We start from the raw sequence: 226,733 nt of genomic DNA on the forward strand, positions 1-226,733 counted from the left end.
CTGCTCGCCGGAGCCGCCAAGCGGGCCCCGCTCGCCGGTGAGGTGCTGCCGCTGCTCGCCGACGCCGAGCGCGCCGCGGTGCGGGTGCTGCGCAGGCACCTCAACGATTTGGATCCGCCCGCGACCGTGGTCGACGAGCACGATGACACCGCGTCCCCCAACGGTGTGCTGCGCGCCCTGCTGGATCGCTCCATGTACACCAGCCCGGACAAGAGCCGCGACGCGCTGTACCTGGATCTGCTGGGCTCGCTGGTGCCCGACGAGGCGCGCATCCTGGCCGCCCTCTCGGACGGGTCGGGCTATCCGGTCATCCACGTCGCCGAGCCCGGCACCGGCGGCAATCCGGTGTTCACCCTGAAGAACGCCTCGACGGTGGGCCGATCGGCCGGGGTGTCCCTGCCCCGGTACACGCCGCTGTATCTGACCCGCATGCTGGGCCTTGGGCTGGTGCGGATGGGTCCGGAGGCGGCATCCATGCACGACGAGTACGAGATGTTGCTCACCGATTCCGCCGTGAACGTCGCCCTTGCCACCGCGCGCCGGGGTGTGCGCGCGGCACGGGTGATCCGCCGGACGGTGCGCATCAGCGATCTCGGCCAAGAGTTGTGGGAGGCAGCGAAATGACCGATCTGTTCGAGCACGCCTTCTCCTATCCACTGTGGGTGTACATCACGATCCCGTTCGGCGCGGCATTCGTCGGCTGGATCACCAAGATCCTGGCACTGAAGATGATGTTCCATCCGGTCGAGTTCAAGGGCATCAAGCCCTACCTCGGCTGGCAGGGCCAGATCCCCAAACGCGCCCCCAAAATGGCTGCGGTGGCCGTTGATTCACTGACCTCGGGGATCCTCAAGCCCGAAGAGCTGTTCGACAAGATCGACCCCGACGAACTGGTCGGCGAACTGGGCGAACCGTTGCGCGCGGCCGCCGAGGAACTCGTCGACACCATGATGATGGCGTTTCAGCCGCAGGTCTGGCGGGCCACGCCGGATCAGGTCAAGGACCTCATCGTCGCCAATGTCGAGGGGCGCATCCCGGCCGCGGCGCGCGGCATGTTCGAGGAGTTCCGCGGTCAGGTCGACCAGATCTTCGATATCAAGCACATGGTGGTCACCAACCTGGTCCGCGACAAGGCCACCCTCAACGCGGTGTTCCAGGACATCGGCAAGCCGGCTTTCGCGTTCCTGATCAAGTCCGGGCTGTACTTCGGATTCATCATCGGGCTGGTGCAGATGCTGGTGTTCGGCGCCACCGGATGGCATCTGGCGCTGCCGTTGTTCGGTTTGGTCACCGGTGGCCTGACCGACTGGGTCGCGCTGCAGATGATCTTCCGTCCGCTGGAACGCAAGAACGTCTTCCTCGGCATCACCTGGCACGGCGTGTTCCAGGCCCACCGCAAGGAGGTGATCCGCGGCTACGCCGCGCTGATGGCCCGCGAGATCTTCACGCCCAAGGCCATCATGGAGAGCCTGCTCACCGGGCCCATGTCGGACAAGTTCTTCGACATCATCCAGACCGAGATCGGCCGCACCATCGACGCTCAGATGGGCTTCGCGGGCCGGGTCATCAACGTGCTCGGCGGCCGGCAGTACCAGGAGATGAAGATCCAGATCGCCAACTCCATCATCGAGAAGCTGCCCGAAACCTCGTCCTATATCGAGGAATACGCGGCCAGCCGGCTCGATCTGGAGAACGTGATGATCGAGAAGATGGACGATCTGGACTCGCTGTCCTACGAGAACCTGCTACGGCCCGCCTTCAAGGACGACGAATGGATCATCGTGGTACTCGGCTCCGCGCTCGGCTTTCTGTGCGGTGAACTGCAATTGCAGCTCATCCTGCTGCTCGCGGGCTGACTCAGCCCGCTGCCGTCGGCGCGTCGCCGACCTTCACCAGCGCCACCTGCGGCCGGTCCGGGACCGCGTCGGCCAGGAACCACCGGAACGCCAGGTTGCCGCGCGGGTAGCCCAGTGTGGTCAGCGAATTCGGGTGCCCGGTCATCCCGCGGGACACCACCACGGTCACCGAGCCGTCACCGTTGGGGACCGCGGTGTGCCCGTTGACCGAACTGCGCGCGTCCCGTACCCCGGGCACCGCCATGAACTGGTTCCACACCACCAGATTCCAGAATCGGCAGCTCGGTGGCCGGTGGGTGATCACCAGCGCCTCGTCCTCGGCCAGGTCGAAGCTGCCGTAGGCGTAGCAGGCGTCGCGCGCCGACCATCCGAAGTTGGCGTCCGGCACCTGGTAGGGCGCGGCGAAATCGTTGGCCGCCATCGCCGTTTGGTGTCCGAGCTGGTGAGCGTCGGCGTTTCTCACCCCGACGGCCAGCGGCAGGATCGCGAACATGGTGCGCATCCAGGCCGCACTCGCGCGCAGCGCCGACGCCGTCTCCGCGTCGCCGTGCCGAAACGGTTCGGGCTGCTCGAGCGCTTCGATGCGCCAGGTGACGGCCCTACCGGTGTGCGGGTCGGCTTGGTAGTCGCGGGTCATCAGCACCGCGGCATCGGGCTGCGGGCCGAATTCGAAGGAGAAGTTCCCGTCGGCGTCGACGTCGAGGTCTTCGTCGCGGAACAGCGCGACGATGCGGTCCGACCACGCGCCGGGTGCCGGTTCGTTGTAGGCAGTGACCGAGAAGTACACGCTGTCACCGCGATTGCCGCTGATCCGATAGCGGCGTTGCGGATCGACCGGGCACATGAAGTAGATGGCGTCGGTATTGTCCCCACCCCAGCGGCGATCCGGACGCCACGGCGAGTTGACCTCCAGCCACTGCGGGCGACTCGGGTCGGCGAACAGGTAGACGTCCAGCGCGACACCCAGGGTGGTGGCCAACATGCGATACCCGTCGGCGATCTGACGGTCGTCGGTGACGGCCTTGTCCCCCTCCAGGAAGGAGCGATCGAGATCGCGCAGGGTGTCCAGGAGTTCCCGCCACGCGGCCGTCGAGTCATGGGTCATGTGCTGATTCCTCTCACGATGAGGGTGGCGGTGCGCTCGATCCAGGCATCGTCGGGAACGGCGCCGCGGGCGAGCAGTGCCACCAAAGTGATTCCGGCGATCGATTCGGCCAGATCCGGGGCGGTGATCTCGGCGCGGATCTCACCGCGGCGCACGGCGGCCTGCAGGTACTCACCCAGACCGCGCACGATGATGTCACCGAAGCGTTCCAGCAGGGCGTTGTGCAGCGCCGGGTCCGCGGCCATCTCACCGACCAGCCCGGGCAGTGCCGCCCGGGCGGCGGGGGTGGCAAACACGACCAGCGTGCGCCGCACCATCTCCCGGATGTCACCGGACAGCGTTCCGGTATTGGGCAATTCGGTGCCAGCGTGCAGCGGAAACACCGCTTCGTGCACCAGGGCGGCCTTGCTGGGCCAGCGTCGATAGATGGCGGGCTTGCTGGTACCGGCACGGGTGGCGATGGCACCGACGGTCAGCTCGGCGTAGGGCAGCTCGCCGATCAGTTCGACCGTGGCGCGCAGCACGGCGTCGTCGATCCGCGGGTTACGGGGTCGGCCAATCTCTGTCGTCATTACGAAACTCAGAGTAACATAAGTCGGTGTGACCGACACCACAGTGCAGCTGGACGATCTCGCCGAGCCGCGGTACAGCGCTGCGGCCCAACAGATCCGGGACATGATGACCGCCGTCGCAGCGGACTGCCCGTTGGACGTCGACGTGCTGCACGCCCGAGCTCGGGCCGAGACCGGCCTGCACGACTTCGGGTCCGATGACTACCGCGAACGGCTGGACCGCTACGTCGCCGAACTGCGCGAGATCGATATGCACGCCCCCGGCGTGGTGAACTTCCACGCGCAGCTGGTGCAGTGGCTCAAGAATCGGCTGCTGCTCACCGATCTGCTGGCGCGGCACCCCGAGATCCACGAGATCGAGGTGCTGCCACCGGTCGTCATCGCCGGACTGCCCCGCACCGGCACCACCCACCTGCACAACATGCTCGCGGCTCCCCCGACATTCCGCAGCCTGCCGTACTGGGAGGGCGTGGAACCGTTCCCACTCGCGGCCGAGGCCGGGCTGTCCCCCGACCCCCGGATGACGCGGATGGACATGGCGGTGCAGGTGATGGACACCCTGATGCCGCATTTCGCGTTGATGCACGAGATGACCACCGAGCATGTGCACGAGGAGATTCAGCTGCTGGCCAACGACTTCTCCACGATGTTGATGGAGACGCTCGCCGATGTGCCGCGGTGGAGTGAGTACTACTGGTCGCGGGATCAGACAAGCTCGTATGAATATCTGCGTACCCAGCTGCAGGCGCTGCAGTTCCTGCGGGGCGGGCGGCGTTGGGTGCTGAAATCGCCGCAGCACTTGGGCCAGCTCGGCGTGCTCGATGCCGTGTTCCCCGGTGTGGTCGTCGCGTTCACCCATCGCGACCCGGTGCCGGTGGCACTGTCGATGATCGCGATGATCACCTACAGCGAGCGGATGCACCGCGACCGGGTGGACGTCCCCAGGGTTGCGGCCGGATGGGTGAGCCGCCTGGAGCGGTTGCTCGGTGAGTGTGTGCGCCAACGCGACACGATCCCGCCCGGGCGGTCCGTGGATATCCGGTTCGACGAGTTCATGGCCGACGAACTCGGCACCGCGCAACGCCTGTTCGCGCTGGCGGGTGAGCCGTTCGACGAGCCGGTGCGCCGTGCCATCGGCGACTACCTCGACGGTCATCGCCGTGGCAGACTCGGCCGGGTCGCGACGTCGGCGGCCATGTTCGGACTGGACGAAGACGACCTGCGAGCACGATTCGCCGACTATTCGCAGCGGTTTCTGTCTTGAGAAGAGGACCAAAGTCCCCTCCGCCGGGGGCCTTGGACTCCGGCGCAGTGCGGAGCCGATTTCTTACCGTTTTGCCATGACCTACGTGATCGGCTCGGCATGCGTTGACGTGATGGATAAATCCTGTGTGGCGGAGTGCCCGGCGGACTGCATCTACGAGGGTGCCCGCTCGCTTTACATCAATCCCAACGAGTGCGTGGACTGCGGCGCCTGCAAGATCGCCTGCCGCCTCGACGCCATCGAGTACGAAACCGACCTGCCCGAGGAAGAGTTGGCGCATCTGGCCGACAATGCCGACTTCTTCCTGACCGTGCTGCCCGGACGGGATGCGCCGCTGGGCTCCCCGGGCGGTGCACATGGGCTGGGCCCGGTCGGCGTGGACACCCCGCTGGTGGCCGCGATGCCGATGCGCGAGACGCCCGCGCACTGACACCGGGCGCCATCACGGCGACAGGGTCGGGATCTCCCGGCATCGGCGCACCAGTGCGGCCAGCGCGTCGTCGTCCCCGTCGGGCACTGCGATGGTCAACCCGTCGCACAGTCCGGCGTACCACTGCCCCAGCAGGGCGGGGATCTCCTCGTACGTGCCACTGGGCACCAGCTTTTCGAGCGCACCGAGGTCAGTGACGCCGATCAGTTCCAGCTGCCGACGGTAAGCGGGTGTGCTGTACAGGAACGCCAATTCGCCTCGGCGGGCGTCTGTCAGCTCGCGTACTCTCGCGCGCGTCGCGGCCATCACCGGCTGCGGGTTGGCGATCACCCGTGGCGAGCCACCGGCCAACGCCGGCAGCGTATGACCGCGCAGGATCCTCGGGTGCGAGCTGGTGGGGTGACACACAAAACCGTCGGCCAGCTCACCGGCCATCGTGACCATCCGCACGTTGACGCCGCCGGTCCAGATGCTCGGCGCGGGATGTTCCAGCGGGCCGGGATTGAAGTAGGGCTGCAGGGTGTCGAAAGTGTAGTGCGTGCCAACGTAATCGAGGCGCTCACCGGTCTGGAAGGCATGGAAGATCGCCCGCAGTGCGCGGATGTAGTCCGCGAGCCGGGCCACCGGCTCGGACCAGGCGGTGGAGAACCGGCCGACGATATTGCCGCGGACCTGAGAGGCGATGCCCAGCTGGAATCTGCCGCCGGACAAGCGCGCCAGATCCCACGCGGCGTAGGCGGTGATCATCGGGCTGCGCGGGAACGCGATCACCATGCTGGTGCGCACGGTGATCGCGGTGGTGGCCTGCAGGGCCATTGCGGCCACCATGAACGGGTCATGGATCGTCTCCGAGACGTGGACGGTGTCGAAGCCGAGGCGTTCGGCACGAGCGGCCCAGACACCGATCTCTGCCGGCCCCAGGGCGGCTGGGGCGGTCGCGACCATTTCCACCCCTAAGTCATAGCAGGGGAGGATTCTGGACCGGGTGGAAAGGAGAACGAGATGATCGAGGTGCTGACGGATATGCCCGACGGGGTGACCGGCATCCGGGCGTCGGGACGCATCAGTGGGGAAGATTTCCGGGCGTTCGCGCCGACCATGGCGGCCCTCGGCGCCGCCGAGGAGATCCGGATCGTCGAGGTGATCGCGCCAGACTACGAGGGCTTCGGTCCGGGCGGTCTGGCCGAGGACCTCAAGATGGGATTCGGCACGCTGCTGCGCCACCATGCGGCGTTCAAGCGGATCGCGGTGGTCTCCGACAAGGACTGGGTGCGCCACACCATGCACGCGCTGGGCTGGATGGTGCCCGGCGAGGTCGCGGTGTTCGGCCTGGACGACTTGGACGAGGCCAAGCAGTGGGCCGCAGGGTAATCAGGCGTGTCTGCTTCGTCGGGCAATAGGTCTACGGCCACGGCACTGCTTGTGGCCGCGGCCATCTGCGCCGGCTGTGCCTCACCTGCGGGCAGCCCTGAACCGAAAGCCGCTGTCACGCTCTCCGAATGGGGACCCTGCGCCCCGACCGAACCGGCCGGCGTCGAATGCTCCACGCTCACAGTGCCGTTCGACTACGCACGACCCGACGAACGCACCTTCACCATCCCGCTGGTCCGGATTGCGGCTCGGGGCGAAAAGCCGCGACTGCTGTTGACCAACCCGGGCGGCCCCGGTATCAGCGGGGTCGGCGACCTGCGGTCCAACCGGGAGTACTTCGCGGGGTTCACCGATACCCACGCGGTGGTGTCCTTCGATCCGCGTGGTGTCGGCGGCTCCGAGCCGGCACTCAGCTGTCTCGATGACCAGCAGCGGCAGGCGATCTTCAACCAGCCCAGCGTGCCGACCACCGAGCCGCAGATGACCCGCGCGGCCGAATTGGCGGCCGGCATCGGCGATGCCTGTGAACGCCGGTTCGCCGATGCTCTTGCCCACGTCGGCACCGCGGATGTGGCGCGCGATATGGACGAGATCCGCAAAGTCCTGGGGTTCGAGCGGATCGACTACCTGGGCTACTCGTACGGAACGTTCCTCGGCGCGGTCTACGCCGACACGTTCCCCGGGCATTTCGACCGCGTGGTGCTCGACTCGGTGATGGATCCGAAGCTGGACTATGCCGGTGTCCGCCACGGTCAGGCCCGGGGCATGCAACACAGCGTCACCGCCTTCGCCGAGGACTGCCTGCGGCAACCGCAGTGCGCCCTGACCGGCAACCCCGATCAGGCGGTGCGCCAGATTTCGGCGATCATCGCCGACCTCGACCGCGAACCGTACGTCGGCTCCGATGGCCGGACCCTCTCGGGTGCCCGGATGCTGGCGCTGGTCGAATCGTCGCAGTACTTTCCGACGTCGGGTTGGCCGAGCCTGCGGGACACCCTCGACCATGCGGTCAGCGGTGATTGGCCCGCGGTGCTCGAGGCCGCCCACTCGCCGGACCTGATGGTCAACCCGGCCGACTCGCAATACCTGTCGGTGGTGTGCATCGACTTCCAGGACGATCGAGACCCTCAGTCGCCCAGGACGTTTGCTCCGGTGTGGGCGGCGGAGAGTCCGGTCAGCGGCGGCAACCGGGCGTGGTCGCTGCAACCCTGCGAAACCTGGCCCGCCGGACCGGTCCGAGAGCCGGGTCCGGTGCAGGTCGACGGTGCCGGGCAGGTGCTGATCCTGAGCACCACGGGCGATCCGGCCACCCCGTTGAGCTGGGCGCAGTCGTTGCATGACCAGATCGAGGGCTCGACCCTATTGGTCGTCCCTGCCGAAGGACATATCGCCAGTGCTCAGAGCGGCTGCGCAGAGGACGCGCTGACGGCGTTCCTCAGACGGGGTGAGCTGCCGCCCGGCCCGGTCTACACCTGCCCCGCCAACAGTTAGGGTCGTACCCCGCCTCAGCTCGTCGGCCGGTCCATCGTGAACACACTCTCGGGCCCGACCTCCACGTAGCTGGCAGGCCCACCGGCCCGCAGGATCGGCCGCGGCCCGGCGGTGTCGTATACGCCGTCGACCAACCATTGCTGGTCGATGTGCACGGCGATCACCTGACCGAACACCATCCAGGTCTCGACTGGCGCGGCGTCGACATCGGTGAGCTGGATGAGTTGGGTGAGCCGGCATTCGAAGTTCACCGGACTCTCCAGCACGCGAGGTGCCGCGACGGTGGCCGAGGCCACCGCCGTCAAACCGCTGCGATCGAACTCGTCGTCCCCGGACGGCAAGGGTGCGGAGGTCTCGTTCATGGCGGTGGCGAGTTCACGGGTCGCGAGGTTCCAGACGAATTCGCCGGTGGCCTCGATGTTGGCGACGCTGTCCTTCCATCCGACCGAGGCGAATCCTATGATCGGCGGGCGGTAATTGAAGCCGTTGAAGAAGCTGTACGGCGCGAGGTTGCGCACGCCGTCGGCGTCCTGGGTGGAGATCCAGCCGATCGGCCGGGGCCCGACGATCGCGTTGAACGGGTCATGCGGCAGCCCGGTGCCCTCGGCGGGTCGATAGAAATGCGCTCCGACGCCTGCCATGACCCTTCTTCCGATCTGCCCGACAAAGCAAAAGAACCGCCCGAGGGCGGCTCTTGCCTGTGGTCCCGACTGGGATCGAACCAGTGACCTTCCGCGTGTGAGGCGGACGCTCTCCCCCTGAGCTACGAGACCGGGGAACGAGGACGAAGACTAGCACGCGGCTACCGGGTAGCTGGAATTGGCTGGTCAGGGTGGCGCCAGTTTCACGCAATCCGGACTGTTGAAACACCCATGCGGGGGTAGACATAAGTCACAGGACCCGACAGTGAGGATTGAGATGGCACGACATCTTGCAGTTCATGTCGCATCGGCCGGTGCGGCGCTGGAGCTCGCCGAGGTGGACACCGCGCCGCCCGGTCGCGATCACGTGCGCATCGCGGTGCAGGCCTGCGGGGTGTGCGGCACCGACCACGCCTTCGTCAACGGCGCCTTCCCGGGGCTGACCTGGCCGCTGACACCGGGCCACGAGATCGCCGGCACCATCGCCGAGATCGGCGACGGTGTGCAGGAGTTCGCGGTGGGTGACCGGGTGGCGGTGGGCTGGTTCGGCGGCAACTGCGGGCACTGCACCCAATGCCGCAAGGGCGATTTCATCCACTGCGAGAACGGCCAGATCCCGAGCTGGCACTACCCCGGCGGTTATGCCGAGTCGGTGACGGCGCCGGCGAGCGCGCTGGCCCGGATTCCCGACGAGCTGTCCTTCGCCGAGGCCGCGCCGATGGCCTGCGCCGGGGTGACGGTGTTCCACGGGTTGCGCGAGACCAAGGCCAAGCCCGGTGACCGGGTGGCGGTGCTCGGCGTCGGCGGTCTCGGGCATCTGGGTGTGCAGTTCGCCCGGGCGATGGGCTTCGAGACCATCGCGATCGCCCGCGGCGCGGACAAGAAGCAGGACGCCCTCGATCTCGGCGCGCACCACTACGTCGACTCCAAGGCCGGTGATGTCAGCGAGGCGCTGCAGGCGCTCGGTGGGGTTCAGGTGGTGCTGGCCACGGCGGCCAACTCCCAGGCCATGGCCGACACCGTCGGCGGGTTGCTGCCGCGCGGGGAGCTGATCGTGGTGGGCGTGACGCCGGATCCGCTGCCGGTCAGCCCGTTGCAGCTGATCACGCCCGGGGTGAGCATCACCGGCCATCCGTCGGGGACCGCCCGCGATGTCGAGGACACCATGAAATTCGCGGTGCAGTCCGGGGTGCGGGCCCGTATCCAGGAGATGCCGCTGGCCCAGGCCGCGCAGGCGTACGCGGCGATGGACACCGGTAAGGCCCGCTACCGAATGGTGCTCACAGTCTGACCTGGCACATTAAGGTCGCATCATGATCGTTCGGATGTTCTCGGTCGTCGCCGCGGCGGGTGCCGCGGCGACGTGGTGTGCGGCGCCGGCCGGTGCGGAGGGGTTCGTCGATTTCACGTCGCCCAGCGGGAACGTGAGCTGCGTACTCGACGTGGATTACGTGCGCTGCGATATCGCCGAACGGGACTGGGCTCCCCCGCCCCGGCCCGTGGACTGTGAGTTCGACTATGGGCAGGGCGTCGCGCTGGTGCCCGGCGGGGCCGCGGAGTTCGTCTGCGCCGGCGACACCACCCTGGGCGGCTCCAACCCGCTGAGCTATGGGCAATCGATCACCCGCGGAGACCTCCGATGCGATAGCGCGCAGACCGGTATCACCTGTCTCGACCGCACCACAGGTCACGGGTTCGCGCTCTCACGCCAGGTTTACCAGCTGTTTTAGCTCCGATTGCCGGGGCGTTTCAAGTGATTTGTAGTTCCTCGCATCGTTGGACTAATGTTCTGATCCGCACCGGGTGACGATCTCACCCGAGGCACGCGGATGTAGCGCAGTTGGTAGCGCATCACCTTGCCAAGGTGAGGGTCGCGGGTTCGAATCCCGTCATCCGCTCGAAGGTGCAGTGGCATCAACCCCAATGGTGGAGTGGCCGAGTGGTGAGGCAACGGCCTGCAAAGCCGTGCACACGGGTTCGATTCCCGTCTCCACCTCCAAAGTTCGAACCCCGGCGCGATTAGCTCAGCGGGAGAGCGCTTCCCTGACACGGAAGAGGTCACTGGTTCAATCCCAGTATCGCGCACCAGTATTACCGCAGATCACAAGCAGTTTTCACCGCCAAGATCTGCTCGCGTGACCTGAATATGACCTGACCGATGGCATCGGACAAGGAGACCAGGTCATGAATGAGCACCCATCCCGCGCCAAGATTCTGCGCAACGACCTACCCGAGCCCGACGCGGTGCGCCTGCTGGTCGACGAGGGCCAGGTCGATGTCGCCGTTCTGGTGAGTGCCGGCCAGGTGCAGGGCACGTTGGACCGTGAGCTGCTGCAGTCGGCCGACGGCACCGTCACCACGACTTGGTCGACGCGGATCGACGGTGTCCGCGAAGGTAACGCTGGGCTCGCCGACGTCCAGACCGACGAGGCCGAGCTACTGCGCGACCTCGCCGCTGTCGCCGTGGCGCTGGCCGACGAGCTGGCCGGGTCGACCGGGGACGGCGGCGCTTGAATCCCTATGCCGACGACGGCCGGGAAACGCTGCGACTACGAGATGACCTGGTCTTCGGCACTCGCGCGATCGTCCACATTGATGACCTCGGCGCGATCCTGACGATCGCCGACACGCCCGAGAATGCGCTGTGTGTCCATCTGGACGTCAGCGACATCGAACAGTTGATCTTGGTACTGACCGAAGCCGCAGACCGCATCCGGTACAAGCTGTGCCCGTGGTGCGACTCGGTGGGCGTAGTGGAAGGTGCAAGCGGACCGGAATCGTGCACACACCCCGACAGCTAGCGGCGATGCCACACCTTATTTAGACCTGCTGGCTTCCGTTGGGCGAAAAGGGGTACAGCTTCCGGCTCGACGTCGAGTAGATGCGTGCATCTCTCTGGCGCGCAGGTAGGTTAATCCTCGGGCAATCCGCGATCTGGAAGCCCGGGTCCGGCTCGTAGCCCTCCGGGGCGTCCGTCCCACGGAGGTCGTAGTTAACTCCATCGATCGACCCGTCAGCTTTGAGCTTCGGCATCTCCATGGTGATGGTTCCGATAACGTTCGGCGATTCGGTCAGCACGCCGTAGATCGCCAGCTCTGCCGTCGATTTCTTCATCTGCCTAATCGAACCGCTCTTGCCGGTGTACTTCCGACGAGCGACATCCCACAGCGACTCGACAGCGCGCGCGACGAGAATCGCCAATGCGAGGTCCTGCTCCGTCTTGACTCCAGCCATACTCATAAACCACTCCGGGCCCCCCTTTGGGGCGCCTGGGTACCGCGCCTTGTGCATATACGCAAAGAGCGCGCCCTTGTGTATGACCGCCTTCTTGTCGCCCTGACTCATCCCGATCTCGGTGCTGGGATCGAGCGCAACGGTACTCAGGCCGTGCTTGATCGCGTTGTATAGGAACGCCTCTGACATGAACCGGTTGCCGCACTCAGTCAGTAGGAGGTCGTATCCATCAATTGCGTCGTCAAACTCTTCTTGCGACAACGCGATACACGCGTCTTCTGGGCTACTGCCGCCGAGGAATACTTGGGCGATCTGCGTGCGACCGAAGCCGTCGTTCAGCGACTGACCGACCTTGCCCTTGAACTCGGCGAAGTTGACGAGAGAAGCAACTTCGAGCCAAGGGCAGTCATTGTTCTCGACGTGGGCATAGAACAGCCGCAGCAGCATCTCGACGGCGTGGTGCAGGATGACCACCGTCTCCGTCTGGAGCAACAGCCGTCGTTTGGGTCTGCTGCACGATCAGGTGACAGTTTGACCTGCCCCACCGTTCGGGTTCTAGATTCGGTGACTAAGTGACGGCCTGTACGAAAGGCTGACCGGCAGGCATCGCCATTCGATGACAAGATCGCCGATACAGCGTCAAAGGAGGGTCTTCTATATGGGGTTACCTGGAGTACTCCGGAGCAACGAGGTTGCCGCCACGATGCTTGGTGTTCTACTCGGAGGCATACTGAGCTGGCTCGTTGCCTTGCAGGGGACTAACTCCCAGGCTGAGCAGAATCGAGACGCGATCGCCGCGCAGAAGGAACAGACCCGGCTCGCGATCGAAGCGCAAACTGCACAGGCCGATCGCGAGAACAGGGCTGCGGTGTACGGGGATTTTCTGACGGCAGCACAGAAATGGGCTGACAAGAGGGAGCAACAGATCTTTTGCAACTGCATTCCGCCACTTGAACTTTTCGACGTCTACTCCGACCTCCGCCTCAAAGACCTCAACGTCGGCATCTTCGGGACTGACGGAGCGCGGGCAGCGTCACAGGATGTGGTCAGGGCAATCCCTGATACCTGGCTCAACAATCCGAATGGAGGAAAGGTCGACAGCAGTAAAAAACTCGATCTCCATACCTACGCGCAGGCCGTCTCAGAATTCATCCATGTCATGTGTGCGGAACTTCCACCGGAGCCCAACCGGCGCTGCAGCAGCTAGCAGCCGAGGGCGTCAAGAACCCGGCGGCATATCCGCCCGGCGCAGCCGGCAATCCGACGTCGCAGACAGCACGCCCGCAGCCTTCGTGCCGAATTCGACTGTGACGCCGTCGTTGCCGCTGAAAACGACATGGTGGTCGCCAGGCCGGTCGACCGGCGTGGTGACGTTGGCGGCACCCAACTGAGCGGCACCGTGGCGCACCACATCGAGCGCCGACGGCCAGATCTCATCCGCGATGGGCGCGGAGAACACGACATAGGCGTAGGTGTGCACCCCGGCCGTGTCAACGTAGTCACCGCTACACCCGCCCCAGCTGTCTTCTTTCACGTGCCAGGTCAATTCCGGTGACATCGAGGCGATTTGGGCGGCCCACCCCTCAATGGCCGCCCGGTATTGCTGTCGCGCCTCTTCGAACGAGGGCCTGGTGCGCAGCTCCGCCTCCGCATCGCTGGCCGCCACTGCACCGTGATCGCCTCCGCCTGTCGTGGCGCACCCACTCAAGGCTGCGACCGACAACGCGACGGCGACAAGGCACCTCAGCCTATCCAGCACACAGCCCCGCCCGTCAACGGAACTGTGCCCGATAACGCTCGGCCGAATCATCCCGAACGGCTGTCGCGAAGTCCATCCGCTCATCCTTGAGGTAGCCCGCCACGCCGAGCGCCGTGGCCAGCGCGCCGGCCACCCAGGCCGGCCACGCGATGCTGGTTCCCGCATATCCAGCCACCCACGGCGACAGGAACATTGCGAATCCCACGGTGGACAGCGTCAGGAAATCGTGGGTCGGCTCCGACGCCAGCAGCGACCACACGGCCACGACGGCGATCATGGCCCCCAGCCCGATGGTGACGGCGGTGCCGGCCGGTGCCGAATGGACTGCGACGCCCGCCACGATGCTGGCGAAACCCACGACCAGCGCCGACCGCCCGATCCACAGACTCCAGCCGTTTCTCAGGTGCTGACTGTCACCCCACTCGCTCATCCCGTCCTGGGACTCGGCCTTGTCGCGTGTCCAGCCGACGCCGCCGAGGGTGAGGGCAAGACCCCCGGCCACCCAGCACGTCCAAGAGGCGCCCGGATCGTAGTTGTAACCGCTACTCATGAACGGGACGACGAACATGGCCAGTCCGACCACCACCAAGCCCCAATGATCGGGGGTCCGGTTACGGGCGAGCACCGACAGCGCGCCGAAGAAGGCGATGAATGCTGCGAACCCAAATGCGAGTCCGCGCCCGGCCAGCGTCGAGCTGACCACAAACGCCGACACTGCGGCGATCACACCGATGACAACTGCGCTCCAGCCGATCAACAATTTCGAGTTCATACCTAGCAATCAACGCCGATACCGCTAGGACATCTAGGGTCTTTGGGCCACACTTCGCCGCGCGTCCGGCACTACAGCGCCTCCGCCACCCGCCCCGCGGTCAATGGGGTGACCACCGTGTTGCCTTGGTCGCCGCACTCGTCGGTGTCGACCACCGTGGTGAGCTCCCCGGTGAACGTGCCGTCCGGGCGCGGAGTGAAGCCCAGCGTCACGGTCGTCCACGACTGGCCCGCGACCGATCCGTCGCCGTAGGTGCAGGTCGATGTCACCCGCGCCGGAGCGATGTCCTGCCAGCTGCCGTTGGTGAGCTGGAACTTGAGCATGCGGGCGCCGGGCAGCCGCGCCCTATCCTGGCCCAGCACCTCGCCGGTGGCGATGCATTCGGTGTCCGTGCAGGCCGAGGTCAGCGTCAGCCAATCCTCGGCCGGCCCGTCAGCGGCGCCCGCACCCCAGTTGGTGCTGCCCTCCACCTCGCGATAGGTGGCCTGGTCCCAGTGGTACTGCACGCGGTACACGCCGTTGAGCAGGTCAGGCCGGGCGGCGGGCTCGACGGTGGGCTCGTCACCGCCCAAGAACCACACCGCTACCCCAGCGGCGACGGCGATCGCCAGAACCGCGGCGCCCACCGCCATCGCGGTGATCCGGCCCGGGGTGAATCGCGGCTCCGGCTCCGGTTCGCGGTCCTCGTCGAAGGCCCATGCGTGCGCAGCCTGGGTGTCGGCGCTGGCGACCCCGGCCCGCTCGGTGGGCGCGCCGGCGTCGGCCAGGTAACCGGTCGGCTCCTCGCTCTCCGGCGACTGTGTCATAGCCCGGACACTAACCAATCACATCTTCTCCGTCAGCATCCATGCCGGAATCCAGTGCGTCACCGGCCTTTCCAACGCGCCGAAGGTGATCGGGTAGGTGACCAGACCCCACCACGCGCCCTGCTCACACAGACCCCAGCAGCTCAGCGTGCCCTCGACCACCTTGTGCATCTGCAGCCCGAACGGGTGATAGCGCCCCCACCGGCAGTGCGGCTGCCGGGGAAACAGGGCACCCAGATCGACCAGCACGGCGCGGGGCGGATCCACCCGGCGGAACACCGCCCGCACCGGCTGGCCACCGTGCCCGAGGCTCTGCAGCTCACCCACTAATCGATCATATGTTCGAACAGCTGCCGCGGATACACCGGGAAACGAACTACCGCCCGTGCGCGTCGAAGAACTGCGCCGACACCTCCGAGGCGTCGAACGCCCGGGTGGCCGGCCCCACCTGATTCGCCGGCAAGATCTCCGGGGCGCCCGGCCAGGTGTGCCCGCCGCCGTCGACGCGCAGGAACACCACCTCGGTGCCCGCCGCGCAGGCGTAGCTGACGCGTTCGGCGCTGGTCCCGTCCCCGGAACCGGGCACCGGCGCGATCACCGGGTCGGGCTCGCAGTCGTTGAGTTCGCGCCAGCGGTCCACCACGGCGTAGGCCGCCAAGATGGTGCTCGGCCCACCCCGACCCACCATCGGCCCACCGTGAAACGGCACGATCGGGTCGACGGTGCCCTGTGAGGTCAGCACCGACACCGGCCGCGCCGGGTTGCACGCGACCTGATCACCGAGGGTCGCCCCGATCGGGGCGATGGCGGCGAACATGTCCGCGCGCTCGCAGGCCAACCGGTTGGCCATGAACCCGCCCGCCGACAGCCCCGTCGCGAACACCCGACCCGGCGGGATCGCGTACTCGGCGGTCAACCGATCAACAAGGGCGGCAAGGAATCCCACGTCGTCGACACCGGTGCGGTCCGGTACCGACGCGCCGCGACCGTCGGCCCAGCTGAAGTCGATACCGTCCGGATACACCACGACGTAGCCGTGGGCGTCGGCCACCGCGTCGTAGTGGGTGAGCGCCGCGTGCTGCTGGCCGGTCTGCCCGGCGGCGTGCATGTTGACCACCAGACCCGTCGGAGGCCCCGGCGGCAGGTGCAGATAGTAGGTGCGCTGCAGGCCCCCGAAGTCGAGCTGGGCGGCGGGCGGCGCCGCCTGCGCCTGGGCCGCCGGCGCCAGCGCGCACAGCAGGACCGCCAGCAGCGTTGCGGTGAATCGCCCCCTCACCTCCGCGAGCTTAGAGGCGTCAGGTGTAGAGCGTCTCGAACTTCTCGATGGAACGTTCGATATCGCCCTTGACCGTGCGCGCGGCGACGGAACCGATCGGCCCGAACAGCGGCGGGCCACCCAGCTCGAGGGTGACCGCGAACCTGCTTCCCGACGACGTGGGCTTCACGCTCAGCTTCAGCCCGTACTTGGTGCCGCCGACGCCCTTGCCGACGACCTCCAGCAGACGCGGCGCATCCCACGTACGCACCGTCCAGGTGACCCGGTTACGCATGCCCTTGGCGCCGGCCACCCCGACCAGGGTGGTGCCCACCGCCAGTTCGTCGGGGAGGTCGCTGCGCCAGCCCTCGTGCATCACCAGCCAGTCCCCCAGCTCGTTCAGATTCGAGGCGTGATCCCACGCCGTCTGCGGGTCCAGCGACAGGTCACGAGATAGTTCGAGCTTTGCCATGCGCGAAATGCTAGACCGGGCCGGCGGCCGAGCGACGTCACAGCCCCAGCAGATAGGCGATACCCGCGATGGCCGGGACCGAGGCCAGCGTGGTGATCAGGGTGGCGTCGCGGGCCAGCTTCTCCCCGCGTTCGAACACCGCGGCGTAGGTGTTGAGGTTCTGCGCGGCGGGCAGGGCGGCCAGCACCGTGGCGACGGCCGTCTGCTCCGGGGTGAGTCCGAAGGCCCAGCGGGCCAGCACGTAGGCCAGCGCCGGCATCAGGAAGACCTTGAACACCACGGCCAGCCAGAGATCGACCCGGTTCTCCTTGCCCTTACCCCCGGTCTGGGTGACCAGCGCGATACCGAACGCCAGCAGCACGGTGGGGATGGCCAGGTCGGCCAGCAGGTCCAGCGGCTGGTGGATCGCCCGGGGCAGCGTCAGATCGGTGAGCGCCAGCACCGTCCCGATGGCACTGGCCACGATGATCGGGTTGGTCACCAGGCCCTTGATCTGGGCGGCCACCGACCCGCCGTCGCGGCCCGCGGAGTTGAGCACCGCGACACCGAGCGGCACCAGCACGACGGTCTGGAACACGATCAGCGCCGATGCCTCGGTGATGCTGCCCAGTACATAGGCACTCAGCGGGATGCCGAGGTTGCCGGCATTCACCCAGGACGCCGCCCATGCACCGATGGTGGCGTCGGCCCGGTCGCGGCGCCGCACCGTCACCGCGATGCCGAAGTAGACGATGAACACGATCAGCGTGGTGAGCGCCGAGACCAGCAGCGTCAGCGAAAAGACCTGGGACGGAGTCGAATCCGCCAGTGACAACAGCACCAGGGCGGGGACTCCGATGTGGAACGCGACCCGGTTGAGCACCATCCGCGCGTTGTCGCCCAGGACGTTGCTGCGCCCGACCAACGCACCGACGGCGATGATGACGGCGATGACGGCGAAGGCTTCCAACACCGCCAGCACCGCACACCCCTTCCGCTGGTCGTAGCCTACCGTGTGTCAGCGCGCGGCCAGCTCCCGCAACACCAGATCGGTTGCACCCCAGTCCATGCACTTGTCGGTGACCGACTGACCATAGGCCAGCGGACGCGCCTCCGGCGCCTGGGCACCGGCGACCAGGAAGCTCTCCAACATCACGCCGCTGACCGGAGCACCGTCGCGCACCAGTTGAGCCACCTCGGCGGCCACCCCGGCCTGCCGGATGTGGTCCTTACCGGAATTGGCGTGGCTGCAGTCGATCACGACACGACCTGGCAGTCCGGCGGCGGTCAGCTTGGCCGCCGTGTCGCGCACCGACTCGGCGTCGTAGTTGGGTCCGGCGGTGCCGCCGCGCAGGATGACATGGCAGTCCTCGTTGCCTTCGGTGTTCACCAGGGCGCCGCGGCCCATATCGTCCATACCGAAGAAGACGTGCTGGGCGGCAGCGGCTTTCACGCCGTCGACCGCGACCTGGATGTTGCCGTCGGTGCCGTTCTTGAATCCGACCGGCATCGACAGTCCCGACGCCAACTGGCGGTGCACCTGGGACTCGGTGGTGCGGGCGCCGATGGCGCCCCAGGCGACCGCGTCGGCGATGTACTGCGGGCTGGTGGGTTCGAGGAACTCACACCCCACCGGCAGACCGATATCGATGATGTCGAGCAGCAGTTGCCGCGCCGTGCGCAGGCCACGGGTCACATCGAAGGTGTTGTCCATGCCGGGGTCGTTGATCAGGCCCTTCCAGCCGATCGTGGTGCGCGGCTTCTCGAAGTAGACCCGCATCACGATCTTCAGCCGGTCACCGAGTTCGTCGGCGACCTTGACCAGCCGGCTGGCGTAGTCGAGGGCGGCCTCGGGGTCGTGCACCGAGCACGGACCCACCACCACGAGCAGCCGATCGTCCCGGCCGGCCAGGATGTCGGCGATCTCATCGCGATCACGTGCGACACGTTCGGCACGGCGGGCGCCCAACGGGAACTCGGAGAGCACATCGTGCGGGCTGGGGATCTCGCTGAAGCTGCGTATCCGCCGGTCCGAGGTCGCGGGTGCGGTGGCGGTCTGCGCCAGGTTCACGGTGGTGCCTTTCTGGTATGGGCACCGCAGTGACATCCCGGCGCCCTTGAATGACGAAAGGCAGCGCCCCTTATGGGGTCACTGCCTGGGCTCCGGGTGGATGCGTCGCTTAGTGCTGCGCTTTATCGGCTCCGCCCGGAGCCTCGATAAAGCGCCAATAGCCGGCGCACACGCGGATGTTCACGTCGGCCAGGCTACACCGCGGCCGGCGAAGGTCAAAAGTCAGGGCTTGAGACGCCAGGCGTAGCCCGCGATGCCGACCCCGATCAGCGCGATGATCGGGCCGAGCACCGACCACGTGGTGGTACCGCTCATCGGGCTGCCACCGACCACCCCGAACCCCTGGAATGCGAACAGCGTCCCGAACAGGGCGACGACGATTCCGATGATCAACACGGCGATACGCATACCGTCGACAGTAACCTCGGCGGCGATGGCCGAAACCCCTTTCCTTGACCGCACCCGCGACGGCTACGACCGCACCGCAGCGGGATACGTCGCCGCGTTCCAGCGGCACCTGGACGGTAAACCTGTCGACCTCGCCATGCTGAAGGCCTTCACCGATATGGTGCCGTCGAACCAGCGGGTCATCGACGTCGGCTGCGGCACCGGGGTGGCCACCGCCATCCTGCGCGACAACGGCGCGCAGGTATCCGGAATCGATCTGTCGCCCAACATGATTGCCCACGCCCGCCGACTCCATCCGGATATCGAGTTCACGGTGGGGTCGATGACCGATCTCGAGCTGCCCGATGCCTCCGTCGGCGGCGTGTGCGCGTGGTATTCGGTGATCCACATCCCGGACGAGCACCTGCCCACGGTGTTCGCCGAGTTCCATCGGGTGCTCACCCCCGGCGGGGTGGCCCTGCTCGCCTTCCAGGTCGGCGACCGTCCCCGCCACCTCACCGAGGCGTTCGGCGAACCCGTCGACCTGCTCTTTCACCGCCGCCACCCGGACACCGTCGCGCGGCTACTGGGCGAGGCCGGCCTGCCGGTACACGCCCGACTTGTCCGCGCACCCGAGGGCGACGGTGTTGAATCGACACCGCAGGGCTATCTGATCGCCCGCAAACCCGCATCCGCCGGCGAGGAGCACACACCATGACCGACCGCATCGAAGTGCAGCGCACCATCGCCGCGCCCGCCGCCGACATCTTCGCGGTGTTGACCGATCCGCAGGGACATGTCGCCATCGACGCCTCCGGGATGCTGCAGGATGCCACCGGCGACCCGGCCCGACGGGTCGGCGACCGGTTCGTGGTGCACATGGATCGCGAAGCGCTCAACGACTTTCCGATGGGACGCTACGACGTGACGGTCGACATCACCGAATACGTCCAGGACCGGCTGATCGCGTGGACCATCCTGGGCCAGATCAAACCGCAGATCGGGCATGTGTACGGCTACCGGCTGGAACCGACCGGCGACGGCACACTGGTCACCTCGTTCTACGACTGGTCGACCATCACCGACACCTGGCGCGAGGCCGGCATCTTCCCGGTAATCCCGGAGAGCGCGTTGCGCGCCACGCTGGGCATCCTGGACCGCACGGTCCGGCGCGGCTACCCGAAACCCTGACGTCAACTCACGGTTGACGGAACCGTGCGGTCAACCTACGGTTGACGCATGACCACATCCGTCAGCCTCGACGATCTGATCCGCGCCATCAAAGCCGTCCACAGCGACGCCCTGGAACAACTCACCGACGCCGTCCTGGCCGCCGAACATCTCGGCGAAGTGGCCGATCACCTGGTCGGCCACTTCGTCGACCAGGCCCGCCGCTCGGGCGCATCCTGGACCGAGATCGGGGCCAGCATGGGTGTCACCAAACAAGCCGCCCAGAAACGGTTCGTTCCCAAGGGCGACACCGTCGATCCCAACGAGGGATTCGCCCGCTTCACCCCGCGGGCCCGTACCGCCGTCGTCAGCGCCCAGCGCGCGGCACGCGACGCCGAGAACATCGAGATCGGGCCCGAACACCTGACCCTCGGCCTGATCGGCGACCCCGAATCCCTGGCGGTCGCCATCCTGGCGACCCAGGGCGTCGCGCCCGACCAGATCCGCGCCGCGATCACGCTGCCGCCCGCGACCGGCCAGACACTGGACCTCGTCCCGTTCAACGGCCCGGCGAAGAAGGTCCTCGAACTGACGTTCCGCGAGGCACTTCGCCTGGGCCACAACTATGTCGGCACCGAACACCTGCTGCTGGCACTGCTGGAGTCCGAGGACGGCGACGGGCCGCTGCACCGCCTGGGCGTCGAGAAGGACCGCACGACCGCCAAGCTCGTCGAACTGCTCGCCTCCCTCACGGGAATGAAAGCGGACCCGTCGCTGTAGAACAGCGCATGGAACTCAACGCGGCAGCGCGCGAACTCATCGGCGACGGGGTCGACACCACCCTGGTCACCATCAACGCCGACGGCAGCCCGCAGGCCTCGCTGGTCTGGGTCGCGTGGGAGTCCACCCCCGACGGTGACGAACTGGTCGCCGCGCACCTGTCGGACAAGTACCAGAAGGTGCGCAACATCCGGCGGGATCCACGGGTCACCGCGACCATCCTGGCGCCCCGCCAGCCCGGTCAACAGCGCCAATATCTGTCGGTGACCGGCACCGCGCGCATCGTCGAGGGGGGTGCGCCCGACCTGCTCAAGAAGCTGGCCACCGCACTGCTCGGGTCCGACGAGCACTTCCCGCCGGCCGACGCACCCGCCGGTTTCCTGACCCGCATCCGCGTCGAATCGGTCGGCGGCCAGGGCCCCTGGGTCGGCTAAACCGGCGAAGCACCGAGCGTCCGCCGGGCATGTGCCAAGATGCCAAGCATGCGATTGGCAAAGGTCCGCACCTGGTTCGCGGTACTCCTGACAAGCCTGACGGCCGCGGTGGCGGTCGGCATCGCGCCGCCGGCCGCGGCGGCTGTCACCCCGATCGGCAACCTGGGTGAGACGTTGCGCGTGCAGTTCGACGACTTCGTCGCCGACGTGACGGTGCACGATGTGCTGGCCGTGCCGGTGCCGCCCGGATGGGGCTGGAACGGCTCCCCGCGCTGGCGCGCGCAGGGCGGCCCGTGGCGCGCCGGTGTCACCGTGCACGTCATCTCCGCACCCAACCCCTACAAACTGTCCATCGCCACCACGTTCAACGGTGTCACGCCGTACGCCGACGCCTACGCCGCCAAGCACACCGACGCCCCGGACGCGTTGGAGGTGGCGCTGCTCAACGCGCCACCCGGCGCCACTGTCAACGGCGGGGTGTACTGGGACGTCTACCGCGCGTTGGTGACCAATGTGGTGATGATCAACCCGCAGACCGGAACCCACCTGGCGCAGTGGAACATCTGGCAGCCGGGCGCTCCGCTGCCCTGATCGACGTGCGCATCGAGGTACCCACCCCGGCCGACCTGACCGAACTCGCCACCGTCGCGGCCCGCACCTTCCCGTTGGCCTGCCCGCCCGGGGCCACCGAGGACAACGTCAACGCCTTCATCGCGGCGAACCTGTCCGAGACGGCGTTCGCCGGTTATCTCAGCGATCCAGACCGGTTGCTGTTGATCGCCCGCGATGACACCCGAATTCTGGGCTACGCCATGCTGATTCGCGGAGTTCCCGAGGACACCGACGTGGCGCAGGCGGTGCCGCTGCGACCGGCGGTCGAACTGTCCAAGATGTACACGCTGGCGGACGTGCACGGCGCGGGTGTCTCCGCCGCGCTGATGGCGGAATCCCTGCGGCGCAGTGCCGACGCCGCCTGTGTCTGGTTGGGCGTCAACCAGAAAAACGTACGGGCACAACGGTTCTACGCCAAAGCCGGTTTCCGGGTCAGCGGCACCAAGACCTTCCGCCTCGGCGACACCGTCGAGAACGATTACGTGATGGTGCGCACCAGCTGATCGATCAGCTCGACGACGATTGCGCCGCGGCCGTGAGAGCCAGCATGCGCGACGTCGCGCGCAGGTACTTCTTGCGGAACCCGCCGGCCACCATCTCGTCGCTGAAGATGGTGTCCAGCTTGGTGCCCGAGGCCAGGATCGGGATACCGGCGTCGTAGAGCCGGTCGGTCAGGGCCACCAGCCGCAGCGCCACACTCTGATCGTCGATCGGGTGCACCCCGGTGATGAACACCTCGGTCACATCGTCGATCAGCGCGTGATAGCGCGACGGGTGCATGGTGGCCAGATGCGCACACAGTGCATCGAAGTCATCAAGGGTGGCACCGGGTTTGATGGCCGCGGCGGTGCGCACCTGCTCGTCGGTGAGCGGTTCCGGGGCCGGGGGCAACCCACGGTGCCGATAGTCGGGGCCCTCGATGCGGATGGTGGTGAAGATCGCGGACAGCGCGTTGATCTCACGCAGGAAGTCCTGCGCGGCGAACCGGCCCTCGCCGAGCTGCTCGGGCAGGGTGTTCGAGGTCGCCGCGATCGATACGCCGCGCTCCACCAGCGCCGAGAGCAGCCGCGAGATCAGCGTGGTGTTACCGGGGTCGTCGAGCTCGAACTCGTCGATGCACACCACCGCGTAATCGGCGAGCAGGTCGATGCACTCGGTGAAGCCGAACACCCCGGCCAGCTGGGTCAGCTCACCGAACGTCGCGAACGCCGTCGGCGCCTCTCCCCCGGACAACGTGTAATACGTGGAGGCCAGCAGGTGGGTCTTGCCGACGCCGAACCCGCCGTCGAGGTAGATACCGACGCCGGGAAGCACCTCGCGCTTGCCGAACAGCTTCTTCTTACCGGCCCGGCGCGCGCTGGCCTGCTCGCAGAAGCTGCGGCAGTGCCCGACGGCGGCGGCCTGCGACGGCTCGGCCGGATCGGGGCGGTAGGTGTCGAAGCTGACATCGGCGAAGGTCGGCGGTGGAACCAGCTGTGCGACCAGCCGCTCCGGGGTGACGCTGGGTCTCCGATCGACCAGACCGGCGACATCGCCCGTGCTTTGCATGTCAGGCACCCTAGCGACGTGCTGCAATGTTGCCCATGTCGGATAGCGCCGCTGGGACGGATCTCACAGCTCTCGGACCGGTCTCCACGGTCGAGGAGAGCCGGTTGGAGCAGTACTACGCCTACCCGGAGAGCGTGAGCTCGTGCTGGGTGCGGGCCAACTTCATCAGCAGCCTCGACGGTGCCGCCACCGCCGAGGGACGCTCGGGTGCACTGGGCGGGGCCGGGGACCGGGCGGTGTTCCGGCTGATGCGCGAGCTGGCCGATGTGGTGGTGGTCGGCGCGGGCACCGTGCGCGTCGAGTCCTACTCCGGCGTCCAGCTCGGAGTCCCCGAACGGCAGCGCCGGTGCGCGCGCGGACAGCAGGAGGTGCCACCGATCGCCATCGTCACCCGCTCCGCCGACCTCGACCACGACCTGCCGGTGTTCACCCAGACCTCGGTGCCGCCGCTGGTACTGACCGCCCATGACACCGCCACCGACGCGCGCGCCCGGTTCGCCGGCCTGGCACAGGTGTACGACTGCTCGGGCGCCGACGCCGCCGACGTCGATCTCGGCGCGGTCCTGCGCACCCTGAGCACCCTGGGTCTGCCCCGGGTGCTCACCGAGGGCGGGCCCAGCCTGCTCGGCACGTTCATCGCCGACGGCCTGCTCGACGAGCTGTGCCTCACGATCGCACCGACGGTCGTCGGCGGCGGGTCGAAACGGATCGCCGACGCGCACCGGGAGCTGATCACCCGGCTGCGGCGCCGTCATGTGCTCGGCGATGACGAGGGCTATCTCTACACGCGCTACAGCCGCGACTGATCGGGAGCCGGCGATCGCTACTGTGGTCGGCATGCGTGTGGGGATTCTGCCGACGATCGCGCTGTCGTCGGTCGCGGTGCTGCTGACCTCGTGTGCCCCACTGCTGGCCGCCAACCCGCGCTACGCCACCGATGACGGTGCCGGCCCGCAGGGCGCGCCGACCACCACCGCGCAGGCCGACGGGCCGCCCGCCATCGAGGCGCCGAAGAACGATCTGTCCTGGTCCGACTGCACCTCCCGGGTGTTCAGCGACGCCGCGGTGCCCGCGCTGCCCGGCATCACGCTGGACTGCGCCAGCTATGACGCCGACCTCGACCCGATCAAGGGCGCCAACGGCTCGATCAACATCGGCGTGGTGCGGGCCACCTCCGTCGACACCCCCGCCGACGCCGGGCCGGTGGTGATGACCACCGGCACCGACCTGCCGTCGTCCTCGCAGCTGCCGGTGTGGCTGTCGCGCGCCGGCTCCGACATCCTCAAGACGAATCCGATCGTCGCCGTCGACCGGCGTGGCACCGGCATGTCGGAGGCCATCGACTGCCGCGACCTGTTCGATCGGCAGGAGATGATCGACCAGACCCAGTTCGAACCCGGTGACGACCCGGTGGCCAAGCTGAGCGCCATCGTGCAGGCCGCCACCACCACGTGCACCGACACCATCGCCCCCGGCGATTCGGCCTATGACAACGCCCACGCCGCCGAGGACATCGAGCGGCTGCGCAGCACCTGGGATGTCCCGGCGATCGCGCTGATGGGCATCGGCAACGGCGCGCAGGTCGCCTTGGCCTACACCGGCTCTCACCCGGACAAGGTGGCGCGGCTGGTGCTGGACTCCCCGCTGCCGCTGGCCGTCGGCGCCGAAGCCGCCACGGAACAGAAGGTGAAGGGGCAGCAGGCCGCCCTGGACGCGTTCGCCGCGCAGTGCGCCGCCACGAATTGCCCGCTCGGACCCGACCCCAAGGGTGCGGTCGACGCGCTGCTGACGGCCGCCCGTAACGGCGACGGGCCGGGCGGCGCCTCCGTGGCCGCGGTGGCGGACGCGATCAGCACCGCGCTGGCGTTCCCGCGCGGTGACCGGGTCAGCGCCACCAATGCCCTCGCCGCGGCCATCGCCTCCGCGCGCGCCGGCGACACCAACGCGATGGCCAACCTCATCACCCAGGCCGAGACCGTCCGGCAGACCGACGGTCAGTTCGTCAACAGTTGCAGCGACGCCCTCAACCGGCCGACCCCGGACCGGGTCCGCGAACTCGTCGTCGCATGGGACCGGCTGTACCCGCAGTTCGGCACCGTGGGCGCGCTGCGGATGGTCAACTGCCTGAGCTGGCCCAGCGGCACCGCGCCGCAGGACCCCAAGGACCTCAAGATCCCGGTGATGCTGCTCGGTGTCCAGAACGATCCGATCGTCGGCAACGAAGGGGTCGCCGCGGTGGCCGCGACCATCATCAACGCCGGCGCCAACAGCAAGCGGGTCATCTGGCAGGGCATCGGACACGGCGCCAGCATCTACACCGCGTGCGCGCTTCCCCCGGTGATCGGCTACCTGCAGAGCGGCAAGCTGCCCGAGACCGACACGTTCTGCCCTGCCTGAGTGGACCGACAGACGGCCCGGTGTAAATTGCGCAGGTGTCGTTCCAGCAGTCCGTCCTGAACGCGTTTCGCCCCCGCACCGCACCGCCGTCCACCGCAACGATCCTGCGGTCGATCCTGTGGCCCATCGCCATCCTGTCGGTGATCCACCGCAGTTATGTGCTCGGTACCAACGGTTACATCACCGACGATTTCGGCCCCGTCTACCGCGCCGTGGTCAATTTCAAAATGGGCTGGGACATCTACAACGAGAACTTCAACCACGTCGACCCGCACTACCTGTACCCACCCGGCGGCACTCTGCTGCTGGCGCCGTTCGGGTACCTACCGGTCGACGCGGCGCGCTACTGGTACATCACCTTCAACGTCATCGCCTTCCTCATCGCGGCATACCTGTTGCTGCGGATGTTCAACTACACGCTGAGCTCGGTCGCGGCACCGGCACTACTGCTCGCCATGTTCTGCACCGAATCCGTCACCAACACTTTGGTGTTCACCAACATCAACGGCTGCATGCTGCTGGGCGCGGTGCTGTTCTTCCGGTTCCTGCTCAAGGGCGGGGTACGCGCAGAACTGTTGGCCGGTGCCGCGATCGGGTTGACGCTGGTGGTCAAACCCTCGCTGGCACCGCTGCTGCTGCTGCCGGTGCTCAATCGCCAGTTCTACACGCTGATCACCGCTTTCGGGGTGCCGCTGGTGTTCAATGCCGCGGCCTGGCCGCTGGTGTCGGATCCGATGAACTTCGTGCACCGCACCGCCCCGTACATCCTGGAAACCCGCGACTACTTCAACTCCTCGATCCTGGGCAACGGCATCTACTACGGGCTGCCGATGTGGCTGATCCTGGCGCTGCGCATCCTGTTCCTGCTGCTGGCGGTCGGCAGCCTGTACCTGCTCTACAAGTACTACCGCGAACGCGATCAGCTGTTCTGGCTGCTGACCTCCTCAGGTGTGCTGCTCACCGCGTCGTTCCTGGTGCTCTCGCTGGGCCAGGGGTACTACTCGACGATGCTGTTCCCGTTCCTGATGACGGTGGTGCTGCGCAACTCGGTGCTGCACAACTGGCCGGCCTGGCTGGCGGTGTACGGGTTCATGACGATGGATCGCTGGCTGCTCGGGCACTGGCCGACCACGGGACGCTTCCTGGAATACATGAAGATCACCTACGGCTGGTCGCTGCTGTTGGTGGTGGTGTTCTGCGTGTTGTACTTCCGCTACCTGGACGCCAAGTCCGAAGGCAGGCTGGATTCGGGGATCGATCCACCGTGGATGACGGATGAGCATCGGCGCGCTAGCGTGAAATCATGACAACCCCCGGCCCCAAGCTTGAGCTGACCGACGACCAGTGGCGCGAGAAGCTCAACCCCGCCGAGTTCGCAGTGTTACGCCGCGCCGGCACCGAGCGGCCCTTCACCGGTGAATACACCGACACCAAGACCGCCGGGGTGTACCAGTGCCGGGCCTGCGGCGCCGAATTGTTCCGCAGCACCGAGAAGTTCGAATCCCATTGCGGCTGGCCGTCTTTCTTCGACCCAGCCGACTCCGACGCGGTGATCCTGAAACGGGACGATTCGCTGGGCATGACCCGCGTCGAGGTGATCTGCGCCACCTGCCACAGCCATCTCGGACACGTCTTCGAGGGTGAGGGCTATCCCACCCCGACCGACCAGCGCTACTGCATCAACTCGATATCGCTTCGTCTGGTGCCTGCCGACTCGAACGCAACAGACTGAGCATGGCCGCCGGCGTCAACGGCGCCGTGTACAGGTAACCTTGGGCCACCTGACAACCGTAATCGCGTAACAGCGCGGCTGTTTCGGGATCCTCCACCCCCTCGGCCACCGTGGTCAGCCCGAGTTCGTTGGCCAGGTCGATGACGGCACGCAGGATGGCCGCCGCGCGTTTGTCCACCAGCACGGTGGTGACGAAGGCACGATCCAGTTTGAGCTCGTCGACGTACAGTTCCCGCAGATACGACAGTGCCGAATAGCCGCTGCCGAAATCGTCGATCGCGACGCGCACCCCCGATTGCCGTAACCGCTTGATCACCTCACGCGCGCCTTCGGTGTTGCCCAGCAGCAGATCCTCGGTGATCTCGATGGTCAGCAACTCGTGCGGCAGACCCCGTCGCCGCAGCGCGCGGCCCACGGTTTCGGGCAGCGTGGAATCGCTCAACGAGGGCGCAAACACGTTGACCGCGACCGGAACCAGCAGACCCAGATCCCGCCATTGCGCGATCTGATCGAGCGCCTTGGCGAACACGAGCTCGGTGATCGGCCGCATCAACCCGTGATCGCGCACCAACTGCAGGAACTGGTCAGGGGCCAGCAATCCGCGGTCGGGATGCGGCCAGCGCACCAGTGCCTCCACCCCGACGATGGACCCGTCACCCAGTGCGAACTTGGGTTGGTAGGCCAGCGTGAGTTCCTGGTTGTCGATGGCGTGGCGCAGCTGTCCGAGCAACTTGTAGGCGACGGTGCTGTCGTACGCCAACGCCGTGCGGTCACGCTCCGGCGCGTCCGCCACGGACACATCGGCAGGGCTGAAGGTGTGCACGCCGGGGGTCCGCGAACGCTTCGCCGCATACATGGCCATATCCGCCTGTTTCAGCAGCAACTCCGGTGACACCTCCGCGTCGTCGGCAGACACCATCGCCAGCCCGGCGCTGGGCCGCAACAACAGATCATGGCCGTCGACGACAAAAGGTTCGTCGAACGCTCGCAGGACCTCGCGAGCCACCTCCCGCGAGGCGACGTCATCGCCTTCCATCAGCACGACGAACTCGTCGCCCCCGATGCGCGCGACCGTGTCGCTGGATCTGGCTCGGGCCAGGGTCCGCGCGGCCACCTGCACCAGCAGTTGATCACCGGCGGGGTGCCCCAGGCCGTCGTTGACAAGCTTGAAATCGTCGAGGTCCAGCGACAACACCGCCACCGACTGCCTGTTGTCGCGGCGGTGCAATGCCAACGCGTGCTCCAGCCGGTCCTGGAAGAGCGCTCGATTGGCCAGCCCGGTCAGCGGATCGCTCATCGCCTGCGCCGCCACCGCGGCCAGCAGCCTGCGATTCTCGGCCACCACGATGAACTGACGCAGCAACACCAGCATGATCAGCAGCACCGAGGCGATCAGCGCGGGCGGCATCCCGGGCGTCGTGCCGAACCGCGCCACCGCGGCACCGATGGCGATCACGATGGGCACATAGGGCAGCCACATGGCCACCTGTGAGAACGAGCGCTCGCCGGCAACCCGCTGCTGCGGTACGCCGGTACACAGCCCCGCGAGCGCGATCAGCAACAGCCCGAGCGCCCAGCCCACACTGCTGTACCCCGTCAACCTGAAATCGTTGTGCGAGTTCATGTAGACGAAGATGGAGTCGGCGATGGTCATCAGCGCCATACCGACGGTCAACAAGGTCAGCGGCGTTCGGTGCGGCGCGGGCGCCCGCCCGAGCAACAGCATCGCGACGGTCAATGCCAACAAGTCCGCGATCGGGTAGGCCAGGGCCACCCCCACCGCGAAGCGGCTCGCTCCGCCCGCTTCGAACAACCCACCCAGTATCGTCAGCCACCCGATCTGGAAGAACGCGGCCGTCACGATGAAACCGTCCAGAGTCAACCGCGTGTACGTGTAGCCCGAGGCGCCGACCGGCGCGATGAGAAGCCCGATGCAGATCGACAACGGCAACATCAGATACGCGATGTCGGCCGCCGACGGGAACGGTGAGACCTTCAAAAACCATTCGTAGTAGGCCCACAGCACCGAACCCACGGTCCACCCGGCCAGCCCGATCGCGATGAACGCCGCCGAGATGCGCTGCCTACCGCGGCAGCGAAACGCGGTATGCGCGGCACAACCGGTGGCGAACAGCGATAGGACCACGAACACGTTGTCCTCGAACGCGATTCGGAAGTCCTCCGAACCCCACCCGCCCAGCAGCCAGACGCAGAAAGCCAAGGTAGCAACCGTAGCCACTGCCCCGACACGGCCGACCATCGGCATTCCAGAACGCTAGCAAAATTCCGATATCCCAGGTCCGAACTGGGATGACAAATTTACGGAAGCTTCGCGAGCAGCTGCTCGACCGCGACTCGCGGCCCGGTGAAGAACGGGGTCTCCTCGCGGACGTGCCTGCGCGCCTCGGTGTAGCGCAGCTTCCACATCAGCTCGACGATGCGGCCCAGATCGGGGCCCTCGAAGGCCAGGATCCACTCGTAGTCGCCGAGCGCGAACGCCGGCACGGTGTTGGCGCGCACATCCGGGTACTCGCGGCCCGCCATACCGTGATCGACGAGCATCTTGCGCCGCTCGTCCTCGGGCAGCAGATACCAGTCCAGCGAGCGTACGAACGGGTAGACGCAGACGTAGTCGCCCGGGTCCTCGCCGGCGATGAAGGCCGGGACGTGGCTCTTGTTGAACTCGGCGGGACGGTGCAGCGCGACCACGCTCCACACCGGCTCACTGGCCAGACCCAGCGTCGTGCGGCGGAAGGCCGAGTAGGTGGCCTGCAGGTCTTCCACCCGCTCGGCGTGCGTCCAGATCATGTAGTCGGCGTCGGCACGGAACCCCGTGACGTCGTACAGGCCGCGGACCACGACGCCGTTGTCCTCCTGCTGTTTGAGGAACGTCGCGGTCTCGTCGATCACGGCAGACCGGTCCTCGTCGAGCGCCTCGGGTTGAACGGCGAAGACCGAGATCATCATGTACCGGGTCATCGAGTTGAGCGTGTCGTAATCGAGCTTGGCCATGGACCTATCGTGCCACGCCGGAGGTCACCAGTTTCGCGGCCGCCCTGGTCGCCGATCCCACACATGCGGGCACCCCGATGCCATCCAGATAACCGCCGGCGACCGCCAGCGTCGGCGGCAGTCCGGCACGCAACTCGGCCACCAGATCGACGTGCCCGGGGCCGTACTGGGGCATCGCGTCGATCCAGCGCTGCACCCGGTGGTCCACCGGGTCCGCGGCGACGGAGAACACGTTCTGCAGATCCTCCAGCGCCCAGTTCAGCAATTCGTCGTCGCCGACGCTGCCGGCCACGTTGTCCCCGAACCTGCCGTAGGACAGCCGCACCAGCTCCACGTTGCCGTGGCGGCCCCATTTGCGCGACGTCAGCGTGATGGCCTTGGTGTGCAACCGTTCTCCGGTGGCGACGAGTACTCCGGACTGATCGGGCAGCGGGGTGCCACCGGGCAACGCCAACGCCACCAGCGCGGTCGAGGCGACCCCGATGCGGCGGGCGGCGGCAGCGCTGGCCGCGGCGATGGGCTCGACCAGGCGGGCCAGCCGCGGCGCGGGCACCGCGAGCACCACGGCGTCGGCCGGCCAGTGCCCGCCCTCGTCGTCGACGAGCTCCCAGCCCTGCCCGCAGCGCTCGAGGCGGTCGATCCCGACCTGCGCCCAGCGCAGGTCGGCGCGCCGGGCGAGTTCCTCGACCAGCACCCGGTAGCCGCCGTCCAGCGCCCCGAACACCGGGCCGGGCCGGGGGGCGGGCAGCGCGTTGCGGACGGCCTCGGTCAGGTTGCGGGCGCCACGATCGAGGGCGGCGGCCAGTGCCGGCAGCGCCGAGCGCACCCCGATGGTCGCCGCCGAACCGGCGTACACGCCGGTGAGCAGCGGTTCCACCGAGCGGGTGACGACCTGCGCGCCGAACCGGTCACCGACCAGGTCGCCCACCGACGCATCGGCGGCCGGGCGCCAGGAGAACGAGCGGCGGGGTTCGTCGGCGATCTGGGCCACTGTGGCGGCGTCGACGAGTCCGGCCACCGATTCGGCCTGTGCCGGGATGCCCTGCAAGGTGCCGGCCGGCAGCGGATGCAGCGCGCCCTGGCTGTAGATCAGCGGCCGGGCGCCGACACTGGCCACCTGCCTGCCGGACAATCCGAGCTCGGCCAGCAGCGCGGTGACCTCGGGGCGGCGGGTGATGAACGCCTCGGCGCCGACATCCATCGCCATCCCGCCCACCTGTTCGGTGCGCAGCACGCCGCCGAGCCGGTCGGCCGGGTCGAACAACGTGATCGACGCGTCCGGCCCCGCCGCGACGCGCAGCCGATAGGCCGCGGTGAGGCCCGAGATGCCTCCGCCGACAACGCAGTACGTGGACTTCACAATGAATGCACCAGTTCGACGAGCTCGGTCACCACCGCCGGGTCGGTGCTCGGGAGTACACCGTGACCCAGGTTGAAGATGTGCCCGGACGCGCCCGCGGCGATGGCCGCGCGGCCGTCCTGCACGACTGCCCGCGCGGCGCGCTGTACCACCGGCCAGCCGGCCAGCAGGACCACCGGATCAAGGTTGCCCTGCAACGCCGTACCGGGCCGGACCCGCCCGGCCGCGGCTTCCAGCGAGGTCCGCCAGTCCACCCCCACCACAGTGGCCCCGGCCTCGCCCATCGCACCGAGCAGTTCGGCGGTGCCGACACCGAAGTGCGTCATCGGCACACCGCGCGCCGCCAGCGTCGCGAAGATCCGTGAGCTGTGCGGCAACACATGACTGCGGTAGTCGGCCAGCGACAGCGTCCCGGCCCACGAATCGAACAGTTGGATGGCGTCGACGCCGGCGTCGAGTTGGGCCGCCAGGAACTCGATCGTCAGATCGGTCAGCGAGGTCATCAGCGCATGCCAGGTGTCGGGCTCGGCGAACATCATCGCCTTGGTCTTCTCGTGGTTGCGGCTCGGACCGCCTTCCACCAGGTAGGACGCCAGCGTGAACGGTGCACCGGCGAACCCGATCAGCGGTACCTCACCCAGGGCCGCCACCAGCAGCGACACCGCGTCGCTCACCGGTGCGACCGCAGAGCGCTCCAGCGGTCTGAGGGTGTCGACATCGGCCCGGGACCGGATCGGGTGCTCGATGACGGGCCCGACGTCCGGCACGATGTCCAGCGCCACCCCGGCCGCCTTCAAGGGCACCACGATGTCGGAGAACAGGATGGCGGCGTCCACGCCGTGCCTGCGCACCGGTTGGAGGGTGATCTCGCAGACCAGTTCCGCGTCGAAGCAGGCATCGAGCATCTTGTGGTTGGCACGCAGGGCCCGGTACTCGGGCAGCGACCGCCCGGCCTGACGCATGAACCACACCGGGGTGCGGCTCGGGGTGCGGCCGGTGGCGGCGGCGAGAAAGGGCGACTCAGGCAGGTCACGACGGGTGTTCATCGAGCCCTATGGTGCCATGTGCGCCGAGATCGGCGCGCCTGCGCACGGGTGAGACGAGATGGGTCTAGCGTCGGGGTCTGTGACGTCCGCCGAACCGGCTCAATTCCGCACCGCGGTAGCGGCGATGAATGCCGCCACCGTTCGGCCGGAGATCGAGCTGGGACCGATCCGTCCGCCGCAGCGCCTGGCACCCTTCAGCTACGCGCTGGGGGCCGAGGTGCGCCACCCCGACGCCGCCGTGGTGCCGGAACGCTCCGAGGGCGACGCCTTCGGTCGGCTGATCCTGCTGCACGATCCCGAGGGCGCCGAGGCCTGGGACGGCACCATGCGCCTGGTCGCCTACATCCAGGCCGACCTGGACTCCACCGAGGCTGTCGACCCGCTGCTGCCGGAGGTCGCGTGGAGCTGGCTGGTGGATGCGCTCGCCGAGCACGGGGAAGCCGTCACCGCCCTGGGCGGCACGGTCACCGCGACCACCTCGGTGCGCTACGGCGACATATCCGGGCCGCCACGCGCCCATCAACTGGAACTCCGCGCCTCCTGGACGGCCACCAACCTCGAGTTGGGCCCGCACGTGCAGGCCTTCTGCGAGGTCCTCGAGCATGCGGCCGGCCTGCCGCCGGCCGGCGTGACCAGCTTGGGTTCCCGCACCCGCGCCTGATGACCGAGCCCGACGAAACATCCGGGGACATACCCGAACCGGAACCGACTCCGCTGCTGGCCCCTGCCGACGGCGTGCCGCCGGTCGCCAGCTATCCCAGTGAGATCGCGCGGGCCGCCGAGCAGTTGGCCGGCGGCACAGGAGCGTTCGCGGTCGACGCCGAGCGGGCCTCGGGATTCCGGTATTCGAACCGTGCCTACCTGTTGCAGATCCGCCGGGCGGGTGCGGGCACCGTGCTGATCGATCCGGTGAACCACGGTGGCGATCCGCTCCAGGTGATGGCGCCGCTGGCCGAGGTGCTCAGCACCGACGAGTGGGTGCTGCATGCCGCCGACCAGGACCTGCCGTGCCTGGCCGAGTTGGGCATGACCCCACCGAGCCTCTACGACACCGAACTGGGGGCCCGGCTGGCCGGCTTCGACCGGGTCAACCTCGCCGAGATGGTGCGCCGACTGCTGGGCCTTGGCCTGGTCAAGGGGCACGGCGCCGCCGACTGGTCCAAGCGCCCGTTGCCCGCAGACTGGCTCAACTACGCCGCACTCGACGTGGAGGTGCTGCTGGAGCTGCGGGCCGCGGTGGCCGCCGCGCTCGACGAACAAGGCAAATCCGATTGGGCCGCACAGGAATTCGAGTTCCTTCGCACAGTCGAACCGACGGTCACCCGACGCGACCGGTGGCGCCGCACCTCGGGCATCCACAAGGTGCGCGACCCCAGGGCGCTGGCCGCGGTGCGCGAGCTGTGGATCGCCCGTGACCAGATCGCGCAACGCCGCGATATCGCGCCTGGCCGGATCCTGCCCGATGCCGCAATCGTCAACGCCGCCACCGTCGATCCCGATACGGTCGAAAAGATCGTCGCGCTCCCCGTTTTCGGCGGCAGCCGGCAGCGTCGCAGCGCCCAGGTGTGGCTGGACGCCCTGGCCAGGGCCCGCCAGGATCCGAACCCGCCGACGGGTTCCGAACCACTCACCGGCCCACCGCCGCCGGCCCGCTGGGCACGGCGCAAGCCGGAGGCCGCCGAACGGCTGGAGGCTGCGCGAAGTGGTTTGTCCGAACTCTCGCAGAAGGTTTCGGTTCCCACCGAGAACCTCCTGACACCCGACACGGTGCGGCGACTGTGCTGGGACTGGCAGCCGGTCGAGAACATCGAGGCAGCCGTCGACGACTTCCTGGCCCACGCCAGGGCCCGGCCGTGGCAGCGAGAGCTGACGGTGCCGGTGCTGACCGAGGCGTTGACGCCATCGCCCCCCGCATCGTCGGATTGACGGGATCGCAGACATGGCCGAAAAGTCGGAGACGCACGACGAAAAGGACCGTCAGCGGTTCGCCGACCGCGTCCTGAGCATCGTCGAGGACGCGGTGTACTGGGCCATCGCGGTCATCCTGGTGGCCGCAGCGGTGGCCCTGCTGGTGGCCCAGGTGAAGACCATGTTCTCGTTGCTGGACACGCCCACCTCCAACGTCATGCTGGAAATCCTGGACGGCGTGCTGCTGATCTTCATCTTCGTCGAGCTGCTGTACGCCGTGCGGACCAGTCTGCGGTCCCATGAGATCGCCGTGGAACCGTTCTTGATCGTCGGAATCCTGGCCTGCATCAAGGAGATCGTGGTGCAGTCGGTGGAAGCGGCCAAGCTCGTGGGCCAGGGGCCGGAATTCGCCAGGACCATCGTCCATACCGGAGTGCTCGGCGCACTGGTGCTGGTACTGGCGGCGGCAGCGTGGATACTGAGGCAACGCGCCCTGGCAGCTCCCCCTGAGGAATAGGGCGCCGCCACCGCGGTCTCCTACTCGGACTTCCGCACCGACATGTCGGCGTCGGCGTCGAGTTCGGAGTTGTTCAGCGCGGCAACCCAGCCGGTGATCTGCCGGGCGATGTGCCGATCGGTCAGACCGATATCGGCCAGCACTTCACTCCGTGAGCCATGTGCCTGAAATTCCTGTGGCACACCGACATCGCGGCACGGTACGTCGATCTCGGCCGCCCGCAGCGCGGCGGACACCGAGGATCCGATACCGCCGTGCACACCGCTGTCCTCCACGGTGACGACCAGCTTGTGCGCCGACGCCAGTGCGTGCAGCGCCTCGGGCACCGGCAGCACCCACCGCGGGTCGACGACGGTGACGCCGATGCCCTGCTGCTGTAGCCGTTGCGCGGCCGCAAGCCCCATCTGGGCGAACGATCCGACCGCGATCAGCAGGACATCTTCGGAGGAGCCCGGACCCGGTTTGGCCAGGATGTCTACTGTGCCACGCCGCTCGAGCGCCGGGATGTCTTCGCCGACAGAGCCTCTCGGGAAGCGAATGGCCGTCGGACCGTCTTTGACGTCCACCGCCTCGCCGAGTTCCTCACGCAGGCGCGCGGAGTCACGGGGCGCCGCCACCCGCATGCCGGGCACGATGCCGAGGATCGACAGATCCCACATGCCGTGGTGGCTGGCGCCGTCGGGGCCTGTGACACCGGCACGGTCCAGCACGATGGTCACCGGAAGCTTGTGCAGCGCAACGTCCATCATCATCTGGTCGAACGCGCGGTTGAGGAAGGTCGAGTAGATGGCCACCACCGGGTGCATGCCACCCATGGCGAGACCGGCCGCCGAGGTCATCGCGTGTTGCTCGGCGATGCCGACGTCGAAGAGCCGGTCCGGGTAGAGCTGACCGAAGGCCGCCAGACCGGTCGGGCCGGCCATGGCCGCGGTGATCGCGACGATATCGCGGCGACGCTTGGCGATCTTGATGAGCTCATCGGAGAAGGTGCCCGTCCAACCGGGCGCGGAAACGGCCGTCGCCTGCCCGGTGAGCGGATCGATGATGCCGCAGGCGTGCATCTGTTCGGCCTCGTCGGCCTCGGCAGGCGCATAGCCCATGCCTTTGCGCGTGACGACGTGCACGATGACCGGTGCGTTGAAGCCGCGGGCATGTCGCAACGCGGCTTCCACGGCGTGCTCGTCGTGACCGTCGATCGGGCCCACGTACTTCAAGCCCAGGTCGGTGAACATGGCTTGCGGCTGCAGCGCGTCCTTGAGCCCCGCTTTGACGCTGTGCATGCACTGGTAGCAGACCTCGCCGATCAGCGGCACACCGCGCACCACGTCGCGGCCCCGTTCCAGGAACTTCTCGTAGCCGGGCTGCAGTTGCAGGGCGGCCAGGTGATCGGCGAGCCCGCCGATGGTGGGCGCGTAGCTCCGGCCGTTGTCGTTGACGACGATGACCACCGGCCGCCGGGCGGCGGCGATGTTGTTCAGCGCTTCCCAGCACATACCGCCGGTGAGCGCGCCGTCGCCGACGACGGCGACCACATGCCGATTGCGGTGCCCGGACAACTCGAAGGCCTTGGACAGCCCGTCGGCATAGGACAGTGCGGTACTGGCGTGGCTGGACTCCACCCAGTCATGCTCGCTCTCGGCGCGTGCCGGATAGCCCGACAGACCGTCCTTCATCCGCAGCTGGTCGAAATCGGCGGCACGCCCGGTCAGGATCTTGTGCACGTAGGACTGGTGCCCCGTGTCGAAGATGATCGGATCATGCGGCGAATCGAAGACCCGGTGCAGCGCCAATGTCAGTTCGACGACGCCGAGATTGGGGCCCAGATGTCCGCCGGTTGCAGCGACCTTGTGAATCAGGAATTCACGGATCTCACCGGCCAGCTCGTGCAGCTGAGACTGGGACAGGTGCTGCAGATCGGCGGGACCGCGGATCTGTTTAAGCATCCCGCCAGTTTAGCCACGTAACACCCTTCAGTCCTGTCGAGGCTGGTAGATGTCGGGCACTCCATCCCGATCATCGTCGGCGGTCTCGGCGACGTGGATCCGGCGATATGCGGCGTTTCGGGTGGTGAGCAGCACCGCCGCCAGGAGCGCGGCCAACAGCGATCCGGTCAGGACTCCGACTTTCACGAATTCGTCACGGGCGGGGTCCGGGTAGGCGAGATCGCCGATCAGCAGCGACACCGTGAAGCCGATGCCGGCGAGCATCGAGACCCCCAGCACGTCGATCCAGCGCAGCGAGGCGTCCAACTCGGCGCGCGTCACCTTCGACAACGTCCAGGTGGTCAGGAAGATGCCGATCGGTTTGCCCAGCACCAGGCCCGCAACGATGCCCAGGGTGATCGGCGACCCGAGCGCATGCGCCAGGCCGTCGAAGCCGCCGAGAGCCACCCCGGCCGCGAAGAAGGCGAATACCGGGATCGCGATGCCTGCCGAGATCGGCCGGGTCTTGTGCTCGAAGTACTCCGCCATGCCCGAACCCAGGTCGTCGCCGCTGCGGGTCACCGATCGGTGTACCGGCACCGCGAAACCGAGCAGCACGCCGGCGACGGTCGCGTGCACACCGGATTCGTGCATCAACACCCAGGTGGCGATCGACAGCGGGATCAGGATCCACCAGGCCTTGATCCCGCGCTGCACGCACAGCGCGAACAGGGCCAGCGGTACCGCCGCCAGCGCGAGCGCGGTGATATCGAGGGTCTCGGTGTAGAACACCGCGATCACGGTGATGGCCAGCAGGTCGTCGACGACGGCGAGGGTCAGCAGGAACATGCGCAGCGCGGAGGGCAGGTGCGTCGAGATGACCGCGAGCACGGCCACCGCGAAGGCGATGTCGGTGGCGGTGGGGATGGCCCAGCCATGGGCCGCACCCTCGCCCTCGCGAGCGGCGATCGCGACGAAGATCAGCGCGGGCACGACCATCCCGCCCACCGCCGCGGCGATGGGCAGCGCGGCCCGGCCGGGATCACGCAGATCACCGGCCACGAATTCGCGTTTGAGCTCAAGGCCGACCACGAAGAAGAAGATGGCGAGCAACCCGTCGGCCGCCCAGTGCCCGATGGACAGATTCAGGTGCAGGCCCAGCGGTTCGGCGCCGAGCGTCAGGTCACGTAGCCCGAAATATGCACCGGCCCAAGGGGAATTCGCCCACACGATGGCGCTCGCCGCGGCGATCAGCAGGATGATGCCACCGACGGTCTCCTTGCGGAGAACCTCCGAGACGCGGTTGGTTTCCGACCACGACCCGAGGGACAGCAGTCTGCGGCGGTTGCTCATGGGGCTCCTTGGTCAGCATTACGAGACGCCGACCAGACTTCCCGGCACACCGGGGACAACCCTATACGTCGTCGGGTTCGTTGTCCGGGCGAGTCCAGCCCAGGATCATCGCCGGTGAGCAGCCGCCGATGAGCAGCACCGTCAGTGTCAGCAGGCCACCGGCATACGCCATGTCGGTGTCGGTGCCACCGGTGATGACGGAACCGAAGATCAGATAGCAGACCGGGATCATCATCAAGTTCTGCGTGATGGTGAGCCCGATCGACCGGGCGCTGTTGCGTTGCGCGATCTCGAACTCGTCGAGCGCCTGTACGGGAGCATCACCGCGACGGCTGGACACGATCTGCAAGGCGATCCACACCGGAAGGAACACCAGGGTGGCCGGCAGCCACACCAGCGGCGCCCACGGGACCCCGAATGCGCAGAGCACACCGACACCGAACATGACGGCGAACGTGACCAGCAGCGCGACGACGAGGACGCGGCGGCGTCGCCGGGTGCGCCAGCCCGGTAGCGAATGCGCCCAGACCTGTTCTCTTTTCAGGAAACGCTGGGTGCGGAACTGCTGGTAACGCTCGATCAGGTCTGTGTCAGCCACGGGGGCCGTCTCCTTCGATTCGTCGGTACACATGGGCGGACAGCGGCGCGAATGCGGTTCGGGAGAACACCGCCTCCACCGGCAGGTCGAACACGTCGCAGATCCGGAACGCCAGGTCCAGGCTCGGGTAGTGATCGCCCCGTTCCAGCGCACCGATGGTCTGTGGGTTCACCTCGATGAGGGTCGCCAGATCCGCCCGGCTCATGCCACGCTCGGCGCGCAGGACGCGGATGCGATTGTGGATCGGGAGAGATTCCCCCCGTTTCACCGGACTCATGCAACGTAGTGTTATGAAAACACAATGAACTGTCAAGGTAAACCAACACGCGATGCGGTCAGGCCGCCCCGCGCGCTGCGATGCCCGATGTCGAGCGGGTCATCCACCGCGCGACCGGACCACCCATCGGGACGACGCCCGGGAGTCGCGCCTGCTCACGGTTCGCGCCGATGCTGCGAAGTGATGGACAGCACGACCTGTGATGCGGTAAAGTCGAACACATGTGCGACTCCTCATGTTTTCGTGGGTAGTTTTGGGCGTAATCCGCCGAGGCAGAGGTAGATCATTGCGGTCAGCGCTCGGGCGGAGTGGTGGCCGTAGCCGCGGGCGTTGATGAGGCGAATCTTGGCGTTGATGCCCTCAATGAGGGCGTTGGATATTCCGAGTTCGACGGCGGCGATGACGGCGTCGAAGTGTTCTTGGAGGCGTTTGCCGAGTTCGACGAATGAGGGGATGCGGCTGCGTTTGGCCGCAGTGATCCAGGCCTTGAGGAGTGCGCGAGCGGCGCCGGGTTCGTGATCGAGTCGGTAGAGGTCGCGTAGTTGTTCTTTGAGGGTCCATGCTCGTCCGACGCGTCGGCTGGCGCGCGCGATCTGGTTGACCAGTGCCCGTTTGGTGTCGTTGAGTTTGTTCTCACCGGTACGCAGGGCCCATCGGGTTTGACGCCATTGTGCTGAGGTCATGACGACTTTGTTCGGGCCGCTGGCGGCGTCGGCGAAGACGCGGTCCAGAGCTCGGTTGACCCACAGCATGATGTGGAACGGGTCAAAGCAGATGGTCGCCTTGGGCACGTGTTCTCGGGCGGCAGCTTGGTAGGCCTTGCTGACATCCATGCTGACCGCTTCGATGGTCTCCAACGCCGAATCTGGTTGGGATTCAAAGAATGCTGCGAATGAGTCTTCGCTGCGTCCGGTCTGGACATCGATGACGGTTCCGGTGTCATGATCGCCGATGATGGTCAGATAGTGGTGCGGGTGGCGGTAGCAGATCTCGTCGACACCGATGCGGTAGAGGGTGTCGAGTCGGCGTTGATCAAGCAGCTCATCGACTCCGCGGGTGATGATCGAGGTGACCGATTCCCAACTGCACCGCATCAGGGTCGAGACCGTCGTGCGGTCGGTGCGCTGAGCAAGCCACAACACCATGTCTTCGAAGTCTCGGCTGAACCTGGCTCCCGGTCGGGCCCAGGGCACGTCTTCGGTGATGACCCCGCAATCCGGGCAGTGCAACCGGCGGATGCGGTAAATCAGCCATAGTCGTTTCGTGCCCAGGTCGAGGTGGCGCCATCGCCGCCGGCGACGGTCATAGACGGCCCTCACGCGTTTGCTGCAGGGGCAGGTCAGCAGCCGCGTTTTGGGCCGTACGGTGACCTCTACAACGTGGTCCCCGATCGACACGTCGACCACCGATGCGCCGGGGATCTGAAGAAGACGGTTAAATGCAGTACTGACGCGCACGCGGATGGATCCTCTGGTTGAGGTTGGTGTGGTAACCCCGAAACCTAGAGGCACACCGCGTGCGCGTCCTTCATCTCTACGCTGACACGCCGAGAGCGCTTGTGCTGCAGTATGAACCGACCCTGAACAGCAGAAAAGCGCCCACTAGAACACTAGGAGCGCCACACATGTTCGAACAGTTCGGCATCGAGGACCTCCGCGACCGCGAGGCGGCGCTGCGAGATCGCATCGCCGAACTGGAACGGCAGAAATCGATCGCGGCGGCCGAACAGGCCCGCGCCGCGGCGCAATGGGACGCCGTCCGCCGCCAGATCGAAGCCAGCGCCGGGGTGCCGACCGCACGACGTGGGCGCGGGCTGGCCTCGGAGATCGCGCTCGCGCGCCGCGACTCCCCCATCAAGGGTGATCAGCACCTCGGATTCGCCAAGGCGCTGGTACACGAGATGCCTTACACGCTGGCCGCATTGGACGCGGGCGTGCTCTCGGAATGGCGGGCCACCCTGATCGTGCGAGAGTCGGCCTGCCTCACCGTCGAAGACCGCCGCCGTCTCGATCACGAGATGTGTGCCGACCCCGCAGCCCTGGATGGACTGGGCAACAAGCGCATCCGAGCCGAAGCCAAGAAGATCGCCTACCGGCTCGATCCACGCGCCGTCGTCGACAAGGCCGCCAAGGCACCCGAGGACCGCACCGTGTCCACCCGGCCGGCAGCCGACAACATGGTCTACCTGACCGCGCTGATGCCGCTGACCCAGGGCATCGCCTGCTACGCCAGCCTCAAACGTGAGGCCGATGTCAATCCCGACGGGCGCTCGCGCGGGCAGACGATGTCCGACACCGTCTACGAACGCCTGACCGGACGGTCGGCGGTCGCACCGGTGCCGATCACGGTCGACGTGGTGCTCTCCGATGAAGCGCTCATCGGCACCAGCGATGAGCCGGCCGAGGTACCCGAGCACGGGCCGATCCCGGCGGAGCTGGCACGCCGGCTGATCACCGAGGCCATCGACGAGCGGGGCTGGGTCGCACTGCGCCGCCTCTACGCCACACCGAGCACCGGCGCGCTGGTGGCCATGGATTCACGGGCCCGCACCTTCCCGGGCGGGCTTGCCCAGTTCATCCGGCGACGCGACCAAACCTGCCGAACACCCTTCTGCGACGCGCCCATCCGCCATATCGACCACGCCGAGCCGCACCGGCACGGCGGCCCCACCGACGCACTCAACGGGCGCGGCTGTTGCGAGCAGTGCAACTACACCAAGGAACAGCCGGGCTGGCGGGTGAGAACCTACTTCGACCCGGCCGGCCGCCATGTCGCCGAGCACATCACCCCCACCGGGGCGGTCTACCGGTCGACCGCCCCGCCGGTCGCCGGGGGCCTGCGCATCCTCACCCGCGACGTGCATCTGGTCACCGTGAACCGCGCGGCGTGATCAGCGACTCAGTACCGCCACGCACTCGACGTGGTGGGTCAGCGGGAACGAGTCGAAGACACGCAACTGCTCCACGGTGTAGCCGTGCCGCAGGTACTCCCCCACATCCCGGGCAAATGACGCTGCCTCACAACCGATGTGGATGATGCGCGAGGCCTCGGCGGCAGCCAGTTGTTCGATGATCTCGCGGCCGGCCCCGGCGCGCGGCGGATCCAGCACCACGACATCGGGCCGGGCCTGCTCCGCCGACAGAGCGCGCCGCACCGAATCCGTCACCACCGATACCTGCGGCAGATCGGCCAGCGCGGTGCGTGCCGAGCGCGCCGCCGCGCGGGAGGTGTCGACGGTGAGCACCCGCCCGGTCTGTCCCACGCCGTCGGCCAGCACGGCCGCGAAAACGCCTGCGCCACCGTAGAGATCCCACGCCGTCATGCCGGGCCGCAGCTCGGCGGCCTCGCGCACCCGCGCGCTGTAGACGCGCGGCGCATCCCGGTGCGCCTGCCAGAACGCCGTGACCGGAATCCGCCACTGCCGCCCACCGATCTCCTGGACGGCCTCGTAGTCGCCCTCCACGACCTGGGTGCTCGCCTTGCGCCCACCGCCGCGCGGACCGGCCTGCACCACGTGGCGGCGGCCCGCATCGTCGAGGGCGACATGCAGCTGCGCACCAGGGGGCCAGCCCGACCCGTCCAGACCGTCCAGCATCCCGTCGGGTAGCTGCGCGCAGTGCAGATCCTCGGCCAGCTCCGCGCTGTGGTACCGGTGAAAACCCGCGCGCCCGGCCTCGGAGACGTCCAGCCGCACTCTGGTGCGCCAGCCCGTGGCTCCGCCGTCGCCGACCTCCTCGGCAACCCCCGACCAGCCATGGCCGCCGAGTCGTTCCAGCTGGTTGGCCACCACATCGCCCTTGATGCGCCGCGCCGCGGCCGGTTGGACAAACGCCAGATCGCAGCAACCCGCACCGTCGCGCCCGGCGATCGTGCACAGCGGATCGATGCGGTCCGGTGACGGCTCGATCACCTCAACCACATCGGCATGCCAGTACGATCCGCGTTCGGACACCACCCGCACCCGAACCACCTCGTCGGGCAGCGCATAGCGCACGAATACGACCCGGCCGTCGTGGCGCGCCACGCAACTACCGCCATTGGCGGCCGGCCCGGTGGTGAGAATCAGGTCAGCCTCGGGTGCGGTCAATCAAGAAATCCTCTTCGTGCATCGCCGGGCGCGGACTGCGGCTGCAGTGTCTTGAGCCGCTCCGACGAGTTGAGCTGCCAGGGTACCGAAGTCACCATGACGTTCGGTTCGAAGAGCAGTCTGCCCTTCAACCGCAGCGCGCTCTGGTTGTGCAGCACCTGCTCCCACCAATGGCCGACCACATATTCGGGAATGAACACCGTCACCACCGTGCGTGGCGACTCCTTGGTGATCCGCTTCACGTAATCCAATACCGGACGGGTGATCTCGCGGTAGGGCGAGGCAATGACCTTCAGCGGTGTGCTGACGTCGCTCTCCTCCCAGGTATGCACGAGCTCGCGGGTCTCGGCGTCATCGACGCTGACCGTGATCGCCTCCAGCACGTCCGGACGGGTGGCCCGCGCGTAGGCCAACGCCCGCCGCGTCGGCAGATGCAGCTTGGACACCAGCACCACGGCATGGTTGCGGCTGGGCAGCACGATGTCCTCGAGTTCGGCTTCCTGCTCGTCGAGTTCGCGGGCCACCGTGTCGTAGTGCTTACGGATGAGCTTCATGATGACGAACAGGGTGCCCATCGCCAGGATCGCGATCCAGGCACCGGCCAGGAACTTGGTGACCACCACCACCAGGAGCACCGAGCCGGTACACGCGCAGCCGATGGCGTTGATCACCCGCGAGCGCATCATGGTGCGCCGCGCCGCGGGATCGGTCTCGATCTTGAGGAAGCGGGTCCAGTGCCGGACCATCCCGATCTGGCTGAGCGTGAAGGACACGAACACCCCCACGATGTAGAGCTGAATCAGGTGCGTGACCTCGGCCTGGAACGCGACGACGAACGCGATGGCCGCCAGCGCCAGGAACAGGATGCCGTTGGAGAATGCCAACCGGTCACCGCGGGTGTGCAGTTGACGCGGCAGAAACCGGTCCTGCGCCAGAATCGACCCCAGCACCGGGAAGCCGTTGAAGGCGGTATTGGCCGCGAGCACCAGGATCAGCGCCGTCACCCCGGCGATCGCGTACAGGCCGACCGGGAAATCGTGGAACACCGCGTCGGCCAACTGTGCGATGAGCGTCTTCTGGTGATAGTCCGCCGGCGCGCCCACCAGTTGTTCTTCCGGGCGCTCGGCCATCTTCACACCGGTCTCCCTGGCCAGCATGATGATGCCGAGGAACAGGGTGGTCGCCACCGCACCGAGCATCAGCAGCGTGGTGGCGGCATTGCGCGATTTGGGCTTGCGGAATGCGGGCACCCCGTTGCTGATCGCCTCCACACCGGTCAGCGCCGCACAGCCCGACGAGAAGGCCCGCGCCACCAGGAACACCATGGCGATCGCCACCATGTCCTCGCCCTCGTTCTCGGCGTGCATCTCGAACGCGGCGGACTCGGCCTGCAGCGGCACACCCAGCACGTGGATCTGGAACAGGCCCCAGCCCAGCATCGCGAAGATGCCGAACATGAACGCATACGTCGGGATGGCGAACGCGGTGCCCGACTCCCGGATTCCGCGCAGGTTCAGCGACGCCAGCACCAGGATCGCGACCACCGCGAAGATCACCTTGTGCTGGTTGATGAACGGCACCGCCGAACCGATATTGGCCATCGCCGAGGCCATCGACACCGCCACCGTCAGCACGTAATCGACCAGCAGCGCACTGGCCACCGTCAGCCCGGCCGTCCCGCCCAGATTGGTGGTCACCACCTCGTAGTCACCACCACCGGACGGGTAGGCGTGCACGTTCTGCCGGTAGCTGGCGATGACGATCATCATGACCGCGGCCACCGCCAGCCCGATCCACGGTGCGAACGAATAGGAGGCCAGGCCGGCCACCGACAGCACCAGGAAGATCTCCTCCGGCGCGTAGGCGACCGAGGACAGCGCGTCGGATGCGAACACCGGCAAGGCGATCCGCTTCGGTAGCAGCGTGTGCGACAGCTTGTCGCTGCGGAACGGCCTACCCAGGACCAACCGGCGGGTAGCCGTCGAGAGCTTGGACACGAGTGCCAAGAGTAAGCCCGAACCCGTTTGGCTGTAGCGTTCCGGGTGCGCCGGTTGCATGGCGTGTTCGATGATGCGGTATTCCTGGACAGCGGCCAGAGAGGACCGAGGGTGCGGGTAGTGGTGATGGGGTGCGGCCGGGTCGGCGCATCGCTGGCGGACGGCTTGGCCAGGATCGGCCATGAAGTGGCCGTCATCGACCGGGATGCGACGGCGTTCAACAGGCTGTCCCCCGAGTTCTCCGGTGAGCGGGTGCTCGGCATGGGCTTCGACCGGGATGTCCTGCTGCGTGCCGGGATTGAGGAAGCAGGCGCGTTCGCCGCGGTGTCCTCGGGTGATAACTCGAACATCATCTCCGCCCGGGTGGCGCGCGAGACCTTCGGCGTGGAGCGCGTGGTGGCACGTATCTACGACGCCAAACGCGCCGCCGTCTACGAACGCCTGGGCATCCCCACCGTGGCGACCGTTCCGTGGACCACCGACCGGCTGCTCAACGTGCTCACCCGGGATTCCGAGACCACCAAATGGCGTGATCCGTCCGGCAATGTCGGGGTCGCCGAGCTACCACTGCACGAGGACTGGGCGGGCCACCCGGTGACCGAACTGGAGGCCGCCACCGGCGGCCGGGCCGCATTCATACTGCGACTGGGCTCCGGGCTGCTCCCGGACGCCAAGACCGTCATCCAGGCCGGTGACCACGTGTTCCTCGCCGCCATCTCCGGGCATATCGCCGAGGCGCTGGCGATCTCGGCCCTGCCGCCCAATGAGGACAGCCAATGAAGGTCGCCATCGCCGGGGCCGGGGCCGTCGGCCGGTCCATCGCACGGGAGCTGGTGGCCAATCACGATGTCACCCTGCTCGAGCGTGATCCCGAACACATCGACGTCGACGCCATCCCGGCCGCGCACTGGCGCCTCGGCGATGCCTGCGAGCTCAGCCTGCTGGAGTCGGTCCGGTTGGAGGAATTCGACGTGGTCATCGCCGCGACCGGTGATGACAAGGCCAACGTGGTGCTCAGCCTGCTGGCCAAGACCGAATTCGCGGTGCCCCGGGTGGTGGCTCGGGTCAACGACCCCCGCAACGAGTGGCTGTTCGACGAGAACTGGGGCGTCGATGTGGCGGTGTCCACACCGCGGATGCTGGCCTCCCTGGTGGAAGAAGCCGTCGCCGTGGGCGACCTGGTGCGGCTGCTGAGCTTCCGCAAGGGCCACGCCAACCTGGTGGAGATCACGCTGCCCGATGACACCCCGTGGGGTGGTAAGGCCGTCAAACGGCTCAACCTGCCGCGTGACGCATCCCTGGTGACGATCCTGCGGGGTCCGCGGGTCATCGTGCCCGAAGGCGACGAACCGTTGGAAGGTGGCGACGAGCTGGTGTTCGTGGCGACCGCCGACGCCGAGGACGAGCTCCGCGAGTTGCTGCTGCGCCCTCAGGCGCGCTGATCGGACGTCTGCGCGTGCAGCGCGCGCTGCGCGACCCGGATGGCGAAATAGGTGATGACCGCCGCCACCCCGGTCAGCGGCCAGCCCATCGCGATGCGGGCGACCCCGAGCAGGCCGGTGTCATCGGCATCGTAGAGATGACGCTGCACCACAAAGCGCGACGCGAACACCGCCACCCAGGTGAGCGTCGCGATGTCGAAGGCCAGCACGGCGCGCGGCACCTTGCGCCAGTCGCGATCGTGGTTGTTGACCCAGCCCCAGATGTAGCCGACCACGGGACGCCGGATCAGCACCGAGAGCGTGAACACCGATGCCCACACCAGGGATGACCAGATGCCCAGCAGGAAATAGCCTTTGGATTCGCCGACCAGATAGGCGATCAGCGCGCTGATGCCGACGCCCATGAACCCGGACACGGCGGGCTGCAGGGAATCCTTGCGGATCAACCGCCACACCATGACCAGCGCCGCAACCCCGAGGGCGGCGTAGATCGCGGGCAGCAGGCCCACATTGGTGGACATCGGCACGAAAACCAGCACCGGCAGCGAGGAGTAGATCAGCCCGCTGATGCCGCCCATCTGCTCCAGCACGGCCTGGGCGCCCTTCTTGGGCGGGTCCTCGCCGGCGGCGTCTGCGGTGGATTGCTCGGAGTCCGACTCCGTCACTTCTGGATCTCGTAGAGCGGGTTGTACATGGCCTTGGTGCCGTTGTCGAGCTGTCCGAGACGACCGTGCACCCGCAGCGTCCGCCCGGATTCGATGCCCGGGATGCGCCGCTGGCCCAGCCACACCAGGGTGACCGCGTCGGTGCCGTCGAACAGTTCGGCCTTGACCCCACCGGCGCAGCCCTTGCCGTTGCATTCGACGCTGCGCAGCGTGCCGACCATCGTGACTTCCTGACCGCGCTGACAGTCGATTGCCTTTTGCGCGCCGGTCCCGGCGGCCTCGCCGCTGAGTTCCTCGACGTCGAGTTGCTCGGGGTCTTCCGTCAATCGGCGGGTGAGCCGACGCAGATACCCTTCGGCCGTAGCCATGACCTCTCCCTGCCGCGAATCCGTCGTGGATCCACTACCTGACCAACGCCACGGTAGACCTGTTGCTTCCGATTCGCCACGTCACGCGCGGACGGCGCGGCCGAACTGTCACCATCGTGTGATGGCGGTCAACTTGCGTGGTGTGACAACGGTTCTGCTGGCCGGAACCGGATCCGATGACGACTATGTCTATCGGGCGTTCTCCGGGCCGCTGCACGAGGTCGGTGCGATCGTCGTCACACCCGCGCCCGAACCGCGGCGACTGGTCGCCGGATACCTGGACGCCGTGGACGATGCCGCGCGCAGCGGCGCGCCCATCGCGGTCGGCGGGGTCTCCATCGGCGCCGCGGTGGCCACCGCCTGGGCACTGCGGCATCCGAGCGCCGCCGTGGCGGTGCTGGCCGCATTGCCGGCCTGGTCGGGCGCGCCCGCTAATGCGCCCGCCGCGCTGACGGCACGGCATTCGGCGCGCCAGCTGCGCGACGAGGGACTGGCCGCCACCATCGCCGCGATGCAGGCGGGCAGCCCGGGGTGGTTGGCCGCCGAGCTGACCCGGTCCTGGCTGGCCCAGTGGCCCGCGCTACCGGACGCCATGGACGAGGCCGCGGCGTATGTGGCGCCCACGGTCGACGAACTCGGCACGCTGACGGTGCCGCTCGCACTGGTGGCCGCGGTGGACGACCCCGTGCATCCGGCCGACGTCGCGGTGGAATGGGCGGCGGCGGCCCGGCACGCGGCGCTGCGGACGGTGACGCTGCAGGAGATGGGCGCGGACCCGTCGCGGTTGGGTGCGGCCTGCGTGGCCGCCCTGTCGGAGATCTAGATCAGCCGCCGGTGATCGTGCTGCGCATCTGCTGCATCGCCGACCCTTCGGCGCTGCGCCGCGCCGCCGGCTCCGGCGGCACCTCACCCTGGGTCTGGGGCTGGGCCTGGGCCTGTTCGGCGGCGATGCGTAGCTGGGCGGCCATCGCCTCGGGCAGCTGCACGGTCAGCGGCGTGCGCACCGGTAGCGGCGTGTCACCGCGACGAACCACGGTGTCCGCCAACGCTTCGCGGGCCTCTTCGGCCAGCGCATCGGCGTCCTCGGGCAGCCCGTTGACCACGCAGCGGATCATCCAGCGGTAGCCGTCGACTCCGATGAACCGCACCACGCCGGGCTGCTGGCCCTGCGGCGCCGAGGTGCCGATGCCGACCACCTCACGGCCCCAGCGACCGTCCTCGACCCGGACCTTCGCGCCGTCCTTGCGCAGCGAGTCGGCCAGCTCGGCGGCGACCTCGCGCCACAGCCCGGCCGACTTCGGAGCCGCGTAGGCCGCGATGGTGAACCGGCCGTGGGGGGTGACGACCCAGACCGAGCTGGGCACCCCCTGATCGGTCAGTTCCACCCGGACCTGCCCGGCCGCGGGCATCGGGACCAGAACGGACCCGAGGTCCAGCCGCGCATGCTTGGCCGACTCCGGATCGTCGAAGTCCTCGATGTCGAACGGTCCGTCGAAGTCTTCGGCTTCGTCAGTCACGCTTTCGCCCTCTTTCACAAACTCGAATGTCCGCCGGATGAACCGTGCCCGCCCGCGCCGCGGGACGTGTCGGCCAGTCCGGCCTCGTCGAACGATGCCACCTCGACGAGTTCGGGCAGCTCCACCCGCTGTACCAGCAGCTGGGCGATGCGATCTCCGCGCCGCACCGTGATCGGCTGCTGCGGGTCGAGGTTGATCAGTGTCACCTTGATCTCGCCACGGTAGCCCGCGTCGACGGTGCCGGGCGTGTTGACGATCGAAAGTCCCACGCGGGTGGCCAATCCCGACCGCGGATGGATGAGTCCGACCATGCCGTGCGGGATGGCGACCGCGATCCCGGTCGGCACCAACGCGCGGTGGCCGGGCGCCAGTTCGACGTCGACGGCGCTGAACAGGTCGACGCCGGCGTCACCGTCATGGGCCCGGCTGGGCATGGGGAGGTCGCGATCCAATCGCACGACCGCCAGAGAAGTGGGCACGACGGATGAGATTACTCTTGGGCACGTGTCCGACACGCGCGCCATCACCCAAACCGTGCGCTACCGCGAGCGCCTACGGGTGCCGTGGTGGTTCTGGTTGCCGGGATTGGGCCTCGCGGCGCTGATCGCCGCCGAAGTGAACATGGGCGTCGAGGGGCTGCCGGACTGGGTGCCCTATGCGGTGCTGTTGCCGGTCGCCGCGGCCACGCTGATGTGGGCCGGACGCATGGAGGTCCGGGTCGTCCAGAACGGGAACGGGCCGGACGGCGCCGTCGAATTGTGGGCCGGCCCGGCGCATCTGCCGGTGAGCGTCATCTCACGGTCCGCCGAAGTGCCCAGGTCCGCCAAGTCGGCGGCGCTGGGCCGTCAGCTCGACCCGGCCGCCTACGTCCTGCACAAGGCGTGGGTCGGCCCGATGGTGCTCGTCGTGCTCGACGACCCGGACGACCCCACCCCGTACTGGTTGGTCAGCTGCCGTCACCCCGACCGGGTGCTGGCCGCGCTGCGCAGCTGACCCGTCAGATCACGCCGCGCAGTCGGTGCAGATGTACATGCCGTTCTTCTCGCTGGCCAGTCGGCTGCGGTGATGCACCAAAAAGCAGCTCGAGCAGGTGAACTCATCGGCCTGCTTCGGGACCACACGAACCGACAGTTCCTCGCCGGACAGATCCGCGCCCGGCAACTCGAACGACTCCGCGGACTCTGATTCATCGACGTCCACAACGGCCGATTGGGCCTCGTTACGTCGCGCTTTGAGCTCTTCCAGCGAATCCTCGGACACATCGTCTGTCTCGGTTCGCCGTGGAGCGTCGTAGTCGGTAGCCATATTCATCCCCTCCGGTACCGTTTGCAGCACCCTTGCAGCAGTGCTTTGTACCAGCGTCGAACGCCTGCACCAAATGATTCGTGCCCGGAATGGACGCAGATTGACTGTGATTTATATCACAGTCAAAAACCCCTGGTAGAAACGCATGCCCCCGGATGGCCTTAAGGTGCAGGGGTGGTCGCATCCATCACCGAGGGCACGGCGTTCGACAAGCACGGTCGTCCGTTCCGCCGCCGCAACCATGTACCGGCGCTGTGTCTGTTCCTGGCGCTCGCCGTGGTGACCGGTGTGGTGTGGGTGGTCGCGCTCAACCAGACCACCGAGGTTCCCGAGGCCGTCGCCTGCAACGCGCCTCCGCCGCCCACCGGCGATGCCAGCCAACCCGTGCTCGGCCAGCAGGTGTCGCCCGGCGAGATGGCCGAAGTGATGCCCGCCCGGCTCGCCGACACGAAGGTGCAGGTGCTCAACGCCAGCGGCCGGGGCGGTCAGGCCGCCGAGGTGTCCGGCGCACTCCGTGATCTGGGCTTTGCCCAGCCCACGGCGGCCAACGACCCCATCTACGCCAACAGCCGGCTCGAATGCCAGGGCCAGATCCGGTTCGGGGAGCCGGGCCGGGCCGCCGCGGCCGCCGTCTGGCTGGTCGCACCGTGCACCGAACTGTTCCTGGACGGCCGCACCGACGACTCGGTGGACCTCGCGGTGGGCACCGAGTTCACCGAGTTCAGCCGCAGCGACGATATCGACGCCATGCTGGCGGGCCTGCGCCCGGACGCCACCCAGCCCGCCGATGCCGCGCTGCTGAGCAAGATCCACAGCACGACCTGCTGAGCTAACCGAACCGAGCCAGCGCCTCGTCGAGCGCCGCCGCCACTCCCGGCGCCGCCGCCACCAGCATGTCCGGCGCGTCGCTGGTCGAAGCCGGCAATCGCAGCACGGCACCCGCCTCGGCGGCGACCAGCGCACCGGCCGCCCAGTCCCACACGTGCACGTCATCCTCGAAATAGGCGTCCAACCGACCGGCCGCCACCATGCAGAGGTCCAGGGCACACGACCCGATCCGGCGGACATCGCGGACGTTGGGCAACAGCGCCGCCAGCACCGCAGCCTGCCGCCTGCGCTGCTCGGCGGCATAGGAGAAGCCGGTGCCCACCAGGGCCAGCGACAGGTCGCCGATGGTGTTGCACCGCAAGGTGGTCGATACGCCGTCGCGGGTCACGGTCGCACCGTGACCGGCCGCGGCCGAGAACAACTCGCCGGTCGGCACGTTGACCACCGCACCGGCCACCGACACACCGTCGATCTGCACGCCGACCGAGACCGCGTAGGCCTCGATCCCGTAGACGAAGTTCACCGTCCCGTCGATCGGGTCGATCACCCACACCGGTTCGCCGGTCGCGGCGACCGCCGAACCGCCTTCCTCCTCGCCGAGCACGCGATCGCCGGGCCGAAGGACGGCGAGCCGCTCCCGCAGCAGCCGCTCGGTCTCGGTGTCGACCACCGTCACCGGATCGGTCGGCGTGCTCTTGGTGTGCACCGAGCCGGACGGGGCCGCCCCCACCGCGCCGAACACCTCGGCCCGCCTGGTCCTCACGAATGCCGCGGCCTGAACGGCCAATTGCTCCGCGACCGCACGCAGCGTCCGGGGATCGTTGTCATCGGGCATGGCTACATCGCACCACAACCCTTTATTGTGGTGGCGAATTGCCTTCTCCGCCGCCTGCTTAGGAGCGTGCCAGTGACCGATTCGACCAACACCGGGTTCGGCGTCGACGTCGGCGGTAGCGGTATCAAGGGCGGCCTGGTCGACCTGGACACCGGTGCCCTGGTGGGCGAACGGTTCAAGTTGGCCACCCCGCAACCGTCCACCCCGAGTGCGGTGGCCACCGCGGTGGCCACAGTGGTCCGTGAGTTCGGCTGGACGGGCAAACTCGGCGTGACCTATCCGGGTGTGGTGACCAACGGCATCGTGCGGACCGCCGCCAATGTCGACAAGGGCTGGATCGGCACCAACGCGGCCGAGGTGATCGGCAAGGAACTCGGCGGGCAGCCGGTGACGGTGCTCAACGACGCCGACGCCGCCGGCCTGGCCGAGCAGCGCTACGGCGCCGGTAAGGACAACAGCGGGCTGATCGTGTTGCTGACATTCGGCACCGGTATCGGATCGGCCGTCATCTACAACGGTGTGCTGCTGCCCAACACCGAGTTCGGCCACCTGGAGGTGGGCGGCAAGGAGGCCGAGCACCGCGCCGCGTCATCGGTGAAGGAACGCAAGGAGTGGAACTACCAGCGCTGGACCGAGGAGGTCACCAAAGTGCTGGTGGCGATCGAGAACGCGATCTGGCCCGACCTGTTCATCGCCGGCGGCGGCATCAGCCGCAAGGCCGACCGCTGGATCCCGATGCTCAAGAATCGCACCCCGGTGGTGCCGGCGGCCCTGCTCAACAGCGCCGGGATCGTCGGTGCCGCGATGGCCGCCCACGATATCCACCTCACACCCGCCACGGCGTGAACACGACGCGCGCCGCAAGTCAAATTTGCCGCTCGGCGCGGTACACACCCACACTGTCGTTACAATGGTCGATGGCGGCCGCCTACCGAGATAGCGGCGGATATCCGAGCAGAGATCAAACGCCAATATTCGAGACAGCCGACGACTTTCGGTGACGCCTGCGCGCGTCATCGGATCCGCAAGACCGAGAGGGTGTACGTGGCAGCGACTAAGACCAGCCCGGCAACCGATGAGCTGGTAACGCCCACCGCAACCAAGACGCCCGCGAAGAAGGCGCCCGCCAAGGCTGCAGCAAAGGCTCCGGCCGCCAAGGCGCCGGCCAAGCGGGCGGCGAAGAAGGCGCCCGCCAAGAAGGCAGCGGGCACGCGCGCCAAGAAGGACGAGTCCGCCGAGGGTGTGACCGACGGCGAGGATCTCGACACCACCGACGATCTCGAAGTCGAACCCGATGACGTCCTCGACGTCGAGGACGTGGAGATCGACGACCTGGAGACCGAGGACGTCGAGGACACCGAGGAGGCCGAGGCCGACGGCGAGGACGCCGAAGTCGCCGGTGAAGCCAAGGCCAAACCCGCCAAGGGCGACGACGAGATCGCCGAACCGTCCGAGAAGGACAAGGCCTCCGGTGACTTCGTCTGGGACGAAGAGGAATCCGAGGCGCTGCGCCAAGCCCGCAAGGATGCCGAGCTCACCGCCTCCGCGGACTCGGTGCGTGCCTACCTGAAGCAGATCGGCAAGGTCGCGCTGCTCAACGCCGAAGAGGAAGTCGAGCTCGCCAAGCGCATCGAGGCCGGGTTGTACGCGACCCAGCTGATGACCGAGCTGACCGAGAAGGGCGAGAAGCTGCCCGCCGCCCAGCGCCGCGACATGCAGTGGATCTGCCGCGACGGCGACCGGGCCAAGAACCACCTGCTGGAAGCCAACCTCCGTCTGGTCGTGTCGCTGGCCAAGCGCTACACCGGCCGCGGCATGGCCTTCCTGGACCTCATCCAGGAAGGCAACCTCGGTCTGATCCGCGCGGTGGAGAAGTTCGACTACACCAAGGGCTACAAGTTCTCCACCTACGCCACCTGGTGGATCCGCCAGGCCATCACCCGCGCGATGGCCGACCAGGCCCGCACCATCCGTATTCCGGTCCACATGGTCGAGGTCATCAACAAACTCGGCCGCATCCAGCGCGAGCTGCTGCAGGATCTGGGCCGCGAGCCCACTCCCGAAGAGCTGGCCAAGGAAATGGACATCACGCCGGAGAAGGTGCTGGAGATCCAGCAGTACGCGCGTGAGCCCATCTCGCTGGACCAGACCATCGGCGACGAGGGCGACAGCCAGCTCGGCGATTTCATCGAGGACTCCGAAGCCGTGGTGGCCGTGGACGCGGTGTCCTTCACCCTGCTGCAGGATCAGCTGCAGTCGGTACTGGAGACGCTGTCCGAGCGCGAGGCCGGCGTGGTCCGGCTGCGCTTCGGTCTGACCGACGGGCAGCCCCGCACGCTCGACGAGATCGGACAGGTCTACGGCGTCACGCGTGAGCGCATCCGCCAGATCGAGTCCAAGACCATGAGCAAGTTGCGCCACCCCAGCCGCTCGCAGGTGCTGCGCGACTACCTGGATTAGCGCTTGACGCGGCGCTCGCGCGTTTTGTAGCTCATCGGCCACGACTCGCGGGATTCGTCGCCGGTCAGCGGCACACCGATGCTGCCCAGCTTGACGTCGTAGGCCTCCAGGTCCGGGCCGGCCTCGCGCTCGGCCCGTTCCCGGGCCAGGTAGTACAGCTGGTCGATCTCCAGTTCCTTGAACGCGACAAAGGTGGACTTGCGCACCGCGTGCGGGCTGGTGGCCTCGGCGACCATCCGTTCGGTCAGCACCCGGCCACCCAGCACCGCCGCACCCAGCAGCGCGAACGGCAGCACCCAATAGCAGATGAACGACAGCGGGGTCTTGGTGTCCAGGACCGTCGCGCTGCCCTGCACGATCGGCGGGATCGCCGAGGAGATCGTCATCGCGGCGAACGCCGCGACCCAGATCCAGGTGATCCGGGTGGTGATAGCACCGAACAGCTCGCTCTTGATCACCTCGGGTGACTGATCGACCTCGGCGAACTCGCGCACGAACGGCCTGCCGACCAGCACGCCGATCAGCGCCACCAGCAGGATGCCCAGGCTGCTCAGCGGCTGGATCCAACGCTCCATGAAGGCCTGGCTGGCGGTGAAGGTGAGCACGGTCAGCACTGCGAAGGTGGCCATGGCGCCGATCTCCAGGGTCCGCCCCGCGGCGCCGCGGGCCCGCCCGATCGCGTAGGAGGCCACCGCGACCGCCAGTGCCACCAGCACCGCCGCGGTGAACGGTACGTTGCCGACCAGAATCCAGTAGACGATCCACGGCGCGAAGCCGGACAGTATTGCCACGGTGAGTCAGTTTACAAAGCTAGCGCCATTTGTTAATCAGCGAATCACCACGGCACTGGGTTCCCTTGGTGAGCCCAGCATCTCACGATGCGACGGCGGCCGGCGTCCCCCCTCGTCGGTGATCCCGTACCGCAGCCCCAGTTCGGCGCCGATCAGGCTGTGCCCGCTCAGCGCGGTGAGCTCCGGGTCGGCGAACAACGCGTCGATCAGGTGCCCGGTGAACTCCGGGGTCTCGGCGTGCTCGGCCGTCGCCACCAGCGCATCGGGCTTCCCGGCGAATGCCGAGCGCAGCCGTTCGGTCAGCAGGATCCCCATCCAGATGGACACGCAGGTCACCGTGGTGCCACCGAAGTCCACGGCCATATCGGCCGCCATCTTGTCGATCCCGGCCTTCTGCGCGCCGTAGGCGGGACCGTGCATGTAGCACACCGAGCCCGGCGACGAGGTGAACACGATCAGGCCGCGGGGTCGAGCCGTCAGCAGCGGCGCCGCATGCCAGGACGCCACATAGGCCGACCGCAGGCCGACATCGAGCACGTCGCCCAGCCCGACCGGTTTCTCCCAGAACGGCCGTGCGCCGGTGAGCTCGTCATGGATGACGGCGGCATTGTTGACGAGCAGGTCCAGTCCGCCGTGCTCGTCGCGGACCCGGGCGAACAGCCTCGCCACGGCGTCGTCGTCGCCATGGTCCACGGGCACCGCGACACCGACCCCGCCCGCCGCGTTCACAAGATCGACGGTGTCGGCCTCGGCGATGGAGCGGCCGGTGACATAGACCAGCCAGCCGTGGGCCCCTAGTGCCGCCGCGATACCTCGGCCGGCGCCACGACTGGCGCCGGTCACCACCGCGACGCGCCGGGATGCACTCACTCCCCCAACCTAACCTCTGCGCGTCCGCGTCTACGATGGCGTCGTGGATTCCGAGGCGGCCGTGGGTTATTCGCCAGTCGCCGGCAGCGCGGCGAACGTGCCGTCCGCGGCGGGCAGATAACGCGTGACACTTGTCACAGCGGCAGCGGGTAGTGGCCCGTACAGATGCGGGAACAGCATCGACTCGGGATCGGTCGGCACGCCCGGCTCCCAGCGGACCGGATCGGTGAGCCTTGCCGGGTCGATGGTGAGCACCACAAGGTCGGTGCGCCCCGCGTACAGCCGGTTGGCCGGCAAATGAACCTGCTCAGGGGACGAAAGATGAACGAAACCGACGTCGGCCAGCGACGGCGGACGGTGCATACCGCTGGCCGACGCTCGTTGCCATTCGTGATCGGCGCACAGGTGCACAAGGACATCGGCCTGGGTACTCATCCCATCCACCCTGCTCTCTCGGTAACGCGGGCGCAGTGAGACACGACACACCGGTGAACCCCCGGGGAACAAGGCCAGAACCGAAAACGTCTGACACAGTAGACATACGCACCAAAGCTGAACGGAGGAAGAGCCGTGAACGCAACTCTGACCAGTCCGGAACTGACCCGGGCCGATCGCTGCGACCGCTGTGGTGCCGCCGCGCGTGTACGCGCGAAGCTGCCGTCCGGCGCCGAACTGCTGTTCTGCCAACACCACGCCAACGAGCACGAAGCCAAGCTGATCGAGCTGGCGGCCGTGATCGAGGTCAGCGCCGTCGACGCCTAGCCATCGGGCCACCGAGGTGGTCGTCGGGAATGCTGGACCGGTGATGACCGACCAGCCGCCGGCGAAGCCGTCACGTCATCACGTTTGGCCGATCACCAAGCGCACACTCAGCAAATCCTGGGATGACTCGATTTTCTCCGAGTCCGCGCAGGCCGCGTTCTGGTGTGCGCTCTCGCTTCCGCCCCTGCTGTTGGGGATGCTGGGCAGCCTGGCCTATTTGGCACCGCTGTTCGGACCGGACACGTTGCCGACCATCGAGAACCAGCTGATCGGCACCGCCGAGCGCTTCTTCTCCCAGAACGTGGTCAACGAGATCATCGCGCCGACGATCTACGACATCGTGCGGTCCGCTCGCGGTGAAGTGGTCTCCCTCGGATTCGTGATCTCGTTGTGGGCGGGGTCCTCGGCGGTCTCGGCCTTCGTGGATTCGGTGGTCGAGGCGCATGACCAGACACCGCTGCGACACCCGGTGCGGCAGCGGTTCTTCGCGCTCGGGTTGTACGTGGTGATGCTGGTGAGCGCGGTGCTGACGGCGCCGTTCATCGCGCTGGGCCCCCGCAAGATCGTCGAGTTCATCCCGGACAGCTGGTCGCACGTGCTGCAGTACGGGTACTACCCGGTGCTGGTGTTGGCGCTGATCCTGGTGGTGACCGTGCTCTACCGGGTATCGCTGCCCAGCCCGTTGCCGACCCACCGACTGGTGGTCGGCGCCGTCCTGGCGACCGCGGTGTTCCTGATCGCGACCTTCAGCCTGCGGTTCTACCTGACCTGGATCACCGCCACCGGCTACACCTATGGGGCGCTGGCGACCCCCATCGCCTTCCTGCTGTTCGCGTTCCTGGCCGGATTCGCCGTGATGATCGGGGCGGAACTCAACGCCGCGATCCAGGAGGAGTGGCCGGCACCGGACACCCACGCGCGGCGATTACGCGAGTGGATCCAGGACAAGACGGTCCAGGACAAGACCGGGGAGAACCCTACTTCTTGAGCTGTTCGTAGATCCGCTTGCAGTCGGCACACACCGGGGAACCGGGCTTGGCCGACTTGGTCACCGGGAACACCTCACCGCACAGCGCGACGACGTGCGTGCCCATCACGGCACTTTCGGCGATCTTTTCCTTCTTCACGTAATGGAAGACCTTGGGGGCGTCGTCATCGGTTCCGTCGTCGACGCGTTCGTCGGTATCTGGGCGCTCGATGGTCTGGGTCTGCATGGCACCCATTGTGCCCGAGACCGAACCCCACAGCGGTCCCGAGATGTGGAACAGTGGAGGGATGAAACACGGCCCCGAGCTGAGTTTCGACGACGAAGGTCGTCCGGTCCTCATCACCCGCGCCGCTCTCCCCCAGGACGAGCAGCACCGGGAGCGTGTCCGTAAGTACCTGACGATCATGGCGTTCCGCATCCCGGCACTCGTGCTGGCCGCCGCCGCCTACGGGATCTGGCAGAACGGGCTGATCTCACTGGCGATCATCGTGGTGTCGATCCCACTGCCCTGGATTGCCGTGCTGATCGCCAACGACCGACCGCCGCGCAGTGCCAGCGAGCCGCGCCGCTACCAGGACGCCGGCCCGAGGCGCACCCCGCTGTTCCCCACCGCCGAGCGCCCCGCGCTGCAGCCGCCGGTCCGCCCCACCCCGGGCACCGGCACCGGGCCCGGCGTTCCCCACTGAGCGACGTCTTCTCCACTTCTCAGGACATTCTCAGGTCGTAGGTTTAAAACCGCAGGTCAAGTGGTACGCCACCAAGACCGAGCGGGAACTCACGGGCACCCTCGGGCGTTGTACGTCGTGACAGTTCAACCGAGCAGGAGGCCGTAAATGGCGATCGCCACCGCAAGCCGCTTCGATTCCGATCTGGACGCCCAGAGCCCAGCTGCCGATCTTGTCCGGGTGTATCTCAACGGCATCGGGAAGACCGCGCTGCTGACCGCCGCCGACGAAGTCGAGCTCGCCAAACGGATCGAAGCCGGCCTGTACGCCCAGCACGTTCTGAACACCAAGAAACGTCTCGGTGACGCACGCAAGCGCGATCTGGCCGCCGTCGTACGCGACGGCGACGCCGCGCGCCGGCATCTGCTGGAGGCGAACCTGCGCCTGGTGGTCTCGCTGGCCAAGCGCTACACCGGCCGCGGTATGCCGCTGCTGGACCTCATCCAGGAAGGCAACCTCGGACTGATCCGCGCCATGGAGAAGTTCGACTACGCCAAGGGGTTCAAGTTCTCCACCTACGCCACCTGGTGGATCCGCCAGGCCATCACCCGGGGCATGGCCGACCAGAGCCGCACCATCCGGCTGCCCGTGCACCTCGTCGAACAGGTGAACAAGCTCGCCAGGATCAAGCGCGAGATGCACCAGAACCTCGGCCGCGAGGCCACCGACGAGGAACTGGCCGAAGAGTCGGGCATCCCGGCCGAGAAGATCGCCGACCTGTTGGAGCACAGCCGCGATCCGGTGAGCCTGGACATGCCGGTCGGTAGCGACGAGGAAGCCCCGCTGGGCGACTTCATCGAGGATTCCGAGGCGATGTCGGCCGAGAACGCGGTCATCTCCGAACTGCTGCACACCGACATCCGCTACGTGCTGGCCACGCTCGACGAGCGTGAACAGCAGGTCATCCGGCTGCGCTTCGGCCTCGATGACGGCCAGCCGCGCACCCTGGACCAGATCGGCAAGCTGTTCGGGCTGTCCCGCGAGCGGGTCCGCCAGATCGAGCGCGAGGTCATGTCCAAGCTGCGCAACGGAGACCGCGCCGAGCGGCTGCGTTCGTACGCCAGCTAGCCGCGTGCGGCTGGTCACACCAGCGCCAACGTGCACCACAGTGATGCCCGTCGCGATCCGCGGCGGGCATCACATCGTCACAGGGGCGCACCCGGGGATGTTGCACCCCTGTTCAAGGAGCCAAACCGCTAGACTCCGAAGGTAACGGCAGGGCCTGGAAGGTAGGGCATGAACGATCTCATCGACACCACCGAGATGTACCTGCGGACCATTTACGACCTCGAAGAAGAGGGAGTGGTGCCGCTGCGTGCACGGATCGCCGAACGGCTGGAGCAGAGCGGCCCGACGGTGAGCCAGACCGTATCGCGGATGGAACGCGACGGCCTGCTGCACGTGGCCGGCGATCGGCACCTCGAGCTCACCGAGAAGGGCCGCTACCTCGCGGTCTCGGTGATGCGCAAACACCGCCTGGCCGAACGGCTGCTGGTCGACGTGATCGGCCTGCCCTGGGAGGAAGTGCACGCCGAGGCCTGCCGCTGGGAGCACGTCATGAGTGAGGACGTGGAACGCCGGCTCGTGCAGGTCCTCGACAACCCGACCACCTCGCCGTTCGGCAACCCCATCCCCGGCCTGTCCGAACTCGGGTTCGGCGGCACCGGTAACGGCGAGGACGCCAACCTGGTCCGCCTCACCGAACTGCCCGCCGGATCCCCCGTCGCCGTCGTGGTCCGCCAGCTCACCGAACACGTGCAGGGCGATGTCGAGTTGATCAGCCGGCTCAAGGACGCCGGCGTGGTCCCCAATGCTCGAGTCACCGTGCAGGTCACCGATGACCCGGCCGAACAGGGCGGCGTGCTGATCCTGATCCCCGGCCATCAGGAAGTCGAACTCCCCCATCACATGGCCCATGCCGTGAAGGTCGAAAAAGTCTGAGGTAGGCGGCTTTTCAGCCGGCGCGCTGACCGAACGCCAGCCGCGGCGGCAGCCGCACCCCGAGTTTTGCCGCAGTTCGGTAGCCGGACAGCGCCATCTCACGGATCTGTTCCGGGCGCATACCCGATTGCAGCGCGCTGTCCAACATGACCGCCATCCGGTGCTCGGGGGCGATGCGCACCGCCTCCTCCAGCGCGATACCGGCCAGCGGGCCGTCCCCGCGTGCGTAGGCGGAGAAGGCCAGCAGAGCGAGCGCATCCGGGCGCCAGCGCGGCGGCAGTGTGCGCGCCATCAACGCCCACAGCGACTCGGCCGCGGCGGCACCGTCCCCGACCGCCAGCGCGTACAGGGTGTCGCGCACCCGCGGGTCGCCCAGCGCGCACACCACGCTGACCAGCTCGCCGTCGCCCGGTTCGGTGCCGTCGGCGAGGCGGGCGGCGGTGGACATCGCCGCGTGGACGGCCTCACGCGCGGTACGCGCGCTGCGCCTGACCTCGCCGCGGCTCGCGATGGCCGCGGCCAGGCGTGCGCCCCGGTCGGCGTCGGTGACCGCGATCACCTGCTGCAGATCGGCGCGGCGACGGTAGAGCCGCCGCCCGTCGAGCACCGCGGCCGCCGCCAGCGGCGAGGCCTCCGGATCGTCGACCTCGCCATGGGCACCGCAGCCGTCCGCGCAGTACCAGCGCCCGCCCGCGGCAATCCGGTCCACCACGAGCACGGCCAGCAGTTCGACCCCCTCGGCCGCCAGCGACCGGGTCAACGCATCGGCCAACGCCTCATGGTCGGTGCCGCATGCCTGGCAGTCGGCGCCGAACTCGTCGATGATCATCGCGATCGCGTCGTCCGGGGCCGCCGAACCCACCACCTCGGCGAGGTGGTCGGTGTTGGCCACCAGGTCCGGCGACAGGTCGACGCGGAGCACGGCGCCCAGCTCGGCGGCGTCAACGGTCACCAGCGCCAGCGAGTGTTCGGGGACGAAGCCCAGCACGGCGGGCACAGCGGCGATCAGCGAGGCGGGCCGACCGATGTCGAACCCTCGAGGTTGTGTTGTCATGCGTCTCACCGTGACCCGCGGGACCGACCGCCGGCCGCACCAACACCGCCCACGCGGGTCGACTGTGCACGAATCCGAGATTGTGGATAAGCCGGTCACCGTGCCGCGTCGGCGGCCGGCAGCAGTCTGTCCAACACATCGGCCAACGTGATGAGCCCGCGCACCCGGCTATCCTCGACGACCACCACCAGGTGGCTGCGGGTCTCCCGCATGGTGCGCAAGGCGGCGTACACCGGGGTCTCGGCCGCCAGTTTCAGCGCCGGCCGCATCAGATCGGCGGCAGTGACGGTGTCGGGCGCATGGACCGTGTCACGCACGTGCACCACACCGTCGTCCGCCACCAGCAGACGCAGGTGTCCGGTGGCCCGCGATGCGGCCTGGATGACCGCCGGTGTCGCGTCGGGGGCCACGCCGCTGGGCACGGCCCCGTCGCGGACCATGTCCCCGACGGTCAGGGCCTGCAGTTCCAGCGCGCTGACCAGATGACCGTGGTAGCGCTCATCCAGGGTGCCGACCGTCGCGGAATGCTCCACCAGGTGCCGCAGCGCATCCGGATCCTGGCCGGTGGCGACCTGATCGACCGGGTCGACGCCGACCTTGGACAGGCACCAGTTGGCCAGCCGGTTCAGTGCGCCGATCAGCGGGCGCGCCACCCACATGAAGGCCCGCATCGGGAGTGCCAGCAGGGTTGCCGACCGCTCGGGATGCGCGATTGCCCAGGACTTCGGCGCCATCTCCCCGACCACCAGGTGCAGGAAGGTGACGATGATCAGCGCGAGCACGAAACCGCCCACGTCGGCCAGCCAGGCCGGTGCACCCCAGCCCGCGATCGCGGGTGTGAGCCAGTGGTGCACCGCGGGTTTGGTGAGGGCACCCAGCGCCAGCGTGCACACCGTGATGCCGAGCTGGGAACCCGCCAGCAGCACCGAGAGCTCCGAGGCCGAACGCAGCGCAGCCCGCGCGGAACGGCTGTGCGGGGCGGCGTCTTCCAGACGGTGCCGCCGCGCGGCGATCAGCGCGAATTCCACCGCGACGAAGAAGGCACTCGCCGCGATCAGCGCCGCGGTGACGAGCGCGACCACCCATGGGCTGTTCATCGCAGCACCACCAGAACGCTTGCCGGAACGTGCTTGTCGACGCTGCGCACCGTCGCGTGCAGGTGCCGCGCGACGGGCGGATCCTCGGCGATCAGTTCGGCGGGGTCGATGCCGAGCTCGACGGTGACGCTGTCGCCGACGGTGGGCAGGCCGCCGAACTCGGCGATGACCAGACCCGCCAGCGTCTCGTAATCACCCTCGGGCAGATCGTGTCCGACGGCGCGGCTGACCTCGTCGAGCGCGACGTCGCCGCGAATCAGCCAGCCCTGCGGGGTCGCGACGATATCCTCGTCGGCGCCCGCACCGTCGTGCTCGTCGTCGATCTCCCCGACCAGTTCCTCGGCCAGATCCTCCATGGTGAGCACCCCGGCGAAACCGCCGTATTCGTCGATCACCAGGGCCATTTCGTCGCGCGCCGCGGTCAGCGTGCGCAGCGCCGCGGGCAGCGCCAACGTGGTCGGCAGAATCACCGCCGGCCGGCTCAGCGAGGCCGCGGTGGCATCCGGGTCGGCGGCACCGAGCAGGTCGTGCAGATGCACGACGCCGATCAGGTCGTCGGCGGATCCGCCCACCACCGGGTAGCGGGTGTGGCCGGTGGCCATCTTGTCCAGGACCGCGTGCACCGGCTCGTCGGCGCGCACCACGTCCACACGGGCCCGCGGGATCATCGCGTGTTCGGTACTGCGGGTGGGGAAATCGAGGATACGGTCCAGCAAGGTGGACAGGTACTCGGGGAGTTCACCGGCCTGCCGGGAGTCGGCCACGATGTGCTCCAGATCGCGCGGGGTGGCCGAATGCTCCACATCGTGCACCGGTTCGATGCGCAGCGCGCGCAGCAACAGATTCGATGAGGCGTCGAAGAGTCGGATGAGCCAACCGAATACCGCGAGATAGATGGTGGTGGACAAGGCCAGCTTGTCGGCGACGGCCTCGGGCCGGGCGATGGCGAGGTTCTTCGGGAACAGCTCGCCGAACACCATCTGCACCACCGTGGAGAAAAGCACCGCCAGCACGGTGCCGATGGCGACGCCCACCGCGATGGGCACCCCCACATCCCCGAGCAACTCGCCCAGGCCCGCGCCGATGAGCGGTTCGGCGACATAGCCGACCAGCAAGCCGGTGACGGTGATACCGAGCTGAGCGCCCGAGAGCATGAACGAGGTGCGCCGCGTCACCGCCAGCGCGCGGGCTGCGGCGGCGTCCCCGGCCTGCGCGCGCGCTTTGAGGCGGGATCGGTCCACGGCCATGAAGGCGAACTCCTGGGCCACGAAATAACCGGTCAGCGCGGTGATCGCCAACACGACCGCGATGCCGGCCAGGATTCCCAGGGCGGTCAGCATGCGGTGGCCGGGCGCGGTCTTCGGCGTTTGCGCTTGGCGCGTCTCACACAAGTACCTACGAACGACACCGCAGCGAAGTTCCCGAGCCGACTGTGCCGAATTTGTTCACACGCAATTAGCGGCACAGACATCCGGTTTGGCGGTTCCCGGCGTAGGAACGTCAGCCATGGGTTCCATGCAGGAGTACGACCTCGTCGTCATCGGTTCCGGTCCGGGCGGGCAGAAGGCCGCGATCGCCGCCGCCAAACTGGGCAAGACCGTGGCCGTGATCGAACGCGGTCTGATGCTCGGCGGTGTCTGCGTCAACACCGGCACCATCCCGAGCAAGACGCTGCGCGAGGCGGTGGTCTACCTCACCGGGATGAACCAGCGCGAGCTGTACGGCGCCAGCTACCGGGTCAAGGAGAAGATCACCCCCGCCGACCTGCTGGCCCGCACCCAGCATGTCATCGGCAAGGAGATCGACGTGGTGCGCTCGCAGCTGATGCGCAACCGCATCGAGCTCTACGTCGGGCACGCCCGCTTTCTCGATGCGCACACCGTGCACGTCGACGATCCCAACCGCGCCGAGCGGGTGACCGTCAGCGGCCGCAAGATCGTCATCGCCACCGGCACCAAACCGGCCCGCCCCGCCGGCGTGGAGTTCGACGAGCAGCGGGTGCTGGATTCCGACGGCATCCTCGACCTCAAGTCCATCCCGAGCTCGATGGTGGTGGTCGGCGCCGGCGTGATCGGTATCGAGTACGCCTCGATGTTCGCCGCGTTGGGCACCAAGGTCACCGTCGTCGAGAAGCGCCCCAACATGCTGGAGTTCTGCGATCCGGAGATCATCGAGGCGCTGAAGTTCCATCTGCGCGACCAGGCGGTGACCTTCCGTTTCGGCGAAGAGGTCACCGCCGTCGACGTCGGCACCGCCGGGACCGTCACCACGCTCGCCAGCGGCAAGCAGATCCCGGCGGAGACGGTGATGTACTCGGCCGGGCGGCAGGGGCAGACCGATCACCTGGACCTGCCCACCGCCGGGCTGGAGGCAGATGGCCGGGGCCGGATCTTCGTCGACGACAACTACCAGACCAAGGTCGACCACATCTACGCCGTCGGCGACGTGATCGGCTTTCCGGCGCTGGCCGCCACCTCGATGGAGCAGGGTCGCCTCGCCGCGTATCACGCATTCGGCGAGCCGACGCATTCGATCACCGAGATTCAGCCGATCGGCATCTATTCGATTCCCGAGGTGTCCTATGTCGGCGCCACCGAGGTCGATCTGACCAAGGATTCCGTGCCGTACGAGGTCGGGGTGTCGCGCTACCGCGAACTGGCCCGCGGGCAGATCGCCGGGGACTCCTACGGCATGCTCAAGCTGCTGGTGTCGACCGAGGACCTACGCCTGCTCGGCGTGCACATCTTCGGCACCAACGCCACCGAGATGGTGCACATCGGCCAGGCGGTGATGGGCTGCGGCGGGACCGTCGAGTACCTCGTCGACGCGGTGTTCAACTACCCGACGTTCTCCGAGGCCTACAAGGTCGCCGCACTCGACGTGATGAACAAACTGCGCGCGCTCAGCCAGTTCAAGAGCTGACGGGACTTCCCGCCACCTCCCCTGTGTTGCACCAATGTCCGGGGTCGCACACGAGCACCGCGACAAAGTGCGAGACACTAGTGAACAGGAGGTGAACCACATGGCCGATAACCAGGAGCAGCATTACCAGCCCGAGCAGAACGGTATGTACGAGCTGGAGTTTCCTGCCCCACAACTGTCCGCCACGGACGGTCGTGGGCCAGTGATGATCCACGCGCTGGAAGGATTTTCCGATGCCGGTCACGCCATCAAGCTGGCGTCCCAGCATCTGAAGGACACCCTCGACACCGAGCTGGTCGCGTCGTTCGCCATCGACGAACTGCTGGACTACCGGTCACGGCGGCCGATGATGACGTTCAAGACCGATCACTTCGCCAGCTACGACCAGCCCGAGCTGAACCTCTACGCGCTGCACGACAGCGTCGGCACCCCGTTCCTGTTGCTGGCCGGCATGGAGCCCGACCTGCGCTGGGAGCGTTTCGTCACCGCCGTGCGGCTGTTGGCCGAACGGCTGGGCGTGCGGCAGACCATCGGCCTGGGCACCATCCCGATGGCGGTCCCGCACACCCGGCCGGTCACGTTGACCGCGCACTCGGCAAATTCCGAGCTCATCGCCGACTACACCCCGTGGGTCGGCGAGGTTCAGGTACCGGCGAGTGTGTCCAGCCTGCTGGAATTCCGGATGAGCCAGCACGGGCACGACGCGGTCGGATTCACCGTGCACGTGCCGCACTACCTGGCCCAAACCGCCTACCCACCGGCCGCCGAGACCCTGCTCGCCGAGGCAGCCCGGGCGGGGGCGCTGCAGATCCCCCTGGCCGCGCTCGGGGAGGCCGCCGCCGAGGTGCACACCAAGATCAACGAGCAGGTCGAGGCCAGCGCCGAGGTGGCTCAAGTGGTGGCCCAGCTGGAGCGTCAGTACGATGCGTTCGTTGCCGCTCAGGAAAATCGCTCGTTGCTGGCACGTGACGAGGAACTGCCCAGCGGTGACGAACTGGGCGCCGAGTTCGAGAAATTCCTCGCCCAGCAGGCGGACGGCAAGTTCGGGGAGGGCTTCACCGACGGCGAGGAGTGACCGACATGACCGATCGCAAGCCGAACCTGCGCAGCGTGCCGGAGATCTCTCCGGCCCTGCAGTTCCGCACCATCCACGGCTATCGTCGAGCGTTCCGGGTCGCGGGTTCGGGTCCGGCGATCCTGTTGATCCACGGCATCGGCGACAACTCCACGACCTGGCACACCGTGCAGGCGATGCTGGCGCGGCGTTTCACGGTGATCGCGCCCGATCTGCTGGGCCACGGACAGTCGGACAAGCCGCGCGCCGATTACTCGGTGGCCGCCTACGCCAACGGCATGCGCGATCTGCTCAGCGTGCTGGACATCGACCGGGTGACCGTCGTCGGCCACTCCCTGGGCGGCGGCGTCGCCATGCAGTTCGCCTACCAATTTCCGCAGCTGGTCGACCGGCTGGTGCTGGTCGGCGCGGGCGGGGTCAGCAAGGACGTGAATGTGGCGCTGCGGGTCGCGGCACTGCCGGGGGCCACCGAAGCGCTGGCGCTGCTGCGGTTGCCGCTGGTGCTGCCCGCCCTGCAGGCGGCCGGACGCATCGGCGGGGCCCTGTTCGGGTCGACCGGACTGGGCCGCGATCTGCCCGACGCCCTGCGCGTGCTCGCCGATCTCCCCGAGCCGACGGCATCCTCGGCGTTCGCCAGGACGCTGCGCGCTGTCGTGGACTGGCGCGGCCAGGTGGTCACCATGCTGGATCGCTGTTATCTGACCGAATCCGTTCCCGTGCAACTGGTCTGGGGTACCCACGACTCGGTGATCCCGGTCAGCCACGCATGGCTCGCACATGCCGCGATGCCGGGCTCGACGCTGGAGATCTTCGAGGGATCCGGGCATTTCCCCTTTCACGACGACCCTGACCGTTTCGTCGACGTGGTGCAGCACTTCATCGACACCACGATTCCCGCGGAGTACGACCACGAACTGCTGCGCGGCCTGCTGCGCACCGGTATGAGCGAACGCGCGATCACCGGTTCGCTGAACACCAGGGTCGCCGTGCTCGACGCGATGGGCGCCGACGAGCGCAGCGCCACCTGACTACCATCGGGGTATGGCCGTCGATGTTGCAGTCCTGCGAGTGTTCACCGATGCACGGGGCGAGTTCGGCAATCCCCTCGGCGTGATCGATGCGGCGACCGTGGATCCGGCCGACCGCCAACGCGTGGCCACCGAATTGGGTTACAGCGAAACGGTGTTCGTCGATCTTCCGGAGCCGGGAGCGGCGAGCGCACACATGCGGATCTTCACTCCGGTCGCCGAACTACCGTTCGCCGGGCACCCGACGGTGGGCACCGCGTGGTGGCTCAAGCAGCGCGGCACACCGGTGCGGACGCTGCACGTCCCGGCGGGTCTGGTGCAGGTGGAGTATCTGCCGGAAGCCGACGGCGAGTGGACCGTGATCAGCGCCCGATCGGACTGGGCACCCGATATGGCCATCTACCACCTGGAGTCGGTCGAGCAGGTGCTGGCCGCCGACACCGCCGATTACACCGACGACGTCGAGCATTACCTCTGGGCGTGGACGGACGAGTGCCGGGGCGCTCTGCGGTCCCGGATGTTTGCGCCGCACCTCGGCATCGCCGAGGACGAGGCGACCGGCGCGGCGGCGGTACGGATGACCGACCACCTGAGCCGAGATCTGCTCATCACCCAAGGCAGAGGCTCCGAGATTCGTACGTGGTGGGACCCGGCGGGTTGGGTCAAGATCGCGGGCCGGGTGGTAGCCGACGCCGGCGTCCGACTGGATTGAATCAGCCGGAGGTGGAGACACGGTGGGCGCGCAGCGCCTCGATCTCCCGTTCGAAATCGTCGGCCGAGGTGAAGGACCGGTACACCGAGGCGAACCTCAGATAGGCGACCTCATCGAGATCGCGGAGCGGGCCGAGGATCGCGAGTCCCACGTCGTGGCTCGCAATCTCGGGCGAACCCGCGGCCCGCACGGCGTCCTCGACCTGTTGTGCCAACAGGTTGAGCGCATCATCGTCGACCTGTCGGCCCTGGCATGCCCGGCGCACACCCTTGATGACCTTCTCCCTGCTGAACGGTTCGGTCACCCCGCTGCGCTTGACGACCGCGAGCACCGCGGTCTCGACCGTGGTGAATCGACGGCCGCATTCCGGGCAGGACCGGCGACGCCTGATGGCCTGACCCTCATCGGTTTCCCGGGAGTCGACGACACGTGAGTCCGGGTGACGACAGAACGGACAGTGCATCACCGCTCCTTCGCCGCACCGCAGATCGACCAGTTCGAATGTCGTCGAGCCTACCTGGGTACCGCAGAGCACGCGTCAGCCGATCGGTGCGATGAGCGTCTGCCCGGCCTGCACCGTGCCTGTTTCGAGCTTGTTGAGCTCGCGGATGCGCTCGACGATCTGGCCCGCGGGCGCATCCGGGGCCACCCGGTGGGCGATGTGCTGCAGCGTCTCACCGTCCTGCACGTACACCACCGACAGGCGGGTGGGCAGCTGGACGGGCTCTTCGGTGGGACCGCCCAGCTGGGCGACGAGCCCGAGCCACAGGGTGATTGCGCCGGCCAGCAGGGCCAGCAGCACCGTGGCGGCCGGTGTGATCGGCCGGCGCCGGTGCGAGGCGCGGGACATCAGCACCCCGCTGCCGCGGTGGCCCAGGGGTGCACCACCGGGGCGGCGCGAGGATGGGACACGACGCCGGCGCACGACGACGTCGCGGGGCAGGGGCCACACCTCGGCGGCCATTGCGGGCCGCGGCGACCGAGCCGGGGCGTACGCACTGTGCCGAGTGTCCGGGCGAGCTTCGAGAATCGTCATCTGAGCGCCTCTCCGAGTAGGGGTCTTTCGCTTCTGTGTTCGAATGCTAGTCGATCATGTGTTCGATGAATAGAACATGTGATCGAACTGTTGCGAAACGATAGACCGGGGCACCGACAAGTGGACGCGTCCCGCGCGGCCACCCGCCGGGCCGAGGGCGAACACGACACGCCTCGAACACATGTTTGATTATCTGTGCGGTGGCGACTACATTCGGGCACATGAGCGACAGCACCGAAACCCCTGAGGCACGCTCCAGCCTGACCGAGCGTCAGCGCACCATCCTGGAGGTCATCCGCACCTCCGTGACCAGTCGCGGGTATCCGCCGAGCATCCGTGAGATCGGCGACGCCGTCGGCCTGACCTCCACCTCGTCGGTGGCGCACCAGCTACGCACCCTGGAACGCAAGGGTTACCTCCGCAGGGACCCGAACCGGCCCCGCGCCGTGGACGTGCGCGGTTCCGACGATGTGGTGACCCCCATCGTGACCACCGATGTGGCCGGGTCGGACGCGCTCCCCGAACCGACATTCGTGCCGGTGCTCGGCCGGATCGCCGCGGGTGGCCCCATCCTGGCCGAAGAGGCCGTCGAAGAGGTCTTCCCGCTCCCCCGCGAGCTGGTCGGCGAGGGTTCGCTGTTCCTGCTGAAGGTGGTCGGCGAATCCATGATCGACGCCGCGATCTGCGACGGCGACTGGGTGGTCATCCGCCAGCAGAACGTCGCCGAGAACGGCGATATCGTCGCGGCCATGATCGACGGCGAGGCGACCGTGAAGACCTTCAAGCGAACCCGCGGTCAGGTGTGGCTGATGCCGCACAACCCGGCGTTCGAACCGATCGACGGTAACGACGCGGTGGTGCTCGGCAAGGTCGTCACCGTGATCCGCAAGATCTGACGGACCCTCAGTCCGCCCGGACGAATCCGTTCGTCCGGGCGAATTCCTCACTGGCGAACCAGATCTCGGCCTCGGTGTCGCGGTAGCCCGGGCTCCCCGGAGCCCAGTACAAACCGGTCTTGGTGTCCGCCTTGATCGGGTAGCCCTCCGGCGCCCGGTAGCGGTCACCGGTGGCCAGCCGCATCGAGGTCCATCCGGCGTCCTCGGGCTCGTCGTCCTGTATCGCGGCGTGACGCCCACTCGGGAAATCCGGTTCGTACGCGGTCTGCGGCGGCGCGATCACCGCGGTGGGTGACTCGATCCGCGTCGGCGCGGTGTCCACGGCGTCCGGGTCGTCGTCGAAACTCAGCACCGCATCCTGCTCGGCGTCGAGCTCTTCGAGATCGTCGGCGTCGACATCGCGCTCCGCGGCGGGTTCGCCGTCGTGGTCGTCGGCGTCGTATCCGTCGCCGTCGTATCCGTCGCCGTCGTACTCGTCGCTGTCGTACTCGTCGGCGTAGTCGTCACCGCTGTAGTCGTCACCGTCCTCGGTGCCGGATTCGGCCGGCGGCGCCGACGCCCACGGGCTCTGCGGGGTGTAGGGAGCCGGTTCCGGGCGGCTGGGGTACCCGGATTCGTAGCGGTCCCCGTATCCGCCGCTGTAGCCGCGTTCGTAGGGATCCTCACCGTCGTGGTGACCGTCGTCGAAGTGGCCGTCACCGAAGTGGTCACCGTCGCGGGGACGGCGGTTACGCAGGACCGCGACGCCGATCAGCGCGAGCACACCGAGCAGCGGGATCAGGCCGAGCAGCCACCACCAGGAGAACCAGCTGGCGCCCTTGCCGGAATCGCCGTCGGCCTGCGGCCCGTCCGCCGGGGCCTGCGGCGCGTCCGCGCCCGGCACCTCGAGTCCGGCGAGCTGAGACTGCAGACCGGCGGGCTCGGTGCTGAACTTCTTGGCCGCCCGGTCCCACGAGATCGAACCACCGTTGAACTGCTGGCTGACGATATCGCCGTTCTCGGTCTGGTCGGCCTTCGGCGCCCCGAGCTCACCGGTGGCGCCACCCAGCTTCTGCCATGCGGCGTTCATCGCGCCACGCACGATGACGGCGCCGAAATCGGGTGTCCAGAAGATGACGGGCTGGTCCTCCGCGGCGAACTCGACCACCCGACTCTGCGGGGTCAGTCCGCCATCGGCCTCGCTGGTGGTGGGGAACCCCAGATCGCCGGTCGGCCCGCCGACACTCTCGTACTTGGCCAGCACCTGTCCGGTGACCACGTTGGCGCCGGTGTCGGGGCTGTAGAAGATCTTGCCGCCGGCGTAGTTCTGCCCCACGCCGTCGGCGCCGATCGCGTACTGCGCGCCCTCCTCGGCGCCCAGCGGCCCGAGTGCGCCGCCGGCGGCACGGCGGGCGGCGGCGATGGCAGAGGTGGCGTCCGAGGGGACCTCGATGGCCCCGAGCTGACCTGCCAGCTCAGGCGGCACCGTGGTGAAGGCCTTGGTCTTGCGGTTCCACGAGATCTCACCGCCGGTGAACTTCTGGGTGACGACATCGCCATTGGTGGTCTCATCCTCGCTGGGTACGCCGAGCGCTCCGGCCGAACCCCCGAGCGCATCCCAGGCCTGGTTGATGGCGCCGCGCACGACCCGCGCACCGGTGTCCGGCGTCCAGAAGATGACCGGCTTGTCCGGCGCGCTGAAGGTGGAGTTGCGACTGTTGGCCGCCCGGCCGGGGCCCTCGTCGATGGTCGGGAAGCCCAGGTCACTGTCGGCAGGACCGCCGAGCGACTCGTACTTCTCCAGGATCGCGCCGGAGACGATATGCGCGCCGGTATCGGGGGTGAAGAAGATCTTGCCCGAGGCAAAGTTCTGCCCGAAACCGTCACCGGCCGGGTAGACGCCACCGTCCTTGGGGCCCAGCGGACCGGTCTCACCGCCGCCGGTCTCCCAGGCCGCGGTGATCGCCGCGTCGGCATCACTTTCCGGCGTGGCGACGGCCGGCGGCGCCATCAACACCGACGCGAACAATCCGGCGCTCACGAGCCCTACCGCAAGCCGCCCGGCAATCCTGCTAAGCCGGGATCGCTGCCTGGTCATCGGTCCTCCCCGAAGTCGTGCAAAACCACACGAAAGTATCGCGTTCGTCAACTTTGCGTCAGCCGACCACGAAGTCGTGGGATATCGCCACCTGCGCGTTATGCGTGTCGGACCTTCACACCCCCAGGCCGCGGCCGATGATCTCCTTCATGATCTCGGTGGTTCCGCCGTAGATCGTCTGGATCCTGGAGTCCAGGAATGCCCGCGCGATCGGGTATTCACGCATGTAGCCGTAGCCGCCGTGCAACTGCAGGCAGCGGTCCACCAAACGCACCTGCGCCTCGGTGCTGTACCACTTGGCCATCGCCGCCTGATCGACGGTGAGCTTGCGGTCCAGGTGCAACCGGATGAACTCGTCGACCATGATGCGGATCGCGGTCGCCTCGGTGGCCAGTTCGGCCAGCACGAACCGGTTGTTCTGGAAGCTGCCGATCGGCTTGCCGAACGCCTTGCGCTCCTTGGTGTACTGCAGGGTCTGCTCGAGCGCGGACTCCATCGCCGCGGCGGCCATCACGGCGATGCTGATGCGTTCCTGGGGCAGGTTCTGCATCAGATAGAGGAAGCCCATGCCCTCCTGGCCGAGCAGGTTCTCCACCGGAACCTGCACATCGGTGAAGGACAGTTCGGCGGTGTCCTGGGCATCGAGGCCGATCTTGTCGAGGTGGCGTCCCCGCTCGAAGCCCGCCATCCCGCGCTCGACCACCAGCAGGGAGAAGCCCTGCGCGCCCTTCTCCGGGTCGGTGCAGGCCACCACGATCACCAGATCGGCGTGAATGCCGTTGGTGATGAACGTCTTGGACCCGTTGAGGATGTAGTGGTCGCCGTCGCGGACGGCGCGGGTCTTGATGCCCTGCAGATCGCTGCCGGTACCGGGTTCGGTCATTGCGATCGCCGTGATCACTTCGCCGCTGCAGAATCCGGGCAGCCAGCGCCGCTTCTGCTCCTCGGTGGCCAGTTCGATCAGGTACGGCGCGATGACATCGTTCTGCAGGGTGAAACCCAGTCCGCTGTGGTGGCCCGCGGCGGTCTCCTCGGTGATGACGACGTTGTAGCGGAAGTCCGGGTTGCCGCCGCCGCCGAACTCCTCCGGAACGGCCATGCCCAGAAAGCCCTGCTTACCGGCTTCACGCCAGACCTCGCGGTCGACGATCTTGGCCTTCTCCCACTCCTCCCGGAACGGTGCCGCATGGCGCTCCAGGAAGGCGCGGTAGGACTCGCGGAACAGATCGTGCTCGGGCTCGAACAGGGTGCGGTCGTATTTGACGACGCCCATCGTGTGACCTCCGGTACTGGTATCAGGGTGCGTGGCGCCCAACATATACCAACCAGATGGTTGGTAGAGCCGCCGGCCGGGGCTCTAGGATCGGTGCGTGTCGCGAGCCAGCCTGGCCCACTGGGGCGCTTTCACCGCCGAGGTCAGTGCCGGCGACCTCACGGCCGTGCGCCCGCACGCCGGTGACGACGACCCCTCGCCCCTGCTGGGCAACCTGCCCGGTTCCATCCGGCACCGCTCCCGGGTCGCGGGCCCGGCGATTCGGCGCGGTTGGCTGGACAACGGGCCGGGGCCAAGTGTTCGTCGCGGCGATGACGAGTTCGTGGCGGTGTCCTGGGACGAACTGTCCGATCTGCTCGCCGGCGAACTACGACGGATCATCGCCGAACACGGCAACGAGGCGATCTACGGCGGGTCGTACGGCTGGGCGAGCGCCGGCCGGTTCCATCACGCGCAGAGCCAGGTGCATCGCTTTCTCAAACTCATCGGCGGCTACACCTCCTCGCGGCACTCCTACAGCCTCGGCGCGACCGGGGTGATCATGCCGCGGGTGGTGGGCACTCATGACGATCTGTTCAAACGCTCCACGCAGTGGGAGGTGATCGTCGAACACACCGATCTGCTGGTGGCCTTCGGCGGTCTGGCGCTGAAGAACACCGGGATCAACCACGGTGGCACCACCGCACATCCGGCACGCGACGCGCTGCGCCGGTTCCGGGAGCGGGGCGGGCGCATCGTGTCGTTCTCCCCGCTGCGCGACGATGTCGACGGCGACCACGAATGGCACGCCCCACGACCCGGCACCGATGTGGCCGTCATGCTCGCGCTGGCCCATGTGCTGGCCACCGAGGACCTCGCCGATCGCGCGTTCCTGGACACCTACTGTGTCGGGTACGACCGTTTCGAGCGGTACCTGCTCGGCACCGACGACGGCGTGCCGAAGTCGCCGGCCTGGGCCGCGACGATCAGCGGGCTGGCGGGAGAGGACATCACCGCGCTGGCCCGCCGGATGGCCGCGGGCCGCACCCTGGTGACCATCAGCTGGTCGCTGCAACGCATCCGCCACGGCGAGCAGGCGCCGTGGATGGGCCTGACGCTGGCCGCCATGCTCGGCCAGATCGGCTTGCCCGGAGGCGGTTTCGGGCACGGCTACGGATCGATGAACGAACCGGGGCTGGCACCGCTGCGCTTCCCGTTGCCGGTGCTGCCGCAGGGCCACAATCCGGTCTCGACGTTCATTCCGGTGGCCGCCGTCAGCGATATGCTGCTGCACCCCGGCCGGGAGTACGACTACAACGGCCGGCGCCAGACGTTCCCGGATATCCGCCTGGTCTACTGGGCCGGGGGAAATCCGTTCCACCACCACCAGAACATCGGCCGGTTACGCCGCGCGCTGGCCCGGCCGGACACCGTCGTCGTGCACGACCCGTACTGGACGGCGATGGCCAAGCACGCCGATATCGTGGTTCCCTCCACCACCGCCTATGAACGCGACGACTACTCCGGCTCCCGCAATGACCCGATGCTGATGGCGATGCCGGCACTGGTCGAGCCCTACGCACAGGCGCGCGACGACTACACCACCTTCGCCGAACTCGCGCGGCGCTTCGGCGTCGCCGACGAGTTCACCGAGGGCCGCACCGCCCGGCAATGGCTGGCGCACCTGTATGCCACGTGGTCGGCCGGTGTGGACTTCGATGCGCCGTCCTTCGACCAATTCTGGGCCGACGGGCAGCTACGGCTGCCGACCGAGCCCGGGCTGACCCTGCTGGCCGATTTCCGCGCCGACCCGCACACCAACCGGCTGAACACTCCGAGCGGCCGCATCGAGATCTTCTCCGCCGAGATCGACAGCTTCGGGTACGACGATTGCCTGGGCCACCCGGCCTGGTTCGAGCCCACCGAGTGGCTGGGCGGTGAGCGCGCGCGGACCTACCCGCTGCACCTGATCGCCAACCAGCCCGCCAGCCGGCTGCACGGCCAGCTCGACGGTGGCGCCACCAGCCAGCAGTCGAAAGTACAAGGCCGCGAACCCATCCGGATCCATCCGGCGGACGCGGCCGACCGTGGCCTGGCCGACGGGGACGTGGCGCGGGTGTTCAACGACCGCGGCGCCTGCCTGGCCGGCGTGGTGATCGACGACCGGCTGCGCCCGCGGGTGGTGCAGTTGTCCACCGGCGCCTGGTTCGATCCGCTCGAGCCGGGCGACCCGGATTCGCTGTGCGTGCACGGCAACCCGAATGTGCTGACCGACGACATCGGCACCTCGGCGCTGGCCCGTGGCTGCACCGGCGCCCATGTGCTGGTGCAGCTGGAGAAGTTCACCCAACACCTGCCACCGGTGCGGGCGCATGAGCCGCCGGTGATCCGCTAACCCGGGGACAATCGCGGTGCGACGAGGTCGACGAAGGCGTCGACGACCCGGTACGCGTCGGCGATCGGTTTGCCGTGCAGAAGCGCGCCGGAGAGCATGGTGTTGACGATGCCCCACAGCATGATCGCGGTGTCCGCGGATTCCTGGTCGCCCAGTGAGGCGAAATCCGCGGACAGGGCCCGCAGGGCGATCGCGGCGAAGTCCTCCATCAGGGCGGCCGCATTGGCATCGGCGGTGTTCTGCAACAGCATGCAGACCTTGAAGAAGCCGGGACGACGCTCGAAGGTGGCGATGATGCCGCGGACCTTCTCCCGCACCCGCCGCTCCGCCGGGCCGGTGTCGGCGACTGCGGGCGCGAATACTGGCTGCGCCCAGTCCATCAGCACCGCGGCGTAGACATGCTCCTTGGAGCTGAAGTAGCGGTACAGCGTGCCCAACGCGACATCGGCCGCGTCGGCGACATCACGCATCTGGATGTGGTCGTAGTCCTGCGCCTTCAGCAGAGCCTGCGCGGCGGCCACGATCTGCGACCGGCGGGCCTGTTTGTAGCCGGGCATGTCGGTCATGGCGGCCTCAATTCCTCGGCAGCCCGAGGATCATCGTCGCGATGATGTTCAGCTGGATCTCGATGGTGCCGCCGCCGATGACCTCGGCGGGCATCATCAGGCTCTGCCCCACGGCCGGCTGCTCGCCGCCGCCGACCATGGCCGCGCGCCCGCTGAAGACCAGCGCGTCGGCGGTCACCCGGCGCACCAGCAGCGCGGTGCCGACCTTCCCGACGCTGCTCGCCGGGCCCGGGCCGTGCCCGGCGAGCCGGCCCAGGGTGTCGCGCACCGCCAGTGCGCCGATGGCATTGGTCGCCGCCCGGACCTCCCCCAGCGCCCGGCGCACCGTCACATCCGCCGCGCCGGCCCGGCGGGCCAGGGCGCGCAGCTCGCTTTCCTTGTCCAGCTTCACGTAGGCGCCGATCGCCACCCGTTCATTGGCCATCGTGGCCAGTGCGTGGGACCAGCCCGCGGTGGGTTCGCCCACCAGCATCTCGTCGGGAACGAAAACGTCGTCGAAGAAGACCTCGTTGAAGTGTTCGTCTCCGCTGGCGGTGCGCAGCGGTCGGACCCGGATTCCCGGGGTGCTCATGTCGACGAGGAAGTACCCGATACCCTTGTGTTTCTTGGCTTCCGGATCGGTACGCGCCAGCAGGGCACCCCAGTCGGCACGCTGCGCCGAGGATGTCCATACCTTCTGGCCCTGAATCACCCATCCGCCATCCACTTTGGTCGCCCTGGTCGACAGCGCGGCCAGATCCGATCCGGCACCGGGTTCGGAGAACAGCTGACACCAACCGATCTCGCCACGCATCGTGGGCACCGCGAACCGCTCGCGCTGGGCGTCGGAGCCCGCGGTGAGCACCGTGGGCAGGATCCACTGCGCAATGCCCAGCGACGGCCGCACCAGGTGGGGTCGCTTGTCGTATTCCTCGTCGATGATCAACTGCTGCGCCGGTGAGGCATCCAGACCCCACGGTGCGGGCAGATACGGCACGACCAGGCCGGCATCGGCCAGCGCGGTGCGCTGCGGGCCGGTCCAGTACTCCGCATATTCGGGGTTCTGCCGACCGGGCCTCTCGTTGCGCAACGCCGCCGCGGCGTCGAGTGCCGCCGCGACACCGGCGCGGAAATCCGGCTCGACCGCGGTGAGCTCGATGGTGAAGTCTCGCCCGGGTAGGTCCGGATCACCAAGGGCGCGTGCCCAATCCGTCACCGGTCCGATGGCGGCGGCCAGGCTGATGGCACGTTTCCAGTACAGGTGCAGGTCATGCTCCCAGGTATAGCCGATCGCGCCGAACATGGTGAGCGCATCGACCACCAGTTCGGGCAGCCCACCGATGGCGGTAACCGCGGCGCCGGCGGCCGCGATGTGGTGCTGGACGGCCGACTGGCCCGCGCCGCGTACCGCATCCCACGCCGAGGCCGCGGCGAGTTCGCTGTTGATGAACAGCATGGCCGCCTTGTGCTGCAGGGCCTGGAACGTGCCGATCGGGCGGCCGAACTGCTCGCGCACCTTCAGGTAGGCGACGACATTGTCCACGCACCAACGCGCGATGCCCGCGGCTTCGGCGGCGATGAGGCCGACCGCGATGCCCCGGGCGGTCCGCTCGTCGATACCGGGCAGCGGTTCGGCCGGCGCGCGGTCGCATTCCAGGGTGCCGACATCGCGGGTGAGGTCGGTCGGTGATTGCGCCTGCACCGTGACGCCCGGTGCGCTCGCGTCCAGGGCGAACCAGAGTGTCTCGCCGGCAGCGGTTTTGGCGCCGACCACCAGCTGCTGCGCGGAACTCAGGCCGAGTTGCGGGCCGGCAGAGCCGCTCAGTTCCCAGCCCTGGGCACCGGCGCCGGCCCGGATCTCCCCGTCCCCGGGTAGCAGCAACGCCGCCGTGCGGCCGTCGGCGATACCGGCCAGCAGGGCACGGGTGCCGGGCCGGTCGGTGTCCGCGGTGGCCACCACCGCACCGGCGATGACGGTGGGCAACAGCGGGCCCGGTAGCAGTCCGTAACCGGCCGCGTCGATGACGCAGGCGGCGTCGGCCAGCGTGCCGCCCTGCCCGCCGAACTCCTCGGGCAGGTGCACCGCATGCAGACCCTGGTTCACCAGGGCCGGCCAGAAGTCGGGCCGGTGCCCGGCCGCGATCGCGTCGAATTGTGATCTGGTCAGTTCCAGTCCCCCGTGCCGGCGGGCGAACCCGGCCATGGTGTCGGTGAGCTGGACCTGTTCATCGGTGAGTGCCACGACCACGAGAGCCTCCTAGTGCGCCGCGGTGTAGCGCAGCAGGGTGATGTCGGCGGCGGGGTGATCGACGAAGACCCGAGAGACCGCCATGCCGATGCGAAGGTGCGCGGGATCGACGCCGACGAGTTCGGTGGCCAGCCGCGGGCCTTCGTCCCATTGCACGACGGCGAGCAGATGCGGTACCGCGTCGGCGAATTGCGGCGCGACCGGTCGTTGCGCGACGGCGAAGCTGACGAGCGTGCCCATACCGGAGATCTGGCGCCACTGCAGATCATCGGCGAGGGTGCCGGGTGCGAGCACGCGCGGATAGAACACGTAGGCGTCCAGCGATGGCGAGAACTGGATCCAGATCTCGTGCCGGCGCAGGCCGTCCCAGAACGGGGCCGACGTCGGGGTGGGTAGCGGCAGTGGGCGCGCCAGTGCGTCATTCACGATCTAGTCCCCCTCCAGCACGAGTGCTTCTTGCTCGCTGAGCACGCCACCGTTGCCGGACACGAAAGCCCGGTGACAGTCGGCGATCTGGGTCGCCTCGGCGCGCCCCATGAGCTGGCGGGTCGCATCGCAGACATGGTGCATACCCCCGGCGTTACCGGGCTGGCCGTAGCCGAGCTGGCCGCCCGCGGTGTTCATCGGGAAATCGCCACGGAACGTCAGGTCGTGGTCGGTGACGAACTGCATGCCCTTGCCCTTTTCACAGAACCCGGCGTCCTCCAGGGTCAGCAGCGCGGTGATGGTGTAGCAGTCATAGATCGACACCATGTCCATATCGGCCGGCGTGGCACCGGCCATCCCGAACGCGGACTCGGCGACCGTCACCATCGGGGTCTGCAACGGATCCGCGGCGTACACCGGCGACTTGTAGGGCACCCGTTCGCCGAATCCCTTGATCCACACCGGCCGGTGGCGGCTCTTGCGGGCCAGCTCGGCGTTGGTGACCAGCACGGCCGACCCGCCCATACACGGCATCACGATCTCCAGCATGTGCAGCGGCGAGGCGATGATCGGGCTGTCCAACACGTCGGCGATGCTCAACGGCTTGTCCCTGAACACCGCGCCCGGGGTGTGGTTGGCATTGACCCGTTGGTCGACCACGATCTTGGCCATCGCCGACTCGTCGTAACCATAAGCGGCGGCGTACATCTGAGCGACCTGCGCGTAGGGCCCGTTCTGCCCGAGATAACCGTAGGGAATCTCGAACTCGGCCTGCGGTGAGCCGTAACGGTAGCTGGACGCGCCGTAATACAGGGCATCACCCGGATCGTAGGGACGCTCGGGCGACATCGGGGTGAGGTAGTTGGCCGGGATCGCGCACAGCACTGCCTGGCAGATCCCCAATTCGATGGCCGCCGCGGCGCGCCACACCATCGCCGCGCCGGACGCGCCGCCGAGATCGACGAGTTCTGCGTAATTGACCGCCAGCCCGAGATACTCGGCAACGGTGGACGAGACGAACAGCTGGGACTCCATCACCCCGCAGGTCACCAGCCCGTCCACCTGGTCGACCGTCAATCCGGCGTCGGCGACCGCCGCCGCGGCCAGCCGTGCCCACTGCTCGAGGATGAACTCGGGCGCGCCGGTCGGCTTGCGCGTGGCGGGCAGTTCGTGGAAGCCGACGATCGCGGCGTCGCCTCGCAGGCCCATGTGGTGCTCCCCTCGGATCGGTCACATGACAATATTAGAATGAGATTCTACTTTCAATTCGGGGTGGATTTTCGGTTCCGTCAACGCCCGGCCGCCCAGGGTGCGACGATCCGATTGGCTCTTACCCGGGGGTGACAGATGCGCAGTACACGACGGTTCATCACGACCGTGCTGACCTTGCTGGCAGCGGTTCTCATCACGGTCGCCTCGACGCTGACGATGGCCGTCGCGCTGGCGGCGACGGCGCTCATCGTGCCGGGCACCGGCACGCCGAACGCCAATATCGTCACCGGCTACCTGGAGAACGCCCGCGACTACTACATCGCACCGTTCAACCCCGCGTGCACCGCGGACAACGACTGCGCGCTGCAGGGCATCGACTACCCCGCGCAGTTCTGGCCGATCCCGCTGCCCGGGTGGGGCGGGCTCAAAGGCGCCAAATGGGATGTGTCCACCGGCGACGGCCTGGCCACCCTGAACGCGACCCTGGTGGACACCCTGGCGCAGGACCCGCCGAACACCCCGGTCGTCATGTTCGGCTACTCCCAGGGCGGCAACATCGTCAGCCGGGAGAAGCGCAACCTGGCCGGGCTGCCCAAGGACCAGACCTACCTGTCGTTCGTGATGATCGGCAACACCAACCGGCCCAACGGCGGTCTGTTCGAACGGCTCGCGTTCCTGGGACATGTGCCGATTCTCGACGCCACCTTCGGGCTGCCCGCTCCGACCGACACCTGCGACCACATCTGCGCCACCGATATCGCGTTCCGGTACGACGGTGTCGCGGACTTCCCGCTCTACCCGATCAACGCATTGGCCGTCCTCAATGCGATCGCCGGCTTCTGGTACATCCACGGCACCTATCTGGCACCGAATGAGAACAGTGACGTGGGCGAGCTGCCGGACGGGTACACGCCCGCCGAACTTGCCGAACAACTCGCCAACGAGGACAACTGGGACGAGCACGGCGACACCCGCTACATCACCATCCCGACCAAGACCCTGCCGATCGTGCGCCCGTTCCTGGAGTTCGCCGGATTCACCGGAACCGGTTTCCTGATCAAGCCGATCGTCACGCTGCTCACCCCGCTGCTCGAGGTTCTGATCGAGACCGGATACGACCGGTCGCTGAGTTACGGTGTGCCCGCACCCTTCCGGCTGATACCGCGCGTCAATCCGCTCGTGCTGGCTCGCGACGTGGTCGAGGCGATCGGCGAAGGCATCCATGACACGTTCGGCGGCGGTACGGCCGTTCAGCAGGCCCCCGAACCACAGCAGGCACCGGTGCAGGCGGCCACCGCGGTCGAGGTCGCCGACACCGTGGCACCCGCCGAGGACACCGAAGCGCCCTCCGAACCGGTCGACACCGCACTGACCGAGGACACCGAAGAGGACACCGCAGAGATCGACGAGCCCGCGGAACGGGCGCGGCTCACCGAGGCCCGCACCTCACCGAAGGCCGCCAGGTCGTCCACCCGGTCGGTGCGCCAGGCCGCATGACCCGCGCGAGCAGGCGCACCGGCCCTGGAATGACGGGGGATTCGGGAACGGTGCGCCTGCTCGCGTGACTACCAGTTGCTGAACTCGCGCAGGCTGGCGGCCAGCGGCACCGGGACCCGCGCGGTGATCTTGGTGCCCGTGTCGGTGTGTTCGGTGGTGTCGATCCGGCCCTCGGTGTGCACCCGGGCCACCAGGTCGCCACGGTCATACGGCACGGTCACGTCGACGAACGCGTCGGTGGGCTCGACCAGCTCCACCAGGCGGGCCCGCAGCCGATCCAGCCCCTCGCCGGTGTGCGCGGAGACGAACACCGCGTCCGGTAGCGCCCGGCGCAGCTGGGCCAGGGCGAGCTCGTCGGCGGCGTCGATCTTGTTGACCACCAACAGTTCCGGCGCGGGCGACCCGTCGTGATCGGCGTACACGTCGCGCACCACCTCGCGGACCGCGTTGATCTGCGCCAGCGGGGTGGCATCGGAGCCGTCGACGACGTGCACCAGCAGATCGGCGTCGACGACCTCCTCAAGGGTGGAACGGAACGCCTCGACCAACTGGGTGGGCAAGTGCCGCACGAAGCCCACGGTGTCGGTCAGCACGAACGGCCGGCCGTCGTCGAGCTCACCCCGGCGGGTGGTCGGCTCCAGCGTGGCGAACAGCGCGTTCTCCACCAGCACACCCGCACCGGTCAATGCGTTGAGCAGACTGGACTTTCCGGCGTTGGTATAACCGACGATCGCGACCGCGGGCAGGTCGGCGGCCCGGCGCTTACCGCGCTGGGTGTCGCGGATCTTCTTCATGTCCTTGATCTCGCGGCGCAGCTTGGTCATCCGCTCACGGATGCGACGGCGGTCGGTCTCGATCTTGGTCTCACCGGGACCGCGGGTTCCGACGCCGCCGCTGCTGCCGCCCGCGCCGCCACCCTGCCGGGACATGGATTCACCCCAACCGCGCAAGCGCGGCAGCATGTACTCCATCTGGGCCAGCGACACCTGCGCCTTGCCCTCGGCGGACGTCGCGTGCTGGGCGAAGATGTCCAGGATCAGCGCCGTCCGGTCGATGACCTTGACCTTGACCACCTTCTCCAGCGAGTTCAACTGGGCGGGGCTCAGCTCACCATCGCAGATCACGGTGTCCGCGCCGGTGGCGGTGACGATATCGCGCAACTCGATGGCCTTACCGGAGCCGATATAGGTCGAGGCGTCCGGTTTGTCGCGGCGCTGCACCAGGCCTTCGAGGACCTCGGAGCCCGCCGTCTCGGCCAGCGCGGCCAACTCGGCCATGCTCGCGTCCACATCGGCCGCGGTGCCCTCGGTCCACACCCCGACGAGCACGACCCGTTCCAGACGCAGCTGGCGGTATTCGACCTCGGAGATGTCGGTGAGTTCGGTCGAGAGCCCCGCGACACGACGCAGCGCCGCGCGATCCTCCAGCGCCAGTTCGCCGGTGCTCGGAACGGGGTTGCGCGTGAGTTCAGATTCAGTCATATGTTCTTTCGATGGTGGCACGCCTGCCTGCAATCACGCACCTGAATTACGCCACCACTGCTCGGCCAGCTCGCCATGCGCGACGAGCACCGACGGTCCCCGCAGGTAGCTGGTCGCCTCGGCGATGGTGACGGTGACCTCGCCGCCGGGGATACGGACCGCGAGGGTTCCGGTCTCCTCCCCCGCCCGGGCCAACGCGGCAACCGCTGCGGCGACGGTTCCCGTTCCGCAGGAACGGGTTTCGCCGACACCGCGCTCGTGCACGCGCATGTCGACCGCATCGTGCGAGCGCACCGCCACGATCTCGACGTTCACCCCGTCGGGGAACTGTTCGGTGTCGAAGGACACCGGCGCGCCGACATCGAGCGCGGCCAGCCCGGCCACGCTGAGGTCGCTCACACAGGCCAGGTGCGGATTACCGACATCGACGGCCAGCCCGGTGAAGGTCCGCCCGCCCACCACGGCCGACCCGGTGCCCAGCCGATTGGCCTTGCCCATGTCGACGGTGACCTCGGCCTCGGTGGGTTCCTCGGCGTCGAAGCCGTGCACCACGACCGGCCGCGCACCGGCCAGCGAGCCGACCACGAACTCGTCGCGGCTCTCCAGTCCGGAAGCCCGCAGGTAGTGCGCGAACACCCGCACCCCGTTGCCGCACATCTGCGCGATCGACCCGTCGGCGTTGCGGTAGTCCATGTACCAGTCCTGCGCCGCCACCCCCTCGGGCAGCCGCGCGAACACGCCGGCGGCCGCCGCCGCACCGGCCGTCGTCACCCGCAGCACTCCGTCGGCGCCCAGACCGCGGCGACGGTCACACAGCGCGGTCACCACGCCGGGGGTCAGTGCGAGCGCGGCGTCGAGGTCCGGCAGCACGACGAAGTCGTTCTGCGTGCCGTGACCTTTGGCGAATCTCACGTGTCCAGGATACGCAGGGCGGCATCGACCAGGTCCGGCGCCGAACCGTCGAGCCAGTTCACCCGGTGGTCACGGCGAAACCAGGAGCGTTGCCGGCGGACATAGCGGCGGGTGCCTACGAAGGTGGGCTCGCGGGCCGCGGATCCGTCGCCCCCGGCGTCCAGGTCGGCCAGCACCTGCGCGTAGCCCAGGGCTCGCGACGCGGTCACGCCGGTGCGCAGACCAGCTTCGATGAGACCGATCACCTCTTCGACCAGACCCTCGGCGAACATCGTGTCGGTGCGATGCTGCAGTCGCTCGTCCAGAATGGCTGTCTCCCAATCCAATCCGATGATGGTGGTACCCCAGCGCGGGGTGCCGATCCGGGGTGCCGACGCCGCGAACGGTCTGCCGGTCAGCTCGACGACCTCCAGCGCACGCACGATGCGCCGTCCGTCGGTGTCCAGGATGGCCGCCCCGGCCGCCGGATCGACGCGCGCCAGTTCGACGTGCAAGGCGGCGACCCCGACCTCAGCGAGGCGGGCCTCCCAGCGGGCCCGCACCGCCGGATCGGTCGCCGGGAACGACCACTGGTCCAGCAGCGACTGGATGTAGAGCATGGACCCGCCGACGACCACCGGCACCGCCCCGCGTGCCATGATCGCCTCGATATCGGCCGCTGCGCTCTCCTGATAGCGCGCCACCGACGCGTTCTGCGTGACGTCGAGGACGTCGAGTTGGTGGTGCACGATGCCACGGCGCTGCGCGGCAGGCAGTTTGGCGGTACCGATGTCCATACCGCGGTAGAACTGCATCGCGTCGGCGTTCACGATCTCCCCGCCGACCCGTTCGGCCAGCGACAGCGCGAGCGCGGATTTCCCGGTCCCGGTCGGGCCGATCACGGCGACGGGCCGGATGTGGGGGCGAGCGGAGCGACGGGGGTTCAGGGTGCCACTCACCGGAGCCAGGTGCCCGCGAAGTAGCCGACCCCGAACGGGGCCCCGCGGTACAACTCGGTGGCCCGGACCGGCCGCGCGCCGACGAGTCCGGCGAGCACCTGGTAGGCAGCCTGGCCCACGGCGCCCTCGGCGCACCGCGACAGCGCGTCGGCATCCCCGGCGGCCAGCGCGTCATCCAGGGCCGCCTGCACGGACACCGAATCCGGGTCGAAGCCGCCCGGAGCGGACTCGGTGAGCGTATTGGCGCCGTCGGCGATCACCAGCACCCCTACCGGGTCGGGTGTCTCGTCGAGCTCGGCCCGCAGCGCCGCACCCCGGTCGGCAGCGGCCGCACCGATATCGGCGTAGACCCGCACCTCGGCGACGGCGTCGGTGTTCACCCGGGCGCGCACCCAGCCGGCGATCAGCGCGGGCAGCGGCAGCGCGGTCACCGGGCCGTCGGCCTGCGCCGACAACCGCACCGGGATCTCGGCGCCGTACCCGGCGAAGGTGCCCGCCGCCGACGGCGGGATCACCGCATCGGTGGGCCCCACCCCGATGGTGATCCACCGCGGCGGCAGCACGGCGGCCGCGGTCAGCACCGCGGCCCGCAGATCGGCCACCTCATCGGCTGCCGCACCGGCCAGTTCGGGCACCACGATCGGCGCCGAGGGGATCAGAGCAATGGCCGCCAACACTCCTTCACGCTATCGCCTCCCCGGCGTCGGCCCGATCCGCCCAGCCCGCCTCACCGCGGGCCAGTGCCGCGGTCGCGACCATCATCACCGCCACCGCGCCGATCAGCGTGATCCAGCCGGCCTCACCGGGACGCAGGGTTTCCCCGAGCACGACGACACCCAGCACCGAGGCGACGACCGGTTCGGTCACCGTCATGGTCGGCAGCGAGGCCGTCATGGAACCGGCCCGGAAGGCGGCCTGCTGATATCCGGTCCCGGCGACCGCGACCACCGCCCACGCGTAGAGCTCCGGGGTCCGCAGCAACTCCCACACACCGTCGCCCAGACGGTCCACCACCCCCTTGGTGAGGATCGCGAACACGCCCCACAGGGCACCGGACACGCAGGCCAGCAGCATCGCGCTGATGGTGCGACCGGACCAGATCTGCGCGCCGACGATGCACAGCACCAGCAGCGGCCCGAGCACCGCGCCGACCGCCAGCCAGGTCGCGGGATCGGCCCGCGAGTGTCCCGCCGTCGGGTTGCCGACCGTGACGATCATCGCCACCGAGGCCGCCAGCAGCACCGCCCAGGTCCATTCGAATCGACTCACCCGATGGTGGTTGGCCCGGGCGTTGAGCGGCAGCGCGAACAGCAGTGAGGTGACCAGCAGGGCCTGCACCAGCAGCACCGAACCCAGGCCCAACGCCGCGGCCTGCAGCCCGAAACCCACCGCCGAGACGAGGCTGCCGACCCACCACATGCGGTCCTTGAGCAACTGCAGGAACAACTGCACGTGGCTGACCTGCTCATCGGTGACCTCGTGCGCCGAACGCTGATGGATGACATCGCCGATCGCGATGAACAACGCAGCACCGAGTGCCAGCAGTGCGGCGATATCCGCCTTGTCCAACGGGGGCCTCCCAACCGGTCAGGGCACTGAGGGTGCCGGTAAACACCCACCGATCGCAACCGCAGTTCGGGCCGACCTGCTTGAATAGCGACGGAAGCAATCGGGCGCCGCGTCGCGCGGCAGGTGCGTGGTGAGACCACGCGGAGTGCGAGGGAATGAATATGACGACCAACGACTCAGGTTCGGGCGAGACCACCGGGGAATCGGCACCTGCGGCTCCCAAGCCCACTCCCAAACCCGCACCCCGGCCGGGCCCCCGGCCGACACCACATCCCCGCCCGGCCGCCGCCGCGGTCACCCCACCGGTCGCGGTGCCACCGCCCGCGGCGGATCCGCACCGTTTCGGCCGCGTCGACGCCGACGGCACCGTCGTGCTGATCACCGCCGCCGGGGAACGCGTCATCGGCTCCTGGCAGGCCGGCGAACCCGACGCCGCGTTCGCACACTTCGGTCGCCGCTATGACGATCTGCACACCGAGGTCGTGTTGCTGGAGGCCCGGCTGGCCTCCGGTAGCGGCGACGCGCGCAAGATCAAATCCGCGGCCTCGGCGCTGCTGGAATCCTTGCCGACCGCCTCGGTCCTCGGTGATCTCGACGCCGTCGAACAGCGACTCAAGTCCATCCTCGAGCATGCCGACGGGGCCGCCGCCGAGGAACGCACGCGCCGCGACGCGCAGCGCGCCGCCCAGGCCGCCCGCAAGGAAGCGCTGGCCGCCGAGGCCGAGGAGATCGCCAACACCTCCGGGCAGTGGAAGGCCGCCGGTGATCGGCTGCGCGCGATCCTCGATGAGTGGCGCACCATCACCGGGCTGGACCGCAAGACCGATGACGCGCTGTGGAAGCGATATTCGGCGGCACGGGAGACCTTCAACCGGCGCCGCGGCTCCCATTTCGCCGAGCTGGACCGTGAACGTGTGGGCGCGCGCCAGGCCAAGGAAGCACTGTGCGAGAAGGCCGAGAAGCTCAGCGACTCGACGGACTGGGCCGGCACCGCGGCGACCTTCCGCGACCTGCTCGCCCAGTGGAAGGCGGCCGGCCGGGCCGCCAAGGACGTCGATGACGCGTTGTGGGCGCGCTTCAAGGCCGCCCAGGACACCTTCTTCGAGGCCCGAAACGCCATCAACGCCGAGCGTGACGCCGAGTTCGGCGCCAACGCCCTGGCCAAGGAGAAGCTGCTGGCCGAGGCCGAGCGCATCGACATCGCCGACCCCAAGGCCGCTCAGGCCGCGCTGCGGGCGATCGGCGACAAGTGGGACGCGATCGGCAAGGTGCCGCGGGAGAAGTCGGCCGACCTGGAGCGCCGACTGCGCGCCGTGGAGAAGAAGGTTCGCGAGGCCGGGACCGCCGATCACACCGACGCCGAGGCGCAGGCGCGCGCCGACCAGTTCCGCGAACGCGCCGAACAGTTCGAGCGCCAGGCGCAGAAGGCCGAGGCCGCCGGTAAGACCAGGGACGCCGAGGCGGCCCGGGCCAGCGCCGCGCAGTGGCGGGAATGGGCGGAGACCGCCGCCGAAGCGGTCACCAAGAAGCGTTAGGACTGGTCGGGCCCGCGTCAGGGCCGAGGTCCTCGAGCAGGGTCTTGTGCTGCCGCTGGGCGACAGCCCGGCGACGCTCTTCCTCGGCGGCCAGCTGCAGCGCGGTGCGTGACCACACCACCCGCGCCCAGTGGAAGGCCAGCAGCAGCACCGCCAGCCAGCCGATGATGAGCCCGATTCCGGGGCCCGGCAAGCCCTGGCCGGCGGTCTGGCGCGACCAGACCGCGAGCATGCCGACCGGGCAGGCCACCGCGGTGCCGGCCAGCGCGATCCAGGCCAGCGTCCAGCGCCGGGTCAGCAGCGCGAGGACCGAGAACCCGATACTGAAGACCAGCGACAGCCAGACGAACGCCCGCGAGGGCAGTGACAGCCCGTCCGCGGCCGCGGTGTCGTTGGCGATCAGCACGTCGATACCGCGCGAGGACCCGGTGTGCGGCAGCAGCAGCGACACCAGCACCGCGAACACCAGAATCGCCACCACCAGGGCACGCGCCCCGGGGTCGATCTCGGCGGCGACGCGCCGTTCGGCCGCCTCGATATCGCCCTTGAACGCGTCGAAGTCCATCGGATCCTGCCGGCTCACAACCCACATCCTTCGCTGACTGGTGCCACGGGCGGAGCCCCGATGGCGGGCATGCCCAGGCCCACGCCCGTCACCGGGCGTCGCCCCGCCGCATGCGCGTCGCCGGCGCGGGTTCGCCGATGCCCGGATACCGCCGCGTCGGCGACCAAAAAATGCGGGGCGGCGCGGGTCACGGTCGTGGTGACGATGTCGCCGGGACGGATCTCGGCGCCCCCGGAGGCGAAGTGCACCAACCGGCCATCGCGGGCGCGCCCGGACATCCGCGCCGTGGCGGCGTCCTTACGACCCTCCCCGGCGGCCACCAGGACTTCGACCTCGCGTCCGACCTGGGCCTGGTTCTCCTGCAGCGAAATCTGCTCTTGCAGCTCGATGAGTCGCTGATAGCGTTCGCCGACAACTTCTTTGGGCAATTGGTCGGCCAGCGCGGCGGCCGGGGTGCCGGGCCGTTTCGAGTACTGGAAGGTGAACGCGCTCGCGAAGCGGGCCTGGGCCACCACATCGAGGGTGGCCTGGAAATCCTCCTCGGTCTCCCCCGGGAAGCCGACGATGATGTCGGTGGTGATCGCGGCGTGCGGGATGGCGGCGCGGACCCGCTCGATGATGCCCAGGAAGCGCTCGGCGCGATACGACCGTCGCATCGCCTTGAGCACGCGGTCCGAACCCGACTGCAGCGGCATGTGCAGGGTCGGGCAGACGTTCGCCGTGGCGGCCATCGCCTCGATGACGTCGTCGGTGAACTCGGCGGGGTGCGGTGAGGTGAACCGGACGCGCTCCAGCCCGTCGATGTCGCCGCAGGCGCGCAGCAGCTCGGCGAAGGCGCCGCGGTTGCCGAACGATACCCCGTACGCGTTGACGTTCTGGCCCAGCAACGTGACTTCGAGCACGCCCTGGTCCACCAGCGTCGCCACCTCGGCCAGCACATCGCCGGGGCGGCGGTCCACCTCTTTGCCGCGCAGCGCGGGCACGATGCAGAACGTGCAGGTGTTGTTACAGCCGACGGATATGGAAACCCAAGCGGCATAGGCCGATTCACGAGCGGCAGGCAGCGCGGACGGGAACTCCTGCAGCGACTCGGCGATCTCGACCTGTGCGACCCGCTGGTGGCGGGCACGTTCCAGCAGTACCGGCAGCGAGCCGATGTTGTGGGTGCCGAAGACGACGTCGACCCAGGGCGCCTTCTTCAGCACCGCGTCGCGGTCCTTCTGGGCCAGGCACCCCCCGACGGCGATCTGCATGTTCGGGTCGGCGTTCTTGCGCGGCGCGAGATGGCTGAGGTTGCCGTACAGCTTGTTGTCGGCGTTCTCCCGGACGGCGCAGGTGTTGAACACCACGATATCGGCGTCGGCGTCCTCGGCGGCACGCCGGTAGCCGGCGGCCTCCAGCAGACCGGCGAGCCGCTCGGAGTCGTGCACGTTCATCTGGCAGCCATAGGTGCGCACCTGGTAGGTGCGTTGCTGCTGGCCAGGGGTCCCCCACTCGGCCCCCAACGCACCGTCGGCCACTGTCGAAGTCACGACGTTCATGTTACGGGGAGGTAGATACGCCCCATCTGGTGCGTTCCGTGGGTAGGGTCATTGCCCATGACCACCGCGGCCTCGGTCCCGATGATCTCGCTACAGGCTGTCAACAAGCACTTCGGTGATCTGCACGTGCTCCAGAACATCAACCTCGATGTTCCGCGCGGTCAGGTCGTGGTGGTGCTGGGCCCGTCGGGTTCGGGCAAATCAACGTTGTGCCGCACCATCAACCGCCTGGAGCCGATCGATTCCGGCACCATCTCGATCGACGGTGAGGTGCTGCCCGAGGAGGGCCGTAAACTCGCCCAGCTGCGCTCCGATGTCGGCATGGTGTTCCAGTCGTTCAACCTGTTCGCGCACAAGACAATTGTCGAGAACGTGATGCTCGCCCCGGTCAAGGTGCGCAAGCTGGCCAAGGACAAGGCCCGCGCCGAGGCCATGGCCTTGCTGGACCGGGTCGGTATCTCCAATCAGGCCGACAAGTACCCGGCTCAGCTCTCGGGCGGGCAGCAGCAGCGGGTCGCGATCGCCCGCTCGCTGGCGATGAGTCCCAAGGTGATGCTCTTCGACGAGCCGACCAGCGCCCTGGATCCGGAGATGATCAACGAGGTGCTGGCCGTGATGACCTCGCTGGCGTCCGAGGGCATGACCATGGTCGTGGTCACCCACGAGATGGGTTTCGCGCGCCGCGCCTCGCACCGGGTGGTGTTCATGTCCGACGGCGCGATCGTCGAGGACGCCGAACCCGAGGAGTTTTTCAGCAACCCGAAGTCCGATCGCGCCAAGGACTTTCTCGGCAAGATTCTCAATCACTGATCGTCCCCCACCGAAAGGACCATGACATGCCGTCTCTGCGCTTCCGGGTGGCCGCCGCCGCCGTTCTGGCCGCGGCGCTGCCGCTGACCCTCTCCGCCTGTGGCGGAGGCGGTGGCGACGAGTCCAAGGTCGTCATCGGCACCAAGTTCGACCAGCCCGGCCTCGGATTGAAGAACCCGGACGGCACCATGAGCGGTTTCGACGTCGACGTCGCCACCTATGTCGCCGAGCAGCTCGGTTACAAGCCCGAGGACATCGAATGGAAGGAGTCCCCGTCCGGACAGCGCGAGACACTGATCCAGAACGGACAGGTGGACTTCATCGTCGCGACCTACTCGATCACCGACGCCCGCAAGGAGAAGGTCGACTTTGCCGGCCCGTACCTGATCACCGGGCAGAGCCTGCTGGTGCGCGCCGACAACACCGATATCACCGGCGCCGAGTCGCTGGAGAACAACAAGAAGCTGTGCTCGGTGACCGGGTCCACGCCGGCCCAGCGCATCAAGGACAAGTACCCGGGTGTGCAGCTGCAGCAGTACGACACGTACTCGGCGTGCGTGGAGGCGCTCAAGACCGGCGCGATCGACGCGGTGACCACCGACGAGGTCATCCTGGCCGGCTACGCCGCCCAGTCCCCGGGGACCTTCAAGATCGTCGGCGAGCCGTTCTCCGAGGAGCGCTACGGCATCGGCCTGAAGAAGGACGACACCGAGCTGCGCACCAAGATCAATGACGCCATCACCAAGATGGAGACCGACGGCGCCTGGAAGGAAGCGTTCGACAAGAACCTCGGACCGGCCGGGATCACCGCACCCGAGCCGCCGACCGTCGACAAGTAGCCAGATTCGCACGTGGAGATCTTCACCGAGTACCAGGACCGGATCTACGCCGCGTTCTGGGTGACCATCCAGCTGACCGTGCTGGCCGGCGTCGGCGCGCTGGTGCTGGGGACCGTCCTGGCGGCGATGCGCCTCTCACCCATACCGGTGATGCGGGGGTTGGGCACCACGTATGTCAACGTGGTGCGCAACACCCCGCTGACCCTGATCCTGGTGTTCTGCTCGCTGGGGCTGGCCAACACGCTGCACATCACGCTCACCGACCCGGACTCACCGACGTCGATCGTGGACAGCAACTTTCGGCTCGCCGTGCTCGGATTGACGGTCTACACCGCCGCTTTCGTCTGCGAGGCCATCCGGTCCGGCATCAACACGGTGCCGCTGGGTCAGGCCGAGGCCGCCCGCTCGCTGGGCCTGACCTTCTCGCAGAATCTGCGGATCATCATGTTGCCACAGGCATTTCGCGCGGTGATCATCCCGCTGGGTTCGGTGCTGATCGCCCTGACCAAGAACACCACCATCGCCTCGGCGATCGGCGTCGCCGAAGCCGCCCTGTTGATGAAGGAGATGGTGGAGAACACCTCGGCACTGCTGCTCGTCGGCGGCATCTTCGCGATCGGTTTCGTCATCCTGACACTGCCGACCGGGTTGCTGTTCGGCTGGCTGGGCAAACGACTGGCGGTGTTGCGGTGATGAGCGCTCGCGCGAAGAACGGACAATCATGAGCGGGGCCACGGTTCTCTTCGATGCGCCCGGACCCCGTGCCCGGGTGCGGCACCGGATCCTGGCCGGCCTGACGGTTGTGGTCTTCGCGCTGGTCCTCGGCTGGGTGATCTGGAAGTTCGCGGCCGCCGACCAGTTCACGGCCGCGAAGTGGGAGCCGTTTCTCACCGCCAATCTGTGGACGACCTATGTGCTGCCCGGGATCGAGGGGACGCTCACCGCGGCGGCGGTCTCCATCGTGGCGGCATTGGTGCTGGGCTGCCTGCTCGGCGTGGGCCGGTTGTCCCCGATCCCGGCGGTGAGCTGGGCGTGCGCGACGTTCGTGGAGTTCTTCCGCGCCGTGCCGGTGCTGATCATGATGCTGTTCTCCTACGCGTTGTTCGCGCAGTACAACGTCTTCCCCTCCGAGTACCTGGCGCTGGCCGGTGTGATCACCGGACTGACGTTGTACAACTCGGCGGTCATCGCCGAGATCGTGCGCAGCGGCGTGCATTCCCTGCCACGCGGGCAGGCCGAGGCCGCGTCCGCGCTGGGCATGACGTGGAGTCAGACCATGGGCTCCATCCAGCTCCCGCAGGCGATCACCTCGATGTTGCCGGTGCTGGTATCGCAGATGGTGGTGGTGCTCAAGGACACCGCGATCGGCTACCAGATCACGTTTGTGGAGATGGTGCGCCAGGGTCAGAGCATCGGTTCCTCGTACGGGAACTACATCCCGGCGCTGATCGTCATCGCGGCGCTGATGATCGGGCTGAACTTCGCCCTGTCATCCTTGGCCACCCGGCTGGAGGCCCGGCTGCGCCGGTCCAAGAAGGGGCCCGCACCGCTGACAGCCCTGCCGGTCGTTCAGGACGGCCCGGGAGTGTGATTGCGGGCCAGCGCCAGACCGGCGCAAGCGATCACCGAGCAGCACACCATCACGATGACCAGCGGGCCCGCGGTGTGCTCACCGGCCACACTCACCAGCGGTGAGACGGCGGCGGCCAACAGGAACTGGGTGGCGCCCAGCACCGCCGAGGCACTGCCTGCCGCCCGCGGTGCTGCCGACAGTGCCAGCGCGGTGGCGGTGCCGAAGATCAGACCCATGCCGACGTCGGCGGCGAACAGCGGCAGCGCCAGCCAGCCCGCCGGGAGGTCGGTGTAGGCCAGCGCCAGCACCACGACGCTGGCAGCGGTGACGATGGCCAGTCCGGCGGCGGCCAGCACATGGGGTTCGGTGCGGGCCGACAGCCGGGCGCTCAGCGCACTCACCAGCAACAGGCCGAAGGCATTGACCCCGAACACCGCGCCGTATTGAGCCGCACTCAGGCCCATCATCGTCTGGTAGACGAACGGTGAGGCCGAGATGTATGCCATCAACACCGCGAAGGCGAAGCCGAAGGCGACGACGTTGCCGATATAGCGGCGCCCGAGCAATTGACGCAATGGCGAGCCGGCGGTGCCCTTTTCGGCCCGCAGCGCGGTGCGGCGCTCCTCGGTGTGTGTCTCGCGGATGACGATGAGCGCCGTGATGAGCATGAGCACGACCAGCGCCAGGATGACCGCCAGCGCGCCGCGCCAGCCCAACGGACCGACCAGGAAGCCGCCGGCCAGCGGAGCAACGATCGGGGCGACGCCGCCGACGATCATCATCAGGCTGAAGGCCCGGGCAGCGGCACGGCCGGTGGCCAGGTCGGAGATGATCGCGCGGCCGATCACCATGCCGGCCGCGCCGGTCAACCCCTGAGCCAGGCGGGCCGCGATGAGCACCTCGATGCTCGGCGCGAGGGTGGCCACCACGCTTGCGCCCACGCAGACGACGGCACCGATCAGCAATGGCCGCACGCGCCCGTAGCGGTCGGACAGCGGCCCGAAGATCAACTGCCCCAAGGCCAGACCGATCAGGAAGGTGGTCAGGGTCAGCTGCACGGTGGTCGGCGAGGTGTGCAGATCGTCGACCATCTCGGGGAAGGCGGGCAGGTAGAGGTCGGTGGCGAAGGGGGCCACCGCGGACAACAGTGCCAGGGTGACGAGCAGGCTGGCGGTGATGCGCGGGGCGCTCTCGGTGCGGGCCGGGGTGTCGACGGGGGTCGCCATGCGAGATTCTCCAAGTAGTTATCAAACGATAGTTATATATCTATAACTATCAGGTAAGCTCACCCCATGCAAGCGCGATCGCGTCACACCGAGCAGCTCGCCGATCTGGCCGATGTCGTCATGGCGTTGTCCCGCGCCATCAAGCTGCGCACCGCCGCGGACCCGTCGGTGCTCGACCTGTCGAGCACCGAGGTGACCGTGCTGCGCTACATCGACCACCACCCGGGCGTCAGCCCCAGCGCGGTCGCCGCCGACACCGGCCTGCAACGCAGCAATCTGAGCAGGGCGCTGCGCGACCTGGAGGCCAAACATCTGGTGCTCCGCTCCCCGGATCCCGCCGACCACCGCCAATCGCTGCTGCAATCGACCGCGCTGGCCGCCGAGAATCTGGCCCACATCAGAGCCATCTGGTCCGGGCTGCTGCGCGATGCACTCGAGGGCGCCGGCGATCACGACATCGCTTCGGCACTGGATCTTCTCGGCACGCTCGAGCGTGGCCTGCACTAACCGGGCCAGGCCCGCAGGGCGCGGTCGGCGATGGCGTGTAACTCTTCGCGGGTGGCGCCACTTCTGGCCTGCACGGCAATGCCCTGACAGACGGCGGTGATCCAGCGCGCCAGCGCCACCGGGTCCTGGCCGGGGATCTCCCCCGACACCTGCGCGGCGGTGAACCGCCGGGCCAGCGCCGCCACGCCGGCGTCGCGTACGTCGGCCAGGTCGGAGCTACCCTGCACCAGCAGACATCCCGTCGGGCGCCCCGGCGTCGAGGTGGCATCGGCGGCGCCGTGCACCATCGCGTGGGCGACCTCCCATGCGGTGGGCAGCCCCAGCGCGACGGTGGCGTACCCGCCGTGGCCGCCCACGTACTGCTCGACGGCCTGCCGGAACAGCTCTTCCTTGGAACCGAACGTGTCGTAGAGGCTGCGCCGGTTGATCCCGGCGGCCTCGGTGATGTCGGCGATGGAGACGCCGTCGTAGCCGTGCTCCCAGAACAGCCTCGTGGCGATGTCGAGAACCTGCTGCGGTTCGAAACTCCGAGGCCTGCCGATCGCCATCCTCGCTCCTGTGTGATGCGGACCACAGTCTGGAATGATCTTCCCGCCGTGGCACTTGACCTGTACACGGTATGTAACCGATCGGTTCGAAAGAACCATCCCAGCCTCCGGAGGACGTCGTGACCGATACCACCCACACCCTCGCACTTGCCGGCCGCCGGGCCCTGGTCACCGGGGCGTCCCGCGGTATCGGCGCGGAGATCGTGCGCCGATTGGCCGCCGACGGCGCCGCGGTGGCGTTCACCTACAACTCGTCTCCCGAGCCGGCCGAGGAACTGGCCGCCACACTCACCGCCGCCGGCGCCAAAGTGGTGGCCATCCAGGCCGACGCCGCCGATGCGCAGGCCGTCGCCGCTGCCGTCGACACCGCCGTGGCCGAACTCGGCGGGCTGGACATCCTGGTCAACAACGCCGGTGTCGCATCCGGCGCGCTCATCGAGGACTTCGACCTCGAAGAGTTCGACCGGATCGTGAACATCAACGTGCGCGGCGTGTTCGCCACCACCAAGGCCGCGGTTCCTCACCTGGGCGCGGGCGGCCGCATCATCAATATCGGCAGCGTGAACGCCGAACGCGTTCCCGTACCGGCCTTCTCGGTGTACGCGCTGTCCAAGGCCGCCGTCGCGGGCTTCACCAAGGGCCTGGCCCGCGAGCTCGGCCCACGGGGTATCACCGTCAACAATATCCAGCCCGGACCGATCGCCACCGACATGAACCCCGCCGAGGGACCGCTGGCCGACCAGATGACGCCACTGCTGGCCGTCGGCCACTACGGTCAGACCAGTGACGTGGCCGGCGCCGTGGCGTTCCTGGCCTCACCCGAATCCGGCTACATCACCGGTATCGCGCTGAACGTCGACGGCGGCTTCCTGATCTGATGGCGCGCGGGATGGCCTAGACGGTGCGCCGCTCTCGCTCCTGGGCGAGTTGGGTGCGTACCACGTCGAAGGCCATCCCCTGGCTGTAGCCGCGGCGGGCGAGCATGCCCACCAGCCGTCGGGTCACCTTCACCTCGTCGTCGAGTTTGTCCCGGCGCAGTTTGGCCGCCACCAACTCCTCGGCCTGCACACGCCACTCCCCGGCATCCACGCCATCGAGCGTCTCGGCGATGACGTCGGGATCGACCCCCTTGGTGCGCAGCTCGGTGGCCAACGCACGCTTCCCTTTTCCGGAGTTGGCCCGCCTGCTGCGCACCCATTCCTCGGCGAAGGCGACGTCGTCGAGCAGCCCGACCTCGACCAGCCGGTCGAGCACCCGGGCACTGACATCGTCGGGATAGCCGCGTTTGGTCAGCTGGGCTTCCAGCTCGGAGCGGGTGCGGGCCCGAACGGTGAGCAGGCGTAGACAGACGTCGCGCGCCTGCTCCTCCCGTTTGGGCTCAGCCGGCTTCTCAGAAGTCGACGGGGGCGGGCAGAACGTCATCGTCGGCCGTCAGCACGGCACCGATGCCGAGCTTTTCCTTGATCTTCTTCTCGACCTCGTTGCCCACATCGGGGTTCTCCAGCAGGAACTTGCGGGCGTTCTCCTTGCCCTGGCCGAGCTGCTCACCCTCGTAGGTGAACCACGAGCCGGACTTGCGGATGAAACCGTGCTCGACACCCATGTCGATGAGCGAGCCCTCCCGGCTGATGCCCTGGCCGTACAGGATGTCGAACTCGGCCTGCTTGAACGGCGGGGACACCTTGTTCTTGACGACCTTGACGCGGGTGCGGTTACCCACGGCATCGGTGCCGTCCTTGAGGGTCTCGATACGCCGGACGTCCAGACGCACGGAGGCGTAGAACTTCAACGCCTTACCGCCCGTGGTGGTCTCGGGCGACCCGAACATCACGCCGATCTTCTCGCGCAGCTGGTTGATGAAGATCGCGGTGGTGCCCGAGTTGTTCAGCGCGCCGGTCATCTTGCGCAGCGCCTGGCTCATCAAGCGGGCCTGCAGGCCGACGTGGCTGTCGCCCATTTCGCCCTCGATCTCGGCGCGCGGCACCAGGGCGGCCACCGAGTCGATGACGATGAGGTCGATGGCGCCCGAGCGCACCAGCATGTCGGCGATCTCCAGGGCCTGCTCACCGGTGTCGGGCTGGCTGACCAGCAGTGCGTCGGTGTCCACGCCGAGCTTCTTGGCATAGTCCGGGTCCAGGGCGTGCTCGGCGTCGATGAACGCCGCGATACCGCCGGCGGCCTGGGCATTGGCCACCGCGTGCAGGGCGACGGTGGTCTTACCCGAGGATTCCGGGCCGTAGATTTCCACGACGCGGCCGCGCGGCAACCCGCCGATACCGAGCGCGACATCGAGCGCGATCGATCCGGTCGGGATGACCGAGATGGGCTGGCGCACCTCATCACCGAGGCGCATCACCGAACCCTTGCCGTAGTTCTTCTCGATCTGGGCCATCGCCAGTTCGAGTGCCTTGTCGCGATCAGGAGCCTGTGGCGCCATGGGAGTACCTCTCCGGTAGTCGTGCGGTTGACCGGGGTTCCGGTCGGTTGGCTGTCAGGTTAGGACGAGCCACCGACAAGTGATTTCCGGTCGAACGATCACCAGATTAGCGAACAGGTGTTCGAAGGCAAGCGGACACGCCGCGCGCCGCAGGCCGGTATGGTTCGGCCCGTGGCTCAACGCACAGATCTCCGAGTGCCCCATGCAGGTGAGGACCTCGCGGTGTACCTGTACCGCCCCGATTCGCCGGACCGCGACACCGCGTGCATCGTCATGGCCCACGGTTTCTCCGGGACCCGCGACGACGGGCTGCCCGCCTACGCGGACGAATTCTGCGCCGCCGGCCACACCGTCGCCCTGTTCGACTACCGGGGGTTCGGCGCGTCCACCGGCGAACCGCGCCAGGTCATCGATATCGCCGCCCAACACGCCGATTACCGCGCCGTCGTGCAATGGGCCCGCACACTCGACGGTGTGGACCCCACCCGCATCGCGCTGTGGGGATCGTCGTTCAGCGGCGGGCATGTGCTCGCCGTCGCGGCCGAGGACCCGTCCATCGCGGCGGTCGTCTCCCAGGCGCCGTTCACCGATGCCCTGCCCACGCTGGCCGAGGTCCCGGTGCGCAACTCGGCCCGCCTCACCGTAGCGGCGCTGCGCGATCAGCTGCGAGCGTGGCGCGGACGGCCGCCGCTGCTGGTGCCCGCCGTCGGCCCACCCGGATCGCTGGCCGCGATGACCGCACCCGACGCCGAACCCGGGTTCAGGGCCATCGTGGGGCCCGAGTCGCGCTGGCGCAACGAGTTCGCCGCACGCCTGATGCTGAAGTTCCCGTTCTACCGACCGGGCCGTAAGACCGCACGACTGTCGATGCCGCTGCTGGTCTGCGTGTGCGACGAGGACACCACCGCTCCCCCCGGCTCGACGGTGGCCGCCGCCCAGCGGGCCCCGCTCGGCGAACTACGGCACTACCCGTACGGCCATTTCGCCATCTACCTCGACCCGCAGACCAGGGCCGATCAGCGCGAGTTCCTCGACCGCGCGCTCGCCCGCCCCTGACCGCTCACCACTGGTCGCGCGGGACGTCGAAGTCCGCGCACAGCGCCCGCCACACCGTCCGCGGTTCGATACCGGCCTCGATGGCCTGCGCGGCGGTGCGCCCGCCGAGCGCACTCAGCACGTGATCGACGAGCACCGAGCCCCCATAGGCGGCACCGAACAGCCCGGTGACCCGTTCGTTGAACTCGGTGATGCGCACGCCGACAACCTACCGAGTCGCCGCCAGCGCGTCATGGCACACCCGTACCGGATCGGCCACCCGATCCACGCCGGCGCCGGCCACCGCGGCGGCGTCGCGATAGCGCGGATCGGCCAGCACGCCGGCCACCGCGGCCGTCAGCGCCTCGGCTGTGAGCGGCCGGATCAGACGTCCACTCCCTTGCCGCACAACACGATTGGCGATTTCCCACTGATCGCCCCCGCCGGGCACCGTGACCAACGGCACACCGTGGCGCAGCGATTTCGCCACGATCCCGTGGCCGCCCCCGCACACCAGCACGTCGGCGCGGGCCAGCAGCTCGTCCTGACGCCCGAGCCCGACCACCACCCAGTCCGGCACCTGCACGTCGGCGCCGCCGAGCCGTGACACCGCCACCCGCAACCCGGCGGGCAGTCCGCGCCCGGGCGTCAGCGCGGTCAGCGCCACCTCCGCCAGGCCGGCGGCACCGGTGGTGGCCGTCGACGGCGCCACAACCACCAGCGGACCCGATCCGGGTGGCGGAGTCAGCACCGCGTCGGTGGGCTCGAAGTGCAACGGACCGACGACCACGGCCTCGGCCGGCCAATCCGGGCGGGGCACCTCCAGAGCGGGCAGTGTCGCGATCAGCCGCCGCAGCGGGCCCGGATCCGGCCCCGGCAATCCGATGGACAGGCGGGCCGCCGCCCGGTCGCGTTCCCCGACCCGGATGGAACGCGCGGTCAGCGCCCGCATCACCGCGTCACGGGCCCGGCCGCGCAGACCGACCCCCGGGGCCAGCCCGCTGCCCAACGGGGGCAGCCCCTTCGACGGCAGGTACAGCGGGTGCGGAGCGACCTCGACCCACGGCACGCCGAGCAGTTCGGCCGCCATCCCACCGCAGGCGGTGATCACGTCGGAACACACGAGATCGACGGCCAGCGCACGGATGACGGGCGCGTTCAGCACGGCCATCCGGGCGGCCCGCCGGTGGATCTTCGCACCGGCGTCGCCGTCGTCATCGCCGACGTCGAGGTCCAGACCCGCCAGCTCCACCGCCGCCACACCGGCCGCGCGCGCGGTATCGAGCCACTGCCTGCCGGTCAGCAGCGTCGCGGTGTCCCCCGCCGCCTGGAATTGCAGACACAGTGCGATCGCCGGGAACGCGTGCCCGGGGTCGGGTCCGGCGACCACGGCGATTCTCATGAGTTGACGACCCGCACGCGGCCCACCCTGCCACAGCCCGCAGGCTCTACCCTGTGGGGTATGACCGATCAGGTATCGCCCACCAGCACCGAGGCCGACAACATCGCGACGGTGGAGAAGTTCCTGTTCTCGCTGCGGGGTCCCGATTTGGACACCGCCGGCGAGCTGATCGACGAGAACATCGTCTATCAGAACGTCGGGTTCCCGACCATCCGTGGCAGGCAGCGCACCCTCAAGGTGTTCAAGGCGCTCGACCGGCCCAGTTTCGCCTTCGATGTGGCGATCCACCGCACCGCCGGCGACGGCGCCGTCGTGCTCAACGAGCGCACCGACGTGCTCGCGTTCGGTCCGGTCCGCCTGCAGTTCTGGGTATGCGGGGTCTTCGAGGTGCACGACGGCCGGATCACGCTGTGGCGGGACTACTTCGATCAGTTCGATTTCGCCAAGGCGATGATCCGGGGACTGGCCGGCGCGGTCATCCCGGCGCTGCGCCCGACGCTGTGAGCAGGACCAAACCCAGCTTCTTCCAGCTGGTCGGCTACTGCCTGGGCAAGCGGCTGCCCGATTCGATGCTGGACTGGGTCCGTAACGACCTGGCCGGGCCGGGCGCCACCCGGCGGCTCATGCTGCGGGTACTGATCCCGGCCGTGCTGGTGCTGGCACCGTTCTGGCTGATCCCGACGACGCTGTATGTGCACCTGAGCATGACGGTGCCGATCCTGATCCCGTTCGTCTACTTCTCGCACGCACTGAACAAGATATGGCGCCGGCACATGCTGCGGGTGCACGGGCTGAACCCGTCGCTGGTCGACGCGCTGGCCCGCGAGCGCGATGCCGCCAAGCATCAGTCCTACATCGATCGGTTCGGGCCCCGCCCCGACTCGGCGGAGCTGGGCACCCACGATATCTAGGCGCCGCGCAACGCTCCCAGCTCGCTGTAGGCGTGCGCCCAACCCTGCAGCCGATCCGTCGCGTGCACCAGCTCGTCGCGATAGCGACTTCCGACCGGCGGATTGCTCGTTCCCGCGTTCACCGAGGACACCAATTGCGCTGCAGCGGTGACCATTTCGTCGTACTGGCGGGCGCCCTGGTGTAGTTGCATGCTGAACGCCTGGATGGTCGGCGCAAGGTGCGCACGTGACTGCGGGGAGGCGGCGGCCGCCCGCTCCATCGCGACCACCTCGGTGGCGGTCGCGGCCATGGTGGCCGCTGTCTGGCCGGCCGTATCCGCGATCTCACGCAGGTCCTCGGCAGGCAGCAGCCTGCCCCGCTCCAGCACACCCAGTAAGGAGAACAGCCCCCGCTCCGAGGATGCCAGCGCGGCCATCGGCCGGCGCGCCGCCGAGCCCAGCGGCGGCATCGGGCGGGCGGTCGGCCCGGGCGGCAACGGCTCGGCGCGCAACCACCGATACCGCAGGAACAACAGCGTCGCCGGGAAGGCCGCGCCCGCGGCGATCACACCGGTGACGATCAGTGCCCAGACCGGCGTACTCCAGGACGCGAGCACCGCGGTGGCCAGGATCCAGAACAGGCTGCTGGCGCCGAAGAACAGCGCCAACCGCAACGCCCAGCGCCGCTTGCGCAGCAGCTTGGCCCGCGGGTCGGCCAGAGCGGCGAGTTTTTGGGCCAGCGCACCGGAGTACTGGGCGGCGGTGTCGATGCCGCTCTGGAGGCCGCGCGCGGCCAATGCGCGCCACCCGCGCTGCCGTCCGGTTCCCGAACCCGTCGCCATGATGACCCGGACCTATTGGGAGAGCGGGTTTTCGGGGGCGGTGGCGGGCGGATTCGCGGCCGGGGTGGCGGGCGTGGCCTGCGCACCGCCGGACGGCAGAGCCTCGCCGCGCATGGAGGCGCGGATCTGCTCCAGGCGCGAGTGCCCGGCCATCTGCACGCTGGCCTGCTGGACTTCCATCATCCGGCCCTGCACCGAGTTCTGCGCGAGCTCGGTGGCGCCCATCGCGTTGGCGTAGCGGCGCTCGATCTTCTCGCGCACCTCGTCGAGATTGGGCGTGGTACCGGGCGCGGAGATCTCGCTCATCGACCGCAGCGAGGCGCTGACCTGCTCCTGCATCTTGGCCTGCTCCAGCTGGCTGAGCAGCTTGGTGCGCTCGGCGATCTTCTGCTGCAACACCATGGCGTTCTGCTCGACGGCCTTCTTGGCCTGACCGGCAGCCTGCAGCGACTGGTCATGCAGCGACTTGAGGTCCTCGACGCTCTGTTCGGCGGTCACCAGCTGCGCGGCGAACGCCTCCGCGGCGTTGGTGTACTCGGTGGCCTTGGCGGCATCGCCGTTGGCGGTGGCCTGATCGGCGAGGGTCAGCGCCTGGCGGACGTTGGCCTGCAGCTTCTCGATATCGGCGAGCTGGCGGTTCAGCCGCATCTCCAGCTGGCGTTGGTTACCGATGACCTGGGCGGCCTGCTGGGTCAGCGCCTGGTGCTGACGCTGGGCATCCTCGATGGCCTGCTGGATCTGCACCTTCGGGTCGGCGTACTCGTCGACCTTCGAGTTGAACAGCGCCATCAGGTATTTCCATGCCTTGACGAACGGATTGGCCATGGGAACGTTTCCGCCTTCGTGTGTTCGGGTGTGCGCAACTGCCGATATGCATCGTGTTGGGTGCCAACCTATCGTTTCGGCACCCGGTCAGGCCACCGCCATGGACACAACCTGTGGGATCACGACCTTGGTGGTGGCATCGATGCCGGTGACCCCGCCCTCGTCGCGGGCCATCTGCTCCCCGGCGTTGAACAACACCCGCGACATCGGGATGTCGAGCGCGTCGCAGATGGCGTTGAGCAACTCGCTGGAGGCCTCTTTGCGGCCCCGTTCCACTTCGGAGAGATAGCCCAGGCTGACCCGCGCCGCGTCGGACACCTCACGCAGGGTGCGCCCCTGTGTGGTCCGGGCTTCCCGCAGCACGTCGCCGATCACCTCGCGCATCAGTGTCGTCATACAAGGGTCAACGCGACCGGGTAGCCGGTGGTTCCCGGGCGCCTCAGGTTGCCAACCGGGCGCGCGAATCGCGGAACGCAGAAATCACGTAGTCCACGCCGGTGAGCACCGTCAGCACCACGGCCAGCCACATGATCCAGGTCGCCACCGTGAGCCAGATACCGGGCCAGGAGTCCAGCGGAAGGATGAACAGCCCGATCGCCACGGCCTGGACCAGCGTTTTGAGCTTGCCGCCGCGGCTGGCCGGGATCACGCCGTGCCGCAGGACCGCCAGTCGTAGCACGGTGACGCCGATCTCGCGGACCATGATGACGATGGTGATCCACCACGGCAGGTCGCCGAGCATCGACAGCCCGATCAGCGCGGCGCCGACGAGCAACTTGTCCGCGATCGGATCGGCCAGCTTCCCGAACTCGGTGACCATGCCGTAGGCCCGGGCCAGCGCCCCGTCCAGGTGGTCGGTCATGACCGCCACCGCGAACACGACGAAAGCGACTGTTCGCCATGCCGTCTGATGCCCGTCCTCGACGAACAGGGCCACCAGGAACACCGGCACGAGCAGGAATCGGATGCCGGTCAGCAGATTGGCGACGTTGGCAACGGATGCGCGGGGCACAACTGGATCGGTATCTGATTGGCCCGGCACCGCAACAGAATATCGGTTGCCCAAACCGATACTCTCGCTGCTGTGAGCGAGGCGGTTGGCGACGTGATGATCCGTCGCGCCCGGACGTCCGACGTGCCGGCCATCAAGGCGCTCGTCGACATCTACGCGGGCAAGATCCTGCTGGAGAAGAACCTGGTCACGCTGTATGAGGCGGTGCAGGAATTCTGGGTCGCCGAGCTGGACGGCGAGATCGTCGGCTGCGGTGCGCTGCACGTGCTGTGGGCCGATCTCGGCGAGGTGCGCACGGTGGCGGTCCATCCGAAGGTCCGTGGCCGCGGGGTCGGTCACCGCGTGGTGGCCCAGCTGCTGCAGGTGGCGCGCAACCTGCACCTGCAACGCATCTTCGTGCTCACCTTCGAAACCGAGTTCTTCGGCGGGCACGGGTTCGTCGAGATCGACGGGACTCCGGTGAGCGCGGAGGTCTTCGCGGAGATGTGCCGCTCCTACGACACCGGTGTTGCCGAGTTCCTGGACTTGTCCTACGTCAAGCCCAATACCCTCGGCAACACCCGGATGATGCTCACCCTCTAGAAACCCTCGTCCTCATCCTCATCGGCGCCGTTGGCGTCCGAGCCGCCGCGGATGAGTGCCAGGGTGCCCGCCAGCTCATCGGGCTTCACCAGCACCTCACGGGCCTTGGAGCCCTCCGAGGGCCCGACGATCTGGCGGGTCTCCATCAGGTCCATCAGCCGGCCGGCCTTGGCGAAGCCGACCCGCAGCTTGCGCTGCAGCATCGAGGTGGACCCGAATTGGGACGACACCACCAACTCCACGGCCTGCAGGAAGACGTCCATGTCGTCGCCGATATCGGGATCGACATCGGTGCGCTCACCGGCCGGCTTGGCCTTGGTGACCCCCTCGATGAACTCGGGCTCGGCCTGGGCCTTGGTGGCCTCCACCACCGCTTGGATCTCCTCGTCGGTGATGAACGCGCCCTGCATGCGTTGCGGCTTGTTCGCCCCCATCGGCAGGAACAGGCCGTCGCCCATGCCGATGAGCTTCTCCGCGCCCGGCTGATCCAGGATGACGCGCGAGTCGGTCAGCGAGGAGGTCGCGAACGCCAGTCGCGAGGGCACGTTGGTCTTGATCAGACCGGTGACGACGTCCACCGAGGGCCGCTGGGTGGCCAGCACCAGGTGGATGCCGGCGGCACGGGCCTTCTGCGTGATGCGCACGATGGCTTCTTCGACGTCACGCGGCGCGGTCATCATCAGATCGGCGAGCTCGTCGACGATCGCCAGGATGTAGGGGTAGGGCTTGTAGACCCGCTCGGAGCCCAGCGGCGTGGTGATCTCTCCGGAACGCACCTTCTCGTTGAACACGTCGATATGGCGTACCCGCGAGGCCTGCATGTCCTGGTAGCGCTGCTCCATCTCCTCGACCAGCCAGGCCAGTGCTGCGGCGGCCTTCTTGGGCTGGGTGATGATCGGGGTGATGAGGTGCGGAATGCCCTCATACGGGGTGAGCTCCACCATCTTGGGGTCGATCAGGATCATCCTGACCTCTTCCGGGGTGGCCCGCGCCAACAGCGACACCAGCATTGAGTTGACGAAGCTGGACTTACCCGATCCGGTGGAACCGGCCACCAGCAGGTGCGGCATCTTGGCCAGGTTGGCCTTGACGTACTCACCCTCGATGTCCTTGCCCAGGCCGATCACCAACGGGTGGTGGTCGCCGCGTGTCGTCGGCGCGGTCAGCACATCGGCGAGGCGCACCATCTCGCGGTCGGTGTTGGGCACCTCGATGCCGACGGCCGACTTGCCGGGGATGGGCGCCAGCATGCGCACGCTCTCGGTGGCCACCGCGTAGGCGATGTTGCGGTGCAGCGCCGTGATTTTCTCGACCTTCACGCCGGGCCCCAGTTCGACCTCGTAGCGCGTCACGGTCGGACCGCGGGTGCACCCGGTGACCGCGGCATCGACCTTGAACTGCTCCAGCACCGAGGTGATGGCGGCTTCCATCTGGTCGTTGGCCGCGGTACGCAGCTTGGGTGGGTCGCCGGCGATGAGCAGGTCCAGCGACGGGAGCACATAGGGACCCTCGACGACCCGGTCCATCACCAGGGTGTCGTCGGTCTTCTTCGGCTTCTTCGGCTCCGCCTTGGGCTTACGGGCCTTGGCGGCAACGGGTTCGGGGATGGTCGGCGCGTCCGCCGGGTCGGGCAGCGGGTAGTTGTCCATCGGCGACCCGGCCGGCAGTTCGGGGGTCGGCCACTGCTGGGCGTCGGCCCCCCCGAATTCCTCGTCGCGGTCGTAGTACGCGTCGGAGAAGTCCTCGGTGACCGCGTCATCGTCGTATTCGGCGTGCTCGTCGGCGTACTCGTCATCGTCGTAGTCGTCATATCCGCGGGTGCTGAACATCGCGCGCAGCGTCTCGGGCAGTTCGCGGATGGTCGTCCCGGTCAGCAGCAGCACACCGAAGAGCACTCCGATGACGAGTAGCGGGGTGGCGATCCACACCGTCAGACCGTCCGAGAGCGGCCCGCCGAGCACAAAACCGACGAAGCCGGCGGCATCGCGGCGGGCGACCGGATCGGCCGGGGCGCCGGACCAGATGTGCCACAGCCCGAGCACCGGCAGGGCGATCATCGCCGATCCCAGGATCAACCGCGGCCGGGCGTCGAGATCGGGTTCGGTGCGCATCAACACCACGGCGATGACACCGAGGATGATCGGCACCAGCACGACGGCGCCGCCGATGACGGCACGCACCACGGTGTCGATCCATCCGCCGACCGGCCGGGCGGCGTCGAACCACGAACTGGCGGCGACCACGACGGCGATGCCCAGCAGCGCCAGCGCGATCCCGTCGCGCCGATGGCCGGGTTCCAGGTCGCGGGCGCGCCCCACCGATCGGGCGGTGGAACCGGCACCCTTGGCCACCATCAGCCAGCCGGCGCGGGTACCCCGGCCCATGGCGGCGCCCGCGGCGGCGAAGCGGGAGGGGTTACGACGTGGCGCCGGCTTGCGGCGCGGCGCCGCCGGGCGCGCCGGTTTCGATCCGGTCCGCGAGCTGGGATTGGCCTTTGACCTGCTCGAACGGGCTCCGGACCGGGCGGCGGTCTTGTTAGCCATGGGTGTCAGCCTAGTCGCTTGAGCCCCATTTTCACCATCTGCCACACCTGTCACAAACAGGTATCGAAATACCGAGCAGCGCGCCACCGCATAGAACAACTGATTCCGTCGCCGCTCAAATGCGTCTTCACCAGGGTAAACCCAAAAGTGGGCAGCGTCACGCGGCCAGGAAACGACGGATTCCGTTGCGGTCGCTACTCTCGAGGCGGTGAGCCTGCCGACATCGAGCCGCAATGTTAACCCGTTGTTACACAACATAATTCAGAACAACATCGTCCGCTATGACCTGCCCGCTTCGCTGGTCGTCTTCCTCGTCGCGCTGCCGTTGTCCATCGGCATCGCCGTCGCATCCGGGGCACCGGTGGTGGCCGGTCTCATCGCCGCCATCGTCGGCGGCATCGTGTGCGCCGTGGTCGGCGGTTCGCCGCTGCAGGTCAGCGGTCCGGCCGCCGGTTTGACCGTCGTCGTCGCCGAACTCGTCGCGCAGTTCGGGTGGAAGGCGACGTGCGCCATCACCGCCGCGGCGGGCGTTCTGCAGATTCTGCTGGGACTGAGCCGGGTCGCGCGGGCCGCGCTCGCCATCGCACCCATCGTCGTGCACGCGATGCTGGCCGGTATCGGCATCACCATCGCCCTGCAACAGGTGCACGTCCTACTCGGCGGCGGCCCGCGCAGCAACGCCTGGCAGAACCTGGCGTCGCTGCCCGCCCAACTGGCCGCCCCGCAGTGGGCCACGGTGCTCGTCGGAGGCCTCGTCATCGCGATCATGCTGAGCTGGCGGTTCGCTCCGCCCGCCATCCGCGCGGTACCCGGTCCGCTGGTCGCGATCACCATCGCGACCGCGGTGAGCTACCTGCCGGGCCTGGGCACCGAGCGCATCACGATCGACGAATCCGTCGTCGAGGCCATCGGGCTGCCCGAGATGCCGCAGGGCAGCTGGACGTCGATCGCCCTCGCCGTGCTCACCGTCGCCCTGATCGCCAGCGTGGAAAGCCTGCTCTCGGCAACCGCCGTGGACAAGATGCATACCGGCCCCCGTACCGACTTCAACCGCGAGCTCGTCGGGCAAGGTACCGCAAACGCGTCCTCGGGATTACTGGGTGGTCTGCCCGTCACCGGGGTCATCGTGCGCAGTACGGCCAATGTCGGCGCGGGTGCCAAGTCTCGTGCCTCGGCCGCGTTGCACGGGGTGTGGCTGCTGGTCTTTTCGGTGCTGCTGGTCGACATCGTCGAGATGATCCCGATGGCCGCACTGGCCGGACTGTTGATCGTGATCGGTGTCCAGCTGGTGAAGCTCGCCCATATCGATCTGGCGCGGCGCACCGGGGAGCTGGTCATCTACGGCGTCACGCTGGGCTGCGTCGTGTTTCTCAACCTCCTCGAGGGTGTGCTCATCGGACTCGTGCTGGCGATCGCCTTCGCGGCCTGGCGCATCGTGCGGGTGTCCATCCTCGCCGAGGACCTGACCAGCCGGCTCGGCACGGGCGGCCCGCCGCGCTGGCATGTGGCGATCACCGGATCGTGCAGCTTCCTGGCACTGCCACGGCTGAATGCGGCACTGTCGGATATCCCGCACGACGCCGAGGTGTTCATCGATCTGAACGTCGACTACCTCGATCACGCCGCCTTGGACGCGTTGCAGGAGTGGATCACCCAGCATCGCGACCGCGGTGCGGAGGTCACGGTCACCGAAACCGGAACCGCACGAATGGAGTTCGCCCATTCCCGACCACCGCGCCGAGACACCGAGGGCCGCCGGGTGATCGACGCACTGCGACTGATCTGGCCGGCCCAGCTGGCGAGCGGGGTCAACAGGTATAGCAACGGGCTGGCCCCGCTGGTGCGCGCCGGAATGACCACGGGCACCGCACACGACCCGCACACGATGCTGCTCACCTGCGCCGACGCCCGGATCCTGCCGAACCTGATCACCGACAGCGCGCCCGGGGAGCTGCTCAACGTGCGCAACGTCGGGAACCTGGTGGGCGCAGACTTGTCGGTCGAATCGGCGCTGAGCTACGCGCTGAACCGGCTCACCGTACGGAGCATCGGGATCTGCGGGCACTCGGGGTGCGATGCCATGCACGACCTGATGCACGACAGCGCCGACGGCTCGATGGGACGCTGGCTGGACCACGGGGCGGACTCACTGGCGGCGTTCCGGGCTTACCACCCGGTGGCCGCCGCCGCCGCGGACGCCGGGTTCACCGGTGCCGACCAGCTCAGCGTGGTCAACGTCGCCGTCCAGGTCGATGCCGTGCGACGACACCCGCAGGTCGCCGCACGGCTCGCCGACGGCTCGGTGAACATCGTCGGGCTGTTCCTGGATCTGGCCACGGCACGGCTGTATCTGGTGGATTCTGACTCGATCACCGAGACCGACCAGCACGGTGCCCCGGTGACGCTCACCACACCCAAGTAAGGTGACTCGGCGAATACTGCCGGAGCCGAGGAGCACCCATGCCTGTCGTCGTCGTCGCCACCATGACCGCTAAACCCGAATCCGTGGACATCGTCCGCGCGGCCTGCACGGAGGCCATCGCCGAGGTCCACGACGAGCCGGGTTGCGAGCTGTACTCGTTGCATGAGGCCAATGGCACCTTCGTGTTCGTGGAGCAGTGGGCCGACGCCGACGCACTCACAACACACAGCACCGCACCCGCCGTCGGCAAGCTGTTCGGCACCGTCGGCGAACACCTCGACGGTGCACCCGATATCAAGATGCTGACCCCGATCGTGGCCGGCGACCCCGCCAAGGGCCGGCTGCGCGGCTAGGCGTCGAGATGGGATCGCTCACCGGCAAGGTCGCGTTCATCACCGGGGCGGCGCGCGGGCAGGGGCGCGCGCATGCCGTGAAGCTGGCATCCGAGGGCGCCGACATCATCGCCGTCGATCTGTGCGACCAGATCGCCTCGGTGCCCTACCCGCTGGCGAGCCCCGATGACCTGGCCGCGACGGTCAAACTGGTCGAGGAGACGGGAGCACGCATCGTCGCCACCGAAGCCGATGTCCGTGATCGCGATGCGCTCAAAGGCGCGCTGCGGGCAGGCACCGAGGCACTCGGCGACCGGCTGGACATCGTGATCGCCAATGCCGGGATTGCACCGATGGCCGGTGAGGACGCCTGGCAGGACGTCATCGACGTGAACCTCACCGGGGTCTACAACACCGTGGATGTGGCGTACAAACCGATGGTCAAGTTCGGCAACGGTGGTTCCATCGTGCTGACCAGCTCGGTGGCCGGACTGGTCGGCCTGGGCTCCCCCATCGCGGGGTCGGTCGGCTACGCGGCCGCCAAACACGGCATCGTCGGCCTCATGCGCGTCTACGCAAATGTGTTGGCGCAATTCAACATCCGGGTGAACTCGATCCACCCGGCCGGGGTGGACACCCCGATGATCGACAACGATTTCACCCGCAGCTGGCTGGAAGGGATGGCCCAGCAATCCCACCGCGGGCCGGACATGTCCAATGCCCTGCCGGTACAGACACTGACCGTCGACGATATCGCCAATGCGGTGCTGTTTCTGGTCTCCGATGCCGGACGGTACGTCACCGGGGTCACGCTGCCGCTGGACGCCGGATACGTGAACAAACGCTAGTGGCCTCGAACCCGGCCGCACAGACGGCGTTCGGGCCGATGGTGCTCGCCGCCGTCGAGCACCACGAACCGCCCGGGCGGCGCTTGGTCGACGACGATCTGGCCGAGTCGTTCTTGCCGAGCGGTCCGCGCGCCTTGGCGCGGCTGACCCGGTGGGCACCGCTGCGCGCGGCCGTGATCGCCGCATCCGAGCGCGCCGGGCCCGGCCTGTGGGCCAGCATCGCCTGCCGCAAGCGGTTCATCGACGAGCGGATCTCCGATCCGGCCAGCGAGATCGACGCGGTGGTGATCCTCGGCTCAGGACTGGACACCCGGCCCTACCGGATCGCCAGGCACAGCGATCTGCCCGTGTTCGAGCTCGACCAGCCGGTGAACATCGAACGCAAGGCCGCCGCGGTGGCACGTGCGCTGGGCGCCATCCCCGCCTCGGTGCATCTCGCGAGCATCGATTTCGAGCGCGACGATGTGATGTCGGTGTTGGACGCCAACGGGTTTCGCGATACCGGACGGACGCTGTTCATCTGGGAGGGCGTCACCCAGTACCTCACCCCGGGCGCCGTACACGCGATGTTCGAGCAGCTGCGCGCCGTCACGCCGGGTAGCCGGCTCATCTTCACCTACGTGCGACAGGACTTCATCGACGGCACCGATCTGCAGGGCGCCGAGGCCGTGTACCGAAGGTTCCGTCGGCGCAGTCAGATCTGGAAGTCCGGCATGGAACCCGAACGCGTCGAGGAGATCCTGCGTGGGTACGGCTGGACCGTGGTCGAACAGGCCGGACCGAGCTACTACCGCGATCTCTACATCCGGCCGACCGGCCGCACGATCGCCGCCTCGCCCATCGAATGGACAGCCCTGGCGGTGCGCTCGGCCTAGATCTCGATGACCGTCGGCACGATCATCGGCTGGCGCCGGTAGGTCTCCCCGACCCACTTGCCGACGGTGCGCCGCACCGCCTGGGCGATGCGCCCCGGATCGGTCACCTGGTCCGCGGCAAGGCGTTCCAGCTCGGCCTCCACCTTCAGAGCCACCGGCTCGAGTGCCTTCGGGTCCTCGGAGAACCCACGTGAATGCAGGTGGGCGGGCCCGGCCTGCTTGCCGGTCCCCCGGCGCACCACGACCGTGACCGCGACGAACCCCGAGGACAGCGTGAGTCGCTCACCGAGGGTGGATTCCCCGACGTCACCGGTCACGAGGCCATCGACGAACATCTTGCCCACCGGGACCGCACCCGCGATCGAGGCCACCCCGTTCACCAGATCGACGCTGACCCCGTTCTCGGCGAGCACCACATTCTCCGGCGGTACCCCGGTGCGCACCGCGAGAGCGGCGTTGGCGCGCAGGTGGCGCCAGGTGCCGTGCACCGGCATCACATTGCGGGGGCGCACGCCGTTGTAGAGGAAGAGCAGTTCACCGGAATAGGCATGCCCGGAAACATGCACCCGCGCCTGCGCATTGGTGACCACCCGGGCACCGACCTTGGACAGCGCGTCGATGACCCCGAACACTGCTTCCTCGTTACCGGGGATCAGCGACGAGGACAGAATGATCAGATCGCCGGCGGTCAGGGTGATGCTGCGGTGCTCGCCGCGCGACATCCGCGACAGCGCGGCCATCGGCTCACCCTGGGTGCCGGTCGTGATGAGCACCACCCGGTCGGCCGGCATCATCTCCGCCGCGGCGATATCGATGACATCCTCGTCGGCGACCGTGAGGAACCCCAGCTCGCGGGCGATGCCCATATTGCGCACCATGGATCGGCCGACGAAGGAGACCCGCCGCCCGAGCGCAACGGCGGCGTCGATGATCTGTTGCACCCGATCGACGTTGGAGGCGAAGCACGCCACGATGACACGCCCCTGGGCACCGCGGATCAGTCGGTGCAGGGTCGGTCCGACCTCGCTCTCGGACGGACTGACACCGGGGAGCTCGGCGTTGGTCGAGTCGCAGAGGAACAGATCCACCCCGGCGTCGCCGAGTCGCGACATCCCGGGCAGATCGGTGGGTCGCCCGTCGGGCGGGAGCTGGTCGAGTTTGATGTCACCGGTGTGCAGGACGGTGCCCGCACCGGTATGCACGGCGATCGCCAGCGCATCGGGGATCGAATGGTTGACCGCGAAGTATTCGCACTCGAAGACCCCGTGGGTACTGCGCTCGCCCTCGGCGACCGTGACGAACTTCGGTTTGATGCGATGTTCCCGGCATTTCTCGGCGACCAGCGCCAAGGTGAACCGGGAGCCGACGACCGGGATGTCACCACGCAGCTTGAGCAGGTGCGGGATGGCACCGATGTGGTCCTCGTGGGCGTGGGTGAGCACCAGCGCCTCGATATCGTCGAGGCGGTTCTCGATATGGCGCAGGTCCGGCAGGATCAGGTCCACGCCGGGCTCGTCGTGGCCGGGGAACAACACCCCGCAGTCGATGATGAGCAGCCGGCCCAGATGCTCGAAAACGGTCATGTTGCGGCCGATTTCGCTGATCCCGCCCAGGGCGGTGACGCGCAGACCGCCGGGAGCCAGCGGCCCCGGTGCTGCCAGATCGGTGCTCACAGCACGCCGGCCGACCGCATATCGGCCGCGAGTTCTTCGATCTCGGACGGGGTCGCCGGGACCTGGGGCAGCCGGGGTTCTCCGGCGTCGATACCGAGCAACCGGAGACCTTCCTTGGACATCGTCACTCCACCGAGCCGGTTCTGTGCGTAGTTCAGCGGGCCCAGCGTGGTGTTGATCTTGCGGGCCGTGGCGATATCCCCGGAGTGGAACGCCGACAGCATCTCTCGCAGCTGGCCCGCCGCCACATGCCCCCAGACGCTGATGAAACCGACCGCGCCCATCACCAGCCAGGGCAGGTTCAGCGCGTCGTCGCCGGAGTAATAGGCGATGCCGGTCTCGGCCATCAGCTGCCCGGCGCCGTGCAGATCGCCCTTGGCGTCCTTGACCGCGACGATGTTCGGATGCGCCGCCAGGGTCCGCAGGGTGTCCCAGTCGATCGGGATGATCGAACGCGGCGGGATGTCGTAGAGCACGACGGGAAGATCGGTGGCGTCGGCGACCGCGGTGAAGTGCGCGATCAGGCCGCGCTGCGACGGGCGCGAGTAGTACGGGGTGACGACCAGCAGCCCATGCGCGCCGGCGGCGGCGCTGGCCTTGGCCAGGTGCACGCTGTGCGCGGTGTCGTAGGTGCCGGCACCGGCGATGATGCGGGCCCGGTCGCCCACGGCCTCGAGTACCGCTTCCAGCAGTGCGATCTTCTCGTCGTCGGTGGTCGTCGGCGACTCCCCGGTAGTCCCGGAGATCACCAGACCGTCGCAACCCGTGTCGACCAGGTGGTTCGCTACCTTCTTGGCGGTGGCCAGATCAACCGAGCCGTCCGGGCCGAACGGCGTCACCATGGCAGTCAGCACGCTGCCCAAGCGCGCGCTCACGTCGATTCCACTGGTGGTCACGGCGTCAGATTACCCGGTGGTAGCGGTGGTTTATGCATCGCCGCCGCTGCGCCACCGACGACGCGGCGTTAGAGTGCCGCATGAGTCTGCCGCGCCGTCTGCTCGATGTCATCGACCTCGACGTTCTCCCGTTGACCGAGGCCGGCGTGGCCGCCGGTAACAAGGTGTTCGGCGCGGCGATCCTGCGAAAATCCGACCTGTCGGTGGTGATCGCCGGGACCAATGCCGAGACCGTCAATCCGTTGTGGCATGGCGAGGTGCACACCCTCACACAGTTCTACGAGCTTCCCGAGCATCCGCCGACCGCGGATCTGCTGTTCCTGTCCACCCATGAGCCGTGCACCATGTGCATGTCGGCGATCACCTGGGCCGGGTTCGACAATTTCTACTACTTCTTCAGCCACGAGGATTCCCGGGACAGCTTCGCCATCCCGCACGATCTGCGCATCCTGCGCGAGGTGTTCGGGCTGGAGCCCGGTGGCTACCGCCGCAGCAATGCGTTCTGGACGGCGTACTCGATTCCCGCCCTGGTCGATGCCGAGGACGATCCGCAATTGCGCGCCCAGCAGGCACGGATCACCGAGCGGTATGCGACGCTGTCGCAGCGGTACCAGGACAGCAAGGGCGACAACGACATTCCGTTGAGCTGAGCCCCCGGGTCGGTCTCGCCGAGATACGCACAATGGTTGTTCAGGATGCCGGCAACGCGACCATTGCGCGTGATTCGGCGCCGGCTACGCCGTCCGCAGGTACTCCGAGCCCCCCACGTAGACGATCCCGGGGTGGTACTGCGACTGGGCGGCCCCGGCGATGGCCGCGGCGAACTCGTCGGTCGACGGCAGCGGAGCGCTGCGCCGAGGCTCCAGCGCCGGGCCCTGCAGCCGGGTCAACACGTTGGTGCCGTCGATCATGTCACCGGAGACCACCGTGAAGTGGATTCCGCGGCGGTGGAATTCATGGCGCATGCCGTACATCGCGGTCTCGCCGGCCCGCATGCTCGCCGCGATCGGGGCGTACCCCATCGGCACGGCCTTGTGCGGGTAGAAGTGCGCCTGATGGCTGGTGACGAACACCACGCGGGCACCCGCGGGCATCAATGGCAAGGCCAACGTGACGAGGCGGCGCTGGGCGTCACGGTTGAGCAGCATCGCGTACCCGGGGTCGGCGTCACGTTCCAGTCCCCCGGACGCATTGAGCACCAAGGTGTCCAGTCGGCCGAAGCGCTGACGGATGCCGGCGAGCATCGCCTCGGCGGCGGACTCGTCGGAGATGTCGGCGGCCACCGCCGACGCATGTCCACCGGCGTCGCGGATGGCGTCGGCCACGGCGTGCGCCCGGCCGGCCTTCTCCCGGTAGTTGACGATCACGTGGGTACCCGGATGGGCGAGCTGGTGGGCGACCTCCGCACCGATTCCGCGGGACGCGCTGGTCACCAGGGCGATGTGTGGTTCGTGCATGTTGGGTCCTTTCACCAGGCCGTCACGACACGTACCCGGCTCACGGTACACCCAATTTAAGAAAAATAAGAGATCTTTAAGGTCACGGTGAGGTGGCGGTCGCGTCGCTGCGATGTATCCGGTTGCCGCCCGCCCGTTTCGACCGGTACATCGCCAGGTCGGCGGCCCGGATGAGCCCGTCGAGGAACTGCTCCGGCTCGACGACGGCCGCCGGACCGAGCACCGCCCCGCAGGTGCCCAGGCTGGCGGTGATCTGTACCGGTAGGGCGGCGATGCCCAGGCGGATGCGTTCGGCCGTCACCGCGTGCGTCGCGGCGCTCGACATGTCGGCGATGACGAACTCCTCGCCGCCGAGACGGCCCACCGCCGCATCGGCACCGCTGTGCTCGGCGAGCACAGCACCGATCCCCACGAGCGCCTCGTCGCCGACCGCGTGCCCGCGGGTGTCGTTGAGCTTCTTGAAATCGTCGACATCGATCATCGTCACGTGCAACTCCGCGTGCCCCGCCCGGCGCTGCAGCAACATCTCGTGCACCGAGTTGTAGAAGGACCGGCGGTTGGGCAACCCGGTGAGCGGATCGACGTCCGAGGACCGCAACTCCGTGTGCAGTGAGTGCACGAGCGCGTGGATACCGAAGGGCACCCCGAGATTCAGTCCGAGCACCAGCAACAGCGAGGCCACCACCAGCGCGGCGTCTCCGGTCTCGGCGAGCAACCGGGCGGCGGCGACCGACGCGCTGATGGCCGCGACCGCGAAGTTCGCCAGCACGTGCACGAGGGCATGGAAGTAGGCGAGCAGACCGCCGACGGCCGCGAACATGGCGCAGCCCATCAGGGCGCCGTACGGCGTGGACAGCGACAAGGTGCCCGCGGCGATGGACAGACAACACACCGCGTGGAAGACCAGCGACTGCGTTCGTGACGGCCAACCGATGAGCCAGACGACGCCGACGCCGACGCCACACCCGGCCGCCGCGATCGCCACTGCGCGTGCCCACCCGCTACCGGGGCCGTAGGGGCTCATCAACATGACCACCGGCACCGCGGCGAACAGCAGCGTGAAGGCGAAGGTGGCCAGCCGCCACTGCCGGTCCAGACCGCGGTCACGCAGGTAGACGCTGAACCAATGGAACTGGTCGGCCTGCTGCCACCATCGGCGGTCCCACCCCGACATCTGGAACAGTCTGCCCGTTATTTACCTATCCGTCACCCCGTACCTCGTCGAAGTAATGCACCCGCAGGCCGTCCATGGCTCAACTAAGCAGGACCGCCCGCAGATGCGGGGCCAAATCACCGCGATCACCGACCGTCACGTCACCGAGACCCAGCCATCCCGCCATCGACCGCAGTTCCACGGCCATCGCCTCGGCCACCCGGCGACGATCCCGGCCTTCCTCGGTGAACGCGCCCAGCACCTGCAGCACCCCGTCGGCGCGTTTGAGGTCGACCCGCCCCACCAGTTCACCGTCGAGCAGGAACGGCCATACGTAGTAACCGAATTGACGCTTGTGCGCCGGGGTGTAGATCTCGATGCGGTAGTGGAAACCGTCGAACAGGCGCTCCATGCGAGGCCGGAAGAAGACCAGCGGATCGAACGGGCACAGCAGCGCGGTGCCGCGGTCACGGCGCGGCACCTTCTGCCCGGCACGCAGGTAGGCCGGGGCGTTCCAGCCCGCGACGTCGACAACCTCCAGCTCGCCGTCGGCCACCAATGCCGCAACCGCCGGTTTGCTCTGTTTGGGGCTGAGCCGGAAATAGTCACGCAGATCCGGTTCGGTGCCCACCCCCAACGCGCCGGCGGCCCGCAGGATCAACTCGCGCACCGCCTCCTCGTCGGAGACCCGGCGCGCCAGCACCTCCGGCGGCAGCACACGTTCGGTGAGGTCGTAGTGGCGGGCGAAACCGACCCGGGTCGCGGTGGTCAGCACACCCGAGGACCACAGCGCCTCGGCCACCCACTTGGTATCGCTGCGGTCCCACCATGGGCCCTTACGCCCCCGGGGTTCGGCCTCCAGATGTGCTTCGATCTGTCCGGCGGTGGACGGCCCCAGCTCGGCGACCGCCGCCACGATGTCCTCGGCCAGGCGGGCGTTCTTCCTGACGATCTCGGTCCCCCAGCGACCGTGTTCGTACTCGGCCATCCGCCACCGCAGCAGCGGCCAGTCGTCCACGGCCATCAGCGCGGCCTCGTGCGCCCAGTACTCCACCAACAGCCGGGGCGCCCGGTCGCTGTGCGCCCACGCCGCCCGGTCCAGGACCTCACGGTCGTACGGGCCCAGCCGGCTGAACACCGGCGCGTAATGGGCGCGCACGGCCACCGATACCGAATCCAGTTGCAGGACCTGAATCCGGGAGATCAGCCGCTTCAGGTGCCCGCGAGTCAGCAGACCCGGTTTGGGCTGATGGAAACCTTGGGCGGCTACGGCGACCCGTCGGGCCTGCGCGGCGGTCAGAGTGGGCACCTGCCCATCGTTGCCTACGGCACCGACACGGCGCGGGCTCCGGTCAGGTCCGCACGTAGCTGCTGAACCGGTACCGCAGCCCCGAGCCGCTGGTCAGCCAGTCCCCTTCGGTGCCGACCCAGGACTCGTCGAGGACCGGCGCCATCGCGTCCCCGTCGTCGCGGTGCAGGTCGATGTCGATCTCGGTGATCTCGCAGCGTTCGGCCAGCGGGAGCGCCAGGCCGTAGAGCTGGGCGCCGCCGATCACCCAGAGGTCGCCGGATTCGGGCAACTCGGTGACCACCTCGGCGCCCTGCGCGGTGTACCCGCCGTTGCGCGAGACGACGATATTGCGACGTCCGGGCAGTGGGCGCACCGAGGCCGGCAGTGACTCCCAGGTCAGCCGACCCATCACCACGGTCTGGCCCAGGGTGAGCTCCTTGAAGTGGGCCTGGTCCTCCGGCAGGCGCCACGGAATGCCGTTGTCGCGGCCGATCACACCGGAGGTCGACTGCGCCCAGATGAGCCGGTAGGTCACACCGCCACCGGGGCCTTGATCCCCGGGTGCGGGTCGTAGTTGACGATGGCGATGTCCTCGTAGGTGTAGTCGAAGATCGAATCCCTGGGTGCCAGGACAAGTTCGGGGTAGGGCCGCGGATCGCGGGACAGCTGCAAGGACACCTGCTCGACATGGTTGTCGTAGATGTGGCAGTCGCCGCCGGTCCAGATGAACTCGCCCACCTGCAGGCCTGTCTGCGCGGCCATCATGTGGGTCAGCAGCGCGTAGCTGGCGATGTTGAAGGGCACCCCCAGAAACAGGTCCGCGCTGCGCTGATACAGCTGGCAGGACAGCTTGGAGTCGGCGACGTAGAACTGGAAGAACGCATGGCACGGTGGCAATGCCATCTGCGGGATCTCACCGACGTTCCAGGCCGAGACGATGTTGCGGCGACTGTCGGGATCGCGCTTCAACAGCTCCAGAGACGCACTGATCTGGTCGATGTGCTCACCCGACGGCGTCGGCCAAGACCGCCACTGCACGCCGTACACCGGGCCCAGATCGCCTGTCTCGGAGGCCCATTCGTCCCAGATGGTGACACCACGCTCCTGCAGCCACCGCACGTTGGAGTCCCCCCGCAGGAACCACAGCAATTCGTAGACGATCGACTTGGTGTGCACCTTCTTGGTGGTGATCAGCGGAAAACCGGCGCTCAGGTCGTATCGCAGTTGGTGACCGAACAGGCTGCGGGTGCCGGTGCCGGTGCGATCGGCCTTCGGTGTTCCCTCGGCCATGACCAGGCGCAGCAGATCTTCGTACGGGGTCGCGATCGGCACACGGTCAGCTTACGTCGAGCCGGGTGGAGTACAACGTTAAGGGCGAGCGACGCGACGGGAGAATTCTGGCCATGCCGATCAACCACGACACCATCACCACCGCCGACGGCACCTGCCGGGTCACCGTGGCGACTCCCGACGGGGATGGCCCGTGGCCCGGTGTGGTGATGTACCCCGACGCCGGCGGGGTCCGGGCGACCTTCGACCAGATGGCCGCTCAGCTCGCCGGGTACGGCTATGTGGTGCTGGTTCCCGACGTCTACTACCGCGAGGCCGGGTGGACCCCGTTCGATATGGGTTCGGTCTTCGGCGACGAGGACGAGCGCAAACGGCTGTTCGGGATGATCGCCAAGGTCACACCCGAGATCATGGCCACCGACGCGGCCGCCTTCTTCGACTATCTGCAGGCCCGTCCCGACGTGCGCGGTGACACCTTCGGCACCACCGGGTACTGCATGGGCGGACGGACCTCGCTCATCGTCGCGGGCCGGGTCCCCGACCGGGTGGCCGCGGCGATGTCGTTTCACGGCGGCGGGTTGGCCGCCGACGATCCGGGCAGTCCGCACCTGCTGGCCGAGCAGATCACGGCCCGGGTGTACGTGGGTGGCGCCCGCGACGATGCCTCGTTCACCGTGGCGGACTCGCTGATCCTGGAGGCGGCGCTGACCGCGGCCGGGGTCGATCACACCATCGAGTTCTACTCGGCCGCACACGGTTTCGCGGTGCCGGACAACCTGCCCTATGACGAGGCGGCGGCCCGCCAGCACTGGGAGGCGATGGCGCAGGTGTTCGGCAGCACGCTGAGGTGAGTCATTCGCTGCGCCGCCGCGAGTGCAGGAAGGTGGCGAATGCCCGGAAGATGCCGCGGGAGGCGTACACCGCGGCCACGATCGACAGCACGATCAGCAGGATGAACATCACCAGCCAGTTGCTGCGGGAGTGGCTGACGTTCCACCACACGATCGCGAACAGCACGGTGCAGATGAACACCACGATGTCGCGCCAGTTGCCGGTGTAGGAGGCGGCCATCTCCCGGATTTCGCGGTTCTTGTCCACGGCCGCGACGATGTCGTCGATGCGCAGATCGATGGACCGCTGCAGTGCCGCACGCCGCTCGACCTGTTCGGGGGGAAGCTTTTCCAGCAGTTCCATATCGGCCGCGATCGCGCCGCGGATGTCCGGGCCCTTGAACGCGCCGGCCGCCAGGCCCAGCAGCGCGCCGCCGGCGATCGGGGCGGCACCGAGAGCGAGTTCGGCGATTCCAGGCATGTCTACTCCTTCGTCAACCCATCAACTGCGCGGCGAGCGTCGCGCCCAGATTCCAGCACGCTTCCAGATCCGTCTTGGCGGGTTTGCCGGAGACCACCACGTACCGTGCGGCCTTGATCCACCCCAGCCCGGCGGTGATGCCGTCAACCGCCCGTTCGGCGCCTTCGGTGCCCTCGTTGCCATGCAGGTACAGCCCGAACGGCCGGCCCCGGGTGCTGTCGAGCAGCTGATAGTAGGCACCGTCGAAGGCGTGCTTGAGCGCGCCCGAGATGTAGCCGAGGTTGGCCGGGGAGCCCAGCAGATAGCCGTCGGCGTCCAGCATCTCGGCCGGCGACACGGTCAGGGCGGGCCGGCGGATGACCTGTACCCCCTCGATATCGGGATCGGTGGCCCCGGCGATGACGGCCTCGAACATCTCCTGACAGTGCGGCGACGGGGTGTGGTGCACGACGAGCAGCTTCACCGTCGGCCCGCGCGTTCCATCTCGACGGCGGTGCGCATCGTCTCGCGCGCCCGGCCGCGGTCACCGGCGTAGTCGTAGGCCCGCGCCAGCCGGTACCAGCGCACCCAGTTGTCCCGGTCGGCTTCCAGCTCGTCGCGGGTCTTCTCGAACAGCGCGTCCGCGGCGGGGCGCTCGATCCGCCCCGACGGCCGGCGCGGCAGCGCACCGACGTCCAGATCCATGCCCGCCTCCCGGGCCAGCCGGACCAGCCGCTGATGCGCCAGCCCCGCCCGCAACGTGGCCAGCATGGCCCACAGGCCGACGATCGGCAGTGCCAGCAGCGCCACACCGAGACCGATCGCGGCCGCCTCGCCGGAGGCGATGAACGCCAGCGCCGTTCGGCCCAGCATCAGGAAGTAGACCACCAGCGCAACGCACATGAAGCCGATCAGCAGCTGGATGCGCAGTGCGCGCGCGCCGTCGGTCATGACAGGTCGAGCAGCGGCTCAATCCCGACGGTGAGACCGGGACGCTGGCCGACCTTGCGCACCCCGAGCAGCACGCCGGGGACGAATGACGTGCGGTCCAGGCTGTCGTGTCGGATGGTCAAGGTCTCCCCCTGAGTGCCGAACAGCACCTCCTGGTGCGCGACCAGCCCGGCCAGCCTGATGGAGTGCACCGGGACACCGTCGACATCCGCGCCGCGGGCGCCCTCGATCCCGGTACTGGTGGCATCCGGGTTGGGCGGCATACCTTTTCGGGCTTCCGCGATCAGCCGGGCGGTGCGCACGGCGGTGCCCGACGGGGCGTCCGCCTTGTGCGGGTGGTGCAGCTCGATCACCTCGACGGATTCGAAGTGCCGGGCGGCCTGCCTGGCGAAGTGCATGGTGAGCACGGCACCGATGGCGAAGTTCGGCGCGATCAGCACCGCGGCATCCGGGCGGGCGGACAACCACTGCTCGACTTGGGCGATCCGCGCGTCGGTGAAACCGGTGGTACCCACCACGGCGTGAATACCGTTGTCGATCAGGAATTTCAGGTTGTCCATCACAACATCAGGGTGGGTGAAGTCGATGACCGCCTCGGTACCACTGTCGGTGAGCACGGTGAGCGGGTCACCGGCGTCGATCTCGGCGGACAGCTCGAGGTCGGCGGCATCGCGAACGGCATCGACCATGGTGGCGCCGACTTTGCCCTTGGCGCCCAACACTGCAACTCGCATGATCGGAAGCCTACTGCGCCGGTGGGTCGGTACCGTGAGCACATGCGTCTTGTTCGGCTCCCGCTCGTGGCCCTGGCCCTGGCCGGGTGCGCCGGCCCGGCCGCCGCCGACGACGAGTCCACTCCCGGGGACCGCACGTTCGTGTCGGTGGGCGTGGTGGGTGAGCAGATCCCCGGCGGCGGACCGTTGACGCTGGAATTCGCCGACGGCCGGGTGTCGGCGTTCGCCGGGTGCAACCGCGCCACCGCGCCGACCGACCTGTCCGGCGGGCAGCTCGGCATCGGGGAATTGGCCACCACGATGATGGCCTGTCCGCCGCCGTTCGCTGACGCGGATACCTGGATGACGCATTTCCTGCAGGCTCGGCCGGCCTGGACGCTGACGGCCGACACCCTCACGCTGAGCACCGCTACCACCACCGTCACCCTGCGCGACAAGGAGGCCGTCGACCCGGACCGGCCACTGGTCGGCACCATCTGGCGGGTGCAGTCCCTGGTCTCCGGCCAGTCCGCGATGACCTCGGTCGCCCTGGAGCAGGCCCGCCCGACGCTGACGATCAACGCCGACCAGAGCGTGACCGGGTGGACGGGGTGCAACACTTTCTACGGCCGCGCCGACGTCGCGGCGCCCACCGTCACCTTCGCCACCGTGCAGGTCGCCGGCCCGGGATGCCCCGGCGAACCGGGCGATATCGAACGGGCGATCGTCGGCGTGCTCGACGGACCGGTCCAGGTCGAGATCGACGCCGACCAGCTGACGCTCAGCGGCGCCAAAGGCGACGGATTGGTGCTGCGCGCCGAGTAGCATGCGGCCATGCGTGGCGCAAAGATCCTCATCACCGGCCCGACCGGACAGGTCGCGGCGCCGCTGGCGGTGTCGCTGGCCGCCGAGAACGAGGTGTGGGGCATCGCCCGCTTCACCGATGTCGTGGCGCGGCAGAAGCTGGAGGACGCCGGCGTTCGCTGCGAGAAGGTCAATCTGGCCGCCGGGGATTTCAGCGGCCTCCCCTCGGATTTCGACTACGTCCTCAACCTCGCGGTCGCCAAGAGTGGGCGCTGGGACAAGGACCTGGGTGCCAACGCGGAATCGGTGGGACTGCTGATGGCGCACTGTGCCGACGCGAAGGCCTTCCTGCACTGTTCGTCGGCCGCGGTGTACGACCCGCCGGACGACGAACCCCGCACCGAGTCGGCGGCACTGGGTGACAACCACAAGTCACTGTTCCCGACGTACTCGATCTCCAAGATCGCCGGCGAGGTGGTGGCCCGCACGATGGCCCGCGCGCTCGGCGTGCCGACGGTCATCGCCCGGCTCAACGTGCCCTACGGCGACAACGGGGGCTGGCCGTTCTATCAGATGGAGATGATCCGCGCGGGCGTGCCGATCCCCGTCCCGCCGGGCGGACCGGCCCGCTACAACCCCATCCACGAGGACGACATCATCGCGATGCTGCCCAAGGTGCTGGCGGCCGCATCGGTGCCGGCGACGACGGTCAACTGGTGCGGCGACCAGACGGTGAGTCTGCAGCAGTGGTGTGGCTACATCGGTGAACTCGTCGGCCGCGAACCGGTGTTCGAGGAGAGCGCGCAGGCGCTGCGCGGCGGCCCGACCGACACCACGCGGATGCACGAACTGGTAGGCGGCACCTCGGTGGACTGGCGCGACGGCATCCGCCGGATGGTGACCAAGTTCCACCCGGAGCTGGTCGGGGTCTAGCAGGCGAGCAACCCGGGATCGAATGTCGCTCTGGCCGCGACCGATGCCGCTGCTGCCGCGACGATCAGCCCCGCATCCGACTCGTGGCCGTTGGGAAAGACCACCTCGGCACTGTCCGGACCGTCACGGTGCGCCATCAGCCAGTCGTACAGCAGCCAGTCCAGCGCACAGGTCACGGCCATCGGGTCCGCATCGGCGGCCCCGGCCGCGTCCACCACGGTCCGCAGCGCTTCCAGGTGTTCTTTGCGCGATGCTTGCTTGTCCACCCCGGAACTGTCGAACATCATCATCGACAACGTCAAGGGATAGCGCTGTCCCGCTTCGGTTCTCACGATCCAACGAGCCCCCTTCCACGGCCGCCCCGGATCGAGCTGGGCCAGCTCGCCGAACCCCGCGATGACACCGATTGCCGGCTCGTCGAGCTCGCCGTCCAGCGGTGCGGGGCCCAGTAGTCCGAGCGGCTCACGGGCCAGGATGGAGAACAGCGCCGCGGTACCGATGATCTTGCCCGCGCGCAGATCCGCGCCGAGCCCCAGCGCGTCCAGCGCTGCCGCGTACTCGTGGCAGAGCCTGTCGAGCGTGCGATGCAGGGTGCGCAGGTCATCGCGCTCACCACGGGTCGGGCCGCGCCCGCCGCCGAGAACCTCACCGAGACGTCCCGCGGCGATGATCAGCGCGTCGTCGATCGCCTCCAGGTGGGTGGCCACCAACCGGTCCGGCTCGTCGTCGGCGGCGATCAGGGCCGGCAACGACGTCGGCGATCCGCACGCCGTGGTCCAGTAGAAGCCCAACTGACCTTCGTCCTGGACGATCCGGGGCCTCACGAGCGACGCCAGATCATCACGCGATTGTTGCCGGAGTCCGCCACCGCAAACCGGTCGCCCCGCAACGAGATCCCGTACGGCCAGCACAGGGTGTCCGACTGCACCGACGTCCACCGGTTCTCCCCGTTCGAGGCGAAATCCGGCTGGGCCAGCACATGATCGGCCCCGCGACCATCCCCGGGGACACCCTCCCACACCAGGATCCGGTTGTTCGCGGTGTCGGCGATCACCAACCGCTCGCCATCCAGGCCGAGCGCGTACGGGAAGCGGAACCGGTCACCGGTGTGCGGTCCGTACGGCCATTCGGCCGCGCTGGCGAAGTCCGGCTGGCCGAGGACCAGATCCGCGGGTTGATCGGCGGCGGGGTGCGGGGACCAACCCAGTATCCGATGGTCGCCGGCATCGGCGACCAGCAGCAGATCATCGTGGCCGGCGATATCGTGCGGCCAGCGGAAACTGGCCGGCCCGGCCGGGCCGCCCCGGTTCTCCTCGCGGTGGGTGCCGTCGGGTTGACCGAGCACGATATCGGCCGGTCGTCCAGGGTCGGGGATGCCGCCATCCCAGCCGAGCACCCGGCGGTTACCGGTGTCGGCGACCCAGAACCGGGACCCGACCACGGCGATGCCGAAGGGCCAGTAGAGGCTCGACGCCGAGCAGCGATCGCCGCGATTCGCGGTGACGCACGACGAATCACTCTGCCCAAGAATGTGATCCGGCGGCGTATCGCTGAGCAACGGGACCTCGTCCCACACCAGGATGCGGTGGTGCCAGGCGTCCGCAACGATCAATCGACCCTCGTGTACCAGCACTCCGGTCGGCAGATTCATCCCGCGTTCGGGTCCGCGTCCGTTCGCCGCCCGCCCCTCGGTCGTACCGTCGGCCTGACCCAGAACCACATCGGCGGGTTGTTCGTCGTCGGCGGGAATGCCGTGCCAGATCAGCACCCGGTGATTGCCGGAATCGGCCACCACGAGCTGGTCGTCGCCGAGGAAAACCCCACGCGGCGAGTACATCCAGGACATCGACGGGCTGGCCGGCGGCAACGCGAGTCCGCCCGGTGCCGGCGCGCCCAGCCACACCTCGGGATACCAACCGCCGCGCAGATCCACCTCGGGGGCCACGTCACGGCGTTCCGGTCCTCGGTTGACGTTCATGCGCACGGTGTAGCGGCTCACGGTGTCAACTCATCCCCGCCCGATCCGTACCCACACCTCGCCGTGGTCGACGCGCAGCGGCAGCTGTTCCAACTGCGCCCCGGGCGCGGTCAAGCACTCGCCCGAGGCCGCGTCGTAGCAGAAGCCGTGCCAGGGACAGGTGAGCGTCCCGTTGCCGACATCGAGCAACGCGTTGTCCAATGGCAGTGCCTCATGGGCACATTCGTTGCGGTACGCCGTCATTCTGTTCGCCAGGTTGACGATCACGACCTCCGCGGCGGCGCCGGAATCAACCGTCAGGCTGGTCGTGGTGATGTTCCCGTCGGGCACCTCGGCGATCGGGCCGACCCGCGCCCAACCGTCGTTCGCCGGATTCAGGCCGATGGTCAAGGACTCCACCGCTATCAGGGTCGGCGACGCTTCGGGCGGCAGCACTTCGACCACATTCACGCCGGGGACGCCTTCGGTGAGCGCTGCCTCGACCAGGTTGCGCAGCGTGGCGGAAGACATCGAGCAGCCGTTGCACGCACCGTCGAGCCGCACGAACGCGGTACCGTCCTCGATGCGCACCAGGGCGACATCTCCGCCGTGGCTTTGCAACTGCGGGCGCACCTGTGCCAGCGCACGATTCGCCAGTGTCATCGGGTCGGGCCGCACGATCTCGTGGATCGACAGCAGCAGGTGCACCACCGGATCGTCGACCAACTCGAACAACGCCTCCCGGGTCGCCTCGTCGGCCTTGAGTCTGCGCACGATGCTGACCAGACCGGCCCGGTGAATCGCCTCGACCGACGCCTTGACCTCCTCGGCGACGGCGCGCGCCGCCGGGTCCAGCCCCGCCAGCGCCCGCATTGCCTCGTCGACTCGCCGCGCGAGTGTCTCGAATTCCGGCTCATCGACATTGCCGGCGGGTGATTGTGTTGCGGCGGTGGTCATCTGGGTGCCGCCTCGGTGCGATTCAGTGTGATCTGGCGGGCCACCTCATCGAGGATGCCGCGCACCGCACGCATCGAGACCTCGTCGCCCAACTCCTCGAACAGTGACCGCGCCTCGTAGAGCTTGGCCCTGGCTTCGGTGAAAATACCCAGGTGGGCGAGCGCATTGCCCTGGTTGGCCAGGACCCGCGCCCGCCCGAGCGGGTCGGTGTGCCGGTCTCTGGCATCGAGCACCGCCTCGTAGAGTTCGACCGCCTCGACGAGGTTGTCGGCCTGGTGTTTCGACGGTGTGTACACCAGCGAATTGGCCAGGTTGAGTTGCACACTCGCCCAATGCTCGGGATGGTCCTCGCGGGTGTACACGGTCAGCGCGGACCGCAACGACTGGGCGGCCACCCCGAGCCGCAGCTGACTGGAAGCCTCGACCATCGGCATCGTCAGGTAAGCCGCGGCAAGGTCGGCGTGGGCCGCGGCCCACAGCAGCGGTGCGTCCTCGCGCCGTATCAGTTGCAGCGCCGAGTGATAATGCGGAACGGCCGCCACGATCAGCCCCGGGTTGTGCTGGGCCTGATCGTGCATCACACCAGCGGCGTTCAGATGCAACTCGGCGCGTTCCACGCGCAGGCCATCGGCATCGTCGAGCAGCCGCAGCGCCTTCTCCATGCGCTCATGTGCCTCCCCCGGGTCATCGGCAGCCAGGCAGACCGACGCCGACGCACCGATCAGGACCCCGGCAAGCGGCCGGGACACGGTCCTGGCACAGTCGACGGCCGCATCGAGGGTGGCGATGGCCGCCGCCGGATCGTGGGCGATCAGGTGGCTGGCGCGCGCGGCAAGCACGACGGCCGCCAGCTCGCCGTCGGCCCCACCGAGCTCGGGCGGTTCGTCGATACGGCCCAATGCGAACGCGACCACGTCCAGTAGCGGGGCGAATTCGCCGAGCACCGACCGCAGACTGCCGATGTCCTCGAGGTCTGGGTCCAGCACGAAGCGGTTGTAGCGGGTCACCGGATCGGTGCCGTCCAGCGCGGCCAGCGCACTGCCGCGGTCACCGGCCAGCGCATGCCGGTGCGCGTCGAGCCGGGCAGGCCAGACCTCGGGCAGGCAGCCCGCGAGCAGCGCCGCACGCGCCGGCTCGGTGTCGTCACCGGCGGGGATCAGCAGGTAACCCAGCGGCAGAGCGAACGCGCCGAGCGGTTGCGGCCGGACGGCGAGTTGCGCCGAGGTCTCGGCGATCACGGTGTCGGTCACGGCCCTCCCATCGATGTCACCCGTTCCCGGGTTCTTTGAGGTCACGCTCGGCGGCCCTCCGGATCAGCCCGGCCGCGAGTTCGGCCCGCCGACGGGTGCGGTGGGTGTTGATGCGCTTGCGTACCACGCCGTCGGCGAACACCACCACGATGTCGACGGCGAACTGGCCGCGCTCCTCGACCACCACGGTCCAGACGGCGTACGCCTCATCGGCTGAACTCATGACGGTCATCACGTGGTCGGCTCGAGGGGAATCCGCAACGCCCGCTGCTCCTCATCCCAGAAGGCGGGTCGCACACCCACCGGGATACGGCCGTAGAGCACCTCGTGAATGAGTGCGCTGCGATCCCCCGCCGGGTTGCGCTGTTTGAGAAGCAGCCCGCCGCTGCGCGGGCCGCGCAGCGGAATGAGCCAGAAATCGTCATCGCGTACCACCGCCGCCACCGCGTCGGAGGGGAACCTGCTCCCGGCCAGGGCCGCGTCGAGACGAACGTACCCGTCGGCGGTGAACTCGACGGTCACCTCGGCGGCCGCCGTGGGGCGCAGCGCGTGCAGGAACTCCCGCTCGATGACATCGATGACGGTGTGCATCCCGGCCTGCACGGGCCCGGACAGGTCCGCCCCGTAGTCGATTCCTGACACCTCGATGAGGAACACCGTGATGTCGTCCGGGCAGGCCTCGCCCAACGCCCAGCGGGCGAATGCGATGGCGTGATCCCACCGGAACGAATGGGTGTGCAGCCCTTGCAGGGGCGGCAGTTCGGCGAACTCCTCGCCGGGCACCCGGTAGACCGTGCCGGGCGTCGCGCCGGTCGCCGCGGCATCGACGATGACGACCCGCCCCGCGCCCCGCATCCGGAACGCGGTATCCATACCCGCGGTCCCGCCATCGACGATCTGTGCGCCATCCGGCACGCCCAGCTCCCAGAGATGGCGCACCAGAACGGGTCCGACACCGTCGTCACCGCGCAGCAGGTTGCCGCAGCCGACCACGAGTACCTCGCAGCCCGGCGGTTGCAGGTCGATGACCCCGCTGTCCGGTTCGGTAGCCGTCAGGATCACACCATCCCGTTGATCACGAATTTCGACATCTCTTTGCCCGTCTTCCCGTCGTAGGCGTGCACGGTGCACACCAGACACGAGTCGAAACTGCGGGCCACGTGCCCGAGTTCGACCGGGTCTTCGACATCGCGGATCGGTGAACCGACCAACGCCTGTTCGATCGGGCCGAGGACCTCCGCACTGTCCCGGGGGCCGATGTTCCACGCCGTCGGGGTCACCACCTGATAGTTCTTGATCTTGGAGTCCTCGATGACGATCCAGTCGGCCAGCGCTCCACGGGCCGCCTCGGTGGCGCCGAAACCTCTGCCCTCGGCGTACTCGGTGGGCTTGGTGTAGAAGCTCTCCTTCAGATCGATATCGTCGAGCCACTGCCGGGCCCATCTGTAGTACTTGGGCGCTTCGTGCATGCGCGCCATCTGGCGGACGAAAACGCTCGGACCTATCGAGTTGTACAGATTGGGGAACAGTGGGTCGTTGTCCTGGTGTCCCAACGCATTCGGCCCGCCCGCGGCCATCCGCCTGGCCAGCGGGCCGGCCTCCAGCGGGATGTTGCCGAGTCCGCCACCGATGTCGTAGCGCGGTGACTTGGCCCAGCTGTACTTGCCCTGGCCGCGGCCCGCCTCGGGATCGATCGGGATGGTCTCCCCCTCGAACGGATGCAGTGGTCGACTGCCCTCGTAGAAGGAATGCGTCACGTCTTCGCGGACCTTGGCCTGGTCGAAGGGATGCCAGTCACCTGCGGCGTAGATGCCGGAGCGGCCGATGAGCGCATCGTTGCGGCCGTCGATCGTCGGGTTCTCATAACGCGCAGGATCGAAATAGGTTCCGGTGGCCAGGTAATTGCCCACGCCTTGGCCGTATTTGTCGAGTCCGACGTCCAGGCAATACCGGATGAAGAACCCGCAGTCGCTGTTGTGCTGCGACTCGTTCTCGTCGACCCAGGCGAGCATGTCCTCCCAGGTCTTGATCTCCAGCCAGCGATCGACGCTGCAGCCCAGCCACTGCCCTTCCAGCCAGGCGTCTTTCCAGTGTTCGAGGATCGCGATCGAGCGGGTGACGTCGGAGAGGGTGGGCGCGCACATCACGCCACCGGGCACCATGAAGCTCGAATGCGGCCACTGTCCGCCGAAGATCGCGTACACCTCGACCGGTTTTCCGGAAAGCACCACGCCCGGTTGGTAGCTCGTACCCACATAGGGCGCGAAGCGGCGCACCGCCTCGTCATACAACGGCGATTTCGCATAGTTCTTGTTGGTCAGATCTATCGCGAACAGCGCATAAAAGTATCGCGGGATCGACTGCAAGGTCTCGGCGGCCTGGCAGATATTGCGGACCAGCGTCGCGTTGGTCGGCATATGCGTGCGCCATGCCGTATCGAGCGCGTACGCGGATTTGTACAGATGGCTGCCCCCGCAGATCCCGCAGATTCGCGGACAGACGACGAGCCCGGCCTGAGGATCCTTGCCGCGCAGGATGATCTCGAAACCACGGAACATCGCGGCCTCGGTCCAGGCCGAGGTGACGACGCCGTCCTCGACGGTGACCCGGACGTCCAGATCGCCCTCGACTCTGCCGAGCGGGCTGACGTAAAGATCCAGTGCGGTCATTGTGGTGTGGTCCTTCCATGAACTCCGGTGGTGTCGGACTGGGCGGCAGCACGCCGCCGTCAGACCACGAACATGTCTTCCTTGGACCACTGCGGCGCGGCGATGCGGGCCGCCGCGGCATGCGCCATGTAGGTCAGGTGATCGGTGCCCTCCGGCACCTCCTTGGGGATGACCCCGCTGACCTTCTGCGTCTTGAACACGGTGCCCGGCGCGAGATCGAAGTGCGGGAATTCCGGCTCGGTGCAGCCCAGACAGGGCATTCCGGCCCGGGTCTTGGACGATTGGCGGTTCCACAGGATCCGGTTGCACGGGGAATGGGTCATCGGCCCGCGGCAGCCGAATTCGTAGAACAGGCATCCGGTGCGGGTTCCTTCGCCGAATGACATCGTCGACTGTTTGTATTCGAAGAATTGCACACGGGTGCAACCGGTTTGAGTGAACGTCTTGAAGAACGTCTCGGGCCTGTGCAGTTCGTCCAGCGTCAGGTCGCCGGCACGGCCGGTCGCCAACGCGACCAGGATCTGGGTGATCCAGTCCGGGTGGGCCGGACAGCCGGGAATATTGATGACGGGTAACCCCATCTTCGATTTGAAGTCCGGGCCCAGGAAGCCGCCTTTGCCGCGCTTGTGGAATTGCAGTCCGGTGGACTGTGACGGGTTGGGCTCCATCGCGGGTATGCCACCCCAGCAGGCACAGTCACCGATCGCGACGACGATCTGCGCCGCCCCGGCCAGGTCGGTCACCCAGTCCTTCATCGGGCGGTCGGCGAACATGTCCATCCGCCCGCCGTGCGCCTCGATGACGCTGCCCTCGAAGACGAAGATGTCCAGCGGGCGTTCACCGCTCGCGCAGTCGTGGAACACCTTCTGCGCGTTCTTTCCCAACTCCAGACCGAGGGAAGGATGCCAGATCAGGTCGAGCCCGAAGTCGATGATCAGGTCGACGACGTTGGGTTCGTCGGCGTTGAGGAACGACATGGTGTTCCCACTGCACGCACCTCCTTGAAACCACAGCACCGACGCCATGTGAGCTCCTCTCCTGATGCCCGACCCCGGGACCTGTTCGTGCGGGTGTCATCTGGTGGCCAGTTGCCTGCCGAAAGCCTTGGCGACCTGCAGCATGAAGCCGAGGCCGCGGGCCACATCGGGGTCCTTCGCCGATTTGAGGATTCCGAAGAACCCCTTGGGGCCTTCGGGATTGCGCGCGTGGGCCGTCTTCGCCTCGACCAGTGCCGCGCCGAGTTGGGCGAGCACCTCGGCGGCCTGCGGATCGGTGAGACTCGATCCGAGCAGCGAGTTGAGGGCGGGGGCCGCGTCGATCATTGTTCCCGACAGCGCGGCGAAACTGTCCGCCAGACCGGCGAGATCCACCGATTTCAGCGGTGCATTCGCCGCACCGGTGACATCCCCGATCGCCGACGTCAGACTGGCGCTGATCTCGTCGCTGCGGCGCACCAAGCCATCGAGGCCGGACACCAGGATTGCCAGTAGATCAGCGTGTTCGAGGAGATCGTTGAGCGCTGCGGCCACCCGGGGATCGTCCAGCTTGGCGCGGACCTGATCGGCGGGCGACACCTGCAGAACCTGACCGTTCGCTGCCATTGCGCCTCCGTGCCTCCGAGCTGGCCTCCCTCACAAGCTAGCTCTCCGAACTGGCTGCGCCTATCGCTATCACGCAGCTATTGTCAGGATTGCGCACACTTCAATGCGCTGGTGCGCAGCGGGATTGGTGTGAGCTTGCGTGAAGGCCGTCAACCATTTAGGTGAGCCTCTGCTTATGGCATCGACACGCGCCGGGCGGCCGCGATGTCGCGCCTGAAGCGCCTCGGATTCATCGATGTCCGCCACACCGAGGACCCGGTGCGGCGAAAAACCCGGTCCCGCGGCGTGCCGCCGGCGCTGACCGGCAACGAGATCTTCTACACCGAGAACATCCGTGAGGCCGGCACCCTGATGGGCCAGGCATTGTCCCCGTTGACACTGCACGTCGCCGATGAGCACCTCGATGGATTCGCCGCGGGTCTGCACGGGGTGCGTCTGCGCAATGTCAGCATGCTGTACTTCGACCTGCACGTGCCCGCGACGATCGATATTCCGCGGGTGGGCAACTATGTCGCCGTGCACATGCCGATGAACGGCTGCGCACTGGTCAGTCACCGCGGCAACACCTTCGAGGCGAACAGCATCTGCTCAGCGGTGTGTAGCCCCGGCCACCCGCTGATCATGCGCCTGGACCTGGATTCGCCCCAACTGATCATCCGGATCGAGGAGCCGGCGATGGCCGCCTACCTGACCCGGGTCATCGGCCGCAGACTCGCACACGCGCTGGCATTCGAGCCGCAGTTCGACCTCACCAGCGAGGCGGCGATGCGGTGGCACGCCGCCGTACAGCTCATCCACACCGAGGTGTTCCACCCCGGTTCGCTGGTCGGGCGCGGGCAGGGTATCGGTGCCGTCGAGGAACTGGTGATGAGCAGTCTGCTGCATCTGCAGCCGTCGAACTACCACAACGAGTTCGCCTCGCCGGGGCGCACGGACAAGCGCAAAGCGGTGGTGCAGGCGGCCATCGACTATCTCGACGACCATCTCGCCGAACGCATCACGATGAGTTCGTTGGCCGGGGCCGTGCACATGAGTGTGCGGGCGGTCCAACAGGGTTTTCACGAGCAGCTCGGCATGTCTCCGATGACCTACCTGCGCGAACGGCGCCTGGAGCGTGTCCATGAGGAACTCATGGACGCCACACCCGCCGATGGCATCACGGTGACCTCGGTTGCCGAACGCTGGGGGTTTCATCACCTCGGCAGTTTCGGCGGCGAGTACCGCAAGCGCTGGGGTGAGTCACCGTCGCAGACACTGCGTCGCTGACGGCGCCGGGTCAGCAGATCCGCGGGAGCTGTTCGCCCAGCTCGCGTTCGATGACCCGGGTCGTGCCGAAGGACGTGCGTCCGACCGCCATGCCCGGGTGGTCGGCGACCACTCGGCCGATGACCGCGGCACCGGCGCCCTCGGGCCGGGCGCGCATCGCCGCCAGCACCGCCTCGGTGGCCGTCGGGGCCACGAACGCCACCAGCTTGCCCTCGTTGGCCACCTGAAGCGGATCCAGTCCCAGGAACCCGCACGCCGACGCGACGGCTTCCGGCACCGGGATTGCCCCCTCGTCCAGCAGGATTCCGACCCCCGCCGCCCTCGCGATCTCGACGACCGCGGCCACCAGACCGCCACGGGTGGGGTCGCGCAACGCGTGGATGGTGCCCTCCGGCGCGTCCGCGGCCAGCATGGCGGCCACCAACCGGTGCAGCGGTGCGCTGTCGGTGGTGACGACGGTGCCGAAATCGATTCCCGCACGCACGCTCATGATCGCCACCCCGTGCTCGCCGATCGCGCCGGAAACGATGATGTCGTCACCGACGCACGCCCGCTCGGGTCCGATGTCCACCCCGGCCGGGATGACCCCGACCCCGGCGGTGTTGACGAAGAGCTGGTCTGCGCTGCCTTTGCCGACCACCTTGGTGTCCCCGGTGACGATCCGCACCCCGGCCGCATCGGCCGCCTTGCCCATCGACTGGGCGACCCGGGCGAGCACCTCGAGTTCAAGGCCCTCCTCGAGGATGAAACCGGCCGTCAGACCCAGCGGCTGGGCACCGCTCATGGCCAGGTCGTTGATGGTGCCGTTGACGGCGAGGTCGCCGATGTCTCCGCCGGGAAAGAACAACGGTGCCACCACATATGAGTCCGTCGAGACCGCGATGCGACCGGCCGCCACCTCGAGGACGGCGGAGTCACGGGACGGCCCGACCGAACCCGGGGGCGCCCCGAATGCGGGCAGGAACAGGTTCTCGATGAGTTCCTCGGACAGGATGCCGCCACCGCCGTGCCCCGCCACGATGCGTGTGGTCTCACGCAGCGGCAACGGACACACCCAGTCCTCGGGGTCGATGGCGACGGGTTCCTCACGCATGGGCGGCCGACAGATCCGCGGTACCGAGCCGGCGGAACTGATAGTAGGCGGCGCACGCGCCCTCGCTGGACACCATCGTCGCGCCCAGCGGCGTGCGCGGCGTGCAGGACGTCCCGAACGCCGGGCACTCATTGGGTTTCAAGAGACCCTGCAGCACCTCACCGCTGCGGCATTCGGCGGACTCCGCTACCTCCAGGTGGCCGACTCCGAACTTCTTCTCGGCGTCGAACTCGGCGTAGCGCGGGGACAGCGTCCACCCCGATCTCGGGATCATGCCGATACCGCGCCACGGCCGGTCGGTGACCACGAAGACGTCGTTCAACGTCTGCTGGGCGACCAGATTCCCGGCCGCGGTGACGGCCCGGGGGTAGGCGTTGCGCAACTCGGCCCTGCCCTCTTCGAGCAGGTCGATCAGCTGGCGGACTCCCTCGAGCAGATCGAGTGGCTCGAAACCGGACACCACGATCGGGATGCCGAATTTCTCGACCAGCGGCCCGTATTCGGAGGTACCCATCACCGTGCAGACGTGGCCCGCCCCGAGAAAGCCCTGCACCCGGTTGGTCGGCGAGGACAGGATGGCCGTCATCGCCGGCGGCACCAGCACGTGGGACACCAACAGCGAGAAGTTCTTCAGACCCAGCCGTTGGGCATGCACCACCGACATGGCGTTGGCCGGGGCGGTGGTCTCGAAACCCACCCCGAAGAACACCACCTCCTTGTCCGGGTTCTCCGCCGCGATCTGCGTGGCGTCCAGCGGGGAATACACGATCCGCACGTCCCCGCCACGGGCCCGCACGCTGAACAGGTCCGCACGACTGCCCGGTACGCGCAACATGTCGCCGAAGGAGCAGAAGATGACGTCCTGGCGCCCGGCGATCTCCAGGGCTCGGTCGATCATCTCCAGCGGCGTGACGCACACCGGGCATCCGGGACCGTGCACGAATTCCACGGCGTCGCCCAGCAGTTGGTCGATACCGTTGCGGATGATCGAATGCGTCTGGCCCCCGCACACTTCCATGATCGTCCAGGTGCGGCCGGCCCGTCTCTTGATGTGCTCGACAAGCACCCGGGCGGCGGCGGGGTCGCGGAATTCGTCGAGGTATTTCATGCCGGCTCCCGACGTTCCCCGGTGCTCGCCGACGACTGGACGCCCCCGAGCTCCTCGTCGAGGATGCCGAGGTCGGCGAACATCTTCAGGGTGTTGTTCGCCGATTCCTCGTCCAGCCGGTTGAGCGCGAATCCGGCGTGCACGATGGTGTACTCACCGATCGCGAGGTCGGGTAGGTAGGCCAGGCAGACCTTCTTGGTGGTGCCGCCGAAGTCCACGGTGGCCATTCTGGTACCCGACTCGTCCCAGATGTCGATTATCTTGCCGGGGATTCCGAGGCACATATGCCACTTCCTTCTGTCGGGGATCGTCGGCCCGCGGCCGCGACGGCGGCCTGACCGAGGGCCAACCCACCGTCGTTGCACGGCACAACACTGTGGGTGAGCACGTCGAAGCCACGGTCTGCCAATCCATGTCGAATGCCTTCGAGCAAAAGGCGATTGACGAAGACCCCACCCGTCAGGCCGATGGTCGCGATATCGGCCGCCGAGGCGCAGCGGGCAGCAACGTCGACCGTGGCCCTGATCACGGCCTGGTGGAACGCCCACGCCAACTCCGCCACGGCGACACCGGCACGCAGGCCGTCGACCAGTCCGCTGATCACCGGTGCCGGATCCATCACGCCGTCGCTGACCGCGAAATCCAGCACCGATGCTGCCGTGGCACCTGCGCGGGCCACCTGCTCGAGTTCGATGGCGGCCTGACCTTCGTAGCTGACCTGCTGGCACACCCCCAGCAGACTGGACACGCCGTCGAACAGCCGGCCCATGCTGGTCGTCGCGACGCAACCGATCCCGCGTGGGATCTGCTGGGCCAGCACGTGTCGACCGCGGTGCCCCACCGCCGAAACGGGAGCCAGGTCCGACTCCCACCGCACACCCGCCCGGTGCAGCAGGTCCAGCGCGATCCGCGCCGGCTGGAGTACGGCTCCGTCCCCGCCGGGCAACGCGAAAGGCGCCAGATGTCCCACCCGGGTGAATCCCCGCCCCCCCGAGAGTGCCAGAATTTCACCGCCCCAGATGGTTCCGTCCGGGCCGTAGCCGGTTCCGTCGTACGTGGCTGCGACCATCGGGCTGCCGAGACGGCCGTGCTCGGCCAGCAGCGACACCGCATGGGCGTGATGATGCTGCACCTGGCTGATCGATCCGCCCCGGCGTTGCGCCCAGCGGGTGGTCGCGTATCCCGGGTGCATGTCACAGGCGATCCGCTCGAAGCGACGATCCGTCATGCCCGCCAGGTGCTCAAGCGTCGCCGAGAAGCAGGACTGGGTGCGCGGGTCCGCCATATCCCCCAGGTGTGACGACAGGTGTGCGTGTCCGTCCGAACCCAGCAGACAGAACGTCGTTTTCAGATCGCCGCCGGTCGCCAGGATGACGGGGCCATCGGCGACCGGAACGCGCACCGGCAGCGGCGCATATCCGCGGGACCGGCGCACGGGCAGCGCAGCGCCCCTGTCGTCGATGGTGAGCACCGAGTCCTCGCACGGAACGTGGATCTCCCGGTCGTGCCCGAGCACGCCGTCGGCAAGCCCGGCGATCCAGCTCAGGTCGCCGTCCCGGAAGACGATCGGTGACCCGCCGGCGTTGGCGGAGGTCATCACCAGGGCGGTCGCGCCCAACTGCTGGAACAGCAGGTGATGGATCGGCGTGTAGGCCATCATCACCCCGATATCGCGAAGCCCGGGCGCCACCGCCGAACAGACGCCGTCTGCGCGTCGCGGGACCAGCACGATCGGCGCCGCCGCTGAGGTCAACAACCGCGCCGACGCCTCGCAGATCTCCGCAATGCCACGGGCGGCTTCCAGATCGGGGGTCATCACCGCGAACGGCTTGGCCGGCCGGGACTTTCGCCGCCGCAGCTCGGCCACGGCCGCAGTTGCGTCGGCCAGGCAGGCCAGATGGTAGCCGCCGATGCCCTTCACCGCGACGATCCCGCCGGCCGCGATCACCGCGGCGGCCGCGCCGATGGGGTCCGTGTCGCTGCCCTGCCCCGACCACCGCAGCACCGGACCGCAGTCGGGGCAGGAGATCGTCTGAGCATGGAACCGTCGGTCGGTGGGATCCCGGTACTCGACGGCGCACCGGGCGCACATCGCGAACTGCGCCATCGTGGTCGCGGGCCGGTCGTACGGTAGGTCGGTGATGACCGTGTAGCGCGGCCCGCAGTTCGTGCACGTGATGAACGGGTGCCGGAAGCGCCGGTCCGCGGGATCACGCATCTCGCGCAGGCAATCGGCACAGCAGGCAAGGTCGGGTGGCACCAGGGTGCGGCCCCGCCCCACCCCGGTGCTCTCGCCGATGCGGAACTCGGTGCTGCCGGTCGGAGCCAGCACGGTCAGCACGATGCGGTCGATGCGGGCCATCGGCGGCGGCGCGTGGCGGATATCGTGCACCGCGCCGTCCACGTCGGCCTGGGCACCCTCGAATTCGCAGTGCACCGAGCCGGAGTCGTTGCACACGAAACCGGTCACACCGCGCGCGCCGGCAATCCGCGCAACGGCCGGGCGGAACCCGACACCTTGGACCACACCGGTGATCTCGACCCTCGTCCGCACCATCGTGGCGGGCGCTCGCAGAACACGCTTCATAGGCCTCCCGAACAGGACAACCCGGGCGCACCGTTGGGCTGTCGGCGCGCGTCGGCCTCTTCAGGCTAGTCCCGTTTGTCCGTGCCGGTTCCGCTATCGGCGAATCCCATCGAGGATTACAGTGCGCGGTATCAAACGACGAATGAGGATCGATGGCACCTGACTGTGCATGAACTGTCGCTGTGTCGAGCAATAGCCGGTGTCGTGAAATCCCACGCCGCCGGTCGACCGGTGAGCGTCGTTCGGGTTCAGGTCGGCGCGCTGCGTCAGGTGGTGCCCGAGGCGTTGGCATTCAGCTGGACGCTGCTGCGCGACTTCGAGGACCTGACCGAGGCCGAGCTGGAACTGGACCTGGTGCCCGCCCAGGTGTCCTGCCGGGCGTGCGGGGCAGGTTCTCAGATCACATCGCGGTTCTCCGTCGCCTGCCCGCCGTGCGGCAGCGCCGATGTCGAGATCGTGCGCGGCAACGAGTTTCTGGTCACATCGATCGAGCTCGGGGACCTCCCCGGTCTCGCGTCGACGGAAGGTGTTCACAATGGGTAGATTCCACCGCCACGACGATGGCACCGTGCACAGCCATCACCACGACGGTCAGCATGAGCATGAGCATGAGCATGAACACGGTGACCACAGCGGGTATGACACCGGCTCGGCGCGGATCGAGGTGCTGGAGTCGATCTTCGCCGAGAACGACGTGCGGGCCGATATCAACCGGGCCGCCTTCGAGCGCAACGGTGTGCGTGCGCTCAACCTGATGAGTTCACCGGGTTCGGGCAAAACCACGGTGCTCGCGGCCACACTCGAAGAACTCCGCGGCGAGATCTCCGTCGGTGTGATCGAGGGTGATATCGCGACCGACCTCGATGCCGCGAAACTCGCAGGCCGCGGCGCCCAGGTATCACTTCTGAACACCAGCAACGGTTTTGGTGGCGAATGTCATCTGGATGCGCCGATGGTGAACCGCGCACTGACCGGACTTGAGCTGGCCGACCTCGATCTCGTGATCATCGAAAATGTCGGAAATCTGGTCTGCCCCGCCGAGTTCGACGTCGGGGAACACGCCAAGGTGATGGTCTATTCGCTCACCGAAGGGGAGGACAAACCGCTGAAGTACCCGGTCATGTTCCGATCGGTGGACGTGGTGCTGCTCAACAAGATCGACCTCGAACCGCATCTGGACGCCGATATCGCGACCTATACCGACCACGTACGTCGGGTCAACCCGGACGCCTTGGTGCTTCCGGTGAGTGCCCGCACCGGGGCCGGCATGCCGGCATGGTTTGACTGGCTGCGGGAATTCGCCCGTCCTCTTCACTGAATCGCCGGCCGCGCTCAGATCGGCGACTCGCCCGTGAGCGCGGCGAGCGCCGCATCAGCGGCGGCGAGACTGCCATTCGCGTCCTGGAGCTCTTGTACTGCCCTGTCCACGGCCCGCTCCGCGGCGCTGAGCCGCTGCAACAGTTCCTCGTATCGACGGCGAGCCGTCGCCACGGCGGTAGTCCGGTCCGATACCGCCGCCACGGCGTCGTCGTGCGCACGCCGTGCCGCGGCCAGCGCGCGCCGCCGCGTCTCGGCGGCGCGACGATCGAGCTTCTGTTCCGGTGCGGCAGCGACCTCGGCCGGGGCGCCGAAATCGCCGAAACCCGACCACTCCTGCGCCTTGTCCAGCCTGCCGAGCCGCGCCGCGATCTCCGGATCGGCGATCGCCGCCTGCAGCGTGCCGATCACGTCCTCGCGGACCGCCGCCGACGGGTCCGACACTCCGGCCGCCGCGAAACCGGCACGCGCCAGCTCACTTACCAATGTCCGCTGAGCCGCCGACAATTCGCGGATCCTGGTGCCGTCCATCGCCGCGTGTGCGGCCCGCAGCTGAGTGTTCAGCTGCACCAGCCGGGTCTTCGCGGCCGGATCCGCGCGCACGAGCGTGTTGACCACCCAGGCGGCCACCGTCGGGCGCCGGGCCGCGGCAAGCACCCGGGCTCCCTCGGCATCGCCGCGCCGCCTGGCCGCACCCGCCAGCGTCTTGCGCAGCGCGACGAACTCCTGGGGCGGCGCGCCATAGAGCCTGTCCAGGTCGCCCTCGACGCTCACAGCGGGGAGGCCCCGCGAAGATGCTCGAAGATCAATGAGGTCTGTGTGCCGGCCACATCGGCGTCGGCGTTGAGGTTCTCGACCACGAAGGCCCGCAGATCCTCGGTATCACGGGCCGCGACGTGCAGGATGAAATCGTCACCGCCGGCCAGGAAGTACACGTTCATCACCTGCGGCCGCCGCCGGATCTGCTGAATGAAATCGCGGATCCGGCCACGGGCGGTGGAATTCAGGCTCACCGAGATCATCGCCTGCAGGGTCAGGCCGACCGCCGATGGGTCGATATCGGTGAAGAAACCCCGGATCACACCAAGATCCTGCAATCGCCGCAATCGCCCGTGACAGGTCGACGGTGCGATGCCGACCGCCTCGGCCAGCGCGCTGTTGGAGATGCGGGCATCCGCGTGCAGCGCGAGCAGCATCCGCCGGTCGACGTCATCGAGCTCGGCCCGCCGAACATCCTTCGGCGCGGACGCCAGGCGCGCCTTCGGGATCGATGATTGTTCATTCACAGCGCGATTCTAGCGAAGTCTCGCCGTACTTATTGCCTTGCTTCCGGATTTTCTTCACAATTGGGACACCACTTCACACGTTCACACGCCAGGATTCAATCGCAAGGAGCGATCATGCTCGTCGGCATCCCGACCGAGATCAAGAACAACGAATACCGCGTCGCCATCACCCCGGCCGGGGTTGCCGAGTTGACCCGGCGGGGCCATGACGTCGTCGTCCAGGCCGGCGCGGGTGACGGTTCTGCCATCTCCGACAACGATTTCAAGGCCGCCGGGGCCCAGATCGCCGCCACCGCCGAACAGGTGTGGGCCGAGGCCGACCTTCTGCTCAAGGTGAAGGAGCCGATCGAGGCCGAATACCCGCGGTTGCGCAAGGGCCAGACGCTGTTCACCTATCTGCACCTGGCCGCGTCCAAGCCGTGCACCGACGCGCTGCTGGCCTCCGGCACGACGTCCATCGCGTATGAGACGGTGCAGACCACCGGCTCAGATGGCTCGATCGCGCTGCCGCTGCTCGCCCCGATGAGTGAGGTCGCCGGACGGCTGGCCGCCCAGGTGGGCGCCTACCATCTGATGCGCACCCAGGGTGGCCGCGGTGTCCTGATGGGCGGCGTTCCCGGTGTCGCCCCGGCCAAGGTCGTGGTCATCGGTGGCGGTATGGCCGGTGACAATGCGGCCGCCGTGGCGTGGGGCATGGGCGCGCACGTCACCGTGTTCGACCTCAACATCAACATCCTGCGCAAGATCGACGCCGAGTACGGCGGCGCCATCGAAACCCGCTACTCGTCGAGCCTGGATCTGGAGGATGCCGTCAAACAGGCCGACCTGGTCATCGGCGCGGTGCTGGTGCCCGGCGCCAAGGCACCCAAGCTGGTCACCAACGCGACCGTGGCGCAGATGAAATCCGGTGCGGTGCTGGTGGATATCGCCATCGACCAGGGGGGCTGCTTCGAGGATTCACGGCCCACCACCCACGATGATCCGACATTCGCGGTGCACGACACCGTGTTCTACTGCGTGGCGAACATGCCGGGTGCTGTGCCCCGCACATCGACCTACGCGCTCACCAACGCGACCATGCCCTACGTGCTGAAACTGGCCGACAAGGGTTGGCAGGACGCGTGTGCGGCCGACCCCGCATTGGCCAAGGGCCTGTCCACCCATGACGGTGCACTGCTGTCCGAGCAGGTGGCCGCCGACCTGGGTCTGCCGTTCACCGACCCCGCAAGCCTGCTGGTCTGACCGCCGGCCCCCACCGTCGCCCGGCTGAAGCAATTCGGCCGGGCGACGCGTATCTCTACCGCCGGCCCAGCAGGTGCGGCACCACCAGCGCCGCAACCTCGCCGATCAGCGGTCGCAGGCCTTCGGCGTCGGAATCGGCCGATTGCGTCCGGGTCATGATGGTCAGCAGCACCCGGGCACCGTCGGGCCCGTACGCCACGCCGGAATCGTTGGTGGTCGCGTAGTCACCACTACCGGTCTTGTCGGCGGTGGTCCAGCCCGGCGGCAGGCCGGCACGCATGCTGGAGGTCTGGTTGGCACGCATCCACCCCTCGAGCAGTTCACGCTGGGCGGGCGGTAACGCCTCACCGGCCAACAGGTTGCGGTAGCCGGTCGCCAGCGCCCGCGGTGTGGTGGTGTCACGCGGATCGCCTGGTATCGCCGAGTTCAGCTCGATCTCCCAGCGGTCCAACCGGGTGCGGTCATCGCCGATGCTGCGGGCGAACGCGGTGATGGCCTGCGGGCCGCCGATGGCCTCCAACAGCAGATTGGCCGCGAGGTTGTCACTGCGCTGCAGGGCCGCCTGCGACAGCTCGGCCAGCGTCATCTGCTGACCCAGCCGCTCGCCGGTCACCGGGGAGTTCGGCAACACGCCCTCGGGCGGCACGAAAATGGGTTGATCCAAGCTGAATTCGCCGTCGGCGACACCTCGCAGCACCCGCGCGGCCGCATAGGTCTTGAATGTCGAACACAGCGCGAAGGGCTCGTCGGCGCGATTGTCCACCACGAGACCGGACTGCAGATTGGCCGCGTACAGACCGATGAAGGCGTTGTGACGTGCCTCCAGCTCACGGATCCGCTCTTCGAGGGTCGGCGCCGGAGCGGCCAGCGCGGATTCGTCCCCGCAGCCGACCAGCGCCCCTGCCGCCGCCAATGTCATACCGCCGAACAGAACTCTTCGTCGCGACAGGAGCATCCCCCGAGCCTACCCATCTACCCCGCGATGTTCCGAAGTCGCTGCGGCAGCGACTTGTTGGACCGATGTGGCCCCAGCACCGCCGCGCCCACCGGCCTCGTCAGCAACCGGCGCGCGACACTGTTGACCTCCTCGAGGCTGACCGCGTCGATCAGGTCGAGCGTCTGCGCGATGGTGCGGTGCTGCCCGTAGTTGAGTTCGCTGCGACCGATCCGGTGCATCCGCGACGCGGAGTCCTCCAGGCCCAGGACCAGGCCGCCACGCAATGATCCCTTGGCGATCCGGCATTCGGCTTCGGTGATGCCGTCACGCGCCACCTCGTCCAGCACATCGGTCGCCACCCGGACGACCTCGTCGAAGCGCTCCGGCAGGCACGCCGCGTACACCGAGAACGCGCCGGTGTCGGAGAACGTGTCGATCGTGGAGTACACCGAGTACGCCAGCCCACGGGTTTCCCGGATCTGTTGGAACAACCGCGAACTCAGGCCACCGCCGAGCGCAGAATTGAGCACCGACAGCGCCCAGCGATGCTCCCAGTGCCGACCCGGGGTTCGAACCCCCAGCGACAGATGGGTCTGCTCGGCGTCCTTGTTGACCAGCTGCAGGCCGGGTTTGCCGGCCACCCGCCCAGTGCCCTTGCGGTGCGGTACCGCGGTGCGCCCACGCACCAGACGCGGTCCGAAGTACTCCCGTGCCAGCGCCACGACCTCGTCGTGGTCGATATTGCCGGCCACTGCCAGGATCATCCGCTCCGGGGTGTAGCGCCGCTGATGAAACGAATGCAGCTGGGTACGGGTCATCGCCGAGATCGAGTCGACACTGCCGATGACGGGCCGACCCACCGGATGGGTACCGAACATCGCCGACAGGAAGACGTCGCCCAGGGTGTCCTCGGGGTCGTCATCGCGCATGGCGATCTCCTCGAGCACGACATCACGCTCGATCTCGACATCGTCGGCCGCGCACTGTCCGCGCAGCACGACATCGGCCACCAGATCGACGGCCAGTTCCAGATCGGAATCGAGCACGTGCGCGTAGTAGCACGTGTGTTCGCGGGCGGTGAACGCGTTCAGCTCACCGCCGATCGCGTCGACGGCCTGCGCGATATCCACCGCGCTGCGGGTCGGCGTCGACTTGAACAGCAGATGTTCCAGGAAGTGCGCGGCGCCCGCGACCGAGGTTCCCTCGTCGCGCGAACCGACGCCCACCCAGACACCGACCGAGGCCGAGTGCACCGCGGGGATGAATTCGGTGACCACCCGCAACCCTCCGGGCAGTGCGGTCACCCGCACTGCCTCGGAGGTGTCGGCACCGCGGGTCACGCGGCGCAATGCTGGCTCAGGCGTCAGCGGTCGCGGCATCGGCGGGCGCCTCGACGGGAGCCTCGGCTGCCTCGTCCTCGGCGACGAGCACGAGCGAGATCTTGCCGCGGTTGTCGATATCGGCGATCTCCACGCGCAGTTTGTCGCCGACCTTGGCCACATCCTCGACCTTCGCGATGCGCTTGCCGCGGCCGAGCTTGCTGATGTGCACCAGGCCGTCACGACCGGGCAGCAGTGAGACGAAGGCGCCGAAGTCGGTGGTCTTCACCACCGTGCCGAGGAACCGCTCGCCGACCTTGGGCAGCTGCGGGTTGGCGATCGCATTGATCTTGTCGATCGCGGCCTGGGCGGCCTCGCCGTTGCTGGCGCCGACGAACACGGTGCCGTCGTCCTCGATGGAGATCGACGCGCCGGTCTCCTCGGTGATCGAGTTGATCATCTTGCCCTTGGGCCCGATGACCTCACCGATCTTGTCGACCGGCACCTTGATGGTGGTGATCCGCGGGGCGTACGGGCTCATCTCATCGGGGGTGTCGATGGCCTCCGCCATCACCTCGAGGATGGTGATGCGCGCGTCCTTGGCCTGTGCCAGCGCACCGGCAAGCACCTTGGACGGGATGCCGTCGAGCTTGGTGTCCAGCTGCAGCGCGGTGACGAAGTCCTTGGTGCCTGCGCACTTGAAGTCCATATCGCCGAAGGCATCCTCGGCGCCCAGGATGTCGGTCAGGGTGACGAACTTACGTTCCCCGTCGACATCGTCGGAGACCAGTCCCATCGCGATACCGGCGACCGGGGCCTTGAGCGGCACGCCGGCGTTCAGCAGCGACAGGGTGGAGGCGCACACCGAGCCCATCGAGGTGGAACCGTTGGAACCCAACGCTTCCGAGACCTGGCGGATGGCGTACGGGAACTCCTCGACGCTCGGCAGAACCGGCATCAGGGCACGCTCGGCGAGCGCGCCGTGGCCGATCTCGCGACGCTTGGGCGAACCGACCCGGCCGGTCTCACCGGTCGAGTACGGCGGGAAGTTGTAGTGATGCATGTAGCGCTTGGAGGTCTCCGGGCCGAGCGAGTCGATCTGCTGGGCCATCTTGACCATGTCGAGGGTGGTGACGCCCATGATCTGGGTCTCGCCACGCTCGAACAGTGCGCTGCCATGTGCCCGCGGGATGATGGCGACCTCGGCGGAGAGCGCCCGGATATCGGTGACGCCACGGCCGTCGATGCGGAAGTGGTCGGTCAGGATGCGCTGGCGCACAAGCTTCTTGGTCAGCGAGCGGTACGCGGCGCCGATCTCCTTCTCGCGGCCTTCGAACTGGCCGGCCAGACGCTCGAGCACCTCACCCTTGATCTCGTCGGTGCGCTCGTCACGTTCGGCCTTGCCCGCGATGGTCAGCGCCGCCGACAGCGCATCGGTGGCCACGGCGGCGACCTGCGCGTAGACGTCGTCCTGGTAGTCGGGGAACAGCGGGTATTCCACGGTCGCCTTACCGGCGGCGGCGTGCAACTCCTCCTGGGCGGTGCACAGGGCGGCGATGAACGGCTTGGCCGCCTCCAGGCCCTCGGCCACGACGGCCTCGGTCGGCGCACCGGCACCGCCGGCGACCAGCTCGATGACGTTCTCGGTGGCCTCGGCCTCGACCATCATGATGGCGACGTCATCGCCCGCCTTGCGGCCGGCGACGACCATGTCGAACACCGCTCCCTCGAGCTGCTCGACGGTCGGGAACGCCACCCACTGGCCATTGATGAGGGCGACGCGCACGCCGCCGACCGGACCGGAGAACGGCAGGCCGGAGATCTGGGTGGACGCCGACGCGGCGTTGATCGCCAGCACGTCGTAGAGATCCTTGGGGTCCAAGCTCAGCACGGTGACGACGACCTGGATCTCGTTGCGCAGACCCGAGACGAAGGTCGGGCGCAGCGGCCGGTCGATCAGACGGCAGGTCAGGATCGCATCGGTGGAGGGGCGACCCTCGCGACGGAAGAACGAACCGGGAATCCGGCCCGCCGCGTACATCCGCTCCTCGACGTCGATGGTCAGCGGGAAGAAGTCGAAATGGTCCTTCGGAGACTTGCTGGCCGTGGTGGCGCTCAGCAGCATGGTCTCGTCATCGAGGTAGGCGACGACGGAACCGGCGGCCTGCTGGGCCAGCCGGCCGGTCTCGAACCGGATGGTGCGGGTGCCGAAGCTCCCGTTGTCGATAACGGCGGTCGATTCGAACACGCCTTCGTCAGTTTCAACTGCAGACATAGCAGCCTTTCTGGGTATTCAGCTGTTTTGCGTCGTCACGCGCCAGCGATTCCCTGAATTCGGCTACGGCCGTCGATCGAAGCTGCCGGGGACGAACCCCGGCAGCCACTACCGAAGACCGCCCGATCAGGCGGTACTGCTGTGACGCGCGGGAACGGTGCGCGCGGTACTGCGCGAACCGCACCCTGTTCGGGCAACCCCATTCATACAAGCGTTCGTACCAGGGGGCCCAAAGCGATTCCATGCTACACCGGGCCAGTTCACCGGCCGTCAATCGACATCCTCGACGCACACGGTGAACTGCCGTTGGTCATACGGGTAGCCGATACCGCTGCGGCACTGGTCGGCGTTGGCCACACCCGCCAGGATCTCGGTGGCACGCTGCCGGTGTGGCTGCGTGGCATCGGCGCAGTCCACGCGCACCGGATCCCGCCCGTTGTCGGGGTCCACGCTCATGCACTGCCCCACGACCCAGTCGATGTCCATGCAGACGGTGTTGCTGGTGTCGCTGAAGGTGCTGTGCGTGGCGTAGTACGAATCCACATCCGACGGGCACTGCTCGCTGCCCGCGACGGTGGCGATCACCTTGAAGGCCGAATCGGGGCTACCGCATTGGGCCTTCACGGCGTCCGGTTTGTCGGGCGTGCCGACCACTTTCAAGCAGTCTCCGACCTGAAAAGCGGCGGCAGCGGCCGACGAACAACCGGTGAGTCCCCCCGTGAGAACGCTCGCGGCAAGCAACGCCGCCAGTCGCAGTGTCAGCGACGCAGGCCGAGGCGCTCGATCAGCGACCGGTAACGCTCGACGTCGACCTGGGCGACGTACTTGAGCAACCGGCGCCGACGACCGACCAACAGCAGCAGCCCCCGCCGCGAGTGGTGATCGTGCTTGTGCAGCTTGAGGTGTTCGGTGAGATCCGAGATCCGCTTGGTCAGCAGGGCGACCTGCGCCTCCGGCGAACCGGTATCGGTGTCATGCAGGCCGTACTGGCCGAGGATCTCTTTTTTCTGTTCGGCTGTGAGCGCCACGAAACAACTCCATCACAATAGGTCCGCGAAGGTTATCGAAAGCACGGCCGCCGCGAACTGCAGCGCGCGCTGGGTCGGGAGCAGATACTAGCAGGGCATCAGTGCGAACCGAGAATCGTGCGGGCCCGCTCGGTGTCGGCCCCCATCGCCACCACCAGGTCGTCGACCGAGTCGAACTTCTCCTGCCCGCGGATGCGCGCCACGAAGTCGACGGCGACATGTTGGCCGTACAGATCGGCCTCGGCGTCGAGCACGAAGGCCTCGACGGTCCGGGTGCGTCCGGAGAATGTCGGGTTGGTGCCCACCGACACGGCGGCCTGATAGCGCTCACCGGGGGTTACGGAGCCGACCACCGGTCCGTGCCCGAGCACCGTGAACCAGGCCGCGTACACCCCGTCGGCGGGGATCGCCGAATGCATGGGCGGTGCCACGTTGGCGGTCGGGAAACCGAGGACCCGGCCCCTGCCGTCACCGCGCACCACGACGCCTTCCACCCGATGCGGCCGGCCCAGCGCCTCCGCGGCCGCGACCACGTCGCCGGCATCCACGCAGGACCGGATGTAGGTCGAGGAGAAGGTGACGGTCTCATCGCGGGCGAACTCCTCGGACACCAGCGTCATTCCTTCCACGGCGAACCCGAACCGCTCGCCGGCCTTACGCAGCAGATTCACATTGCCGGCGGCCTTGCGGCCGAAGGTGAAGTTCTCCCCCACCACCACCTCCACCACGTGCAGGCTCTCGACCAGCAGCTCGTGGATATAGCGCTCGGGGGTGAGCTTCATGAAGTCGGCGGTGAACGGCATCACCAGGAAGACGTCGATACCGGTTTCCTCGACGAGTTCGGCACGGCGGGTCAGGGTGGTGAGCTGCGCGGGATGGCTGCCCGGGAACACCACTTCCATGGGATGCGGGTCAAAGGTCATCAGCACCGTGGGAACTCCGCGCGATCGCCCGGACTTCACGGCATGACTGATCAGCTCGGCATGCCCGCGGTGCACACCGTCGAACACGCCGATCGTCAGGACACATCGGCCCCAGTCTGTGGGGATGTCGTCCCGGCCCCGCCACCGCTGCACGACCGCAAGCCTACGGCGCGCGAGCGGCGCCGTCTGCTCTGGATACCCGGATCAGGCAAAGATTGCCTAAACTCGGTAGCCGTGGACTCCAACGGCAACCCGCAGGACTTGACGACGGTTGCTCAGGACTACCTGAAAGTGATCTGGACGGCCCAGGAGTGGTCGCCGGACAAGGTCAGCACGAAGCTCCTGGCCGAGCGCATCGGCGTGTCGGCGAGTACCGCCTCGGAGTCCATCCGCAAGCTGGCCGACCAGGGCCTGGTCGATCACGCGAAGTACGGCGCGGTCACCCTCACCGAGGCGGGCCGGCAGGCCGCCCTGGCGATGGTGCGCCGCCACCGGCTGATGGAGACATTCCTGGTGCGCGAGCTCGGTTACGGCTGGGACGAGGTGCACGACGAGGCCGAGATCCTCGAACACGCGGTATCCGACCGGATGCTGGATCGGATCGACGCCAAGCTCGGGTACCCCACCCGCGACCCGCACGGCGATCCCATTCCGGCACCCGACGGGCGGGTGCCCACGCCGCCGGCACGGCAGCTGTCGGTCTGCGCCGACGGCGAGAACGGCACCGTGGCCCGGATCTCGGACGCCGACCCCGAGATGCTGCGCTATTTCGACAGCGTCGGGATCGCGTTGGACTCCCGGCTGCAGGTGGTGGCGCGGCGGGATTTCGCCGGGATGATCTCGGTGGCCGTGCACAGCGCGGTTCACGAGGACGGGACGGTCACCACGGTGGACTTGGGAAGCCCTGCCGCGGAAGCGATCTGGGTGGTCTAACGCACCATCTTCAGGTGCGTACCGTCGGTGAGCCGGGACGCCTCGGCGGCGTCGGACGCCGAGTGCACGAGCCGCAGCGACGGACGGTTGGCGGACTCGGGCACGACGATCGCGAGGTCTTCGAGCAACGCGATGCTGCGGTCGAGCTGCTCGGCACCGTCCTGCTCGATCGCTCCGACGATGGCGTCGCTCAGCAACTCGCCGGCCACCTCGGAGGTGACGGTGAGCCGCGACCCCTCCTGCGCCGGGCTGATCCAGAACGTCAGGCGCGTCCGCATGCCGGACTCGCCGGCGCCGATCAGCACCAGCGTCCCGGGCGCGATCGCCGATTCGACCGTCCACTCGACGATATTGGACACCCCGAGCATCACCGTCTCAGCGGTCATCCGGGCGCCGGGCACGAAACGTGTGCGCGGCTCGGCCACCCAGCGCTGGTGCACCGTGAGCCAGTCCGCCCAGGTGCGCGGATCGGCGAGCACCGACCACAGCGCCGCCGGCGTGACCGCCAGGGTGGCGTGACGGGTCACGTGTCCGACGGTCGCGGCGCGGTTCTTGGCCCACGCGGGCTGGTAGTTGAACAGCGGGTGGTCGCAAACCGGTGCATGTGCGCTCATATCTGTTCCAACGCGTGCCGTTGGGCAAAAGTTCGCCGAAAACCTGGGATTTGGCTAATAAAACCCGCCGGAAACTGACGGCAACCTGATAAGGGGGTTTGCGTTCCACAGCCGGCCGAATATGGGACATTCGTACCGGTTCTCGGGTCGTGCTCCGCGCTCATCCCTGCAGCCTGCGGTGGTACTGCGCGCGAGACTGCGCATCGACGACGCTGAAGGCCGTGTCGAAGTGCGTCGCGCGCATGATCCGGTGCCGGACGCGGTCCGGCAACGCATTCGCGACGGTGACCAGCGCGCCGAGCTGGCGCGGCACCGACACCACCGGGCGACCGCTGCGGACGGCCGCGACGATCGCCGCGGCCACATCGGCAGGTTCGACCTCCGAGATCGGCCGAACCCAGGCCGGCACGGAGTGGCCCGCCGACAGTTCGGTGCGCACCACACCCGGCAACACGGCGGTGACCCCGATACCCTCGGCCGCCAGTTCCAGGTGCAGCGCTTCGGTGAAACCGACCACGGCGTGCTTGGTGGCGCAGTAGGTCGCCAAACCCGGGAAGGCGCTCGCCCCCGCCAGGGAGGCGATGTTGACGATGTGGCCGCCCCGATTGCGCATCCGCGCCGCGGCGAGTTTTGAGCCGTACAGGACACCGCGCAGGTTGACGGCGACGATCCGGTCGGTCATCTCGTCGGATTCCTCGACGAAGACCCCCGTCGGCATGATCCCGGCGTTGTTCACCAGGACGTCCAGCGACCCGAACCGGCTTTCGGTCTCGTCCAGAAAGCCGGCGAAGGTCGTCGGCTCGGTGACATCGAGCCGCAGTCCGCAGACCACCCCGCCGGTGATCTCGGCAAGTTCTGCCGCCGTCTTCTCCACCAGGGCCTCGTCGACATCCCCGAGCGCCACCCGGGCCCCGGCGCGGGCAAAGGCCTCACCGGTGGCGCGGCCGATGCCCCGGGCGGCGCCGGTGATGGCCACCACCCGACCTGACATTGTCGGGATCCTGGTCATGAGCACTCCTCCTGCAGGACCTTCTTCAGGACCTTTCCGGTTTCATTGCGCGGCAACTGATCGATGAAGACGACATCGCGGGGGACTTTGTGGCGGGCCAACTGGGATCGCACGAACGCCCGGACATCGTCGGATTCGAGGGTCTCGCTGCTGCGAACGACGAAGGCGCGCAGCCGCTGTCCGAACTCCGCATCGCCGACCCCGACGACGGCGGCCTCCAGCACATCGGGGTGCTCGGCGAGCAGGTTCTCGACCTCCAGCGGGAAGACGTTCTCGCCGCCGGAGACGATCATGTCGTCATCGCGGCCGTCGACGAACCACAAGCCGCTTTCGTCGAAATGACCGGTGTCGCCCGTGGACAACAATCCGTCGACCGACTCTTTCTGCCCGCCGTCGGTGTATCCCTGGAAGCTCAACCCGCTGGACACGAAGAGCGTGCCGGTGCGACCGGGTTCGGTGATCCTGCGGCGGCGCTCGTCATAGGCGGCCATCGTGCACCCCAGCGGCGGCCGGCCCACCGTACCCGGGGCCGCGCGCAGATCCTCGGGGGTGGCCACTGCCGCGACCGCAACCTCGGTCGAGCCGTACAGGTTGTACAGCACGTCACCGAAGGCGTCCGCCGTCCGCCGGCACAGCTCGGGAGAGAGCGCCGAGCCGGCGGCGAACACCACCCGCAGCGAGGATGTGTCGTAACGTGCCAGCACATCTGGCCCGAGGTCCAGGATGCGGGTCAGCATGGTGGGCACCACGATCAGTGCCTGCACCCGGTGTCGTTCGATCGCGACCAGTGCCGCGACAGGATCGAATCTGCGCGCCAGGATGACCCGGCTGCCCAGCGCGAGTCCCATGGTGCAGGTCGCCAATCCGGTCGCGTGGAACATGGGAGCGGCCACGTAGTAGCTCGCGTGCGCGGGCCACGGGATGCGGTCGATCAACTGAGCCGACTGCAGCGGGCTGACCCTGTTGCGCGGTGCACCCTTGGGGGTTCCGGTGGTCCCGCTGGTGAGCAGCACGATGGCACCGACCGTCTCCGGCGCCGGCAGCGGGTCCGTGGGCTGGCCGGCGGCTATCGCCGTCAAACTCAGTCGCCCACAATCCCGCTCGGACCAGCCGAGGACGCGCAGCACGCGCGGTTCCAGGACGTCGAGCAGATCGGTGAACTCCTCGTCGGCGATCACGGTGGTGACGCGTTCCCGACGACACACGTCGGCCAGCTGCGGAGCGGCGAACCCGGTGTTCAACAGGACCACCCGCGCCCCGGTGTGGCCTGCCGCGAACAACGTCAACAGCAATCCACGGTGGTTACGCGCGAGGACCCCGATCACCGCGCCGGGTCCGACGCCGTGCGCAGACAGCCCGTGCGCCAGCGCATTCGATTGGCGTTCCAGTTCGGCGAACGTCAGGGTTCCGTGCTCGTCGGTCAGTGCCGGCGCCGATCCGTACCGGGCGGCGCTGTGCCGTATCAGCCCGGCGAACGCGCCGTACTGCCGCATCCAACGCGACGCACGCAGCGCCTGCACCGGCCGGTGCGGATCCATCAGTCCGCGGCGTAGCAGCACCAACGCCGCCGCGCCGAGATCGGTTGCAGTGGACACGATCTGGAGAAGATTCTTCACCTCACACCTTCCAAACCGACTACCAGCCGTGCCACCGTCTCGGGATCGTCGAGTTGTGGGCAGTGTCCGGAGCGGGGCAATATCACCAGCTCACTGCCGGGAATCTGTCGATGTAGTCGTCTGCTGGCGTGCACAGGGATGATTCGATCCTTTGCTCCGTGCACCACCACCGTGGGGCAGCTGACGCACACACCCTGATGCCCCGCTGTGGTTTCGCGGGCATATTGCAGGGCATACCGCCCCAGGTGAGCGAGTTCGGATCCGCTGGCCAACAGCTGGGTCCAATACGCCAGCACCTCGGGGTCCGAGGTGGCCCCGGGACCGTAGAGCACCTGCCGAAGTGCGCGCGCCGCAACCCATTGCAGCACCCTGGATGGCACCGGCACACGGGCCACTTCCTGCCATACCCGCGCCGGGATGTCACCGTAGCGGGCAAGCCGCGCAAGCCAATGCCGGGCATTGACCGGGTCGTCGATCGCCACCAGACCCCGAACCAGCTGGGGTCGCCGATCGGCCGCCCGGACCGCGGTCGCGGCCCCGAGCGAATTGCCCACCAGCAGTGCGGGACCCGTCTCCTCGAGAAGCGAATCGACGAAGGCATCGAACTGCGGTAGCAGTGGCCCCGGGTCGCGTGGGCCTGCCCGGCCGAAGCCGGGCAGATCCACCGCGACGGCGCGCCGCCCTTGTTCACCCAGGCACGCGAGCACTGCGCGCCAGGTGTCGGCGCTGTCGGCGTAACCGTGTAACAGCACCACCGCAGCGCCGTCCCCCGGCACCGATAGCACGCGGGTGTCGACACCGTTGAAGGTGGCCGGACACTCCGCGATCATCCCGCGAGCAGGCCCTTCGCGATATGCGTGACCTGCACCTCGTTACTGCCGGCATAGATCATCAACGACTTGGCATCGCGGGCAAGCTGCTCGACACGGTATTCGGCCATATAGCCGTTGCCGCCGAACAGTTGCACGGCCTCCATGGCGACCTCGGTGGCGGCCTCCGAGGAGTACAGCTTGATCGCCGATGCCTCGGCCAGCGACGGAAGCGAACCCGCCTTCAGCCGCGCCAGCGTCTGGAACACCATGTTCTGCACGTTCATCCGGGCAACCTCCATCTTCGCCAACTTGAGCTGGATCAGTTGGAAGGCCGAGATCGGGGTACCCCAGAGTACACGGGTTCGCGCATAGTCCAGGCTGAGCCGATGGCACTCGTTGATGATTCCGAGTGACATCAACGCAATGCCCACCCGTTCAGCGGCGAAATTCGCCCGGGCACTGTCGCGCCCGTCGCCGCTGGCGTGGCTTTCGGTCTCACCGAGCAACCGGTCTGGCGAGAGCCGGACGTTGTCGAAGAACAGTTCTCCGGTCGGCGAGGACATCATGCCCATCTTTTTGAACGCCCGGCCCTGGGTGAGGCCCGGCATGCCCGAATCCAGCACGAATGTGAGGACCGGGCGGTCCCGGCGGTCGACGTCGGTGCCATCGTCCAGCTTGGCGTAGACCACCAGGACGTCGGCATCGGGACCGTTGGTGATGAACGTCTTCTGTCCGTTGAGGATGTAGTCGCCGCTGCCGTCACCCGCGCGTTTGACGTAGGTCTTCATGCCGCCGAAGGCATCCGACCCCGCATCCGGTTCGGTGATCGCCCATGCGGCGATCTTCTCCAGCGACATCAACTCGGGAAGCCAGCGTTCCTTCTGGGCCAGCGTGCCCCGGCTCATGATGGTCGACGCCCCCAGCCCCAGGCTGACCCCGATGGTACTCAGCAGACCGATGCTCACCGCGGCCAACTCGACCACCATCACCGCGGCCATCGACGCCTGTGCGCCGATATCGCCCAGTCCCCCACCGGAGGGCTTCGACTTCTCCTGCCGTGGCTCTGCCGAGCCCGCCGCGGACTCTTTGGCCCGCTGCCGGTCCAGCATCGACTTCACCGCGTCGGCGGCCATGGCGTCCAGGCCGAACTCACTGAAAAGCTTGCGCGCGAACGGGTACGGCGACAACTCGCCGGTCTCCAAACCGTCCAGATGTGGGCGGATCTCCTTGGCGATGAATTCGCGCACCGTGTCTCGCATGATGAGATCGGTGTCGGACCACTCGATCATGACGGCAGCCTGCCGGCAATGTCGTCGATCTGCCACAGACCGTCGGTCTCGATCGTGTCGACATCGTGCCAGCCGCGCAGTTGGGAGATGGCGCCGCCCTGCACGGCGTACACCTGCCCGGTGACCGGGCATTTCTCGGTCGCCAGATAGGCGACCAGCGGGGAGATGTTCGCCGGACTGAACAGATCGACCCCGCCGTCCTCGGGTTCGGCCATCAAGGCACCCATGCCGGGTGTGGCCAGCGTCAGCCTGGTGCGCGCGATCGGGGCGATGGCATTCACGCGCACGCCGTACCGCTCCAGTTCCTCGGCGGCGACCAGCGTCAGTGCGGCGATCGCGGCCTTGGCCGACCCGTAGTTGCACTGTCCCGCGTTGGGAATGGTGGTGCCGGAGCCCGAGGCGGTGTTGATCACCGCGGCGTTGGGCTGGTCCCCGGCCTTGGACTGCGCCTTCCAGTACGCCGCGGCGTGGCGCAACACCGAGAAATGGCCCTTGAGGTGCACCGCGATCACGGCATCCCAGTCGGACTCCTCCATCGTCGGGATGAAACCGTCACGCAGGATGCCGGCGTTGTTCACCACGATGTCCAGGCGGCCGAACTCCTCGACCGCCTGCTGCACCAGAGAGTGCGCACCGCTCCAGCTGGCAACGCTGTCGGTGTGGGCCACCGCCGCGCCCCCGGCCGCCCTGATCTCGGCCACCACGTCGTGCGCGGGCCCGGCGTCGGTGCCATCTCCGGTATTGCTTCCGCCCAGGTCGTTGACGACCACACTGGCGCCCTCCGCCGCGAACAGCAGGGCATGCTCGCGGCCGATTCCGCGGCCGGCGCCGGTGATGACGGCGACCCGCCCTTCCAATGCTCCCATGTGTTATGCCTCCTCGGCGATCTCGGCCAACCCGTCGGTGATGACGAGGTCGGCTCCGCGTGCGGTTTCGAATGCGTAGCTGGTGATGCCATCGGCGCCGGATTTCCGCCAGATGGTGGTGGTCAGGTCGTCGCCGGGTAGCACCATCTTCGAGAAGCGCACGGCGAATCTCTTGAGCCGGTGCACGTCTGAGCCGGCCACCTCGGTCAGCACGGCCCACGACGTGAAGGCCATCGTGCACAGCCCGTGCGCGATGATGCCGGGCAGGCCGGCGTCGCGGGCCACCTCTTCGTCGAGGTGGATCGGCATCGGGTCACCCGCGGCCGGGCTGTAGCGGAAGGTCTGATCGTCGTCGACATGCTGGGTCACGGTGGCGACGGGTGGGTGGGCACGTAGTGCGTCGTCGAAGCGGTGACTGGGGCTCAGTTCACCGACCGCCTTGCCCGCGTCGAATCCACGCACGAAGGTCGTCACATACTGCTCGTTGACCAATTCCCCGTCCTCGGTGCGGCATTCGAGGTAGATCGCCGCCCGGGTCCCGTTCTCGAGACCTTCGTAACCGATCATCTTGCCGCGCGAGACCAGCCGGTCACCGGGTTTGATCGGCCGATGGAAGTGGAAATCCTGTTCGCCGTGCACCACCCTGGGAATCAACTCGACGGGCAGCACATCGACCGCCGGCACCAGCAGCGCCTCGAACACCGGCACGATGGCGAACACCGGAGGCGCAATGTGCCCCGCCCGGTGCGCGGCGATCGGATCGTTGGTGGCAGCGGCGTACTCCGCGAGGCGGTCCCCGGTGACCTCGAAGCGCTCCTCGTCGGTCCAGGTGTTCAGCCCGCTGTCATCGAAGACGAGCTCCGGATCGCTGGTCACGTTGTTGGTCACCGTCATGCCGACGCCCGAGCCAGTGCGTCCAGAGCGTCCAGACTCTTGTCGAGCTGCTTGACACCGTCCTTCTCGACCGCCTTGGCCAGTGCCCCCTTGACCAGCGCTCCCTCGAAGTCACCGGCGACGGTGAATCGAGAACCGTTGCCGGCCGGCTCGATGGTGAAGGTGAATCGCGCCTTGACGCCCGCCATTCCGGTTCCACTGAGCACGAGGCGCCCGGGCGCTTCGACCTCTTCGACGGTCCAGTCGATCTTGTTGGCCATGCCCAGCATGACGATCTTGGCGCTGAGTTTCACGCCGGCGGTGAGCGTGCTGGGCGGTTCGTCCAGCCACTTGTCGTGCACGGTGAACCACTTGTCCCAGGTCTGCGGGTCCGCCACGGTCGCCCACAGATCGCCGGGTCCGGCGGTCAGCTCGCGAGTTGCTTCGATATGTCCCATTGGTGTTCTCCTTTTGCGTGTTTGGACGATCAGCGCTGTGCGCGCCGATAGGCGGTGACGACGGCGGCGCCGCCGAGCCCGATGTTGTGTTGCAGCGCGGCGGTCACGTTGTCCACCTGACGCTTGTCCGCGGTGCCGCGCAGCTGCCAGGTCAGTTCGGCACACTGGGCCAGACCTGTCGCACCGAGCGGATGACCCTTCGAGATCAAGCCACCGGACGGGTTGACGACCCAGCGACCGCCGTAGGTGGTGTCACCGTTGTCGATGAGCTTCGCCGCCTCGCCTTCGGGGCAGAGGCCGAGGGCTTCATAGAGCAACAGTTCGTTGGCGGAAAAGCAGTCGTGCAACTCGATGACCTGGAAATCCTCGGGACCGAGCCCGGACTGGTCGTAAACCTGTTGCGCGGCAGCAACATTCATATGGTATCCGATGAGCGCCTTGCAGCTTCCGTCGAAACTGTTCTCGAAGTCGGTGGTCATCGCCTGGCCGACGATCTCCACGGCCTGGTCGGCCAATCCATGCTTGTCGACGAAGTCCTCACTGGCCAGGATCGCAGCCCCGGACCCGTCGGATGTCGGCGAGCACTGCAGCTTGGTCAGCGGGTCGTAGATCATCCGCGACGCCAGGATGTCGTCCAGACTGTATTCGTCCTGGAACTGCGCGTACGGATTGTTGACCGAGTGTTTGTGGTTCTTGTACCCGATCTTTGCGAAATGTTCTGCGGTCGAACCGTATTGCTGCATGTGCTCGCGTCCCGCGGCGCCGAACATCCAGGGTGCCGGCGGGAAGAGCACCTCGGATATCTCGGCGAGCGCCAAGAAGTGCTTGGCCATCGGCTGTTCGCGATCGTCGTAGGTCGACCCGAGCGATCCGGGCTGCATCTTCTCGAACCCGAGAGCCAACGCACACTCGGCGAGTCCGCTGCGAACCGCGCGCGCCGCCAGGTAGAGCGCGGTGGAGCCGGTGGAACAGTTGTTGTTCACGTTGACAATCGGAATGCCGGTCAGCCCCAGCTCGTAGACCGCCCGCTGCCCCGAGGTGGACTCGCCGTACACGTAACCGACATAGGCCTCCTGGATCTCGCGGTAGTCGATGCCGGCATCGGCCAGCGCCTTGGTGCCCGATTCGCGGGCCATGTCGGGGTAGTCCCAGCCCTCGATCGCGCCAGGCTTCTCAAACTTCGTCATCCCGACACCGATGACGTAGGTCTTTCTGGGCATGATTCTCGCTTTCTCTCCGGTACCTAAAACATACCGTCTGGTTTGTATCTAATCAAGCGCCAATCAGGCGGGCGTCCCCATCGTGAGATGGTTACCGTCCAAAGAGGATTCGATCGTGCCGGTCATGGACAGCTGGTTGGCGATCGTGACGTTGCTCGCCCGCAGATAGCCGCGGTCGCTGCCGTCAGCGCCGCTGACGACGATGTTCGCGGTGTAGGTGATGTTGGTGAGGCTCGGATTGTTGGTGGTCGTTTCCGTTCCGTTGAGGATCATTCCTGCCTCGTCCTCGAAGTCGACGTAGGTGACCGTGGTCGTGGTGATATTGCCGACCTTGGTGGTGGTGACCTCGGCCCGGCCGCCCACGCGACCCTCGCGTGCCGGCTCTAATGGCGTCGCCTTGGGGACCACGGTCGCCAGCGCCGGAGCCCACGACGAGGTATCGGGAGTCGCGTTGCCCGCGGGCATGGTGCCGCCGTCGATATTTCGCAACTCGGCCACGACCAGCCGTGTGTCGGTCGGGTCGGTGGTGCTCCGTTCCCAGAACGCGACGCTGGTCCCGTCGGGACTCCAGTTCGCCACGGGCACAGAGTTGTACGCACCGGTGGGATCGCCGAGGAACAGGCCGTTCTCCCGATTCAACTCGTCCTCGCGCGACACCACCCAGGCCTCGTTGAGCGTGCCCTTCTTTGCCTGGAATGTCGGGAAGACGACATAGGCCGGGACGAAGGTGGGCCGCACGATCTGCGACATCGGAGTCAGATAGTCCTTGGTGCGCGAGCTTCCCACGGCCAGCCATTCACCGTTGGGCGACATGTCCACCGATTCGTCGTAGTCGAGGTTGGCGGTGAGTCGGGACACCTGACCGGTGCGCAGATCCACCAGCACGTTGTCGGCATTGCCGGCCTCGTACTTGCCGGAGAAGTCGGTGACGATGACACCCGAACCGTCCTGGGTGAAATTCTTCAGCTCACCCCCGACATACACCGCCCGCGCGTCCACGACGTCATATCCCGTTTCGGTGCGCTGGAGGGTACCGACCGAGGCGACCAGTTGGGTGGCCGGTCCGGCCGCCAGCAGCTGGGTGAAGCCGACGTGCTCGCCGTCGGGTGCCACCCTCAACTCACGCTGCTTCTGTACCACGGTCACACCCGGTGCGACCGCGGTCGGCACGTTGATCTTCAGCAGCGCCGAGCCGACGCCGCAGGAACTGACCCCGCCGGCACATTCCAGGATGTAGTGCTCCGCGGTCTCTCCGCCGGTGTCCGACTGTGTGCCCGCGCTCAACAGCACCCGGTTGCCATCGTCGAACACAAACGGCTTGGACAAGTTGACGGTGACCTCCGGGGCCAGTCCCAGGGTGAGGCAGGCCAGGCCCGTGCCGTCCAGATTCACTCGGTAGATCTCCGACCGGGTACCGCCTTGGGGCGTGGCACGGAAGACAAGACCCGTTCCATCCGCGGTGAAGACCGCATTCTGCGGCTGCAGGATGTCATCGGGCAGTGGAACGATGAAGCGTTCACCGCTGGGCAGAATGCTCTCGACGTGCAACGAGATCCCCGCCCTGGGATTGCCGTGGTCTCGCCTGACGAGGTCACGCAAACTGAAGATATTGTCGGTGACCCGGACCACGAACGTGTCGGTCCCGCCTGCCTGGGCAAAGTCCAGATCCGGTGTGTAGGTGAAGGTCCCGGTCTGCGGATCGATGGTGACGGTGCCGTGCTGTGGACCCTTGACGACCTTGTAGAAGATGCGATCGCCTTCGGGGTCCACCGCGCCGATCTGACCGGTGACCACCCCGTAGGTGCCCTGCACGGTGGTGGGATCATCGCGGAACTCCGGCGACTGATTGAAGAACGACCGGCGCACCCACTCCAGAAGTGCTGCCACGAAGGGAGGTTCGGCCGGCGCGCCGGCGGGCCGGGTGTCCAGCAACGGGCTATCCACGGACGCGGCCACGGCAACCAACCTCGGCTGCCCGGCACCCGACTCGACCTCGGGCGCCCCGACCGCGGCGGCATCCTCGTGGTACACGCTCTGCACGGGGTACTCCACGGGCACCGGTGTCACGGGGATGGTCGGCAGAGTGCCGATTTCGGACGCGGGCTGCCGTGGCGGCGCGGTAACGCCACCGTCGGTGAGTTCCGTGGTGCTCTCCACGAGCTCCGGTTCGCGATCCGAACGGTCGGCGCCGGTGGCGTCGTGGTCGATGTTCGGCGAACCGGACGGACCGTCGGTCTCGTCGGCATCGCCGTCGTCGGTGTCGACGTCGTTGGTGTCGTCGCTGTCGTCGGCGTCCTCGGTGTCGTCGCTGTCGGTGTCGTCGCTGTCGGTGTCCTCGATGCCGGTGTCGTCGGTGTCGGTGTCCTCGCTGTCGCTGGCGTCGTCGCCGTCGGTGTCGTCGGCCTCCGCGGGTGCGGCCGCGCCGCCAGTTCCCGCTTTCGACGACGGCGAGCTGGTCGAGGTGTCGGTGTCGGCATCCAGCGAGTCGGCATACGCCAGACCGCCAGCCGGCCCGAACGCGAGCACAGCGGCCGCCGCCAGCGTCACCGACCCGTACTTGCCGGCATGTGCCGCCCGGTCCACCCAGGGCGCCAGGCCGGGCTCGGTGTGGGCGACGGCATCGGCGGAACCGGCTTCAGAACCTTTGAACACGAGAAAACCTCCAGGTAGACACGACTGCAACTGTTACATACATTCCGATACGCATGTTTCATCTCGGAGGTTACTGAGCGGCCACACGCTCCGCAAGGAATTTGCACAACTGCCAATTGGGTCGAACGGCTCAGAAATCGATATAGCGCACGGCGTGGGGCGTCATCCCGGCGTGCCGCACCGGTGAGACCCGCACGACCGACCCCGCGTTGGGAGCCTCCACCATCAGGTTGTCACCCAGGTACAGCGCGACGTGCTGTCCCCCGTTCTCCCCGTAGAAGAGCACGTCGCCACGGCGCATCTGCGCCACCGGGACCCGGACGCCCATCTCATACTGCGAGCCCGAATAGTGCGGCAGCGCGATCCCGACTCCGGCAAACGCGTACATCATCAGTCCCGAACAGTCGAAACCGACGATGTGTTCGCCGCCATCGATGCCCCGGGTCGGACCGGATGCACCTCCACCACCCCAGGAATAGGCGATGCCGCGCTGCGAAAGCGCGCGGGCAATCACCACTTCGCTGGCACGCCTACCCACACCGGTGGGAAGTTGCCCGTAGCTCATGCCGGTGCGCGCGCTCTCCAGCGGCATCACCTGGCCGAGCTGGGCCAGAAACGCCCTGCCCATCGCGCTGGTCTCGCGCACCGACTCCTCGGCGACCGACATCAACCGCGCTATCACCTCGGCGGGCTCACGCACCGCCGAGGTGATCTGGGCTCCCTGCGATCCGGGCACGGCCGCGCCGGCTGCACCGACGGCTGCATCCAACGCGGCCTGCGCCGCGTCGCGTTCGGCGACCAGCTGGGCAACCGCGCGCCGGCGATCCTCCAGCGTCCGTTGCGCATCCGCCAGCGAGCGCACCGCCTCATCTCGACGGTCAGCCGCCACCGCGACCGCACGTTGGGCGCGCGCCGCCGTCTCACGGGCGCGGCGATGCTCATCCTCGCGTACCTGCTGCGCCGCCGCCAGCGCCCCGGTAGCGGCCCGCTGCCGAAGCGAGATCGCCTGCATCTGAACAGCATTCTCGATGACCTCTTCAGGATCGCCGCCCAGCAGTCCAGCAGCGGACGGGCCGTTCATATAGGCCGCCGCAGCGAAGTCGTCGAACTCATCCTGAGCTCGTTCGAGCTGCCGATGCGCCGCCATCGACGCGGTGCCGGCTGCGTCTTCTGCGCGCTGCGCGGTGCGTGCCTCCACGAGGGCCTGCTGCGCGCCGACCACGGCCCGGTTCACCTTTTCCCGCTCGCCACCCATCAGCAATTGCTGGTCGTTCAGCTGCTGCTCGGCCGTGGCCACCGCGTGCACGAGACGGGTGACGTCCTGGGCATCGGTCGGCCCGGGGGTGGCGACCGCAGCGCCGGGTGCCGTCAGCACCAGTAGAGCGGTCAACAGTGCCGCCAGAGGTTTCATGATTCACGACCGGCTCAGGACGCCGCGATGCGCTCTGTCGCACTCTGGAATCCACCGGCACTGGCCTCGACGGTGGTGCCGGCCGGCGCATCGATCTCGGCGAATCCGCGATCATCGGTGGTGGCACTCGAGGCGCCCGCCGTGACCTTGACACCCCGCACCGGACGGGCGGTGTCATCCTCGGGAAGTTCGGCGGTGACCCGAATTCCGCCATCGACCGCGGCGATCTTCAACACCGGCTTGTCGATGGTGGGGCAATCGGACTGCGTCGGGACGCCGGTGTACTTCCTCCCGTTGACCTCAGCGGACACATCGCCCGAGAACTTGTTCTGTGAACCGACTTTGATCGTTCCCTTGAGGTATCCGGACTGCTCGCCGCGGCCCTTGAGATTGGCCGACCACTCGGCTCCCGACGTGGCGATCGGGATCACGATCTTCTCGGTTCCGTCGAGGAAGGACTTCCCGTCATCGGAATAGTTCTTGTAGACCACCGAGTAGGAGCCGATGGCGTAGGCGCCGAGGTACTGAACAGTGGCCGTACCGGAGTGCTTACCCTTCAAGACCCGCAGGGCAACTTGCCGTCCCATCATCGGGTTGAAGTCCTTGACCGGGACCGACCATGTGGCGATCGCTTCCGGGTCCTGGTGCACCGGCGCCAGGGGCTGCGTCGGCTTGCGGGTTCCGAAGCTGATGATGCTGGTGCGCCAGGGTGTTTCGGGGGCTCCGGGCCCGTCCGCGCCGGCCGGGCGCTGCTGTTCGTTGATGACCGCTCGGGTCGAATCGGGAAACCAACTCCAGCCCCGGATGGTCCAATCCGCGTCGATCACGATGGGCTGCCCCGAGTAGCCCCCGAGCTGTTGACCCGGGTCCATCGACATCAGCCACGGCTCATTCATGCACCGGCGGTTGTTCCACAGACTCACCCGGCCGATCTGACCGAACGCCCCGCTGTCGATCAAGGACGGGCGCTGCAGAGCGGTGAAGACGTCCATCCGATCGAGTCCACGTGCCGAGGTGAAGTACACACTCTTTCCGTCGGGCGCCACATCGGCGGCCTCGTTGTAGTCGAGGTCGGTGGTGAGCTGTCGACGCTCGCCGGTCGCGGTGTCCATCAGGTAGATGTCGTAGTTGAGGCCGGTCGAGGTCGTCTGGTACTTCAGGATTCGCCCGCCTTCATGCCAACTCGCGCCCTCATAGAAGCGCATCGCATTCGCGAGATCCGCAGCGTAGTCAGACTTTTTGGCCCATACCGGGCTGAAGACGCGCTGCTCGGTCAACTCGTAGCCCTTGGCGGTCTTGGTCAACTTGGCGATACTCATCCGGGTGCCTTCGACCGCCGAGACCTCGTTCCACGAGACGTATTCGCCATGCGGATCGGGCTTGGCCTCGCGGTTCTGCGCCGGAAGGTTGCGCTTGTCGGACGGGAACTTGACCTTGGTGGCGGTCTTCTCCTGGCAGTCGTAGATCGACGGCGCGCACTCCAGAAGTGAGTAATTGATGCTGCCCGTTCCACCGCTGCCGGGGTCGTCGGTGGACTGCTGGCCGGAGGTGTCGGCGAACCAGATGCGTTTGCTGTCCGCCAGTGCCAGGACCTTGGTGACATTGGTGGCCGCACCGCAGGAGATGCACTGGTAGCCGGCACCCTCCAGGTCGGTGACCCCCAGTTGGGTCTTGCCGTCCACCACCACTTCGACCAACAGATGCTCCGCATCGGGACTGAGGTCTGCGGTGTGTGCCCGCACGCCGTCGGGCAACTGGAACTCGATGACCTTCTCGATGCTGAACGGCTCCAACGCCGGCGCCGCCGGTGCGCTGTCGGGCTCTGAGAGCGCCGTTGGTGCGCTGACGCCGACGCCGGCCAGCAGGGCGGCGGCCAGCCCCGTGGCCATCGCGGATCGATACAGTACGAACGACACTTTCAGCCTCCTTTGGCGGTGCGGCGAACGCAGCGCGGGCGGGTCACCCAGGAAACTGCATCGTCCACCGATCAGTGGACTGCTTCGATCTGAGGATGACTGGAAGGCTTGTTGACGAATACCTGTCGATGGTCACGACGTCGGTGCCGCGCCGACGCGGGGCAGCGTCACCGTCACCTGCGTCCCACAGCCCGGCTCGGATTGCAGCACCACCGAACCCCCGTAGCCGGTGACGATCGCGTGCACGATGGCCAAGCCGAGTCCGCTGCCCGCCACGCCACCGTCGGCGCTGGTGAAGAACCGTTCGAAAACGCGTTCGCGATCGCCGGCCGGGATACCGTCACCGTTGTCGGCGAGCACCATGCGCACCGTGTCCGGGTCAGCCTCGACGGTGATCTGGATATCGGCGGCCGGGCCGCCGTGTGCCAGGCTGTTACTCACGATGTTGCGCAGTACCTGCGCCAGTCGGTCGGCGTGGGCGGACACGAAGAGCTCTTCGTCGGGAATGGCGGTGGTGACCGTGCGGTCCGGCGCGATGACGGCGACATCCTCGGCGATGACTGCGCATAGCGCGCACACCTCAACATGCTCGGTCGGCAGCTGTTGGGGCGCTTCGACGCGGGCCAGCAACGTCAACTGGTCCAGCAGGCTGCGCATCCGGTCGCATTCCTCGACGATGCTGCGCATGGCTCGTTCGGTGTGCTCGATCTGGGATGGGCGCTGGAAGTGCAGCTCGGACCAGCCCTGAATTTTCGTCAGCGGCGTCCGCAATTCATGGGAGGCATTGGCGATGAAGTCCCGCAGCTCGGTCTCCGTCCTGGCCCGCCGATCCACCAGAGCGGCAATGGCGTTGGTCAACGTCGCCGACTCCCGGTACTTGCCCGCACTCTGACGGACCCGGCGCATGGCACCGGTCGGAGGACGCTCTCCGAGCGTGGCCACCAGATCGGTCAGCGTGCTCAGCGGACGGGTCGTCCGTCGGACAACGAGCGTGATCGCTACCGCCGCACCGATCATCGTCACCACCGAGATCAGCACCGACGCACCGACCATCACCCACAACAACTTTGTCGACGATCGGGTGCCCAAGGCGATGACGGCCGAATCTGCGGAGACAAGTTCGCCGGTGGCCGCGCTCGTGATCAACACCGGATGTTCGAACCGCACCAGCTGCGCCTTGACCATCTGATGGTTCAACGGGACATCGACGATGCCGCCGGCCGCCACGGCGCCCAACATCCGATCGAGCTCGGCCGGTGCCAGTTCCGTCGGCGAGGTCTGCCACACTGCACGCCGGCCACGGTCGGCGGCGAACACGATCGTCGCGGTCCGTGACATTCGTGCCGCGAACTGGTCCGGGTCGATGGCCACCGTCTGCCCCTGTGCGCCGAGATGACCCAGCACGCGTGCCGCCAGGTCGACCTGACTTCGGGTGTAGACGTTGAGCAGTGCGGCAAGCCCGACGACCGCAGCCACCGAGATCAGCAGCACGGCGATACACACGATGGCCAGGGTCCGGCTTCGCACGGTCGCGACCATCGACGGCGCCTGGCTTGCGGACCGTCCGACGATGGGCAACGATCGGCGGCGCTGCCTCAACCGGCGCACCGGCGCAGCGAGTAACCGAAACCGCGCACCGTATGAATCAGCGGCTCACCGCCGGCATCGATCTTCTTGCGCAGATTCGACACCACCTTCTCGACGACCATCCCCTCGCCGCGAAAGTCGTACTGCCACACCTGATCGAGGATCTGTCCGCGCGACACCACCCGTTCGGCATTGCGCATCAGATAGACGAGCAGTCGCAACTCGGTGGGCGTGAGCGCCACCGCCTGCTGTCCGCGCTGTACGGTCAGCCGCTGCATGTCCACCGTCAGATCGGCGTAGGTCACGCACTCGCCGTCGCTATCGCTGTCGCCGCTGCGAGAGCGACGCAACACCGCTTCGATCCGGGCCAGTACCTCGGTGGGGTGGAAGGGCTTGGTGACATAGTCGTCGGCGCCGCCGCGCAGCGCTTCCACCTTCGACTCGATGTCGTTGCGTGCGGTCAACAGGATGATCCCCGCCGCGGCGTGGTACCCCCGGATCCGGGGAATCAGGCTCGCGCCGTCCACATCCGGCAGCCCCAGATCGATCAGCGCGAGATCGACCGGGGTGGCCGCGGCAGCGGCCACCGCCTCGGCACCGCTGCCGGCGCGCACGACCGCGTATCCGGACAGTTCCAGAACACATTCGAGCAGATCACAGATTCCGGCGTCATCGTCGACGATCAGCACCGATGTGGACATGTCCGGCAACTGCTCCTCACGACCGATACCGAGCGGCCCGAATCGTGCTCACCGCCACAGTCTTCGCGCGAGATCCCGACCGCCGATCAGTCTACCGATGCGATGCACGATCGCCCCGCGAAGCGGCCCATAGGGGTACCACGTCAGCTCCGTGCGCAGCGGCGTCCGGGTGGCGACTATCGCCTGCGGTCGACAGAACTTGTAGATCGCATGACGTCCGTTGCGGGTGCCGATGCCCGATTCGCCACGACCACCCTGCGGCAGCGCCAGCGTGAACAGATTGGCGAAGACGTCGTTGATGTTGACCGCGCCCGTGTTCAGTCGGCTTGCCAGTCGTTGTGCGCGTGCAATATCGGCCGAGAAGATCGTCGCCGACAAACCGTAACGGGAGTCGTTGGCCAGGTCGATCGCCTCGGAGTCGACGCTGAACCGCATCACCGGGAGCACCGGCCCGAACGTCTCGTCGCGCATGCAGCTCATCGAGTGATCGACACCGACAAGGACGGTCGGCGGATACACGCCCGATCGTGCGTCCAGCGCCGCTGCACCGGGACCGCCGGTCACCGCGTGTGCGCCCTTACTGAGCGCATCCTCGACCTGTGCCGAGACGATTCGATACTGGTCGCGGGTGATCAGCGGGCCGACGTCGACCTGGTAGGACTGCTGGTCGCTGCCGGTGCGCAGGGCTCCCACCTTGCCGGTGACCAAGGTGACGAAGCGGTCGATCACGTCGGCATGGACATACACGCGCTCGACGGACGTGCACATCTGACCGGCATTGGCCATCGCACCCCACACGGCGGCATTGGCCGCCCGTTCGAGGTCGGCGTCGGCCAGGACGATCATCGCGTCCTTGCCGCCGAGTTCCAGACCGCACGGAATGAGCCGGTCCGCCGCGCGCCGGGCCACCGCCCGGCCGGTGGCCGAGGATCCGGTGAACTGGACATAGTCGACGTTGTCGACGAGGGCCGCCCCGACCGCAGCTCCGCCGTTGCACACCGAGAGCACCGGCGGCGCACCGATCTCCGACCAACCCCGCACCGCCCGGGCGACCGTAGCCGGTGTCACTTCCGACGGTTTGATGGCCACCGTCGCGCCGGCGAGCAATGCGGGCACCGCGTCGAGCAGGGATAGTCCGAGCGGAAAGTTCCAGGGCGTGATGATGCCCACGACCGGATAGGGCTGCCAGTTCAGCAGCTGAGACTTTCCCAGCGCCAGCAGCCCATGCCTGGCCACCCGCGCGGTGCGCAGCTGACCCGGCGCCAGGCGCCCGTAGTAATTGATCGCGTCGACGATGTAGGGGGTCTCGAGATGGGCTTCGGCCCAGGGCTTTCCGGTTTCGCCCTGCAGCGACACGGCGAGTTCGGGCTCATGGTCGAGAAGCCAGTCGCGATACCGGCACAGCCACCGCACTCGCTGCGCCGGGGGCAGAGCCGCCCATTGCGGGGCCGCTGCGCGCAGGGCGGTTACCGTGTCGATGACGTCCTCGGCCGTCATGTCGTCCGCCGGTTCGGCCGCCCGCCCCGGCACCGGTGCCCCGACTACCAGCAGCGCATCCGTATCGTGTGATCCCACTGCGCCGCTCTCCCATCCGCATGGCCTGCGCCCGCGCTCCAGGGAAAGATACCAACCATGTTGTATGTAAACAACTAGGCGAGGACGTCGGTGGCGATGCGTCGGATGTTCTCGCAGGCGCGCTCCCACCGCCGTCGGGCGCGACCGGCATCCTGGTCGAAGAAGCTTGCCACCAGGATGCCCCGCAGAGCATCCATCGCCGTGTACACCACGTTGCGGATGTCTCGCTGCATGGCCTCGTCGGGCACCAGCTGCGCGATCGCCGCCACCAGGGTGCTGTTCACAATCGGCTCCACGCGGTCGATTTCGCGGGCCAGCGTCGGATCCGTGCGGGCGGCCACCCATAACTCCAACGTGGCCACGAACACGGGGCCCTGATGCTCTTCCCAGATGAAATCGAGGATGGCCGAGATCGGGTCGGGATTGGTGCGCACCCGGCCCAGCTGCGTGATGGCACTCTGCGCCCGCTGCTGGGCAAGGTGCTCGATCGCCGCGACGACCAGATCTTCTTTGGACCCGAAATGATGCACCTGGGCGCCCCTGGTGACTCCGGCAAGCTCAGCCACCCGCGCCGTGGTGGTGCCGGCATAACCGTATGCGACCAGACACTGCACAGTGGCATCCAGCAACCGTGTGCGCATCGCGGCGGTGCGCTCGGCCTGAGTCCGCCGGGTCTGTCCCCCAGAAGGCACAGTCGCCTCCCCCATCCTGTCGTCCTGCGCCGGTGATGGCGCCCCCGCAGGCTGACCGGCAGGTACACCCATGGCCGCGAGGTGCCGCCATTGTCCACCACGCAGCGACATCCGGGGCGACCCCACACGGTTTGACGCCGACATGTCCGCGAAGCTCACCGGTGGCGATCACCGCGCGCACGCCGCCGGAAGGCACTGGGCGTCTCACCGGTCCAACGGCTGAAGGCCCTGGTGAAGGCCGCGACCTCGGTGTATCCGAGATGCTCGGCGGCCTCGTGCACCGCAACGTCCGATGACAACAGCGTCGAGGCCAGCTTCGCGCGGACCTCATCGACGAGCGTCCGGTAACTGGTGTTCTCGTCGGCGAGCCGCCGATGCAGCGTGCGCTCGGACACACACAGTTCGGCGGCAAGAACTGCCATCGACGGCAGATTGCCGGGTTCCCGGCACAGCCGCTCGCGCACCGGTCCCGCCAGCCCGCGCCGCCACCGGCGGGCGGCCATCAGCTCATCGCACTGCCGGATGCACTCGGCAGCGGTGACCGCGTCCGCCGCGGGCATCGGCCGGCCCAGTAGAGCGCGCGGGATGTACATCATCGTCCGGGCGGCCGCCGAGTCGATCACCATCTCGATCCGCAAGCGGCGCAATCTCTGCAGCGGCACCTGGATTCCCGGCAATTCCACGCGCACCACCGCATCCGCGGCCAGCTGACCCACCAGCAGCGGCGCCATATTGATCAACGCATACATGTCCCGCTCGAGCACAAATGGGCGCACATCTACGGGAAGGTGGTCATTCGCAAAATAGATCGCGGCGCCGCCCGCCTCATCACGGCGGGTCAGCCGCAGAGATGTCGACGACAACACCGCGTAACGACACGCGGTGTCGACAGCTTGGCCCATCGTCGGACTGGCGAGAATGGCATAGCCGAGGACACCCATATCGGCGACGGTGTATCTGCTGCCCGCAGCTCTGGCCAGAGCGTGCGGATCCGCCACCACGGCCAAGATGTTGCGGACCAGTGCCAGTTCCTGGGCGGCATGCACCTCGCCGACGCCCCCGTGGATGTCGGCCATCGACAAACCGGTGCCGTCGAGGCATACGTCCGGCGTAACCCCCTGTGTGCGTGCCGCTTCGAGCAGGCGTCGGCATGTCGATATCGGTCTGGCGGTATCCCACTCGGGCACGTCGAGGTGAACGGGACCGACCGCCGCGGGTTGCTCGGACACTGCGACCCGTCCCGTTCAGGCGCGGGCAGTCTTGGGTCCCTTGACCCCGGCGGTCTTCGGTCCCTTGACCCCGGCAATCCTCGGCCTGGGGGCGCTGCGATCGGTACGCACGCCCTGCAGACTCGTGGGTCGGTTAGCCCGAGCGGGCCGTTCGCCGTGGTAACCGGTATCGATGATCCGTCGCAGTGGTGCATCCAGTCGGTCGACCAACCTGTCGGGTACGCCCAAAGTTCTCAGGGGTCGCGTCAGCGGCAGCTGGTCGGTCGGCACCAGGACGTGGGTGGTGGTGCCCCCGAGGGAATTGGTGTCGACCGTGACGACATTGCGCGGATCCGACAGGTCCACACCGCTTTTGTTGGGGTGCTCGTAGATCACGCCCGCCGCGGCGTTCAGGACGGCAAGGATGTTGAGTGGATTGTCCGGGAAATCGGCATATCCGTCGTACTCGTGGACGATTTCGATCGTGTCGTAGGGCGTTTCGACGGACGCCTTCGGGATCGTCGCGTCCAGAATCGGTATGTGAACGTGGGGAAGCTTCGCCAATAGGCCGCCGTCACTGTTCGTGGGATCGCCGATCGTGACGAACACGATGTTCTGCGGCGGCGGCGGATCGGCCTGCGCGAGCAACGCGCTCTTCTCATAGTTGACCACCACGGCGCCTTGACTGATTCCAACCACCACGACGGGACCACGTGCCTCCGACAGCGCGGCGCCGAGATTCGCGACTCCGACCGATACCGACTGGTCCAGGGTCAAGTCTCCACGCAGCGGCCAGATGTCGGCGGGGTAGGCGACCCCGACCGGGTCGGGGTCACTGATGATCCCCTGCTCGAGCAGCTGGTGCATCATCTCCTCCGAGGGAGTGCCGTTGCCCGTTCCCCCGACGACGAGCGCCTCCCGGGCGTCCGCACCAAACGGCGCGTCGGCCCTCGCGACCCCACCGCAGGTGAGCACAAGCGCCACTGTGGTCGAGGTGGCCACCGCAGCGGCCCACCGCTTGCCTTGGCGCGGTCCGACGCTCTTGCGCGGCGATGGATACGACACAGAACCTCCACGGACGACATATACAAACATTCTCGCCTGTATGTAATACCACACATTCGGGGCATCCGCCCAGGGCCTGCTCAGTTCCCGGTCACGGTGTAGGTGGCGGTGTGAAAGCCGCCCGCCTCGGCCGTCACCGAGGCACCGGGCGCGAGATCCAACACGGCAATCCCCCGTTCGTCGGTGGTCGCCGTCGCCCCGCCCGTGGACACGACCGCGCCGCGGACCGCTCGCGCCTGCCCGTCGCCGGGGACCGTGGCGGTGACCCGCACCTGACCTTCCCCCGATCCGGCGGCGACAACGAGCTTCGGCTGCGACGCTGGGGGGCAACTCGCCTGAGTGGGAATGCCGGCAAGTTCACGCCCGTTGATCACGGACTCGACTTTTCCCTTGTAGAAATTGTCGGGACCCACCACGACCAAACCTCGAAGATGCCCCTTGCGCACACCCCTGCTCTTCAGGTCCGCACTCCATGTGGCCGCGATCGGAGCCGCCGCCACCACCATCTTCTCGAATCCGTCGATGAAGGTCTCACCATCGTCGGAATAGTTCTTGTAGACCACCGAGAACGTGCCGGAGGCATACGTACCGACGTAGGACAGCAGAGCCGAGCCGGCGGACTTGCCCTTGAGTAATCTGGCCGGCATAGGACGCCCCATGAAAGGATTGAAATCCTTTACCGGAACCGACCATTGGGCCATCTGCTCGGCGTTCTGGTGCACGGGCGGCTGCGGCAGCGTCGGAGTTCGGGTCGGAAAGTGAAGGATGCTGGTCCGCCGCGGCGTGTTCGGGTCGCCACCGGACCCGCTGCCCGATGGTTTCTGTTGCTCGGTGACCACGGCACGGGTCGAATCGGCGAACCAACTCCAACCCCTGATCGTCCACGCCGGGTCGATGATCACCGGCTGACCCGAGTAACCACCCTGCTGCTGCCCGACAGCGGTATTCATCACCCAAGGCTCATTCATGCACCGACGGTTGTTCCATAGACCGACCCGACCGATCTGCCCGAAGCTTGCACTGTCGATCAGCGGTGGCCGTACCAACTGGGTGAACACCGTCATCCGATCCAGCCCGCGCGCCGAGGTGAAATAGGTGGTGCGGCCGTCCGGCGCGATCTCACCTTGCTCGTTGTAGTCGATGTCGTTGGTCAATTGCCGACGCTGTCCGCTCGCGGTGTCGAGGAGGTAGATGTCGTAGTTCAAACCCGTGCTCGTCGCCTGGTACTTGAGCGTGCGGCCGCCGTTGTGCCAGCTCGCGCCCTCGTAGAAACGGGCGGCGTCGACCAGATCGGCGGCGTAGTCCGACTTCTTGTCCCACGCGGGGCTGAACACCCGTTGCTCGACGAGGTCAAAGGTGTCCCGACCGCGCACCAGCTTCGCGATACTCATCCGGGTTCCCTCGATCGGACTGACCTCATTCCACGTCACGTACTCGCCGTACGGATCCGGCTTCGCCTCGCGATTCTGACCGCCCAGCAGGCTGCCCCCGGAGGGGAACTTCACCGGTGTGGACTTCCTGTCGTTGCAGTCGTAGATGGACGGACTGCACTCCAACATCGTGTAGGTGAACTTGCCGGTGCCGCCGCTGCTTCCCTCGGCAAACCAGATCCGCTTTCCGTCTTCCAGAGCGGTGACCTTCGTGGCGCTCTTGGCGACACCACATGTCACGCAGCGGTATTGATCGCCGGCCAGATCGGTGATGGCCACCTGGGAGCCGCCATCGGTGTCGATTTCCACGATCAGATGCTCACCGTCGGGCGTGATCTCGGCCGCGTTTCCCTGACTGACACCGGATGGAAAGTCGAAGTCGATGACCTTCTCCACGACGAAGGGCTCCAACGCGGGACCGGCGGACGTCTGCGGGTCGGCCACGCCGGTGGGTGAGCTGACGAGCACGGCCGCCGTGACGGTGATGACCGTCAGGCCCGCGGAAAGGCAGGAAACAAGGCGCATGGCTGGTGGGATCCTCCGGAATTGCTCGGTGCCGTCGTGACACTTTTGAATTCCACTGCGGGAACCTGTCGAAAGCCTGACGACGGGTGGAGGTTTGGCTACCGATCCGGATGTGTGTGCCGCGCAGGCGCGCGCAGCACTATTCCGACCGTTCGATCAGCGGACCGCCGGGCGCGTTGTTCGGGTTCGGCGTGAAGCGCACGTCCGGGATCATCGTCGCCGGGTCACGGCCCCAGGCCTGTTCCAGGGCCCGCAGCATGCCCGAGATACCGGTACCCGAGAGGAACCCGTTGTCGATCGCACTCAAGGTGAGATCGATGGTGACCGAGGCGTTCATGTAGTCACCGCGGATGACCTTGTCCACGTTGTCGATCGGGAATGGTGTCGTCAGCAGCAGCTTGAGCGCACCCACCAGGTACGGCGAGGCCTTCGCCAGCTCCCGCAACGGGCGCTGCAGGTTCTTCAGGTTGGTGTTGAGATTGGCATTGGTGTTGCTCAACGTCTCATCGGCGGTCGCACTGAGCCGCCCCAACGCAGTCACCGCACCGGCGAAAAGATCCCGGGTCTCGGCGAAATGCTGGATCAACGGCGGGAACTCGGTGAGCACCCGATCCAACGTCTCATTGCGCTCGGCCACGATGGCCAACAACCGATCCGTCGAATCGATCGCCCGGGTGATGTCCTGGCGCTGCTGATTCAATTCGAACGTGAAGGTGTCCAACCGATTCAGGAACTCCCGGATCTCCCCCGAGCGCCCCGTCAGGATCGCATTGACCTCATTCTGGATCACCTCGATATTCGGGATACCACCACCGGTCAGGATGCCCGAAATACTGGCCAGCGTCCGCTCGATCGTCGGGAACGCCGACGAGCGCTCCAGCGGAATCGTGTCCCCATTGCGCAGCGGCTCCGGCGACGGATCCTCCGGCTCATCCAGTTCCACGTGCTGAGAACCCAGCAACGAGGTCTGCCCGATCCGCGCCAGCGCGTTGCTGGGCAACTGCACCCCGGGCTCCAGATCCACCGTCAGCAGCGGCACCCAGTTCTTCAACTCGATCTTGCGCACCCGCCCGACGAACACGTCGGCCACCCGGACCCGGCTATTGGCGTTCAGCGCCAACGTCTCCGGCATCTGGATGTAAATCGTCGAGTGCCCCGACTGAGTGCCCGGACCACCCGGCAACGGAACGTTGGCGATACCGCGCCACTGCCCACAACCGGACAGCATCAACCCGGCCGCCAGCAACGCGGTGATCCGACGGCACGACGACCGCAATCGCATACCGGCACGCTATGGCCGGGCACACCGCATGTGAATGCTCGAACCGGACGGCGATTTGATCTTTCCGGACAGCCGGGAATTCAACCCGCGAGGGTGGCCGGCCGCAGCACCACCACGGGCCGGGTGCGCGTGGCACCGTCCTCCAGCAGCGCGATCACCCGGCCGTCGGCGGCGGTGGCCGCATACACACCGGGAATACCGGCCGGCTCCAACGCCCGGCCGTGGCCGGTGTCGAGCACCTCGGCGTCGGTGAGATCGCGGCGGGGGAATCCCAGCAGGCACGCCTCGTCCAGGCTGTAGGACAGCCGGGCCGCCTCGGCGAGTTCGTCGAGGGTACGGGCCTCGTCGAGCCCGTAGCGGCCCACCGCGGTGCGCCGCAGCGCGGTGAGGTGCCCGCCCACCCCCAGCATGGTGCCCACATCGCGCGCCAAGGCCCGGATGTAGGTTCCCGAAGAACAGTCGACGACGACGTCCACATCGGTGAAGCCGGAGCCCCGACGCACCGCGCGCACGTCGAACCGCGCGATGTGCACCGGCCGGGCGGGCAGTTCGACGGCGCGGCCCTCGCGGGCCAGCTTGTAGGACCGCTCCCCCGCCACCTTGATCGCACTGACCGCCGAAGGCACCTGCTCGATGGAGCCGCGCAGCCCCGCAACCGCGGCCTCGATCTCGCCATCGGTGATGTGCTCGGCCGGGACCGTCTGCAGCACCTCGCCTTCGGCATCCTCAGTGGACGTGGTCTGCCCGAGGCGGATGGTGGCGGCATACGACTTGTCGGTGCCGGTGATCAGGCCGAGGATCTTGGTGGCGCGTTCGATGCCGATGACGAGCACCCCGGTGGCCATCGGATCCAACGTCCCGGCGTGGCCGACCTTGCGGGTGCCGAAAAGGCGCCGACAGCGGCCGACGACGTCATGGCTGGTCATTCCGCTCGGTTTGTCGACGACCACCAAACCCGGAGCCGGAACCGGAACCGGCTTGCTCACAGCGTGATCGCCGTCAGCGCGATACCGTCGGCCACCGACCAGCGACCGTCCAGCGCAGCCAGCGGCGGGCCCTGCTCGGCGGCGGGGTCGATGAGGATGCGGGAGCGGAACGTCCCCGCACTGCCCGACGAATCGAGGGTGAACGTGATGTGCGCATCCTCGAAACCCAGCCAGCGGTGAGTCAGCGGGAACCACGCCTTATACGTTGCCTCCTTGGCGCAGAACAGGATCCGGTCCCAGTGCAGGCCTGTCGGCAAGGTCGACAGCTGCGACCGCTCGATCGGCAGACTGATTGCGTCGAGCACACCCCTGGGCAGCACATCGTGCGGCTCGGCATCGATGCCGACCGACCGGATCTCGCCCTGGCGTGCGACCACCGCACCCCGGAACCCGTCACAGTGCGTGAGGCTCCCGACCACGCCGTCCGGCCAGCACGGTTCACCCTTCTCCCCCTTGAGGATCGGCACCGGCGCGACTCCGATCTCGCCGAGCGCGATCCGGGCGCAGTGGCGCACGGTCACGAACTCGTTGCGGCGCTTGGCCACCGAACGGGCCACCAGCGGCGCCTCCTCCGGCAACGGCATCAGGTCCGGCGGGTCGTCATACAGTTCGGCGGTGGACACCGCATCCGGAACGACAGTGGGAAGCAGCACTACAGGCCCCTCCTCGACTTGATCCGGTCCGACATCTTCTGCGCGTTCTCGCGCATCTCCTCGGTGATCTCGAAGTGCCCGCCGAAGTCGTTGAGGTAACCCGGTGCGTACTTCGGATCCGGCAGGATCTGACGCAACCAACGATAGGGCTTGCGGCGCCGCCACTCTCGCGGATATCCGACCGAAACCTCCTCGAAGCGCACCCCGTCGTACCAGGTGGTGCGAGGAATGTGCAGGTGCCCGTACACCGAGCAGATGGCGTTGTAGCGGGTGTGCCAGTCCGCGGTTGCCGTCGTTCCGCACCACAACGCGAACTCCGGATAGAACATCGCGTCGCAGGGTTCGCGCACCAGCGGGAAATGGTTGACCAGCACGGTCGGGGTCATCCAGTCCAGGTCTTCGAGCCGCTTGCGGGTGTGCGCCACCCGGTCCCGGCACCAGGCGTCGCGGGTGGCGTACGGTTCCGCCGAGAGCAGGTACTCGTCGGTGCCGACGATATTGCGTTCCTTGGCCAGTGCCAGTCCCTCGGCCTTGGTGGCGGTTCCCTCGGGCAGGAACGAGTAGTCATAGAGCAAGAACATCGGCACGATGGTGGCCGGCCCGCCCTGCTCGTTCCACACCGGGAACGGGTGCTCGGGGGTCACCACGCCCATCTGGTCGCACATGTCGACCAGATAGTCGTAGCGGGACCGCCCGAAGATCTGCATCGGGTCCTTGTTGGTGGTCCACAACTCGTGGTTGCCCGGCACCCAGATCACCTTGGCGAACCGTTTCCGCAGCAGATCCAGCGCCCAGCGAATCTCATCGGTACGTTCGCCGACATCGCCGGCGACGATCAGCCAGTCGTCCGGGCTCGACGGGTACAGCGATTCGGTGACCGGCTTGTTGCCGGTGTGACCGGTGTGCAGGTCGCTGATCGCCCACAGCACCGGTCGTCGTTGTTCTCGTGACGGCATGGACACAACAGACCAGCCTACTGGCGTATCCGGCCGTCCTTCATGCGAGCAACTAGAACCTGTTCTCGTTTACTCCTCCGGTGGCGGCGGGCAGGCTTGTACACTCCCGGCAAGGCTCAATTGGGTTCGGCAACGTGTGATGGGGGTGTGATGGTCGCCAAACTACGGCTGCTGTCGGCGCTGGGTGCGCTCGTCGCGGCGGTGATCGTGGTCTGGCAGGCCAATCCGACCGGATCTCCGGTGCAGGTGAGCGCCGGTGATCTCCCCATGACGAACGTGTCCACCACCATCAAGTGGCCGGTGATCGAAACCGTCGACCCCAAGCCGTTCGACCCGTGCGCGGACATCCCGCTCGATGTCGTGCAGCGGATCGGACTGGCGGTGACACCACCGGTTCCCGAGGACGGTCTGCGCTGTCACTACGACGCCGGCAACTATCAGATGGCCGTCGAGGCGTTCGTCTGGCGGACCTATGAGGCGACGCTGCCCGCCGATGCCGTCGAACTCGATATCGCGGGACACCGGGCCGCCCAGTTCTGGATCATGAAGCCGACGGACTGGAACGACCGCTGGTGGGTGACCTGCATGATCGCGTTCAAGACGAGCTACGGGGTGCTGCAGCAGTCGGTGTTCTACTCCCCGATCCATTCGCCGGACCGCCCCGATTGCCTCCAGGTCAACCTGGCGCGCGCCCACGAATTGGTGCCGTACTACAAGTTCTGAGCCCGCGTACGGTTGTTAGGTGAGCTCGCGAACCTTGCGCCAGGCCCGCCGCGCGCTGAGCGGGGCCCTGCGCCTGCCCTCCCCGACCACCGACTACGTGGTGCATCGCCGGGTACCGATTCCCATGCGCGACGGTGTGGAGTTGCTCGCCGACCACTACCAGCCGCAGACCGCAAACCCGGCGGGCACCCTGCTGGTCCGGGGGCCCTACGGCCGCAGATTCCCCTTCACCGTGCTGTTCGGCAGCATCTACGCGACGCGCGGGTACCACGTGGTCTTCCAGAGCGTGCGCGGCACGTTCGGCTCCGGAGGCGAATTCACCCCGATGGTCAACGAAATCGCCGATGGCGCCGACACCGCCGCCTGGCTGCGCGAGCAGCCCTGGTTCACCGGCACCTTCGCCACCATCGGCCTGTCCTACCTGGGATTCACCCAGTGGGCACTGCTCACCGACCCGCCACCGGAGCTGGCCGCCGCCGTGATCACCGTCGGTCCGCACGATTTCGCCCAATCGTCCTGGGGCACCGGGTCGTTTTCGCTCTACGACTTCCTGGGCTGGAGCGAGATGGTCGCCCACCAGGAAGATCCCGGCCGGGCCCGGGCCGTGCTGCGCCAAGCCACCGCCGGGCGCCGGGTCGGTGCCGCCACGCTCGATCTGCCGCTGGGCACGGGTGGACGCAATCTGCTCGGGGACGGCGCGCCGTGGTACGAATCGTGGCTGCAGCCACCGCAGGAGAATCCCGAACACTGGCGCCGGCTGAGTGCGGCCGCAGCGCTGGACCGGGTGGACGTCCCGGTGTTGCTGCTCAGCGGCTGGCAGGACCTTTTCCTCGACCAGACGCTGGATCAGTACCGGCGTCTGCGCGCGCGCAACGTACCGACCGCGATGACCATCGGATCCTGGACCCACACCCAGATGATGACCAGGGGTGGGCCGAGGGTGCTCCGGGAGACCTTGGGCTGGCTGGACACGCACCTGGGGGGCGCACCGGACACTCGCCGCAGCCCGGTGCACGTCGACATCCACGGTGCCGGGTGGGTCGAACTGCCCGACTGGCCGCCGGCCACCGAGCATCGCGAGCTGTATCTGCTCGCCGGCGGACGCTTGGGCGACGCACCGTCCGGCGGCGCGGCCGTGACGTCCAGCTTCGTCTTCCATCCCGCCGACCCCACACCCACCATCGGCGGCCGGCTCCTCTCGGCCGACGGCGGCTACCGCGACGACTCGGCACTCGCGGCCCGCCCCGACGTGCTCACCTGCACCGGTGAACGCCTGCCGGCAGACGTCTACAGCGTCGGTGTCCCGGTGCTCGAGATGGCACACCGCTGCGATAATCCCCACCACGATGTGTTCGTCCGGGTCAGCGAGGTCGACAGCCGGGGCCGCTCACAGAATGTGAGCGACGGCTTCCGCAGATTCAGCTCCGCTCCCCAGTCCGGGGTGGTGCGTATCGAACTCGACGCCGTGGCGCACCGGTTCGCGGCCGGGTCGCGAATCCGGGTACTGGTGGCCGGTGGCTCGCACCCGCGCTACGCGCGCAATCTCGGCACGGGCGAGCCCGCGATATCGGGCCAGACGCTGCGACCGGCCACCCACACCATCACCCACGACACACGATCGCGCCTCATCCTGCCCGCGGCGTCGGTGCCGCCGTCAGCCCACTGAGGCACGTACCCGCCGCGCGACGGCGGCCAGCGCATCGAGGTCGTGTACGGCTGGGAGATAACGACTTTCGGTCACCGGTAACTGCACCCAGCTGGAGCAGCCGGCATAATCCGGACTGCGCGGCAACGGCACCGGCACGGTGAGTGCACGGGCCTGCACCACCAACACGGTCAGCCGGTGCTTCGGCCGGAAATCCAGCCTGTCGGCGCGCACCGATTCCTCGGTCCAGATGTGCAGGTCGGCGATGTCGCCGATGGCTTCCGGACGATTGACCTCAATCGCCGCAACGACTTTCGCGCCGGCCCGCAGCACGACGGTGTCCTCGGTGCTGTCCGGGGCGTACTCGAGCAGTCCACGGTGTTCGGGCCGCACCCGTTGGTTGTGGCTGTGCGCGACGGTCGGGAACAGCAGGAACTCGCCCGCTGCCAGCGAAAAACGCTTCTCGTGGATGCCGCCTTTGCGCAGCAGCACGGTTTGGCGACCGTCGAGCAGTGCGTGCACCGCGGCAGCCCATTCTTTGAGCGCCGGGGTGCTCACAGACCGAGCCGGGCGCGCACCTCGGGACGGCGCAACGGCGGCACCGTTTTGGGCGGCTGCCTACGCGGCGGGAGCTGCGAGAGCAGCCGCTCGGTGGTGGTGGTGACCTCGGCGACGGCGGCTTCGAAGGCGTCGACGTTGGCCGCGGTGGGGCGCGTCACGCCGCTGATCTTGCGGATGTACTGCCGCGCGGCGGCCTCGATCTCTTCCGATGTCGCTGCCGGTTCCAGACCACGCAGCTCGGTGATGTTTCGGCACATGACCTCCACGATAGGCCGTTTACGGGTGTCGATACGGTGTCGAAATGACTGAATCGCCTGTGCTGCTGATCGACACCACCGACCGGGTCCGCACTCTGACGCTGAACCGGCCGCAGTCGCGCAACGCGCTGTCGCTGGCGCTGCGCAGCCAGCTGTTCGCCGCACTGCGCGAAGCCGAAGCCGACGACACCGTGGACGTGGTGATCCTGACCGGCGCGGATCCGGTGTTCTGCGCGGGACTGGACCTCAAGGAGCTGGGCGGCAGCACCGAACTTCCCGACATCTCCCCCAAATGGCCGGCCATGCGCAAACCGGTGATCGGCGCGATCAACGGTGCCGCGGTCACCGGCGGGCTGGAGATCGCGCTGTACTGCGATGTGCTGATCGCCTCCGAGCAGGCCCGGTTCGCCGACACCCACGCCCGGGTGGGGTTGCTGCCCACGTGGGGGCTGTCGGTGCGGTTGCCGCAGAAGGTCGGGGTCGGGATGGCCCGCCGGATGAGTTTGACCGGTGACTACCTGTCCGCGGGCGACGCGCTGCGTTGCGGACTGGTCACCGAGGTGGTCGCACACGACGAGTTGCTGCCCGCCGCACGCCGGATCGCGGCGTCGATCGTGGGTAACAATCAGCGCGCGGTCGGGGCGCTGCTGGACTCCTACCACCGCATCGACGCCGAGCAGACGCAGGCCGGATTGTGGATCGAAGCCGAATCCGCGCGGGCCTGGATGACGGTTGCCAGCGGCGACGATATCGCCGCCAGCCGGGCCTCGGTGATGGAGCGCGGTAGGTCCCAGGTGCAGCCGTAGCGTCTTGCCGACCGCCGAGCGAGGGCGAAGGCCGAAGTACATGGCTTCAGTCAGGGTGTCTACGGGCGCATCAGCGCTGAAGCTGCGGACGATTTCCGGCCGGATCACGTCCCCCGTTTCAGGTTCGCGGCGCGGTCGGCCTCAAGACTGAAACCAGGTATGCAGCGACAGGGGCATACGTTGGGCCGGAGTACTCCTGCCCACCACGGATGAGAACAGAGGACTGCATGAGCACCCCCACCGCCACCGTCGCCGATGTGGCCGCGATGATCGACCACACCCTGCTCAAGCCCGAGGCGACCGCCGCCGATGTGGCGGCACTGGTGGCCGAGGCCGTCGAACTGGGCACCTATGCGGTGTGCGTGTCGCCGTCCATGCTGCCGATCTCCGTGCCCGAGGGTCTGAAGATCGCTGTGGTGTGTGGCTTCCCGAGCGGGAAGCACACTTCGGCGGTCAAGGCCGCCGAAGCGGCCGAAGCGGTGCGCCACGGCGCCGACGAGATCGACATGGTCATCGATATCGGCGCCGCCAAGGCGGGTGGCTTCGACCTGGTGCAGGCCGATATCGCCGCGGTGCGCGCGGCCGCACCCGCCCCGGTGGTGCTCAAGGTGATCATCGAGTCGGCCGCCCTGACCGACGACGAGATCGTCGGCGTGTGCCGGGCCGCGGTGGCCGCCGGCGCCGACTTCGTCAAGACCTCGACCGGATTCCACCCATCCGGCGGCGCCACCGTGCACGCCGTGGAACTGATGCACCGCACGGTGGCCGATGCCGGACTGTTCGTGAAGGCCTCCGGCGGGGTGCGCACCCTCGAGCAGGCACGCGCGATGATCGCCGCCGGGGCCACCCGGCTGGGAGTGTCGGGGTCGCGGGCGCTGCTGTCCTCGGAGGCCGACGGGTCTGCTGCCGGCTACTAGAGGCGTCTACGTGGGTTCAGTTTCGTGGACGGGTGAGCCGCGAAACTGAACCAGTGGACATCCAGGTGCCCGAATCCATACCGGGTCTCAGTCTTGAGGCGAGGTCGGCCGCAAGACTGAAACCAGGGATATCGGCGACACGCAGGATTGCGGGCTAGCCAGTCAACCGTTGCGCTGCGGCGGATCCGGCGGCCTGCAGCCAGCGCAGCGGATCGGCCGTCGCGGCGGCCGCCGATCCGGCGATATCGCTGAGGGATAGCGCCGGTACCGGGCACCGTCCCGCGACCTGCCCGGCCACCACCAGGGCGGGCAACCCGTGGCGTGCGGCGGCATCCAGCACGTGGCCGACGAGCTTGCCGGTCCACGAGGTGTCATCGAGGCGGCCCTCGCCGGTGAGTACCAGGTCGGCCGTACGAAGGTGATCATCGAGTCCGGTGAGTTCCGAGATGCGCTGCGCACCGGACGTCGCCGTGGCACCCCAGGACATCAGGCCGAAGCCGGCGCCACCGGCCGCGCCGGCGCCGGGAGCGTCCGCATCGGCATGCAGACCAGCCGCATTGAGGATTCGCGCCCAGCGGGTCAGGCCGTCATCGAGCTGCTCGACGTCGGCCGGAGTCGCACCCTTCTGGGGTCCGAACACGGCCGCGGCGCCCTGCGGGCCGTGCAGCGGGGCCGCGGTGTCGACCAGTAACTGCACACCTCCGGGCGGCAGCGGGGCCAGGCCGCCGGTGTCCACCTCGGTCACGGTGCGCAGACCGTGTGCACCGGGCGAGACCGGCCGTCCGGACGCATCGAAAGCTCGCAGCCCCAGCGCCATCAGGGCACCGGCGCCGCCGTCGGTACTCGCCGAACCGCCGAGCCCGATCTGCAACGACCGGGCGCCGGCGGACAGCGCCGCACCGATCACCTGACCCAGGCCGCGGGTATCGGCCCGCCACGGGTCCAACCGGTCCAGCAGCGCGATGCCCGACGGTTCGGCGAGTTCGATGACGGCGCGTTGTCCGTCCCGGTCGAACAGCCAGCGGGCGAGCACCCGTCGACCGTCGGGCCCGTCGACCTCGGTCTGGTGCCACCGCCACTCCCCGGACGCCGCAACGGCCGCACAGGTGCCCTCGCCGCCGTCGGCCTGCGGCAGCGCGACGACATCGTCACCCGCCCGCACCGCCGACCACCCCCGGCCAAGCGTCTCGGCGACCTCGGTGGCCGAGGCTGTGCCCTTGAACGAGTCCGGCGCGATGAGCACCTTCACAGTGCGGGCAGCACCAGGTCGCGGTACCGGCTCTTCATCGTCTCCAGCACGGCACGGCCGTCGGCGGCCCAGACCTCCTCGTTGAAGATCTCCACCTCGACGTCCCCGGCATACCCGGCGGCGCTCACCAGCGCGGCGATGGCAGCGAAATCGATGACGCCGTCGCCCATCATCCCCCGGGACACCAGCGGGTCGGCGGCCATCGGCACCAGCCAGTCACAGATCTGGAAGGAACTGATGCGGCCCTGCGCGCCGGCCGCGGCGATGAGCTCGGCCAGGTCGGGGTCCCACCAGACGTGGAAGGTGTCCACCACGACGCCGACCGCGCTCGCGGGGTACGGCGCGGCCAGCGCCAGCGCCTGGCCGAGGGTCGAGATCACGGCACGATCGGCGCAGAACACCGGGTGCAGGGGCTCCAGCGCGAGCCGGACGTCCCGCTCGGCGGCATAGGGCACCAGCGTGGCGATCCGATCGGCCAGCCGCGCCCGCGTGCCGGGCAGATCGCGATCCGGGATGCCGCCGGCGACCATGATGAGCTCCGGGGCACCCAGGGTGGCGGCCTCGTCGATGGCGCGGCGGTTGTCGTCGAGTGCGTGCTCACCGTCCTCGATACCGGTGAGGAATCCGCCGCGGCACAGACTCGACACCCGAAGACCGTTGTCGTGCACGAGTTTCGATGCGACATCGACACCCACCTCGGCGACCCGGTCCCGCCACAGGCCGACCGCCGGCAACCCGGCGGCGGCGGTCGCCTCGACGGCCTGGCGCAGGTTCCAGCTCTTGGTCGTCATGGTGTTCAGCGACAACCGGGAGAATGTCGCGCTCATCCGTCGACTCCGTTCACGGCGAGGTAGCTGCGCATCCGGGTGGCGGCCAGGTCGGGATCGGCGAGCAGTCCGGCCCGGTCGGCCAGCACGAACAGCTCGCTCAGGTGGCCCACCGACCGGCCCGAGGTGAGCCCGTTGACCATCGTGAACCCGGACTGGTGGCCGTTGAGCCAGGACAGGAACGCGATGCCGGTCTTGTAGTAGTAGGTCGGTGCGGCAAAGATGTGCCGGCCCAATTCCTGGGTGGCGGACAGGATCTCGTGCGCACGCGTGGCGTCACCGGCGTCGAGGGCCTGCAGGGCGGTCGAGGCCGCGGGGTAGATCGCGGCGAAGATACCCAGCAGGGCGTCGGAGTGGCCGGCCTCGTCACCGAGGATCAGGTCGGGATAGTTGAAATCGTCTCCGGTGTAGAGCCGGACACCGGCGGGCAGTGCGCGCCGCAGGGCGATCTCGTGCCCGGCGTCCAGGAGCGACACCTTGACGCCGTCCACCTTGTCGGCATGGGTCTCGATGAGCTCCCGGAAGGTGTCTGTCGCCCAGCCGATATCGGTGCTGCCCCAGTACCCGGCCAGGGCGGGGTCGAACATCTCCCCCAGCCAGTGCAGGATGACGGGGCGGTCCGCTTCGGCGAGCAGTGCGCCGTACACCGACAGATAGTCTTCGGGCGTCCGGGCGATGCTCGCCAGCGCACGCGACGCCATCAGGATCACCTGGGCGCCCGCGTCGCGGACCACCTCGATCTGCTCCCGGTACGCGTCGGTGATGGCGGTGAGGCCGTGTGCGCCGGGCGGAAGCTGGTCGGTGCCCGCGCCACAGGCCAGCCGGCCGCCGACGGCGGCGGCCTCACGGCCACTGCGGGCGATCAACTCCCGGGTGGCCGTCCAGTCCAGTCCCATGCCGCGCTGGGCGGTGTCCATGGCGTCGGCGACACCCAGACCATAAGACCACAGCTCGTGGCGGTAGGCCATGGTGACGTCCCAGTCCAGATCGGCCGGCGCGCCGGGGGTGCTGTCTGCGGTGAGCCTGGGGACGACATGCGCTGCGGCATAGGCGATCCGCGAGGTGATCGGCGCATCGGGGCGCCGCCACGGACCGGGCTCGCCGAGGACGTGGGTGCGCATCGCCCCGGCGATCGGCAGCCGCAGCGCCGTGGTGGCCGTCTTGATCGTCGCGGTCACAGCACGATCTCCGGCACGTCGAGGCGGCGCCCCTCGGCGGAGCTGCGCAGACCGAGTTCGGCCAGTTGCACACCGCGGGCGGCGGACAGCAGGCCGAAGCGGTGGGACCGCCCGGCGACGACATCGCGCAGGTATTCCTCCCACTGCAGTTTGAAGCCGTTGTCGAGGTCCGCGTTGGCCGGTACCTCCAGCCACTGGTCGCGGAACCTCTCGGTGACCGGAAGATCGGGGTTCCACACCGGCTTCGGGGTGTGAGCGCGCTGCTGGGCGACGCAGCCGCGAAGCCCTGCCACCGCCGAGCCGTGGGTGCCGTCGATCTGGAACTCGACGAGTTCGTCGCGGTGCACCCGGACCGCCCAGGACGAATTGATCTGGGCGATGACACCGCCTTCGATCTCGAAGATGCCGTACGCGGCGTCATCGGCGGTTGCCGGGTAGGCGTTGCCCTGCTCGTCCCAGCGGGTCGGGATGTGGGTGGCGGTACGCGCGGTCACCGTTTGCACGGTGCCCAGCAGAGCCTCCATCACATAGTTCCAGTGGCAGAACATGTCGACGGTGATACCGCCGCCGTCCTCGGCGCGGTAGTTCCAGCTGGGCCGCTGGGCGGGCTGGCCGTCACCCTCGAACACCCAGTACCCGAACTCACCGCGCATCGACAGGATGCGCCCGAAGAAACCCTCGTCGACGAGCCTGCGCAGTTTGACCAGACCCGGCAGGTAGAGCTTGTCGTGCACCACCCCGGCCACCACCCCGGCGTTCTCCGCCATCCGGGCCAATTCGATGGCTTCGGTGAGTGTTTCGGCCGTCGGCTTCTCGGTGTAGACGTGCTTGCCCGCCTTGATGGCCCCGGACAGCGCCTCCATCCGCCGCGAGGTGACCTGCGCGTCGAAGTACACGTCGACACTCGGGTCGGCGATCACCGACGCGGTATCGGTCGTCCAGGACGCGATGCCGTGCTCGGCAGCGAGGTCGGCGATCTTCTCGGCGTTGCGCCCGACCAGGATCGGCTCGATGTCGACACGGGTGCCGTCCTCGAGGCGCAGGCCGGTCTCGCGCAGCGGAAGGATGGAGCGCAGCAGGTGCTGGCGGTAGCCCATCCGGCCGGTCACGCCGTTCATGGCGATGCGCAGGGTACGGCCGCGGGTCGGGACGTTGTCAGAAGATGTGGCCATGTGCGAATTCCTTGTCAGATGAACTGAGGTGATCAGGGGCGCGGCGCACCAACCGGACTCGTTATCGAGTCGGCGGCGCCGTCAGCACTTCGGAATGCGCTTTCCAAGGTAAGCTGTGCGGGCGCTCCGGTCAACCCCGGAGATCGGCGAGACGGGCGGGAGCGGGCATGGCGGCGGTGACTCTGCAGGATGTGGCGACACGGGCCGGCGTATCGCAGGCCACCGCGTCGCGGGTGCTCAACGGCTCGAATCGCATTCCCGGCGAAGGGGTGGCCGATCGGGTGCGCACCGCGGCGCGCGAACTCGGTTACGTCCCGAATGCGCAGGCCCAGGCGCTGGCCCGGGCCTCTACCGGACTACTCGGGCTCATCGTGCACGATATCGCCGACCCGTACTTCTCCTCGATCGCGCGCGGCGTGCAGTCGGCGGCCCGCGCCGCGCGAAAACAGGTGCTGCTGGCCGGCACCGACCGCGACTTCGATATCGAGCGCGAATCGGTGAGCACCTTCATCGCCCACCGCGCGGATGCCATCGTGCTCGCGGGCTCCCGGCAGAGCGGCGACCTGGACCGCGAACTGGAAGCCGAGTTCGGCCGCTACCGCGCCAACGGTGGACGGGTCGTGGTGATCGGACAGCCACTGGCCTTCGGCGGCGCGGTCGAACCCGAAAACCATTTCGCCTCAGGAGAATTGGCTGATGCACTGGTCGCCGCCGGACACCGCCAGTTCGCGGTGATCGGCGGACCCGGCAACATCCGAACGTCGGTGGACCGCCGCAACGGATTCACCGAGGCGCTCGGCAGACACGGCCTGACCACACTGGTGGAGGTGTCCGGCGATTTCACCCGCGACGGCGGGTACTCGGCCGCCCGCCGACTCGCCGCGGCGCTGGACCTCACCCCCGGCGGCGCCGGTGAACCCGTCTGTGTGTTCGCGGTGACCGACGTCATGGCCATCGGGGCCATCGCCGCCTGGCGCGAGTTGGGCCTCAGTGTGCCCCGGGATGTGTGCATCGCCGGCTTCGACGACATCCCGACGCTGCGCGACCACACGCCGAGCCTGACCACGGTGGCGCTACCGCTGGAGGAAATCGGTGCGCGCGCAGTGGAATTGGCGCTACAAGTCGATACCGATGCCGATGACCTGCGGGAACGGGTGCCCGGACGGATCGTGCTGCGGGACAGCACCCGCCTTGGCTGAAGAGATCTTCAGCGTTCACCGCACGCGTCGGTTGACAGTGTGCGCCAGGTCACGTTAGTGTCGGAATCGCTTCGGAAAGCGCATTCCCAACGGGTGCACATCAGACCCGTTCCACTGCGACCTTGAGGACACTTCATGGCGGTCACCGCATCGGCCCGCATCCAGCCACCGGACTCCGGCCCGGCCACCCGTCCGGCAGCCCCACGAGCACGCTGGTCATTTTCCCCCCGCCGCACCGCGGCCAACCTGTGGCGTCCGGTCCTGCTGGTCGTTGCGCTGCTGGCCGGCTGGTGGGCGGTGACCGCGGCCGACCTCGTCGCGCCCTACATCCTGCCCTCCCCCGCAGATACCTGGCAGGCCACCACGCAGAATGCCGCCTACCTGGCCCAGAACACCTGGGTGACCACCTGGGAAACGGTCATCGGCTTCGTCATCGCCACCGCGGTGGGCATCTTCGTCGCGGTGATGATGATCTACTCGTCGAGCTTCGAGAAGACCGTCTACCCGCTGATCTTGTTCGCCCAGGTGATCCCGAAGATCGCGATCGCCCCGCTGTTCATCGTGTGGCTGGGCTTCGGTCCCTCGCCCAAGATCCTGGTCGCCGTGCTGATGGCGTTCTTCCCCATCGTGATCTCCGGGCTGGCCGGATTGCGGTCGGTGGACCCCGAGATCCTGGAACTCACCTCGACCATGGGCGCCAGCAAGTTCCGGACCTTCATGAAGGTGCGCTTCCCCGCGTCGCTGCCGCAGCTGATGTCGGGCCTCAAGGTCGCCGCCACCCTGGCCGTCACCGGCGCGGTCGTCGGCGAATTCGTCGGCGCCAACGAGGGACTCGGCTACGTCATTCTGCAGGCCAACGGAAGCCTGGACACCGCAATGCTTTTCGCTGCGCTGATCATCATGTCGCTGCTCGGGATCGTGTTGTTCGCGATCATCGAGATCGCCGAGAAGCTGCTCATCCCCTGGCATGCATCACGGCGCACCTCCAACTCCGCCTCGACCGCGGTCTGACCCCCACCGATACCGATCAGGAGACACACCATGTTCTCATTCAGCCGTCGCGTCACCACCGCCGTCGCCGCGACCACCGCCATGCTCACCCTGGCCGCCTGCGGCCCAGGTGCGGGCGAGAACAAGCCGGCCGCCGAGAGCGCGACACCGGTCACGCTGATGCTCAACTGGTATCCCTACGGTGAGCACGCCCCGCTGTACTACGGCGTGCAGGAGGGCATCTTCGCCGAGCACGGCATCGACCTGACCATCGACCCCGGCCAGGGCTCCACCCGCACCGCGCAGGCGGTCGGCGGCAAGCAGGTCGACTTCGGCTGGTCCGACACCGCGGCGGTACTGAGCAATATCGACCAGGGCGTCGACATCAAGAGCGTCGGCGTGTTCCTGCAGACCACGCCGTCGGCCGTGCAGGTTTTCGCCGATTCCGGTATCGAGGAGCCGGCGGATCTCGCCGGGCGCACCATCGCGGTATCGGCCGGCGACGCCCCGACCACCACCTTCCCGATGTTCCTCGCCGATGTCGGTCTGGCACCGGGCGACGTCAAGGAACAGAACCTGGACTCGGCGGGCAAGATGGCCGCGCTGATGGCCGGCCGGGTGGACGGACTGATCGGCTTCGCCCACGACCAGGGCCCGACCATCGCCAACAAGAGCGGTCGGGAAATGCGCTACTTCCGCTACTCCGACGCCGGTCTGAACTTCTTCAGCAACGGTCTGATCACCCACAACTCGACGATCGGTGACAATCCCGAGCTCGTTCAGTCGATGCTCGACGCCGTCAGCGCCTCCTACGCAGCGGCCAAGGAAGACCCCGAGGCCGCGGCGAAGGCCATGGTCGGTGTCGACCCGCAGACCCCGCCGGAGCACGTCCTGCTGCAGCAGTGGCAGGAGACCATCCCCCTGCTGAACACGCCGGCCACCACCGGTGCGGCCCCCGGCACCAACGCCGAAGCGGACTGGACCTCCACCATCGCCACGCTCAGCGAGGCCGGGCTGTTGCAGTCGGCCAAGGCACCGAGCGAATACTGGGCCTCGTCGTTCGTTCCCGCGGCCGGCGAATAGGGATCCCCGACATGACCTCCGCCACCATCACCGCACCGAGGACCACCGTGACCTCAGACGCCATTGCCATCGACAAGCTCACCGTCACCTTCTCGTCGAAACGGTCCACCGTGACCGCCGTCGATGATGTCAGCCTGCGGGTCGCCGACGGTGAATTCGTCTCCATCGCCGGACCTTCCGGCTGTGGTAAGTCGACACTGCTCAAGGTGGTAGCCGGTCTGACCGAGGCCACCTCGGGTGAGGTCCGGCTGCGCGGCAACGCCGTACGTGGCCCGCAGCGCGAGATCGGCTACGTCTTCCAACGCGCCGCGCTCCTGGAATGGCGGTCGGTGCGGCGCAACATCCTGCTGCAGGCCGAGATGCGGGGTATGCCCCGCAAGAACGCCCAGGCCCGCTGCGACTACCTGATCGAGATGACCGGGCTCACCGGATTCGAGAACGCCCTGCCGCACGAGCTGTCCGGCGGTATGCAGCAACGTGTTTCGCTGTGCCGCGCGCTGTTGCACGAGCCCGGTGTATTGCTGATGGATGAGCCGTTCGGTGCGCTGGACGCGCTCACCCGGGAGAAGATGAACGTCGAGTTGCACCGCATCTGGCGTGAGACCGGCACCACCGTCGTGCTGGTGACCCACTCGGTGGCCGAGGCGGTGTACCTGGCCAACCGGGTTGTCGTCATGAGCCCACGGCCCGGCCGCATCGTCGAGACCCTCGATGTCGACCTGCCCCCCGAGCGTGAGTACGGCGAGACGATGGAACGCCCGGAGTTCATCAAGGTGGCCAACCGGGTTCGTGACCTGTTGGGCAGTTCCAGCGCCGCGGACTGAACGCCGGGCCGGTCGCGCCGGAGGCAACGTTCGCCGAGAGCGAACTCGTCGCTGTAACGAAAAGGGGGTGCCCGCGCGACGTAGTCGGTGGGTCGGGGGGCTCTCCCGGACAGGACGGCGTACCCGAATGAAACACCTGCACAACCTCACCCACCGGCTGTGGGCCGGTTTGCTGGCAGCGATCCTGCTGCCGGGACTGATCGTCGTGGCAGGCCCGGCGGCAACCGCGGCGGCGTTCTCCCGGCCCGGGCTGCCGGTAGAGACACTGATGGTGCCCTCGGCGGCCATGGGCCGCGATATCCCGGTCCGCTTCCAGGGCGGTGGCCCGCGGGCGGTCTACCTGCTCGACGGCCTGCGCGCCCGCGAAGACAACAGCGGCTGGGATATCGAGACCGCGGCCTTCGAGACCTTTTTCGAGTCCGGGGTATCGGTGGTCATGCCGGTGGGTGGCATGTCCAGCTTCTACACGAACTGGCAGGGCCCGGCGGTCGGCAACGGGAACACCTACAACTACCAGTGGGAGACGTTCCTCACGTCCGAGCTACCCGGCTATCTGGCCGCCAACAAGGGCATCTCGCCGAGCGGCAATGCCGTTGTCGGACTGTCCATGTCGGGCAGCGCAGCGCTGACGCTGGCCGCCTACCACCCGGGCCAGTTCCGCTACGCGGGCTCGCTGTCGGGCTACCTCAACCTGTCCCAGGGGCTGTGGCCACTGTTGGTCACCTTCGCGATGGCGGACGCCGGCGGGTTCAACGCGGTGTCGATGTGGGGTCTCGGTGGCGGGCCGGCCTGGCGGCGCAACGACCCGACGGTCAACGTCGGCAAGCTGGTCGCCAACGGGACCCGGATCTGGGTGTACTGCGGTACCGGGCGCCCCGGTGAGCTCGGTGGTGGTGGCGATGTCGCCGGCCAGGTGCTGGAAACGATCACCCTGGACAGCAACCGCAACTTCCAGACCCAGTACCAGAACGCCGGCGGCAGCAACGGCACCTTCAACTTCCCGCCGAACGGGACCCACGGCTGGGGTTACTGGGGCGGGCAGCTCAACGCCATGAAGGGTGACATCCAGGCCACCCTCGGCGCCTAACCGGTGCCGACCACCAGCCAGCGCCCCGATACGGTGCGCCAGCCGACGAAGGCCAGTCGCAGCACCATGAACAGCGACAGGCCCGACCAGATCCCGACCAGTCCCCAGCCGTAACCGAGGGACAGCCAGATCAGCGGCAGGAAACCGATCAGGGCGCTGGCCAGGGTGGCATTCCGCATGAACTTGGCGTCACCGGCGCCGAGCAGGACGCCGTCGAGAGCGAACACCACGCCGGCCACCGTCAGCTGGCCCACCAGGAACCACCAGGGCACCGCGATCTCATCGAGTACGGCGGGGTCGGAGGTGAACAAGCCGGGCAGCACCGCCGACCCGGCGGCGAACACGATGGCGAATACCGCGGCCGCCGCCGTCGAGAACAGGGTGACCCGCCAGGCCACCGACTTGGCGTGGCCGAGCCGACCCGCCCCGAGCGCGGCACCCACCAGGGACTGCGCGGCAATGGCCAGCGAATCCAGCACCAACGCAAGGAAATTCCAGAGCTGCAGAACCACCTGATGCGCGGCCACCGCCGCGGCCCCGAACCGTGCCGCGACCGCCCCGGCGGACACGAAACACGCCTGGAAGGCCAGCGTCCGCAGCGCCAGGTCCCGACCCATCACCAGCTGGGCGCGCAGCACCGCGGGTTGCAGCCGCACGCCCACCTGCTCGGACAGCAGCGCCCGGCAGAACAGCAACGCGGCGATCCACTGACCGATCACATTGGCCACCGCAGATCCTGTCAGGCCAAGCTGCGGCAGGCCCAGCCAGCCGTACACCAGCGACGGGCACAGCACCGCTGAAATACCGAAGCCGACAAGGACATAACGCAACGGACGCACGGTGTCCTGGACACCGCGCAGCCAACCGTTTCCGGCCATCGAGATCATGATCGCCGGGGCACCGAGAATGGCGACACGCAGCCAGGGCAACGCGGCATCGGCGATCGGCCCGCCCCCGGAGATCACGTCGAGCACGGGAACGGCCAGCGCCTGCACCGCGACGACCACCACGAGCCCCAGGCCCACCGCCAACCAGGTGGCCTGCACGCCCTCCCCGACCGCAGCCTCGCGGTCACCGACGCCGAAGAAGCGCGCCGAGCGTGCCGTCGTTCCGTAGGACAGGAAGGTCAACTGCGAGCTGACCAGGGCCAGCACCAACCCACCGATCGCCAAACCGGCCAGGCTCAACGCGCCGAGCCGGCCGACGACCGCGAGATCGAAGAGCAGATAGATCGGTTCTGCGGCAAGCACGCCCAAGGCCGGGAGCGCCAGTGCGGCGATGCGCCACGCGGTGACGGGTTCGTCAGCCAAGAGCGTCCTGCAACGCGAGCACGACGTCATCGGCAGACCCCGTGGCCGAATAGCCGGCGGCCTTACGGTGTCCGCCACCACCGAACCGGCTGGCCACGGCCGAGATGTCCAACGACTTGGAGCGCATCGACACCGACCACTGCCGCGGCTCGATCTCCTTGAACACCGCCGCCACTTCCGCCTGGGCGGTGGTGCGCACGATATCGACGATGCTCTCCACTTCCTCGGGCCGGGCTGCCGCCCATTCCTCGTGCGAGACAACCGCGTACACCAGCCCGCGCCCGTCGGCTGCCCGCTCCAGCAGACGCGCCGAACCCAGCACCCGCGACAACATCGGCAGCCAGGCGAACGGGTGGGTGTCCATCAGGGTGCGGCTGATCCCCGCGTTGTCCACCCCGATCTCCAGCAGCCGGGACGCCAACCGGTGTGCCCGCGCGCTGGCCCACCGGAACGATCCGGTATCGGTGGTCAGCCCGGCGTAGAGGCAGTGCGCGACCGGCTCGTCGATCGGCTTGTGCCAGGCGTCGAGCAGATCAGCGATCAGCATCGTCGTCGAATCCGCCTTCGGATCCACGAAGTTGACGGTGCCGAACAGCGTGTTGGACGCGTGATGGTCGATCACCAGGACCTCGGGAACCTGCGCAGCCAGCTCACCGAGGCTGCCGAGCCGGTTGAAGGTCGGGATGTCCACGGTGACGACCAGGTCGGCGTCGCGGCGGCAGTGTTGCGGGGATACCAGCAGATGCCCGCCCGGCAAGGTCGCCAATGATTCCGGAAGGTCACCCGGGGCGGCAAAACTGACCTGGACGTCCTTGCCGGCGGCGGCGACCACCTGAGCCAACGCCAGGCCGGCACCGATGGTGTCCGCATCGGGGTAGACGTGCGCGACGATGACGATGGTGTCGGCGCGGCTCAGCACGTCGGCAGCCCCGGCTGCGTCGACGCGGGGGCCCGCTGCGGCCGTGTCAGTCATCGAATTGATCGCCGTCATGGTTGTCCTCGGTGTCCGTACGCTTCCGTCCCCCGTCACCCCCCACCTCGGTGACCACCGTACGGGTCGGTGCCGCCGTCGGCATCGCTACCCTGCCCGACACCGCGGCCGGCGTCGGCACCGATCCCGCCCAGAGCGCCGGGGGCACCCACAAAATGGGCTCTGACCGCGGCAAACCGGCCCGCCTTACTTGCGGTCGCGGCGATCGGGATGCAGACTCAGCCCGATGACGGCGCTGCATTTCATCTCCGGCCTGCCGCGGTCGGGCTCGACGCTGTTGGCGGCATTGCTGCGCCAGAATCCGCGGTTCGAGGCCGGCATGTCGGGACCGCTGGCCGGTCTGTTCGACGCGCTGCTCTCCCAGATGAGCGCGGCCAACGAGTTCGCGGTCTTCCTCGATGACGCCAAACGCCGACGCATGCTGCACGGCCTGTTCGAGAGTTACTATGCGGATTGCCCCGCGGACGTCATCTTCGACACCAACCGCAGCTGGTGTGCGCGCATGCCGGCCCTTGCCCAGCTTTTCCCGGAGTCGAAAGTCATTGCCTGCGTGCGGGACCTTCCGTGGGTGATCGACAGCATCGAGCGGCTGGTCCAACGCAATGTGTTCAGCCCGTCCTCGATCTTCAACTACAGCCCCGGCGGCACCGTGTACACCAGGGCCAGCCAGGTCGCCGGGCAGGACGGTATGGTCGGCGGTCCGTTCGACGCGCTCAAACAGGCGTGTTACGGCGCGCAGCGGGAGCGTCTGCTGGTGGTGCAGTACGAGACCCTGACCACCGATCCGGCCAGGACCATGAAAGCCATCTACGACTTCATCGACGAGCCGGGTTTCGAGCACCAATTCACCCATGTCGACTATGACGTCACGGATTTCGACGATCGGGCCGGGACGCCGGGGCTGCACACCGTCAACGGCGCGGTGAAAGCCGAGCCACGCGAGACCGTATTGCCACCAGATCTGTTCAGCCGCTTCGTCAATGACGCGTTCTGGCGCGATCCGGACGTCGTGCCATCCGACCTGTTGGTCATCTGAGCGACATGACATGACGAGAGGCCCGCCGCAGCGGGCCTCTCGGACATGCGTTGTCGGCCGATCAGTTGGCGTTCGTGCCGTTGGCACCGTTGACGCCGGGGGTGCCGTCGGGCTGGCCGTCGGTGCCGTCGGTGCCGTTACCGCCGTGCCCGATGCCCCCGGCGGTGTTGCCGCCGATTCCACCGGCACCACCGGCGCCACCGGCACCGCTGCCGCCGACACCGGGTTCGCTGCCGTCACCGCCGGCGCCACCTGCGCCGCCGGAGTTCTGTTGGTCTGCCGACTGCTGTCCACCCGACTTCCAGAAGGTGCTGTTACCGCCGTCGCCACCCTTGCCGCCGAGGGCGCCACCGGCACCGTTGACACCGCCGTCGCCACCGGCACCGCCGGTCGATACGCCCGCGGTGACCGTCGTACCGGCGCCATAGGCCTGGATCCAGCCCATTCCACCGCTACCGCCGTTGCCACCGTTGCCGGCACCGCCGGCGCCCGAGGTTGCGGTGCTACCGGTGATGCCGGCGTTCTCGGCATAGACGTTGGTGAACCCGCCGGCACCGCCGGAGGCTCCGCTCACGGTGCCCGCACCGCCGGCACCGCCGGTCGCGGTGATCCCGGTCGCGACGCCGGTTGTGCCCGCGGCCATCACCAAGGCGCCGCCGCCGGCTCCGCCCTTGCCCGCCGCGACCGCATTGCCACCGGCACCGCCGATGACGGTGCCCTGCGCGGTGCCGCGCGTGGTGGTGTTGTAGCCGGCCTGCACTTCGGCAAACCCGCCGCTGCCGCCCGTGCTGCCCGTACCGGTGCCGCTGCCGCCCGCACCGCCGGCGGCGCTGCCGGCGGCAGATCCGTTGGCAGCCGCGTTGAGATCGGCATTACCGCCGGTTCCGCCCGTGCCGCCGGTGTAACCGGCCCCACCGGCCCCGCCCGCGGCGCCGGCGTCGGTGCCGGTGATGGTAGAGCCCGCACCCTTGGTCAACAGACCGCCGGTACCGCCCGCTCCGCCGGTGCCCGCGGCACCGAGCCCACCGGAGCCGCCGGTGGCGGTACCGCTGACGTTGGAGGTCGCGTGGGTGGCCGAGACGGTGGCCGCGGCACCCGCGCCGCCCACGCCACCGTCGGTGCCCGCCCCGCCGTTGCCGCCGGCGGCCACGGCGTTGGCCACCTTGCCACCGGTGCTGGCGGTGATGGTGGCGGCGCCACCGACACCGCCGACGCCGCCGTTGGCATCACCGGCACCGGCATGTCCGCCGGTCGCGCTCGAGTTGGTGACCGAGCTTCCTGCGCCACCGGTGACGTTGATGGTGCCCGCCCCACCGACCACACCGGTACCGCCGTTACCGCCGGTCGCCGAGCTCGCGGTGATCGAATCGCCGTTACCCCTGGGGGTGATGCTCGCACCACCGCCGGCACCGCCGTTGACACCGTATTGTCCGGCTCCGCCGGTGCCACCGGTCGCGGTGCCGTTGGCGACGCTGTTGACACCGGCCACTCCGGACGCCTGGCCGGTGCCGATGACGGCCTGGCCACCGGCGCCACCGGTCACTCCGGTACCGGTACCGCTGCCGCCGGCACCGGCGCGGGACGTGCCGGTGGTCGTCGAGGTGTTTCCCTTCGCGGTGAGCTGCGCACGCGCGCCCGCGCCGCCCGTTCCACCGGCGCTACCGGCACCGCCGTCGCCACCGTAGGAGTATCCGGCTGCCGAGGATCCGTTGCCGCTGGCGATGATGGTGCCGAAACCGCCGGCGCCACCGCGGCCGCCGGTGGTCGCCGCGCCGCCCGCGCCACCGAGTGCGTAACCATCGGCCGTGCTGTCGGCGCCGAGGTTGGCATAGAGGCCGCTGTTGATATAGCCGCCGCCGCCGTTGCCACCGGTGCTGCCGATGCCGTCGCCGAAACCGCCGGCACCACCGATCGCGGTGCCGGTCGCCTGGCCGCCGGTCCGTTTGGCACCGAGCTGTCCCAGCGCACCGGCGCCACCCACACCGCCGTTGATGCCCGCACCGCCGGCACCACCGGTCGCCGTACCGTCGGCGACCGCGTTCGCCGCAATGGCCGTGATCCGGCCCACGCCACCGACACCACCGACACCACCGTTGAGCCCGCCGGCCCCGCCGGCACCACCGGTCGCGGCACCCGAGGCGACGCTGCCGGCACCATCGGCCGACAAGCCGGCGCTGCCACCGACGCCGCCGGCACCACCGGCCGCGGTCGCGGAGCCCTTGCCGCCGGCCCCGCCGACACCACCGACCGCGGTACCGATGGTCGAACCGCCGTTGAGTTGCTCGACGAGGGCACCGCCACCGCCGCCACCGCCGCCACCACCGAACCCACCGAGGCCATGTGCACCGGCGGCACCGGAGCCGCCGACGCCACCGGCACCGCCGGTCGCTCCGCTACCCACACCGATGCCCGCACCACCGGCCCCACCTGAGCCGCCTTTGCCTGCAGCGCTGAGGAATCCGCCGGCTGAACCGCCTCGACCGCCGGAGCCGCCGATGCCTCCGGCGCCACCGTTGACGCCGGCCACGCCGTCCACGCCCGCCGCGCCGACGCCGCCGGCACCGCCGTTGCCGAAGAACGAACCACCGTTGCCGCCCTGACCGCCGGCACCGCCGTTGATGGTGAAGACGCCGGCACCGCCGCTGCCGCCCGCGCCCCACACCCCGGCATTGCCGCCGCTGCCACCGTTGAAGCCGCTGCCGCCGTTGCCGAACGCCCCGGCATTACCGCCGTTGCAGGCCAGGCCGGCGTTGCAGGTCTCGGCCGTCCAGCTGTAACCGTTGCCGGCCAAGATGCCGCCGTTGGGATGGGTGGCCGTGCCGTCACCGATCAGCAGCAGGCTGCCGATCCAGATCCGCGGACCCGCCGGGGCCGCACTCGGTGTCGGTTGGACCGCCGTCATGAGCAGCACCGGCTGCGCCGAACCCACCCCGGTGCCGTCGAGTCCTTCGCCCCGCCGGGTACTTGCGCTCGCGGCCGTGGCGATGATCAGCGCCCCCAGCAGCGGGGATTCCCCGGTCCCCTTCGCCTGCGCGTCGGAGCCGGCGGGCATCACCACGGCGATAACGGGAACACCTTGCTTCTCAACGGTTTTCGCCACCGGATGCGTCCACGGAACCGTCACGATGGGCAGCGGAGCGATCTGCTCCACCCCGGCCGCGATATCGTCGACCGAAGGTGACTTCGGCTCGACGAGTGCCGTCGAGTCCGTGGCGTCACCGTCGGATACCGTCGGCGCGGCGGCCACGGACTCCGCCACCGACGCACGTTGCACCCCGTACCGGCCACGTGGACGCTTCGCCTCGGACTTCACCTCATCGGCAGCGTCGGAGCCATCGACGTCGGTGTCGTCACCGGAACCCGACTTCGGCGCATCGTCATCGTCGGCGTCATCGTCGGCGTCATCGTCGGTCGAACCGCCGGCGTCCGAGGAGTCGGCGCCCGACGTCGGGTCGGCCGAATCAGCCGACCGCGGTCCGCGCTGGTCCGACCCGGAGTCCGAGGATCCCGTGGAACCGGTCGAGCCAACGTTGGACGAGGAGTCAGCCGCTGCCGCCGGCATGAACGCCGCGGCCGCCGCCCCGATCCCCAACGCGACGGCAAGTGCGCCGATACGACCCACATGGGTCGACGCACTATTGGCCTTGGGCGCGGCGTGCCTGGGCCCTGCGGGCTTACGCTGCACATGCTTGGCCACGTGTTTGCGGTCCGCGCCCAGCGGTCGACTCTGATCCACCAGCAAATCTCCATTCCCCGACGTGCGATCCCAGCTGATGAGCATCGACAGATGTGACGGAGCACACTGGAACGCGAATTCGTAGCGACGCTAACACGCGAGTAACACATTTTGGCAAAATTGACGCCGAAGACGGAAACTTCGCCGCCTGCACCGGATGCAGGTCGGTCGACAGTTTGCCCGATTCGCGCACCGAGGCACGAAAAGCGCAGTTCTAGCGCAGGTGATGCGGCAAAAAACGAGGCTTCTCCGTGTCACCGGTGCTGTTTACCCAGCTCTTTAGCATTGCCGACTAAGTAGCTATTTCTGCGGATTCCGTCGTCTGCGGCGACCCGATGGACATCGGATGGCGAATCCAGCAAGACATGATGCGGCAGCCCGCCGGCACCGTGATTCGATGAGCAGACATCCCCGGTGAACACGCGGATGCCGACCGGATGGGTATCGGCCCAGCGCCCAGCCCCGGTGCCCGCTATCGGGCAAACATGCATGAGGCACCGACGGGCACCCGGACGCGCCACTGCCCCGGCGGATACCGCCGGGGCAGAGACGTGCAGAAAACTACGGTCGTTCGATCTCCGCAGGATCGGCCGGATCGCCGTCGGTGGGAGCCACCCGGTACGGGTCGGCCTCCCCCGCCGGTGTGGCGCCTTCGCGGATCCGAGCCAGATCAGCATCCGCCGCCCGGGCACGGGCCAGCAAGGCCTCCATGTGCGCCGAGGTCTCCGGCACCTTGTCCAGCACGAACGACAGCGTCGGGGTGAAGCGCACCCCGGTGGCCGCACCGACCTTGCTGCGCAGGATGCCCCTGGCACGCTCCAGCGCCGCGGCCGCACCGTCGTAATCGGGCTCGTCCTGCAGCGTCGCGCCGCGCACCGTGTAGTACACGGTGGCGTCGTGCAGGTCTCCCGTGACCTTCGTGTCCGTGACGGTCACGAAGGCCAACGGGGGATCCTTGATCTCGAACTCGATGGCCGAGGCCACGACCGTGCCGATGCGCTTGGACAAGCGGCGTGCACGCCCAACATCAGCCATGACTTAGGTGCGTTCCTTCTCGACGAGTTCGTACGCCTCGATGACGTCGCCCTCTTTGATGTCGTTGTAGGTCAGCGTGAGACCACACTCGTAGCCGTCGCGCACCTCGGTGGCGTCATCCTTCTCCCGCTTCAGCGAGGAGATGGTGACCGTCTCGGCAACCACCACGTTGTCCCGCAGCAGGCGCGCCTTGGCGTTGCGGCGCATGATGCCGGAGGTGACGAGGCAACCGGCGATATTGCCGACCTTGGAGGACCGGAAGATGGCCCGGATCTCGGCGCGGCCGAGTTCCTTCTCCTCGTAGACCGGCTTGAGCATGCCCTTGAGCGCGCTCTGGATCTCGTCGATGGCCTGGTAGATCACCGAGTAGTAGCGGATGTCGACACCCTCGCGGTTGGCCAGCTCGGTGGCCTTGCCCTCGGAGCGCACGTTGAAGCCGATGATGATGGCATTCGACGCCGACGCCAGGTTGACGTTGGTCTCGGTGACACCACCGACACCGCGGTCGATGACGCGCAGTTCCACCTCGTCGTCGATCTCGATACCCAGCAGGGCCTCCTCCAGCGCCTCCACGGTGCCGGAGTTGTCGCCCTTGAGGATCAGGTTCAGCTGTGAAGTCTCCTTCAACGCTGCATCCAGATCGTCCAGGCTGATGCGCTTGCGGCTCCGCGCTGCCAGCGCGTTGCGCTTGCGGGCACTGCGTCGATCGGCGATCTGCCGGGCAATCCGGTCCTCGTCGACCACCAGCAGGTTGTCGCCGGCCCCGGGCACCGACGTGAAGCCGATGACCTGGACGGGACGCGACGGCAGCGCCTCGTGGATGTCCTCGCCGTGCTCGTCGACCATGCGGCGCACGCGACCATAGGCATCGCCGGCGACGATCGAGTCCCCGACGCGCAGCGTGCCGCGCTGGATCAGCACGGTGGCCACCGGGCCGCGGCCACGGTCGAGGTGCGCTTCGATCGCCACACCCTGGGCTTCCATATCGGGGTTGGCCCGCAGGTCCAGCGACGCGTCGGCGGTCAACAGCACCGCCTCCTCGAGCGCCTGGATGTTGACCCCGTTCTTGGCCGAGATGTCGACGAACATGGTGTCGCCGCCGTACTCCTCGGCCACCAGGTTGTACTCGGTGAGCTGCGCCCGAATCTTGGCCGGGTCGGCGCCCTCCTTGTCGATCTTGTTGACCGCCACCACGATCGGCACATCGGCCGCTTGCGCGTGGTTGATGGCCTCCACCGTCTGCGGCATCACACCGTCATCGGCGGCGACCACCAGGATCGCGATATCGGTGGCCTTCGCGCCACGGGCACGCATCGCGGTGAATGCCTCGTGACCGGGGGTGTCGATGAAGGTGATGAGCCGCTCGGCACCCTCGTGCTCGACGGCGACCTGGTAGGCACCGATGTGCTGGGTGATGCCACCGGCCTCGCCCTCACGCACGCTGGCGTTACGGATGGTGTCCAACAGGCGGGTCTTGCCGTGGTCGACGTGACCCATCACGGTGACGACCGGCGGACGGAACTCGAGATCTTCCTCACCGCCCTCGTCCTCGCCGTAGGTCAGGTCGAACGACTGCAGCAGTTCGCGGTCCTCGTCCTCCGGGGACACCACCTGCACGACGTAGTTCATCTCGCTGCCGAGCAGTTCCAGCGTCGAGTCGTCCACCGACTGGGTGGCGGTGACCATCTCGCCCAGGTTGAACAGGGCCTGCACCAGCGAGGCCGGGTTGGCGTTGATCTTGTCGGCGAAGTCGACCAGCGACGCACCGCGGGCCAGCCGGATGATCTCGCCGTTGCCGTGCGGCAACCGCACCCCACCGACGACCGGGGCCTGCATGTTCTCGTATTCGGCGCGTTTCGCCCGCTTCGACTTGCGGCCACGACGGACCGCACCGCCGGGACGACCGAAGGCGCCCGCGGCACCGCCGCGCTGGCCGGGACGACCACCGCCGCCACCGCCACCGGGACGGCCACGGAAACCACCGGCTGCTGCTCCGCCGGCACCGGCACCTGCACCGGCGCCGCCGCCCGCACCGCCACCGCGGTAGTTACCGCCACCACCGCCACCGGGACGGCCACCGGGAGCCGGACGACCGCCCGGACCGGGACGCGGTCCGCCGGGACGACCGGTCGCACCGGGACGCGCACCCGGCGGACGAGGGGGCATATTGCCTGGTGAGGCTCCACCGGGACGGGGTGCGCCCGGGCGCGGGCCACCGGGACCGGGGCCCGGACGGGGACCGCCGGGACCGGCGGCCGGACGCGGTGCCGGACGCTCGGCCGGCGCCTGCGAGGAGAACGGGTTGTTGCCGACGCGCGGGGCGCGCGGGGCGGGCTTGGGTCCCGGAGTCGGGCCCGGACGGGGACCTGGGGTCTGGGTGCCCGCCGATGCGGCCGGTGCGGCCGGAGCGGGCGGCGCGGGGGTCGCCGGTTTGGCTGCCGGAGCCGCGGGAGCGGCCGGTGCCGGCGGCGCCTGGGCTGCCGGAGCCGCGGGGGCCGGAGCCGGCGGCGCGGGAGGCGCCGGGGGCGCCTGAGGTGCCGGCTTGGGGCCGGGCTTGGGACCGCCACCGGACGGCGCTGCCGGCTTGCCGGCGGCTTTCGGGGCGGGTGCGTCGGTCGCGGCGGCGGATTTTCCGCCACCGAACGACTCACGCAGCCGGCGCGCGACGGGGGCTTCCACCGTCGACGACGCCGATTTGACGAATTCACCCTGGGCGCTCAGCCGGGCGAGAACTTCCTTACTGGTGACACCGAGTTCCTTAGCCAACTCGTGCACGCGGGCCTTACCTGCCACTACTTCTCCTCGTTTGGAGGCGACAGCGGTGGTGGGGCCGCGCCTCGGGTTTAGCTATGACGCATGGTCATCGGGACTTCACGGTGTGCTCATGTTCTTCGCTACCTGTTCTCTAGCCGGTGGGGCCGAACCCGTCAGCGCCCAGTGTGGCACTGACGTACTCGACCACCGCGGATGTATCCGGTGAACCGGTGATGCGCAACGCTCGGACGAACGCTCGCCGACGGACTGCCGCTTCAAGACACTGTGGGTCGGGATGCAGCCATGCACCCCGCCCCGGCAGGTTACCCGTTGTGTCCACAGTCACGGCGTAATTGCCGGGCCTGTCGGATACAGCGGCCACTCGAAGCAGTTCGACGGCCAGTTCTCGCTTCCGGCATCCCACACACGTGCGCACCGGTCCGTCTGGGCTCCGATGCACACGAGCCGGGATGGCCGAAGTCTCGCGCTGGATCATGGTCGAGTCTACCGTCCGGAGTTCGCGCAGAAAGAATCGCGTGCCGCAACGGGTCACCCGGCGCCGGGTTCGGGCGCGGCGTCACTGCGGATATCGATGCGCCACCCGGTCAGGCGGGCCGCCAGCCTGGCGTTCTGCCCCTCTTTGCCGATCGCCAGCGACAGCTGGAAGTCCGGCACCACCACCCGGGCGGCCCGGGTGCTCTCGTCGATGACGGTCACCGAGACCACCTTGGCCGGCGACAGCGCGTTCGCGACGAACCGGGCCGGGTCCTCGTCGAAGTCGATGATGTCGATCTTCTCCCCCGACAGCTCGCTCATCACATTGCGGACGCGCTGCCCCATCGGGCCGATACACGCGCCCTTGGCGTTCAGGCCGGGCACCCGGGACGCGACGGCAATCTTGGACCGGTGACCGGCCTCACGGGCCACCGCCACGATGTCCACCGACCCGTCCGCGATCTCGGGGACCTCGAGGGCGAACAGTTTGCGCACCAGGTTCGGGTGGGTCCGGGACAGCTCGATCTTGGGCTCGCGGGCACCGCGGGACACGCCGATGACATAACAGCGCAATCGGTCACCGTGTTCGTAGCCCTCGCCGGGCACCTGCTCGGCGGGCCGGATCATGCCATCGGAGCCCTTGGCCTCGGTACCGACCCGCACGACCACGTTGCCACGGGTGTTCTCCCGGGCGTCGCGCTGCACCACCCCGGCCACGATGTCGCCCTCACGCGCGGAGAACTCGCCGTACATCCGCTCGTTCTCGGCGTCGCGTAGCCGCTGCAGGATCACCTGGCGCGCCGTGGTCGCCGCGATACGGCCGAATCCCTCTGGGGTGTCGTCCCATTCGTTGATCAGGTTGCCGTCGTCATCGGTCTCCCTGGCCATCACCTTGACCACACCGGTCTTGCGGTCGACGTCGATACGCGCGTCGGCCTCGTGCCCCTCGGTGTGCCGGTAGGCGGTCAGCAACGCAGATTTGATGGTGTCCACGACGATATCGACCGAGATCCCCTTGTCGGCCTCGATGGCATGAAGCGCCGCCATGTCGATGTTCATTCGTCGTCCCCCTTTCCTGATTGCTCGATCAGCTCCAACTCGCGCCGGTTCGGCGGCGAAAATTCCACTTGCACAATTGCTTTGGCGATCGCGGTGACGGCAATCGGGCGGATCTCGAAATCCCTGCCCGCGGCGACGACGAGCGTCACCACACCGTCGGCGACCTGCCCGATCCGACCGGTCAGCGCCGATCCGTCCGCCAGCTCGACGTCGACCTTGCGCGCGCGGGAACGGCGGAAATGCGTCTCGGAGGTCAGCGGCCGGTCGACGCCGCGGGAGGTCACCTCCAGGACATAGGCGCCGAAGTCCCCCGCGGTCTCCTCGGCCGCGTCCAGGGCGGCCGAGGCGACTTTCGACAACGCGGCGATGGCGTCGAGGTCCACGCCGCCCTCGGCATCGGCGACCACGGTGAGCCGCGGCGGACGGCCGCCGCCGATCAGGACATCTTCGACCTCGTAGCCCGCCCGGACGAACGCCCCGTCGAGAAGCTCGATCACCCGCTCACGCGACGGTAGCTGCGCAGACCGCAGCGGGTCATCCGATGCCACGGCGAGCTCCTCGTCTTGAGTTGTGCGGACACATTCCCCGGGCCGCCTGGGCCCGGGTTCGGTTACCAAACGATACGCCAGGCCCGACTCGCCTTTGACCAAACGAGCGGCGCTGCCGAACATGGCAGGATGTGGGCGTGCCGAGCGCCCCGCCCACCCTGACCCGGCGCCGCCTGTTGACCGGCGCCCTGCCCGCGACGCTGGCAGTGGGCCTGCTCTCCGGGACGGCGGGCTGCACACCACCGCCTCCACCGGCAGAGCTCGCCGACCTGAGGACTCAGTTCGACCGCGCCAACGCCGACAGCCTGCTGGCCGGTGAGGCCGCCACCGCTCCGATCGGACGGACGCTGACGGCGGACATGGTGGCCACCCTGACCGCCATCGCCGCCGAGCGCACCGCCCATGCCCGGGCACTGGCCGACGAGATCACCCGGTTGACCGAGGGCGACGTACCCACCGCGAGCGCCGCACCGGCGAACAGTACCGGCGCGGACGCGGCGCCGGTGGCCAAACCGGGCGTGACCGCCGTCGCGACGGCACTGCGCGAGTCGGGCGAAGATGCCGCCCGGGTCGCCACCCAGATGAACGGATACCGCGCCGGCCTGCTGGGCTCGATCGCCGCGTCCTGCACCGCCGCATACCAGGTGGCCCTCGGCAATCCGGAGCGCAAGCCGTGACCTCGGCCCAGCCCAGCCCCGACCCGGACCGACCGGCCGACGCCGCGCAGGCGGCGTTGTTCGACGCCGTCGCGACCGAACACGGCGTGATCTACGGCTACGGCATGGTCTCGGCGCATTCCACCCCCGAGGACAACGCACTGGTCGCCGAGGCGATGGCCCAGCACCGGACGCGTCGCGAAGCGGCACTGGTGATGCTGACCGGACACTCGGTCACCCCGCCACTGCCGGCCCCCGGTTACCAGCTACCGCTGGAGGTGACCGATCCCGGCGATGCGGCCGAGCTCGCGGTGCGCATGGAGTCCGACACCGCCACCGCGTGGCGGGCGGTACTGGAACAGGCGCAGACACCGGAGGATCGCCGCTTCGCGGTGACCGCCATGACGCAGGCCGCGGTGCTGGCCGCCCGCTGGAACCAGGTGCTCGGGGTCCCCCAGATCACCATGGCTTTCCCGGGCGGGCCAGAGACGACCGGCTAGGCCCGCAGCTGGGCGGCCACTTCGGCGGCCGCGCCGTCGACGGCGAGTTCGCGGGCCTCGCCGGTGAAGCGGTTGCGCAGTTCGACCACACCGTCTGCCCAGCCGCGTCCGACCACCACGATCCACGGCATGCCGAGCAGTTCGGCGTCCTTGAACTTCACCCCGGGCGAGGAGGTGCGGTCGTCGAAGAGCACCTCGAAGCCCAGCCGAGACAGTTCACCGGCCAGCTCTCCTGCCCCCTCGCGGGCGCCGGCGTCCTTGTTGGCGATGACGACGTGCACATCGAAGGGTGCCACGGCGCTGGGCCAGCGCAGCCCGATCTCGTCGTGCTGCTGTTCGGCGATCACTGCGACCAACCGGGACACCCCGATTCCGTAGGAGCCCATGGTGAGCCGGACCGGCTTGCCGTTCTCACCGAGCACGTCGGCGGAGAACGCGTCGGCGTACTTGCGACCGAGCTGGAAGATATGGCCGATCTCGATGCCACGGGCCGAGGTGAGTACCCCGGCACCGTCCGGGGAGGGGTCACCATCGCGCACATCGGCGGCCTCGATGGTGCCGTCGGGGGTGAAATCGCGGCCCGCGACCAGGCCCACCACGTGCTTGTTGGGTTCATCCGCTCCGGTGATCCAGGAGGTGCCGGTCACCACCCGTGGATCGACAAGGTATCGGACACCGTTGTCCTGCAACGCTTTCGGTCCGACGTACCCCTTCACCAGGAACGGGTGAGCGGCGAAATCGGCATCGTCGAGCAGGGCGAAATCGGCCGGTTCCAGCGCGGCGCCCAGGCGCTTCTCGTCGACCTCGCGGTCGCCGGGAATGCCGATCCCGAGCAGCTCCCACTCGCCGCCCGGTTCACGGGTTTTCAGCAGGACGTTCTTCAGGGTGTCCGCCGCGGTGACGGTCCGTCCGTCGAACTGGGCGAGCCCGGCCGAGTTGGCCCAGTCGACCAGGGTCGCGATGGTCGGCGCGTCCGGGGTGTCGTGCACGACGGCGGCGGGCTGGCCCGCCAGCGGCACATCGGCGGGAGCCCGGGTGATCACGGCCTCGACGTTGGCCGCGTAACCCGATTCCACGCAGCGCACGAAGGTGTCCTCACCGACCTCGCTCTCGGCGAGGAACTCCTCGGAAGCGCTGCCGCCCATCGCTCCGGACACCGCCGAGACGATCACGTACTTGACCCCGAGCCGGTTGAAGATGCGCTGGTAGGCCTCGCGATGGTTGTGATAGGCGGTCTTGAGGCCGTCGTCGTCGACATCGAAGGAGTAGGAGTCCTTCATCACGAACTCCCGGCCGCGCAGGATGCCGGCGCGCGGTCGCGCTTCGTCGCGGTACTTGGTCTGGATCTGATAGAGCAGCACCGGCAGGTCCTTGTAGGAGGAATACTCCCCCTTCACCGTCAGGGTGAACAGTTCCTCGTGGGTCGGGCCGAGCAGATAGTCGTTGTTGCGCCGGTCCTGCAGCCGGAACAGGGTGTCGCCGTATTCGGTCCAGCGATTGGTGGTCTCGTACGGGGCGCGCGGCAACAGCGCGGGCAGCAGGATCTCCTGGCCGCCGATGGCATTCATCTCGCTGCGGACGATGTTCTCGATCTTGCGCAGCACCCGCAGACCCAGGGGCAGCCAGCTGTAGATCCCCGGGCCGACCGCGCGGACGTAGCCGGCGCGGATCAGCAGCTTGTGGCTGGGGACTTCGGCGTCGGCGGGGTCGTCACGCAGGGTTCGCAGGAACAGCTCGGACATACGGGTGATCACGAGCGGCAAGCCTAGTCGGGCGACCGCGCAGCCCCGCAATCCAATTCAGTCGCGCCCCTGCCAGGTGCAGACGCATGCCTCGTTGCCTTCGGAATCGGCGAGCACCCAGAACGCCGGAGCGCGGTGATCGCTGAGCATCACCCCGCCCGCGGCCAGCGCCGCCTCGATCCGCGCTGCGGCCGCATCGTGGGCGATGTCGACGTCGATATGGATCCGATTGCGGGACTCATGTCGTGCGACATCCATCTGCTGGAACCAGATCGCCGGGCCACGACCGGCCGGGTCGACCAGACCCTGATTCAGATCCGCCGCACTGCGCGCGTCGACGTAGCCCGTCACGGCCTTCCAGAAGGGCCGCACCGCGGCGATGTCGAGCGCGTCGATGGCGATCTCGAGGACGTGGAGATCGGCGCCGGGTTCGAGCGTCCAGCCCGCGGTCCGCAGCGAGACGGCCAGCCGACCGGCCAGTTCCAGATCTTGAGTGGTCACCGACCCGTCCACCTCGGACTGCAGCCGCAGCAACGCGCGGTCTGCGCGCAGATCCAGCTGCAGATGTCCGGGCGTGTCGGCACACGCCGCGGCGGACAGGGTGGCCACCTCGGCGGCTTCGGCCAGCGTGCGCACCCGCACCTGCGCGTGAATCGCCCCGAGGACCAGACGCCAGCCCTGCGCGGCGGTGGCATCCGAGATCTGCTGCCGGGTCGGGGTCACAGTTCGCCCGCCTCGACGGCTTCCTTGGTGTGCTGGGCGCTGGCGATCTGGGCGGCGGTGAAGCGGATGCCCAGGGCGGCCGCGCCGACGAGCACGGCGATGCCGGCCACCCACAGCAGCGAGTAGGTGTAGCCGTGCCCGAGCGCGTCGAGCTGGGCGGGCGTCATATCGTGCACCGGCCCCGTCGTCCCGCCCAGATACAGCGTGCGCGAGGTCTGCACGGCCTGGATGATGACGAGCACGATCGGGCCGCCGAGGTTGTAGACCATCAGCGTCACCGCCGACACCGGTCCGATATCGCGGGGCCCGACCCCGGCGACCGCGCACAGCGGCAGCACCACCGAGATCACGCCGATACCGAGCCCGCCCAGCACGAACAGCACCACCAGATCCGGGAAGTACGGCACATCGCGTTCCAGCGTCGACCCGAACAGCATGGCGGCCAGCACCAGGCTGCCCGCCCCGATCACCAGCCAGCGGGGCGCGAACCGGGGCGCGAACCGGGTGGCGGCCAGGTTGCCGACCCCCATGCCGAGCGCGAACGGGATGAAGCAGATGCCGGCATGCAGGGCGGAGTAGCCGAGCACGTCCTGCACCAACAGGCCGATCATCACGCTGACCGTCAGCATGACGCCGCCGGCCAGGAAGTACGCGACGAACGTCGCGACCCGGCTGGGGTTGTCGAAGACCGAGAACGGCACCAGCGGGTTGTCCGCGCGTCGTTCGACGACAACGAATCCCACCGCCGCCAGCACGGCCGCCGCGGCGGCGCCGAACACCCACGGATCGATCCAGCCGCGCGGCGGGCCCTGGGTGAACACCAACACGGCGGCGGCACAGGTCAGGGTGGCCAGCAGGGCGCCCGTCACGTCGAGGGTGAGCCGTTCGTGGCCGGTCTCGGCGATCCAGATCACCGCGATGACGATGATGGCGATGCCGATCGGCACGTTGATGAGGAAGGCCCAGCGCCACGACAGCTCGGTCAACGCGCCGCCGAGGATCAGGCCGAGCACCGAGCCGAGGCCCTGCATGGCCGCCGATACCGCCAACGCCTTGTTCCGCGGGTGGCCGACGGCATAGGTGGTGGCGATCAGGGCCAGGCCGGTCGGTGCGGCCACCGCGGCGCCGATGCCCTGCAGGCCGCGCGCGGCGATGAGGGTGATCTCGTCGGTGGCCACGCCGCAGACCAGCGAGGCGATGGTAAAGGTACCCACACCGGACAGAAAGGCGCGTTTGTGCCCGAGGGCGTCCCCGATCCGGCCGCCGAGCAGCAGCAGACCGCCGAAGGCCAGGACGTAGGCCGTGATGACCCAGCTCTTGCCCGCATCGGACAACGCCAGTTCGGCCTGCATACGCGGGAGCGCGACGATGACGATGGTGCCGTCGAGGGTGGCCATCAGTTGCATCCCGGTGATCGCCACGATGGCGGGGCCCAGCACGCTTTCGGAGAGCCGCGTACCCGGACGCTGCGACCACGACATGGGTTCCCACCCTACCGACGACGGTTATCCACAGGATTCATGCACAGGTGTGGACAAGTTACATGCATGTGATTTTGACGCACGGCACTCGCAGGTGCGCTCACAGAGGCGCACGTTCACGTGGTCGGGAGGTCTTTACCCGGTAACGCGCCGGCCCAAACCCGCATTCCCAGCCGATACACGAAACACCCCACGCCGGGGGCGTGGGGTGTTTTCTGCGTGGGCGCGGTCCGGCTAGCTCTCCAGCTCGCCCGCGTCGATCGCGTCCTTGACCTCCTGGGCGTGCGCCACTTCCTCGGCGGTGTAGCGGACGAACAGCGCGACCGCACCGACCACGATGGCAACCGCGGCCACCCACAGCAGGCCGTAGGTGTAGCCGGCGTCGAGCGCGTTGTGCTGGGCTTCGTTCATGTTCTTGACCGGGCCGGTCGTACCGCCCAGGTACAGGGTGCGCGAGGTGATGACGGCCTGGATGACGGCCAGCACCACCGGTCCGCCGAGGTTCTGCAGCATCAGCGCGATCGCCGACACCGGACCGATCTCGTCGAACCCCACCCCGGCGATCGCCGACACGGTCAGCGGCACCACGATCATGCCGATGCCGAATCCGCCGACCGTGATCGGGATGACCAGGTTCGGGAAGTACGGGATGTCACCGTTGAGCGTCGAACCGTAGATCATCGCGGCGAGCACGAACACGCCGCCGGCGATCACCAGCCAGCGCGGCGCGAACCGCGACACCAACTGCGAGGACACCCCGAGTCCGATGCCGAGCGCGACCACGAAGGGAATGAAGCCGATACCGGCGCGCAGCGCGCTGTAACCCATGATGTCCTGCACATACAGGCCGATCAGCACCGTCAGGGTGAACATCACGCCGCCGGCCAGGAACACGGCGATGAAGGTGGCCACCCGGTTGCGATCGCGGAACAGCGAGAACGGCACCACCGGGTTCTCCGCCGTGCGTTCCACGTAGAGGAAGGCCAGCCCGAACACGCAGGCCGCCGCTCCCGAGGCAAGGGTCATCGGCGACAGCCAGCCCCGCTCGGGCCCCATCGAGAACCCGAACACCGCGGCGGTGCAGAACAGCGTCGCCAGGATGGCGCCGGCGGCGTCGAGCTTCATCCGGGCGCGGTTGGTCTCGGTCAGATGGGTGCGGGCCAGGTAGAGCATGATCAAGCCGATCGGCACGTTCACCAGGAACGCCCAGCGCCAGGACACCTCGGTCAGCGCGCCGCCGACGACCAGGCCCATGACCGAACCGACGCCGGTCATGGCGGCGAACACCGCGGTGGCCTTGTTCCGGGCCGGGCCCTTGGGGAACGTCGTAGCGATCAGTGCCAGGCCGGTGGGCGACGCGATGGCGGCACCGACACCCTGCAACAGGCGTGCGATCACCAGGGTGGCCTCGTCCCAGGCCACCCCGCAGAGCACGGAGGCGATGGTGAACAGCGCAACACCGACGATGAAGGTGCGTTTGCGACCGATGGTGTCACCGAGGCGCCCACCCAGCAGCATCAGACCACCGAAGGTCAGCACGTAGGCGGTGATGACCCAACTGCGACCCGCATCGGAGAGTCCCAGCTCATCCTGGATCTTAGGAAGCGCGACGATCGCGACCGTGCTGTCCATGGTCGCGAGCAGCTGCATACCACCGATGGCAATGACCGCGGCAATGAAGTTCCAGGGCGGCACCCACGCCGGTAACCTGCTGTTTTGCCGCATATCCCCCCGGCCCACGTGTACTGGAAGGGCCCGGTCGCTGCCACCTGCGTCGTCCCGGCGGCTGGATTTACGCCCAGCGTCGTTGAGAGCAGTCATACCGGGTTACCTTACAGTAATCTTAAGAATCCTTTAACTGCCCGAAGCCCGCCACGGGCCCGATAACGATGATCGCGGGCGGCCGGATCCCCTCCGAACGCACCCGTTCGCCGACATCGGTGAGCGTCGCGCGCACCGTGCGCTGGGCGGCCGTCGTGCCGTGCTGGACCACCATCACCGGCGTATCCGCTGGTCTACCGCCTGCCAGCAATGCACCGGCAAAAAGTTCGATGCGCTCCACGGCCATCAGCAAGACGATCGTGCCGGACATCGCGGCCAGCGCATCCCAATTCACTAACGATTCGGGATGGTCCGGCGCAACATGACCGCTGACCACCACGAACTCATGGGTGACGTGGCGGTGTGTGACCGGCACGCCGGCCAGCGCCGGAACCGCTATGGCGCTGGTCACACCCGGGACGACAGTCACCGGAACCCCCGCCTCCGCGCACGCGATGACCTCTTCGTAGCCGCGCGCGAAGACGAACGGGTCCCCGCCCTTGAGCCGGACCACGAACTTGCCCGCCTTGGCTCGCTCGATCAGCACGTTGTTGATGGCCTCCTGGGCCATCGCCCGGCCGTACGGAATCTTGGCCGCGTCGATGATCTCGACATGAGGTCCCAGCTCGGCGAGCAGTTCCGGCGGTGCGAGCCGGTCGGCGACCACCACATCAGCGTGCGCGAGCAGCCGCCGGCCGCGCACCGTGATCAGCTCAGGGTCACCGGGCCCGCCGCCGACCAGCGCCACACCCTCGCGCACCACGTCCCCCGGGTCGCCGCTACGGTCGGCGATCGCGCCGGTGGCCAGCGCATCGTGGATGGCGTTGCGGATGGCCGCCGAGCGCCGGTGCTCGCCGCCGGCCAGCACCCCGACCGAGAGTCCGTCGTAGTCGAAGGATGCTGGCGTGACCGCGGTGCCCTCGATGGCCACGTCGGCGCGCACACAGAAGATGCGTCGCCGTTCGGCACCGGCCACGATCGCCGCGTTCACGTCCGGATCGTCGGTGGCCGCCAGCACATACCAGGCACCGTCGAGATCTTCGTCACGGAAATCGCGCAACGTCAAGGTGATCGGCGTGAAGGCCTCCACCGATGGGGTCGCCGCCCGGGTGATCACGTGGACGTCGGCGCCGGCGGCGATCAGCAGCGGCAGTCGCCGCTGGGCCACCGTGCCGCCACCCACCACCACGACCTTGCGGCCTTCCAGACGCAGGCCGACCAGGTAGGCGTTCTCTGTCACGCGCCGAGCTTAAAGGTTGCGGCCGCGGCGACGAAGCGGGAGCTGGCGTGCGGGTGCGCCGCCGGGTGTGTATGCAGGTAGCCCGCGTGCACGCCGCCGTCGACCACACCGTCGGCCACCCGCTGCCCGGCTGCCGAACGGAACCCCCAGGCCATCGGATAGTCACGTCCGAAAGTTACTGCCGTGCGGTGGAATTCGTGTCCGGAAACCCGCTCCCCCACGGTGTGCAACGCGGATTCGGTGACCGCCACAGCATCGCGGTACCCGAGCGTGAGCCGCTCGGTGAACCGCGCCGACCCGGTCAGCACCCCGCACATCGGTACTCCGTCGAGATCGTCGACCAGATAGGTCAGCCCGGCGCATTCGGCGTGCACCGGGGCTCCCGCGGCGGCCAGCGCCCGGATCTGCGCACGGACGACCTCGTTGGCCGACAGCTCGGCGGTGAACTGCTCCGGGAACCCGCCCGGGATGACCAGCGCCGCGGTATCTTCGGGCAACCCGTCGACCAGCGGATCGAAGTCCACCACCTCGGCGCCGGCGGCGCTCAGCAGTTCGCGGTGCTCGGCGTAACCGAAGCTGAACGCCCGCCCCGCGGCCAGTGCGATCCGCACCGGAGGAACCGGTTCGCTGACATCCGGCGACCAGGGCACCGCACCCACGTTGCTCGCGGCGGCCGCCACCAGCGCCGGGATGTCCACGTGCCGGGCCACCAGGTCCGTCATCGCCGCGACGGCACGTTCGGCGAGCGCCCCGTATTCGACGGCGGTGACCAGGCCGAGGTGACGGGAGGGCACCTCCAGCTCGGCGGTGCGGGGAATGGCACCGAGCACCGCAACCCCCGCCTGTTCGCAGGCCTGGCGCAACACCTGCTCGTGGCGCGGCGTCCCGACCCGGTTCAGGATCACCCCGACCAGCCGGACAGACGTGTCAAAGGTCGAAAAGCCGTGCAGCAGAGCCGCAATACTGTGGCTTTGGCCGCGCGCGTCGACCACCAGCACCACCGGGGCCCCCAGCAGCCCGGCGACCTGTGCGGTGGATCCGCGCGCCGGGCCCACCGCGTCGGCGGAGATCCGCCCGTCGAACAGCCCCATCACACCCTCGACGACGGCGATATCGGCCCCCGCGGAGCCGTGCCGGTAGAGCGGCCCGATCAGCGACTCCCCCAGCAACACCGGATCCAGGTTGCGGCCCGGCAGGCCGGTCGCCAGGGCGTGGTATCCCGGGTCGATGAAGTCCGGACCCACCTTGAACGGCGCGACCCGGTGCCCCGCCTTGCGTAGGGCACCCATCAAACCCGTTGCCACGGTGGTCTTTCCGCTGCCCGACGCGGGTGCGGCAATGACGACCGCGGGGGTACTCACCATTCGATGCCGCGCTGACCCTTGCGGCCCGCGTCCATCGGATGCTTGACCTTGGTCATCTCGGTCACCAGATCGGCGGCGTCGATCAACGCCTGCGGGGCGTCGCGGCCGGTGATCACCACATGCTGGTTACCCGGCCGGTCGGCCAGCGTGGCGATCACCTCGTCGGTGCTGATCCAGCCCCACTTGAGCGGGTAGGTGAACTCGTCGAGCACATAGAAGTCGTGGCTCTGCGCGGCGATCCGGCGGGTGATCTCGGCCCACCCGTCGCGCGCGGTCTCGGCGTGATCCACCTCGCTGCCGTGCTTGCGGGTCCACGACCAGCCCGAGCCCATCTTGTGCCACTGCACGGCCCCGCCGGTGCCGTGCTCGTCGTGCAGGCGGCCGAGCTCGCGAAAAGCGCTCTCCTCGCCCACTTTCCACTTGGCACTCTTCACGAATTGGAACACCGCGATGTCGAAACCCTGGTTCCAGGCCCGCAGCGCCATCCCGAACGCCGCGGTCGACTTTCCCTTCCCAGGACCGGTGTGCACCGCCAGCAGCGGAGCGTTGCGTCGGGCCCTGGTGGTCAGTCCGTCATCGGGCACGGTCAGTGGTTGTCCCTGTGGCACGATGCCTCCTCACGCCGCCGTCTTGACCAGCGATGTCAACTCGCCGGCCTGCAACTGGGCCAGCCGCACGGCGGGCGCCTCCAACTGCTGGGCCAGCTGTTCGGCCAAGCCCAGGCGCACGAATGACGTCTCGCAATCCACCACCACGGCCGCGGCCCCCTCGGCGACCAACAGCCGGGCGGCGGTCCGGGTCCGGCCCAGCGGGTCCGGCCCGCCGGTGGCGCGGCCGTCGGTCAGCACCACGACGAGCGGACGACGCGCGCGGTCGCGTGCCTTCTCCCGCAGCACCACGTCGCGGGCCGCCAGCAATCCCTGTGCCAGCGGGGTTTTGCCGCCGGTGTCGAAGCGGGCCAGCCGACGGCCGGCGATGTACACCGAGGATGTCGGCGGCAGCAACACATCGGCACGCTGGCCGCGGAAGGTGATCACCGCGACCTTGTCGCGGCGTTGGTAGGCATCACGCAGCAGGGACAGCGTGGCGCCGCCGACCGCGGACATCCGGTCCCGCGCCGCCATCGAGCCCGAGGCGTCCACCACGAAGATCACCAGGTTGCCTTCCCGGCCCTCCCGTACGGCGCGCCGGACATCGTCGGGCTGCACCCGCGGCCGGCCCGGCTGGCGCTGGTGGTTGACCGCAGCGAGCAGCGTGGCGAACACGTGGGTGCCATGGCCCTCGCCGGGAACGTCGGTGGCGCCGACGGTACTGCCGGTGCGGTTGCGGGCCCGGGATCGCCGGCCCGGGGCGCCTTCGCCGACCCCGGGCACCACCAACGCCTTGGTCCGGAAGGTGGCCGACGGGGGTGCGCTGGACCGGGTCGGGGGCGCGCCGGTGTGCTTCGGCGCCTCGGATGGCGTACCGCTCTGCCCGTTGCTCTGTGGATCTCCCTGCGGGGGTGGTCCGTCCATCGGAGTATCCGATCCACCGCCACCGGGGGGCTCCGGGTCGGGCTCGGGATCTTCGGGCGCCTCTTCGGTCTGCGCGAGTGCCTCGTCGAGGCGCTCCTGGTCCAGGCCCGGATCATCGAACGGGTCGCGCCGGCGCCGGTGCGGCAGCGCCAATTCGGCCGCCACCCGGATGTCCTGCTCCTCGACGGTGATCTTCCCCGTCGCTTCGCTCGCCCCGTCCCGACTCCAACGCCAGGCCGCGTGCGCCACCGCCGTGCGCGCGAGCACCAGGTCAGCCCGCATGCCATCCACGTCGAACGCCGCGCACAGGGCAGCGATACGCCGTAACTCGTTGTCCGGCAACTGCACTGCGGCCACCGCAGCGCGCGCGGCGGCGATCCGCCGGGCCAGCTCGCTGTCCTGCTCGACGTAACCCGCGGCGAACCCGGCCGGGTCGGCTTCGAAGGCCAGTCGCGAGCGGATCACTTCCACCCGGACGTCGACATCGCGGGAGGCGGCCACATCGACGGTCAGCCCGAAGCGGTCGAGCAACTGCGGACGCAGTTCACCCTCTTCGGGATTCATCGTGCCGATCAGCACGAAACGCGCATCATGGGAATGCGAAACGCCGTCGCGTTCGATGTGCACCCGGCCCATCGCCGCCGCGTCGAGCAGCACGTCGACCAGGTGATCGTGCAGCAGGTTCACCTCGTCGACGTAGAGCACCCCGCCGTGGGCGCGGGCCAGTAGACCCGGCGAGAAGGCGTGCTCCCCGTCGCGCAGCACCTTTTGCAGATCCAGCGATCCGACCACCCGGTCCTCGGTCGCCCCGATCGGCAGCTCGACCAGGCGCGCGTCATCGTCGACCTGGGCCAGCACCGCCGCCAGCGCGCGCACCGCGGTCGATTTCGCGGTGCCCTTCTCACCACGGATCAGCACACCGCCGATATCGGGGCGCACCGCGCACAGCACCAGGGCCAACCGCAGTCTGTCGTGGCCCACCAGCGCGCTGAAGGGATAGTGCACGGGGGCAGCGGATTGCGTCACAGAGTCACCGCTCCCGGCCGGATCATCGGCACGTGCGGAATGCCGTCCTCCAGGTACTCGTCGCCGTCGCGGACGAACCCGTGGGCGCCGTACATGTCCTGCAGATAGGTCTGTGCGTCGATACGGCACGGGTAGTTGCCCACCTCGGCGATCGCGGCCTGCATCAGTCGCGCGGTGTGCCCGTGCCCGCGGTCGGCGCGTTTGGTGCACACCCGTCCGATCCGGAAGACCTTCTCTCCGCCGGGGTGCTCCTCCATCAACCGCAGCGTCGAGATCACCTGCCCGTCGGCACCCTCCAACCAGAAATGGCGCGTCTCCGCGAGCAGGTCGCGGCCGTCGAGTTCCGGGTAGGGGCAGGCCTGCTCGACGACGAAGACCTCGACGCGCAGCTTGAGCAGCTCATAGAGCGTGGCGGCGTCCAGATCCTTCGCCCAGCTGCGGCGCAGCGCGGCCGTCATACGGGCGCGGGCGCATCCAGCTTGAGGACCTTGGTGCCGTAGTCCCACACCTCGTTGAACAGGGCGGGCTCTGCGGACAACTTGGTGCCCAGCGACGGGACCATCTCCTTGAGCTTGGGCACCCAACCCTGGTACTGGTCGGCGAAGCAGCGCTCCATCACCTCCAGCATGGCGGGCACGGCCGTCGAGGCACCGGGCGAGGCGCCCAGCAGACCGGCGATGGTGCCGTCACCGGCGGTCAGCACCGTGGTGCCGAACTCCAGCACACCACCGGCACCCTTGCGGCGGATCACCTGGACACGCTGACCGGCGATATCCAGCTCCCAATCGGAATCGACCGCGCTGGGCGCGAATTCGCGCAACGTGTCGACGCGGGCGCTCTCGCTGAGCAGCAGCTGGCCGATCAGATATTTCAGCAGACCCGTCTCGGTCAACCCGACACCGAGCATCGAGGCCAGGTTGTTGGGCTTGACCGACAACGGCAGATCGGTGACCTTGCCCTGTTTGAGGAATTTCGGCGACCACCCGGCGAACGGGCCGAACAGCAGCCAGGACTTGTGGTTGATCACCCGGGTGTCCAAGTGCGGCACCGACATCGGCGGGGCACCCAGCGGCGGCAGGCCGTAGACCTTGGCCTGATGGGCCGCCGCCAGCTCCGGGTTCCCGGTACGCAGGAACGCGCCGCCCACCGGGAAACCGCCGAAGCCCTTGGCTTCCGGGATACCCGCCTTCTGCAGCAACGGCAGCGCGCCGCCACCCGCGCCGACAAACACGAACTTGGCGTTGATCTTGCTCTTGGCCCCGGTGCGCCGATTGGTGATCTTGACCGTCCAGCTGCCGTCGGACTGCTTGTCCAGATCGCGCACGTCATGACCGAACAACGTGGTCATCCCGTGGTTGGCGGTGTACCCGATGAGCTGGCGCGACAGCGACCCGAAGTCGACGTCGGTGCCTGCCTGGGTCCAGTTCAGCGCGACGGGCTCACGGAAGTCCCGCTTGGCCGCCATCAGCGGCAGCCGGCGGGCGAACTCGTCCTTGTCGTCGATGTACTCCATCGACGCGAACAACGGGTTGGTCACCAGCGCCTCATAGCGGGCGCGCAGATACTTGGCGTTGGCCGCACCGTGCACGAAGCTCACATGCGGGATCGGGTTGAGGAAGCTGCGCACCTCGGGCAGCACGCCGTTCTCGACGGCGTAGGCCCAGAACTGGCGCGACACCTGGAACTGCTCGTTGACGGTGATGGCCTTGGCGGTGTCGATGGAGCCATCCGACTTCTGCGGCGTGTAGTTCAACTCGCAGAGCGCCGAATGGCCGGTGCCGGCGTTGTTCCACGGGTCGCTGCTTTCGGCGGCCGCACCGTCGAGGCGCTCGATCATGGTGATCGACCAGTCGGGTTGCAGGAGGCGCAGCAGCGCGCCGAGCGTCGCACTCATGATTCCGGCGCCGACGAGCACCACGTCCGTCTTGGCTACTTTCGGGTCAGACACGCAACAAGGTTATCCCGCCGGTGCCCGGACAAGCGGTCGGGCCGTACAGGTCACTACAGTGGCTAGGGTGACCGGCTGGGAGCCCGACGTATTACCTGGCTATTGGCAGCGGTCGCTGCCCCTCGGCGCCGATCCGGACGGGGAGGGAACCCTGGTGGCCACCGTCGTCGCCCGGGGTGAACCGGCTGCTCACCCAGCACGTGCGGTGCTCCTGGTGCACGGCTACACCGACTACTTCTTCCACACCGACCTGGCCGATCACTTCGCCGGGCGCGGGTTCGCGGTGTACGCGCTGGATCTACCGAAGTGCGGTCGGTCCCGCCGGGACGGCCAGACCCCGCACTTCACCTCCAACCTGGCGCACTACGACAGCGCGCTGGCGGCCGCGCTGGACGCGATCGGCGCGGCCGACGTGTTGGTGTACGGGCATTCGGCCGGCGGGCTGATCGTGACGCTGTGGCTGGACCGGCTGCGCCGGCGCCGCGCGACGGGCCCGATCAGCGGCCTGGTGCTCAACAGCCCGTTCTTCGATCTGCACGGGCCGGCCATCCTGCGCACCCCGCCCACGTCGGCCGCTCTCATCGCACTCGCCCGGCTCCGCAAGATGCAGGTGGTCCGCAAGCCGACGCCCGGCGGGTATGGCACCACCCTGCACCGCGATTACGCCGGCGAGTTCGAGTACAACCTGGAGTGGAAGCCGGTCGGCGGGTTCCCGGTCACGTTCGGTTGGATCAACGCGATCCGGCGCGGGCAGAAGCGGCTGCACCGCGGTCTCGACGTCGGTGTGCCCAGCCTGATCCTGCGCTCGGACCGCAGCGTCGCCGAGGCCGGCGATCCCGATCTGATCCAGCGCGGCGATGCGGTGCTCGACGTCGCGCAGATCGCCCGGTGGTCGGGCTGTGTGGGGCACCGGCTCACCGTGGTGCCGATCATCGACGCCAAACACGATGTGTTCCTGTCGGTCGCCGAGCCACGCTCGGCGGCCTACCGCGAGCTCGACAGCTGGCTGGACTGGTACCTGCGGACCGGGACATCCTCGACCACACCACATTCCGGATAGGACGGCCCGCGTGGAGCATTACGACCTGACCATCATCGGGACCGGCTCGGGTAACAGCATCCCCGACCCGGCCGTCGATGCCCGCTACGGCGATATGCGCATCGCGATCTGCGAGCAGGGCACCTTCGGAGGCACCTGCCTCAACGTGGGCTGCATCCCGACCAAGATGTTCGTCTACGCCGCCGAGGTGGCCCAGACGGTGCGGGAGAGTTCGCGTTACGGCGTCGATGCCCACGTCGACAAGGTGCGCTGGCCCGACATCGTGTCCCGGGTGTTCGGCCGGATCGACCCGATCGCCGCCGGTGGTGAGGCGTACAAGCGGAGTCTGCCCAACATCGACGTGTACGGCAGCCACACCCGGTTCACCGGCGTCGCCGACGGCCGCTACACCCTGCGCACCGAGGACGGCGCGGAATTCAGCTCGGATCAGGTGGTGATCGCCGCCGGCGCCCGCGCCGTCGTGCCCCCGGCCATCACCGACTGCGGCGTGCAGTACCACACCAGCGACACCATCATGCGGATCGACTCCGTACCCGAACACCTGGTGATCGTCGGCGGCGGTTTCGTGGCCGCGGAGTTCGCGCACGTGTTCTCCGCGCTCGGCGCACGGGTCACCGTCGTGGTGCGCGGGCCCGGGATGCTGACCCACTGCGATGAGACGATCTGCCACCGGTTCACCGATCTGGCGGCGGCCAAATGGGACCTGCGTACCCATGTCAACGTGGTCGGATCGCGCACACACGAGGGCGACGGGGTGGTGCTCGAACTCGATGACGGCACCGAAATCACCGCAGACACCTTGCTGGTGGCGACCGGGCGCCAGCCCAATGGCGACCTGCTGGACGCCGAACTGGCGGGGGTGACGGTCAGCGACGGCATGGTCGTGGTGGACGAATTCCAGCGGACCACCGCGCGCGGGGTGTGGGCGCTGGGCGACGTGTCCTCGAGCTATCAGCTCAAACATGTCGCCAACCACGAGATGCGGGTGGTCCGGCAGAATCTGCTGCGGTCCTGGGATGACACCGCCGCCATGGTGGCCAGCGACCACCGATTCGTGCCGTCGGCGGTGTTCACCGACCCCCAGATCGCCACCGTCGGGCTCACCGAGGCGCAGGCCCGCGAGGCCGGCCACGACATCGCGGTCAAGGTGCAGGACTACGGTGACACCGCCTACGGGTGGGCCATGGAAGACCACACCGGCATCGCGAAACTGATCGCCGACCGCGGCACCGGCATGCTGCTGGGCGCCCACATCATGGGACACCAGGCATCCTCCATCATCCAGCCGCTGATTCAGGCGATCAGCTTCGGCCAGACCGCCAGAGAGGTTGCCACCGGCCAGTATTGGATCCATCCCGCACTGCCCGAGGTGATCGAGAACGCGTTGCTCGGGCTCACCGACTGACGCTGAAGCCCCACGGTAGTTCCAGTCGGTGCGCGGCGAGCAGGTCCGCATCGCCGAGAATCTCTGACGTGGCGCCGTCGGCGACCACTCGCCCAGCATCGAGAATCACCGCGCGAGTGCACAATTGGGCGGCATAGGGAAGATCGTGGGTGACGACGAGGATGGTTGCCCGCAACCCGGACAGGGTCTCGGCGAGTTCGCGCCGGGCCAGCGGGTCGAGATTGGCCGACGGTTCGTCGAGGACCAGGACCTCCGGGTGGCAGGCGAGCACCGTGGCCAGCGCGGCCCGCCGCCGCTGGCCCAGCGACAGATGCGCCGGACTGCGGTCGGCGTGCTCGGTCATCGACACCACCGCCAGCGCATCGGCGACACGGGCGGTCAACTCGGGCCCGGTGACACCGAAATTGGCCGGGCCGAACGCGACATCCTGCGCGACGGTCGGCATGAAGAGTTGGTCGTCGGGATCCTGAAAAACCAACCCGACCCGTCGGCGGATCTCTCGAACGGTGTGACGCGACAGCGTTGTCTCGCCGATCGCCACTGAGCCCTGCGTCGGGGTGAGAACGCCATTGAGCGAGAGCATCAACGTGGTCTTGCCCGCCCCGTTCGGTCCGAGAATGGCCACCCGCTCCCCTACTGCCACAGTCAGATCCACGCGGTCCAGGCCGACATGCCCATCGGGGTACACGTGACGAAGACCGGCGACCCGGACCACCGGCGCGGTCACCGCAGCGCCCATGCCGACACCGACGTCATGATGGCCAGCACCGCGGGTGAGAGGGCGAACCAGTCAGCGGCCCGCGCACGGGAAGATCCGACCGTCAGTTCGGGTACCCGGCCGTCGAATCCACGTGACAGCATCGCCAGGTAGACCCGCTCACCGCGCTCATAGGAGCGCAGGAACAGCGCACCGACGCTGCGGGCCACCGCCCCGGCTTGATGCAGCATGTGCGGCGAGTCACCGCGGGACAGCCGCGCCATCCGCATCCGTTGCGCCTCTGCGGTGAGCACATCGATGTAACGGATCATCAGCACGACCATCGAGGTCACCAGTGCAGGCATCCCGAGCCGGCTCAGGGCGACAGGAAGCTCCCGCGCCGAGGTGGTGGCCGCGAACGTCAACGAGGCGGCCACACCCAGAGTTCCCTTCACCACGATGCCCCACGCGGCCCACAGTCCCGCTACCGACAGGTGCATCCCGGCCAGGGAAAGCTGTTGCCCGCCTTCGGCGAACGGCAGGAGCACCGCCAAGAACACGAACGGAACCTCGATCATCATCCGAGGAAGTACCCATCGCAGCGGGATACGGGCCAACCGCCAGACGATCAGGATCAGCACCGTGTAGATCAGGTAGGGCCAGAACATCTCCCGCGGCGTGGCCACCACTGCCAGCACCATCAGGACAAGGCAGACGATCTTGACTTCCGCGGGCACGCGGTGCACCGGAGAATCGTCAACCCGGTACAGCGGGTGCGTGTGTCCGGCGCCCATCGATCCGGGATGCCTAGGTATCGGACCTACGACGGGCGATGAGCCAGAACAGGCCCCCGGCAATCGCGAGAGTGACGATCACGCCGATCACACCGGCCAACCCGCCGGTGCCGTCCTTGCCGACGATCGCATAGTCGGCCAACGGTGAGGCAGCCAGGGCGTGATCATCGGCGTGCTGGGCGATACAGCTCCCCGTGAGCACTTCGGTCCCGTCGACCTCGCTGACCTCGCATCCCTGCAGGGTCGCCGAGTCCAGTCCGTCGGGACTGGAGCTGGCCAGATACGAGACCCCGCCGGCGATCAGCACGATGATGACGAGAAAGCCGATCCAGAATGTCTTTCCGCGGCCGGCTGCATTCATCGTCATGCCAACGCCTCCCTGCGCGAGTTGCGCAGCAGGTACACCAGGTCGGGACGGGCCCGCGCCACCGCCACCACGGTCAGCGCCGTGATGACGCCTTCGCCGACACCGATCAGCACATGCGTACCGAACATGTATCCCGCGACGGCGACCAACGATGCCGATGACGCACCGCCGATCGCATACTCGATGACAAACCCCATGGCGGCAGCGACCGTTCCGATGACCGCCGCAACGAAGGCCGAAGCACCCAGCTGTTTGGTGAATGTGTAGGTGATCGCCGCGGTCGCGTAGCCGGCCGCGACGCCGATGAGCGACATGTTGGTGATGTTGGTTCCCAGCGCGGTGATCCCACCGTCGGCGAACAACAGGCTCTGCACCACCAGCACGATCGATACACACAGCGCCCCGGTGAACGGGCCCACCAGGATGGCCGCGAGCGCGCCACCGAGCAGGTGACCGCTCACCCCGGGCAAGATGGGGAAATTGACCATCTGTACCGCAAAGATGAAGGCCGCCACCAGGCCTGCCAGCGGGACAGTGCGTTCATCGAGTTCGCTGCGAGCGCGCCAGCCACAGAATCCCAGCGCCGCGACCGCAAGAACGCCGAATATCACCGAGGTGGGAGCGTTGATGATGCCGTCGCTCATGTGCATCGCGACGAACTGCTGAGTCATTGGTCGAGAGTAGGACCCGCGGCCTCGCCTGTCCAGGTGAACAGATAATCATGTTTCAGTTGTGGCCGGCGCCGATCCAGTGCAGCAGGTCGTGCACGATCTCGTCGTCGAGGCGGTAGCTCACCGATCGGCCCACTCGGCTGCTGGTCACCCAGCCCTGTCCGCGCAGTACCCGAAGCGCCTGGGACACCGCGTTTTCCGATCGCCCGAGGGCCGCCGCCAGGTCGCTGACACAAATCCCGGGCACCCGGTGCAGGCTGAGCAGGATCTCCAGGCGATGCGGGTCCGACAGCAGGTCGAAGCGGCGCGCCCATTCGGAGGTGTCGACGTCGACCAACGCCGACGACGCTCGCTTCACCACCGACGTGTGGTCCATATCAGGCAATCTAGTCTCACCGGGACCGTTCGTCAGCGATGCCGCAGCGGGCAACACTCGATTCGGGCCGTCAGCCGACCCGGTCGTCCTCGGCGGTCGCCCGGGCCAGGTCGTCGCGGGCGCGAGCGACCCGGGACCGGATCGTGCCGATCGGGCAGCCGGCCACCTCCGCGGCTTCGGCGTAGGACATCCCCAACACCTGGGTGAGCACCAGCGCTTCGCGGCGCTCGGGTTCCAGCCCGTCGAGCAGGATCCGGATCTCGACCATGTTCTCGATACGGCCACCGGCCAGCACGTCGTCGAGGTCCACCACATAGGCGGGCCGGGGCCGCGACGAGTTGTACCGAATCTGATCGACCACGACACGGCGGGCGATCGACAGCAGCCAGGTCTTGGCCGTCGACCGGCCGGAGAAGCGGGGCAGCGATTTGATCGCCCGCAGGTAGGTTTCCTGCGACAGATCCTCGGCACTCGCGGGATCACTCAGATAGGCGATGGTCCGCCACACGTCGCGGCGGGTGGCCTCGATGAACTGGGTGAGGGCGGCCCGGTCACCGCGGCCGGCGGCCATGGCAAGCTCGGTCACCCGATCGTTCTCGCCTGCCGTCGCCACCAGGAGAGAGTATGTGATGCGCGCCGGGAACTTCGCGCCGCATGCCGACGACTCAGTATGGAGAGCAGAGATGCAGGAGGTGGACGCCACGACGTCGACAGAAGCCATCGTGGCCGGTCATGGGGAGCTGGAGTTGCAAAGACTCCAGCTCTACGTGGACGGCATGTCCTGTGGCGCGTGCGCGGCCCGGGTCCAATCGGCATTGAACAAGCTGCCGCAGGTCCGGGCGTCTGTGAACTTCGCCACTCGAGTGGCGACCATCGAGGCGCCCGCCGGCATCGACACCGACATCGTGTGCGATGTGGTGCGCAACACCGGTTACCAGGCGACGGTTCGCGACACCGGCGCCGAACGCACCGACGACCCCGATGCGGCGCATGCGCGC

At 68.0% G+C, this 226,733-nt stretch carries 233 protein-coding genes and 4 tRNA genes (2 of these 237 cut by a window edge); 86 read left to right on the plus strand and 151 right to left on the minus strand.

Translation table 11 applies throughout. The features are described from left to right. Together A7U43_RS18320 and A7U43_RS18325 are read left to right on the plus strand one after the other, a co-directional pair. Positions 1-624, plus strand: the 3' portion of a protein-coding gene (locus A7U43_RS18320; protein ID WP_067998162.1) for an Abi-alpha family protein. Its footprint begins 36 nt before the window's first position; the window shows 624 of its 660 coding nt (coding positions 37-660); the start codon falls outside the window, past its left edge; it ends in the stop codon at positions 622-624. Beyond that, on the plus strand, positions 621-1,856 hold the full coding sequence (locus tag A7U43_RS18325; RefSeq protein ID WP_067998164.1) for a DUF445 domain-containing protein: 1,236 nt from the start codon (positions 621-623) through the stop codon (positions 1,854-1,856). The genes A7U43_RS18320 and A7U43_RS18325 overlap by 4 nt, the downstream gene beginning before the upstream one ends. Position 1,857: 1 nt before the next feature. Here the strand turns inward: A7U43_RS18325 and A7U43_RS18330 are convergent, their stop codons facing one another. Then, positions 1,858-2,961 (minus strand): DUF1214 domain-containing protein, encoded by a 1,104-nt coding sequence (locus A7U43_RS18330; protein WP_067998167.1) that lies wholly within the window; start codon positions 2,959-2,961, stop codon positions 1,858-1,860. Further along, on the minus strand, positions 2,958-3,533 hold the full coding sequence (locus A7U43_RS18335; protein WP_067998169.1) for a TetR/AcrR family transcriptional regulator: 576 nt from the start codon (positions 3,531-3,533) through the stop codon (positions 2,958-2,960). Before A7U43_RS18335 ends, A7U43_RS18330 begins: the two co-directional genes overlap by 4 nt. Positions 3,534-3,561: 28 nt before the next feature. Here A7U43_RS18335 and A7U43_RS18340 point away from each other — a divergent pair, with 28 nt between their 5' ends. Further along, entirely contained in the window at positions 3,562-4,797 is a 1,236-nt protein-coding gene (locus tag A7U43_RS18340; protein ID WP_067998170.1) for a sulfotransferase family protein, read from the plus strand. A gap of 76 nt (positions 4,798-4,873) precedes the next feature. Continuing rightward, positions 4,874-5,227, plus strand: coding sequence for a ferredoxin (gene fdxA / locus A7U43_RS18345; RefSeq protein ID WP_067998172.1), 354 nt, complete (start codon positions 4,874-4,876; stop codon positions 5,225-5,227). A 12-nt stretch (positions 5,228-5,239) separates the two neighbouring features. Here the strand turns inward: fdxA and A7U43_RS18350 are convergent, their stop codons facing one another. Beyond that, positions 5,240-6,178, minus strand: coding sequence for an LLM class flavin-dependent oxidoreductase (locus A7U43_RS18350; protein ID WP_067998174.1), 939 nt, complete (start codon positions 6,176-6,178; stop codon positions 5,240-5,242). Positions 6,179-6,229: 51 nt separating this feature from the next. Between A7U43_RS18350 and A7U43_RS18355 the strand changes: the two genes are divergently transcribed. Both A7U43_RS18355 and A7U43_RS18360 read left to right on the plus strand, forming a co-directional pair. Continuing rightward, positions 6,230-6,598 (plus strand): SpoIIAA family protein, encoded by a 369-nt coding sequence (locus tag A7U43_RS18355; RefSeq protein ID WP_067998176.1) that lies wholly within the window; start codon positions 6,230-6,232, stop codon positions 6,596-6,598. Positions 6,599-6,781: 183 nt separating this feature from the next. Beyond that, positions 6,782-8,089 (plus strand): alpha/beta hydrolase, encoded by a 1,308-nt coding sequence (locus A7U43_RS18360; RefSeq protein WP_067998181.1) that lies wholly within the window; start codon positions 6,782-6,784, stop codon positions 8,087-8,089. A gap of 14 nt (positions 8,090-8,103) precedes the next feature. Here A7U43_RS18360 and A7U43_RS18365 read toward each other — a convergent pair whose 3' ends face one another. Beyond that, positions 8,104-8,730: a flavin reductase family protein gene (locus A7U43_RS18365; RefSeq protein WP_067998183.1), complete on the minus strand. Its 627-nt coding sequence runs from the start codon at positions 8,728-8,730 to the stop codon at positions 8,104-8,106. Between the two features lie 60 nt (positions 8,731-8,790). Continuing rightward, a tRNA-Val gene (locus A7U43_RS18370) sits at positions 8,791-8,862 on the minus strand. A gap of 145 nt (positions 8,863-9,007) precedes the next feature. Between A7U43_RS18370 and A7U43_RS18375 the strand changes: the two genes are divergently transcribed. The 7 genes from A7U43_RS18375 (at position 9,008) to A7U43_RS18405 (ending at position 11,531) form a co-directional block, all read left to right on the plus strand. Next, the gene (locus A7U43_RS18375; protein ID WP_067998185.1) at positions 9,008-10,021 is read left to right on the plus strand and encodes an alcohol dehydrogenase catalytic domain-containing protein; all 1,014 of its coding nucleotides are present in this window, start codon (positions 9,008-9,010) and stop codon (positions 10,019-10,021) included. A 22-nt stretch (positions 10,022-10,043) separates the two neighbouring features. Continuing rightward, entirely contained in the window at positions 10,044-10,460 is a 417-nt protein-coding gene (locus tag A7U43_RS18380; RefSeq protein WP_082902201.1) for a DUF6636 domain-containing protein, read from the plus strand. 95 nt (positions 10,461-10,555) lie between these two features. Continuing rightward, positions 10,556-10,628: transfer RNA gene (locus tag A7U43_RS18385), tRNA-Gly, on the plus strand. Positions 10,629-10,655: 27 nt separating this feature from the next. Continuing rightward, a tRNA-Cys gene (locus A7U43_RS18390) sits at positions 10,656-10,729 on the plus strand. Between the two features lie 14 nt (positions 10,730-10,743). After that, a tRNA-Val gene (locus A7U43_RS18395) sits at positions 10,744-10,818 on the plus strand. 96 nt (positions 10,819-10,914) lie between these two features. Continuing rightward, complete coding sequence (locus tag A7U43_RS18400; protein WP_067998191.1) at positions 10,915-11,244, plus strand: hypothetical protein; 330 nt, start codon at positions 10,915-10,917, stop codon at positions 11,242-11,244. Next, a complete protein-coding gene (locus A7U43_RS18405) occupies positions 11,241-11,531 on the plus strand; it encodes a hypothetical protein (protein WP_067998193.1) in 291 nt (96 codons plus the stop codon). The genes A7U43_RS18400 and A7U43_RS18405 overlap by 4 nt, the downstream gene beginning before the upstream one ends. A gap of 19 nt (positions 11,532-11,550) precedes the next feature. Here A7U43_RS18405 and A7U43_RS18410 read toward each other — a convergent pair whose 3' ends face one another. After that, on the minus strand, positions 11,551-12,456 hold the full coding sequence (locus A7U43_RS18410; RefSeq protein ID WP_067998195.1) for a hypothetical protein: 906 nt from the start codon (positions 12,454-12,456) through the stop codon (positions 11,551-11,553). A 124-nt stretch (positions 12,457-12,580) separates the two neighbouring features. Here A7U43_RS18410 and A7U43_RS18415 point away from each other — a divergent pair, with 124 nt between their 5' ends. Next, on the plus strand, positions 12,581-13,171 hold the full coding sequence (locus tag A7U43_RS18415) for a hypothetical protein (protein ID WP_231963350.1): 591 nt from the start codon (positions 12,581-12,583) through the stop codon (positions 13,169-13,171). A 12-nt stretch (positions 13,172-13,183) separates the two neighbouring features. Here A7U43_RS18415 and A7U43_RS18420 read toward each other — a convergent pair whose 3' ends face one another. The 9 genes from A7U43_RS18420 to A7U43_RS18460 form a co-directional block, all read right to left on the minus strand. Continuing rightward, positions 13,184-13,630, minus strand: a complete 447-nt coding sequence (locus A7U43_RS18420; protein WP_067998202.1) for an LppA family lipoprotein — start codon at positions 13,628-13,630, stop codon at positions 13,184-13,186. 106 nt (positions 13,631-13,736) lie between these two features. Next, entirely contained in the window at positions 13,737-14,495 is a 759-nt protein-coding gene (locus A7U43_RS18425) for an SPW repeat domain-containing protein (protein ID WP_067998205.1), read from the minus strand. A gap of 71 nt (positions 14,496-14,566) precedes the next feature. Beyond that, positions 14,567-15,301 (minus strand): Rv2253/PknI dimerization domain-containing protein, encoded by a 735-nt coding sequence (locus A7U43_RS18430; protein WP_067998207.1) that lies wholly within the window; start codon positions 15,299-15,301, stop codon positions 14,567-14,569. A gap of 18 nt (positions 15,302-15,319) precedes the next feature. Then, positions 15,320-15,628 carry a hypothetical protein gene (locus A7U43_RS18435; protein ID WP_067998209.1) on the minus strand — a complete coding sequence of 103 codons (309 nt, stop codon included), beginning with the start codon at positions 15,626-15,628 and terminating at the stop codon, positions 15,320-15,322. Between the two features lie 49 nt (positions 15,629-15,677). After that, positions 15,678-16,577, minus strand: a complete 900-nt coding sequence (locus A7U43_RS18440; protein ID WP_082902203.1) for an extracellular catalytic domain type 1 short-chain-length polyhydroxyalkanoate depolymerase — start codon at positions 16,575-16,577, stop codon at positions 15,678-15,680. Positions 16,578-16,596: 19 nt separating this feature from the next. Next, a complete protein-coding gene (locus A7U43_RS18445; RefSeq protein WP_067998212.1) occupies positions 16,597-17,028 on the minus strand; it encodes a type II toxin-antitoxin system Rv0910 family toxin in 432 nt (143 codons plus the stop codon). A gap of 37 nt (positions 17,029-17,065) precedes the next feature. Continuing rightward, positions 17,066-17,989 (minus strand): AEC family transporter, encoded by a 924-nt coding sequence (locus tag A7U43_RS18450; protein WP_067998214.1) that lies wholly within the window; start codon positions 17,987-17,989, stop codon positions 17,066-17,068. Between the two features lie 36 nt (positions 17,990-18,025). Then, positions 18,026-19,078: a 3-deoxy-7-phosphoheptulonate synthase gene (locus A7U43_RS18455; protein ID WP_068003100.1), complete on the minus strand. Its 1,053-nt coding sequence runs from the start codon at positions 19,076-19,078 to the stop codon at positions 18,026-18,028. A gap of 222 nt (positions 19,079-19,300) precedes the next feature. After that, positions 19,301-19,486 carry a hypothetical protein gene (locus tag A7U43_RS18460; protein ID WP_067998216.1) on the minus strand — a complete coding sequence of 62 codons (186 nt, stop codon included), beginning with the start codon at positions 19,484-19,486 and terminating at the stop codon, positions 19,301-19,303. A gap of 25 nt (positions 19,487-19,511) precedes the next feature. Here A7U43_RS18460 and A7U43_RS18465 point away from each other — a divergent pair, with 25 nt between their 5' ends. The 6 genes from A7U43_RS18465 to A7U43_RS30365 are packed head-to-tail and all read left to right on the plus strand — an operon-like array spanning position 19,512 to position 22,964. Then, a complete protein-coding gene (locus A7U43_RS18465; protein ID WP_067998221.1) occupies positions 19,512-20,183 on the plus strand; it encodes a class I SAM-dependent DNA methyltransferase in 672 nt (223 codons plus the stop codon). Continuing rightward, positions 20,180-20,656, plus strand: a complete 477-nt coding sequence (locus A7U43_RS18470; RefSeq protein WP_067998225.1) for an SRPBCC family protein — start codon at positions 20,180-20,182, stop codon at positions 20,654-20,656. Before A7U43_RS18465 ends, A7U43_RS18470 begins: the two co-directional genes overlap by 4 nt. 48 nt (positions 20,657-20,704) lie before the next feature. Next, positions 20,705-21,415, plus strand: a complete 711-nt coding sequence (locus A7U43_RS18475) for a Clp protease N-terminal domain-containing protein (protein ID WP_067998226.1) — start codon at positions 20,705-20,707, stop codon at positions 21,413-21,415. 8 nt (positions 21,416-21,423) lie between these two features. Further along, on the plus strand, positions 21,424-21,849 hold the full coding sequence (locus tag A7U43_RS18480; protein ID WP_067998228.1) for a PPOX class F420-dependent oxidoreductase: 426 nt from the start codon (positions 21,424-21,426) through the stop codon (positions 21,847-21,849). 48 nt (positions 21,850-21,897) lie between these two features. Beyond that, positions 21,898-22,440: a hypothetical protein gene (locus A7U43_RS30360; protein ID WP_067998230.1), complete on the plus strand. Its 543-nt coding sequence runs from the start codon at positions 21,898-21,900 to the stop codon at positions 22,438-22,440. Further along, a complete protein-coding gene (locus tag A7U43_RS30365; RefSeq protein WP_068003104.1) occupies positions 22,440-22,964 on the plus strand; it encodes a GNAT family N-acetyltransferase in 525 nt (174 codons plus the stop codon). Before A7U43_RS30360 ends, A7U43_RS30365 begins: the two co-directional genes overlap by 1 nt. Positions 22,965-22,968: 4 nt before the next feature. Here the strand turns inward: A7U43_RS30365 and zapE are convergent, their stop codons facing one another. Further along, positions 22,969-24,009, minus strand: a complete 1,041-nt coding sequence (gene zapE / locus A7U43_RS18495; RefSeq protein ID WP_067998232.1) for a cell division protein ZapE — start codon at positions 24,007-24,009, stop codon at positions 22,969-22,971. Between the two features lie 35 nt (positions 24,010-24,044). Between zapE and A7U43_RS18500 the strand changes: the two genes are divergently transcribed. Genes A7U43_RS18500 through msrB form a run of 4 tightly spaced genes read left to right on the plus strand, consistent with a single transcriptional unit; the run spans position 24,045 to position 28,138 of the window. Beyond that, on the plus strand, positions 24,045-24,815 hold the full coding sequence (locus A7U43_RS18500) for a pyrimidine reductase family protein (RefSeq protein ID WP_067998234.1): 771 nt from the start codon (positions 24,045-24,047) through the stop codon (positions 24,813-24,815). A 31-nt stretch (positions 24,816-24,846) separates the two neighbouring features. After that, entirely contained in the window at positions 24,847-26,406 is a 1,560-nt protein-coding gene (locus A7U43_RS18505; protein WP_068003107.1) for an alpha/beta hydrolase, read from the plus strand. Between the two features lie 26 nt (positions 26,407-26,432). Beyond that, positions 26,433-27,713, plus strand: a complete 1,281-nt coding sequence (gene aftC, locus A7U43_RS18510; RefSeq protein WP_067998236.1) for an arabinofuranan 3-O-arabinosyltransferase — start codon at positions 26,433-26,435, stop codon at positions 27,711-27,713. Then, positions 27,710-28,138, plus strand: coding sequence for a peptide-methionine (R)-S-oxide reductase MsrB (gene msrB, locus A7U43_RS18515; protein WP_067998238.1), 429 nt, complete (start codon positions 27,710-27,712; stop codon positions 28,136-28,138). Before aftC ends, msrB begins: the two co-directional genes overlap by 4 nt. Here msrB and A7U43_RS18520 read toward each other — a convergent pair. The 4 genes from A7U43_RS18520 to hemE form a co-directional block, all read right to left on the minus strand. Beyond that, positions 28,086-30,359, minus strand: coding sequence for a putative bifunctional diguanylate cyclase/phosphodiesterase (locus tag A7U43_RS18520; RefSeq protein WP_156525958.1), 2,274 nt, complete (start codon positions 30,357-30,359; stop codon positions 28,086-28,088). The two genes, msrB and A7U43_RS18520, sit on opposite strands and share 53 nt — an antisense overlap. A 98-nt stretch (positions 30,360-30,457) precedes the next feature. Next, a complete protein-coding gene (gene hemQ, locus A7U43_RS18525) occupies positions 30,458-31,150 on the minus strand; it encodes a hydrogen peroxide-dependent heme synthase (RefSeq protein WP_067998242.1) in 693 nt (230 codons plus the stop codon). A 4-nt stretch (positions 31,151-31,154) separates the two neighbouring features. Further along, positions 31,155-32,510 (minus strand): protoporphyrinogen oxidase, encoded by a 1,356-nt coding sequence (locus A7U43_RS18530; RefSeq protein ID WP_067998244.1) that lies wholly within the window; start codon positions 32,508-32,510, stop codon positions 31,155-31,157. Continuing rightward, positions 32,507-33,556, minus strand: coding sequence for a uroporphyrinogen decarboxylase (gene hemE, locus A7U43_RS18535; protein ID WP_067998246.1), 1,050 nt, complete (start codon positions 33,554-33,556; stop codon positions 32,507-32,509). Before hemE ends, A7U43_RS18530 begins: the two co-directional genes overlap by 4 nt. Positions 33,557-33,614: 58 nt before the next feature. On the opposite strand from hemE, the gene A7U43_RS18540 reads away from it, so the two are divergent. The 3 genes from A7U43_RS18540 to A7U43_RS18550 are packed head-to-tail and all read left to right on the plus strand — an operon-like array spanning position 33,615 to position 35,981. Further along, positions 33,615-34,217: a DUF3000 domain-containing protein gene (locus A7U43_RS18540; protein ID WP_197499871.1), complete on the plus strand. Its 603-nt coding sequence runs from the start codon at positions 33,615-33,617 to the stop codon at positions 34,215-34,217. After that, a complete protein-coding gene (locus tag A7U43_RS18545; RefSeq protein WP_067998250.1) occupies positions 34,217-35,482 on the plus strand; it encodes an HRDC domain-containing protein in 1,266 nt (421 codons plus the stop codon). The genes A7U43_RS18540 and A7U43_RS18545 overlap by 1 nt, the downstream gene beginning before the upstream one ends. 13 nt (positions 35,483-35,495) lie before the next feature. After that, complete coding sequence (locus tag A7U43_RS18550) at positions 35,496-35,981, plus strand: phosphate-starvation-inducible PsiE family protein (protein WP_067998252.1); 486 nt, start codon at positions 35,496-35,498, stop codon at positions 35,979-35,981. A gap of 20 nt (positions 35,982-36,001) precedes the next feature. On the opposite strand, the gene dxs is transcribed toward A7U43_RS18550, so the two are convergent. From dxs to A7U43_RS18575, 5 genes are all read right to left on the minus strand, one after another. Continuing rightward, positions 36,002-37,924, minus strand: coding sequence for a 1-deoxy-D-xylulose-5-phosphate synthase (gene dxs / locus A7U43_RS18555; protein WP_067998254.1), 1,923 nt, complete (start codon positions 37,922-37,924; stop codon positions 36,002-36,004). Positions 37,925-37,951: 27 nt separating this feature from the next. Beyond that, positions 37,952-39,256 (minus strand): Na+/H+ antiporter NhaA, encoded by a 1,305-nt coding sequence (gene nhaA / locus A7U43_RS18560; protein WP_067998255.1) that lies wholly within the window; start codon positions 39,254-39,256, stop codon positions 37,952-37,954. Between the two features lie 61 nt (positions 39,257-39,317). Then, on the minus strand, positions 39,318-39,854 hold the full coding sequence (locus A7U43_RS18565; RefSeq protein WP_067998256.1) for a hypothetical protein: 537 nt from the start codon (positions 39,852-39,854) through the stop codon (positions 39,318-39,320). Beyond that, entirely contained in the window at positions 39,847-40,131 is a 285-nt protein-coding gene (locus A7U43_RS18570) for a helix-turn-helix transcriptional regulator (protein ID WP_067998260.1), read from the minus strand. The genes A7U43_RS18565 and A7U43_RS18570 overlap by 8 nt, the downstream gene beginning before the upstream one ends. A gap of 233 nt (positions 40,132-40,364) precedes the next feature. After that, a complete protein-coding gene (locus A7U43_RS18575; RefSeq protein ID WP_197499869.1) occupies positions 40,365-41,588 on the minus strand; it encodes an ISL3 family transposase in 1,224 nt (407 codons plus the stop codon). Positions 41,589-41,755: 167 nt separating this feature from the next. On the opposite strand from A7U43_RS18575, the gene A7U43_RS18580 reads away from it, so the two are divergent. Continuing rightward, complete coding sequence (locus tag A7U43_RS18580; protein ID WP_067998261.1) at positions 41,756-43,021, plus strand: HNH endonuclease signature motif containing protein; 1,266 nt, start codon at positions 41,756-41,758, stop codon at positions 43,019-43,021. On the opposite strand, the gene A7U43_RS18585 is transcribed toward A7U43_RS18580, so the two are convergent. Further along, positions 43,022-44,218 (minus strand): class I SAM-dependent RNA methyltransferase, encoded by a 1,197-nt coding sequence (locus tag A7U43_RS18585; protein ID WP_067998262.1) that lies wholly within the window; start codon positions 44,216-44,218, stop codon positions 43,022-43,024. Then, positions 44,215-46,215, minus strand: a complete 2,001-nt coding sequence (locus A7U43_RS18590) for an APC family permease (protein WP_068003110.1) — start codon at positions 46,213-46,215, stop codon at positions 44,215-44,217. The genes A7U43_RS18585 and A7U43_RS18590 overlap by 4 nt, the downstream gene beginning before the upstream one ends. Positions 46,216-46,326: 111 nt before the next feature. Between A7U43_RS18590 and A7U43_RS18595 the strand changes: the two genes are divergently transcribed. Continuing rightward, the gene (locus tag A7U43_RS18595; RefSeq protein WP_156526145.1) at positions 46,327-46,995 is read left to right on the plus strand and encodes a potassium channel family protein; all 669 of its coding nucleotides are present in this window, start codon (positions 46,327-46,329) and stop codon (positions 46,993-46,995) included. Then, the gene (locus tag A7U43_RS18600; protein ID WP_067998263.1) at positions 46,992-47,657 is read left to right on the plus strand and encodes a potassium channel family protein; all 666 of its coding nucleotides are present in this window, start codon (positions 46,992-46,994) and stop codon (positions 47,655-47,657) included. Before A7U43_RS18595 ends, A7U43_RS18600 begins: the two co-directional genes overlap by 4 nt. On the opposite strand, the gene A7U43_RS18605 is transcribed toward A7U43_RS18600, so the two are convergent. Together A7U43_RS18605 and A7U43_RS30370 are read right to left on the minus strand one after the other, a co-directional pair. Beyond that, positions 47,645-48,235 (minus strand): DUF3159 domain-containing protein, encoded by a 591-nt coding sequence (locus tag A7U43_RS18605; RefSeq protein WP_231963700.1) that lies wholly within the window; start codon positions 48,233-48,235, stop codon positions 47,645-47,647. The two genes, A7U43_RS18600 and A7U43_RS18605, sit on opposite strands and share 13 nt — an antisense overlap. An 83-nt stretch (positions 48,236-48,318) precedes the next feature. Beyond that, positions 48,319-48,690, minus strand: coding sequence for an OB-fold nucleic acid binding domain-containing protein (locus A7U43_RS30370; RefSeq protein ID WP_067998266.1), 372 nt, complete (start codon positions 48,688-48,690; stop codon positions 48,319-48,321). Between the two features lie 121 nt (positions 48,691-48,811). Between A7U43_RS30370 and A7U43_RS18615 the strand changes: the two genes are divergently transcribed. Continuing rightward, the gene (locus tag A7U43_RS18615) at positions 48,812-49,513 is read left to right on the plus strand and encodes a serine aminopeptidase domain-containing protein (RefSeq protein WP_067998268.1); all 702 of its coding nucleotides are present in this window, start codon (positions 48,812-48,814) and stop codon (positions 49,511-49,513) included. A gap of 1 nt (position 49,514) precedes the next feature. On the opposite strand, the gene A7U43_RS18620 is transcribed toward A7U43_RS18615, so the two are convergent. Continuing rightward, positions 49,515-50,246, minus strand: coding sequence for a DUF3710 domain-containing protein (locus A7U43_RS18620; RefSeq protein WP_067998273.1), 732 nt, complete (start codon positions 50,244-50,246; stop codon positions 49,515-49,517). After that, on the minus strand, positions 50,222-50,686 hold the full coding sequence (gene dut / locus A7U43_RS18625; protein ID WP_067998278.1) for a dUTP diphosphatase: 465 nt from the start codon (positions 50,684-50,686) through the stop codon (positions 50,222-50,224). Before dut ends, A7U43_RS18620 begins: the two co-directional genes overlap by 25 nt. A gap of 25 nt (positions 50,687-50,711) precedes the next feature. Here dut and A7U43_RS18630 point away from each other — a divergent pair, with 25 nt between their 5' ends. Further along, a complete protein-coding gene (locus A7U43_RS18630) occupies positions 50,712-51,200 on the plus strand; it encodes a DUF3093 domain-containing protein (RefSeq protein ID WP_067998279.1) in 489 nt (162 codons plus the stop codon). Between the two features lie 9 nt (positions 51,201-51,209). On the opposite strand, the gene A7U43_RS18635 is transcribed toward A7U43_RS18630, so the two are convergent. Next, positions 51,210-51,512 carry a DUF4193 domain-containing protein gene (locus A7U43_RS18635; protein WP_068003116.1) on the minus strand — a complete coding sequence of 101 codons (303 nt, stop codon included), beginning with the start codon at positions 51,510-51,512 and terminating at the stop codon, positions 51,210-51,212. Positions 51,513-51,686: 174 nt separating this feature from the next. Between A7U43_RS18635 and cei the strand changes: the two genes are divergently transcribed. Continuing rightward, positions 51,687-52,340, plus strand: coding sequence for an envelope integrity protein Cei (gene cei, locus A7U43_RS18640; protein ID WP_067998281.1), 654 nt, complete (start codon positions 51,687-51,689; stop codon positions 52,338-52,340). A 1-nt stretch (position 52,341) separates the two neighbouring features. Here cei and A7U43_RS18645 read toward each other — a convergent pair whose 3' ends face one another. Beyond that, complete coding sequence (locus A7U43_RS18645) at positions 52,342-53,175, minus strand: inositol monophosphatase family protein (protein WP_067998283.1); 834 nt, start codon at positions 53,173-53,175, stop codon at positions 52,342-52,344. A 72-nt stretch (positions 53,176-53,247) separates the two neighbouring features. Here A7U43_RS18645 and ppgK point away from each other — a divergent pair, with 72 nt between their 5' ends. After that, entirely contained in the window at positions 53,248-54,021 is a 774-nt protein-coding gene (ppgK, locus tag A7U43_RS18650; protein ID WP_231963351.1) for a polyphosphate--glucose phosphotransferase, read from the plus strand. 198 nt (positions 54,022-54,219) lie between these two features. Next, positions 54,220-55,635 (plus strand): RNA polymerase sigma factor, encoded by a 1,416-nt coding sequence (locus A7U43_RS18655; protein ID WP_068003122.1) that lies wholly within the window; start codon positions 54,220-54,222, stop codon positions 55,633-55,635. Here A7U43_RS18655 and A7U43_RS18660 read toward each other — a convergent pair. The 3 genes from A7U43_RS18660 to A7U43_RS18670 all read right to left on the minus strand — a co-directional run bounded on the left by A7U43_RS18660 (position 55,632) and on the right by A7U43_RS18670 (position 57,731). Further along, positions 55,632-56,426, minus strand: a complete 795-nt coding sequence (locus A7U43_RS18660; protein ID WP_067998284.1) for a hypothetical protein — start codon at positions 56,424-56,426, stop codon at positions 55,632-55,634. The genes A7U43_RS18655 and A7U43_RS18660 overlap by 4 nt on opposite strands. A gap of 36 nt (positions 56,427-56,462) precedes the next feature. Then, the gene (locus A7U43_RS18665; RefSeq protein ID WP_067998286.1) at positions 56,463-57,296 is read right to left on the minus strand and encodes an SDR family NAD(P)-dependent oxidoreductase; all 834 of its coding nucleotides are present in this window, start codon (positions 57,294-57,296) and stop codon (positions 56,463-56,465) included. Between the two features lie 66 nt (positions 57,297-57,362). After that, entirely contained in the window at positions 57,363-57,731 is a 369-nt protein-coding gene (locus A7U43_RS18670) for a DUF952 domain-containing protein (RefSeq protein WP_067998288.1), read from the minus strand. 135 nt (positions 57,732-57,866) lie between these two features. Here A7U43_RS18670 and A7U43_RS18675 point away from each other — a divergent pair, with 135 nt between their 5' ends. Together A7U43_RS18675 and A7U43_RS18680 are read left to right on the plus strand one after the other, a co-directional pair. Then, positions 57,867-58,058 carry a DUF7455 domain-containing protein gene (locus A7U43_RS18675; protein WP_067998290.1) on the plus strand — a complete coding sequence of 64 codons (192 nt, stop codon included), beginning with the start codon at positions 57,867-57,869 and terminating at the stop codon, positions 58,056-58,058. Between the two features lie 43 nt (positions 58,059-58,101). After that, positions 58,102-59,046, plus strand: coding sequence for a YihY/virulence factor BrkB family protein (locus tag A7U43_RS18680; RefSeq protein WP_068003128.1), 945 nt, complete (start codon positions 58,102-58,104; stop codon positions 59,044-59,046). On the opposite strand, the gene A7U43_RS18685 is transcribed toward A7U43_RS18680, so the two are convergent. Next, positions 59,036-59,272 (minus strand): DUF3039 domain-containing protein, encoded by a 237-nt coding sequence (locus A7U43_RS18685; protein WP_068003125.1) that lies wholly within the window; start codon positions 59,270-59,272, stop codon positions 59,036-59,038. The genes A7U43_RS18680 and A7U43_RS18685 overlap by 11 nt on opposite strands. A 43-nt stretch (positions 59,273-59,315) precedes the next feature. Here A7U43_RS18685 and A7U43_RS18690 point away from each other — a divergent pair, with 43 nt between their 5' ends. The 3 genes from A7U43_RS18690 to A7U43_RS18700 all read left to right on the plus strand — a co-directional run bounded on the left by A7U43_RS18690 (position 59,316) and on the right by A7U43_RS18700 (position 61,712). Beyond that, positions 59,316-59,732, plus strand: coding sequence for a DUF3099 domain-containing protein (locus A7U43_RS18690; RefSeq protein ID WP_068003131.1), 417 nt, complete (start codon positions 59,316-59,318; stop codon positions 59,730-59,732). Between the two features lie 147 nt (positions 59,733-59,879). Then, the gene (locus A7U43_RS18695) at positions 59,880-60,839 is read left to right on the plus strand and encodes a sigma-70 family RNA polymerase sigma factor (RefSeq protein ID WP_067998292.1); all 960 of its coding nucleotides are present in this window, start codon (positions 59,880-59,882) and stop codon (positions 60,837-60,839) included. A gap of 168 nt (positions 60,840-61,007) precedes the next feature. Continuing rightward, positions 61,008-61,712 carry a metal-dependent transcriptional regulator gene (locus tag A7U43_RS18700; RefSeq protein WP_067998294.1) on the plus strand — a complete coding sequence of 235 codons (705 nt, stop codon included), beginning with the start codon at positions 61,008-61,010 and terminating at the stop codon, positions 61,710-61,712. 13 nt (positions 61,713-61,725) lie between these two features. Here A7U43_RS18700 and A7U43_RS18705 read toward each other — a convergent pair whose 3' ends face one another. From A7U43_RS18705 to A7U43_RS18715, 3 genes are all read right to left on the minus strand, one after another. After that, a complete protein-coding gene (locus A7U43_RS18705; protein ID WP_067998296.1) occupies positions 61,726-62,766 on the minus strand; it encodes a DUF4192 domain-containing protein in 1,041 nt (346 codons plus the stop codon). Between the two features lie 95 nt (positions 62,767-62,861). After that, positions 62,862-63,863 carry a hemolysin family protein gene (locus A7U43_RS18710; RefSeq protein WP_067998298.1) on the minus strand — a complete coding sequence of 334 codons (1,002 nt, stop codon included), beginning with the start codon at positions 63,861-63,863 and terminating at the stop codon, positions 62,862-62,864. Then, positions 63,860-65,203 carry a hemolysin family protein gene (locus A7U43_RS18715; protein ID WP_067998300.1) on the minus strand — a complete coding sequence of 448 codons (1,344 nt, stop codon included), beginning with the start codon at positions 65,201-65,203 and terminating at the stop codon, positions 63,860-63,862. Before A7U43_RS18715 ends, A7U43_RS18710 begins: the two co-directional genes overlap by 4 nt. A gap of 175 nt (positions 65,204-65,378) precedes the next feature. On the opposite strand from A7U43_RS18715, the gene sthA reads away from it, so the two are divergent. The 4 genes from sthA to A7U43_RS18735 all read left to right on the plus strand — a co-directional run bounded on the left by sthA (position 65,379) and on the right by A7U43_RS18735 (position 69,600). Beyond that, complete coding sequence (gene sthA / locus A7U43_RS18720) at positions 65,379-66,785, plus strand: Si-specific NAD(P)(+) transhydrogenase (RefSeq protein ID WP_156526146.1); 1,407 nt, start codon at positions 65,379-65,381, stop codon at positions 66,783-66,785. 100 nt (positions 66,786-66,885) lie between these two features. After that, on the plus strand, positions 66,886-67,860 hold the full coding sequence (locus tag A7U43_RS18725; protein WP_068003136.1) for a proteasome assembly chaperone family protein: 975 nt from the start codon (positions 66,886-66,888) through the stop codon (positions 67,858-67,860). Positions 67,861-67,865: 5 nt separating this feature from the next. Beyond that, positions 67,866-68,888, plus strand: coding sequence for an alpha/beta fold hydrolase (locus tag A7U43_RS18730; RefSeq protein WP_068003134.1), 1,023 nt, complete (start codon positions 67,866-67,868; stop codon positions 68,886-68,888). Positions 68,889-68,901: 13 nt separating this feature from the next. Next, positions 68,902-69,600 carry a PhzF family phenazine biosynthesis protein gene (locus tag A7U43_RS18735; protein ID WP_067998304.1) on the plus strand — a complete coding sequence of 233 codons (699 nt, stop codon included), beginning with the start codon at positions 68,902-68,904 and terminating at the stop codon, positions 69,598-69,600. A gap of 1 nt (position 69,601) precedes the next feature. Here A7U43_RS18735 and nrdR read toward each other — a convergent pair whose 3' ends face one another. Continuing rightward, positions 69,602-70,063, minus strand: a complete 462-nt coding sequence (gene nrdR, locus A7U43_RS18740; RefSeq protein WP_068003139.1) for a transcriptional regulator NrdR — start codon at positions 70,061-70,063, stop codon at positions 69,602-69,604. 75 nt (positions 70,064-70,138) lie between these two features. Beyond that, a complete protein-coding gene (locus A7U43_RS18745; RefSeq protein ID WP_082902207.1) occupies positions 70,139-70,636 on the minus strand; it encodes a LysM peptidoglycan-binding domain-containing protein in 498 nt (165 codons plus the stop codon). A gap of 221 nt (positions 70,637-70,857) precedes the next feature. Between A7U43_RS18745 and lexA the strand changes: the two genes are divergently transcribed. Further along, a complete protein-coding gene (lexA, locus tag A7U43_RS18750; RefSeq protein ID WP_067998308.1) occupies positions 70,858-71,532 on the plus strand; it encodes a transcriptional repressor LexA in 675 nt (224 codons plus the stop codon). A 7-nt stretch (positions 71,533-71,539) separates the two neighbouring features. Here the strand turns inward: lexA and A7U43_RS18755 are convergent, their stop codons facing one another. Together A7U43_RS18755 and A7U43_RS18760 are read right to left on the minus strand one after the other, a co-directional pair. Next, positions 71,540-73,609 (minus strand): LGFP repeat-containing protein, encoded by a 2,070-nt coding sequence (locus tag A7U43_RS18755; RefSeq protein ID WP_067998310.1) that lies wholly within the window; start codon positions 73,607-73,609, stop codon positions 71,540-71,542. 115 nt (positions 73,610-73,724) lie between these two features. After that, entirely contained in the window at positions 73,725-74,882 is a 1,158-nt protein-coding gene (locus A7U43_RS18760; RefSeq protein WP_067998312.1) for an acyl-CoA dehydrogenase family protein, read from the minus strand. 97 nt (positions 74,883-74,979) lie between these two features. Here A7U43_RS18760 and A7U43_RS18765 point away from each other — a divergent pair, with 97 nt between their 5' ends. Then, entirely contained in the window at positions 74,980-77,256 is a 2,277-nt protein-coding gene (locus tag A7U43_RS18765) for a molybdopterin guanine dinucleotide-containing S/N-oxide reductase (RefSeq protein WP_067998314.1), read from the plus strand. On the opposite strand, the gene A7U43_RS18770 is transcribed toward A7U43_RS18765, so the two are convergent. The 4 genes from A7U43_RS18770 to A7U43_RS18785 are packed head-to-tail and all read right to left on the minus strand — an operon-like array spanning position 77,253 to position 81,684. After that, positions 77,253-77,822, minus strand: a complete 570-nt coding sequence (locus tag A7U43_RS18770; RefSeq protein ID WP_067998316.1) for a TetR/AcrR family transcriptional regulator — start codon at positions 77,820-77,822, stop codon at positions 77,253-77,255. The genes A7U43_RS18765 and A7U43_RS18770 overlap by 4 nt on opposite strands. A 7-nt stretch (positions 77,823-77,829) precedes the next feature. Further along, positions 77,830-80,049, minus strand: a complete 2,220-nt coding sequence (locus A7U43_RS18775; RefSeq protein WP_067998318.1) for an acyl-CoA dehydrogenase — start codon at positions 80,047-80,049, stop codon at positions 77,830-77,832. A gap of 9 nt (positions 80,050-80,058) precedes the next feature. Continuing rightward, positions 80,059-80,475, minus strand: coding sequence for a Zn-ribbon domain-containing OB-fold protein (locus A7U43_RS18780; RefSeq protein ID WP_082902208.1), 417 nt, complete (start codon positions 80,473-80,475; stop codon positions 80,059-80,061). A gap of 3 nt (positions 80,476-80,478) precedes the next feature. Continuing rightward, a complete protein-coding gene (locus A7U43_RS18785; RefSeq protein ID WP_067998320.1) occupies positions 80,479-81,684 on the minus strand; it encodes a thiolase family protein in 1,206 nt (401 codons plus the stop codon). Between the two features lie 138 nt (positions 81,685-81,822). Here A7U43_RS18785 and A7U43_RS18790 point away from each other — a divergent pair, with 138 nt between their 5' ends. Next, positions 81,823-83,184: a PE-PPE domain-containing protein gene (locus tag A7U43_RS18790; protein WP_067998322.1), complete on the plus strand. Its 1,362-nt coding sequence runs from the start codon at positions 81,823-81,825 to the stop codon at positions 83,182-83,184. A gap of 68 nt (positions 83,185-83,252) precedes the next feature. On the opposite strand, the gene hflX is transcribed toward A7U43_RS18790, so the two are convergent. The 5 genes from hflX to A7U43_RS18815 are packed head-to-tail and all read right to left on the minus strand — an operon-like array spanning position 83,253 to position 88,084. Then, positions 83,253-84,665 (minus strand): GTPase HflX, encoded by a 1,413-nt coding sequence (hflX, locus tag A7U43_RS18795; protein ID WP_067998324.1) that lies wholly within the window; start codon positions 84,663-84,665, stop codon positions 83,253-83,255. Positions 84,666-84,698: 33 nt separating this feature from the next. Further along, complete coding sequence (gene dapF / locus A7U43_RS18800; RefSeq protein ID WP_067998326.1) at positions 84,699-85,577, minus strand: diaminopimelate epimerase; 879 nt, start codon at positions 85,575-85,577, stop codon at positions 84,699-84,701. Continuing rightward, positions 85,574-86,473, minus strand: a complete 900-nt coding sequence (gene miaA, locus A7U43_RS18805; RefSeq protein ID WP_068003144.1) for a tRNA (adenosine(37)-N6)-dimethylallyltransferase MiaA — start codon at positions 86,471-86,473, stop codon at positions 85,574-85,576. Before miaA ends, dapF begins: the two co-directional genes overlap by 4 nt. 38 nt (positions 86,474-86,511) lie before the next feature. Then, positions 86,512-87,192 (minus strand): class III extradiol ring-cleavage dioxygenase family protein, encoded by a 681-nt coding sequence (locus tag A7U43_RS18810; protein ID WP_067998328.1) that lies wholly within the window; start codon positions 87,190-87,192, stop codon positions 86,512-86,514. 4 nt (positions 87,193-87,196) lie between these two features. Beyond that, positions 87,197-88,084, minus strand: coding sequence for a DMT family transporter (locus tag A7U43_RS18815; RefSeq protein WP_067998330.1), 888 nt, complete (start codon positions 88,082-88,084; stop codon positions 87,197-87,199). 161 nt (positions 88,085-88,245) lie between these two features. Between A7U43_RS18815 and A7U43_RS18820 the strand changes: the two genes are divergently transcribed. Then, a complete protein-coding gene (locus A7U43_RS18820) occupies positions 88,246-89,619 on the plus strand; it encodes a DUF349 domain-containing protein (RefSeq protein WP_067998332.1) in 1,374 nt (457 codons plus the stop codon). Here A7U43_RS18820 and A7U43_RS18825 read toward each other — a convergent pair. Both A7U43_RS18825 and miaB read right to left on the minus strand, forming a co-directional pair. Then, a complete protein-coding gene (locus A7U43_RS18825; RefSeq protein WP_067998333.1) occupies positions 89,603-90,211 on the minus strand; it encodes an Rv2732c family membrane protein in 609 nt (202 codons plus the stop codon). The genes A7U43_RS18820 and A7U43_RS18825 overlap by 17 nt on opposite strands. Further along, complete coding sequence (gene miaB, locus A7U43_RS18830) at positions 90,199-91,620, minus strand: tRNA (N6-isopentenyl adenosine(37)-C2)-methylthiotransferase MiaB (protein WP_231963701.1); 1,422 nt, start codon at positions 91,618-91,620, stop codon at positions 90,199-90,201. The genes A7U43_RS18825 and miaB overlap by 13 nt, the downstream gene beginning before the upstream one ends. A gap of 186 nt (positions 91,621-91,806) precedes the next feature. Here miaB and A7U43_RS18835 point away from each other — a divergent pair, with 186 nt between their 5' ends. From A7U43_RS18835 to A7U43_RS18850, 4 genes are read left to right on the plus strand one after another with little or no spacing between them, the layout of a single operon-like run. Further along, positions 91,807-92,535, plus strand: a complete 729-nt coding sequence (locus A7U43_RS18835; protein WP_068003150.1) for an amino acid ABC transporter ATP-binding protein — start codon at positions 91,807-91,809, stop codon at positions 92,533-92,535. 26 nt (positions 92,536-92,561) lie between these two features. Beyond that, positions 92,562-93,374 carry a glutamate ABC transporter substrate-binding protein gene (locus A7U43_RS18840; protein ID WP_067998335.1) on the plus strand — a complete coding sequence of 271 codons (813 nt, stop codon included), beginning with the start codon at positions 92,562-92,564 and terminating at the stop codon, positions 93,372-93,374. A 12-nt stretch (positions 93,375-93,386) separates the two neighbouring features. Continuing rightward, a complete protein-coding gene (locus A7U43_RS18845) occupies positions 93,387-94,067 on the plus strand; it encodes an amino acid ABC transporter permease (RefSeq protein WP_067998337.1) in 681 nt (226 codons plus the stop codon). A 28-nt stretch (positions 94,068-94,095) separates the two neighbouring features. Further along, positions 94,096-94,965, plus strand: a complete 870-nt coding sequence (locus A7U43_RS18850; RefSeq protein ID WP_067998339.1) for an amino acid ABC transporter permease — start codon at positions 94,096-94,098, stop codon at positions 94,963-94,965. On the opposite strand, the gene A7U43_RS18855 is transcribed toward A7U43_RS18850, so the two are convergent. Further along, positions 94,944-96,173 (minus strand): multidrug effflux MFS transporter, encoded by a 1,230-nt coding sequence (locus A7U43_RS18855; protein ID WP_067998342.1) that lies wholly within the window; start codon positions 96,171-96,173, stop codon positions 94,944-94,946. The genes A7U43_RS18850 and A7U43_RS18855 overlap by 22 nt on opposite strands. A gap of 66 nt (positions 96,174-96,239) precedes the next feature. Here A7U43_RS18855 and A7U43_RS18860 point away from each other — a divergent pair, with 66 nt between their 5' ends. After that, on the plus strand, positions 96,240-96,680 hold the full coding sequence (locus A7U43_RS18860; protein WP_067998344.1) for a MarR family winged helix-turn-helix transcriptional regulator: 441 nt from the start codon (positions 96,240-96,242) through the stop codon (positions 96,678-96,680). Here A7U43_RS18860 and A7U43_RS18865 read toward each other — a convergent pair. Further along, on the minus strand, positions 96,677-97,228 hold the full coding sequence (locus tag A7U43_RS18865) for a TetR/AcrR family transcriptional regulator (protein WP_067998346.1): 552 nt from the start codon (positions 97,226-97,228) through the stop codon (positions 96,677-96,679). The genes A7U43_RS18860 and A7U43_RS18865 overlap by 4 nt on opposite strands. A gap of 119 nt (positions 97,229-97,347) precedes the next feature. Between A7U43_RS18865 and A7U43_RS18870 the strand changes: the two genes are divergently transcribed. After that, positions 97,348-98,106: a 3-oxoacyl-ACP reductase family protein gene (locus A7U43_RS18870; RefSeq protein WP_067998348.1), complete on the plus strand. Its 759-nt coding sequence runs from the start codon at positions 97,348-97,350 to the stop codon at positions 98,104-98,106. A gap of 16 nt (positions 98,107-98,122) precedes the next feature. Here A7U43_RS18870 and recX read toward each other — a convergent pair whose 3' ends face one another. Next, complete coding sequence (gene recX / locus A7U43_RS18875; RefSeq protein WP_067998350.1) at positions 98,123-98,650, minus strand: recombination regulator RecX; 528 nt, start codon at positions 98,648-98,650, stop codon at positions 98,123-98,125. Beyond that, positions 98,619-99,665 (minus strand): recombinase RecA, encoded by a 1,047-nt coding sequence (gene recA / locus A7U43_RS18880; protein ID WP_067998352.1) that lies wholly within the window; start codon positions 99,663-99,665, stop codon positions 98,619-98,621. Before recA ends, recX begins: the two co-directional genes overlap by 32 nt. 171 nt (positions 99,666-99,836) lie before the next feature. Between recA and A7U43_RS18885 the strand changes: the two genes are divergently transcribed. Beyond that, positions 99,837-100,721: an alpha/beta hydrolase gene (locus tag A7U43_RS18885; RefSeq protein ID WP_156525960.1), complete on the plus strand. Its 885-nt coding sequence runs from the start codon at positions 99,837-99,839 to the stop codon at positions 100,719-100,721. A 4-nt stretch (positions 100,722-100,725) separates the two neighbouring features. Here the strand turns inward: A7U43_RS18885 and A7U43_RS18890 are convergent, their stop codons facing one another. Further along, positions 100,726-100,920 carry a DUF3046 domain-containing protein gene (locus A7U43_RS18890; protein WP_067998354.1) on the minus strand — a complete coding sequence of 65 codons (195 nt, stop codon included), beginning with the start codon at positions 100,918-100,920 and terminating at the stop codon, positions 100,726-100,728. Positions 100,921-100,929: 9 nt separating this feature from the next. Continuing rightward, the gene (locus A7U43_RS18895; RefSeq protein ID WP_067998356.1) at positions 100,930-102,102 is read right to left on the minus strand and encodes a glycosyltransferase; all 1,173 of its coding nucleotides are present in this window, start codon (positions 102,100-102,102) and stop codon (positions 100,930-100,932) included. Positions 102,103-102,162: 60 nt separating this feature from the next. Here A7U43_RS18895 and A7U43_RS18900 point away from each other — a divergent pair, with 60 nt between their 5' ends. Together A7U43_RS18900 and A7U43_RS18905 are read left to right on the plus strand one after the other, a co-directional pair. After that, complete coding sequence (locus A7U43_RS18900) at positions 102,163-102,606, plus strand: limonene-1,2-epoxide hydrolase family protein (RefSeq protein ID WP_067998359.1); 444 nt, start codon at positions 102,163-102,165, stop codon at positions 102,604-102,606. After that, the gene (locus tag A7U43_RS18905) at positions 102,603-103,013 is read left to right on the plus strand and encodes a DUF5313 domain-containing protein (protein ID WP_067998360.1); all 411 of its coding nucleotides are present in this window, start codon (positions 102,603-102,605) and stop codon (positions 103,011-103,013) included. Before A7U43_RS18900 ends, A7U43_RS18905 begins: the two co-directional genes overlap by 4 nt. Here A7U43_RS18905 and pspM read toward each other — a convergent pair. The 4 genes from pspM to pgsA form a co-directional block, all read right to left on the minus strand. Next, the gene (pspM, locus tag A7U43_RS18910) at positions 103,010-103,834 is read right to left on the minus strand and encodes a phage shock envelope stress response protein PspM (RefSeq protein ID WP_067998362.1); all 825 of its coding nucleotides are present in this window, start codon (positions 103,832-103,834) and stop codon (positions 103,010-103,012) included. The genes A7U43_RS18905 and pspM overlap by 4 nt on opposite strands. A 12-nt stretch (positions 103,835-103,846) precedes the next feature. Beyond that, positions 103,847-104,659 (minus strand): phage shock protein PspA, encoded by an 813-nt coding sequence (gene pspA / locus A7U43_RS18915; RefSeq protein WP_067998363.1) that lies wholly within the window; start codon positions 104,657-104,659, stop codon positions 103,847-103,849. Positions 104,660-104,746: 87 nt separating this feature from the next. Next, positions 104,747-105,055, minus strand: a complete 309-nt coding sequence (clgR, locus tag A7U43_RS18920; protein ID WP_067998364.1) for a transcriptional regulator ClgR — start codon at positions 105,053-105,055, stop codon at positions 104,747-104,749. Positions 105,056-105,098: 43 nt separating this feature from the next. Then, entirely contained in the window at positions 105,099-105,701 is a 603-nt protein-coding gene (gene pgsA, locus A7U43_RS18925; protein ID WP_067998366.1) for a CDP-diacylglycerol--glycerol-3-phosphate 3-phosphatidyltransferase, read from the minus strand. Between the two features lie 66 nt (positions 105,702-105,767). Here pgsA and A7U43_RS18930 point away from each other — a divergent pair, with 66 nt between their 5' ends. Next, complete coding sequence (locus A7U43_RS18930; protein WP_068003154.1) at positions 105,768-106,253, plus strand: amino-acid N-acetyltransferase; 486 nt, start codon at positions 105,768-105,770, stop codon at positions 106,251-106,253. Here the strand turns inward: A7U43_RS18930 and A7U43_RS18935 are convergent. Further along, positions 106,250-108,796: an FtsK/SpoIIIE family DNA translocase gene (locus A7U43_RS18935; RefSeq protein ID WP_197499872.1), complete on the minus strand. Its 2,547-nt coding sequence runs from the start codon at positions 108,794-108,796 to the stop codon at positions 106,250-106,252. The genes A7U43_RS18930 and A7U43_RS18935 overlap by 4 nt on opposite strands. Positions 108,797-109,004: 208 nt before the next feature. Here A7U43_RS18935 and A7U43_RS18940 point away from each other — a divergent pair, with 208 nt between their 5' ends. From A7U43_RS18940 to A7U43_RS18955, 4 genes are read left to right on the plus strand one after another with little or no spacing between them, the layout of a single operon-like run. Then, positions 109,005-111,218 carry a SulP family inorganic anion transporter gene (locus tag A7U43_RS18940; protein ID WP_418287653.1) on the plus strand — a complete coding sequence of 738 codons (2,214 nt, stop codon included), beginning with the start codon at positions 109,005-109,007 and terminating at the stop codon, positions 111,216-111,218. 38 nt (positions 111,219-111,256) lie between these two features. Next, positions 111,257-111,571, plus strand: a complete 315-nt coding sequence (locus A7U43_RS18945) for a putative quinol monooxygenase (protein WP_067998369.1) — start codon at positions 111,257-111,259, stop codon at positions 111,569-111,571. Positions 111,572-111,579: 8 nt separating this feature from the next. Further along, complete coding sequence (locus A7U43_RS18950; RefSeq protein WP_067998370.1) at positions 111,580-112,398, plus strand: mycofactocin-coupled SDR family oxidoreductase; 819 nt, start codon at positions 111,580-111,582, stop codon at positions 112,396-112,398. After that, a complete protein-coding gene (locus tag A7U43_RS18955; RefSeq protein WP_082902210.1) occupies positions 112,398-113,273 on the plus strand; it encodes an SAM-dependent methyltransferase in 876 nt (291 codons plus the stop codon). The genes A7U43_RS18950 and A7U43_RS18955 overlap by 1 nt, the downstream gene beginning before the upstream one ends. Here A7U43_RS18955 and A7U43_RS18960 read toward each other — a convergent pair. Together A7U43_RS18960 and dapA are read right to left on the minus strand one after the other, a co-directional pair. Continuing rightward, positions 113,270-114,946 (minus strand): ribonuclease J, encoded by a 1,677-nt coding sequence (locus tag A7U43_RS18960; RefSeq protein ID WP_067998373.1) that lies wholly within the window; start codon positions 114,944-114,946, stop codon positions 113,270-113,272. The two genes, A7U43_RS18955 and A7U43_RS18960, sit on opposite strands and share 4 nt — an antisense overlap. After that, positions 114,943-115,842 (minus strand): 4-hydroxy-tetrahydrodipicolinate synthase, encoded by a 900-nt coding sequence (gene dapA, locus A7U43_RS18965; protein ID WP_067998375.1) that lies wholly within the window; start codon positions 115,840-115,842, stop codon positions 114,943-114,945. Before dapA ends, A7U43_RS18960 begins: the two co-directional genes overlap by 4 nt. Positions 115,843-115,922: 80 nt before the next feature. On the opposite strand from dapA, the gene A7U43_RS18970 reads away from it, so the two are divergent. Beyond that, the gene (locus A7U43_RS18970) at positions 115,923-116,492 is read left to right on the plus strand and encodes a tRNA-specific adenosine deaminase (RefSeq protein ID WP_067998376.1); all 570 of its coding nucleotides are present in this window, start codon (positions 115,923-115,925) and stop codon (positions 116,490-116,492) included. A gap of 84 nt (positions 116,493-116,576) precedes the next feature. Here the strand turns inward: A7U43_RS18970 and A7U43_RS18975 are convergent, their stop codons facing one another. The 5 genes from A7U43_RS18975 to A7U43_RS18995 form a co-directional block, all read right to left on the minus strand. Beyond that, a complete protein-coding gene (locus A7U43_RS18975; RefSeq protein WP_067998377.1) occupies positions 116,577-117,299 on the minus strand; it encodes an SDR family oxidoreductase in 723 nt (240 codons plus the stop codon). Positions 117,300-117,381: 82 nt separating this feature from the next. Next, entirely contained in the window at positions 117,382-118,473 is a 1,092-nt protein-coding gene (locus A7U43_RS18980; protein ID WP_067998378.1) for a GGDEF domain-containing protein, read from the minus strand. A 79-nt stretch (positions 118,474-118,552) separates the two neighbouring features. Next, on the minus strand, positions 118,553-119,761 hold the full coding sequence (locus A7U43_RS18985) for a winged helix-turn-helix domain-containing protein (protein WP_067998379.1): 1,209 nt from the start codon (positions 119,759-119,761) through the stop codon (positions 118,553-118,555). A gap of 43 nt (positions 119,762-119,804) precedes the next feature. After that, complete coding sequence (locus tag A7U43_RS18990) at positions 119,805-120,278, minus strand: dihydrofolate reductase (RefSeq protein ID WP_067998380.1); 474 nt, start codon at positions 120,276-120,278, stop codon at positions 119,805-119,807. Next, positions 120,275-121,075 (minus strand): thymidylate synthase, encoded by an 801-nt coding sequence (locus tag A7U43_RS18995; RefSeq protein ID WP_067998381.1) that lies wholly within the window; start codon positions 121,073-121,075, stop codon positions 120,275-120,277. The genes A7U43_RS18990 and A7U43_RS18995 overlap by 4 nt, the downstream gene beginning before the upstream one ends. A gap of 71 nt (positions 121,076-121,146) precedes the next feature. On the opposite strand from A7U43_RS18995, the gene A7U43_RS19000 reads away from it, so the two are divergent. Then, positions 121,147-121,884, plus strand: a complete 738-nt coding sequence (locus A7U43_RS19000; protein ID WP_067998382.1) for a dienelactone hydrolase family protein — start codon at positions 121,147-121,149, stop codon at positions 121,882-121,884. Between the two features lies 1 nt (position 121,885). Here the strand turns inward: A7U43_RS19000 and A7U43_RS19005 are convergent, their stop codons facing one another. The 4 genes from A7U43_RS19005 to dapB are packed head-to-tail and all read right to left on the minus strand — an operon-like array spanning position 121,886 to position 124,008. Then, a complete protein-coding gene (locus tag A7U43_RS19005; protein ID WP_067998384.1) occupies positions 121,886-122,344 on the minus strand; it encodes a hypothetical protein in 459 nt (152 codons plus the stop codon). A gap of 13 nt (positions 122,345-122,357) precedes the next feature. Next, complete coding sequence (locus tag A7U43_RS19010) at positions 122,358-122,759, minus strand: flavodoxin family protein (protein WP_068003163.1); 402 nt, start codon at positions 122,757-122,759, stop codon at positions 122,358-122,360. 44 nt (positions 122,760-122,803) lie between these two features. Then, positions 122,804-123,274: a hypothetical protein gene (locus A7U43_RS19015; protein ID WP_067998385.1), complete on the minus strand. Its 471-nt coding sequence runs from the start codon at positions 123,272-123,274 to the stop codon at positions 122,804-122,806. Next, on the minus strand, positions 123,271-124,008 hold the full coding sequence (gene dapB / locus A7U43_RS19020) for a 4-hydroxy-tetrahydrodipicolinate reductase (RefSeq protein WP_067998387.1): 738 nt from the start codon (positions 124,006-124,008) through the stop codon (positions 123,271-123,273). The genes A7U43_RS19015 and dapB overlap by 4 nt, the downstream gene beginning before the upstream one ends. A gap of 42 nt (positions 124,009-124,050) precedes the next feature. Here dapB and A7U43_RS19025 point away from each other — a divergent pair, with 42 nt between their 5' ends. Both A7U43_RS19025 and A7U43_RS19030 read left to right on the plus strand, forming a co-directional pair. Next, positions 124,051-124,812: an META domain-containing protein gene (locus tag A7U43_RS19025; RefSeq protein ID WP_067998389.1), complete on the plus strand. Its 762-nt coding sequence runs from the start codon at positions 124,051-124,053 to the stop codon at positions 124,810-124,812. Positions 124,813-124,821: 9 nt separating this feature from the next. Beyond that, positions 124,822-125,724, plus strand: coding sequence for an NAD-dependent epimerase/dehydratase family protein (locus A7U43_RS19030; RefSeq protein WP_067998391.1), 903 nt, complete (start codon positions 124,822-124,824; stop codon positions 125,722-125,724). Here the strand turns inward: A7U43_RS19030 and A7U43_RS19035 are convergent. From A7U43_RS19035 to A7U43_RS19075, 9 genes are all read right to left on the minus strand, one after another. Then, entirely contained in the window at positions 125,721-126,548 is an 828-nt protein-coding gene (locus A7U43_RS19035; protein ID WP_067998393.1) for a hypothetical protein, read from the minus strand. The two genes, A7U43_RS19030 and A7U43_RS19035, sit on opposite strands and share 4 nt — an antisense overlap. Next, positions 126,545-127,702, minus strand: a complete 1,158-nt coding sequence (locus A7U43_RS19040) for an NHL repeat-containing protein (protein ID WP_068003167.1) — start codon at positions 127,700-127,702, stop codon at positions 126,545-126,547. The genes A7U43_RS19035 and A7U43_RS19040 overlap by 4 nt, the downstream gene beginning before the upstream one ends. Before the next feature lie 30 nt (positions 127,703-127,732). Further along, on the minus strand, positions 127,733-128,638 hold the full coding sequence (locus A7U43_RS19045) for a NifU family protein (RefSeq protein WP_067998395.1): 906 nt from the start codon (positions 128,636-128,638) through the stop codon (positions 127,733-127,735). Next, positions 128,635-129,888: a tetratricopeptide repeat protein gene (locus A7U43_RS19050; protein WP_067998397.1), complete on the minus strand. Its 1,254-nt coding sequence runs from the start codon at positions 129,886-129,888 to the stop codon at positions 128,635-128,637. The genes A7U43_RS19045 and A7U43_RS19050 overlap by 4 nt, the downstream gene beginning before the upstream one ends. A gap of 16 nt (positions 129,889-129,904) precedes the next feature. Next, complete coding sequence (locus A7U43_RS19055; protein WP_231963352.1) at positions 129,905-130,111, minus strand: hypothetical protein; 207 nt, start codon at positions 130,109-130,111, stop codon at positions 129,905-129,907. 8 nt (positions 130,112-130,119) lie between these two features. After that, complete coding sequence (locus A7U43_RS19060; protein WP_068003169.1) at positions 130,120-130,881, minus strand: hydrogenase maturation protease; 762 nt, start codon at positions 130,879-130,881, stop codon at positions 130,120-130,122. 65 nt (positions 130,882-130,946) lie between these two features. Further along, positions 130,947-132,557: a nickel-dependent hydrogenase large subunit gene (locus A7U43_RS19065; RefSeq protein ID WP_067998402.1), complete on the minus strand. Its 1,611-nt coding sequence runs from the start codon at positions 132,555-132,557 to the stop codon at positions 130,947-130,949. Positions 132,558-132,616: 59 nt separating this feature from the next. Beyond that, positions 132,617-133,582 (minus strand): NADH-quinone oxidoreductase subunit B family protein, encoded by a 966-nt coding sequence (locus A7U43_RS19070; protein WP_067998403.1) that lies wholly within the window; start codon positions 133,580-133,582, stop codon positions 132,617-132,619. Between the two features lie 48 nt (positions 133,583-133,630). Next, the gene (locus tag A7U43_RS19075; protein WP_067998405.1) at positions 133,631-134,158 is read right to left on the minus strand and encodes a DUF1641 domain-containing protein; all 528 of its coding nucleotides are present in this window, start codon (positions 134,156-134,158) and stop codon (positions 133,631-133,633) included. 204 nt (positions 134,159-134,362) lie between these two features. On the opposite strand from A7U43_RS19075, the gene A7U43_RS19080 reads away from it, so the two are divergent. Then, a complete protein-coding gene (locus A7U43_RS19080; protein ID WP_067998407.1) occupies positions 134,363-135,424 on the plus strand; it encodes an AraC family transcriptional regulator in 1,062 nt (353 codons plus the stop codon). A gap of 10 nt (positions 135,425-135,434) precedes the next feature. Here A7U43_RS19080 and hypE read toward each other — a convergent pair whose 3' ends face one another. The 4 genes from hypE to hypF are packed head-to-tail and all read right to left on the minus strand — an operon-like array spanning position 135,435 to position 140,212. After that, positions 135,435-136,517, minus strand: coding sequence for a hydrogenase expression/formation protein HypE (gene hypE, locus A7U43_RS19085; RefSeq protein WP_067998409.1), 1,083 nt, complete (start codon positions 136,515-136,517; stop codon positions 135,435-135,437). Further along, on the minus strand, positions 136,510-137,625 hold the full coding sequence (hypD, locus tag A7U43_RS19090) for a hydrogenase formation protein HypD (protein WP_067998411.1): 1,116 nt from the start codon (positions 137,623-137,625) through the stop codon (positions 136,510-136,512). Before hypD ends, hypE begins: the two co-directional genes overlap by 8 nt. After that, positions 137,622-137,909 (minus strand): HypC/HybG/HupF family hydrogenase formation chaperone, encoded by a 288-nt coding sequence (locus tag A7U43_RS19095; protein ID WP_067998413.1) that lies wholly within the window; start codon positions 137,907-137,909, stop codon positions 137,622-137,624. Before A7U43_RS19095 ends, hypD begins: the two co-directional genes overlap by 4 nt. Beyond that, on the minus strand, positions 137,882-140,212 hold the full coding sequence (gene hypF, locus A7U43_RS19100) for a carbamoyltransferase HypF (protein WP_231963354.1): 2,331 nt from the start codon (positions 140,210-140,212) through the stop codon (positions 137,882-137,884). Before hypF ends, A7U43_RS19095 begins: the two co-directional genes overlap by 28 nt. A 165-nt stretch (positions 140,213-140,377) precedes the next feature. Here hypF and A7U43_RS19105 point away from each other — a divergent pair, with 165 nt between their 5' ends. Next, on the plus strand, positions 140,378-140,755 hold the full coding sequence (locus tag A7U43_RS19105; RefSeq protein ID WP_067998415.1) for a hydrogenase maturation nickel metallochaperone HypA: 378 nt from the start codon (positions 140,378-140,380) through the stop codon (positions 140,753-140,755). After that, a complete protein-coding gene (hypB, locus tag A7U43_RS19110; protein WP_067998417.1) occupies positions 140,748-141,530 on the plus strand; it encodes a hydrogenase nickel incorporation protein HypB in 783 nt (260 codons plus the stop codon). Before A7U43_RS19105 ends, hypB begins: the two co-directional genes overlap by 8 nt. Before the next feature lie 14 nt (positions 141,531-141,544). Here the strand turns inward: hypB and A7U43_RS19115 are convergent, their stop codons facing one another. Together A7U43_RS19115 and aldR are read right to left on the minus strand one after the other, a co-directional pair. Further along, positions 141,545-142,303, minus strand: coding sequence for a hypothetical protein (locus A7U43_RS19115; protein ID WP_067998419.1), 759 nt, complete (start codon positions 142,301-142,303; stop codon positions 141,545-141,547). Next, positions 142,300-142,815 (minus strand): HTH-type transcriptional regulator AldR, encoded by a 516-nt coding sequence (gene aldR / locus A7U43_RS19120; RefSeq protein ID WP_067998421.1) that lies wholly within the window; start codon positions 142,813-142,815, stop codon positions 142,300-142,302. The genes A7U43_RS19115 and aldR overlap by 4 nt, the downstream gene beginning before the upstream one ends. Before the next feature lie 114 nt (positions 142,816-142,929). Here aldR and ald point away from each other — a divergent pair, with 114 nt between their 5' ends. Beyond that, positions 142,930-144,057, plus strand: a complete 1,128-nt coding sequence (ald, locus tag A7U43_RS19125; protein ID WP_067998423.1) for an alanine dehydrogenase — start codon at positions 142,930-142,932, stop codon at positions 144,055-144,057. 55 nt (positions 144,058-144,112) lie between these two features. On the opposite strand, the gene bla is transcribed toward ald, so the two are convergent. The 6 genes from bla to A7U43_RS19155 all read right to left on the minus strand — a co-directional run bounded on the left by bla (position 144,113) and on the right by A7U43_RS19155 (position 150,692). Beyond that, entirely contained in the window at positions 144,113-145,012 is a 900-nt protein-coding gene (gene bla, locus A7U43_RS19130) for a class A beta-lactamase (RefSeq protein WP_067998425.1), read from the minus strand. 17 nt (positions 145,013-145,029) lie between these two features. Beyond that, a complete protein-coding gene (locus A7U43_RS19135; RefSeq protein WP_067998427.1) occupies positions 145,030-146,373 on the minus strand; it encodes a M16 family metallopeptidase in 1,344 nt (447 codons plus the stop codon). Continuing rightward, positions 146,351-148,588 carry a polyribonucleotide nucleotidyltransferase gene (locus tag A7U43_RS19140; RefSeq protein ID WP_067998428.1) on the minus strand — a complete coding sequence of 746 codons (2,238 nt, stop codon included), beginning with the start codon at positions 148,586-148,588 and terminating at the stop codon, positions 146,351-146,353. The genes A7U43_RS19135 and A7U43_RS19140 overlap by 23 nt, the downstream gene beginning before the upstream one ends. Before the next feature lie 270 nt (positions 148,589-148,858). After that, positions 148,859-149,344, minus strand: coding sequence for an LppU family putative lipoprotein (lppU, locus tag A7U43_RS19145; RefSeq protein WP_156525961.1), 486 nt, complete (start codon positions 149,342-149,344; stop codon positions 148,859-148,861). 2 nt (positions 149,345-149,346) lie between these two features. Next, positions 149,347-149,616 carry a 30S ribosomal protein S15 gene (rpsO, locus tag A7U43_RS19150; protein WP_024454057.1) on the minus strand — a complete coding sequence of 90 codons (270 nt, stop codon included), beginning with the start codon at positions 149,614-149,616 and terminating at the stop codon, positions 149,347-149,349. A 98-nt stretch (positions 149,617-149,714) separates the two neighbouring features. Next, positions 149,715-150,692: a bifunctional riboflavin kinase/FAD synthetase gene (locus tag A7U43_RS19155; protein WP_067998432.1), complete on the minus strand. Its 978-nt coding sequence runs from the start codon at positions 150,690-150,692 to the stop codon at positions 149,715-149,717. 81 nt (positions 150,693-150,773) lie between these two features. Here A7U43_RS19155 and mntR point away from each other — a divergent pair, with 81 nt between their 5' ends. Further along, complete coding sequence (gene mntR, locus A7U43_RS19160) at positions 150,774-151,472, plus strand: manganese-binding transcriptional regulator MntR (protein ID WP_067998434.1); 699 nt, start codon at positions 150,774-150,776, stop codon at positions 151,470-151,472. Here the strand turns inward: mntR and A7U43_RS19165 are convergent. The 23 genes from A7U43_RS19165 to A7U43_RS19275 form a co-directional block, all read right to left on the minus strand. Continuing rightward, a complete protein-coding gene (locus A7U43_RS19165) occupies positions 151,469-152,086 on the minus strand; it encodes a type II toxin-antitoxin system Rv0910 family toxin (protein ID WP_067998436.1) in 618 nt (205 codons plus the stop codon). The two genes, mntR and A7U43_RS19165, sit on opposite strands and share 4 nt — an antisense overlap. 160 nt (positions 152,087-152,246) lie before the next feature. Continuing rightward, entirely contained in the window at positions 152,247-153,095 is an 849-nt protein-coding gene (locus tag A7U43_RS19170; protein WP_067998438.1) for an SDR family oxidoreductase, read from the minus strand. Beyond that, complete coding sequence (locus tag A7U43_RS19175; protein ID WP_067998440.1) at positions 153,092-154,711, minus strand: acyl-CoA synthetase; 1,620 nt, start codon at positions 154,709-154,711, stop codon at positions 153,092-153,094. The genes A7U43_RS19170 and A7U43_RS19175 overlap by 4 nt, the downstream gene beginning before the upstream one ends. Then, on the minus strand, positions 154,708-155,541 hold the full coding sequence (locus A7U43_RS19180) for an alpha/beta fold hydrolase (protein WP_067998442.1): 834 nt from the start codon (positions 155,539-155,541) through the stop codon (positions 154,708-154,710). Before A7U43_RS19180 ends, A7U43_RS19175 begins: the two co-directional genes overlap by 4 nt. Continuing rightward, a complete protein-coding gene (locus A7U43_RS19185) occupies positions 155,538-156,812 on the minus strand; it encodes an acyl-CoA dehydrogenase family protein (RefSeq protein WP_067998444.1) in 1,275 nt (424 codons plus the stop codon). The genes A7U43_RS19180 and A7U43_RS19185 overlap by 4 nt, the downstream gene beginning before the upstream one ends. Next, the gene (locus A7U43_RS19190) at positions 156,809-157,678 is read right to left on the minus strand and encodes an SDR family oxidoreductase (RefSeq protein ID WP_067998447.1); all 870 of its coding nucleotides are present in this window, start codon (positions 157,676-157,678) and stop codon (positions 156,809-156,811) included. The genes A7U43_RS19185 and A7U43_RS19190 overlap by 4 nt, the downstream gene beginning before the upstream one ends. A gap of 3 nt (positions 157,679-157,681) precedes the next feature. Beyond that, positions 157,682-158,572, minus strand: a complete 891-nt coding sequence (locus A7U43_RS19195) for a MaoC/PaaZ C-terminal domain-containing protein (protein ID WP_067998449.1) — start codon at positions 158,570-158,572, stop codon at positions 157,682-157,684. Next, positions 158,569-159,009 carry a type II toxin-antitoxin system Rv0910 family toxin gene (locus A7U43_RS19200; protein WP_067998452.1) on the minus strand — a complete coding sequence of 147 codons (441 nt, stop codon included), beginning with the start codon at positions 159,007-159,009 and terminating at the stop codon, positions 158,569-158,571. The genes A7U43_RS19195 and A7U43_RS19200 overlap by 4 nt, the downstream gene beginning before the upstream one ends. A gap of 29 nt (positions 159,010-159,038) precedes the next feature. Further along, complete coding sequence (locus tag A7U43_RS19205) at positions 159,039-160,229, minus strand: lipid-transfer protein (protein WP_067998454.1); 1,191 nt, start codon at positions 160,227-160,229, stop codon at positions 159,039-159,041. A 63-nt stretch (positions 160,230-160,292) separates the two neighbouring features. Beyond that, positions 160,293-162,881: an Ig-like domain-containing protein gene (locus A7U43_RS19210; RefSeq protein WP_082902212.1), complete on the minus strand. Its 2,589-nt coding sequence runs from the start codon at positions 162,879-162,881 to the stop codon at positions 160,293-160,295. Between the two features lie 130 nt (positions 162,882-163,011). After that, a complete protein-coding gene (locus A7U43_RS19215; protein ID WP_067998456.1) occupies positions 163,012-164,292 on the minus strand; it encodes an NlpC/P60 family protein in 1,281 nt (426 codons plus the stop codon). 14 nt (positions 164,293-164,306) lie between these two features. Beyond that, positions 164,307-166,208 carry a carboxypeptidase-like regulatory domain-containing protein gene (locus A7U43_RS19220; RefSeq protein WP_156525962.1) on the minus strand — a complete coding sequence of 634 codons (1,902 nt, stop codon included), beginning with the start codon at positions 166,206-166,208 and terminating at the stop codon, positions 164,307-164,309. Between the two features lie 132 nt (positions 166,209-166,340). Further along, positions 166,341-167,735 carry a sensor histidine kinase gene (locus A7U43_RS19225; RefSeq protein ID WP_197499873.1) on the minus strand — a complete coding sequence of 465 codons (1,395 nt, stop codon included), beginning with the start codon at positions 167,733-167,735 and terminating at the stop codon, positions 166,341-166,343. A gap of 68 nt (positions 167,736-167,803) precedes the next feature. Continuing rightward, positions 167,804-168,496 (minus strand): response regulator transcription factor, encoded by a 693-nt coding sequence (locus A7U43_RS19230; RefSeq protein ID WP_067998461.1) that lies wholly within the window; start codon positions 168,494-168,496, stop codon positions 167,804-167,806. A 48-nt stretch (positions 168,497-168,544) separates the two neighbouring features. Next, entirely contained in the window at positions 168,545-170,071 is a 1,527-nt protein-coding gene (locus A7U43_RS19235) for an aldehyde dehydrogenase family protein (RefSeq protein WP_231963355.1), read from the minus strand. 74 nt (positions 170,072-170,145) lie between these two features. Beyond that, positions 170,146-170,712 (minus strand): TetR/AcrR family transcriptional regulator, encoded by a 567-nt coding sequence (locus A7U43_RS19240; protein WP_231963703.1) that lies wholly within the window; start codon positions 170,710-170,712, stop codon positions 170,146-170,148. A gap of 206 nt (positions 170,713-170,918) precedes the next feature. Continuing rightward, positions 170,919-171,839: a helix-turn-helix transcriptional regulator gene (locus A7U43_RS19245; RefSeq protein WP_082902213.1), complete on the minus strand. Its 921-nt coding sequence runs from the start codon at positions 171,837-171,839 to the stop codon at positions 170,919-170,921. A gap of 168 nt (positions 171,840-172,007) precedes the next feature. Next, positions 172,008-172,973: a PE-PPE domain-containing protein gene (locus A7U43_RS19250; protein ID WP_067998465.1), complete on the minus strand. Its 966-nt coding sequence runs from the start codon at positions 172,971-172,973 to the stop codon at positions 172,008-172,010. 143 nt (positions 172,974-173,116) lie between these two features. Continuing rightward, the gene (locus tag A7U43_RS19255; protein WP_067998467.1) at positions 173,117-174,991 is read right to left on the minus strand and encodes a hypothetical protein; all 1,875 of its coding nucleotides are present in this window, start codon (positions 174,989-174,991) and stop codon (positions 173,117-173,119) included. A gap of 139 nt (positions 174,992-175,130) precedes the next feature. Next, a complete protein-coding gene (locus A7U43_RS19260; protein WP_067998469.1) occupies positions 175,131-176,273 on the minus strand; it encodes a virulence factor Mce family protein in 1,143 nt (380 codons plus the stop codon). A gap of 80 nt (positions 176,274-176,353) precedes the next feature. Further along, positions 176,354-177,199: a tRNA pseudouridine(55) synthase TruB gene (gene truB, locus A7U43_RS19265; RefSeq protein WP_068003183.1), complete on the minus strand. Its 846-nt coding sequence runs from the start codon at positions 177,197-177,199 to the stop codon at positions 176,354-176,356. 56 nt (positions 177,200-177,255) lie between these two features. Beyond that, positions 177,256-177,912, minus strand: coding sequence for a 4'-phosphopantetheinyl transferase PptT (pptT, locus tag A7U43_RS19270; protein ID WP_067998471.1), 657 nt, complete (start codon positions 177,910-177,912; stop codon positions 177,256-177,258). Beyond that, a complete protein-coding gene (locus A7U43_RS19275) occupies positions 177,912-178,868 on the minus strand; it encodes a metallophosphoesterase family protein (RefSeq protein WP_067998473.1) in 957 nt (318 codons plus the stop codon). Before A7U43_RS19275 ends, pptT begins: the two co-directional genes overlap by 1 nt. Positions 178,869-179,018: 150 nt before the next feature. On the opposite strand from A7U43_RS19275, the gene A7U43_RS19280 reads away from it, so the two are divergent. Both A7U43_RS19280 and A7U43_RS19285 read left to right on the plus strand, forming a co-directional pair. Continuing rightward, positions 179,019-179,591, plus strand: coding sequence for a DUF3558 domain-containing protein (locus A7U43_RS19280; protein ID WP_067998475.1), 573 nt, complete (start codon positions 179,019-179,021; stop codon positions 179,589-179,591). 19 nt (positions 179,592-179,610) lie between these two features. Next, entirely contained in the window at positions 179,611-181,257 is a 1,647-nt protein-coding gene (locus A7U43_RS19285; protein WP_231963356.1) for a CocE/NonD family hydrolase, read from the plus strand. On the opposite strand, the gene A7U43_RS19290 is transcribed toward A7U43_RS19285, so the two are convergent. Further along, on the minus strand, positions 181,246-181,794 hold the full coding sequence (locus A7U43_RS19290; protein ID WP_067998477.1) for a DUF1802 family protein: 549 nt from the start codon (positions 181,792-181,794) through the stop codon (positions 181,246-181,248). The genes A7U43_RS19285 and A7U43_RS19290 overlap by 12 nt on opposite strands. After that, complete coding sequence (locus tag A7U43_RS19295; protein WP_068003186.1) at positions 181,791-182,054, minus strand: DUF2277 domain-containing protein; 264 nt, start codon at positions 182,052-182,054, stop codon at positions 181,791-181,793. The genes A7U43_RS19290 and A7U43_RS19295 overlap by 4 nt, the downstream gene beginning before the upstream one ends. A 44-nt stretch (positions 182,055-182,098) precedes the next feature. Here A7U43_RS19295 and A7U43_RS19300 point away from each other — a divergent pair, with 44 nt between their 5' ends. Next, entirely contained in the window at positions 182,099-182,860 is a 762-nt protein-coding gene (locus A7U43_RS19300) for an enoyl-CoA hydratase (RefSeq protein ID WP_067998479.1), read from the plus strand. Positions 182,861-183,087: 227 nt separating this feature from the next. Beyond that, positions 183,088-183,777: a deoxyribose-phosphate aldolase gene (gene deoC, locus A7U43_RS19305; protein ID WP_082902216.1), complete on the plus strand. Its 690-nt coding sequence runs from the start codon at positions 183,088-183,090 to the stop codon at positions 183,775-183,777. A gap of 154 nt (positions 183,778-183,931) precedes the next feature. Here the strand turns inward: deoC and A7U43_RS19310 are convergent, their stop codons facing one another. From A7U43_RS19310 to A7U43_RS19325, 4 genes are read right to left on the minus strand one after another with little or no spacing between them, the layout of a single operon-like run. After that, complete coding sequence (locus A7U43_RS19310) at positions 183,932-185,026, minus strand: glycerate kinase (RefSeq protein ID WP_067998483.1); 1,095 nt, start codon at positions 185,024-185,026, stop codon at positions 183,932-183,934. Beyond that, complete coding sequence (locus tag A7U43_RS19315; RefSeq protein ID WP_067998485.1) at positions 185,023-185,853, minus strand: sugar phosphate isomerase/epimerase family protein; 831 nt, start codon at positions 185,851-185,853, stop codon at positions 185,023-185,025. The genes A7U43_RS19310 and A7U43_RS19315 overlap by 4 nt, the downstream gene beginning before the upstream one ends. Further along, positions 185,850-186,974, minus strand: coding sequence for a dihydrodipicolinate synthase family protein (locus A7U43_RS19320; protein ID WP_068003192.1), 1,125 nt, complete (start codon positions 186,972-186,974; stop codon positions 185,850-185,852). The genes A7U43_RS19315 and A7U43_RS19320 overlap by 4 nt, the downstream gene beginning before the upstream one ends. A gap of 53 nt (positions 186,975-187,027) precedes the next feature. Beyond that, positions 187,028-188,203 (minus strand): Gfo/Idh/MocA family protein, encoded by a 1,176-nt coding sequence (locus A7U43_RS19325; RefSeq protein WP_067998488.1) that lies wholly within the window; start codon positions 188,201-188,203, stop codon positions 187,028-187,030. Positions 188,204-188,370: 167 nt separating this feature from the next. Here A7U43_RS19325 and A7U43_RS19330 point away from each other — a divergent pair, with 167 nt between their 5' ends. The 5 genes from A7U43_RS19330 (at position 188,371) to A7U43_RS19350 (ending at position 193,386) form a co-directional block, all read left to right on the plus strand. Next, on the plus strand, positions 188,371-189,402 hold the full coding sequence (locus tag A7U43_RS19330) for a LacI family DNA-binding transcriptional regulator (RefSeq protein WP_067998490.1): 1,032 nt from the start codon (positions 188,371-188,373) through the stop codon (positions 189,400-189,402). 135 nt (positions 189,403-189,537) lie between these two features. Continuing rightward, positions 189,538-190,413, plus strand: coding sequence for an ABC transporter permease (locus tag A7U43_RS19335; RefSeq protein ID WP_067998492.1), 876 nt, complete (start codon positions 189,538-189,540; stop codon positions 190,411-190,413). 30 nt (positions 190,414-190,443) lie between these two features. Beyond that, positions 190,444-191,475: an ABC transporter substrate-binding protein gene (locus tag A7U43_RS19340; protein ID WP_067998494.1), complete on the plus strand. Its 1,032-nt coding sequence runs from the start codon at positions 190,444-190,446 to the stop codon at positions 191,473-191,475. 11 nt (positions 191,476-191,486) lie between these two features. Beyond that, on the plus strand, positions 191,487-192,299 hold the full coding sequence (locus tag A7U43_RS19345) for an ABC transporter ATP-binding protein (RefSeq protein WP_067998496.1): 813 nt from the start codon (positions 191,487-191,489) through the stop codon (positions 192,297-192,299). A gap of 127 nt (positions 192,300-192,426) precedes the next feature. Further along, the gene (locus A7U43_RS19350) at positions 192,427-193,386 is read left to right on the plus strand and encodes an alpha/beta hydrolase (RefSeq protein ID WP_067998498.1); all 960 of its coding nucleotides are present in this window, start codon (positions 192,427-192,429) and stop codon (positions 193,384-193,386) included. On the opposite strand, the gene A7U43_RS19355 is transcribed toward A7U43_RS19350, so the two are convergent. Next, positions 193,383-194,696, minus strand: coding sequence for an MATE family efflux transporter (locus tag A7U43_RS19355; protein WP_231963357.1), 1,314 nt, complete (start codon positions 194,694-194,696; stop codon positions 193,383-193,385). The two genes, A7U43_RS19350 and A7U43_RS19355, sit on opposite strands and share 4 nt — an antisense overlap. Then, on the minus strand, positions 194,689-195,687 hold the full coding sequence (locus A7U43_RS19360; protein ID WP_067998502.1) for a DHH family phosphoesterase: 999 nt from the start codon (positions 195,685-195,687) through the stop codon (positions 194,689-194,691). The genes A7U43_RS19355 and A7U43_RS19360 overlap by 8 nt, the downstream gene beginning before the upstream one ends. Before the next feature lie 226 nt (positions 195,688-195,913). Here A7U43_RS19360 and A7U43_RS19365 point away from each other — a divergent pair, with 226 nt between their 5' ends. Continuing rightward, positions 195,914-196,723 carry a sulfotransferase family protein gene (locus tag A7U43_RS19365; protein WP_067998505.1) on the plus strand — a complete coding sequence of 270 codons (810 nt, stop codon included), beginning with the start codon at positions 195,914-195,916 and terminating at the stop codon, positions 196,721-196,723. 61 nt (positions 196,724-196,784) lie between these two features. On the opposite strand, the gene A7U43_RS30585 is transcribed toward A7U43_RS19365, so the two are convergent. The 6 genes from A7U43_RS30585 to rimP form a co-directional block, all read right to left on the minus strand. Continuing rightward, the gene (locus tag A7U43_RS30585; protein ID WP_156525964.1) at positions 196,785-200,459 is read right to left on the minus strand and encodes a hypothetical protein; all 3,675 of its coding nucleotides are present in this window, start codon (positions 200,457-200,459) and stop codon (positions 196,785-196,787) included. A 561-nt stretch (positions 200,460-201,020) separates the two neighbouring features. Beyond that, entirely contained in the window at positions 201,021-201,494 is a 474-nt protein-coding gene (rbfA, locus tag A7U43_RS19375; protein WP_067998508.1) for a 30S ribosome-binding factor RbfA, read from the minus strand. 3 nt (positions 201,495-201,497) lie between these two features. After that, entirely contained in the window at positions 201,498-204,287 is a 2,790-nt protein-coding gene (infB, locus tag A7U43_RS19380; protein ID WP_082902217.1) for a translation initiation factor IF-2, read from the minus strand. Between the two features lie 112 nt (positions 204,288-204,399). Then, complete coding sequence (locus A7U43_RS29230; RefSeq protein ID WP_156525965.1) at positions 204,400-204,744, minus strand: YlxR family protein; 345 nt, start codon at positions 204,742-204,744, stop codon at positions 204,400-204,402. A gap of 53 nt (positions 204,745-204,797) precedes the next feature. After that, positions 204,798-205,802, minus strand: a complete 1,005-nt coding sequence (nusA, locus tag A7U43_RS19385; protein WP_067998511.1) for a transcription termination factor NusA — start codon at positions 205,800-205,802, stop codon at positions 204,798-204,800. After that, complete coding sequence (gene rimP, locus A7U43_RS19390) at positions 205,799-206,350, minus strand: ribosome maturation factor RimP (protein WP_067998514.1); 552 nt, start codon at positions 206,348-206,350, stop codon at positions 205,799-205,801. The genes nusA and rimP overlap by 4 nt, the downstream gene beginning before the upstream one ends. Positions 206,351-206,487: 137 nt before the next feature. Here rimP and A7U43_RS19395 point away from each other — a divergent pair, with 137 nt between their 5' ends. Both A7U43_RS19395 and A7U43_RS19400 read left to right on the plus strand, forming a co-directional pair. Then, complete coding sequence (locus A7U43_RS19395) at positions 206,488-207,027, plus strand: hypothetical protein (RefSeq protein WP_068003195.1); 540 nt, start codon at positions 206,488-206,490, stop codon at positions 207,025-207,027. Then, positions 207,024-207,506 carry a ferritin-like domain-containing protein gene (locus A7U43_RS19400; RefSeq protein WP_067998515.1) on the plus strand — a complete coding sequence of 161 codons (483 nt, stop codon included), beginning with the start codon at positions 207,024-207,026 and terminating at the stop codon, positions 207,504-207,506. The genes A7U43_RS19395 and A7U43_RS19400 overlap by 4 nt, the downstream gene beginning before the upstream one ends. On the opposite strand, the gene A7U43_RS19405 is transcribed toward A7U43_RS19400, so the two are convergent. From A7U43_RS19405 to mqo, 10 genes are all read right to left on the minus strand, one after another. Beyond that, a complete protein-coding gene (locus A7U43_RS19405; RefSeq protein WP_068003197.1) occupies positions 207,503-209,260 on the minus strand; it encodes a proline--tRNA ligase in 1,758 nt (585 codons plus the stop codon). The genes A7U43_RS19400 and A7U43_RS19405 overlap by 4 nt on opposite strands. Before the next feature lie 45 nt (positions 209,261-209,305). Then, positions 209,306-209,971, minus strand: coding sequence for a VOC family protein (locus tag A7U43_RS19410; protein WP_067998517.1), 666 nt, complete (start codon positions 209,969-209,971; stop codon positions 209,306-209,308). Next, entirely contained in the window at positions 209,968-211,452 is a 1,485-nt protein-coding gene (locus tag A7U43_RS19415; protein ID WP_067998519.1) for an MFS transporter, read from the minus strand. Before A7U43_RS19415 ends, A7U43_RS19410 begins: the two co-directional genes overlap by 4 nt. A 234-nt stretch (positions 211,453-211,686) precedes the next feature. Further along, the gene (locus A7U43_RS19420; protein ID WP_156525966.1) at positions 211,687-213,177 is read right to left on the minus strand and encodes an MFS transporter; all 1,491 of its coding nucleotides are present in this window, start codon (positions 213,175-213,177) and stop codon (positions 211,687-211,689) included. A 118-nt stretch (positions 213,178-213,295) separates the two neighbouring features. Continuing rightward, positions 213,296-214,513 (minus strand): uroporphyrinogen-III C-methyltransferase, encoded by a 1,218-nt coding sequence (gene cobA, locus A7U43_RS19425; RefSeq protein WP_067998522.1) that lies wholly within the window; start codon positions 214,511-214,513, stop codon positions 213,296-213,298. After that, the gene (locus tag A7U43_RS19430; protein ID WP_156525967.1) at positions 214,510-215,874 is read right to left on the minus strand and encodes a cobyrinate a,c-diamide synthase; all 1,365 of its coding nucleotides are present in this window, start codon (positions 215,872-215,874) and stop codon (positions 214,510-214,512) included. The genes cobA and A7U43_RS19430 overlap by 4 nt, the downstream gene beginning before the upstream one ends. Beyond that, on the minus strand, positions 215,871-216,485 hold the full coding sequence (gene cobO, locus A7U43_RS19435) for a cob(I)yrinic acid a,c-diamide adenosyltransferase (RefSeq protein ID WP_067998526.1): 615 nt from the start codon (positions 216,483-216,485) through the stop codon (positions 215,871-215,873). The genes A7U43_RS19430 and cobO overlap by 4 nt, the downstream gene beginning before the upstream one ends. Positions 216,486-216,494: 9 nt before the next feature. Beyond that, positions 216,495-218,396, minus strand: a complete 1,902-nt coding sequence (locus A7U43_RS19440; RefSeq protein WP_068003201.1) for a magnesium chelatase subunit D family protein — start codon at positions 218,394-218,396, stop codon at positions 216,495-216,497. Positions 218,397-218,413: 17 nt separating this feature from the next. Beyond that, positions 218,414-218,875 (minus strand): GNAT family N-acetyltransferase, encoded by a 462-nt coding sequence (locus A7U43_RS19445; protein ID WP_067998529.1) that lies wholly within the window; start codon positions 218,873-218,875, stop codon positions 218,414-218,416. After that, the gene (gene mqo, locus A7U43_RS19450; RefSeq protein WP_418287697.1) at positions 218,872-220,311 is read right to left on the minus strand and encodes a malate dehydrogenase (quinone); all 1,440 of its coding nucleotides are present in this window, start codon (positions 220,309-220,311) and stop codon (positions 218,872-218,874) included. Before mqo ends, A7U43_RS19445 begins: the two co-directional genes overlap by 4 nt. Positions 220,312-220,432: 121 nt before the next feature. Between mqo and A7U43_RS19455 the strand changes: the two genes are divergently transcribed. Then, positions 220,433-221,425, plus strand: coding sequence for an alpha/beta hydrolase (locus A7U43_RS19455; RefSeq protein WP_067998532.1), 993 nt, complete (start codon positions 220,433-220,435; stop codon positions 221,423-221,425). 10 nt (positions 221,426-221,435) lie between these two features. Further along, positions 221,436-222,830, plus strand: coding sequence for a mycothione reductase (gene mtr / locus A7U43_RS19460; RefSeq protein WP_067998534.1), 1,395 nt, complete (start codon positions 221,436-221,438; stop codon positions 222,828-222,830). Here mtr and A7U43_RS19465 read toward each other — a convergent pair. The 6 genes from A7U43_RS19465 to A7U43_RS19490 form a co-directional block, all read right to left on the minus strand. Then, positions 222,820-223,569: an energy-coupling factor ABC transporter ATP-binding protein gene (locus tag A7U43_RS19465; RefSeq protein WP_197499875.1), complete on the minus strand. Its 750-nt coding sequence runs from the start codon at positions 223,567-223,569 to the stop codon at positions 222,820-222,822. The genes mtr and A7U43_RS19465 overlap by 11 nt on opposite strands. Further along, a complete protein-coding gene (gene cbiQ, locus A7U43_RS19470; RefSeq protein WP_067998536.1) occupies positions 223,554-224,321 on the minus strand; it encodes a cobalt ECF transporter T component CbiQ in 768 nt (255 codons plus the stop codon). The genes A7U43_RS19465 and cbiQ overlap by 16 nt, the downstream gene beginning before the upstream one ends. A gap of 13 nt (positions 224,322-224,334) precedes the next feature. Further along, positions 224,335-224,688: a PDGLE domain-containing protein gene (locus tag A7U43_RS19475; RefSeq protein WP_067998538.1), complete on the minus strand. Its 354-nt coding sequence runs from the start codon at positions 224,686-224,688 to the stop codon at positions 224,335-224,337. Next, entirely contained in the window at positions 224,685-225,359 is a 675-nt protein-coding gene (locus A7U43_RS19480; RefSeq protein WP_067998540.1) for an energy-coupling factor ABC transporter permease, read from the minus strand. The genes A7U43_RS19475 and A7U43_RS19480 overlap by 4 nt, the downstream gene beginning before the upstream one ends. A 55-nt stretch (positions 225,360-225,414) precedes the next feature. After that, a complete protein-coding gene (locus A7U43_RS19485) occupies positions 225,415-225,735 on the minus strand; it encodes an ArsR/SmtB family transcription factor (protein WP_067998542.1) in 321 nt (106 codons plus the stop codon). A gap of 70 nt (positions 225,736-225,805) precedes the next feature. Continuing rightward, positions 225,806-226,348, minus strand: coding sequence for a sigma-70 family RNA polymerase sigma factor (locus tag A7U43_RS19490; protein ID WP_231963358.1), 543 nt, complete (start codon positions 226,346-226,348; stop codon positions 225,806-225,808). 163 nt (positions 226,349-226,511) lie between these two features. Here A7U43_RS19490 and A7U43_RS19495 point away from each other — a divergent pair, with 163 nt between their 5' ends. Beyond that, positions 226,512-226,733, plus strand: partial view of a heavy metal translocating P-type ATPase gene (locus A7U43_RS19495; protein ID WP_231963704.1) — the start only. It continues 1,947 nt past the right edge of the window; 222 of the gene's 2,169 nt are visible here — the first part of the coding sequence; the start codon lies at positions 226,512-226,514; the stop codon falls past the right edge of the window.

The organism is Mycobacterium adipatum (assembly GCF_001644575.1).
Lineage (GTDB): Bacteria > Actinomycetota > Actinomycetes > Mycobacteriales > Mycobacteriaceae > Mycobacterium > Mycobacterium adipatum.

Excerpts from the sequence above, each read along its gene's own strand:
- A7U43_RS18325 (WP_067998164.1), top strand. The coding sequence starts at position 621 with ATGACCGATCTGTTCGAGCACGCCTTCTCCTATCCACTGTGGGTGTAC.
- A7U43_RS18330 (WP_067998167.1), bottom strand. The coding sequence starts at position 2,961 with ATGACCCATGACTCGACGGCCGCGTGGCGGGAACTCCTGGACACCCTG.
- A7U43_RS18335 (WP_067998169.1), bottom strand. The coding sequence starts at position 3,533 with ATGACGACAGAGATTGGCCGACCCCGTAACCCGCGGATCGACGACGCC.
- fdxA (WP_067998172.1), top strand. The coding sequence starts at position 4,874 with ATGACCTACGTGATCGGCTCGGCATGCGTTGACGTGATGGATAAATCC.
- A7U43_RS18355 (WP_067998176.1), top strand. The coding sequence starts at position 6,230 with ATGATCGAGGTGCTGACGGATATGCCCGACGGGGTGACCGGCATCCGG.
- A7U43_RS18365 (WP_067998183.1), bottom strand. The coding sequence starts at position 8,730 with ATGGCAGGCGTCGGAGCGCATTTCTATCGACCCGCCGAGGGCACCGGG.
- A7U43_RS18375 (WP_067998185.1), top strand. The coding sequence starts at position 9,008 with ATGGCACGACATCTTGCAGTTCATGTCGCATCGGCCGGTGCGGCGCTG.
- A7U43_RS18380 (WP_082902201.1), top strand. The coding sequence starts at position 10,044 with ATGATCGTTCGGATGTTCTCGGTCGTCGCCGCGGCGGGTGCCGCGGCG.
- A7U43_RS18400 (WP_067998191.1), top strand. The coding sequence starts at position 10,915 with ATGAATGAGCACCCATCCCGCGCCAAGATTCTGCGCAACGACCTACCC.
- A7U43_RS18415 (WP_231963350.1), top strand. The coding sequence starts at position 12,581 with ATGACAAGATCGCCGATACAGCGTCAAAGGAGGGTCTTCTATATGGGG.
- A7U43_RS18425 (WP_067998205.1), bottom strand. The coding sequence starts at position 14,495 with ATGAACTCGAAATTGTTGATCGGCTGGAGCGCAGTTGTCATCGGTGTG.
- A7U43_RS18430 (WP_067998207.1), bottom strand. The coding sequence starts at position 15,301 with ATGACACAGTCGCCGGAGAGCGAGGAGCCGACCGGTTACCTGGCCGAC.
- A7U43_RS18445 (WP_067998212.1), bottom strand. The coding sequence starts at position 17,028 with ATGGCAAAGCTCGAACTATCTCGTGACCTGTCGCTGGACCCGCAGACG.
- A7U43_RS18460 (WP_067998216.1), bottom strand. The coding sequence starts at position 19,486 with ATGCGTATCGCCGTGTTGATCATCGGAATCGTCGTCGCCCTGTTCGGG.
- A7U43_RS18465 (WP_067998221.1), top strand. The coding sequence starts at position 19,512 with ATGGCCGAAACCCCTTTCCTTGACCGCACCCGCGACGGCTACGACCGC.
- A7U43_RS18470 (WP_067998225.1), top strand. The coding sequence starts at position 20,180 with ATGACCGACCGCATCGAAGTGCAGCGCACCATCGCCGCGCCCGCCGCC.
- A7U43_RS18475 (WP_067998226.1), top strand. The coding sequence starts at position 20,705 with ATGACCACATCCGTCAGCCTCGACGATCTGATCCGCGCCATCAAAGCC.
- A7U43_RS18480 (WP_067998228.1), top strand. The coding sequence starts at position 21,424 with ATGGAACTCAACGCGGCAGCGCGCGAACTCATCGGCGACGGGGTCGAC.
- A7U43_RS30360 (WP_067998230.1), top strand. The coding sequence starts at position 21,898 with ATGCGATTGGCAAAGGTCCGCACCTGGTTCGCGGTACTCCTGACAAGC.
- zapE (WP_067998232.1), bottom strand. The coding sequence starts at position 24,009 with ATGCAAAGCACGGGCGATGTCGCCGGTCTGGTCGATCGGAGACCCAGC.
- A7U43_RS18500 (WP_067998234.1), top strand. The coding sequence starts at position 24,045 with ATGTCGGATAGCGCCGCTGGGACGGATCTCACAGCTCTCGGACCGGTC.
- A7U43_RS18505 (WP_068003107.1), top strand. The coding sequence starts at position 24,847 with ATGCGTGTGGGGATTCTGCCGACGATCGCGCTGTCGTCGGTCGCGGTG.
- msrB (WP_067998238.1), top strand. The coding sequence starts at position 27,710 with ATGACAACCCCCGGCCCCAAGCTTGAGCTGACCGACGACCAGTGGCGC.
- hemQ (WP_067998242.1), bottom strand. The coding sequence starts at position 31,150 with ATGGCCAAGCTCGATTACGACACGCTCAACTCGATGACCCGGTACATG.
- hemE (WP_067998246.1), bottom strand. The coding sequence starts at position 33,556 with ATGAACACCCGTCGTGACCTGCCTGAGTCGCCCTTTCTCGCCGCCGCC.
- A7U43_RS18540 (WP_197499871.1), top strand. The coding sequence starts at position 33,615 with ATGGGTCTAGCGTCGGGGTCTGTGACGTCCGCCGAACCGGCTCAATTC.
- A7U43_RS18545 (WP_067998250.1), top strand. The coding sequence starts at position 34,217 with ATGACCGAGCCCGACGAAACATCCGGGGACATACCCGAACCGGAACCG.
- A7U43_RS18550 (WP_067998252.1), top strand. The coding sequence starts at position 35,496 with ATGGCCGAAAAGTCGGAGACGCACGACGAAAAGGACCGTCAGCGGTTC.
- dxs (WP_067998254.1), bottom strand. The coding sequence starts at position 37,924 with ATGCTTAAACAGATCCGCGGTCCCGCCGATCTGCAGCACCTGTCCCAG.
- nhaA (WP_067998255.1), bottom strand. The coding sequence starts at position 39,256 with ATGAGCAACCGCCGCAGACTGCTGTCCCTCGGGTCGTGGTCGGAAACC.
- A7U43_RS18570 (WP_067998260.1), bottom strand. The coding sequence starts at position 40,131 with ATGAGTCCGGTGAAACGGGGGGAATCTCTCCCGATCCACAATCGCATC.
- A7U43_RS18580 (WP_067998261.1), top strand. The coding sequence starts at position 41,756 with ATGTTCGAACAGTTCGGCATCGAGGACCTCCGCGACCGCGAGGCGGCG.
- A7U43_RS18600 (WP_067998263.1), top strand. The coding sequence starts at position 46,992 with ATGAAGGTCGCCATCGCCGGGGCCGGGGCCGTCGGCCGGTCCATCGCA.
- A7U43_RS18605 (WP_231963700.1), bottom strand. The coding sequence starts at position 48,235 with ATGGGCGGCATCAGCGGGCTGATCTACTCCTCGCTGCCGGTGCTGGTT.
- A7U43_RS30370 (WP_067998266.1), bottom strand. The coding sequence starts at position 48,690 with ATGGCTACGGCCGAAGGGTATCTGCGTCGGCTCACCCGCCGATTGACG.
- A7U43_RS18615 (WP_067998268.1), top strand. The coding sequence starts at position 48,812 with ATGGCGGTCAACTTGCGTGGTGTGACAACGGTTCTGCTGGCCGGAACC.
- A7U43_RS18635 (WP_068003116.1), bottom strand. The coding sequence starts at position 51,512 with ATGGCTACCGACTACGACGCTCCACGGCGAACCGAGACAGACGATGTG.
- A7U43_RS18645 (WP_067998283.1), bottom strand. The coding sequence starts at position 53,175 with ATGCCCGATGACAACGATCCCCGGACGCTGCGTGCGGTCGCGGAGCAA.
- A7U43_RS18670 (WP_067998288.1), bottom strand. The coding sequence starts at position 57,731 with ATGAGTACCCAGGCCGATGTCCTTGTGCACCTGTGCGCCGATCACGAA.
- A7U43_RS18680 (WP_068003128.1), top strand. The coding sequence starts at position 58,102 with ATGACCGACCAGCCGCCGGCGAAGCCGTCACGTCATCACGTTTGGCCG.
- A7U43_RS18685 (WP_068003125.1), bottom strand. The coding sequence starts at position 59,272 with ATGCAGACCCAGACCATCGAGCGCCCAGATACCGACGAACGCGTCGAC.
- A7U43_RS18690 (WP_068003131.1), top strand. The coding sequence starts at position 59,316 with ATGTGGAACAGTGGAGGGATGAAACACGGCCCCGAGCTGAGTTTCGAC.
- A7U43_RS18695 (WP_067998292.1), top strand. The coding sequence starts at position 59,880 with ATGGCGATCGCCACCGCAAGCCGCTTCGATTCCGATCTGGACGCCCAG.
- A7U43_RS18700 (WP_067998294.1), top strand. The coding sequence starts at position 61,008 with ATGAACGATCTCATCGACACCACCGAGATGTACCTGCGGACCATTTAC.
- A7U43_RS18705 (WP_067998296.1), bottom strand. The coding sequence starts at position 62,766 with ATGACAACACAACCTCGAGGGTTCGACATCGGTCGGCCCGCCTCGCTG.
- A7U43_RS18710 (WP_067998298.1), bottom strand. The coding sequence starts at position 63,863 with ATGAACAGCCCATGGGTGGTCGCGCTCGTCACCGCGGCGCTGATCGCG.
- A7U43_RS18715 (WP_067998300.1), bottom strand. The coding sequence starts at position 65,203 with ATGCTGACCGCCCTGGGAATCCTGGCCGGCATCGCGGTCGTGTTGGCG.
- sthA (WP_156526146.1), top strand. The coding sequence starts at position 65,379 with ATGCAGGAGTACGACCTCGTCGTCATCGGTTCCGGTCCGGGCGGGCAG.
- A7U43_RS18725 (WP_068003136.1), top strand. The coding sequence starts at position 66,886 with ATGGCCGATAACCAGGAGCAGCATTACCAGCCCGAGCAGAACGGTATG.
- A7U43_RS18730 (WP_068003134.1), top strand. The coding sequence starts at position 67,866 with ATGACCGATCGCAAGCCGAACCTGCGCAGCGTGCCGGAGATCTCTCCG.
- A7U43_RS18735 (WP_067998304.1), top strand. The coding sequence starts at position 68,902 with ATGGCCGTCGATGTTGCAGTCCTGCGAGTGTTCACCGATGCACGGGGC.
- nrdR (WP_068003139.1), bottom strand. The coding sequence starts at position 70,063 with ATGCACTGTCCGTTCTGTCGTCACCCGGACTCACGTGTCGTCGACTCC.
- A7U43_RS18745 (WP_082902207.1), bottom strand. The coding sequence starts at position 70,636 with ATGACGATTCTCGAAGCTCGCCCGGACACTCGGCACAGTGCGTACGCC.
- lexA (WP_067998308.1), top strand. The coding sequence starts at position 70,858 with ATGAGCGACAGCACCGAAACCCCTGAGGCACGCTCCAGCCTGACCGAG.
- A7U43_RS18755 (WP_067998310.1), bottom strand. The coding sequence starts at position 73,609 with ATGACCAGGCAGCGATCCCGGCTTAGCAGGATTGCCGGGCGGCTTGCG.
- A7U43_RS18760 (WP_067998312.1), bottom strand. The coding sequence starts at position 74,882 with ATGGGCGTCGTCAAATACGACCGCACCCTGTTCGAGCCCGAGCACGAT.
- A7U43_RS18770 (WP_067998316.1), bottom strand. The coding sequence starts at position 77,822 with ATGACCGACATGCCCGGCTACAAACAGGCCCGCCGGTCGCAGATCGTG.
- A7U43_RS18785 (WP_067998320.1), bottom strand. The coding sequence starts at position 81,684 with ATGGGCCTGCGAGGCGACGCCGCGATCGTCGGCTTCCACGAACTGCCC.
- A7U43_RS18790 (WP_067998322.1), top strand. The coding sequence starts at position 81,823 with ATGCGCAGTACACGACGGTTCATCACGACCGTGCTGACCTTGCTGGCA.
- hflX (WP_067998324.1), bottom strand. The coding sequence starts at position 84,665 with ATGACTGAATCTGAACTCACGCGCAACCCCGTTCCGAGCACCGGCGAA.
- A7U43_RS18820 (WP_067998332.1), top strand. The coding sequence starts at position 88,246 with ATGACGACCAACGACTCAGGTTCGGGCGAGACCACCGGGGAATCGGCA.
- A7U43_RS18825 (WP_067998333.1), bottom strand. The coding sequence starts at position 90,211 with ATGTGGGTTGTGAGCCGGCAGGATCCGATGGACTTCGACGCGTTCAAG.
- miaB (WP_231963701.1), bottom strand. The coding sequence starts at position 91,620 with ATGAACGTGCACGACTCCGAGCGGCTCGCCGGTCTGCTGGAGGCCGCC.
- A7U43_RS18835 (WP_068003150.1), top strand. The coding sequence starts at position 91,807 with ATGATCTCGCTACAGGCTGTCAACAAGCACTTCGGTGATCTGCACGTG.
- A7U43_RS18840 (WP_067998335.1), top strand. The coding sequence starts at position 92,562 with ATGCCGTCTCTGCGCTTCCGGGTGGCCGCCGCCGCCGTTCTGGCCGCG.
- A7U43_RS18850 (WP_067998339.1), top strand. The coding sequence starts at position 94,096 with ATGAGCGGGGCCACGGTTCTCTTCGATGCGCCCGGACCCCGTGCCCGG.
- A7U43_RS18855 (WP_067998342.1), bottom strand. The coding sequence starts at position 96,173 with ATGGCGACCCCCGTCGACACCCCGGCCCGCACCGAGAGCGCCCCGCGC.
- A7U43_RS18860 (WP_067998344.1), top strand. The coding sequence starts at position 96,240 with ATGCAAGCGCGATCGCGTCACACCGAGCAGCTCGCCGATCTGGCCGAT.
- A7U43_RS18865 (WP_067998346.1), bottom strand. The coding sequence starts at position 97,228 with ATGGCGATCGGCAGGCCTCGGAGTTTCGAACCGCAGCAGGTTCTCGAC.
- recX (WP_067998350.1), bottom strand. The coding sequence starts at position 98,650 with ATGACGTTCTGCCCGCCCCCGTCGACTTCTGAGAAGCCGGCTGAGCCC.
- recA (WP_067998352.1), bottom strand. The coding sequence starts at position 99,665 with ATGGCGCCACAGGCTCCTGATCGCGACAAGGCACTCGAACTGGCGATG.
- A7U43_RS18895 (WP_067998356.1), bottom strand. The coding sequence starts at position 102,102 with ATGAGAATCGCCGTGGTCGCCGGACCCGACCCCGGGCACGCGTTCCCG.
- A7U43_RS18900 (WP_067998359.1), top strand. The coding sequence starts at position 102,163 with ATGACCGATCAGGTATCGCCCACCAGCACCGAGGCCGACAACATCGCG.
- pspM (WP_067998362.1), bottom strand. The coding sequence starts at position 103,834 with ATGGCGACGGGTTCGGGAACCGGACGGCAGCGCGGGTGGCGCGCATTG.
- pspA (WP_067998363.1), bottom strand. The coding sequence starts at position 104,659 with ATGGCCAATCCGTTCGTCAAGGCATGGAAATACCTGATGGCGCTGTTC.
- clgR (WP_067998364.1), bottom strand. The coding sequence starts at position 105,055 with ATGACGACACTGATGCGCGAGGTGATCGGCGACGTGCTGCGGGAAGCC.
- A7U43_RS18930 (WP_068003154.1), top strand. The coding sequence starts at position 105,768 with ATGATCCGTCGCGCCCGGACGTCCGACGTGCCGGCCATCAAGGCGCTC.
- A7U43_RS18935 (WP_197499872.1), bottom strand. The coding sequence starts at position 108,796 with ATGGCTAACAAGACCGCCGCCCGGTCCGGAGCCCGTTCGAGCAGGTCA.
- A7U43_RS18945 (WP_067998369.1), top strand. The coding sequence starts at position 111,257 with ATGCCTGTCGTCGTCGTCGCCACCATGACCGCTAAACCCGAATCCGTG.
- A7U43_RS18950 (WP_067998370.1), top strand. The coding sequence starts at position 111,580 with ATGGGATCGCTCACCGGCAAGGTCGCGTTCATCACCGGGGCGGCGCGC.
- A7U43_RS18970 (WP_067998376.1), top strand. The coding sequence starts at position 115,923 with ATGAGTCTGCCGCGCCGTCTGCTCGATGTCATCGACCTCGACGTTCTC.
- A7U43_RS18975 (WP_067998377.1), bottom strand. The coding sequence starts at position 117,299 with ATGCACGAACCACACATCGCCCTGGTGACCAGCGCGTCCCGCGGAATC.
- A7U43_RS18980 (WP_067998378.1), bottom strand. The coding sequence starts at position 118,473 with ATGTCGGGGTGGGACCGCCGATGGTGGCAGCAGGCCGACCAGTTCCAT.
- A7U43_RS19000 (WP_067998382.1), top strand. The coding sequence starts at position 121,147 with ATGCCGATCAACCACGACACCATCACCACCGCCGACGGCACCTGCCGG.
- A7U43_RS19005 (WP_067998384.1), bottom strand. The coding sequence starts at position 122,344 with ATGCCTGGAATCGCCGAACTCGCTCTCGGTGCCGCCCCGATCGCCGGC.
- A7U43_RS19010 (WP_068003163.1), bottom strand. The coding sequence starts at position 122,759 with ATGTTCGAGGCCGTCATCGCCGGGGCCACCGATCCCGATATCGAGGGG.
- A7U43_RS19015 (WP_067998385.1), bottom strand. The coding sequence starts at position 123,274 with ATGACCGACGGCGCGCGCGCACTGCGCATCCAGCTGCTGATCGGCTTC.
- dapB (WP_067998387.1), bottom strand. The coding sequence starts at position 124,008 with ATGCGAGTTGCAGTGTTGGGCGCCAAGGGCAAAGTCGGCGCCACCATG.
- A7U43_RS19025 (WP_067998389.1), top strand. The coding sequence starts at position 124,051 with ATGCGTCTTGTTCGGCTCCCGCTCGTGGCCCTGGCCCTGGCCGGGTGC.
- A7U43_RS19030 (WP_067998391.1), top strand. The coding sequence starts at position 124,822 with ATGCGTGGCGCAAAGATCCTCATCACCGGCCCGACCGGACAGGTCGCG.
- A7U43_RS19040 (WP_068003167.1), bottom strand. The coding sequence starts at position 127,702 with ATGAACGTCAACCGAGGACCGGAACGCCGTGACGTGGCCCCCGAGGTG.
- A7U43_RS19045 (WP_067998395.1), bottom strand. The coding sequence starts at position 128,638 with ATGACCACCGCCGCAACACAATCACCCGCCGGCAATGTCGATGAGCCG.
- A7U43_RS19055 (WP_231963352.1), bottom strand. The coding sequence starts at position 130,111 with ATGAGTTCAGCCGATGAGGCGTACGCCGTCTGGACCGTGGTGGTCGAG.
- A7U43_RS19065 (WP_067998402.1), bottom strand. The coding sequence starts at position 132,557 with ATGACCGCACTGGATCTTTACGTCAGCCCGCTCGGCAGAGTCGAGGGC.
- A7U43_RS19070 (WP_067998403.1), bottom strand. The coding sequence starts at position 133,582 with ATGGCGTCGGTGCTGTGGTTTCAAGGAGGTGCGTGCAGTGGGAACACC.
- A7U43_RS19075 (WP_067998405.1), bottom strand. The coding sequence starts at position 134,158 with ATGGCAGCGAACGGTCAGGTTCTGCAGGTGTCGCCCGCCGATCAGGTC.
- A7U43_RS19080 (WP_067998407.1), top strand. The coding sequence starts at position 134,363 with ATGTCGCGCCTGAAGCGCCTCGGATTCATCGATGTCCGCCACACCGAG.
- hypE (WP_067998409.1), bottom strand. The coding sequence starts at position 136,517 with ATGCGTGAGGAACCCGTCGCCATCGACCCCGAGGACTGGGTGTGTCCG.
- hypD (WP_067998411.1), bottom strand. The coding sequence starts at position 137,625 with ATGAAATACCTCGACGAATTCCGCGACCCCGCCGCCGCCCGGGTGCTT.
- A7U43_RS19095 (WP_067998413.1), bottom strand. The coding sequence starts at position 137,909 with ATGTGCCTCGGAATCCCCGGCAAGATAATCGACATCTGGGACGAGTCG.
- hypF (WP_231963354.1), bottom strand. The coding sequence starts at position 140,212 with ATGAAGCGTGTTCTGCGAGCGCCCGCCACGATGGTGCGGACGAGGGTC.
- hypB (WP_067998417.1), top strand. The coding sequence starts at position 140,748 with ATGGGTAGATTCCACCGCCACGACGATGGCACCGTGCACAGCCATCAC.
- ald (WP_067998423.1), top strand. The coding sequence starts at position 142,930 with ATGCTCGTCGGCATCCCGACCGAGATCAAGAACAACGAATACCGCGTC.
- bla (WP_067998425.1), bottom strand. The coding sequence starts at position 145,012 with ATGCTCCTGTCGCGACGAAGAGTTCTGTTCGGCGGTATGACATTGGCG.
- A7U43_RS19135 (WP_067998427.1), bottom strand. The coding sequence starts at position 146,373 with ATGCCGCGACCGCTGACGCCTGAGCCAGCATTGCGCCGCGTGACCCGC.
- A7U43_RS19140 (WP_067998428.1), bottom strand. The coding sequence starts at position 148,588 with ATGTCTGCAGTTGAAACTGACGAAGGCGTGTTCGAATCGACCGCCGTT.
- A7U43_RS19165 (WP_067998436.1), bottom strand. The coding sequence starts at position 152,086 with ATGAGCGCACATGCACCGGTTTGCGACCACCCGCTGTTCAACTACCAG.
- A7U43_RS19170 (WP_067998438.1), bottom strand. The coding sequence starts at position 153,095 with ATGACCAGGATCCCGACAATGTCAGGTCGGGTGGTGGCCATCACCGGC.
- A7U43_RS19180 (WP_067998442.1), bottom strand. The coding sequence starts at position 155,541 with ATGATCGCGGAGTGTCCGGCCACCTTCAACGGTGTCGACACCCGCGTG.
- A7U43_RS19185 (WP_067998444.1), bottom strand. The coding sequence starts at position 156,812 with ATGATCGAGTGGTCCGACACCGATCTCATCATGCGAGACACGGTGCGC.
- A7U43_RS19190 (WP_067998447.1), bottom strand. The coding sequence starts at position 157,678 with ATGGGAGCATTGGAAGGGCGGGTCGCCGTCATCACCGGCGCCGGCCGC.
- A7U43_RS19195 (WP_067998449.1), bottom strand. The coding sequence starts at position 158,572 with ATGACGGTGACCAACAACGTGACCAGCGATCCGGAGCTCGTCTTCGAT.
- A7U43_RS19200 (WP_067998452.1), bottom strand. The coding sequence starts at position 159,009 with ATGGGACATATCGAAGCAACTCGCGAGCTGACCGCCGGACCCGGCGAT.
- A7U43_RS19205 (WP_067998454.1), bottom strand. The coding sequence starts at position 160,229 with ATGCCCAGAAAGACCTACGTCATCGGTGTCGGGATGACGAAGTTTGAG.
- A7U43_RS19215 (WP_067998456.1), bottom strand. The coding sequence starts at position 164,292 with ATGAAACCTCTGGCGGCACTGTTGACCGCTCTACTGGTGCTGACGGCA.
- A7U43_RS19230 (WP_067998461.1), bottom strand. The coding sequence starts at position 168,496 with ATGTCCACATCGGTGCTGATCGTCGACGATGACGCCGGAATCTGTGAT.
- A7U43_RS19240 (WP_231963703.1), bottom strand. The coding sequence starts at position 170,712 with ATGCGCACACGGTTGCTGGATGCCACTGTGCAGTGTCTGGTCGCATAC.
- A7U43_RS19245 (WP_082902213.1), bottom strand. The coding sequence starts at position 171,839 with ATGGCCGACATCCACGGGGGCGTCGGCGAGGTGCATGCCGCCCAGGAA.
- A7U43_RS19255 (WP_067998467.1), bottom strand. The coding sequence starts at position 174,991 with ATGCGCCTTGTTTCCTGCCTTTCCGCGGGCCTGACGGTCATCACCGTC.
- A7U43_RS19260 (WP_067998469.1), bottom strand. The coding sequence starts at position 176,273 with ATGCGATTGCGGTCGTCGTGCCGTCGGATCACCGCGTTGCTGGCGGCC.
- truB (WP_068003183.1), bottom strand. The coding sequence starts at position 177,199 with ATGACCAGCCATGACGTCGTCGGCCGCTGTCGGCGCCTTTTCGGCACC.
- A7U43_RS19275 (WP_067998473.1), bottom strand. The coding sequence starts at position 178,868 with ATGCCGTCACGAGAACAACGACGACCGGTGCTGTGGGCGATCAGCGAC.
- A7U43_RS19280 (WP_067998475.1), top strand. The coding sequence starts at position 179,019 with ATGGTCGCCAAACTACGGCTGCTGTCGGCGCTGGGTGCGCTCGTCGCG.
- A7U43_RS19295 (WP_068003186.1), bottom strand. The coding sequence starts at position 182,054 with ATGTGCCGAAACATCACCGAGCTGCGTGGTCTGGAACCGGCAGCGACA.
- A7U43_RS19300 (WP_067998479.1), top strand. The coding sequence starts at position 182,099 with ATGACTGAATCGCCTGTGCTGCTGATCGACACCACCGACCGGGTCCGC.
- deoC (WP_082902216.1), top strand. The coding sequence starts at position 183,088 with ATGAGCACCCCCACCGCCACCGTCGCCGATGTGGCCGCGATGATCGAC.
- A7U43_RS19315 (WP_067998485.1), bottom strand. The coding sequence starts at position 185,853 with ATGAGCGCGACATTCTCCCGGTTGTCGCTGAACACCATGACGACCAAG.
- A7U43_RS19320 (WP_068003192.1), bottom strand. The coding sequence starts at position 186,974 with ATGCGCACCCACGTCCTCGGCGAGCCCGGTCCGTGGCGGCGCCCCGAT.
- A7U43_RS19325 (WP_067998488.1), bottom strand. The coding sequence starts at position 188,203 with ATGGCCACATCTTCTGACAACGTCCCGACCCGCGGCCGTACCCTGCGC.
- A7U43_RS19330 (WP_067998490.1), top strand. The coding sequence starts at position 188,371 with ATGGCGGCGGTGACTCTGCAGGATGTGGCGACACGGGCCGGCGTATCG.
- A7U43_RS19335 (WP_067998492.1), top strand. The coding sequence starts at position 189,538 with ATGGCGGTCACCGCATCGGCCCGCATCCAGCCACCGGACTCCGGCCCG.
- A7U43_RS19340 (WP_067998494.1), top strand. The coding sequence starts at position 190,444 with ATGTTCTCATTCAGCCGTCGCGTCACCACCGCCGTCGCCGCGACCACC.
- A7U43_RS19345 (WP_067998496.1), top strand. The coding sequence starts at position 191,487 with ATGACCTCCGCCACCATCACCGCACCGAGGACCACCGTGACCTCAGAC.
- A7U43_RS19350 (WP_067998498.1), top strand. The coding sequence starts at position 192,427 with ATGAAACACCTGCACAACCTCACCCACCGGCTGTGGGCCGGTTTGCTG.
- A7U43_RS19360 (WP_067998502.1), bottom strand. The coding sequence starts at position 195,687 with ATGACGGCGATCAATTCGATGACTGACACGGCCGCAGCGGGCCCCCGC.
- A7U43_RS19365 (WP_067998505.1), top strand. The coding sequence starts at position 195,914 with ATGACGGCGCTGCATTTCATCTCCGGCCTGCCGCGGTCGGGCTCGACG.
- rbfA (WP_067998508.1), bottom strand. The coding sequence starts at position 201,494 with ATGGCTGATGTTGGGCGTGCACGCCGCTTGTCCAAGCGCATCGGCACG.
- A7U43_RS29230 (WP_156525965.1), bottom strand. The coding sequence starts at position 204,744 with ATGATCCAGCGCGAGACTTCGGCCATCCCGGCTCGTGTGCATCGGAGC.
- nusA (WP_067998511.1), bottom strand. The coding sequence starts at position 205,802 with ATGAACATCGACATGGCGGCGCTTCATGCCATCGAGGCCGACAAGGGG.
- A7U43_RS19415 (WP_067998519.1), bottom strand. The coding sequence starts at position 211,452 with ATGTCGTGGTCGCAGCGTCCGGGTACGCGGCTCTCCGAAAGCGTGCTG.
- A7U43_RS19420 (WP_156525966.1), bottom strand. The coding sequence starts at position 213,177 with ATGCGGCAAAACAGCAGGTTACCGGCGTGGGTGCCGCCCTGGAACTTC.
- A7U43_RS19445 (WP_067998529.1), bottom strand. The coding sequence starts at position 218,875 with ATGACGGCCGCGCTGCGCCGCAGCTGGGCGAAGGATCTGGACGCCGCC.
- mqo (WP_418287697.1), bottom strand. The coding sequence starts at position 220,311 with ATGAGTGCGACGCTCGGCGCGCTGCTGCGCCTCCTGCAACCCGACTGG.
- A7U43_RS19465 (WP_197499875.1), bottom strand. The coding sequence starts at position 223,569 with ATGGGCGCTGCGGTGACCGCGCCGGTGGTCCGGGTCGCCGGTCTTCGT.
- cbiQ (WP_067998536.1), bottom strand. The coding sequence starts at position 224,321 with ATGGGCGCCGGACACACGCACCCGCTGTACCGGGTTGACGATTCTCCG.
- A7U43_RS19475 (WP_067998538.1), bottom strand. The coding sequence starts at position 224,688 with ATGACGATGAATGCAGCCGGCCGCGGAAAGACATTCTGGATCGGCTTT.
- A7U43_RS19480 (WP_067998540.1), bottom strand. The coding sequence starts at position 225,359 with ATGACTCAGCAGTTCGTCGCGATGCACATGAGCGACGGCATCATCAAC.
- A7U43_RS19485 (WP_067998542.1), bottom strand. The coding sequence starts at position 225,735 with ATGGACCACACGTCGGTGGTGAAGCGAGCGTCGTCGGCGTTGGTCGAC.